Genomic DNA, 192313 nt, shown 5'->3' on the forward strand with positions numbered 1-192313 from the left:
AGCGCGCTGGTACATGAAACCGTAGTCCTTGGGCTCGTGCGCCTTGCCGCCGGCGGCGATGACCTTTTCCAGCAGCGCATCGACCGCCGCGCGGCCGTCGACCGGCAGCGCCACCAGGGTCTGCACCTGGCGCTGCGGGTCGATCAGCTCCTTCTGGGTGAAGGTCTGGAAGAACGGCCGCACCAGCAGCATCGCGAACAGGTTCTCGCCGAGGATCATGCAGGTGGCGTTCTCGTCGGTGAACTGCGGGTTGAAGCTGTAGCCGAGCTGGGTATAGAAGGCGACCGCGCGGTCGAGGTTCTGCACCGGCAGGTTGACGAACAGTTGGGCGTGGGTGGTCATGGCGGGGCTCCGATAAGGGTTGGGTAAAGGGCGGCGGGCGTGAATACGGGTCTGTTCCCGCCTGCTCATGACAACGACGAGCCAGGATCGCAGGAATCGACAAGCCCGACGAAATTATTTTCCGCCGGGCGCCGCGGCCGTCCTGTGCCGATTGCGAACGCTCGGTCAGCCCGGCGCCGGCGTTCGGGTAGCCAGCAATTGCGCCCAGCGCGCCAGCAGCAAGTCGGCATACGGTTCGGCGGCGATCTCGTAGGCGCCGAGCGCATAACCGTCGTTGGCTTCGACCAGCGCCGTGCGGCCGTCGTCGAGCACGCCGAAATCGATGCCGTAGCCGGCCGGCGCCGCGCCGCTGTCGTGGTAGGCGCGCACCGCCTCGGCGACGGTCCGCTCGCACGGGCGCAGCGCCGGGTCGCCGTCGTAATGCGCCAGCGCGACCACCTGCGCGCCGATCACGTAGGCGCGGAACTCCGAACGCCAGCGCACCAGTTGCGAGCACCACACCGATTGCCGGCGCGAGGTGCCGCCGAGGAAATACAGATCGCCGGGATGGCTGAAGACCCGGCCGGTGAAGGTCTTCAACCGCTCGGCCGGCTTCACGAACAACCCGCCCCGGGCCGATTCCGACACCCAGGCCTCGACCGCGCCCAAGCTTTCGCGCCACACCCGCCGCCGCAACCACGGCTGCAGCGCCGCAGGGTAATCGTCCGGCGCCGGCACCGAGATGCCGAGCTGCTTCATCGCGCCTTGCACGCTCGGCGCCGTGCCCATCACGAAACAGGTCTCGTCCAGCGGCAAGGCGCGCCGCTCGATGTGCTTGCGCCGATAAGGCCGGATGTCGAGCCCGCGCCGTTGCAGCGCCTGCGCCGCCAGCCGCTCCTCGTGTTCGAGGGCGGCGCCGCGTTGTTCGAGGTACGCGATGCGGAACATGCAACCATCGCTGGCGTGGACGAAGTCCGCAGTGTAGCCAGCGCACCGCCGCCGCAGAACGCCCGCCCGGGGCTGGCCGCCGCCCCGCGCCCTCGCCGATAATCGCGCCACCCCGCCGCCGCGGCGGGCCCGCGCCAGGAGGCCGGCCGTTGTCCACCCGTTGCCGCAATTGCCAACAGCCCATCGGCCCGGCCGAATGGCGTTGCCCGCATTGCGGCATGCCGCTGCCGGGCGCGGGCAAGTCGCGGACGTGGCGGTTCTGGCGCGACACCCCGCTGGCGCGGCGCATGATCCCGATCATCGCCGCCATCGTCATCACCGTGTTCGTGATGTCGCTGGCCTACGACGACGTAACCAACTACATCGCCGTGCGCGCCAAGGCGCGCAACGACGCCGCCGACAGCCGCGAACTGCTGCTGCGCGAGCAACAGCGCCTCAACCGCCCCGACGGCAGCGAGAACCTCGCCGGCCCGCTGCCCTCGGCCGCGACCGCGCTGCCGCTGGCGCGCACGGCCAAGGCGACGATGGCCGGCATCGCCACGATCATGCGCGAGGTCGGCGACCGCAGCCGCTACCGCCAGGCCCAGGTCGAAGCGCGCATCGACGCCCTGCGCCTGGAAAACCAGCTGCTGCCGGAAACCCTGCTCGGCGCCGAAGGCACCCTGGCCGCGCGCCGCGCCAACCGCGAGTACGTGCAGCTGCTCAACTACTCGCTGTCGGTCAAACGCGCCAGCCAGGTCGACGCTGCCCGGCGCCTGCGCGCGCTGTTCGGCGAAAGCGCCGACGGCCGCGCGATCATGCTCGAATTCGCCCGCAACCTGTCGCGCGAAAGCGAGGAGGACGCGGCGCTGATGAACAACCGCCGCGCCACCATCGACACGATCGAGCGCGTCTACGATCTGGCCGACGCGCAGCGCAAGAACATCGACCTCAACGACGACGGCGCCCTGGTGTTCGCCGATCCCAAGCTCGGCGAGCAATACAACCGGCTGATCGGCGAAATCAACCAGTTGGTCGAGCAACGCCAGAAGATCGAAATCCAGCGGCAGGCGCGCACCCAGGCGGCGCTGGACGAGATCGACAACATCAGGCCCTGAACCTGCGTCCCTGAACATCCGTCCCTGAGCCGGCGGCCGCGAATCGCCGCCGCTTGGCCGCGGCCACGGGCATCGCCGATACTCGCCGCAGGCGCGCCGCGGCAGGGGGCCGCGGCGGCCGCGAAAGGGGAACACAGGATGTTCGGCAACTCCGCACACCACCACCACCGCCGCGCGACGCGGCCGCAAGCGACCGCGCAGCGCGGGCAAGGCCAGATGACCCTGGTCTGGGGCATCGTCGGCGCCACCGTGATCGTCGCCGCCCTGGTCGGCTACGGCGCCTACGTCGGGGTCAAGCGCCACCAAGACACCCAGAAGGAACTGCTCGCCCTGCGCGAAACCGGCAGCGAACTGATCGACCAACAGCGCAAGCTGGTCGACGGCAAGGCCAGCCGCGCCGACGCGCCGGTGCCCAAGGCCGGCGAAACCGTCCCGGCGCGCAACGAAGCCGAGATGCTGCGCGGCTTCAACGCGGCGCTGCGCGAAATCGGCGGGCGCAACCATCGGCAACAGGCGCTCATCGCCGCCGAGGTCAAAGCGCTGAACCTGTCGCGGGTGCTGGCGCCGGAGCAACTGACCAGCGCGCAAGGCCGCCGCGCCGGCCGCGAGACCGCGCAGCGCTATCTGGCGCTGATCGAACGATCCTCCGCCGACGGCGATAAAGCCCGCACCGACCTGCGCGCGCGAGTCGAAATCCTGGTCAGCCGGCTGCCCAACCGCGACGAGTTGATGGCCCAGTACGGCCGCTCCACGACCGGCCGCATCGCGCTGGAAGATCAGCTCATCCGCAACCAGCGCGAGGTCTGCGACCTGATGCTGCAAGCCATCGAACTGATGGAAACCGCGCGCAAGCGGGTGCAGATCCAGAACGGGCAACTGGCGTTCAACCGCCAGAGCGACCTGGATGCCTACAACGGCATCATCGATCGCATCCAGGCCGCCGGCCGCGAGGAAGAACGGCTGGCGCAGCGCGACCGGGCGCTGCTCGATCAGGCGCAGGCGCAGTTCGACAAGGTCAGCAAGATGTGAGCGGCTCGCGGCTCAGGGCGCGGCAGCGACGATCAAGCGCTGTCCGCAGCGCAGGTGGCGGCCGCCGCCCCAACGGTCGCGGTCGCTCAGCGCGAAGCTGATGCCGCAAAACGGGCATCGCAGCAATCCGCTTGCCGGTTGCTCGACCGTCACCGGCGCCACATCGCGCGCAGGCCAGGCGCGCTCGCGCCGCAGCCACTCGATTCGTCCGGCGGCTTCGGCACGAGCGGTGTCCAGATCGCCGAAGCGCGACGAGTTCTGATCGCGACAGCGCCAGCCGCCGTTCTCGTCGGGCTCCAGTTCCCGGTAGCCGTAAGTTCCATCGTCGCGGCGCAGGAATTCGACCCCGGCGCGGCCGCCCGCCGCTTCCACTCGGTCGAGGATCTCCACCGGGCTCACACCTCGCCCGCCATCGCGATCAGCTTGGCCACGGTGTTGAGATTGCGCGCGGTGCCATCCTTGGCCGCAGGCAGCACCAGTTTGGAATCGGCCATGCCGGCGCCGTAATGCACGTAGATCTCGCGCTCGCCGAGCGCGATCTCCTCGTCCTTGCGGTGCCGCACCGCCGCCAGCGCATCGGCCGGCGGCGGCGCGTCGAGGAAGATCAGCACCGCGCGGTTCGGCGCGGCGTCGGCGAAGGGATTGGCGGCCAGCGCGGCCGCCATCTCCTCGGCCGTGCGCACGATCGCGCCGACCGGCTTGCCGGCGTACTCGCGCAACGCGCCTTCCAGCGCCGCCTTGGCCTTGGCCGCGCTCAGCGCGGTGCGGAACAGCACGTTGCCGCTGGCGATGTAGGTGCGCACGTCCTGGAAGCCGAGGCCCTCGCACATCGCGCGCAGGTCGGCCATCGGCAGCTTGCCGGTGCCGCCGACGTTGACGGCGCGCAGCAGGGCGATGTACGTGCGCAGGGCGGGCATGGGCGCGGCTCGGGCGAAGGAAGCGCCATTTCAAGCCAGCGCGCGCAGCTGCGCAAGCGCCATTGGTTCGGGCCGGCCGCGGCACGGTGGCGGCAATCCGCGGGCTTTGGCAGACTCGGCCTCGCAGGCTCACGGACGAATCTCGGGGGAAACGACGATGAAAGCGCTACGCATGTTCGCGGCATTGGCTCTGCTGTCGCTGGCGCCTGCGGCGTTGGCGTGCATCAACACCGTCGGTACCGATCACAGCGGCCGCAAGTTCCATCCGAACTGGTACGTCGGCACCGAGCTGACAGCCAGCATGCGGCCGTACAAAGTCGGGCCCAACAACATTTGGGTCCGCAACGTGATCGAGCGGTCGCGCAAATGGCCGGATTTCGAGAGCCTCAACGATCTGGGCGTCGTCTTGATCCGCCAAGGCAAATACGCGCGCGCCATCGAACACTTCCTTACCGTCGAGCGTATCTTCCCAGGCCACGCACAAACCGCCGCGAACTTGGGCACCGTGCTCGAACTCAGCGGCCACGACCGTGTCGCGCTGCGCTGGATCCGCATCGGCATGCAGCGCGACCCGAACGAGCATTACCGCACCGAATGGCTGCACGCGCGCATTCTCGAAGCGAAAGCCGCGATGGCGGCCGATCCGGACTATCTGAAAGGACGCTCCATCACCGGGGTAAGTTTTTCCGCCGACCTGGTGCCGCCGCTGCCGACGAAACTGCCGGCCGGCAACGACGGCCGCCCCGTCGCGCTATGGCAGCTCAATCACGCGCTCAGCTACCAACTTTCCGAACGCACGAGCTTCGTCGCCGCGCCCGACCCGGTGGTGGCGAACTTGCTGATGGACTGGGCTACGTTGAATCTAGCAGGCGGCCCGGTCGAAAACGCCGCCGCGCTTTACGATCTGGCCGTGCGTTACGGCGCCCCGCGCGATGCGCTGATGGATCGGCGGCAAGCGTATGTCCGCGAGGTGTTGGCCAAAGCGAAGAACGGCCCCGCTCCCCGCGACATCAAGTGCGGGATCTGCCAACCCGCCGATTGAGCGACGCAATGCGACGCCTTACCAGATCAAATCGTCCGACACCTTGAACTCCGCCGCGGACCTAATCCGCCTCCACCACACCCTCGCCGCCGCAGTCCTCGCACAGCTCGAACACCGCCCAGCGCTCGTCGCCGCGTTCGTACTCGCGGCAGACATCGCCGCTGCCGCGGCACGGCAAGCACCAGCGCCATCCGTACAGCGCCTGCGTCGTCAGCGGACGCGCCTTGGCCAGGAACATCCGTTTACGGATCGCGCGCTTGAGCGCCGCCGTATCGGTCATGCGTGTCGGTTCCGCTGAAGCGCTACACCGGTCGGTCGCTCGCCGAACGCAGCGTTATCGAATGGATTCAAGCGTCGCGTCTCGATTCCCAGCGCATGCGCAGCTCCTGGTAAGCCTTCAAGGCCTCGGCGAATCCGGCGCCGTCGTTGGTGGCGAGAAAAACCTTCAGCGCATCGTTGCGCCGCTCCTCGCACACCGCGCGCACCAAGTCCGGCGAAACGTACCGACCCTCGATTACACCGAGATTCGGCACATCCGGTTCCCAATCGCCCCAGTCGAACGTGCGCGACCAGTCGCCCCATCGGCTGCGCTGGTAATTGCAGACCGCCTTCGTCGCATCCAGATGCTCGCAGCCAAGACATTTCCCGGGCACGTAGCCGCCCGCTTGCGTAGCCGTCGCCAGGATCCGCACCGGCGCGCCGGACCCAGGCACCGGACAAGGCCCGTGATCCAACGCGAGATAGCCCGCCACCTGATCGATGGCGCGCGTGCATTCGCCTTCCAACATGAAACCGCAGCGCAGGCACTTCTGCGGAACCGCGCCCTGGGTGGCGAAATGAGCGTACGGCACGGGCTCCACCGGCCCCTGCACCGTGCAACGCGGAAATGCCTTCCACCACATGCGCGTACCCCTACCCGCCCGGGCAGTTACCAGATCAAATCGTCCGGCACCTTGAACTGCGCGTAGTACGCGTCGTCCTCGCTCAATGCCTCGGCCGGCGCAGCCTTCTGCGCGCCGCCATGATCGAGCACCACCGCCGTCGCATCGCGCTCGCGCACCTTCTCGACCGCGGCGCGCGGGATCAGTTCGTAATCCTCGCCATGCCGCACGATCGCCAGCGCGCCGCTGGCCAACTGCGTGCGCAGCGCCGTATCGACATACAAGGTCTTGATCGCCTCGCCATCGTTGAAGCGATACGCGATCTCGCCTTTGCGCTTCACCTTGTTCTGCTCGACGATCTGATGCACCTGCGCGCGCACCTCGTGCGCGTGCGCCTGCGCCTTGCGCGCGGCCTCCAGCGCGCGGTCGCGCTCGACTTTCTCGGCGCGCGCGCGCTCGGCCTCGGCCTGTTCGGCGCTGGGCGCCTGCGGGTTCTTGGACTGGCGCTGTTTGTTCTGCTCGCGCACGGCCTGGGTGGCCTGGGACTTCTTCGCCAGGCCGGCCTTGAGCAGCTGTTCTTGTAGGGGATTTCGCATAGCCCGCAGTCTAGTACGCCGCCCCGGGGCGCCGGAAGCGGGCCGGGCGGTCCCTCAGCCCGGGCCGCGGCCTTTGGGAAACAGTTCGCGCTGCAGCCGGGCCAGGGTCGCGCGCTGGCGGTCCTCGGGCAGCAGGCCGAAGGCCAGGACCATCTGCGCCAGCACGTCGGTGTCGGTGAACAGGTAGGCCATCGGGACCTGCAACTCGTGGGCGATGCGTTGGATCGCGACGATGTCGAGAGTGTCGTCGGGGCGCAGGTAGCGGACGAAGCGGGCCTTGGCGAAGTCGGTGATCGAAGCGGCGTCCATGCTCATGCTCCTCGGCGGTCGCCCAGATCGGGCGCCCTCGATACTTCCATTTTTGCAGTATCAATGTCAAACCCAATTGAGGGGACAATTCGCTGCTGTTTATTCACACTGCGCCGATGGACACTTTCGGCTCAAGGTTACGGTCGCTGCGCGAAGCCCGAGGCTGGACGCAGGAAAAGCTCGGCTTCGAGCTCGACGTCTCGTCGGTCACGATTTCCAAATGGGAAACCGGCAGGATCGAACCGAATCTTGCGCATCTGGAGCAGTTTCTTCGTGTATTCGCGAAGGACGGCGTCAGCCTGGATTGGCTGATCGGCGGCAAAGGCAACGGCTCGGGCCGGAAGACACGCCCCGCCACGGAAAATCCAGCCCGCACGGCCGAAACCGCGGACGAACAAGCGCTGTTGATTCGTTATCGCTTGTTGTCGGCCAAAAAACGCAAATCGTTGCTCGGCCTGATCGAAGACTGAGCCACGCAACGCAACCTCGTCGCGCGCGCCGCTCGCTAGAATCGCGCGCAACGCCGGCGCCTTTCGCGCCCCGGCCGCACCCTCTCTCCCTTGCTTCAAGGAACGACAGCACCTCATGAAGATCGCCCCCTCCCTGCTCGCGCTGGCCCTCGGCCTGTCCGCCCTCGGCGCGCAAGCCGAAGAACCCAAGGCCCGCTTCCGCGTCCACACCGATCCCGCCCGCACCACGCCGGCCACAGCGGCCGCGCCGGCCGCAGCGGCCAAGCCCGCAGCAGCGACGAAGCCGGCCGCGCCGGCGTTGTCCTCGGCCCCGGTCGCCACCGGCAGCGGCGGCGCGCTCGCCCCGTGGCAAGGCGCGGCAGTGTCGGCGCAGTCGGTGCCGGCGGTCTATCTGGTCGAGTGGAAGAAGGCCAAGAACCGCGACCGCTGCGCGCCGCTGGCGCTGCTCGGCGCGGAGAAAGAAGCCGGCATCAAGGTGCGCCGCGCCAGCTTCTCCGACGGCTGGGCCGTGGCCTACGACGCGCCGGACCAGCGCAGCGCGTTCGGCATCGCCGGCACCGGCGTGGACATCGACGGCAAGGGCTACACCTTTCCGAACAATCTGAGCTGGGCCGACGGCAGCAAGATCAGCTACGGGCTGGAAGGCGGCACGGGGCCGGGCTATCTGGGTTATCTGGAAGTCGCCGGGCAGCGCTGCCTGTACAACGTGTGGTCTGCGCGCGGGCAGAAGCATCTGGAATCGCTGTTGCTGTCGCTGCGTAAGGTGCAGACGCCGTAAGCGCGCATGGACGACGACGACGACACCCGCCCGTTGCTCACGCTGATCGCGTGGACGATGTGCGCGCCGGCGCTGCTGCCCTATCTGTTGTTGGTGTTCGAGGCGCTGGCCGAAATCGGCCAGCCCGGATGGTCGCCGCCGGTGTGGCCGCAGGCGCTGCGGACCTACGGCGGCATCGCGGCCGGTTGCGGCGCGTGGGCGATGCTGGCCTGGATGAGTTGGGGCTGGCTGCGCCAGCGTCCGCTGCATTGGGTCTGGCCGCTGTTGAACCTGTCGCTGGGGCTGCTGGCCCTGGCGTCGTTCGGCCGCGGCGCGCCGATCGCCGCGATGTTCGCGTCGTCGGCGATCGCGTTCGCCGGCTACCTGGCGTTCTGGCACGTGGGCGCGAACCTGCGCGCGCGCGCGTCGCGATGAGCGCGCGCAGCGCCGCTCAGTCGGTATCGCCGAGCGCGGCCAGTTCGCCGTCGCTGCGCGCATCGACGCGCGCCCACAGGTAGATCAGCAACCCGCCCAACGCCGTCATCGCGCCGACCACGCCGGTCGAAGTCCAACCGAACCCGGCGTTGATCGCCATGCCGCCGAGCCACGGGCCGAGCGCGTTGGCCATGTTGAACGCCGAGTGGTTCGACGCCGCGGCCAAGGTCTGCGCCGAACGCGCCACGTCCATCAGGTGCGCCTGCAACACGGTGGCCAGCGCGCCCATCGTGCCGACCGCCAGCACCGCCGGCAGCACCGTCCACACCGAGCGCGCGGCCAGCGGGAACAGCAGCAGGATCGCCATCGACCAGACCAGGATCCACGCCGCGGCGCGGAATTGCAGCTTGTCGAACAACCAGCCGCCGCCGAGCGTGCCGAGAATGCCGCCGATGCCGAACGCCATCAGCCCGAACGGAATGAAGGATTCGCGCACGCCGGTGACGTGCACCAGGGTCGGCGCGAGATAGCTGAAGACGCAGAACATGCCCGCGAAGCCGATCGCGCCGATGCCGAGCGCCAGCCACACCGGCTTGCGGTTGAAGTCGCGCAGTTCGCCGAGCACGTCGGGGCGCGGCGCGTGCATGCCGGGCGGCAGCACGCGCGCGGTCATCGCCACCGTCGCCAGCGCGATCAGCGACACCAGCGCGAACGCCCAGCGCCAGCCGACGGTTTGGCCGAGCCACGTGGCCAGCGGGTTGCCGACCAGCAAAGCGACCGACAGGCCCAGCATCACCCGGCCGACCGCGAGGCCGCGTTGCTCGGGCGGGGTAATGCGCACGGCCACGAGTGCGGCGATGCCGAAGTACGCGCCGTGCGGCAAGCCGGCGACGAAGCGCGCGAGCGCCAACGTGTAGTAGCCCGGCGCCAATGCGCTGGCCAGATTGCCGACCGCGTAGAAACCCATCAGCGCCAGCAGCAGGCTGCGCCGCGGCATCTTCGCGCCGAGGATCGCCAGCGCCGGCGCGCCGACCACCACGCCGAGCGCGTAGGCGCTGATGACATGGCCGACCTGCGGCTCGTCGACGCCCATCGCGCGGGCGATTTCGGTGATGAGCCCCATCACCACGAACTCGCTGGTGCCGATGGCGAAGCCGCCCATGGCCAGGGCGAACAGGATCAGGCCGACCTGGCGCGGGGACAGGACGGGGGCGGGCGCGGCGGCGCCCGGGGCGGGGGTGGTGGAGGTCATGGGCGGATTATTGTGCATTGCAGCATCGGACGCCATGACGAGATCGGCCGGGAAGGTTCAGCGCCCGCCCGAGTCAGCGGGCGAACAACTCGGCGTTGAACACAACCAAATGCGGCGAATCGTCGAAGCCTTGCTGCCGGTCGGACAAGTGCTCGTGGCTATAAGTCGACCCCATGCGCTCCATGGTATCGGCCGCATTGTTGAAGAAAGCGGCGATACGGCGCAGTTCGGCCGGGGTCACCATCAGGGTGATCTCGGCGAGTTCGATATGACGAATCTCTTCGATGGGCAGGCCTTCGTCGCTGTAACCGCTGATTTTCATGATTTTGACTGTTCTTCGATCACCGCATTCTGGCATGAGCGGCCGTAACCATTGTCGTACCCGAAGCCTCGCCGGCGGTAAGCTCCGCCCCATGCGCCTCCTCCTGCTAGAAGACCAGACCGACCTGCGCGAAGCCGTCGCCGGGCGCCTGCGCGCCAGCGGGCATGCGGTGGACGAAGCCTGCGACCTCGCAGAGGCCGAGTCGTTCGTGCAGTCGTACGCGTACGGCGCGTTCGTGTTCGACCGCACCCTGCCCCGACGGCGATTCGCTGGGTGAGCTGCAAGCCTGGCGCGCACGCGGCATCGCTACGCCGGCGTTGTTCCTGACCGCGCGCGATGCGGTCGCCGACCGCATCGACGGGTTCGCCGGCACGGCCTTGCTGCGGCCTATCGGGCCAGCAGATCGGCGTTGAAGACGACGAGTTGCGACGAATCGTCGAAGCCCGGCTGGCGGTCGCACAGGTGTTCGTGGCCGTAGTCCGGGCCCCTGCGCTGCATTTCGTCGGCGGCGGAGGCGAGGAACGCGGCGATCCGGCGCAGTTCGGCGGGGGTGGCGATCAAGGTGACTTCGGCCATCGCCAACAGGCGCGACTCGGTTTCTTCGGTGCTGTAGCCGCTGATGTTCATGGCGGATCGCTCTGTGGCTGTTCCGGCCCGGTGCGCACGAGGGCGCGCTCGCGCAGGAGCTTCAGCAGATCTTCCAGGAAGTGGAAAGGCGAAGGCAGCAACACAGCCTGTCGCGGATCGTCCTGCACCACGACCTGCGTCTCGAGCCCATGCTTGGCGAGGCTGTCGCGGGCGTTACGCAGCGTGCGGCCGTTGCCGGTGAGCCAGTCGCGGTTGGGTTCGTTCAACAGCCAGCGCGCCTCGACCAGCGAGCAGGACAGGCGTTGGTGCAGATGGACGATGGCGCGCTTGTCGCCGGGTTCGTAACTCGGCCGCAGCACGTAGTGGCCGCCGGCCGCGTCGTCCAGGTCGTAGAGGTCGCGGATGCTTTGTTCCCAGGTTTCGTAACTGGGCGTCGCGGTGAGGCGCCCGGTAGCGATGTTCACCAGATACGCGCCGACGCCGACCAGGCAACGGTCCCAGCGGCCATTCACCACGTATTCGTACGAATTGGCGTGGATCACCCAGTACTGGCCGCGCGGATCGAGCCGACACTCGCTGATGGCGCCGGGTTCGTCGGCGAACCTCGCCAAGACCAAGTCGCAGGCTTCCTGCCGGGTCGTCATGTGAACGCTCCTTTCGGCGTTTCGCGTCGGTGCCAGCCGCCGGCGCTGCGGAATCGGGATGATACCGGCCGCGTGCGCCCGAGCTCAGCCGCGGCAGTAAGCTCATCCGTGCGTCAGCCGCGGGCCGAAGCCCGCAGCCCACGCGAATCCAACGCCTTGCGACATCGCCCCGTCTTCGAGCCGACCGACCATGTCCTTGTCCCAACTGTTGCGCGTCGCTTTGCTGAGCTTGCTGACGCTGACGGCCGCGGTACCGGCCATCGCCGCCGACTCCGTCGTCGCATTCGTCCGCGTCAACGTCGTGCCGATGGACCGCGAACGCGTGCTGCGCAACCAGACGGTGCTCGTCGCCGACGGCCGCATCCAGGCGATCGGGCCGCGCGTGGCCGTGCCCGCGGGCGCGCGCGTGATCGACGGCGAAGGCAAGGCCTGGTTGTCGCCGGGGCTGGCCGACATGCACACGCATTCGGACAGCCGCGAAGACATGGCGGTCTATCTCGCCAACGGCGTCACCACGCTGCTGCACATGGGCGAAGCGCCGACCGCGTTCGCGGTGAAGACGCGCGCGGCCATCGACCGCGGCGAGGTGCCGGGGCCGAAGGTGTATGCGGCGTTCATGGTCGACGGCTCGCCGCGCTACGGCCATCTGGCGGTGCGCGGCGCCGCGCAGGCGCGCGCGGTGGCCGAACTGGCGCAGGCCAACGGGTTCGATTTCATCAAGGTCTACAACGATCTCGACGCGGCGACGTTCGACGCCTTCATCCAGGCCGCCAATGAGGGCGGGCTGCCGGTGATCGGGCATGGCGTCGCCGCGGTGGGTTTGCGCCGCCAGATCGAAGCGGGCCAAATCTTGGTGGCGCACGCCGAGGAATTCTTCTACAGCCTGTTCTTCGCTCCCGGCGCGGACGATGGGCTGGCGGTGCCCGACCCAAGCCGCATCGACGAGGCGATCGCGCTGCTGAAACGTCATCGCACGTATGCGACCGCCGACCTCGCCACGTATGCCGCCGTCGCCGCGCAATGGGGAAAACGCGGCGCGACCGCAACCTATCTCGCCCAGCCCCAGGCGCGCTGGCTGGCGCCGGCCGAACGCATGGAATGGCGCAGCCGCGGCGATGCCTACGCCAAGCGCAGCGGCACGCTGGCGCCGCGGCTGGCCTATCTGCAAGCGTTCGTGCGCGCCGCGGCGGCGGCGGATCTGCCGTTGGTGATCGGCACCGACGCGCCGGTGGTGCCCGGCCTGTTTCCCGGCGCCGCGGTGCACGCGCAGCTGGCGGCGCTGGAAGCCGCCGGCGTGAGCCGCTACCGGGCGCTAAGTGCGGCCACGCGCACGCCGGGCGAGTTCATCGCGCGCCACCGGCCGGGCGGCGCGCGCTTCGGACAGGTGCTCGCGGGCTATCGCGCCGACGTGGTGCTGACCTGGGCCAATCCGCTCGACGGCCTGGGCACGCTGGAACGGCCGCTCGGCGTGATGGCGCAGGGGCGCTGGTACTCGCGGGCGCAGTTGCGCGAACTGAGCGAAAAAGTCGCGGCGGACTATGCCGAGGCCGCGCGCGTCGGCGACGGCTGAAGCGGTCCGCGATTTGGCGACGGCGGCGAATCGTGCGACACGAGTTCATCCTCGCCGGGCATCGGCGGCGGTAAGCTCCGCCCCATGCGCCTGCTCCTGCTAGAAGACCAAACCGACCTGCGCGAAGCCGTCGCCGGGCGCCTGCGCGCCAGCGGGCACGCGGTCGACGAAGCCGGCGACCTCGCCGAGGCCGAGTCGTTCGTGCAGTCGTACGCCTACGGCGCGTTCGTGCTCGACCGCACCCTGCCCGACGGCGATTCGCTGGGCGCGTTGCAAGCGTGGCGCGCGCGCGGCATCGCGACGCCAGCGCTGTTCCTGACCGCGCGCGATGCGGTCGCCGACCGCATCGACGGTTTCGCCGGCGGCGCAGACGACTATCTGGTCAAACCGTTTTCGATGGACGAGCTGGTCGCGCGCATCGGCGCCATCGGCCGGCGCGGCGGGGCGATCGTGCCGAGCACGATCCGCGTCGCCGATCTGGAAGTCGACCTGGGCCGGCGCGAGGCGCGCCGCGCCGGCGTCGCGCTGCCGCTGCGGCCGAAGGAATTCGCGCTGTTGCAGTTGTTGGCCGAACGTGCGGGGCAAGCGGTGTCGCGCCAAGACATCCTGGCCGCGTGCTGGGGCGAGGAGCAGCAGCCGGCGTCGAACGCCGAGGAAGTGCTGATCGCCACCTTGCGCCGCAAGCTCGGCGAGCCGGCGCTGCTGCGCACGGTGCGCGGGTCGGGCTATCGGCTGGAGGCGCCCGATGCCGCGCGCGCGTGACCGCGTGCTGCGGCGGCTGCATCTGCGACTGACCGCGATCTGGACCGCGGCGTGGCTGCTGTGCGTCGGCGCGTTGTGCGCAGTGGCGATCCTGACCCATGCGCAGCTGACGCAATTGGACTTGGTCTCCAGCCTGCGCCTGCGCGCCACCGCGGTGTACGGGCTGACGTGGTTCGACGCGCAGGGGCGCTTCCACGCCGAACAAGCGCGCAAGGAGCCGGGATTGCTCGACGGCGATGCCGATATCTGGGTGATCGGCTACGGCCATCCGAAGTTCCTGCTGAGGCCCGAGCGCTCGCGCTTCGAGTTCCTCGATGCCATGGAAGTTTTCGCGCCGGCGCTGCGCGGCGGGCCGGAAGCGACGCTCGAAGGCCGCGACGTGCAGGGCATTCCCTATTTGTTGGTCAGCAAGGAAACCTACGACGACCAGGACCGTCCGGTGGCGACGATCGTGGTGCTGGCCAATCGCGCCGCGCACGACGCGACGCAGGCGGCCTTCGTGCGGCGGACGTTGGCGCTCGCGTTGGGTTTCGCGCTGTTCGGCATCCTGGTCGGCCACTGGCTGTCGCGGCGTTCCTTGCGGCCGGCGATCGCTTCGTTCGAACAGCAGGAGCGTTTCCTCGCCGCGGCCGCGCACGAGCTGCGCACGCCGGTCGCGCGCTTGCAGGCGCTGTGCGAGACCGCGCACGACGGGCGCGAGCCGGCCGAGCAGGTACTCGGCAAGGTCGAACGCGTGGCGGGGCAGACGGCTGGGTTGGTCGACAAGTTGTTGCTGCTGGCGCGCCTGGATGCAGCAGCGGCGCCGGCAACGAAAGAACCGGTGCGGCTGGATCTGTTGGTGGAAGCAGTAGTTCCCGAAGACGAAGCCGTCGAGTTCCACGCGGTCGAATCGGTGATCGACGCCGACGTGCGGCTGGTACAGACCGCGGTACGCAACCTGATCGAGAACGCGCTGGTGCATGCGGCGAAGACGGCCGACGCCGCGCCGGTCGTGGTCACCGTCGAACCCGGCAAGGTGATCGTCGAAGATCGCGGCCCGGGGTTTCCCGACGAATCGCTCGCGCGCATGCGCGAGCCGTTCGTGTCCGGGCCGGGCAGCCCGGGCAGCGGCTTGGGGCTGTCGATCGTGCAGCACATCGCGCAACTGCATGGCGGCGAGTTGCGCTTGTCGAACCGGCCCGGCGGCGGCGCGCGGGTCGAGTTGGTTTTGCGCGCCTGACCGCAAAGCGAAACCGGGCGAACTCAAAACGGGTTCCGGCGTTCGCCGCAATGGCGGCAGGTGGGTCGAACGATACGGGTCGGTTCCGGCACTCGCCGGAATAGCAGAGGGTGGGTTGGGCGATACCGGCCGGTTCCGGCCTTCGCCGCAACGACGTTGCCCAGCAAGGGTTTTCGGCCCGTCGGCCGCCTTGTCTGAACGGGTTGCACCGCAGCCGGACCGGTATCAGCTGGATATCAGGTTCGCTGCGTAACGTGCGCCCCGTCGCCCAACCCACAGGCCCGCCGCCATGCCCACCCCGAACCTCCCCGCCGCCCGCCCCGCCTGGCTCGCCGTCGCTGCCGGCGTGCTGCTGGCCGCCGGCCTGACCCAACCCAGCGTCGCCCGCGCCCAGTCCGGCTACATGCCCGACGAGACCGCGCGCCACGACGCCACCTGGCTGCAATGGCCGCACGCCTACACCTACGGCCGCGCCTACCGCGACCGCCTCGACCCGACCTGGGTCGCGATGACCCGCGCCCTGGTCGCCAGCGAGCGCGTCAACATCGTCGTCTACGACGCCACCGAGCAGGCGCGCGTGCGCAAACTGCTGAGCGCCGCCGGCGTGGCGCTGAACAACGTCGGCTTCCTGATCCGCCCGACCGACGACGTGTGGGTGCGCGACAACGGCCCGCTGTTCGTCTACGACCGCAACGACCGCCTGACCATCGGCGACTGGGGCTTCAACGGCTGGGGCCTGGACGCGCCGTACCGCAAGGACGACACCGTGCCGGCCGCGGTCGCCAAGCAACTCGGCCTGCCGCGCACCGACTTGAACGACGTCATCCTGGAAGGCGGCGCGATCGAAGTCGACGGCCGCGGCACCCTGATCGCCACCCGCAGCTCGACCCGCGAACCCAACCGCAACGCCGACCTCAGCGAAGCCGAACTCGAAGAAGTGCTGAGCGACCAGCTCGGCATCCGCAAGTTCATCTGGCTCGACGGCAAGGACGGCGGCAAGGAAGACATCACCGACATGCACGTCGACGGCTTCGCCCGCTTCGGCCTGCCCGACACCCTGGTCACCATGAGCCGCGCCGATCTGCGCAGCTGGGGCCTGTCGTCGGCCGATATTGAGCGCGTGCACACGGCGAGCGACGTCGACGGCAAGCCCTACAAGCTGGTGCAGCTGCCGCTGACCGCCAACGACGTGGTCACCACCTACGGCTACGAGCTGGGCTACCAGGGTTCGTACGTGAACTTCTACGTCGGCAACAGCGTGGTGCTGATGCCGGCCTACAACGACCCGAACGACGCCAAGGCCCAGGCGATCCTGCAAAAGGCCTTCCCGGGCCGCACCGTCGTCGCCATCGACGTGCGCAACCTCTACCGCAACGGCGGCATGGTCCACTGCGTCACCCAGCAACAACCCGCCACCCTCTAACCCCATCGCAACGCAAACCGGCCCCTACCTGTAGGAGCGGCGCAAGCCGCGACCGCGCCACCACGCCTACGACGAACCTCCCCCCGCGCGAACGGCAGGCCCGCCCCAAAAGCGAGCCTGCCGCCGCGCCGGCAGCGCGACTTACAACGCCCCAGCCACGATCCCCGAAGCCGCCCCCGCCGCCGGCCCCGCCGCCACCGCGGTCACCGGGTTCGACCCCAGAATCGCGCCGGTCGCCGCATCGGTCGCCACCGTGGCCACCACCTTGATCACCACGCGCAGCCACTTCGGCAGCTTCGCGTGCGAATCCTCCAACCGGTCGATGTAGTACGGCGTCCAGAACTGCAACGAATGCCGCGCGGTGCTCAGCGACGCCAGAATCCCGCGCGCGCCCGGCGACTTGTCGCCCAGCTGCGCCAGCGCCTGCGTTTCCAGCGCCGCCAGCGCGCGGTCGATCTCCTCCGGCGACTGCGCCTGCGGCGACAGCGCGGCTTCGATGCGCTTGACGAAGGCGTACTCGGCCGGCGTGAACTGCGAGGCGTACGGCGCGATGCGCTGGCTGTAGCTCAGGTTCGGATTGGTCGGCATGTACGGCTGATAGGTCCTGACGAAATCCGCCACCGTCCCCTGCGGACGGTAGCCGCAGCGCGTCACCAGCAATTCCAGCGACGGCGGCTGCGACCCGTCGGCCATCAGGCAGCCCAGGTAGGCGTTGTGCTCGACGCCCACGTTGTCCAGCGGATTGCCGGCCAGCGCCGACCCGCTGAACCCAAGGCCCGCCACCAGGGCGAACGCGGTGGAAACGCCGATCCGATGCAGTTTGCTCATGAAAACGTCCTCTGTGATGGTTGTCGTTATCGTGTAGTCGCCGCAGCCCGGCACGGACGCGCCGCCTCGGCGACACCACAGTTGCCACGCCGCCGCGGCGCTGGCGAGGAACGATCGGGGACGTTTCGGGGATGCAACGCAGAACGAATGCGGACGATTCGGGGAACGAAACGGCAACGCCGTGATGCGCTTCCTGGATCGTTCTTAGCGCTCGTCAATGTTCAGACGTGACCGATGGCGGACGCGCACCGCGCGGCGAAAACGCAGCGGGAAACGCATGCGCCCGCCTCGGCGGATCAGGCGCGCTCGAGCAAGCTCACGTCGGCATCGTCGCCGAGCGCATCGGCCGGGTAATGCACCAGCCCCGACGCGCCGGTGAGCAGAACGCAACCACCGCCGAGGTAGGCCCACTCATCGGCGATATACCCCTCCAGCGCGATCTGCTGATCGATCAGCACCACCACCCGGCAGGTGTCCTCGCTGCCGAAACGGGCGATGTCGCCCAACTGCACGTCCTGCCCATCGTGATAACGCATCGTGGCCATGACCGGCTCCGCTAGGGTCCGCCGCGGCCTTGCGCCGCGGCGGCGATCAGCTTAGCCCCACCGGCGCGCGAGGGCACGTCGCCGGTTGGCAGATCCGCATTCAGCGCGAGGTCTGCTGCACTTGCTGCAACTGCTGCCCGCCGGCGTCGACGCGCTCGGCGGCGGCCGGGTGGTCGAGCCACTGCGCCCGCCAGATCTGGTTCGCGCCGCCGTTCCACGAAAACGAGATCACCGGGTTGCCCTCGGCGGTGCCCGACTCGCTGATGTCCAACACCGCGCCGTGATACGGATCGTTGAGCGCGAACCAGCACTGCTCGACGAAATCCAGCGCGAACTCCGGCGGATCGATGCGGTCGCCGTCCTGCGGCTGGCTCAGTTGCTCCAGCACCAGCTGATCGCTGGCCGTGCCCTCCCACGACAGGTATTGGCTGGTGTCGCCGTCCCAGGCCAGGCTGAAGACGTTGGGCCCGAGCGCATTCACCCGCATCGCGGTCTGCCCCGGGCTGCCGGCCGACAGGCGGTGCACGGCGGCCACCGACCAGCCGGACGAATCCGCCGTCGGCGGGAACACGCCCAGCGCCACGTCCGGGTCGAGGTACGAGATCAGCCGGATGCGTTTGTTGCCGGAAAATTCGTCGATGCTGGTGAGATTGCCGTAAGCGTCCATCGTGGGGGCCCCTGTGCGCGGCGGAATGCCGTCACCGTCTAACGTCGGCGGCGCGTGGCGGGGGCCACCGCCCACGAAAACGCCCGCCGCGGCCTCGGGTGCCGCGGCGGGCGCCGGCTCATCGCCGCGAACCACCGACCCGCCCGGCCGGCGCGTCCCTGCGCGTCGCCGTCGGCGCGCGCGGCGAATCGCCTGGCTCGATCACTCCGCGTTCTGCCAATCCAGCAACGCGGCGGCCACGATGCCCGAGGCCACGCCCGCCGCCGGGCCGGCCGCCGGCGCCGCGCCGATCGACGCCACCGCCGCCGCGGTCGCCGCATCGGCGGCCACGCTCGCGACCACGCGCACCACCACCTTCAGCCACCGCGGCCAGCGCGCGGCGACTTCGCCGGATTCGCGCTCCGAGTAATACGGCGTCCAGAACGCCAGCGAATGGCGCGCGGTGCTCAGCGACGCGAGGATCGCGCGCGCGCCGGTGCTCTTGTCGCCCAGCTGCGCCAGCGCCTGCGCTTCCAGCTTGTCGAGCGCCTTGTCGAGCTCCTCCGGCGATTTCGCCTGGGTCGACAGCGCCGCGTCGATGCGTTCGACGAAGGCGTACTCGGCCTCGCTGAAGTTCGCGCGATACGGCGCCAGCCGCTCGGCGTAGGTCGACTTGGCGTCCTTCGGCATGAACGGCTCGTAGGCGCGGACGAATTCTTCCGGCTTGCTTTCGGGGCGATAACCGCAGCGGTCGATCAGACGCTGCAGCGACGGAATCTTGCCTTCGTCGGCCATCAGGCAACTCAGGTACGCGTTGTGTTCGACGCCCACCCTGTCCATCGGATTGGCGGCCCACGCCGACGAGCTGAAACCGGCGGCGAGCGCCAGGGCGAGCGCGATGCGATTCATCTGGTTCATGCGGATGTCCTCTGCGATGAGAATGCGGTTGGATGCGATTGGTTGAGCACCGCGATCGGGAACCGATGCGGTGCCGACAGAGGGCCACGGCCGACCGCGCGAAAACGAGGACGTTGCCGGGACGATTCCGGGCCAGCGCGCCGGATGAGTCAGGCCGATCCCGGGAACAAATCGATGGAACTGCGATGGCTTGCGCGGCGCGCGGCGGACGCGCGTCGACGTATTCGACTTCCGTTCTCGCCGCCGATGATGCGAATGCGCAACGCCGCGTGCGCGCCGCCGTCGAAGCGAGCGCGGGCGCCGCGCTGTTCAGCCGCAGCGACGCGGCAAATCGCTCCACGCCGCACACATCGAACGAGACGCACGCACGGCCCTAACCCGGATGGCGCATTGACGCGCACTTTCACGCGGCGCCCCAATGCGACGACCAGGAAGGACCGGGCCGCCGCGCGCGCGCCCGCACGCACGGCCGCGCACCCGCCCGCCTCGCCCTGGAGCCAAACCGATGAGCCTCACCCGCCGCACCTTCCTGCTCGGCAGCGCCGCCGGCGCCGTCGCCGCCTCGCCGCTCGCCCGCGCGCTCGCCGCCGCGCGCATCCAAACCGCCAGCGGCCCCGGCGACGTCGTCGGCAAAGTCACCGTCGGCTACCAAGGCTGGTTCGCCGCGCCCGGCGACGGCGCCCCGATCAACGGCTGGTGGCACTGGGCCCACGACTGGGGCCGCGCGCCGGATCCGAACAACAACGCGATCAAATCCTGGCCGGACATGCGCGAGTACGCGCGCAGCTACCAGACCAACTTCGCGCCGCTGCGCAACGGCCAACCCGCACGCCTGTTCTCCCACTACGATCAGGACACCGTCGACACCCACTTCCGCTGGATGCAGCAATACGGCATCGACACCGCCGCGCTGCAACGCTTCAACCCCTTCGGCGGCGAAGGCCCCACGCGCGACGCGATGGCCGCGAAAGTGCGCCAGGCCGCGGAGCGCTACCAGCGCAAGTTCTACATCATGTACGACGTGACCGGCTGGACCCAGATGCACGGCCAGATCACCGCCGACTGGCGCGACAAGATGTCCGCGCTGACGGCCTCGCCCGCGTACGCACGCCAGAACGGCAAGCCTGTCGTCTGCATTTGGGGCTTCGGCTTCGACGACCCTGGCCGCCCGTTCGGCGCCGCCGAATGCGCCGACGTGGTCGCGTGGTTCAAGGCGCAAGGCTGCTACGTCATCGGCGGCGTGCCGACGCGCTGGCGCACCGGCGACTCGGTGCGTCCCGGCTTCCTCGACGTGTTCCATCAGTTCGACATGCTGTCGCCGTGGATGATCGGCGTCATCGGCAAGATTCCCGAGGCCGATGCGTTCTTCCAGTCGGTCAATATCGCCGACAAGAACTACTGCGACGCGCGCGGCATCGACTACCAGCCCTGCGTTCTTCCGGGCGACCTCGCGCTCGGCCAACGCGCGCACGGCAACCTGATGTGGCGCCAGTTCTACAACCTCGCGGGGTTGGGCGTCGCTGGCTTCTATATCTCGATGTTCGACGAATACAACGAAGGCAACCAGATCGCCAAGACCGCCGAAACGCAGAACGACGTGCCGGCCAACTTCAACTTCGCCGCCTTGAACGAAGACGGCATCGCGTGTTCGTCCGACTACTACCTGCGCCTGACCGGCGACGGCGGTCGCATGCTCAAGGGCGCGCGCCCGTTGACGCCGGTGCGGCCGACCGCGCCGACGATCGGCAGCGATGCCGGCGTGGCGACGGTGCTTAGCCTGCGCTCGCGCGTAAACAACCGCTACGTCGCTGCCGAAAGCGGCGGCAGCGCACCGCTGATTGCGAACCGCGAAGCCATCGGCCCGTGGGAGCGCTTCGACATGGTCGACGCCGGCGGCGGCGACGTGGCGCTGCTGTCGCATGCCAACGCGAAGTTCGTAACCGTCGACGTAGCGCAGGGCAATGCGCTGATCGCCAACCGCGACACCGTCGGCACCCGCGAGCGCTTCCGCATCGAGATGCGGCCCGGAGGCATAGCGGCGCTGCGCGCGCGCGCCAACGACCGCTACGTAACGGCGACGAACGAAGCCAAGGGCGCGCTGATCCCCACCGCGACCCAGGTCGGCGGCTGGGAACTGTTCGACCTGACCATCGCCTGACGCGGGCCGCGCACCGCGCCGCCCGCCGACCCGCGAACGCGGCGCCTTACCCGCGCCGCGCCGCCTCGATCTTGGCGATATCGATCTTGCCCATCTCCATCATCGCGTCGAACGCGCGCTTGGCCGCGGCGCGGTCGGGATCGTGGAACGCATCGGTCAGCGCGCGCGGCGTGATCTGCCACGACACGCCCCACTTGTCCTTGCACCAACCGCAGGCGCTTTCCTTGCCGTCGTTGCCGACGATCGCATCCCACAAGCGATCGGTCTCGGCCTGATCGTCGGTCGCGATCTGGAACGAAAACGCCTCGGTCTGCTTGAACGCCGGCCCGCCGTTCAAGCCCAGGCACGGAATGCCCGCGACCGTGAACTCCACCGTCAACACATTGCCCTGCTTGCCGTCGGGATAATCGCCCGGCGCGGTGTGCACCGCGGTGACCTTACTGTCCGGAAATGTCTTCGCATAGAACTCGGCGGCTTCCAGAGCGGTGCCGTCGTACCACAGGCAGATGGTGTTCTTCGGGATCATCGTCGTTCTCCTGTCGCAGGAAAGAAACACGGTTCGCGTCGCGCGAACCCCCGATGGTAGCAGCGGCCCGGCGGCGCGTTGCGCGCGGACCGGCTTTCCGCGGCGCGCAGGCATCGAATCGCCTCGCTAAACAGGCGCCGCCACCCCGACCCGCCGCACTATCGGCCGACCCGCCCCGCTCAATCGCCCAACCCGCGCGGCAACGCCAGCCCCGACGCCCCGGCGACCACCTTGCGCACGCTGGAGACCGCCGCGGACGACAGCGACCCCTTGACCACGAACGCCGGCGTGTTGCCGCCGATATCGGTCAACGACGCATACACCAACCGCGTCCCCTCGGCCGTCGGCGTCATCAGCCACTCCCCGCGCGACCGCAGCGCGATGCAATCCGGCGTCGGCCCCGCCGCGGCCTCGTCCAGCGACGCGAACTTCACCCGGACCGCACCGTCGCCCAAGTCCTTGCGCTCGAAGCGCATCGAATAACAACGATCCGCCGCCACCGGCGTGCTGAGCACATCCGCCCACACCGCCACCTCCGGCCCGCGCTGGATGAAACGGCGGCGGATGTTCTTGTTCTTCGCGTCGAGGTACTTGCCGAGCAGATAGTCCGCGACGGTGTCCGGCGAGGCCTTCAGCGACGTGGTGACGCGCAGCTCGTCGAAGCGCTCGCCGGCGATGCGGCGGGCTTCGAGGTGGAGGCCGTTTTCGTTGCTGAGGGTGCGCCAGGGGGAAGGTTGCGCGGCGGCGGCTGGCAAGCAGACGACCGCCGCGCAAAACAGGACCGCCAGATAGCGGGCCGCCGTCCTCCGTACAAGCAGGATTCGCCCCACGACCGGATTAAGGATCGATGCCATGTCTCATCTCCCGGCGACTGACCGTTGCGCGGATTCGATGCGACAGGCATGACAAAGGCAAGACAGTCCCCGCGCCGGGAGGCTACGGCGCACTAGTCGGGCCGGACGTCGAGCCCATCGCCACATTCAGGCTCGGGCCCGCGAGCCGCCTTCACCCGCTCCCACAGCGCGTCCGGCGTTTTGTTCTTCCACACGCCATGCAGCAGATCCCGGAACTCCGGATCGCGCCGGGCCGTGTCCTCGATCCGCTCGATAAAGTAATCGCCGAAGTCGGCGATCATGTCTTCCAGCGCTCCCGCCGCAAGATAGCCAAGTACATGCCTGGGCGGCTTTCGGGCGAGCACGGCCATCACGAACTGCCACATCGTCTCGAAATCGACGAGCTTGAGCGGGAAAATAGTGAGCTCATCGGCCCACCACAAAGGGTGATCGGAGCCGATGTCTGCGCGTTCGGGCAGCGTATTAATTTCTATAAAAGCGTCTACCCAAGCATCGAGCGTAGGTTTGGTGTGCATGAATCAGGCGGCATGGCCGCGGGCTGGGAAAATCGACGGAAAGCTGCGCGCCGCCTGGCCATCGTCGCGAGAGGACGATGGAGCGGGCTGTCTTCGGGGGTGGAGCGAGAGAGCAGGCGTAAGAGCCTGCGGCGCCGTTGCGGCGCGATGAGATGGCGCAGATCATACGGTGCTTCGGGCTGGAATCAAGCCCTGTCGCGGGTGGCCACGTTCGAATGGTCCTGGTTGCGGGGCTCGACTTCGCCTCCCTTTACGCGCTGACGCACTTTCCGAACACACTGCACCGGAGCGACGGCCGGCACGAGGTCTTAGGTAAGCGGCGTGCGCTTGGCTGCCACGGATTCGGTGCCCATATCCAACTCAACGCTGTTACCGCTCCGCATACGCCGTGGGCATAAGCACCACTGCCCATAATCGGAGCTATGATCGTTGCGTAATTCGGCCGCGGACTCACATAGGATCTGAATACATGAGGTCAACGACCGGCACCGGCCGCACCGAGTCCGAGGCTCCGCAGATCACGAGCCAAAGGAAGACCGCAACCTGGAGTATCGCCTCCCTGCTCGTCCTCTCGTCCGCGTTCGGCTGCGCGTCCACCGCCAAGACCAAATCGGAAGCGGATCGGGCCCCTACGATCGAGCGATTGCTGACCGCGCCGCTTACCGGAATCGAAGGCAGAAACAGCATTCGATCCGCGATGATGAAGCTGTACAACATTGCGAGCGCAGACTCAAAACGCATCGACAACCAGCCCAAGACGCTGCAAGACCGGCACGTGCTTTCGATGTTCTGGCTGGAGCCCGCCCCCGCCGACTTCATGTCGATGGCGGTAGCGGCTGAGCCATGCTTCCCAACCGCACGCGCGCTTCAGCTCACTCAAGCCAAGCCGCACTCCAAAGAGCGGGCGCCCGGCGCACAGACTTACGACGCGATCCAAAACGGAGTGATGGTGAGCTTCAGCACCACGCCCGACGAAAAGTGCGTTTCCTACATCCATATCGAGCCAGACCGATGAGCCAAACGGAAAAGGATTTCCTCGAAACCAACCGCAGCTTCCAGGCCATGCCGGAGCACATTCGCGGCTGGATACTCGATTCGCCCAACGCGACAGCCGACTTCGCCGCCTTCTTCGAGAAGGGCGGCACGATCCAGACCGACCCCAGCCAGTCCAAGCCGCTCTATCGTCCCAGCTTGCCGCCGGCGATCGTAGTGAACGAGAGCGAATGGACTGCCTTGCGCCAGTACGGCACGAACCCGTGGCCGCAGCGCCATATGTTCGGAATGCTGGCCCATGAAATCGGGCACGACAAAGACAACACCACCCGCCCCTTCCCGGCTGGCGGCTCCCGCGATGAGTACGTGCAGTACCGAAGCGAGATCGAAGCCACCGCTATCTTCAATGCGTTCCCGATCTTCAAAGATTTGAAGGACACGCCGGAGTTTTCGAAAGAAGCGCCCTTCGATTCCATCGGGTATCTGCATGGTATCGAGCTGGCCAAGCTGTACCGCGAATGGAACGCCGGCGAGTTGAACGACAAGCAGGTCGTCTCAGCCATCGCCAGTAAGGTAGCCGATACGCGATACACCCTCGGCGGATCGTTGACCGATCAGGACGGCAACGGGGTGCTGACCCATCGCGACGCCTACCTGCGAGACTTCGAACGCGTGCTGCGGCCTAAGATCGATGCGCAGCCATCCGCGCCAAGAAACGACGGTGAACCGAAGCAGCCGCAACGCAACGATCACGGCAGTGCGAATCCCGAAGACGCGCTTTGGCGTAACACGCGCGAGAAGACGCAGGAAGCATTCGCCCAGCATGGGCTGAAGCCCAGCGACCCAGCGCTGGATTGCATCGCAGGCTGCCTGTCCGCCCAAGCCGCGCGCGACGGCCTGGGCCGGATCGATCATGTGCTGTTGAGCCAGCACGCCAACGGCGAAATCGGCCGGAACGTCATCGCCGTAGAGGGCCGCCTGGACGACCCGGCCCAGAGACGCTCGCACGTCGAGACGCAAATCGCGTCGTCGGTTCCGCTGAGCGATTCGCTGCGTGCGATGGAGGCAATCATCGCCTCCGTGGATCAATCCCTGACGCACCCCATGCCTACACCCGATCGGCCAGTAACCCGCTAGCCCCCGCCTCCGGCAAGGCTAAGACTTCCCGGCCGGTTCGCCCGCCCTACCCGCCAGCGCCAGCCGGGCCTTGAGGACGGCCGCGGCCTTGCTGTTCGGACTTGGACAGCAGCCCAGGGTCAGGATGACCTCGGCCAGCACGTTTATGTCGGCGTAGGGGAAAGCGAGCAGGACGCCCAGCGACTGCGCGATGCGGCGCGCGGTGGCCAGATCGGCGTCGTGGACGCCCTTTTCGTAGCGGTCGATGCGGACCGCGGCTGTTTGCAGATACGGCTAGGGCAAGCCTGACTAACCACCGACGATCACCAGTCCTTCCTTCTGCTCCTGTACAGATCCAAATCCGCACCGGTAATGCTGGATGCAGGAACCAGTTCGTAGTGCTCCTCCGAAACCACGCGAATCTCGTCGTCCTGCATTCCCAGCTCGAACATCGCGATCTTGCTGCTGGTGATGAACTGCGCGGATACCGGCCTACAGCGCAACTTCGGGAATTTTTCTTTGCAGCAAGCCATATCCTGCTCGGTCTGCTGAATGCCGTGCTTGTCCTTGCCGCCCTTGGCCTGCACAGGAACCACGTAGTGGCAACCGTGCCGATCAAGGCCGACATAAAGCTCGTCGATTTCGATCTGCCCGATGTCTTTTACCGTAGTGCGCAGGTGGTTCTGCAAGGAAGATGCGGTGATGCCCAGAAAGATGTCGATCAAACGGTTGTAGCGGACTTTCGCAAGCAACGCCTGCTCGTCGCCCAACGCGTAGGCGCCGATGATTTCGGGCGTAGCGTCGGGAATTTTCACCACCATCCGGTTCTCGCTGGGCGCGATGGACAGGGGTCTCACCAAGCGGAACTCGTACTTGGAGCGTCCGGCCCCCGCGATGATCCACTCGAGCCCGTCCGGAGCCGTGTCGGCAATGGAAGCGGGCAGCGCCACCCGATACTTGAACGAATAGACCGCATCCCCGAGGTTCAGGGGAACTTCGATGCCTTTTTCTTCCGCGATTTTGATGAACTCATCGCGGACGAACGGAACGATTTTTGCGCCGACTTCGTAACGCTGCCGGAAGATCTCCGCGACGATCTCGGCGTACCTGTTCGGCTTCTTCTCTTTTTTGCTCATGGCATCTTCCGTAGCCCTTCTCTTTTCGGCTCTGCGGACGGCGAACCAGGGCCGCCCAGAGCGCGATTCAGTTTTTCGGCCAGCTTGACCGGATTTCTAAGCTCGCATTCCCAAACTACGACGACCTGCCATCCCAAGGCCTTCAACGCGCGCCGCTTCCGAGCGTCGCGTCGGCGGTTCCCTTCGATCTTCTCCACCCAATAGTCCTGGCGGGTCTTGGGCATCTTGCTGCGCTTGCACGCATGCCCGTGCCAAAAGCAACCGTGAACGAAGACGACCGTCGACCGTCCAGGCAGCGCGATGTCGGGCGTTCCCGGCAGGTCGCGACGATGCAGACGGAACCGATACCCCAAGCGGTGCAGCAAAGACCGAACCGCGATCTCGGGCTTGGTGTTCGAGCCGCGAATCCGCGACATCAACCAGCTTCTGCGTTCGGGAGTCAACCTGTCCACGGCCCGCTCCTCGCAATCGCAGGATCTGAGACGCCGAAGGCGATCATACCCGGTCGTCGCGAACGAGGTTTCCTACCTCTCGAATCGGCTAAATCCGATCGCTTTCGCGGGACCGAGCACCTATACTCTCCTCATGACAAGACCCATTGGAATCGACCTCTTCGCCGGAGCCGGCGGCCTCAGCCTCGGCTTCGAGCAGGCCGGCTTCGACGTGGTGGCCGCAGTCGAGATCGACCCGGTCCACGCGGCCGCCCACAAATACAACTTCCCGGACTGCGCGGTGATCCCGCGCTCCGTGACCGAACTGACCGGCAAAGCCATCCGCGCTGCCGCCGGAATCGGCAAACAGAAGGTCGACGTGGTCTTCGGCGGGGCGCCCTGCCAGGGCTTCTCGATGATCGGCCAGCGCGCCTTGGACGACCCCCGCAATTCGCTGGTGAAGGACTTCGTCCGCATCGTGCGCGAGCTGGACTCGGACTATTTCGTGTTCGAGAACGTGAAGGGGCTTACCGTCGGCAAGCACCGCAAGTTCCTCGACGAGATCATTCAGGAATTCGGCGCCGCCGGTTACGGCGTGGTCGAACAGTGGAAGGTGCTGAACGCCTGCGAGTACGGCGTCCCCCAGGATCGCCAGCGCCTGTTCCTGCTGGGCGCGAAGAAAGGCCTCAAGCTCCCCGAGTACCCTGCCAAGAAGACCGCGAAGCCCGGTTACGACAGCGAGCTCCCCAGCTCGCCGACCTGCCAGGACGCTCTGAGCGACCTGCCCGATGCCGAGCGCTACGCGGCCTTGACCCACGGCGACGAAGTGCGGGTCAAGAAGTTCGGCCGCCCCAGCGAGTACGCCAAGCTGCTGCGGTGCGAAACCCCGCAAGGCTGGGGCTACGGCTACAAGCGCAGCTGGGAGCCCGACCTGCTCACCTCCAGCGCCCGCTCGGAGCACACCGAGATTTCGCGCTCGCGCTTCGCCGCCACCGAACCCGGCGACGTCGAGCCGATATCGCGCTTCTTCAAGCTTCCGCCCGACGGCGTCTCCAACACCTTGCGGGCCGGCACCGATTCGGCCCGTGGCGCGTTCACCAGCCCGCGGCCGATCCATTACAAGTGGAACCGCTGCATCACGGTCCGGGAAATGGCCCGTTTGCACGGCTTCCCCGACTGGTTCCGATTCAACGTCACCAAGTGGCACGGCGCCCGCCAGATCGGCAATTCCGTCCCGCCGCCGCTGGCGCGGGCCGTAGCCGGCCAGGTGATCGAGGCGATGGGCGCCAAGCCCAAGCGACCGACCAAGACGATCAAACTGGAAACGCCGGCCCTGCTGAAGGTCAGCATTTCCGAGGCGGCCGAGTACTGGGGCATTCCGAATCCGATCAGCCAACGCGACCGGAAAAGCGGGGCGAAGAAGCGCAGACAGCGGGACATCGACCCGGCGCAGAACGCCATACCGCTCTGAAGCCCATAGAAAAGGCGGCCTAGGCCGCCTTTTTCTATGATCCGTCGAAGCCGCTCAAGCTTCGGCACGCTCTAGGACTCTGGATCGTCCCCGCTCCGAACTCGTGCGGCTTCGGCGCTTCGTACGCGTGCGAGGCAATCAGGCCGATGGCCTTCACCCCACCGTCGGCGAACGAGAACACCACATCGCCGGGCGCCACCTCCCGCATGTACTCATAGAAGGGGTTGCGGTGGCCGTTGCTCTTGCGTTTCGGCGACCACAGGTACCCGCCGGGCACTTCGTGCCCGTACGTCTGTTTCTGATTGACCCACCAGTAGCGCATCAGCAAATGATGCCCAATAAAGGCACACAGGAGAATCGTCTGCTGTTGATGGGTGGGAGGATCCGCGTCGGGCGTTGATTTCTCTAGCTGTTGCGAGACGGAACGGCCTGGGAGTGACTTCAATGCAGCAAAAAGCTTTATCGACGTCCCTCTAAGCTGCTTCGGAAGCCGTGAGAGCTCCATCGATAGAGCTTTTTTGTACTCGCGTGAGCAAATTTTGTCCTTGCGTCGAGCAAATAGGGACTCGCACCGAGAAATTTGGGGCTCGCATGAAGCAAATCCGGACTCGCGCGAGGAAATTTCGGACTCGCGTGAAGAAAATTTGCTCGCGCATGAGCAAATTTCGGACTCGCGTGAAGCAAATTCGGACTCGCGTGAGCAAATTTCGGGCTAGCGAGCGCTTATTCGGGTCGCTCGAGTCTTCGGGCGGCTTTCCGGGACGCTGATCCGCCCCTCGCGAGATCGACAGCGAGGTGGCCGCTGTGCACTCACGAGTTAGGGGTCGGCCCCAACGCTCGTCCGGTCCGGGGCCAGCCAGCGCGAACGGCCCTTGAGCCATTGGCTAAAGCCCGCTCGCAACAATCACAGAGGACGAAAGGAGCGAACCGGGCAGACGACAGCCCAACCCAGCGCAGGCGGCGGCTCAGGCCCGAGCGAGCAACACCAGGTTGGCGTCGTGCAGCAGCCCCTCAGCGTCGTAATGAAACAGCCCGACCGCATCGACCGAGATCATTCAGCTGTGGGCCAGATAGTCCCACTCCGCGGCGACATAACCGGGCAGCGCGGTCTGCTCGGCGATCATGACCACGACGGTCCCCTGCCCCTCGTCGCCCCAGCGGACGCGGTCGCCCAGCCGAACCGGCGGGCCCGCGTGATAGTGCAGTGGCGTCATCGCCGGCTCCGTCTCAGGGCAATCGGCGGAGTCTACGCGCGAGGCACGATCGCATCGCCGCGAACGCGCGACGGGCCCTAATCGCCCGCCCCGCCCGCCTGCGCCAGCCGGGCCTTGAGGTCGGCCACGGCCTTGCGCTGCTCGGACTTGGACAGCAGACCCAGGGTCAGGATGGCCTCGGCCAGCACGTCGGTGTCGGCGTAGAGGAAGGCGAGCGGGACGCCCAGCGACTGCGCGATGCGGCGCGCGGTGGCCAGATCGGCGTCGTGGACGCCCTTTTCGTAGCGGTTGATGCGGACCGCGGCCGTTTCTTGCGGCAAACCCACAGACATGCCCAGCTCCTTCTGAGTGAGCCCGGCATCTTCCCTGGCTGCTTTCAGCCGCTGCGCAAAGATGGAGCGGGCGTCTACTTCGGTCTGGGCCATGCGCAAAGGATGGCTTCAAACCTTAGGAGCGTAAATTACGTTAAACGTAACTACATGTCTAGTCATCAACTAATGAGCGGCTTCGACGTCCCCAGCAGTTCCTGCACTTTGCCTACCCAGCCTCCCTCGTCTCTAACGTCCAGGCCTTGAGCTTTATCAAGAGAATCGACTTCCAGCTCATAAAGCCTAAAGAAATTATAAGTTTTGTGCCCCTTAGGCGAATCTTTATAAACAGAATATTTGACCAGAGCCCCGTCATTCACCGCAAGATGGAGCCTTTCTAAATGCTCAGAGTAGCGATCCAAATTTGGGTGAATGATCTCATAGGTGCCAGATTCCTCAACGGCGTGTATGACATCTTCCGCTGAAAGACCCCACACAAAATCCCACCTAGCTCGCTTGACCTTCATATTGCATCTCTTACACGAGGCACTGAGATTTACGTTTAGGAAGACGAAGCCCTTGAAAGTACACTGAGGCAGAATATGCTCCACATCAATGACCATAGAAAACTCGCCATGCAAAGATCGCCTGCAATAACAACAAGCATTAGCCTGTAGTTTAAGATTAAACTCCTTAACCCTCCTCTTAATGTCGCCGAGATTCTCGCTATTCCAGTTCACGACCCCGTTGCCATCGGTAACTCCAGCTATAACTGCCTGGTCCGCCTCTGTCAAAATAAAATCAGAATAGTGTGGCATTATTTATGATCGCCGCCCGCAATTTTTTCTGCCATTTCCTCTACAGCGGCAATTACCTCCACCTGCTTCTGATCCGGCATACCGTCACGCAGCTCATCCAGCCTAGACTTTACCGAGGATAGATTTGCTGGATCGCTATCTACTAGATTTAAAAGATCGGCGAGAAGTCTGCTTAGGTAGTGATTTTCTGGCGCCACCGTCCTAAAAGCCTCTACTAAAATCCCTTCCACACTGTTTGGCGCATTTATTCTATTTCGATCGACGTCGCTTGAAATAATAATCGTGCGGATATTAACGCCTTCAAGATCACCCCCATCAAGCTCAGATATAACTAAAGGAGAGTGAGTAGCAATAAAAATATTAGCTTGCCTATACTTCAGAACCTCCAATAAAATTCCCAGATATTCTCGCTGCCACCTCGGGTGAAGGCTGTTTTCAGGTTCGTCAATGATTACGCATGCACCTTGCTCGATGGTCGTTGCTATGAACGCCATAGTCGCGATCAAACTCAACTCCCCGGAGCTGGCTTCTGAAAGAGAAATTGGCAACCGGCCCTTCATGAGATGGAGCTTGACGCCGGATATGATCTTCATCCTCTTTAACAGCAGTTCCCAGCGAAGTACTTTAGGCAGCACTTCTCTATAGGAATACCTCAAGTGAACACTATCGAAATCAAACCAAAATATTTGATCAGAGATATCACCGCGCAGTAATACTTCGCAGACTGAAAGGACCTCTTTTTTATCGACATCGGTCAATTCATCTAACACACTCATTTCTGCTCTTGTTCGACGCTTCCCTGTCGTCACCTTAATTTGCACACCAACATCCGGCTGATAGCCGCAGTGCTGAAGCACGCGCGACACGCGCTTCAAAGATATTTCATCCCCGCTAACGCCATTTGATATAGCGTTCTTTAGCGCCTTTTCCGGCACCGTAGAACCTTTGCGGGCAAGAAGCCTCTTCATAGAGCTTCCATGCTTCTTGAATCGATCATACGGTGTATTAGCGACAACGATTGTTGCGCCCCCTTTTTTAACCGAGTCAATGGCGATTTCAGAAAGAAGGCGACTTTTACCGGCCCCGTTCTCTCCTAGAAAGACTGTGAGCCCCCCAGCCTTACGCAACCACGTACGACGAGAAGCTTCGCGATAGCTCACAATCACCATAGGACTGCTGCTCATCAGTACGCTCCAAGCAGAAGGCAGACCCAATCAATATCGCAGTGAAAGCGCATCATCGCAAAGCCTCGACAAGTTTCTTCAAAGCCGAAAGCCCGGGCTCTTCAAGAACGTTTACTTTCCCCATCGTCGCCTCTCGAACATTTCGACTTGCCCGTTCCACCCTAGAAACCATAGGGGGCAAGATCGTATTCGCGAATTGAGCGTAGTCACGTATATCTTCGTAGCAAGAGGGAATCTTGTAGCCCTTTGAGCAACTGGCTATCACCACATCTGAATCCCTCAACTTCGCTACGACAGACGACCTGAATTTGTGCTCACTAATGGGCGAGCCTAAGCATCGACTTATTTCTCGCCTTAAGGCTCCAGTCGAAATATATTCACTCTCCCCTCCCCAAGCGTGGGCGGATAAGAGCGTCTGCAAAAAAACTAAGCGAGCCTCGTTATCCACATCGTAGGGCTGCTGGGAGTTCATCGCGATGTAACTTTCTACAGCGGAAACGCAGAAACGCCTGATCAGTTCATCAGACCCGCCATTATCGTAGACATTAGCTATCAAGGGCTCCGTCCCTTCAGGCCACATTGTCAAAGAGACTCGTTCCTTCAGAGAACTTCTCAACTCATCGCAGCGAGGCGAAACTTTCTTTACGTCGTATATCCTAGCCAAGCTTCCAGCATAAATATCCGCCACCTGCAATAGAACGTCGCCTTTGCTATCCGAGAAAGAAAAATCAGCCCGTCCAAACAAATCGACAGGAAACCTTTTCTCTAGATAGGCACCGAACTCCCTTTGAAACCCCGCCCCCCCATGCTTGTCCAGCACGACATTCAAATTAGAGGTATACCTGAATATTCGCTCATACATTTTCCGAGCGAAGAATTTTAGAAATGTTTTCTTGAACTTAAGCCCCGAAGCCTTACTGGCCTGCGCCTTATTTGCGCAAAAAGCGATAACGAAAAATTCCATTTTCGAAAGCCTGTTCAACAACGCCAGCCGGCGGCCATCATTTGGCCCGATTGAGCTCGACTTCATTTCACCAGCCTGAAAAAAATCTAACCTGCATTTCTCGGCAAGATCTTTCGCAGCATCCAACTGCTCACTCAAGAGGCATACGGCACATATTATGTAAACGCCAGAAACCCCATCCTTATTCACTTCCAGGCTAGGATCACCGTATTCGTCTACAAAAATATTGAGTGAATTCATTGGCAGCTCCGCGCTCCCTGCAGGTAGAGGCTACGCACGAATATACAACCGGATACGAGCACTGACGCAACGCAGCGGCCATTCGAACCGCATGCGGAATAGGATTGGTAATACCCACGCCTCAGATGAATAAAAAACGCTAAACGAACGTTGCCTCGGCCATGACCTCAACTACAAAAACAAAAAAGGCGGCCATTTGGCCGCCTTTTCGTGAACCCCAGGACTTCAAACCCCCAACGGATTCGGCTTCTCCACATCAATCTTGTACTGCTTGATAGCCCTCGCCACATCCTTCCCGGTCATCTTCCCTTCCGCCGCCAGCGCCGCAATGGCCGCATGGGCGATGTAGTACCGATCGACCTCGAAGTGACGCCGCAGGTTCGCGCGCGTATCCGACCGCCCGAACCCATCCGTACCCAGCACGGTGTAGCGCATCGGCACGTAAGCGCGCACCTGCTCCGGATACACGCGGATGTAGTCGGTCGCGGCGATCGCCGGCCCCTGACGCCCTTCCAGCAGCTCGGTGATGTACGGCTTGCGCGGGGTCTTCGCTTCCGGGTTGAAGCGGTTGAAGCGCTCGCAGTCGGTCGCGTCGCGCGCGAGTTCGTTGAAGCTCGGGCAGGACCAGATGTCGGCGGTGACGCCGAAGTCCTTGTCCAGCAACTCGGCCGCGGCGATGGCTTCGCGCAGGATCGTGCCGCTGCCCATCAGCTGCACGCGCAGTTCGCCCTTCTTCGGCTTGCCGGCGTCCTTCAGCAGGTACATGCCCTTGATGATGCCGTCGGCGGCGCCTTCGGGCATGTCCGGGTGCGGGTAATTTTCGTTCATCAGGGTGAGGTACCAGTACTCATCCTGCTGTTCGGTCAGCATGCGCTGCATGCCGTGCTGGAACAGGGTCACGACTTCGTAGCTGAAGGTGGGGTCGTAGCTGCGGCAGTTCGGGATCAGGCCGGCCTGGACCATGCTGTGGCCGTCTTCGTGCTGCAGGCCTTCGCCGTTCAAGGTGGTGCGGCCGGCGGTGGCGCCGAGCAGGAAGCCGCGCGCGCGCATGTCGGCGGCCTGCCAGGCGCTGTCGCCGATGCGCTGGAAGCCGAACATCGAGTAATAGATGTACAGCGGCAGCATCTGCAGGTCGTTGGTGCTGTAGCTGGTGGCGGCGGCGAGCCAGGACGCGAACGCGCCGGCTTCGGTGATGCCTTCTTCCAGCACCTGGCCGGTGGTGTCTTCGCGGTAGTACATCAGCTGGTCGCGGTCGACCGGCTTGTATTTCTGGCCGTGCGGGGCGTAGATGCCGAGCTGGCGGAACAGGCCTTCCATGCCGAAGGTGCGGGCTTCGTCGGCGACGATGGGCACCAGGCGCGGGCCGACCTGCTTGTCGCGCAGCGCGATGTTCAGCGCCTGCACGAACGACATGGTGGTGCTGATCTCGCGCTCGCCGGTGCTCTTGAGCAGGCGGTCGTAGGTTTCGAGCTTCGGCACGTCGAGCGAGGTGCTGGCCTTGCGGCGGCGCTGCGGCAGGTAGCCGCCCAGCGCCTTGCGGCGCTCGTGCATGTATTCGATCTCCGGCGACTTGTCGCCGGGGTGGAAGAACGGCACGGCGCCGTCTTTGAGCTGTTCGTCGCTGACCGGGATGTTGAAGCGGTCGCGGAACAGGCGGACGGCTTCGTCGTCCATCTTCTTGGTGCCGTGGGTCGGGTTCAGCGATTCGCCCGATGCGCCCATGCCGTAGCCCTTGACCGTCTTGGCCAGGATCACGGTCGGCATGCCCTTGGTGTTCACGGCTTCGTGGTACGCGGCGTAGACCTTGTGCGGGTCGTGGCCGCCGCGGTTGAGGCGCCAGATGTCCTCGTCGGACAGGTTGGCCACCAGCGCGGCGGTTTCCGGGTACTTGCCGAAGAAGTTGTCGCGGGTGTACTTGCCGCCGAAGGCCTTGCAGTTCTGGTATTCGCCGTCGACAGTTTCCATCATCAGCTGGCGCAGCTTGCCGGTGGTGTCGCGCGCCAGGAGCGGATCCCAGTAGCTGCCCCACACGGTCTTGATGACGTTCCAGCCGGCGCCGCGGAACTGGCCTTCCAGTTCCTGGATGATCTTGCCGTTGCCGCGCACCGGGCCGTCGAGGCGCTGCAGGTTGCAGTTGATGACGAAGATGAGGTTGTCGAGGCCTTCGCGGCCGGCGACCGAGATCGCGCCGAGCGATTCGGGTTCGTCCGTCTCGCCGTCGCCGAGGAAGGCCCACACCTTGCGGTCGGACTTCGGCATCAGGCCGCGGCCTTCGAGGTATTTCCAGTTGCGCGCCTGGTAGATCGCGCTGATCGGGCCCAGGCCCATCGACACGGTCGGGATCTGCCAGTAATCCGGCATCAGCCACGGGTGCGGGTACGAGCTGACGCCGCGACCGTCGACTTCCATGCGGAAGTTGTCGATCTGCGATTCGCTGATGCGGCCTTCGAGGAACGAGCGCGCGTAGATGCCCGGCGAGCTGTGGCCCTGGATGCCGATGAGGTCGCCCGGGTGGTCGGCCGAGGGGGCGCGCCAGAAGTGGTTGAAGCCGACGTCGTACAGCGTGGCCGCGGACGCGAAGCTGGCGATGTGGCCGCCGAGGTCGCCGGGCTTGCGGTTGGCGCGCACGACCATCGCCATCGCGTTCCAGCGGATCAGCGAGCGGATGCGCCATTCCATCGCGGCGTCGCCGGGGCTCTTGGCCTCCAGGTGCGGCGGGATGGTGTTGATGTATTCGGTGGTCGGCTGGAACGGCAGGTGGGCGCCGGCGCGGCGGGTCACTTCGACCATGCCCTCCAGCAGCTGGTGGGCGCGTTCGGCGCCGTCGCGGGCGATGACCGCCTGGACGGATTCGACCCATTCCTGGGTCTCGGTCGGGTCGGGGTCGTTCTGCAGCAGGTCGTGCAGGGAGCTGGCAAGCGGCTGGTTCATCGATCTCGCGGCCCCTGTGGCCGCGCCTCGTGTTTGTGGGGGCGGATTAGAGCGTCGAGTCTAACAAACGGGGGCGACGGATCGGCTTGCTTTAGGTGGTCGGAGGGGTGGGATAGTCCGTTTTGGCTAGGGGGTTCAGCGTGGCCGGCGAGGCTTGCTGCGTGGATACGCAGGCGTGTGGTCGTGGGCGCGATGGGCGCGACGACTCGGGGCGCGTGGCGTCGCTTCGGGCGCATGGCCTCGCCGGGGCGGGCTGTGCCCGCGTGGGCGCCGGGCTGTGCGGATCGTGGCTTGGGCGCCGCGGCCGGTCAGGCCGGGGTCTGGGCCAGCGACTTCTGCGCGAGGTCGAGGCTGGCGTGGGCGATCAGCGCCGGCGACGGATCGGGGGCGTCGCGGCGGCGCAGGGATTCGAGGCCGTCCATCACCACGCCGATGTTGGCGAACAGGCCCTTGAACGACCACCAGCCGAGCAGGCCGCTGACGATCAGCGCGGACCGCAGTTCCTTTTCGTAGCAGCCGCGGCAGCAGCACAGGTCGTAGCGGTCTTCGACCGAGAGGATCACCACCGAGACCATGCGGCGGATGCTGCGCACTTCGACCACTTCGCCCTGACGCTGGCAGCGCGGGCAGCGGCCGTTGCGCAGTTGTCTGGCGTGTTCGGCGATCGTTTCGGGGGCGAAATCCAGGGCGATCACCGCCAGCGCCGACTGGGTGCGGCAACGGTGGCTGCAGAATTTCTGGCCCTGGGCGGGCACCGCGCCGTGCAGGGTGGCGCCGCAGTAATCGCAGTTGCGCGTCACGCCGCTACCTTGCAGGTGCGCGCGGATCACTTCCTTGGTTTTCTCGCGCGCGGCGTCGCCGGTGTATCCGCGCTCGGCGAGGATTTCTTTGGTGGCTTCCATCGCCTCGTCCGTCAGCGGACGCGAGGCGTTGAGAATCAGCTCTTCCGTGTCCATCGCGCGGAAGCGCTGTTTGAATTCGTCCTTGGTGTACATCTGCGTACCTGTTGTCGCGCCCCTGGGTGGAGTTTATCGGGGTGCAGGGAACAGCGACAGCGGCGGAGGGGTTGCGCGGCGTGGGCAGCGGCGGCGCAGCATGCGGCTGGCGCTACGCTTTTGGCTGGGTTAGTCCGACCCGGGAGGCGGGCGTTTTCCGATTCATCGGCACGGCACGGCGCGCGATGGTGCGCTCATGGACGAATCGATGGCTCTCGCGCCGGTTCGCGGCCATGCGGCCTTACGTCGCGGCCGGGTCTCGGAGGCGCAACGGATTTATCTGCTGACCTTCGTGACGCAGGGGTGTGCTGCGTGGTTCGCGAACGGACCGTTGGCCGAGGCCGCGTTGGCGGCGTTGCTGGATCGGCGCTCGTGGCAGCAGTCGACGTTGCTGGCTTGGGTGCTGATGCCGGATCACTGGCATGGCGTGGTCGAACTCGGGGCCGGTGAATCGCTGCCGGCGTTGGTGCGGCAGCTCAAATGCGCGAGCTCACGGAGAGTGCGGGCGGCGATGGGAGCGACGGTGCCTTGGGCGGTGTGGGCGTCGGCGTATCACGATCGGGCGTTGCGGAAGGATGAGGGGTTGGTGGCGATGGCGCGATACGTGGTGATGAATCCGGTGCGGGCCGGGTTGGTGGAGCGGGTGCAGGAGTATCCGTATTGGGATGCCGTCTGGGCGCAGCGGAAGGTGGCGGTCCCGGCGGAAGGTTGCGCGGTCGCGACTCGCGTCGCTCCTACAAGGGCTACGGAGCCATCTGGGCTACCTGTAGGAGCGGCGCAAGCCGCGACCACGCCACCGCAACCACCGCCGGAACCCACTTGAAACCAACGCACTCACCCCACTCCACCCCGCAACGCCACCGCAATCGTCCGCAACGCTGCCCGATCGCGCTTGTCCGTCGAACTGACGTACTGCACAACATCGAACTCCGGCAACGCCGGCAACCCCAGCCGCGGGCCGATATCGGCCGTCCCCGAAGGCATCACCCGACGCGGCAGCAGCGCCACGCCGAGGCCGGCCGTTACCGCAGCGCCGAGCACAGCCGCGCCTTGGCCGATGAAGGTTTCGGTCCAGGCGATGCCGGCGTCGTCGAGCGCGCGCACGGCGGCGGCGCGGATGCCGCAGGGTTCGCCCTGGGTGGCCAATCGCAGCGGTTCGCCGGGCCGGTGTTCCAGCGCGGCCGCGGCGACCCACCCGAACGGTTCGGCGTAGAGCCGGCGCGCATTGCGGCGCGGGTCTTGCGGCTGCAGGACGATGGCGGCGTCGAGTTGGCCGTCGTCGAAGGCCTTGATCGCTTCGCGCGAGGTCTGCACGTGCAGTTCCACCACCAACGCCGGGTCCTGGCCGCGCAGCGTGCGCAGCAACGCGGGCAGTTCGGTGCCGATCAATTGATGGCTGAGCCCTACCACCAATCGCCGCTGCGGCGCCGGCGTCGGGTCGAGCGCGCGCTGGTGCGCGGCGAGCAGCGCGCGGGCGGGTTCGAGGAAGGCCTGACCGTCGGCGGACAGGCGGATCTGGCGCGGCGTGCGCTCGATCAGGCGCCGGTCCAGGCGCTGCTCCAGGCGTTTGAGCAGCAGGCTCACGCCGGATTGGGTGCTGCCGATCGCATCGGCGGCGCGGGTGAAGCTGCGCAGGTCGGCGATCAGGACGAAGGCCTGCACGGCTTTGAGATCGAGCGGTTTCATCCTCGCCAGCCATTGCGATTTGTAATGACTGGAATATAGCGCGATGGCTGTTGGCAATCATGGCTGCGGTCTAGGCTGCGCCGACAGCACACAGCGCGGGAGCGGCGATGAAGCGGACGATGGCGGTTTGGGCGATGGCGATGGCGATCGGGTGCGGGACGTGCGCAGCGACGGAAAAGGCGCCGTCGCTGGCGGGCACCTGGGTGTTGCAGGCGGCCGATACGCTGTACGCCGATGGCCGCCGGGTGCAGGGCTATGGCAAACGGCCGCAGGGGCGTTTGATGGTCGACCGCGACGGGCGCTATTCCTTGCAGATCTACCGCCGAGAGGCGCACGCCTTCGCCAGCGGCGACAAGGCCCGCGGCACGCCGGACGAATACCGCGAGGCGGTGATGCGGATCAGCGCGCATACGGGCCGGGTGCGGCTGGATCCGGCGACTGGGACCATCGTGTTCGAGATCGAGCAGTCGTTGTTCCCGAATTGGGAGGGGCAGCGGCAGGTGCGTCAGTACGAGTTGAAGGGCGATGTGTTGACGTATCAGGTGCCTGCGTCGGCAACCGGCAATGGGACGGTGGCGATTTCGGAGTGGCGCAAGCTTTGAGTCGGGGTTTCGGTCCCGGCGGGAGGTTGCGCGGTCGCGACTTGCGTCGCTCCTACAGGTAGCCCATGTAGGAGCGACGCGAGTCGCGACCGCGACAACAGAACCACGCCGAAACTCACCGCAAGCCGAGAAACCTCACGCCGGCGCGCTACGCAACAACACGATCCCCCCAACGATCAACCCCACCCCACCCAGTTTCAACGGCGTAATCGATTCGCCGAACAACACCGCCCCAATCAACACCGTCCCCGCCGCACCGATCCCCGTCCAAACCGCATACGCCACGCCGACCGGCAACGCGGTCAACGCGCGCCCCAGCAGCCAGACGAACGCGCCGAGCGCGACCAGCGACACCGCCGTCCAACCGGGCCGTGTGTAGCCGTTGGACAGCTTCATGCTCAGCGCCCAGGCCACGTCGATCAGGCCGGCGGCGATCAGCATGACCCAGGCGCTGCCGGCGCTCACGACTTGCCGTCCTCGCGCTCGGCGGCCAGCGCCTCGCGCACGCTGGGGCGCTGGTCCAGACGGGCGAGGTAGGCCGACAGGTGCGGATACGGCGCGAGATCGATCTTCAGCAACCGCGCCCAGCCGGCCACGGTGTAGAGATACGCATCGGCGACGCCGAAGCGTTCGCCAAGGAACTCGCGGCCATCGAGATGGCGGTCGACGAAGGCCAGACGCGGCTGCAGCCGCTCGCCGGCGATGCGCCCAGGGGCTTCGCCGTATTCGGGGTGGAACAGCCACGGGCTGAAGGTCTTGTGCAGTTCGGAGTTGATGTAAGTCAGCCACTGGTCCTGCTCGGCGCGCTCGAAGCTGCCGAGCGGCGCGCTGAGGCCGGCCTCAGGTTGCTGGTCGCCGAGGTAGCGCAGGATCGCCACGCCTTCGCGCAGCAACCGGCCGTCGTCGAGCTCCAGCAGCGGAACGTAGCCGAGCGGGCTCAGCTCGCGGTAGTCGCGGTTTTCGGCCAGGACCCGGGCCTCGGCGCCCAGGCGCACGCGGCGCAATTCGGCGTGCAGGCCGAGTTCGCGCAGGACGATGTGCGGGGCGAAGGAGCAGGTGTGCGGGGTGTAGTAGAGCTTCATGGCTGGGGTCCGTGAGGAGATGGCGCTACTCTCCTCGTCCGGCCCGGCGCGCGGAATACGGCGCCACCCCAAGGATCGCTTGCAGATGCGCCAAACCGCCCGCCTGTCGTTGGAAGACTTCGAACTGCTGCGCGCGATCGGTGCGCACGGCAGCCTCAGCGGCGCGGCCAAGGCCTTGGCGCTGGACCATTCCAGCGCGTTCCGGCGGCTGGCCGGGATCGAGGCGCGCGCGGGGACGCCGTTGTTCCGGCGCAGCCGCACGGGTTACACCGCAACCGAGGCCGGTGCGGTGGCGATCGAGGGCGCGCAGCGGATCCTCGACGATGCCGATCAGTTGCAGCGGCAGCTGGCCGGGCGCGATGCGCGCGGCGGGGCGCGCTTGCGGATCACGATTCCGGACACGCTGGCCGAGGTGGCGGCGCGCTTGTGTGCGGCGTTTACGGTTGAGCATCCGCAGATCGGTTGCGACCTGTTGGTGTCGAATGCGTTCGTGAACCTGCAGCAGCCCGAGGCCGATGTGGCGCTGCGGGCGTGTGCGTTGATGCCGAACGGGCTGTCGGTGCGGCGAGTGGGATCGATCGCGACAGCGGTGTATGCGGCCAGCGGCGCGAAGCTCGGCAAGCGCGAGGCCTTGAACGAGGGCGTGTGGGTCGGGTTCGACGACAACCTGTCGCATCTGTCCTCGGCGCTGTGGCTGCGCGCGAACGTGGACGAGGCGCGGATCGCGATGCGGGTCAATTCGCTGCCGGCGGCGTTGGCGGCGTGCAAGGCGGGGGTCGGGAAGGCGTTGCTGCCTTGCTATTTCGCCGATGCGGCGGGCGGGGTGAAGCGGGTGTCGGAGCCGTTGGCGGAGGTGCCGACGGAGTTGTGGTTCGCGATCCATCCGGATTTGCGGCGGTCGGCGCGGGTAAGGGCGTTGCGGGAGTTTGCGTTGGGGTGGTTGCCGAACGAAATGGCGCTGGTTTGAGGTCCGAAACCGCTGCTTGAGCCCCTCTCCCGCTTGCGGGGTGAGGGGCTGCGCTTGCGAGCCACTGGCTCGCGCAGCACCGAACGCCCGAACGCTATGCGTTTGGGCCGGGGTGGGGTTGGGGTGAGGACTGCCGCGGCACTAAACAAAAGCAGCTTGCGCCTTCGCCGCTCGCTCCCCTCACCCCAACCCTCTCCCGCAAGCGGGAGAGGGAGCACAACGTCGCGTCGGACGTTATGTCGCTTACGGCCGCATCTGCTCATCCAACCAAGCCAAAAACGCACGCACCGGCGGATGCCGCTCGCGCCCCGGCACGCACAGCACGTGATACGTCTCGCCTGGCACCGCAATCTCCGGCCGATACGCCTCCAACAACCCACGCTGCAGATTGCCTGCGACCACCACCGAACTCGCAAGCACCAACCCCTGCCCCGCACCGGCCGCGTACATCGCGTAGTGCTCCTCGTCGTAAGCGCGCATCGTCGGCGCGCGCTGCATCCAGTCGACGCCGGCGCGCGCGCACCACGCTTCCCAGCTGCATCGGTACAGCTTCGAATCGCCCCACTCCACGGTAATCAGCGTCGGCGGCGACTTCGCTGCCTCGGCCTGCGTCCGTCCCGGCGCGCCGTAGACACCGAATGATTCCCGCAAGCCGCCGTGCCGATGCAGCCCCGCCGGCACCGCGCCGCCGTAGCGGATCGCGAGGTCCACGCCGGCGTTCTGCTCCAGGTCGACCACCTGCGCGCGGGTGTCGATGCACACCGCGATGTCGGGATGGCGCGCGTAGAAGCCGCCCAGCCGCGGCACCAGCCACAACGCGGCAAACGAGGTCGAGGTGGTGACGGTCAGGCAGCCGGCGTCGGGCCGCGGGCGCAGCGCGGCGACGGACTGGGCGACTTCGAGCAAGGCGCCGTGCACGTCGCGAAACAGGCGGCGGCCGTCGTCGGTGAGGGCGACGCCGCGCGGCTGGCGCTGGAACAGGGGGCGGCCGAGCCAGCTTTCGAGCTGGCGGATCTGGTGCGAGACCGCGGTCGGGGTGACGTGCAGTTCTTCGGCGGCGGCCTTGAAGCTGGCCAGGCGCGCGGCGGCTTCGAAGCTGCGCAGGGCGGTCATGGGGAGCTCGGCGAACATCGCGTCAGGCCTGAATCTGGCTCATGCCAGGTCAATTATGGTCATTTGAGGCGGGCAAAGGCGAGAAATAGATTCATCTCAGCCCTCTCAACGACAGCCGACCCGATGAACGACGAACGCCCCCGCCGCCTGGTGATCCTGGTCGCCAGCCCCCGCCGCAACGGCAACAGCGCCGCCCTCGCCGACGCCGCCTTGCGCGGCGCCCGCGCCGGCGGGATCGAGGCCTCGCTGCATTTCGCCGACGATCTGATGCAGGGTTTCCTGCGCGATTGCCGCCAGTGCCGCGACGAGCGCGGCCGCTGCCGCATCGACGACGGTTACGCCGAGTTCTTCTTCGAGCATTTTCTCGATGCCGACGGGCTGGCGCTGGCCACGCCGGTGTACTGGTACGGAATGTCGGCGCAGGCCAAGGCGTTCTTCGACCGCATGTTCTGCTTCGTCGCGCGCAGCTATCCGGATTCGCAGGACGTACGCACGCGCATGCAGGGCAAGCGGGTCGCGTTGCTGACCGCGTCGGAGGAGATGTATCCGACGATCGCGCTGAGTCTGGTCAACCAGATGCAGGAGTACGCGCGCTACACCCATTCGCAGTTCGTCGGCACGGTGTTCGGCCAAGGGGATCAGCGCGGGGCGGTGGCCGGGGATCCGCAAGGCGCGTTGGAAGCGGCGGAGGCGTTGGGACGGCAGTTTTTCGAGCGGCCGCATGCGGATTATCGGATCGATTCGGTGCGGTGAGGGCGGTTGCGTCGTTGGCGAATTTTCGCGGTCGCGGCTTGCGCCGCTCCTACAGGTAGCCCATGTAGGAGCGGCGCAAGCCGCGACCGCGATACCTCAGCAACGACGAAGACGTCACGGCACCCACAACCGCCGCCCAATGCTTTCTTCGAATGCCTCCCACCCCAAATGCGCGGCGATGCGCAAGGCCAGCGCTTCGTACCAATCCTCGTCGCGTTCGTAAGCGCAGATGAGCTCGACGATGTTGACCCGCTCCGGCGCTTTCGCGCCGGTCGCGTAGTTACCGTTGGCGTCGCCGTCGGCGACGATCACGTGCACCCAGGGCTGGCCGTCGGCGGCGTCGAATTCTGCGGGACCAACTTGCCGCAGTTCGGGCTGTGCGGCGAGCCAGTCGAGGATCGGTTGCGCGGGGATGGCTTCGGGACGGCGCGCCGGCGGGCGCAGGGTCAGGTACCAGGTCATTCCCAAGTCCTTGCGGAAGCCGCAGTGGCTCCCTGTAGGAGCGACGCGAGTCGCGACCGCGACAACGCAACTACAGTGAACGCTTCGACGCAGTTGCGTTGTCGCGGTCGCGACTCGCGTCGCTCCTACAGGTAGATCGCGGCGATCAGCGCAGGCCGAACCACGCCCGCGGCATCAGCAGCTTGAACGCGCGTTCGGCGCTCTTGCGGCGCAGGCCGCGCTGGCCGAGGCCGCGCAGCACCGGGCCGAGCCAGCCCCAGCGCGGTTTCAGCAGGAAGGCTTCGCGCGCGTCGGCTTCGATGCGGTACATCGCCAGCACCTGTTCGGCCAGGCGGCGCTTGCTGCGCGGCAGTTCCGGCATCTTGCGCAGGCAGGCTTCCAGGTCGTCGGCGGTGCCGCGGTAGAACTGCACGGTGCGTTCGTAGCGGCGGCGGGTCGCCAGCGCGGCGGGTTCGTCGCGGGCGAACACGGTGCCGCTGACGCTGCCGGGGTGGCGGCGGTATTGGATCAGCGGCTGGCGCAGGCACAGCGACTGGCCGAGCAACGCGCCGCGCAGGCTCAGCGCGTTGTCCTCGATCGGGCCGAGCAGCGGGCCGAAGCGGTCGTAGACCTCGCGCCGGAACGCCATCGTCGCGCCGAGCAGGCCGATCAGCCGGCCGATGCGCACGTAGTAGTCGAAGTCGTAGCGCTGCGGGCGCTGGCGGAAGCTGACCTGCAGCGGCGCGCCGAAGCTGTCGATGCCGTCGAAGTCGCTGCCGAGCACGGTCGCGCCGGGGTGGTCGTCGAACGCGCGCACGATGGTGGCGACGCGTTCGGGGTAGGCGATGTCGTCGCCGGCCATCATCACGATGATCTCGCCGCTGGCCAGCGGCATCACGTCGTTGAAATGGCCGGACACGCCGAGGTTGCGCTCGGTCTTGCGCACGTGCACGCGGTGCGGGCCGCGATACGCGGCGACGATTTCTTCGGCGATCTCGAAGGTGCCGTCGTCGGAGTTGTCGTTGGAAACGATGATCTCGCACGGCACGGTCTGGGCGAAGGCGCTGTCGAGCGCGGCGCGGATGTAGTCCGCGTCGCGAAAGCAAAGCAGCAGAACGCTGACCCGCGGCCGGGGTTCGGCCACGGATTCCAGTACCGGCAGCGGCATGACCGCTGGCAGCTCGTTCAATACGGCGTTCAGTTCGCCCCCTTCGCTCGACCGCTCACCCGGTCACGCCCCGCCCAGCTCGGCCAGGCCTTTGCGCCCCGATTCTCGCGCCCCGCGGATCTGCGCGTCTACGGCTGCGATGGCGGTCATGTTGACCACTCGTCGGGGGGTCGAGGCCGGGGTCAGGATGTGCGCCGGCTTGTCCAGGCCCATCAGGATCGGGCCGATGGCCACGCCGTCGGTCATCACCCGCACCATGTTGTAGGTGATGTTGGCCGAATCCAGGTTCGGCAGCACGAACAGGTTGGCGCGGCCGTGCAGGGTCGCGTTGGGGAAGATGCGCTTGCGCAGCAGGTCGTCCCAGGCGGTGTCGGCCTGCATTTCGCCGTCGATCTCGAGCTTGGGCATGCGCTGCTGGACGATCTGGCGGACCTTGCGCATCTTCGCCGCCGACGGGTTGTCGTGGCTGCCGTAGTTGGAGTGCGACAGCAGCGCCACCTTCGGCTCGATGCCGAACAGGCGCAGGCGGTAGGTCGCCTGCAGGGTGGCTTCGGCGATCTGCTCGGCGGTCGGGTCGACCTGCACGTGGGTGTCGAGGAAGAACCACGCGCCCTGGTCGTTGATGACGCCGGTCATCGCCGAGGTGCCGGACACGCCCGGGTCGAAGTCGAAGATGCTGCGCATGTAGCCGAGCTTCTTGTGGAAGCGGCCGACGAGCCCGGAGATCATCGCGTCGGCTTCGCCGCGCTCGACCATCAGCGCCGCGATCAGCGTGGGCCGCGAACGCAGCAGGTTCTTCGCCGCCGCCGGGGTCACGCCGCGGCGCTCGGTCAGCGCGTGGTACTGCTGCCAGTACTCGTTGAAGCGCGGATCGTCGTTGATGTTGGTCAGCTCGAAGTCCACGCCCTCGCGCATGCGCAGACCCAGGCGCTGGATCCGGGTCTCGATGACGTCGGGGCGGCCGATCAGGATCGGGAACGCGAGTTCCTCGTCGATCACCGTCTGCACCGCGCGCAGCACGGTCTCCTCCTCGCCTTCGGCGTAGACCACGCGCTTGCGGTCGGCGCGGGCGCGGTCGTAGACCGGCTTCATCAGCAGGCCGGTGCGGTAGATGTACTGGCTGAGCTTTTCCTCGTAGGCGTCCATGTCGACGATCGGACGCGTGGCCACGCCCGAATCCATCGCCGCCTTGGCCACGGCCGGGGCCAGCATCACCAGCAGGCGCGGGTCGAACGGGCGCGGGATCAGGTACTCGGGGCCAAACGTGGGGACGTCCCCACCATAGGCTCCACCGAGGTCCGACGACTCCATCCGCGCCAGCGCCGCGATCGCGCGCACGCAGGCCAGCTTCATGTCTTCGTTGATGACCGTGGCGCCGACGTCGAGCGCGCCGCGGAAGATGTAGGGGAAGCACAGCGCGTTGTTGACCTGGTTCGGATAGTCCGAACGGCCGGTCGCGACGATGCAGTCCGGGCGCACGGCCTTGGCGTCTTCCGGCAGGATTTCCGGATACGGGTTGGCCAGGGCCAGGATCACCGGCTTGTCGGCCATCGTGGCGACCATCTCCGGCTTCAGCACGCCGCCGGCCGACAGGCCGAGGAAGATGTCGGCGCCGGCGACGATGTCGGCCAGGGTGCGCTTGTCGGTGTCGCGCGCGTAGCGCTCCTTGTCCGGGTCCATCTTGCCGCGGCCGGTGTAGAGCACGCCGTCGCGGTCGACCGCGAGGATGTTCTCCGGCTTCAGGCCCAGCGCGACCAGCATGTCGAGGCAGGCGATGCCGGCCGCGCCGGCGCCGCTGGTGGCCAGCTTCACTTCGGCGATGTTCTTGCCGACGATCTCCAGCGCGTTGAGCACGGCGGAACCTACGATGATCGCGGTGCCGTGCTGGTCGTCGTGGAACACCGGGATCTTCATGCGCTCGCGCAGCTTGCGCTCGACGATGAAGCATTCCGGCGCCTTGATGTCTTCGAGGTTGATGCCGCCGAAGGTCGGTTCCAGCGAGGCGATGATGTCGACCAGCTTGTCGGGGTCGCGCTCGTCGATTTCGATGTCGAACACGTCGATGCCGGCGAACTTCTGGAACAGCACGCCCTTGCCTTCCATGACCGGCTTGCCGGCCAGCGGGCCGATGTCGCCGAGGCCGAGCACGGCGGTGCCGTTGCTGATGACCGCCACCAGATTGCCGCGGGCGGTCAGCTCGCTGGCGGTGTTGGGGTCTTCGACGATGGCCTCGCAGGCGTAGGCCACGCCCGGCGAGTAGGCCAGGGCCAGGTCGCGCTGGGTGACCATCGGCTTGGTCGCGGTGACCTTGATCTTGCCCGGCGGGCTGAGGCGGTGGTAGTCGAGCGCGGCGGTTTTCAGATCGTTGTCGGACATCGCAAAGGCAGCCGTGGCAAAGGGCGCGAAAGTGGATTGGATCAGCAGTCTAATGGATGCACCCGGTGGTTTCGCGCGACCACCGGCACCTGTTCATTAGTACTTTGGAGTTGTGCCCGGTTGTAACCGCACCGGTGCCCGGCGGCTTTGCCCCGGCGGCCGGTCCGCCACACCATAGCGGCCGGCCGGCCCGACGCCAGGGTATGGAGGCGGCATGCGGGCCATGCGGCGGCGCACTACGGCCCCGCCTCGGCCGGCTTGGCGGCCGCCCGCGGCTGCACGGTGCTGCGCCAGGCGTCGAGGAATTGCCGGCGTTTGAGCGCGTCCAGATAGACCAGCAGGCCCGGCCCGAGCGGGATCGGCCGCAGCGCGCGGACCCGCGCGCCGTCGCCGGCCTGCGGCGCCAGCGGCGCGCCGCTGGGCGAGCGGATCGGCTGCAGGCCGACCTGGCGGGCCAGCACCGCCTGGCCGCGCGGCGAGATCAGATAGTCGAGGAAGCGCCCGGCCTCGACCGCGTTGGCGGCCTCGCGCGGGATCAGCGCGGTGCGCAGCAGGACCAGGGTGTAGTCCTCGGGCAGGACGATGCCGAGCGGGGCGCCGGCGTCGATCCGGGCCTGGGCGTAGGAGCCCAGCACGTTGTAGGCCAGGGCCAGCTGGCCGCGCGCGACCCGGTCCAGCAGCGGCCCGGTGCGCTCCTCCAGCACCACCCGGTTGTCGCCGAGCGCGGCCTGCAGGGCGCCGGCCATGCTGCCGAGCTGGTGGTCCTGGGTGGCCAGCAGGTAGCCGACGCTGCTGCGGCCGACGTCGTAGGTGCCGACCCGCCCGGCCAGCTTCGCCGCCGGATCGCGCAGCAAAGCCAGCAGCTGGCGGCGGGTGCGCGGCACCTGCGCCGGGGCCAACAAACGTTTGTTGTAAACGATGACGATCGGCTCGTAGCTGATGCCGAAGGCCTCGTGCCGCCATTGCGACCACGCCGGCAGCCCGGCCGTGGCCGGCGAGCGGTGGGCCAGTGCGTGGCCGTCGTTGACCAGCTTGGTCTGCAGGTCCATGCCGCTGCTGATGAGCAGATCGGCGCGCTGCGGCGGCGGCGTGCGCAGGAACCGGGTGTAGATGTCCTGGGCGACCAGATCGGAATACTCGACCTCGCTGCCGGGGTTGAGCTTCTGGTAGTCGGCGATGACCGCGGCGAAGTTCTCGATGTCGGTCGAGCCGTGGATGCGCAGATGGGCGGTGGTGGTTTGCGGGCTCTTGAAGGTCTTGACGTCGCCGGGTTCGGCGGCGGCGGGGAAGACGAGGAGCGTACCGAGCGCCACCAGGAACGAGAAAAGGCCAAGGCGCAGCCAGGCTCCGGCGCCCGCTCGCTGTTGCCCCTGCCTCTCCCCGCGTCTCATTGCTCTACGCTCGTTTCTCATACCGCTGTCCTCGGCAACCGCAACGTCACCACCAAGCCGCCGCCGACGCGGTTGCTCAGATCGATCGCGCCGCCGTGGCTCTCGACGATGCGCTTGACGATCGCCAGCCCCAGCCCGGCGCCGCCGGCGGCGGCGTCGCGGCCGCGGGCGAAGCGTTCGAACACGGTCTCGGCGTCGGCCGGGGCGATGCCGGGGCCGTGGTCGGCGATGGTCAGCACGGCGGTCGGCGCGGCCGTCTCGCCGCTCGTGGTCAGCGCGATCTGCAACGGCGCGCGGCCGTGCTTGAGCGCGTTGTCGATCAGGTTCTTGATCGCCTCGCGCAGCAGCAGCGCGTCGCCGCGCACGCGCACCGCCTCGCTGGTCGCGGCCAAGTGCAACTCGGGGCGCGGGCCGGCCTGCGGCACGGCTTCGAAGATCGCCTGATGCAGCAGTTCGGCCAGGTCCACGGTTTCGAAGCGTTGCAGATTCGCGCGGTGGATCGCGCTGGCGTCGCTGAGCAACTGGTTCAGCAGGCGGCTCATGTGGCTGGCGTTGCGCTCGATGGTTTCCAGGCTGCGGCGCTGCTCGGCCGGGTCGTCCTCGTCGAGCGCCAGCTGCGCCTGCGCGCGCAGCGCGGCCAGCGGCGTGCGCATCTGGTGCGCGGCCTCGCCCATGAACGCGCGCAGGGTTTCGTTGCTGGCCGCGAGCCGGCCCATGAAGCGGTTCAGCGATTCCACGGTCTGGTCGAGTTCGGCCGGCACTTCGCGCGCGAGCGGGCGCAGGTCGGACGGTTCGCGCTCGGACAGCTCGCGCTCCAGCCGTTGCAGCGGCCGCAGCGCGCGGTACACGCCGATCCACACCAGCGCCAGCGCCGCCAGCGACAGCGCCACGATCGCGACCAGCGCGCGCAGCACCATGTCGTCGGCCAGCGCTTCGCGCGCGCGCCGCGTCTGGCCGACCTGGACGATGGCCTGCCCCTGCGAGGCCGGCCCCGCGATCCAGCGCGAGACCGCGACGAAGCGGGTGTTTTCGCCGCGGTACATCGCATCGAACAAACGCGGCTGGCCGTCGTGCGGCGCGCTCGGCGGCGCCGGCAGGTCGGCGTAGCCGGTGATCGCCTGGCCTTCGCGGCTGGAGACGCGGTAGAACACCCGGTCCTCCGGCGCCATCGCCAGCAGGTCGAGCGCGGCGTACGGCAGATCGACCTGCCACTGGCCGTCGACCAGCGCGACCGAGTCGGCGATCGACAAGGCCGAGGAGATCAGCAAGTGATCGTAGGAACGGTCGGCCGCGGCGCGGCCGTAGCTGCGCGCGGCCAGGAACAGCAGCGCCGCGCCGATCAGCGACAGCGCGCCGAGGTAGATCAGCAGCGTCTTGCGGATCGAATCGCGGCGCCCGGCCGCGGCGCGCGCGGGCTCAGCCATCGCCGTCGCCTTCGGCCGCATCGGTCGGGCCGGCTTCGATCATGTAGCCGGCGCCGCGCACGGTGACGATGCGCAGCGGCGCGGCCGCGAGTTTCTTGCGCAGGCGCCCGACGTACAGCTCGATCGCGTTCGGCCCGGCTTCGTCGTCGAAACCGAACAGGCCGTTGCCGATCTCGTCCTTGCTGACCACCTGGCCGAGCTTGCCGATCAGGATTTCGAGCAGGCGGAACTCGCGGTTCGGCAGTTCGATCGGCTCGCCGTCGAGGGTGACGCGGTGCGCGCCGGCATCGAAGACGAAGCCATCGACCTGCACGGTGCCTGCGGCCTGGCCGCGGTTGCGCCGCAGCAGCACCCGGCAGCGCGCTTCGAATTCGCGGAAATCGAAGGGTTTGCTGAGGTAGTCGTCGGCGCCGGAATCGAGCGCGCGCACGCGGTCGTCGATGCCGTCGCGCGCGGTCAGCATCAGCACCGGGGTCGCGTCGCCGCGTTCGCGCAGGCCGGCGAGCAGGCCGAGGCCGTCGAGCCGCGGCAGGCCGATGTCGAGCACGATCAGGTCGAAGCCTTGATAACGCAGCACGCTGTCGGCCTTGAGCCCGTCGCTCTGCCAGTCCACGGCATGGCCGTCGCGGCGCATGCGCCGGACGATGGCGTCGGCGAGGTCGGCGTTGTCTTCGACGAGCAGGATGCGCACTGGGTGAATTCCTCGCCTCTTGTCGAAGTCGGTTCGGACGACGCGCGTCGAATGCCCGAAGCCGTCATCCCCGCGAAGGCGGGGATCCAGAGACTTCAGAGCCCTGTCGCGGTGAAGCCCTGGATCCCCGCCTTCGCGGGGATGACGGGCAACAGCGGCTCCGTCGTGCCGGAGCCGCCTCGTCCGCGCCATGACAGGTCTTTGACAGCTTCGACCGCCTAGCCTGCGCTGGAGGGGTTGGGACAGGCCGTCCGGGCCGACCCAACTATAAGCGTCCGCCGCGCCTTTGTGCGCGAAAGAGACGCGAAAACAAGGGTCGGGAGAAAAATCGATGGCTGTCGCCCACCACGCCGGCGCGTGCGTCGCGCTGTGCCTGCTCGCTGCGTCCGCAAGCGCCGCCCACGCGGCCGAAAGCGGCGACGAGCGCCCCGTGACCGCCGAACTCGGCGGCCGCATCCACTGGGATTTCGCCGAGTTCGACAACGACCGGCGCGGCGCGCCGAACCCCGACGACACCGAAGTGCGGCGGCTGTGGCTCGACGTGTCGGGCAAGTTCTACGGTTGGGGCTACAAGATCGAAGGCGACTTCGCCGGCCTGCAGGACAAGTTCAGCGGCGACAACGTCGAGGCCAAGGATGTCTACGTCACCCGCGATTTCAAGGCCGGCAAGCTGACTGTCGGCCAGTTCAAGCAGTACTTCACCCTGGACGACCGGATCAGCTCGAACTACGGCGTGTTCATGGAGCGCAGCATGTTCGCCAGCTCCGTCGCGCCGCTGTACCGGCTCGGCGCGGCCTGGATCACCGCGCGCGACGAGTACACCGTCGGCGGCAGCGTCTACAGCCTGGAAAGCATCGACGTGTGGCAGGTCAAGGGCCGCGCGTTCGGCGCGCGCGGCACCTGGGCGCCGCGCCACGACACCGGCGACGCGCTGCACCTGGGCCTGTCGCTGGCGCGCGAGTACTACGACCATCCCGGCCGCGACGGCGCCAACGGCCTGCGCATCGCGCCGCGCCCGGCCGGGCATCTGTCCGACAACAGCCGCGCGACCTTGGTCAACTTCAACCGCGGCCTCGACACCGACGTCGACAAGTACTCGCTGGAGTTCGCGCTGGCGCGCGGCCCGGTGTACGTGCAGTCCGAACTCAGCGGCGCCGATTTCGACGACGGCAGCCAGCGCGGCGAGATCCGCTCGGCCTACGCCACGCTCGGCTGGTTCGTCACCGGCGAGAACATGCCCTACGACACCAAGTCCGGCCGCTTCGGCCGGGTCAAGCCGTCGCGCCCGAACGGCGCCTGGGTGGTCGCGGCGCGCTACGACACCATCCGCGGCAAGCAGCACCTCAACGGCGCGGCGAACTTCAGCGACGTGTCGATGGAGCAGACCAGCCTCGGCGTGAACTGGCACCTGCGCGCGAACCTGCGCTTCATGTTCGATCTGATCGAAAGCCGCAACCGCGACCGGCTCGCGGGCGCGACGCTCGACCGCACGCGTGCGCTGACCGGGCGGTTTCAGTACGACTTCTGACTCTTTCGCATGAAATGCCCTGGATGTTCGGCTACGCCGAAATAAAGCAGAGCCCGCGTTCGCGGGAATGACGGGGCGGTTGTTGCGCTGCGGCTTACTCGCGCACCGCCAGTTCCCCATCCCCGCTCCACCTCTCCCGCTCCACCTGCCCCGCCTCCCACCAAGGAACCCCCAATGCTGACCATCCTCGGCTTCGGCATGGTCCTCACCTTCATGTATCTGATCATGAGCAAGCGGCTGTCGCCGCTGGTCGCCCTGATCGTGATACCCATCGTCTTCGCCCTCGCCGGCGGCTTCGGCGCCGGAATCGGCGAGATGATGATCGAGGGGATCAAGAAGATCGCGCCGACCGGCGTGATGTTGATGTTCGCCATCCTCTACTTCGGAGTGATGATCGACGCCGGCCTGTTCGATCCCATCGTCAAGCGCATCCTCAAGCTGGTGAAGGGCGACCCGGTCAAGATCGTGGTCGGCACCGCGGTGCTGGCGATGCTGATCTCGCTCGACGGCGACGGCTCGACCACCTACATGATTACGGTCTCGGCGATGCTGCCGCTGTTCCAGCGTCTGCGCATGAACGCCTTGAACCTGACCTGCGTGACGATCCTGGCCAGCGGCGTGATGAACCTGACCCCGTGGGGCGGGCCGACCGCGCGCGCGGCGACCGCGCTGCACGTGGATCCCAGCGAAGTGTTCGTGCCGCTGATTCCGGCGATGGTGGTGTCGCTGCTGAGCATCCTGGTGCTGGCGTGGTATCTCGGGCTGCGCGAGCGCAAGCGCCTGGGCATCGTGACCCTGGACGGCCACGCCGCCGACTGGAATCCCGAGCTCGACACCGCCAGCGACAACCTGCCGACCCTGGCCGACAGCGAAGACACCAAGCGGCCGAAGCTGCTGTGGGTCAACGCCGGCCTGACCGTGGCGCTGATGGCCGCGCTGATCCTCGGCCTGCTGCCGCTGCCGGTGTTGTTCATGATCGGCTTCGCGATCGCGCTGGTCATCAACTACCCGGATCTGGCCGAACAGCGCCGCCGCATCGGCAACCACGCCGGCAACGTGCTGGCGGTGGTGTCGCTGATCTTCGCCGCCGGCATCTTCACCGGCATCCTGTCCAACACCGGCATGGTCGAGGCGATGTCGCGCAGCTTCCTGGCGGTGATCCCCGACGCCTGGGGCCCGTACCTGGCGGTCATCACCGCGATCGCCAGCATGCCTTTCACGTTTTTCATGTCCAACGACGCGTTCTATTTCGGCGTGCTGCCGATCCTGTCGGAAGCGGCCGGGCATTACGGCATCACCCCGGTGGAGATGGCGCGCGCGTCGCTGGCCGGGCAACCGGTGCATCTGTTGAGCCCGCTGGTGCCGTCGACGTATCTGTTGGTCGGCATGGCCAATGTGGATTTCGCCGACCATCAGAAGTTCACCCTGAAGTGGGCGGTGATGGTGTCGATGATTTTGTTGTTCGCTTCGCTCGCGTTCGCCCTCTACCCCTTCGCCGCTTGATGTCTCTCCTGTAGGAGCGGCGCGAGCCGCGACTGCGACATCGCAGTTGCTGCGCAAGCTTCGACGTAGTTGCGTTGTCGCAGTCGCGGCTCGCGCCGCTCCTACAGGGGGCTACCCACAGGAACCGAATGTCATGACACTCCGCATCGCATACGTCACCAGCGGCATGGGCAGCCTGGGCACCGCGATCTGCCGCAAGCTCGCCGACAGCGGCCACACCGTGGTCGCCGGTTGCGGCCCGAACTCGCCGCGCAAGGCCGGCTGGCTGCGCGAGCAGCGCGAGCTGGGCTACGACTTCATCGCCTCGGAAGGCAACGCCGCCGACTGGGATTCCACCGTCGCCGCGTTCGCCAAGGTCAAGGCCGAGGTCGGCGAAGTCGACGTGCTGGTCAACAACGCCGGCGGCACCCGCGACGTGCTGTTCCGGCAGATGAGCCGCGACGACTGGAACGCGGTCATGGCCGGCAACCTCAACACCTTGTTCAACATCACCAAGCAGGTCGCCGACGGCATGGCCGCGCGCGGCTGGGGCCGGATCGTCAACATCGGCTCGGTCAGCGCGCAGAAGGGCCAGATCGGCCAGGTCAACTACGCCACCGCCAAGGCGGCGATGCACGGCTTCACCCGCGCGCTGGCGCAGGAGTTCGCCGCGCGCGGGGTCACCGTCAACACGCTTTCGCCCGGCTACGTCGCCAGCGCCGCGATCAGCGCGTTCCCGCCCGACGTGCTCGACCGCCTCGCAGCGTCCGTGCCGCTGCGGCGCCTGGGCAAGCCGGAGGAAGTCGCGAGCCTGTGCGCGTGGCTGGTCAGCGACGATGCCGCGTTCGTGACCGGCGCCGATTACGCGGTCAACGGCGGCTTGCAGATGGGCTGAGGCCGGGCCTCGTCCCCCCCCGACGCTTCCCGCGCAGCGACGCCCGGCCGGATCCGCGCCCCGATTGCGTTAACCCCTAGGCGGCCATGGCAGGCCGCCTACAGGGGAACAACATGATCGCTATCCGCATCGCCCGGGCCGCGGCGCTGTTGGCGCTGGGCTGCGCCCTGGCCGCCTGCTCGACCTTCCGCGGCGCGCCCAAGCCCTTGATCTCGCCGAAGCAGCTGGAAAGCAGCGCGAGCTTCAACGTCGCCGGCGACATCGACACCCTGATCAAGACCAGCGACAAGGCCGCGCGCGACGGCGCCATGCGCCGCCTGATGGCGGTGTGCGACATGCGCTATTCGCAGTTCCGCCACGACATCGTCGCCAACCGCAAGCACGCGCGCGCCGGCGCCAATGCGCTGACCCTGATGACCGACGTCGCCGCCGGCCTGACCGACTCGGTCGGGGTCAAGGACAACTACATCGCGCTGTCGGCGCTGATCCAGGGCGGCCAGACCCTGTACGACAAGGATTACCTGTTCGACCAGACCCTGGACGCGCTGGTCGTGCAGATGGACGCCAACCGCAAGGCCAAGCTGGTCGACATCCTGGTGTCGATGGACGCCTCGGTCGCGCAGTACCCCGGCCAGGTCGCGCTCGCCGACGTGCTCGACTACTACCACGCCGGCACCATCAACGCCGCGATCCTCGGCGTGCAGAAGTCCGCCAGCGCGCAGGACGCGCAGAACACCCAGGCGCTGCGCCAGCTCAAGGCGATCGACGACGGCGAGCGCAACGCGATCCGCACCGGCACCAGCGCGCTGTTCGGCTTCGTCGACGGGCTCGACCAGGCCAAGGCCGACAAGGTATTGGTCTTCCTGAAGGGCAAGAGCGTCGCGGCGAGCAAGGGCGCGACCCTGGACGAGACCAAGAAGGCGCTCAAACAGGCGCTGACCCAGTTGCGCCGCGACAAGTATCCCGACGATGTCCAGCCGCTGCTGGACGAACTCAAGACCGCGACCCAGTAAGCCACGGAGACCGCGCATGGCCAACGACACCGCCGAAATCCCCGCCGAATTCGACTTCGTCCAGATCACCCGCGCGATCATGGGCGAGGAGGCCTGGGGCTATCTGTTCGTCGACAACCAGATCAAGACCCGGCGCGGCGCCAGCTACAACGAAGCCAGTTTCGAATTCCGCGACGAGGGCTACCCGGACGACTGCGTGGTGGTGCCGGCCGCGCAGGCGATTCCGGCCGGCTATGTCGAGGAGTGGCGCGGGCAGATGCTGGTGGCGAACCGCGTGCGCCGCGTCGTAGTCGCGCGCAAACGGGGGTAGCCCCCTGTAGGAGCGGCGCGAGCCGCGACCGCGACAACGCAGCTGTTGCGAACGTTTCGGCGTAGTCGCGTTGTCGCAGTCGCGGCTCGCGCCGCTCCTACAGTCGGAAACGCGGCAACGCGGTCAGCCGATCTCGCTGAAATCGCCTTCGGCCATATGATCCAACCGGATCCGGTTGGCGAACAGCGAAAACGCCAGCATCCCCGCCAACCCATTGGCGCGGGTGATCCACGGCGGCATCCAGCGCGGCGGCGCCAGCACGCCGGACTGGAACAACGGCTCGAAGCGCTGCACGTCGCCGAGGGTCATCTTGCCGGCGAACAGCCAGCGGCACAGGTGCAGCTTCTGCTGGCGCAGCGCCCAGCGGAAGAAGGTGTGCACGCCGACCAGCCCGCGCAGGTACACGCTGTCCTTGGTGAAGGCCGCGCCGCCGCCGGTCGGCACGCCGCGGAACACGCGCTGGGCCGAGGCGAAGCTTTCTTCCGGGGTCTGCCCGGCGTCGATGAAGTAACGGAACACGTGGATGAAATCGGCGCCGTCCAGGGCCATCGCGACCGCGTCGATGCGCAGGCTCAGCCGCTTCATCCGGCCGATGTCGATGCTGCCGGTGATCTGCTCGGCGAAGGTCGCCAGGCCTTCCTGGGTCGCGGTGCTGCGCGGCGATGACAGCGCCAGGCTCGGCAGGATCGGCTGCTCGCGGCCGTTGAGCGCGGTCAGCGAATGCACGAAGGCTTCGTGCTGCAACAGCTGGTGGCGGTCGTAATCGCTGAACGCCGCGCCGCTGCGCAGGCGGATGCGGGTGGCGCCGGCGGCGGCCTTGGCGATCAGGTCGGGATCGAGCACCACTTCGATCACCCGGCTGTCGAAGTAGTCGTCGAGGTCGCGCTGCAATTGCAGGCTCAGCGCGGTCGCCGAAATCTCCACCGTCTCGGCCGGCGACATCAGTTCGCGGTCGAGTTCGTTGGCGATGGAAATGAAGTGGTTGGCGGCCTCGCGCGTGGTCGGGCCCTGGCCCGGCAAGGCCACGTCGGGCTTGCCGAACAACTGCACCGAGTAGTCGGCGACCTGGTTCGTGCCGAGGCATTCGAGCAATCGCGCGGCTATGCCCCAGGAGTGCGCCGATTCGATCAGGTACTCGCCGAGCGGATGGTCCGGGTCGGCGGCGTCGGCGATGGCGTCGAGCTCGCCCCGCACTTCGCTGAAGTCGTGCCTGGGATAGTCGATGACCGGCAGCGTCGCGGCGCCGCGCGCGTAGTCGGCGAGGAAGCGCTGCTCCAGCCCGGCCGGCCAGCTGACCATCGTCAGCAGCTTGATCCCGCGCGCGGCGCGGACCATGCGCGCGTCGAGCTGGGCGTGGTGGTGCAGGTCGGGCGACAGATCGGTCGGTAGCGCGCTCATGCGGCGGCCTGCGGGTCGGCGTGGTGGAACGGCAGCGCGCGCGGACGGGCGACGGCGGCGCGCGAGGTGCGCAGCGCCCGCTCAGTGCCGCCCATACTTCTCGTCCAGGCGCTTGTTGAGGGCCTTGCCGAGCACTTTCTCCTCGGACTTCTGCGCGCGCCGGTTGGCCAGCTTGTTGGCCGCGCCGGCGACTTCGTCGCGCAGCTTGAGGTAATTGGCGAAGCGCTGCGGATCCAGCTTGCCGCCTTCGATCGCCGCGCGCACCGCGCAGCCGGGCTCGCGGTAGTGCGAGCAATCGCGGAACTTGCACTGCTCGGCCAGCGCCTCGACGTCGGCGAAGTTCTCGCCGACGTCTTCCTCGCCGGTCGGCTTGAGCTCGCGCATGCCCGGCGTGTCGATCAGGCAGGCGCCCGACGGCAGCGGAATCAGCGCGCGGTGGGTGGTGGTGTGGCGGCCGCGCGCGTCGCTTTCGCGGACCGCGCCGGTCTTCATCTTCTCGATGCCGAGCAGGCTGTTGGTGATGGTCGACTTGCCGGCGCCGGAGGACCCCACCAGCACCACGGTGCGGCCCGGCGCCAGCCACGGCGACAGCGCTTCGAGCACGCCGTCGCGGTCGCGCGCGTTGACCGCGCGCACCTGCACGCCCTGGCTCAGTTCGACCAGCGCGTCGGTGGCCAGGGTCACCGCATCGGGGTCGGCGGCCAGCGCGGCGTCGGCCTTGGTCAGCACGATCACAGGTTCGGCGCCGCCGCGCACCAGCAGCAGATAGCGCTCGATCCGGCGCGGATTGAAATCGGCGTCGAGCCCGCAGACCACGAACACGGTGTCGATGTTGGCCGCGATCAGCTGCTGCTTGTAATGCTCGCCGGCGGCGCCGCGCTTGATCGCGCTGTGCCGCGGCAGCAGCGCCACGACCTTGTCGCGCGAACCGCTGCGCTCGATCAGCAGCCAGTCGCCGACGCCGGGCCGCTGTTCGGGCGGGAAGCGCGGGCGTTGCCACTCGGGCAGCGACTCGACCTTGAAGCCGGCGCTGTCGGGGCCGTCGGCGACCACGTAGCCGCTGCGGTGCTGCTCGATGACCCGCGCCGGGCGGGCCTGGGGGTGTTCGGCGAGCAGCTCGCGCCAGGCCGGGTCGGCCGGCAACGGATTTTCGTCCGGGCCGGCCTGCAAGGGCCAGCCGATCGCCTGCAAGGCGGCCAGTTCGGGAGTCAAAGGCGCGGGAGGCGGTTGGGCATGGCGCGATTCTACCTACGCCGCCGGCCGGTTTTGCCGTCGAGCGGCCGCCGGGCTTTGCCGGAAACCGGTTGCAGCCGGCGCGGCGACGGCCCGGAGCCCGTTCTTGTGCGCCCGGTCGACGCCGCAGGCCGCGAAAAACCGCGATTCAGGCTGTTTACCGGGGCGGATTCGGCTAGGCTGGGGGTCCACTCGACTCCTCCTGTGTGCCGCTCCGATGTCCCAGCCGCCCTTGAAAACCCGCGAACGCCTGTCCGAAGTCCGTTACGAAATCCGCGGTGAACTGGCCCGGCGAGCTCGCGAGTTGGAGGCCCAGGGACGCAAGCAGATCAAGCTCAACATCGGCAACCCCGGCGCGTTCGGTTTCCGCGCCCCCGAGCACCTGCAGCGCGCCATCGCCGAGCGCATCGCCGACACCGACCCCTACACCCACCAGCAGGGCTTGCCGGCCGCGCGCGAGGCCATCGCCGCGTTCTACAAGCGCCGCGGCACGCCGAACGCCTCGCCCGAACGGGTGTTCGTCGGCAACGGCGTCAGCGAGCTGATCGACCTGTCGCTGCGCGCCCTGCTGAACCCGGGCGACGAAGTGCTGCTGCCCTCGCCCGACTACCCGCTGTGGTCGGCCGCGACCATCCTCAACGACGGCCGCCCGGTGTACTACCGCTGCCAGCCGGAGAACGGCTTCCTGCCCGATCCGGACGAGATCGAGCAACTGGTCTCCAGCCGCACCCGCGCGATCGTGCTGATCAATCCGAACAACCCGACCGGCGCGGCCTATCCGCGCGCGCTGATCGAGCGCATCGTCGCGATCGCCGCCAAGCACCGGCTGTTGCTGCTGTGCGACGAGATCTACGACTCGATCCTGTACGGCGACGCGCAGTTCGAGCCGGTCGCGCCGATCGCCGGCGACCTGCCGTGCCTGAGCTTCGGCGGGCTGTCCAAGGTCCACCGCGCCTGCGGCTGGCGGGTCGGCTGGGCGGTGCTGTCGGGCGATCCTCTGGCCACCGGCGAGTTCCACCACGCGATGGACCTGCTCGGCGCGCTGCGCCTGTGCGCCAACGTGCCCGGCCAGTTCGCGATCGAGGCCGCGCTGAACGGCGCCGACACCATCACCCCGCTGTGCCGCCCCGGCGGCCGCCTGTTCGAAGCGCGGCGCGCGGTGATCGAGGCGGTCGAGGCGAGCAAGCACCTGCAACTGGTCGCGCCGGCCGGCGCGCTGTACGCGTTCCCGGCGGTGACCGGCGCGGCCGCGCAAGGCTTCGACGACCACAAGTTCGCGCTGGAACTGCTGGAAACCGAGGACGTGCTGGTGGTCCCGGGTTCGAGCTTCAACGTCCCTTACCGCAACCATTTCCGCGTCACCCTGCTGCCGCAGCCGGACGACGTGCGCGAGGTGTTCGTGCGGATCGAGCGCGTGCTCGACCGCCACGCCGAGCGTGCCGGCGCGCCGCGCGCCGCCGTCGCCTGAGCGCGGCGATGGCGCGCTCGTATCTGGCGCTCGGCGACAGCTACACCATCGGCGAAGCGGTTCCCGAAGCCGGCCGCTGGCCGGTGCAGCTGGTCGCCGGCCTGGCCGCGCGCGGCATCGCCGTGGCGCCGCCGCGCATCGTCGCCACGACCGGCTGGACCACCGACGAGCTCGCGCTGGCGCTCGATCTGGCCGAGCCGCTCGGCGAATGGGATTTCGTCAGCCTGCTGATCGGCGTCAACAACCAGTACCGCGGCCGCAGCGCCGCGCAGTACGCCGGCGAGTACCGCGAACTGCTGGAGCGCGCGATCGGCTACGCGCGCGGCCGCCCCGACCGGGTGCTGGCGCTGGCGATCCCCGACTGGGGCGCGACCCCGTTCGGCGCCCAGGACAAGCGCGGCGCGGCCGCGATCGGCGCCGAACTCGACGTGTTCAACATCACCGCCGGCGAAATCTGCGCGCGCTACGGCGTGGCCTTCGTCGACATCGGGCCGGTTTCGCGCGAGTTGGCCGCCGACCCGGCGATGCTGGCCGAGGATGCGCTGCATCCTTCGGCGCGGATGTACGCGCGCTGGACCGAACTCGCGCTGCCGGTCGCGGAGCGCCTGCTCGGGCGCGATTGAGCCCCGACGATCCGACCGAGGATGCGCCGCATCCTTCGGCGCGGACTTACGCGCGCTGGCCCGAACCGGCGCTGCCGCTGGCGCAGCGCCCGCCCGGGCGCGATCGAGCGCGGCGGACGCGGGCCGGATCGGCCCGTGCAAACGTTTCTGCAAGTGTTTCCAAAGGTAATCCCGCGGCGCACGCCGGTTTCCGCGCGACCCCGGCCGATGCCACACTGCCCGGGCCGGCGACGACGACGCCGCAGGATTCGCCCCGAGGATGAGCTCAGCGGTACAAGCCATGCCCCCCGGCCAGGCCGTGCGGATCGCGCGCGCCTACCTGCCCGAGCATCCGCTCGGCAACCGCTGGGACTACTACTACAGCCGGGCCAAGCTCGGCAGCGACCCGCTCTATCCCGGCGTCAGCGAAGCCCTGCGCGGCACCCGCGCGCCGCTGCTCGACCTGGGCTGCGGCCTGGGCCTGCTGGCCCACACCCTGCGCGCCGACGGCATCGGCCTGGGCTACCGCGGCGTCGACAGCGACGCGGCCAAGATCCGCCGCGCAGGCCGCGCCGCGGCGCGGGTCGGCCTCGATCAGGCGCGTTTCGCGGTCATGGACCTGGCGCGCGAACTGCCCGAACACCGCGGCAGCGTGGCGATGCTCGACGTGCTCCAGTTCATCCCCTACCCCGCGCAGGCGCGCGCCATCGACGCGATGATCGCGATGCTGACGCCCGGCGCGCGGCTGGTGATCCGCACCGGCCTGGACGACGGCACCGGCCGCGCGCGGATCACCCGCGCGGTCGACGTGTTCGCGCGCGCGCTGGGCTGGATGAACGCGATGCCGCGCTATTACCCCGACGGCGAGGCCTTGCGCGCGCGGCTGCGCGATGCGGGGTTGCGGGTCGAGTTCACGCCGTTGTATGGGCGTACGCCGTTCAACAACTGGCGGATCGTGGCGGCGCGGGACTGAGCGCAAGCGGGTTCGTCGTCGTTGCGGTTTCGCGGTCGCAGCTCGCGCAGCTCCTACAGGAGCTCCGGTATCCGACTGTAGGAGCTGCGCAAGCTGCGACCGCGCCAACGCAACTACGCCGCCACCCCATCGCAGCCGCTATCTCTCCACCGCCTCCGGCAACACGCAGCGATACCCCAACGCCCGCAACCGCGCCAGCAGCGCCGCCATCGTCTCCACGCTGCGCCCATGCCCCGCGCCTTCGTGCATCAGCACGATCGCGCCCGGCGCCAGGCCGCGCTCGATCCGCGCCAGCACCCGCTCGGGTTCGGCCGTCACCGCATCGAAACCGCGCGCGCTCCAGCCGACCCGGGCCAGCCCGCAGCGCTGCAGCGAACGCGCGACGAAGGGGTTGGCCATGCCGACCACCGCGCGGAACCACTGCAGGCGATAGCCCGGCAGCAGTTCGCGCAAGGTCCGGTCGGCGTCGGCGATCTCGCGCCGCATCGCCGCCGGGCCCAGCCGCCAGAACGCCGCCGAAGGATGGCTGGCGCTGTGGTGGCCGACGCCGTGGCCGCGCCGCACGATCTGCGCCAGCAACTGCGGCTGCGCTTTCGCGCGCTCGGCGACGACGAAGAAGGTCGCCTTGGCGCCGTGCGCGTCGAGCAGGTCGAGCATCGCTTCGGTGTCGGCCGACGGGCCGTCGTCGATGGTCAGCCACACCGCCGGCTCGGGCGTCGGCAGGCGCCGCAGCACCGGGCTGAACAAGGCCGAGCCGGGATTCAGGGTGCCCCACAGCATCGTCCAGTGGCTCAGCGTCAACGCCGTCAGGCCGACCGCCCAGCCCAGCCACAGCCACAGGCCGAGTACGGCCAGCTGCGAGGCCGCGAACAGCCACAGCGCGGCGGCGGGGTGGCGCGGCGGTCGGTGCGGGACCGGAACAGTCATCGGCGCGGCGGGCCCGGGGGCGAGGGGCGTCCATCGTAGCCGGCCGCCCGCCTCGGGGGGACCTACACGGCGCCGAGGCGGGCGCGCTCCGTCCTGCCCGCGCCGTGCGACCCGCCCGGGCGCGGGCCGCCGGCCACTTGCATCGCCGCGCCGCAGCCCCCATCTGCGGAGAATTCCCGTCAGCCTCAGATTCCCATGTCCCTCACTCCCGAACTGCGCTCGCGCATCGAAACCCTGCTCCAGTCCAACCGCGTCGTGCTATTCATGAAGGGCGCGCCGGACGCGCCGCAGTGCGGCTTCTCGGCGAAGGCCGCCGGCACCCTCAACGCGCTGCTGCCGCAGGGCTATGCGCATGTGGACGTGCTCAGCGACGCCGAGATCCGCGAGGGCATCAAGGCCTACGGCGAGTGGCCGACCATCCCGCAGCTGTACATCGACGGCCAGCTGGTCGGCGGCAGCGACATCATCCTGCAGATGGCCGACAGCGGCGAGCTGCACGGCGCGCTCGGCCTGCCGGCGCCCGACCGCAGCCCGCCGAAGCTCGAAATCACCGCGGCCGCGGCCAAGATGCTGCGCGACGCCGTCGCCGGCGCGGGCGAAAACTACGCGGTGCAGTTGGAAGTCGACGCGCGCCACAACGTGCGCCTGCAGCTGGCGCCGGTCGACGCCGACGCGGTCGCGGTCGAAATCGACGGTGTGCGCGTGCAGACCGACTGGATCAACGCGCGCCGCGCCGACGGCGTGTCGATCGACTGGGCCGACGACGAGCGCGGCCGCGGTCTGGTCATCACCAATCCGAACGCGCCGCCGGCGGTGCGTTCGATCGATCCGGCCGAGGCGCGCGAGCGCGTGCGCGCCGGCAGCCTGCGCCTGATCGACGTGCGCCCGGCCGACGAACGCGCGCTGGCCCAGGCCGATGTCGCCTTCGACAGCTTCGACGCCGGCACCCAGGCGCTGGAAGCGCTGCCGAAGGACGCGCCGGTCGCGTTCCTGTGCCACCGCGGCGGGCGCAGCGCGCAGGCCGCCGAGCATTTCCGCCAGCTCGGTTTCCGCGAGGTCTACAACGTGGTCGGCGGCATCGACGCGTGGGCCGATCTGGACGGCGGCATCGCCAAGTACTGAGCGCGGAGTTCGTCCCGGTAATGCGAAGCCGCGGCCTTCGGGACGCGGCTTCGTGCTTTCTGGGATTCGCGCTAAAGGCGGATGCCTCCCTGTAGGAGCGGCGCGAGCCGCGACCGCGACAACGCACCTGCGGCGAAAGTTGCGACGTAGTTGCGCTGTCGCGGTCGCGGCTCGCGCCGCTCCTACAGGGGGCTCGCCGACTCAGCCCTTGAACCCGCCGCCATCGAGATAGGCCTGTTCCTCGGCCGTCGTCGCCCGCCCCAGTACCGTATTGCGGTGCGGAAAGCGCCCGAACCGCTCGACGATCTGCTGGTGCTGCACCGCCCACTGCGCCGGATCGCTGCCGTCGTCGGACGGCGGCAGCCCGCGATGCAGGTCGACCGAGCGCTGCTGGTCGGCCGGGTCTTCGGAATGCTCGAACGGCAGATAGAAGAACGGCCGCAGCGCCGCCTCGATCTTCTGGTCGTGGCCGAGCTCCAGCGCACGCCGCGCGTAATGGCGCGCCAGCGGATCGGTGGCGAACGCGTGGGCGCTGCCGCGGAACACGTTGCGCGGAATCTGGTCGAGCAGGATCAGCAGCGCGAGCGCCGACTCGGCGTCGCGCTCGACCCAGTCGTCGTGCTCGCGCCGCGCGGCGGCGAAGTGCGCTTCGAGAAAGCCGCTGCGGCATTGCTGGTCGAAGCGGTCGTTGCGGTCGAACCAGCGGTCGGGGCCGGCGTCGCGCCAGAAGGCGACGACGTCCTGGGCGGTGATGGACATGGCGGATCCAGAGGGGAGACGGAGCCGAACCGTAGCACGACCGCTGAGGTCCGACTGTAGGAGCGACGCGAGTCGCGACTGCGACAACGCAACTGCGGCGATGGTTGCGGCGTAGGTGCGTTGTCGCAGTCGCGGCTCGCGCCGCTCCTACAGGTAGGCCAGCAAGATCAGGCCTCGCCGAGCTGCGTCTCCAGCTCGTTGATCCACGCCACGGTGATGCTTTCCATCGTCACCGCATAGATCAACGGCCGCACCGAACCGGACGAATACGACTGCGCGACGAAGCGCGCATGCTGCTCGCGGAACGCCTGCCAGGCCTCGTGCGCGCGCTCGAACGCGAGCCGGCCGTCGCCGTCGAGCTGTTCGCGCAGGTGCGCGACCACGCCGTTGAGGCGCGCCTGTTCGCGGCCGAGTTCGGCCATCGCCTGGCGGTTCATCTCGGCCTGGCTGACCGCCTCGTCGCCCTGGTCGCGGGCGATCGCCTCGGCCTTGTCGACGTAGCTGTCGGCCACGCGCGCGGCGTGCTCGGCCTTGCCGATCAGGCGGTTTTCGAACCGGCGCAGTTCCTCGACGCTGGTGTGCGCGCCGTCCAGTTCCTGTTTGAGCGCGAGCAACTGCTTGCCGCGCTCGATCGCGTCGACGGTGCCGCGACGTTCGGCGATGCGTTGGATGAAGTAGAAGGCCCAGGTGAGCAGGGCGCCGATGACGGTGAAGATGAGCTGTTCCATGACCTGTCCTCCGGTCGTGGAGCACAGTGTCGTGCGCGGGGGTCTCAGGCCTTCGGATGTCGCGTGTCGGGCGTCTCAAAACCCTGGAAAAAACAGGGGTTTTCGCAATCCCGTCAATGAATCGTTCAGTGCGTCCGCGCCGCCGTCAGCAGCGCGCGCAGGAGGTCCTGCGAACGGCGCTGGCCGTAGCCGCGGCCGTAGGCGCTGGACTGGATCGCCACCACCATGCGCAGCGACGGCACCAGGTAGAGCTTGTTGCCGCCGTTGCCGGACGCGAACACGACTTCGATCTCGTCGGAACCGATGCGCTGCGTCTTGCGATACCAGAAGTAACCGTACTCGTCGGCGTAGGGATCGACCGCGCCGATGCGCACGCGCGGCGCCAGGATCGCGCGCAGCGTGTCGGCGCGCACGATCTCGCGGCCCTGCCAGCGGCCGCCGTCGAGCGCCATCTGGCCGATGCGGGCGAAGTCGCCCGCGCGCAGCGACAGGTTGCCCTGGCCTTTGGCGTGGCCGCCGGCGTCGCGCTGCCAGCGCCAGTCGGCGATGCCGAGCGGCGCGAACAACTGCGCGTTCGCGAATTCGTCCAAAGGCTGCCCGGTCGCGCTTTCCACGCACAATCCGGCGAGGTAGGCGGTCAGCGAGTTGTAGGCGTAGCGCGTCCCCGGCGCCTCGCGCCGCGGCACCGCGAGCGCGAAGGCGACCGGATCGGCGGCTTCGTCGAGGCGATCCTCGTTGCCGGGCGAGTCGGCGCGCTCGTCGTCGGCGTCCAGGCCCGAACGCATGCTCAGCAGATCGCCGGCGCGCACGCCGGCCAAGGCCTTGCCGCGCGCAGGCAGGCAGCGCGCGACGGGTTGCTCGAAACGCAGCCGCCCGCGATCGACCGCGATCCCCGCGAGCAGCGCGGTCACGCTCTTGCCGGCGGAGCGGATGTCGTGCAGCGATTGCGCATCGGCGCCGTTGTAATAGCGCTGCGCGACGACCGCGCCGTCGCGCAGCACCACCACCGCCTTGAGGTCGGCGCGCGCGTCGCCGTCCCAGCGCGCCAGCACGCGTTCGAATGCGGCGTCGGCGGCCGACGCCGGCGCGGCCAGCGCCAGCCACGCCAGCAGGCCGCAGCCGCAGCGCAGCAGCCGGCGCACCGCGCCGCGGCGCGACGCGCTCAAGGCGTCCGCTCGCGGCCGCCGAGGAACTGGTTCCAGGCCGAATACAGATCCGAATCGTCGGCGCGCTTGGCCACGATCAGGTCGGCCGCTTCGACCCGCGTGCGCAGCTCGCCGTCGCGATCCACGGTTTCGCCGACCTTCGCCAGCAGGCCGTCCGGCGCCAGCGTGGGCGCCTGTTCGCGCGCGAAGCCGATCATCCCGGCCAGGCGCCCGCGCGCCTGCGCCAGCGCCGCGCGCAACGCCGCGGCGTCGCCGGCGAGCCAGTAATCGGCGTGGGCGCGATAGATCGCCGGCCATTCGCGTTGCGGCGAACGCGCCTCGGCGAGCGCCTTGCGGTATTCGCGCGCGCTCAGGCCGGGCTTGCGCTGTTCGACCTGGGCGACTTCGGCTTCGATCTCCTGCGCAGTCTTGGCCTGCAGTTCGTGCACCGGCGATTGATAGGCCAGCCGCAGCGGCCGCACGCCACGACCGGCGCCGAGCGGCCGCAGCTCGGCCAGCACGATCAGCGCCGACAAGTCCTGGCTCATGCCGTAGCGCAGCGACAGCTGCGCGGCCGGGCCTGCGTCGCGGTGCAGCGCGGTCTTCAACGCAGCGCTCTCGGCGGCCACGTCGACTCTCGGCGCGAGCCGCTCGCGTTCGGCCAGGCTGGCGCGGCGCAGCTCCGGGGTCGAATTGAGCAGCGCGTTGAGGCCCAGGCCGACCACGCCGCCGACCCGCCACCATTCCTCGTCGTTGTTGCCGGCGGGATGGAAATAGAACACGCCCAGCTGCGGCTGCGCGATCAGTTCGTCCGCAGCCGGTGCGGCGGGCGGCGGCGGCTCGTCCGCCGCGGCGGACGAGCCCGCGACGCACAGCGCCGCCAGCAGGAAAACGACGGCGATGGTGCGCATGGAGGCTCCTTTGTCCGGATGCAACGCCTGTCCGCGGCGTTGTGTTTACTCGTCGAAACGCAGGTGCCGCACCGACTTGCCGTGGCGGCGGATCAGCTTCAGCGCTTCGATGCCGACGCCGATGTGGGTGTCGACGTAGCTGGCGCTGACCTTGGCGTCGGAGGCCTCGGTCTTGACGCCTTCGGGGATCATCGGCTGGTCCGACACCAGCAGCAGCGCGCCGCACGGGATGCGGTTGGCGAAGCCGGCGGCGAACACGGTCGCGGTCTCCATGTCGATGGCCATGCAGCGCATCGCGCGCAGGCGCTCCTTGAAGGCCTCGTCGTGCTCCCAGACCCGGCGGTTGGTGGTGTAGACGGTGCCGGTCCAGTAGTCGTGGCCGAGGTCGCGGATCGTGGTCGACACTGCGCGCTGCAAGGCGAACGCCGGCAGCGCCGGGACTTCGGGCAGCAGGTAGTCGTTGGAGGTGCCTTCGCCGCGGATCGCCGCGATCGGCAGGACCAGGTCGCCGAGTTCGTTCTTGCGCTTGAGCCCGCCGCACTTGCCGAGGAACAGCACCGCCTTGGGCGTGATCGCCGACAGCAGGTCCATCATGGTCGCGGCGTTGGGGCTGCCCATGCCGAAGTTGATCATGGTGATGCCGTCGGCGGTCGCGCTCGGCATCGGCCGGTCCAGGCCGACCACTTGCGCGCCGGTCAGGCGGGCGAAGGTGTGCAGGTAGCCGCCGAAGTTGGTCAGCAGGACGTGTTCGCCGAACTGGTCCAGGGGCACGCCGGTGTAGCGCGGCAGCCAGTTTTCGACGATCTGTTCTTTGTCTTTCATGGGTTTTTCCCGTTTTTGTTGTTGTAGTCCGAATATTGTCGCACGGCCATGACCATCGTCAGGCTTGGCACGGCCGCGGGCGGCGGCTACGGTTCCGGGGCTGGCCCGGCGCCGGCGCCTTATGTCCGCGTTCTTCGGGGGAAACCATGTTCCGACCGTTCCTGGCCGGCTGCGGCCTGGCCTTGCTCGCCAGCGCCGCGCAGGCCGCCGCGCCCGCCTCCTCGCCTGCGTCTAACTCCCGTTACACCCAGGACCCGTATCCCAGCACCTACAAGCCGCTGGCGTCCGGCCCCGTGCTGCTGCGCGGCGCGACCGTGCTGACCGGCACCGGCCAGCGCCTGGACGGCGCCGACGTGCTGCTGCGCGACGGCAAGATCGTCGCCGTCGGCAGCCAGCTCGACGCGCCCGCCGACGCCGCCCGCGTCGACGCCAGCGGCAAGTGGATCACCCCCGGCATCATCGACGTCCACTCGCACCTGGGCGTCTACCCCAGCCCGGGCGTAAGCGCGCACAGCGACGGCAACGAAATGACCAGCCCGGTCACCCCGAACGTGTGGGCCGAGCATTCGATCTGGCCGCAGGACCCGGGCTTCGCCACCGCCCTGGCCGGCGGCATCACCTCGCTGCAGATCCTGCCGGGCTCGGCCAACCTGATCGGCGGCCGCGGGGTCACGCTGAAGAACGTGCCGGCGGTCAGCTACCAGGCGATGAAGTTTCCGGCCGCGCCGTGGGGCCTGAAGATGGCCTGCGGCGAGAACCCCAAGCGCGTCTACGGCAGCCGCAACGTTTCGCCGGGCACGCGCATGGGCAATGTCGCCGGCTACCGCGCGGCCTTCATCGACGCCAGCGAGTACCTGCGCAAGACCTCGCCCAAGGCCAGCAAGCCGGCGAAGAAGCGCTGGTGGCAAAGCTCGACCGCGTCGACCGCGGGCAGCGACAGCGAGAAGGACACCGGCGGCAAGCGCGACCTCAAGCTCGACACCCTGGCCGGCGCGATCAAGGGCGACATCCTGGTCCACATCCACTGCTACCGCGCCGACGAGATGACCACGATGCTCGATCTGGCCAAGGAATTCGGCTTCAAGGTCGCCGCGTTCCACCACGGCGTGGAGGCGTACAAGATCGCCGACCGGCTCGCCGCCGACGGCGTGTGCGGCGCGCTGTGGGCCGACTGGTGGGGCTTCAAGATGGAAGCCTTCGACGGCATCCAGGAGAACATCGCCATCGTCGACCGCCCGGCCAACAGCTGCGCGATCGTGCATTCGGATTCGGAGGAAGGCATCCAGCGGCTCAACCAGGAAGCGGCCAAGGTGATCGCGCACGCGCGTCTGGCCGGGATCGAGATCGCGCCGGAGCGCGCGATCCGCTGGCTGACCCAGAACCCGGCCAAGGCGCTCGGCATCGGCGAACGCACCGGCACCCTGGAGGCCGGCAAGATGGCCGACGTGGTGGTGTGGAACGGCAATCCCTTCAGCGTCTACGCCAAGGCCGAGCAGGTCTACATCGACGGCGCGCGGGTGTACGACCGCAACGATCCTTCGCGCCAGCCCAAGTCGGACTTCATGCTCGGCCAGCCGGCCGCGCAGGGTTCGGCGAGCGGAGGTGTGCGATGAGCCGCTTCGTCTTCGTTTCGTCCCGCACCGGAGCCGCCCGCATGCGCCGCACCGCCCTCGCCGCCGCGCTGCTGTGCGCGAGCTTCGCCGCGTCCGCGCAGAACGTGCTGATCCGCAACGCCACCGTCCACACCGCCACCGCGCAGGGTTCGCTGGAGAACGCCGACGTGCTGGTGTCCGGCGGCGTCGTGCGCGCGGTCGGCAAGGGCTTGAGCGCGCCGGCCGGCGCGCAGGTGATCGACGCGGCCGGCAAGCCGGTCACGCCGACCCTGTTCGGCGGCATCAGCGAGATCGGCCTGGAGGAAGTCTCCGGCGAAAAATCCACGGTCGACCAGACCGTCGCGCTCGGCGCCGACACCAAGGAAATGACGGTGCGGCCGGAGTTCGACGTGACCTTGGCCTACAACCCCGACTCGGTGCTGATCCCGGTGACCCGGATCGAAGGCATCGGCTGGACCCTGCTCGGCGCCGGCACCGCCACCGGCGGTTCGATCGTCGCCGGCCAGGGCGGCGTCGAGCGCCTGGACGGCGGCGCCGACCCGATCGGCCCGCGCGTGCTGTTCGTGCGCCTGGGCAAGGACAGCCTCGGCCTCAGCGGCAGTTCGCGCGCGGCGCAGTGGATGATCCTCGATCAACTGATCGACGAAACCCGCGGCCGCATCGGCGCGGACAACCACGCCGCGCTGCTGACGCCGGCCGGCCGCGCCGCGTTGCAGAAGTACTTCGGCGGCGGCGGCCGGATCGTGTTCGGCGTCGACCGCGCCGCCGACATCCGCCAGTTGCTGCGCTGGTCGTCGCGGCATCAGCTGCGCATCGCCATCGCCGGCGGCGCCGAGGCTTGGCGCTTGGCGCCGCAACTGGCCGCGGCCAAGGTGCCGGTGTTCGTCAATCCGCTGTCGAACCTGCCCAGCGATTTCGATCAGGTCGGCGCCAGCATGGAAAACGCCGCGCGCCTGCGCGCCGCCGGCGTAGCGGTCGGTTTCAGCGAAGGCGGCGCCTCGCACAACGCGCGCAAGGTGCGGCAACTGGCCGGCAACGCGGTCGCCGCCGGCCTGCCGTGGGCCGACGGCCTCGCCGGGCTGACCCGGGTGCCGGCCGAAGCCTTCGGCGTCGCCGGCGAAGTCGGCGCCATCGCCCCGGGCAAGCGCGCCGACCTGGTGCTGTGGAGCGGCGACCCGCTCGACGTGGCCAGCGTCGCGTTGCAGGTGTGGATGGACGGCCGCGCGATCGAGATGCGCAGCCGGCAGACTGAGCTGCGCGATCGGTATCTGCATCCGGACAACGGGTTGCCGCGGGCGTATCCGGTGCCGGTGGGGCGCTGAGGCGGGCGGGCGCTTGTTGCAGCGGACCTCACCTATCGTCGTTCCCGCGAAAGCGGGAACCCGGGGCTTCATCGAGGGATGGCTCTGAAGTCTCTGGATCCCCGCGTTCGCGGGGATGACGGCTTGTAAGAGCGCAACGCAACCCACCTATCGTCATTCCCGCGAACGCGGGAATCCAGGGCTTCATCGAGGCATGACTCTGAAGTCTCTGGATCCCCGCCTTCGCGGGGATGACGGCTGGAACAGACGCGGCGAAACCTACCTACCGTCATTCCCGCGAATGCGGGAATCCAGGGCTTCATCGAGGCATGACTCTGAAGTCTCTGGATCCCCGCCTTCGCGGGGATGACGGCTGGAACAGACGCGGCGAAACCCACCTACCGTCATTCCCGCGAATGCGGGCTCCGCTTTACTTCGGCGAAGCCGAACATCCAAGGCTTCATCGAGGGATGACTCTGAAGTCTCTGGATCCCCGCCTCCGCGGGAATGACGACTGGAACGAACGCGGCGAAAGCCACCTTTCGCACCCACCACCCCCGCGGCGTATGCTTGCCGCACGGCGCGCCACGCCGCCGCGCGCCCGCTCCACTTGGCCGGCGCCCGCCTTACGCCACCGCTTCCGGAGTCCCGCATGAACATCCCCGTCGACCAGGTCAACTGGCTCGCCATCGCCGCCGCCACCGCGTCTTCGTTCGTCCTCGGCGGGCTGTGGTACGGGCCCTTGTTCAAGAAGGCGTGGTGCCGCGAAGCCGGCGTCGACCCGGACGCCAAGCCCGCCCACGCCGGCCGCGTGTTCGCCACCGCCATCGTCTGCTCGCTGCTCGCGGCGACCATCTTCGCCGCGCTGATGCCGCCGCAGGCCAACGCCGTCGACGGCTTCGGCGTCGGCTTCGTGGTCGGCCTGTTCTTCGTCTCGATGAGCTTCGGCATCAACTACGCGTTCGCCGGCCGCAGTTTGAAGCTGTGGATGATCGACAGCGGCTACCACATCCTCCAGTTCGTCCTCTACGGCGTGATCCTCGGCGCCTGGAAATAAGGAACCGCGATGGACGCCCCCGCGCTGCGCTGGTACTTCGATTTCATCTCGCCGTTCTCCTACCTGCAGTGGCGCAAGCTGCGCGAGCTGACGCACGAACGTGCGGTCGCGCTGGTGCCGGTCGCGTTCGGCGCGGTGCTGTCCGCGCACAGCCACAAGGGCCCGGCGGAGATTCCGGGCAAACGCGAATTCACCTACCAGCACGTGCTGTGGCAGGCGCGCCGCGACGGCGTGGCGCTGCGTTTCCCGCCCGCGCATCCGTTCAACCCGCTGGCGGCGCTGCGCCTGTGCGTGGCCGCCGGCAGCGGCGCGGCGGCGGTCGATGCGATCTTCGACTGGATCTGGCGCGACGGCCGCGCCGGCGACAGCGTCGACGCGCTGGCCCCGGTCGCCGCCGCGCTCGGCGTGCCGGCCGAGGCGATCGGCAGCGACGCGGTCAAGGCCGCGTTGCGCGCGAATACCGAATCGGCTTTGCTGGCCGGCGTATTCGGCGTGCCCACGCTAAGCATCGGCGCGCAGTTGTTCTGGGGCAACGATGCGCACGAGTTCGCCCTTGACGCGCTGCAACATCCCGAATTGCTTGAAGATCCCGAGATGCAGCGCTTGAAACAGCTGCCCGTAGGCGTTCAGCGCCGGGGCTGAACGAACGCCCCCGAGGCCGCAAAACGCGTGAGTGCGTGACGGCCGCCGCCGAAGGTATGCTGCCGGTCACATTCGATAGCCACGCGCCAAGAACCCGGGGGGGGACCCATGCGCATTGGAATCGTCGTCGACTCCGCTTGCGATCTGCCGCTGGAGTATTTCCAGCAACACAACATCCATCTGTTGCCGATCACCGTGCGCATCGGCCAGGCGGTGCTCGCCGACCATCGCAACGAACAGGCCACGCTGCAGTTCCTCAACGCGCACCTGGGCGAACGCGGCTTCGAGGCCGAGACCACGCCGTTCACCGTGCAGCAGGTGCGCGACCTGTTCGTGAGCCAGCTGGCGATCGACTACGATTACGTGTTCTGCATGACGATCACCAAGACCCGCAGCCCGGTGTTCGACAACGCCAATCAGGCCAGTTTCGCGATCCTCAACGACTACAAGCCGGTGCGCAGCGCGGCCGGCATCAACACGCCGTTTTCGCTGCGCGTGATCGACACGCTGAACCTGTTCGCCGCGCAAGGCATCACCGCGGTCGAGGCGGTGCGCATGCGCGACGCCGGCGAAGCGCCGCCGAAGATCCGCGCGCGGCTCGAGCAACTGGTCAACAACACCCACGGCTATCTGATCCCGCGCGACCTCAACTACCTGCGCGCGCGCACCCGCCACCGCGGCGACCGCAGCGTGAGCTTCCTCAGCGCGACCCTCGGCACCGCGCTCGACATCAAGCCGGTGCTGCACTGCAACCGCGGCGAAACCGGGCCGATCGCCAAGATCAAGACCTACGAGGCCGCGGCGCAGAAGCTGCTGGAATTCGCCGCGCGGCGGGTGACCCGCAACGAGCTGCTGACCCCGACCGTGTGCCTGAGCTACGGCGGCGAACTCGGCGAGCTGCGCGCCCTGCCCGGCTACGAAACCCTGCGTCTGGCCTGCCAGGAGCACAAGGTCGAGTTCTACGAGAGCCTGATGAGCCTGACCGGCATGGTCAACATCGGCCGCGGCGCGCTGGCGCTGGGGCTGGCGACGGAAAGCGCCGCGTGGGACGGCTGAAGGCTTCGGGCGGCTGCCTGTAGGAGCGGCGCGAGCCGCGACCGCAACAACGCAGTTGCGGCGATGGTTGCGACGTAGTTGCGTTGTCGCGGTCGCGGCTCGCGCCGCTCCTACAGAGGTTTCGTGGCCGAACAGGACTTCCAGCCCAGGCCCGCGGCACGCGCGCCGGGTTAGCCTGCGGGCCTTGTCCGTCCCAGGTAACCGCTCGATGCCCAGCCACCGCCTGCTCGCCCTCGCGCTCGCCAGCGCGCTCGCCGCCCCGGCTTTCGCTCAAACGCCGGCGCCTGCGCCGCAGGAGCGCAAAGGCCAGGACGCCGACAAACCCGCCGCGCAGCTCGAACAGGACGCGCTGAAGCCCGCCGGCACCGATCCGGCGCGCGCGCCGGCGGCGACCGCCAAGGGCGCGTCGAAGGGCGCCGACAAGGACGAGAAGAAGTGGGACGTCAGCGCCGCGCACGGCCCGACCAAGAGCATCGCCTTCGACACCGACGAAGGCACCTGGATGGACCTCGACGTCGCCCCCGACGGCCGCGAGATCGTGTTCTCGCTGCTCGGCGACATTTACCTGCTGCCGATCGCCGGCGGCCAGGCGCGCCGCATCAGCCAAGGCCCGGCCTGGGACGTGCAGCCCCGGTTCTCGCCCGACGGCCGCCAGATCGCCTTCACCTCCGACCGCGGCGGCGGCAACAACCTGTGGCGCATGAACCGCGACGGCGGCAACCCGGTCGCGGTCACCAAGGAAGACTTCCGCCTGCTCAACAACCCGGCGTGGACGCCCGACGGCCAATACCTGATCGGCCGCAAGCACTTCACCGGCGAACGCTCGCTCGGCGCCGGCGAGCTGTGGATCTACCACGCCGCAGCCGGCGGCGGCGGCCTGCAGCTGACCAAACAGAAGAACGACCAGCAGGATCTCGGCGAACCGGCGGTGTCGCCGGACGGCCGCTACGTCTACTACTCCGAAGACGTCACCGCCGGGCCGAGCTTCCAGTACAACAAGAACCCGCACGACACCATCTACGCGATCAAGCGCCTGGACCGCCAGACCGGCAAGAGCCAGACCGTGATCGACACCGCCGGCGGCGCGGTGCGCCCGCAGCCCTCGCCCGACGGCAAGTCGCTGGCCTTCGTCAAGCGCATCCGCGAGAAGTCGGTGCTGCACGTGCTCGACCTCGCCAGCGGCGAAGCGCGGCCGGTGTGGGACGGGCTTTCGCACGACATGCAGGAAGCCTGGGCGATCTTCGGGCCTTACGCCAACTTCGCCTGGACCCCGGATTCCAAGTCGGTGGTGATCTGGGCGCAGGGCAAGCTGTGGCGCGTCGGCATCGCCGACGGCAAGCCGGCGCAGATTCCGTTCAACGCCCACATCGAGCAGACCGTGGCGCAGGCGCTGCGCTTCGAACAGAAGCTCGACGCCGGCCGCTTCGACCCGAAGATGATCCGCGACGTCGCCACCAGCGCCGACGGCAAGACCCTGATCTTCCACGCGGTCGGCCAGCTGTGGCGCAAGCGCCTGCCCGACGGCAAGCCCGAGCGCCTGACCGGCAACGACAACCTCTACGAATACCAGCCCAGCTTCAGCGCCGACGGCGGCAAGCTGCTCTACACCACCTGGTCGGACGCCGCGCTCAGCGCGATCTACGTGACCGGCGCGGGCGGCGGCGGCGGCAAGCGCCTGACCCAGGACAAGGGTTTCTACTACAGCCCGCGTTTCTCGCCCGACGGACGCCGCATCGTCTACGCCAAGACCGGCGGCGGCGGCCTCACCGGCAGCCTGTGGTCGGTGGACCGCGGCATCTACGTGATGAACGCCGACGGCGGCAAGCCCACGCGCGTGGCCGCCAGCGGCGAGTCGCCGCAGTTCAGCGCCGACGGCAGCCGCGTGTATTACCTCACCGGCGGCGGCTTGAAGAAGAAGCTGATGTCGGTCGGTTTGAACGGCGAGGACGAGCGCGAAGTCTTCAACCTCAAGTACGTCGACTCGATCAGCATCAGCCCCGACGGCAAGTGGGTCGCGTTCACCGAACTGTTCAACGCCTACGTCGCGCCGATGATGACCGGCAGCGGTTCGGTCGAACTCAGCCGCGACAGCAAGGCGCTGCCGGTCGCCCAGGTCAGCGCCGACGTCGGCAGCTATCTGCATTGGTCGGCCGATTCGAAGTCGCTGCACTGGATGGTCGGCAACCAGTACCACTCGCGTCCGCTGAACCAGGCGTTCGCGTTCCTGCCAGGCGCGCCGGCGACGATCGCCAAGCCCTCGTCCGACGAACGCGGCGTCGCGGTCGGGCTGGAGGTGCCGGTGTACGCGCCGAAGGACACCGTCGCCTTCACCCACGCGCGCGTGGTGACCATGCGCGATGCGGACAAGGCGCAGGAAGTCATCGAGGACGCGACCGTGGTCGTGCGCGGCGACGAGATCGTCGCGATCGGCCCGAGCGGCTCGGTCGCGGTGCCGGCCGGCGCGCGCAGCATCGACGCCAGCGGCAAGACCATCCTGCCGGGCTACATCGACGTGCACGCGCACGCCTCGCACTTCGGCCAGGGCGTGGTCCCGCAGCAGAACTGGGCGTACTACACCAACCTGTCGTTCGGCATCACCACCATGCACGACCCCTCGGCGACCACCGAGTTCGTGTTCTCCGAAGCCGAACTGGTCAAGGCCGGCAAGATGGTCGGCCCGCGCGTGTTCTCGACCGGCACCGTGCTGTACGGCGCCGACGGCGATTTCAAGGCGGTGGTCAATTCGCTCGACGACGCGCGCAGCCATCTGCGCCGGATGAAGGCCAACGGCGCGTTCTCGGTCAAGAGCTACAACCAGCCGCGGCGCGAGCAGCACCAGCAGATCAACCAGGCCGCGCGCGAGCTCGGCATGCTGGTGGTCGAGGAAGGCGGATCGACCTTCAACCACAACCTGCCGATGATCCTCGACGGCGCCACCGGCATCGAGCACAACATCCCGGTCGCGCCGTTGTACAAGGACGTGGTCGAGCTGTGGCGGCAGACCGACGTGCGCAACACGCCGACGCTGGTGGTCAGCTACGGCGGTTTGTCCGGCGAATACTGGTGGTACGCGCGCGACAACGTGTGGGAAGACAAGAAGCTCAACCGCTTCTTCCCGCGCGAGACCCTCGATGCGCGCTCGATCCGCCGCGAGACCGCGCCGGACTGGGATTACTGGCATGTGCAGGTGTCCAAGTCGGTCAAGAAGCTGCGCGACGCCGGGATCAAGATCCAGGTCGGCGGCCACGGCCAGTTGCAGGGCCTGTCGGCGAACTGGGAAATCTGGATGCTGACCCAGGGCGGCATGAGCAACTTCGAAGCGCTGCGCGCGGCGACCATCGACGGCGCCGACTACCTCGGCCTGTCGAAGTCGCTGGGCTCGCTGGAACCCGGCAAGAAGGCCGACCTGGTCGTGCTCAACAGCAATCCGCTGGAGAACATCCGCGCCACCATCGACACCCGCTATGTGATGGTCGACGGTCGATTGTTCGACGTCGACGCGGACATGGCGGAAATCGGCAACCAAGGCGAGAAGGCGCCGCTGTTCTATTGGCAGCGCCACCGCGACGGCCGCACCTTCGGCGCCGAATACGGGCCGACCTCGGTCTGCCATTGCCCGAAGGGCCACGGCCCGCATCCGGCGCACGAGGACGAGGCGGACTGAGCCTCGCCGCCGGGTGTCGCCGCAACGGCCCCGCTGCGCGCGGGGCCATTGCGTTCGCGCCGCCGCGCTTGCGGCGCCGGCGCCTGCTTAGCCAATCACGGATCGGTGCGGCCGCGGCGCGCAACAATGCGCGCCGATCCGGCCGCGCTGTGCTACATCTGCTGCGTTGCGTTCACGCGCGACCCATGCCGCGCTGCTTACCCTGAACGCGCCACCACTTCACCGAGATCCGCGAATGGCTACCCGTTACTTCCTCAGCATTCCCGATTCCGAGCGCGCGCGCGGCAGCGACGCCGACCTGTCCTTCACCGCGGTCAGTTCCGAAGGCTTCGCAGCGCAGTTGCAGGCGGCCTTGCGCAGCGATGCGCTGTTCGAGCGCTGGCGCGCCAAGCAGCCCGATCCGGACGAAGTCGATCCCAGCCTCGGCGCGACCGATCCGGGCGCGACCGTGACCGGCGAGCAGCGCGATCTGCGCCAGGACCTGACCGTGGTGACTTCGCTGTCGGGCACGGTGCTCAAGCATCGGCTGCGCTTGCTGGCCGGCAGCGGCTGGGAACTGCGCGACGTCACCGCCGCCTGAGGTTCAACGCGGCGGTTCGGTCGGCGCCGCGTCGGCCGACGCCGCATCGAACGGTTCGGCCTCGAACGGTTCTTCGGACAGGACCAGCAACGCGTCGGCCATCGCCGCGATGTCCTCGCGCATGACCAGACGTTGCAGCCACGCCGGCGGAATCGCCTCCACGCCGTAATGCGCACCGGCGATCTGTCCGCAGATCGCCGCGGTCGTGTCGGCGTCGTCGCCGAGATTGGCCGCGCGCAATATCGCCGCTTCGAACGAATCGGTGTGCAGGAAACACCACAGCGCCGCTTCCAGCGATTCGACGCTGTAGCCGCTGCCGCGGATTTCGTCCTCGCGCTTGCCGGCGTACGCGCGTGCGTGCAGCGCCGCGACTTTCTCGCTTTGCGGCGGCGGCATCGCCGGGGTCAACACCGCCTCCTTGCCTGCGCCCATCAGCGCCGCGCGCAGCTGGCTGGCGAACAGGCGCGAGCAATCCAGCGCTTCGGCCGCGCCGTGGGTGGTGCGGGTGGACTCGGCCGCGTAGCGGCGGGTGCGCTCGGGATCGCGCCGCCACAGCATCGGCACCGGCGCCAGCCGCATCAGCGCGCCGTTGCCGGCCGTGCGCGGGTTCGGGTCGCCGGCATAGGGATCGCCGCTGCGCAGATAACGCTCCAGCGCCGCGGACACGGTCGTGCCGATATCGAAGCACTCGCCGTTGCTGCTCATGTAGCCGTGCGCGCGCCAGTTGCAGTACCGGTTCATCTGGTCGCGCGGGTCGAAGCCGCGGCAGTGCAGCAGGCTCGCGCCGAGGCACAGCGCCATCGAGGTGTCGTCGGTCCACTCGCCGGCGCGCAGGCCGAACGGGCCGCCGCCGGTCATCCCGGTCAACGGCGCGAAACTGCCGCGCGGCTTGAACTCGACCGTGGTGCCGACCGCGTCGCCGCAGGCCAGCCCGAGCAGGCAGCCGAGGTAGCGCGGGCGCAGCGCCTCATGATCGGTCTGCGCGCTCATGCGTCTTGCGCCTCCAGGTTTTCGTAGCACTCGGGCACGAAGCGCGGCGTGCAGATCGCCAGGAACACCAGATCGCCGTCGCCGGGATTGGCGATGCGTTGCGCGGTGTCGGCGGGAATGAAAGCGGTGTCGCCCGGACCGAGCTCGGCCGGCGCGAGCCCGCCGATCTCGATGCGGCCGAAGCCGCTCTGGATCAGATAGCGCTCGGCCGTGCCGCGCAGCCGGTGCAGCTGCGTGGTCGTGCCCGGCGCGACGCGGATGCGGGCGACGGACACCGATGCGTCGTCGGCCGAATTCCAGTGCTCGACCACGTGGCAGCGTTCGCCGATGTAGAACTCGGACAGCTCGTCGCGGCGGACGATGCGCGGCTCGGTCATGGCTCGGGTTCGTCAGTACGGGAACGCCGAGTCTAACGTCGCCGCGCTTGGGTCGATGGGAAACGACGCGGCGCAGCCGCGCCGGCTCAGACGCCGACGCCGTGCGGCTGCACCACCCCGGTGGCGATGCCGACGATCACCAGCGCGATCAAGGCGATGGAAAAACCGATCCGGCGCGTGAGCGCGTTGACCGTGCGTTTGCTGGCGCCCTTGTCGACCAGCATGTAGTACAGGCCGGCGCCCAGGTTGTAGAGGATCACGGCGAGGAAACCGGCGACGAACAGCAGTTTCATGGTGCGACCTTGCCCGTGCGGGCGATGGAGGACGGAAGGGTCAGACCGCGGCGCGGCCTGCGCGCAGCCAGCGCCAGCGCGCGATCAGCGCGGCGCTCAGCACGGCCAGGAACAGGCCGTAGGCGACCGAGGTCGCCAGCACCTGTTTCCAGATCGCGCCGGCGTGCGGGTCGGCGTTGTGCATGCCCCAATGCATGCCCCAGAACGCGGCCACGCCGGACAGCACCAAAGCGGCGCTGTCGAAGCAGGTGCGCGCGGCGTTGCGCGGCTGGCGCGGATAGGCCCAGAACAGCCAGCCCAGGATCGAGAACCAGGGGATGAACAGGATCAGCGCGAGGTTGAGTTCGACTTGCGGATTCATGGCTTCGGCAATCGAGTGCGGGTGGGGAGAACCGGCGCAGCCTTTGCTGCGGGGTCTATGGTTCGCCTATCGGTGCAGATTGCGTAGACTCAGATTCGGAGTAAAAAACCGGATCAGTCGCACTGATTCAAGAGAATAAAAAGCGGGGTTAGGGGTTGGGGACCTGGGGTTACGCGGACTGTTTCCCCCGATACGCACTTCCAGCCCTGCGCAACCGATCCGAGCCCGTCCCCCCTCAGTTCCCCAACCCCTAACCCCCAACCCCGCTCCTGCATGAAGCGCTACCAGTCCCTGGCCCACGACCTCGCCCGCTCGATCCGCCAGGGCCTGCTGCGCCCGGGCCAGCGGCTGCCGTCGGTGCGGCAGGCCAGCGCGGCGCGCAAGCTCAGCCCGGCCACGGTGTTCCAGGCCTACTACCTGCTCGAAGCGCAGGGGTTGGTGCGTTCGAAACCGCGTTCGGGCTATTACGTCGCCGAAGCCGCCCAGCGCCTGCCGCCGGAACCGGACACGCCGTCGGCGCCGGCCGGCGAATCGCGCCCGGTCGATGTCAGCGCGCTGGTGTTCGAGGTGCTGGAGTCGGCGATGGCGCGCGAGATCGTGCCGCTGGGCTCGGCGTTCCTGAGCCCGGCGCTGTTTCCGCTGGCCAAGCTCGGCCGGGCGATGGCGCACGAAGCCGTGCATCTGGACCCTCGCAGCACCGTCGACGATCTCACTCCCGGCAACGCCGAACTGCGCCGGCACATCGCCCTGCGCTATCGGGTCGAAGGGGTCGAACTCGGCGCGCAGGATCTGGTGATCTGCAACGGCGCGATCGAAGCGCTGAACCTGTGCATCGCCGCGACGACCCAGCCCGGCGACGCGGTGCTGGTCGAATCGCCGTGTTTCTACGCCGCGCTGCAAACCCTGGAGCGGCGCGGCCTGCGTGCGGTCGAGGTGCCGACCCACCCGCGCGAGGGCATCGAGCTCGGCGCGCTCGACGCGGCGATCCGCCGCCACGCGCCGAAGGCCTGCTGGCTGATGACCAGCTTCCAGAATCCGCTCGGCGCCAGCCTGCCCGAAGCCAAGACCCGCGAACTGGTGCAGTTGCTGGCGCGCCACGAGCTGCCGCTGATCGAAGACGACGTCTACGGCGAACTGCACTTCGGCGCGCGCCGGCCGCCGCCGGCCAAGGCCTTCGACACGCGCGGGCTGGTGCTGCACTGCTCGTCGTTTTCCAAGACCCTGGCGCCGGGCTACCGGATCGGCTGGGCCGCGCCGGGGCGTTACGCGCAGCAGGTCGCGCGGCTCAAGCTGACCAACACCCTGGCCACCTGCGTGCCGGCGCAGTTGGCGATCGCGCGCTACCTGCAACGCGGCGGCTACGAGCGCCACCTGCGCGGCCTGCGCAAGACCCTGGCGCAGCAGCAGGCGGCGTACCTGGACGCGGTGGCGCGGCATTTCCCCGCCGGCACCCGCGTCACCCGCCCCGACGGCGGCTATTTCCTGTGGATCGAGCTGCCGCCCGGCGGCGACGCGCTGGCCCTGCAGCGGCAGGCCGCGCGAAGCGGCATCAGCATCGCGCCGGGGCCGATGTTCTCGGCCGAACGCGGTTACGCGCGCTGCCTGCGGCTCAACTACGGCCACCCGCTCGATGCGCGGATCGAGCAGGCGCTGGCAACCTTGGGCGCGCTTTCGGCGGCTTCACCGGGGTGAGCCGCGCGCGCGTCGCTTCGCTGGCGTCTTGCAGGGCTTCTGCCTGGCGCTTGCGGGTGAGGTTGCCGAGCGCGCGCCGGTACGACCAGTCGACCAGCTCGCGCAGGTAGTCGGCCGGCAGCTGGCGCACATCGACCACGGTGACCCAGTGGTGGCGGCCCATGAAGCGCGCCGGCTTGACGCCGGGGATGCCGGTCAGCTCCAGGAACCGATCGGACTCGGTGCGGAAGCTGAAGCGCCAGCGTTCGGGTTCGCTGGTCTTGAAGTAGGCGAAGAATTTTCCTCCGACGCTGTAGACCAAGATGTTGGACGGCGCGGCATGGAGCGTTTCTTCGGCGCCGGGATAGGCGCGGCAATGCTTTTTGAGCGCGGTGGTGTCCATGGCGTCGGCGATTGCGGAGTCGTCGTTACGGAACTGTCGCGGTCGCGGCTCGCGCCGCTCCTACATGGGCTGCCTGTAGGAGCGGCGCGAGCCGCGACCGCGACACAGCAACTACCGCGTGCCTTACAAATGCGAGGTAATCGCCGGCGTCTCGAACCAGTTGTTGTTGGCGCCGTCCATGAACCGCACCGGCGCCGCGGCGAAGACCGAGTGGTCCACATCCAGGCAGGCGACGTTGACCGCGTAGTACTTGCCGCCGAGCTGCTCGAGTTCGCCGTCGCCGAACGCATGCACGCCGCAGGTCTTGCAGAAGCGGTAGCTGCCGCTGAAGGTGCCGAACTGGTAGTGGCCCATCTCGGCGATGTCGCCCTTGAGCAGGCGGAACGCTTCGGGTTTGGCGATCGCGCCCCACTTGCGCAGCTTGGTGCACATCGAACAATTGCAGCGCGAGGTGCCGGCGTCCAGGTCGAGGTCGACTTCGTAGCGGATCGCGCCGCAGTGGCAGCTGGCCTGGTAGGTCTGGACGGTCATGCGTTTCTCCGGTGGCGGTGGCGGGGCGGGTCCCCTGGGTCGCAGACAGAGTAACGCCGATTTGAGGACAGGATCTGTCCTCAATAACTTTTACACTGGGCCCATGCTCAAGACCTCGACCCGACTGCTGCGACTGCTGTCGCTGCTGCAATCGCGCCGCCACTGGACCGGGGCGGAACTGTGCGAACGGCTGGAAGTGGACGCGCGTACGGTCCGCCGCGACGTCGACCGGCTGCGCGAGCTCGGCTACCCGGTACAGGCCTCGACCGGGGTCGGCGGCGGCTACCGGCTGGCCGCCGGCGCGACCTTGCCGCCGCTGCTGCTCGACGACGACGAGGCGGTGGCGATGGTGGTCGCGCTGCGCAGCGCCGCCAGCAGCGTGGCGCGGATCGAGGACACCGCGGTCGGCCTGCTCGGCAAGCTCGACCAGTTGCTGCCGGCGCGGCTGCGGCGGCGGGTCGGCGCGCTGTACTCGGTGACCCTGAGCCTGGGCCAGAACGAGGAAAGCCCCGACGTCGACACCCTGACCGAGCTCGCCGGCGCCTGCCGCGACCACCGCCTGCTGGAGCTCGATTACAACGACCGCGGCGGCCGCGCCAGCCAACGCACGATCGAGCCGCTGCGCCTGGTCAACAGCGGCCGGCGCTGGTACCTGCTGGCCTGGGACCGCAGCCGCGACGACTGGCGCCTGTTCCGCGCCGACCGCATGCGCGCGCTGCGCTGCGGCGGCGGCTTCGTGCCGCGCAAGTTCCCCGAGGACGTGGCCGCCTACGTGCAGCGGTCGATCCGCCACATCGGCACCGGCGACGCCCTGCGCGTGCGCCTGCACGGCAACGCCGAACAGCTCGCGCCGAGCCTGCCGCCGTGGTGCGGCCTGCTCGAACACATCGACGAACGCCACAGCCTGCTGCACGTGCGCGGCGACAGCGCCGAGGAAGTGCTGGCGCTGCTGGCGCTGACCGGGGTTGAGTTCGAACTGATCGACCGCGACGAACGTCTGCCGCAGTTGCGCGAAGCCGCGCAGCGGCTGTTGCGCGGGCTCGAAGCGCCGGCGCCGTAGCCGCAAACGTTGCGGGTCGCCGAAGCCGCTGCCGCAACCGCAACGCCGCGCTGCCGGCGCAAGCGGCTCGCGCAAGAAGTCCCGGACGCAACGCGAACGGCGCCCAGTGCGGGCGCCGTTCGCAGGCCGAGGCCGGCCCTCACCTCAGCCGAGGTCCTTGAGCACGTTGTCCGCCGCCTGCAACGCCAGCGCGGCGATGGTCAAGGTCGGGTTCGCCGTCGCCGTGGTCGGGAACACGCCGCTGCCGACCATGTACAGGTTCTCGTGGTCCCACGATTGCTGGCGCGCGTTGAGCACCGAATTGGCCGCGCTGCTGCCCATCCGGTACGTGCCGATGATGTGGCCGGCGCCGTAGAACACGAAATTCTGCCCCTGGTAGCGGAACGTCGACGACGACGCGCCGCTGCCGCTGAGCACCGCGTCCGCCGGCGGCATGGTGTACTCGGTCGCGCCGAGCGCCTGGAAGATCTGGGTCGACACCTGCTTGGCCGACACGAAGGCGTTGCGCACGTAGTCTTCGCGGATGCGATAGGTCACCTGCGGCCGCGGCAGGCCGAGGTGGTCCTTGTACTGGGTCGACAGCGTCACCCGGTTGTCGGGATCGGGCAGTTGCTCGATCAGATAGCCGAGCCGCAACTGGCGGATGTAGACGCCGTTGAGCGTCTGCACCAGCTTGGATCCGTAGAGCTGGCTGAACGCCGGCAGGTTCGGATCGAAACGCAGCTTCTGTCCCTGCGCGTTGACCGAATTGCCGTTGAGCTGGCTGTTGTTCTGGCCGAACACGAAATCGGCCAGGGTGGTGTTGGGATCGTTGGCCGCCCAGTTCCAGCCTTCGTTGCCGATCTCGATGCGATAGGCCGCGCGCTGGCTGCGGAACGCGCCGTCGCGCGCGGCCTCGATGCCCGAAGTCGACAGCGGCCCGCGGAACGCATAGATCGGATCCTTGGCCAGGCCCCAGGCCAGATACATCACGTGGTCCATGAGGTTGCGCCCGACCTGTCCGGAACCGTTGGCCACGCCATTGGGAAAGCCGGGGTTGCCGTTGGACATCAGCAACAGCTTCGGCGTTTCGATCGCATGCGCGGCCAGGATGTAGCGCTTGCCGACCGCGGTGCCGCGGCCGCTGACCGGCCCGGTCTGGGTGTCGTAGGTCAGGTAGTCGATGCCGCTGACCTGGCTGCCGCTGAGGCGGATGTTGCTGGCCACGGTCTGGTACTGGATCTGCACGTTGCCGGTCTGCAAAGCCTCGGCCAGGGTCACGGTGCCGTCGTACTTGGCCTGGATCGGGCAGATCGGAATGCAGTTGGTGTTGCCCGCGCACTGGCGGCGCTTGCCCGGACGCGAGTTGCGGCCCTGCGGCGTCGGCGTCACGAACAACGGGATCCCGTCGACCTTCAGCGAGGTCACCTTCTGCTGGTACAGCGCGTCGTTGAGCGACATCACGATGCCCGGCATCGGGAAATCGTAATTCGGCCCGTACACGCCGCTGGGCTGCACGTTGAAGGTCTTGTACAGGTCGACCATCGGATCGCGGTCGCTGGACACGCCGATCACATCGCTCGCGGCGCGGTAGTACGGCAACAGCTGGTTGTAGAACGCGATGCCGCCGGGCCAGTCCACGCCCTGGCCGTACTTGGTCTTGAGCTGGAAGTCGTTCGGCAGGTGCATCAGCGAAGTACCGAGCCAATGCCAGGTGGTGCCGCCGGCGACGCGCTCGTAGGAACTGCCGAACGCGAACGTCATCTGCGGGTCGGTCGCCGCGATCGCCGCCTGCGCGCCGTAGACGAAATAGCACTGCTTCGGGTTCTGCCACGCGCCGATCTGCAGCACCGTGTAGCGCGGCGTGTTGAGCGTTGCCGGATCGGGCTGGCCGAGCGGATTGCCGGCGCTGCCGGCGCCTTGCAGCACCGGCGGATACGGCGATTCGGGGGTCTTGGCGTTGGCGGTGAAGAAGGTCTGCAGGTAAGCCTCGCGGCTCTTGGGCACCGGCGGCCCGCCTTCGAGGATCAGCACCTTCTTGCCGGCCTTGCCGAGTTGGTAGGCGATGATCGAGCCGGAGATGCCCGAGCCCACGATCACCACGTCGAAACCGCCGGGAGGCGTCGCGATGCTCATACCGGGTTCTCCAGATAGGCCGACAGCGGCGGCGGATTGCTGGCCCAATAGCCGTAGTTGTAGGTGGTGCTGCCCATCGGATGCGACTGCATCACCCGCCACACCAGGCCCTGGGTGTAGCTGTCGGCGGACAGCACGGTGCTGAAGGTCTGGCCGCCGGTCGACGAATTGCCGTCGCTCTGCACGGTCGGCCAGGCGCCGGCGTACCACAGGAAGATCAGCTGGCGCATCGCCAGGATCTGCGCCGCGCTGGTGCCGCTGCCGCCGAGCATCTGGCCGACGATCTGTTCTTCGCTGCCGGGCTTGCTGCCGCCGGCGACGAACAGCGTCTTGTAGCGCTCCAGGATCTGCTCGGCCATGCCGGTGGGCAGGTTCTCGTCGAACGCGGCCAGATACGCGCTCTTGATGTCGATCGTGTCCAGCTGCGGCGCGATCGCGTCGCTGCTGAAGCCGGTCAGGCCCACGCTCATGCTGACGAAATAATCCATGTAATCGAACACCATGTTCGCTGTCCCCTTATTGCGCGCGCTGCAGCAGGTAAGTGAAATCCGAGGTCAACCCGGTCGTCATCGTCGCGTTGTTGTGGCAGTCCATGCAGCTCGACGAGGCGCGCGGCACGCGGCCCTGGATGTAGGTTTCCAACGTGGTGTTGGCGAGGAAGGCCGGCGCCGGGTTGCCGGTGGGATCGATCGGATTCTTGGCGTTGGTCGGCCACTGCGTGCTGATCAGCTCGTAGTTGGCCCAGACCGTGCCCGGGTAGTTCTTGCTCAGCAGCGCCTGATAGGTCGCGTTGAGCCGCTTGGTCGAATCGGTCAGCGCAATCTCGCGCATCACCTGGGTCGGCTGGGTGTAGGCGTTGTTCGGATTCCACGGCCGCGGCGGCGGCTGGTTGACCTGGCAGGTGGTGCAGGCCTTGTTGTAGAAGTTGTAGTGGGCCTTGTCGATCGGCTCGCCCTGGGTCGGCACGTTGTCGACGTGCTCGAAGCTCGACCACACCCACTGCGGCTCGCCCTGGGTCTTGTGCGCGATGTGCAGGCCGACCAGGCCCACGGTTTGCAGCTTGCACGCCGCCTGCACGCCCTCGTGTTCGCCGGGATTGGTGTAGACCAGCGCCTTGGCGGTGTGGAAGCGGGCGGCGACGTCGTTGGCGCCGAGCACCTTCCAGGCCGACTTGACCATTATCGCGCCGACCTGTTTCGAGTTCGGCGGCAAGGCGAAATTCGCCGGCTTGCCGAACTTCTTCTGTCCGGCCGCGCTGTACAGGCCGTTGCTGACGATGTTGTCGAACATGTCCTGGTTGGTCAGGATCGCGAAGCGCACGTACTGGCCGTTCTGGTCGATCAGCGGGCCGGTCTCGAACGGTTCGCCGCTTTCGTCGAGCACGTTCGGGGTCTTGCCGACCTGGGTCAGATGCAAGGTCGCATCGCCCAGGCCCTTGCACACCGCCGGCGGCGGCGTGTCCTGGCCCCACGGCGGCGGGGTCGCGCCGCCGGGCAGGAAGATCTCGCGGCTTTCCTTCCAGTTCTCCCACACCGTCGGCACGTCCGGGCCGATGGTCGCGCCGGGCTTGGGATTGCCGTCGGGCCCGGCCGGCCAGTTCACTGCGATGAAGGACTGCCACGAGAACAGATCGAAATCGTCCTGCAGCGCCTGCAGGTCGGGATTGCTCTGCGGCACGCTGACGTCCTGCGGAATGGTCGAACTCAGCGGCGGCGGCGGCGGCGCGTTGTTCCACTTCTGTTGCGGGCGCGGCGGCGCGCCCGCTTCGGAGCGGACCTGGCCGTCGCTGCAGGCGCCCAGCGCGAGCGCCAGCGCGGCGGCCGCCAACGGCAGCGCGCGCGGGTAGGTGCGGAAGATGTGCGGCATGTACGGGCCCCTGTGCTCCTCGATGGACGCAGCGGAGGCTTCCGCTGCGCGGCGAGGCGGCCCGGGCGCGTTCGCCGGCACGCGCGCACGCGCCCGTGCGGGCGCGGCGACGTCGGCTGGCTGGCGATGCGCGGGCTGCTTCGCGTCGGGGACGCACGCTAACCGCGCGCACGCGGCAAAAGTGCGATAGCGCAAGCAAAAGCCGCGCGAACCGCGCAAGCGCGACTTCGTCCGGCGCATTTGTCCTCGGCGCGGACGCGATTGCGTATGAACCTGTGGGGCGCTGCGGCCCGCGCGCGCGCAGCGCGCCAAGCGCAGTGAGCGTGGGTGAGGCCTGTTGCATCGCAGCGCGGTTATGCGCGAACGCGCGCCGTCGCGCCGCGTCGGCGGCGCCGCCCGCGGCTAGCGCCGGCGCACGCAAAAAGGCGCCGGACCGAAGTCCGGCGCCCCGAAGAACGACCCGCGCCGCATGCGCACGGCGCGCGCCGTCTACCCGATGCGCGGCTTATTTCGCCGCGCAGGCCGTGCTGTTGTCGCTGCGCAGCTGGTCGTAGCTCTTCTGCCCCGCCGGCAGCGGGCTGGCCTGCGCCGGCAGCAAGGCGCGGTACTTGCCGTCGTAGGTCGCCGACAGGAAGCAGGCTTCCGAGTTGGCGTGGAACTTCAAGCGGCCGTTGCCGTAGCTGCTGTCGAAACCGGCCGCGCCCAGATCGTTGCCGCCGGTGCTGGCCACGTACACCAGCGAGTCGTAGGTCGAATCGGACAGGTCGATGTTGCGCTGCTTCAGCAACGCGGCGCGCGCGTCCTTTTGCGCCTGGGTCGCGCCGGCCGGCAACGGCGCCGGCACGGTGGCGTTGGTCAGCTGGCGCTGGTGCTGCAAGCCCAGCAGCGCCAGCGCGGCCACGTGCGGCGTCGCCGAGGAGGTGCCGTTGAACTCGTTGTCGCCGTAGGACACGGTGTCGACGTTGGCGAAGTTGGCCAGGTCGGGCTTGGCGTTGCCCGCGGCCTGCCCGGCCGGGCGCGCGCCGCCGGCGGCGAGCACCGGGCCGCGCGAGCTGTAGCTCTCCAGGTTCGAGGTCGCCGCATCCAGCGCCGCCACCGTGATCACGCTGGCCGAGTCGGCCGGATGCACCAGCGAGCGTTCGTTCTGGCCGTACTGGAAGCTGTGCAGGCCGCCGCTCATCAGGCGCAGGAAGTTGCTGGCGCCGGCGGTCTTGCGCACGATGCGCACGCCGAACTTGCCGCCGCCGGCGAAGCGGTTGTTGAACACGCCGTCGCACGCGGTCGTCTTGGTGTTCGCCGCCGGGACGACCGCGACGCGCTCCAGCGGCTGCTGGTTGGCGCCGCCGTTCTGGGCGTCGTCGGACTGGCCCACCGCGACCCAGCCGGCCGCCTGCACCACCACGGTCTTGTAGCTCCAGGTGTTCCAGTCCCATTGGCGCTGGGTCACCGCATCGGCCCAGCGCACCAGCTCGAGCCGGTAGTCGGCGTCGGTGGTGTTGGCGCCGCCGGTCCAGTCGTTCCAGCCCAGCCACACGTCGATCTCGGTCAGGTCCTTGTCGGCCTGCGACACCGCGCCGACCGGGATGCATTCGCCGAAGCCTTCGATGCGCAGCGCGTTGATGTTGTCGGCGATGGCCACGCCGTTGCCGTCGCGGTTGCCGACCACGAAGTCCTGCAGCACGTTGGCGCCGGCGCCGGCGGTGCTGTCGTCGTCCCAGTGCTTCTGCGCCTCGTTGCCGGCGGCGTTGAGGATCAGCACGCCGTTGCGCGCGGCCGCCTCGATCGCGTCGTACAGGCCCTTGAGGTTGCTGCCGGTGCCGGTGCCGTCGCCCGGCGCGTACAGCGACATGCCCTGCGACGCGGTCAGCACCTGCGCGCGCGGCTCGCCCTGCGGCTGGTTCAGCGCGTTGAGGTTGGCCGCGTCCTGGATGCCCTTGACCCAGTCGGCGGTCTGGCCGGCGTCGTAGATGCGGAATTTCGCCGCCGGCGCGATGTCGTAGACGATCTCGACCACGGCGTTGCCGTGCTTCTGCTTGGTGTAGCCGAACGCGCCGGCGGCCGGCTTGAACAGGCTGACCTTGTCGGCGACCGCGGCGGTGTTCTTCGGCCACTCGTCGGCGTCCTGCAGCGCCTTGACTTCGCCGGCGGTGTCGGCGAACTGGTCGAACACGGCGATGGTCAGGCCTTCGCCTTTCAGATCGCGGCGCAGGCCGGCATCGAGCCCGGCGTAGTTGCCGAGCGAGCGCAGCTGATCGAGGTTGCTGGCGGTGGCGCCGTCGCTGAACGCCGCGGTGCGCGGCATCGCCAGCAGCGACACCTGCGCCACTTCGCGCAGGCCCGCGACCCATTCCAGCCGCGCCAGCGGCACGAACGCTTCCAGGCTCGGCGAGCCGTTGATCTTTTCCACTTGCAGGCCGGCGCCGCGCAGGGTTTCGCGCAGCGAGGTGGCGGCGCGGTCGAGCAGGCTGGCGTTGGCGACGATGTCCTGGCCCACGGCCAGATTGACGTTGACCTTGACCCGCTCGCCGTCGCGATAGCGCGAGGGGATGCCGGCGCTGTCGAGCGCGGCGATCTGCGCCGACGCGGTCGCGGCGCTGTAGGCGGCGCTGCCGGTCGCGCTGCGGCCGGCGGCGCGCTGCGCGGCCGGATCGGCGGCGAAGGCTTGCAGCGCCTGCAACAGCTGGCCGGCGCCGAGCTTGGCCTGGGCCGGGTTCAACGGCACCGGCGCGGTCGCGGCGACCGCGCGCACCGGCGCGCCGCTGCTCGACGGCGCCGAGGCCGACGGCGCGGCCGCGCCTGCGAGCGGGCCCGAGGCCGGCGCGCCGCCGAGCGTCGGCGCGGCGGTGCCGCGCGCGGCCGTCTGTGCGGTCGCGCCATCCTGCGCGGCCCACAGCAACGCCGTGGCGCAAGCGGCGGTCAGGCCGAGCACGGCGAATTTCTTCGAAGCAAGCTTGTTCATTAACCGATTCCTGTCAGCGGATGGACGGGCTGTGTGCGCCAACCGAACGCGCGCAGTCGCCCGCTTCGCCACGCCCGGCCTCGCGATCGGGGTGCGAAAAAAATAGTCGGTGGGTTCGAGTGCAGTAAGTACGTACTTTTGCTGCGCTCACAAACACAAACGCATCGATTGCGCGATCACCCTACGCAGGCGGCGCAGTTCCTAAAGAACGAATCGGCATGAAACAAGGGATAGGGAGATGCGGCGGGGCTGCGTTGCGACTGGATTCGGCACAGGCGCGCAGCGACGCAGCGATTTCGTTCAGAGATCCGAACACGTCTGCGAACCGGCGACGTCGACGGGCCCGACCGTTTCATCGGCAACGGTCGCGCCGCGGCGGCCCGGCTCAGCCCTGCGGCGCGCCTCGGGCCAGGATCACTTCCGCGCGCGGCGGCGCGCCGAACAGGCGCTTGTACTCGCGCGAGAACTGCGACGGGCTCTCGTAGCCGACCCGGTGCGCGGCGGTCACCGCTTCCATGCCGTCGATCATCATCAGCCGGCGCGCCTCGTGCAGGCGCAGGTGCTTCTGGAATTGCAGCGGCGACATCGTGGTCACCGCCTTGAACTGGTGGTGCAGCGACGAAGTGCTCATGTGCAGTTCGTCGGCGAGGTCGTCGATGCACAGCGGCAGCAGATAGCGCTGGCGCAGCATCGTCACCGCCTTGGCGATGCGGCTGGAACGGCTGTCGTTGAGCGCCAGCGTGCGCAGGCGGTGGCCGAGGTCGCCCATCAGCACGCGGTAGAAGATTTCGCGCAGCGCCATCGGCGCGAGCACCGGCAGATCCTGCGGCGTGTCGAGCAGGCGCATCAGCCGCAGCACCGCGTCCATCAGCGTGGTGTTGATCCGCGCCGCGTACAGGCCGAGGTCGACGCCGCTGTGTTCGTTCGGCGGCGCCTGCCCGGCATCGACGATCAGGCGCGCGATCTCGGCCGGATCGATGTCGATGCGCAGGCACAGGTAGGGTTTGTCGGGCGTGGCCTCGATGACCTGGCCGATCATCGGCAAGGTCACCGACACCACCAGGTAGTTCAGCGGGTCGTAGTGGTAGACGCGGTCGGACAGCGTCACCACCTTGCGGCCCTGCGCGACCACGCACAGGCGCGGCTCGTATACCGACGGCGAGCACTCGGTCGGCCCGCCCATCCGGATCAGATGCAGCTGGCGCACCCGGGTGCCGTGGACGCCGTCGCCGGCGACCGTCAATCGGGCAATCCGGTCGACCAGCTCGGCCTGCGCCGCGCAGTGCCCGCGCTGGGCGATGGTGTCGGCGGAAGTATTGGCGCTCATGGCTTCCCGGGGACGGGCGGACGGCTGGGATTATCGGTACGAATCTGGCCTGAGACTGTGCCGCTTCGGCCGAATTGCAGGATCGGGCAACGATGCGGCAGTAATGTACTAACGCGGTGGCGTTTTCGAGCCTAATTTAATCCTAACCCCCAGCGGCCCCCGCCGCCGGCCCTGCCGGCGCGGACCGGTGGGCGGCGGCCCGGCAGCGCCGTCCCGCGGGACGCGCGCGGCCGCGGCCGGCGCGCCGGTCAGGATCACCCCGGCCAAAATCGCGCCGGCCAGGGGCCGCCGGCGAGCCGGCGCCCGCGCCGCCGATCCGCCCTGCCAGCGAGAGCACGCCAGCCCCGGGAACCCATAGCCAACCGCTCGCCCTGAGCCAGCCCGCGCTGAACCGGCCATCGTCCGCCGCCATGCACGGCTGACGAATTTGTCAGCGCAGCGACAGCCTCGCGTATGCGCGCGGCGCCTACAGTGCGACGGCCGCCTACGTCCGTCGTGCATCCGCCGCAGCGTTGCGGCACGCATACGAATCATTCCACCCGGCCCGGCTGCTCGACGGCCGCGCGGCGTGGACACTCCGCACCACCGATCCAGCCGTCGGAACCTCACACGATGTGGATAGTCCAATACGCGCTCAGCCGCCGATACACCATCGGCGTCCTGGCGATCCTGATCCTGCTGTTCGGCGTGCTGTCGGCGCGCAAGATGCCGACCGACATCCTGCCGGAAGTCGGCATTCCCTCGGTCAACCTGGTGTGGACCTATAGCGGCCTGCCGGCCGCGGACGTCGCCGCGAAGATGACCTCGTTCTCCGAGGCGGCGATCCTCAACACCGTCGACGACCTCAAGGAAGTGCGCTCGGAGACGCTCAACGGCGCCAGCATCGTGCGCATCGACTTCCAGCCCACGGTCAGCCTCGACCGCGCGCTGGTGCAGATCACCTCGGTCTCGCAGACGATCCTGCGGCGCATGCCGCCGGGCACCTCGCCGCCGCTGGTGGTGCGCAACAACGTCTCGTCCACGCCGGTGCTGCAGCTGGTGCTGTCGTCGGATTCGCTGACCGAAGCCCAGCTCTACGACTACGCGCGCCTGCAACTGCGCTCGCAGATCCAGACCATCCCCGGCATCCGCATGACCCTGCCGTACGGCGGCGCGCCGCGGCAGATCATGGTCGACCTGGATCCGGCGCGGCTGCAGACCTACGGTCTGACCCCTGCGGATGTGACCGCGGCGCTGGAGCGCGGCAGCCCGACCCTGCCGTCGGGCTCGATCCGCGAAGGCGCGCGCGAGATGCAGATCTCGATCGACACCAGCCCGGCCACCGCGAGCGAGTTCCTCGACATTCCGGTGGCCTCGCGCGGCGGCACCGTGATCTACGTGCGCGACATCGCCTCGGTCCGCGACGGCGGCGCGCTGCAGACCAACGTGGCGCGCATGGACGGCTCCAGCGCGGTGTCGGTGGCGCTGATCAAGCTCGGCGGCGCGTCCGCGGTCGAGATCGTGCGCGCGGTGCGCGAGCGCCTGCCCGAGATCGAAGCCTCGGCGCCGCCGGGCACGCGCATCCACGCGATCTTCGACCAGTCGGTGTTCGTCGACAACGCGATCGGCTCGATCCAGCACGAAGCGGTGCTGGTCGGCCTGCTGGTGGCGCTGGTGGTGCTGGTGTTCATCGGCTCGTGGCGCTCCAGCGCGATCGTGCTGTCGGCGATTCCGCTGGCGCTGCTGGCCTCGGTGGCGATGCTGCACGTGCTGGGCTACACCTTCAACGTGATGACCCTCGGCGGCCTGGCGCTGGCGATCGGCATCCTGGTCGACAACGCGGTGGTCGACGTCGAGAACACCAACCGCAACATCGCGCTCGGCAAGGACGTGCGCACCGCGATCCTCGACAGCGCCAAGGAAGTGGTGTTCCCGGAAATGGTCTCGACCATTTCGATCTGCATCGTGCTGACCCCGATCCTGCTGATGACCGGCCTGTCGGCGTGGGTGTTCACCCCGCTGGCGCTGGCGGTGATCTTCGCGATGCTGGCCTCGTTCCTGCTCTCGCGCACGCTGATCCCGGTGCTGTGCTACCTGCTGCTGCCGGCCGACATCCAAAGCCGCGCCAATCCGCGCTGGGCGCCGGAAAAGCTGCTGCTGGCGGTCAACCACAAGGTCGAACACGCGCTGGATTCGCTGCGCGACAAGCACCACGCGCTGCTGGTCCGGCTCGGCCACCACGGCGCGGTGCTGACCGTGATCGCGCTGCTGGTGTTCGGCGTCGGCGCGCTGGCCGCGGCGTCGCTGGGCCGCGAGTACTTCCCGCAGGTCGACGCCGGCCAGCTGCGCCTGCAGGTGCGCCTGCCGACCGGCACCCGGCTCGAGGAAACCGCGGCCAGGCTCAGCGAGATCCAGCGCGAGATCCGCGCGATCATCCCGGCCAACGAACTGCAGACCGTGTACGAGCAGATCGGCGTGCCCGACGCGATCAACCTGTCGCTGGTCGACAGCACCGTGGTCGGTTCGTTCGAAGCCGAGATCATGCTGCAGCTGCGCTCGCCGCACGCCAACAGCCACGACTATCTGGTCAAGATCCGCAAGCGCATCGCCGAACGCTTCCCGGACGTGAAGCTGTTCGAGCGTCCGCCGGACGCGACCAGCCGCACCCTCGCCGGCTCGGCCGCGGCCGCGTTCGAAGTGCGCCTGATCGGCCGCGACGTGCCCGGCAACATGGCGCTGGCGCGCGAGATCGAGAAGCGCCTGCATCAGGTGCCCGGCGCGGTCGACATCTCGCTGCGCCAGGTGCTCGACCTGCCCGAGTATCAAGTCAAGATCGACCGCACCCGCGCCGCCCAGCTCGGCCTGGATCCGCAGCAGGCCGCGCGCGCGGTGCTGGCGGTGCTCGGCTCGGCCGGCACGGTGTCGCCGGTGTACTGGACCGACACCGTCAACGCCATCGCCTACACCGTGCAGGTGCAGGCGCCGCTGACCCAGCTGCAGGACATCGACCAGCTGATGAACTCGCCGCTGCGCATCGGCGCCAACGGCGAAGCGGTCCTGCTGCGCAACATCGCCACCGTGGTGCCGCGCAAGGTGCCGGCGAGCATCGCCCGCACCACTCTGGCGCCGACCATCAGCGTCATCGCGAACGTCGAAGGCACCGACCTGGGTTCGGTCTACGACAAGCTCAGCGCGATCACCAAGGAATTGAACGGCCAGCTCAAGCCCGGCAACCGCATCGAAATCGTCGGCCAGGCCGGCGAGATGCAGAACGCGTACGGCGAACTCGCCGCGGGCCTGGTGATGTCGGCGATCCTGGTGTTCCTCGTGCTCGTGGTGAACTTCCAGTCGTGGATCCAGCCCGCGGTGGCCATGTCCGGCCTGCCGATCGCGATCGCCGGCGCCGCCATCGGCCTGTTCGTCACCGGCACGCCGCTGAGCGTGCCGGCGCTGATGGGCGTGATGATGGTGATCGGCGTGTCGACCGCGAACTCGGTGCTGGTCACCAGCTTCGCCCGCGGCCTGATCGCCGACGGCCACGATCCGGAACTGGCCGCGTACGAATCCGCGGCGGTGCGTTTGCGCCCGGTGCTGATGACCGCCAGCGCGATGGTGCTCGGCATCATTCCGATGGCGATCGGCCTCGGCGACGGCGGCGAGCAGAACGCGCCGCTCGGCCGCGCGGTGATCGGCGGCCTGTTGTTCGGCACGCCGGCCACGCTGATCCTGGTGCCGTCGATCCTCGCCGTGGTCGGCCGCCGCCGCAAGCCGGCCGGCGGCGAAGACGACGCCAACGCTACGACCCCCACTGCCGCCGCCACCGGCGACGGCGCCCCCGCTGGAGCCAACGCATGAACCGCACGACCCGTCCCACCGCTCCCCTGCTGCGCGCCGCGCTGAGCGCCGCGGTCGCCGGCCTCGTGCTCGCCGCCGTCGCCGGCTGCGGCCGCAGCGAAGCCGAAACCGCGCAAGCGCCGGCCACGCCGGAAGTGCTGACGGTGCAGGCCAAGGCCGCCGACCCGGCCTACGACCTGAGCCTGCCGGCGCGCGCCCAGGCCGGCGAATCGGCGGCGCTGTACGCGCGCGCCACCGGCTTCGTCAGCGAGCGCCGCGCCGAACTCGGCGACAAGGTCGGCGCCGGCCAGGTGCTGGCGACGATCTCCGCGCCGGAGATCGACCAGGCCGTGCGCGAAGCGCGCGCGGTCGTCGCCCAGACCACCGCCGACGAAGAACTGGCCAAGGTCAACTACCAGCGCGCGCAGCAGCTGATCGGTTCGGGCGCGGTGTCGAAGGAATACTTCAGCGACCGCAAGGGCAACTTTGATGTCGCCGTCGCCGCGCGCAACGCCGCGCAGGCGCGGCTGACCTCGGCGCTGGAACGGCAGTCGTTCACCCAGGTGCGCGCGCCGTTCGCCGGCGTGGTGGTGGCGCGCAACATCGAGCGCGGCGACCGCGTGGTCGGCGATTCGGCGACCGCGACCACGCCGATGTTCGAAGTCGCCGTGCTGGATCCGCTGCGCGTCGTCGTCGACGTGCCGCAGAACGTGTCGCTGCAGATCAGCAACGGCCTGCAGGCCGAAGTCAGCTTCCCCGAGCTGCCGGGCCAGGTGTTCCAGGCCGAGGTCGCGCGCAGCGCGCGCGCCCTGTCGCGCGACGCCGGCGTGATGCGCACCGAACTGCGCCTGCCGAATCCCGACAGCCGCATTCCCGCCGGCATGGTCGGCAGCGCGCGCCTGCACCTGCCGCGCGCGGCCGCGGCGGTGGTGCTGCCAGTGTCGACCGTGGTGCAGCGCGCCGCGGGCACGCAGGTGGCGACGGTGACGCAAGGATCGACCCTGGCGTACCGCGACGTGACCGTCGGCCGCAACCTCGGCAACGAGATCGAAGTGCTGACCGGGATCGCGCCGGGCGACACGGTGGTGCTGGCGCCGAATGCGTTGCTGGCCGACGGCAACAAGGTCAGCGCGAAGGCGATGCCGCCGCCGGTAGCCAAGAAGTCTTAAGCGCCGCCCTCATCCGCCCCTTCGGGGCACCTTCTCCCGCGCGGGGTGAGGCGCTGCGCTTGCGAGCCACTGGCTCGCGCAGTGCCGAACGCCCGAACGCTATGCGTTCGGGCCGGGGAGCGGGGTAGCCAGATGCTGTGCATGCTTGCTGCCCTCATCCGCCCCTTCGGGGCACTTTCTCCCGCAAGCGGGAGAAGGGACAGCAATCGGCGCCGCTGCTTTTAGCCCCTCTCCCGCTTGCGGGAGAGGGGTTGGGGTGAGGGCCGCCCTACCCGCGCAACGCCTTGGCGTGATGCGCGATGTGCTCGCCGATAAAACTCGAAATGAAGTAATAGCTGTGGTCGTACCCCGGCCGCACCCGCAGCTGCAACGGATGCCCCGCCGCCTCGCACGCCGCGCGCAACAGCTCCGGCTTGAGCTGCGTCGCCAGGAACTCGTCGTCCCCGCCCTGATCGATCAACAGCGGCAACCGTTCCTGCGCCCCAGGCACCAACGCAGTCGCATCCCACGCCTGCCACGACTCGCGATCCTCGCCCAGATACGCCGAAAACGCCTTCTCGCCCCACGGCGACTGCGACGGCGCGGCGATCGGCGAGAACGCCGACACGCTGCGATAGCGCCCCGGATTCTTCAGCGCGATGGTCAACGCCCCATGCCCGCCCATCGAATGCCCGCTGATCGCGCGCGCGCTGGTGGTCGGGAAATGCGCGTCGACCAACGCCGGCAGTTCGTCGACCACGTAGTCGTACATGCGGTAATGCCCGGCCCACTTAGGCCGGGTGGCATTGAGGTAGAAACCCGCGCCGATGCCGAGGTCGTAGCCTTCGGCATCGGGAATGCCCTCGCCGCGCGGGCTGGTGTCGGGCGCGACCAGGATCACGCCATGCTCGGCCGCATACCGTTGCGCGCCGGACTTGGTGATGAAGTTCTGCTCGGTGCAGGTCAGCCCGGACAGCCAGTACAGCACCGGGCAGTCGGCGCTCTCGGCCTGCGGCGGCAGATAGACGCCGAAGCGCATCGCGCAGCCCAGGGTGGTAGCGGTATGGCTCCAGACTTGCTGGCGGCCGCCGAAGCAGCCGTGGGATTCGATTTTTTCCATGGGCGTCTCGTGCTTGATGGTGCGGCCCTCATCCGCCCTTCGGGCACCTTCTCCCGCTAGCGGAAGAAGGAACAGCAAACGACGCTGCTGCTTGAAGCCCCTCTCCCGCTTGCGGGAGAGGGGTTGAGGTGAGGGCCACCCCGATCAGAAGTGGATCACCGTACGAATCGACTTGCCCTCATGCATCAAATCGAAGGCCTCGTTGATCCGCTCCAGCGGCAGCGTGTGGGTGATGAACGGATCCAGATCGATCTCGCCCTTCATCGCCTGCTCGACCATGCCCGGCAACTGCGTACGTCCCTTGACCCCGCCGAACGCGGTCCCGCGCCACACCCGGCCGGTCACCAGCTGGAACGGCCGCGTCTTGATCTCCTGGCCGGCGCCGGCGACGCCGATGATGACCGACTCGCCCCAGCCCTTGTGGCAGCACTCCAGCGCCGAACGCATCACCTCGACGTTGCCGATGCATTCGAAGCTGAAATCCACGCCGCCGTCGGTCATCTCGACCAGCACGTCCTGGATCGGCCGGTCGTGATCCTTCGGATTGACGCAATCGGTCGCGCCCATCGACTTGGCCAGCTCGAACTTCGACGCGTTGGTGTCGACGCCGATGATGCGCCCGGCCTTGGCCTGCACCGCGCCCTGGATCACCGCCAAACCGATGCCGCCGAGGCCGAACACCGCGACCGTATCGCCCGGCTGCACCTTGGCGGTGTTGTGCACCGCGCCGATGCCGGTGGTGACGCCGCAACCGAGCAGGCAGACCTTCTCCAGCGGCGCTTGCGCATTGACCACGGCGAGCGAGATTTCCGGCACGACGGTGTACTCGCTGAAGGTGCTGCAACCCATGTAGTGATGGATCGGCTGGCCTTCATAGCTGAAGCGCGTGGTGCCGTCGGGCATCAGCCCCTTGCCCTGGGTCGCGCGCACGGCCTGGCACAGGTTGGTCTTGCCCGACAGGCAGAACTTGCACTTGCGGCATTCGGCCGTGTACAGCGGGATGACGTGATCGCCGGGCTTGAGGCCGGTCACGCCTTCGCCGACTTCGACCACCACGCCGCCGCCTTCGTGGCCGAGCACGGCCGGGAACAGGCCTTCGGGGTCGTCGCCGCTCAGGGTGAACGCATCGGTGTGGCAGACGCCGGTGGCGTGGATGCGCACCAGCACTTCGCCGGCTTGCGGCGGCTGCACGTCGATCTCGACGATCTTCAACGGTTCGCCGGCGGCGAAGGCGACGGCGGCGCGGCTTTTGATGACCCGGCTCATGGGCGGTGGTCTCCTGGTGGCGGGGAGTGGGAATCGTTCGGTGGAAACGACCGCGGCGCGCGCCGCGGACATCGGGGTTATTTCAGGTACGAGCGCACCAGCGTGGCGATTTCGTCGATGCTGGACTCGCGGCCGCGATCGGCCACGGCCTGACCGAGCTCCTCGCGGATGTGGCTCTCCAGCACTTCCGACATCAGCCCGTTGACCGCGCCGCGGATCGCGGCGATCTGCTGCAACACCGCCGCGCAGTCGCTGCCGGCTTCGAGCGCGCGCTCCAAGGCCTCGGTCTGGCCCTTGATGCGGCGCACGCGGGTGAGGACGCGCTTTTTTTCGGCGGGGGAATGCGGCATGGGATCTTCAAGATCTTCTGATACTGCCTCCCAGTATACAACCGCTGCGAAGCTCGTCTACGCAAGCGCGGCCCCAAGCGCCAAGCTTTCCATGCCCCAAAACATGCAGGACGTCGCAGAGCCTGTTCGGACAAGAGAGATCATCGTGCCCAATGACGGCACACATAGTGCGCAACTCACCGATGGGCGTTGAAAAACGGGCCTGACCGGTATTCACTGCCTGCAATAGCATTTGCAGTCATACATGCATCAGACACGGGGGCCACATGGAAGCGGATGTCGCAGCGATTTTCTCGGAAGAGAACAACACTTCCTTGCTGAAAGGATTGATCCAAACGCTCGAGCAGATCGACGTCAGAAAAATGGAGCAGAAACGGCTGCCGCAACTGCTTCGCGACGCTGTATCCATCATCGACCAGTACGCGGACATTTTCGACGAACTCGCCCCCTCCAGCGCGGAGCGCAGCGGGCAGCAGTTCTTCAATGCGATCGACGAGTTCCTGAGAACCATAGGCCTGGAGACCGACGAAGAGCGCGAACGCGATCTGCGCAACATATTCAGCTACGCCTATCAATTTTTGTGTGAGGCGGAGCTCAGGCCTTCATCCAGGATCCATTTCAATATCGACAAATACAGCGATTACGTTCACACGCACCTGGATGACTTTTCTGGATCAGATCGTCAAAGATTGGTTTATGCAACCAACCTGATGCCGGCATTCATCTCCAAGCAGCTAGTGAGGAATCGCGAACTCATCGATTTGCTCGCTTTGCCGGAAACCCTCAAAAGGCTCAACCAGGAAAACGAGAGCTGGAACAAGAAAATCGATGAAGACCTGAAGCGCGCATATGACCTGTCGCAGAGAGTCGAAAATTTGACAGCCAGCTACAACTTCGTAGGTCTGAATAAGGGCTTCCAGAATCTCCGCGAAGCGAAGGAAAAAGAGAGCTTCCGCGCATTCGTCTTTTTGACTTTCATCGGTGCGGTCATGATTGCTACTCCGATCGGGGCATGGTCTTGGACCATGCTGGCGGCACACTCGCCACCGCTTACCCAGATGAATATGATCTATTCTGCGCCCGCTCTAATCACACTCGAACTGCTGCTCGTTTATTTTTTCAGAATTACGTTAAGTCAATTCAAATCCATCAAAGCCCAACTACTTCAGATCGACCTGAGGATGACGCTTTGCCAGTTCATAGAAAAGTACGCGGAATATGCGATCAAGATCCGCGGCGATGATAAGGAATTGCTTGCGAAGTTCGAGGCGATCGTTTTCAGCGGCTTGGCACCGGATGAAAGCGGAATTCCTTCCACGTTCGACGGCATGGAACACCTGACAAACCTGATCAAATCAGTGCGCGGGCCATGATGAGCTGGAGCCTCGCCGGTGGAGTCATACATCAGCAGCGGATAAGAGTTCCTCGGCTATCCATGACTTGCCCCGCTCAACCGGTGTTCTGCACCCCCGCCGCAATCCCGTTGACCGTCGCCACCAACGCCTGCAACAGCGCATCGTCCGGCCGCCCCGCCGCGCGCCAGCGCGCCAGCAGGTCGACCTGCAACAGGCTGATCGGATCGACATAGGGATTGCGCAGCCGGATCGACTGGCGCAAGCGGTGATCGCCGCGCAGCAGCTCGTCGCTGCCCTTGATCGCCAGCACCGCGTCGCGGGTGCGTTCGAACTCGGCGGCGATGCCGGGATGGAAGCGCGCGTGCAGGTCGCCTTCCGGCAGTTCCGACGCCAGCAGCGAATAGCGTTCGAAGATCGCCGGATCCGACTTGGCCAGGACCATTTCCAGATCGTCGATCAAGGTGCCGAAGAACGGCCAGTCGCGCGCCATCTCCGCCAGCGCCTCGCGCCCGTGCGCGTCGAGCGCGCGCGCAAGGCCGGTGCCGACGCCGTACCACGCGGTCAGGCCGGCGCGGTTCTGCGACCACGCGAACACCCACGGAATCGCGCGCAAGGAAGAAATGTCGCCGGTGCCGGCGCGCTTGGCCGGGCGCGAGCCGATGCGCAGGCGCTCGATCACGTCGATCGGCGTGGCGGCGCGGAAATACAGCGGGAACTGCGAGTCGTCATGCACCAGCGCGCGATAGTGCGCGCGCGCGGCGTCGGTCAGTTCGCCGGCGATGCGGCGCCAGCCGGCCTCGCGCGGCTCCGGCGCGCGCGGGCGCAGGGTCGCGCGCAGCACCGCGCCGCTGGTCTGCTCCAGGTTGCGCAGCGCCAATGCGCGGATGCCGTACTTGCGGTGGATCACTTCGCCCTGCTCGGTCAGGCGCAGGTAGCCGTCGACCGAACCGCGCGGCGCGGCGATCACCGCGCGCTCGGTCTTGCCGCCGCCGCGGCTGATCGAGCCGCCGCGGCCGTGGAAGAAGGCGATGCGCACGCCGCTGTCGGCGGCCAGCGCGGTCAGCGCGATCTGGGTCTGCTGCAGGGCCCAGCGCGAGGCGACCATGCCGCCGTCCTTGGCGCTGTCGGAATAGCCGAGCATCACCACCTGACGGTCGCCGCGCGCGCGCAGGTGGCCGCGGTAGACCGGGTCGGCGAACAACGCGCGCAGCGTGTCGGCGGCGGCGTCGAGGTCGTCGACGGTTTCGAACAGCGGCGCCACGTCCAGCGGCACCCGGCCCTGGTCGTCGGCGCAGCCGGCGGTGCGCGCCAGCGCCAGCACCGCCAGCGCGTCGGCGGCGCTGCGGCTCATGCTGACGATGTACGGGCCGAACGCGCGCGCGCCATAGCGCGGGCGCAATCGCGCGACCGCGCGGAACACTTCCAGCGTCGGCTGCGCCGCGGCGGCCGCGGCGCGCGCCGGCGGCGCGTCGCCGTCGAGCAGGCGATGCAGGCGCTGCGCGCGCGCGGCGACGTCGAGTTCGGCCCACTCGGGCTGGTCGAACAAGGCCGCCAATGCGGCGTCGTGGGTGGCCGAATCCTGGCGCAGGTCGAGCCCGGCCAGATGGAAGCCGAAACATTCCGCGCGCCGGCGCAGGCGCCGCACCGCGAAACCGCCGGCGTGGGCGCCCTGGTGCGCGGCGAGGCTGCGTTCGATCAGGACGATGTCGGCCAGGAACGCCGCGGCGTCGGGATAGCCGTGCACGCTTTCGTCGAGCGTCGCCTGCAGGCGCGCCGACATCAGGTTCAGCAGGTTGCGGTACGGCATGTCGGCGTGGCGCGGCTTCAGCAGCGCGGCGGCCTTCGGCAGCAGGTAGCGATAATCCTCGACCTGGGCCAGCACCGCGTCGTCGACGCGCACGCGATGCACCGACTGGCTCAGCAGTTCGGCCAGCGCGCTCAGGTCGCGCCGGTACGCGGCCAGCACCAGCGCGCGCTGGCCGGCCAGGGTGGCGGCGATGGTGTCGGCGCCGACGTTGGGATTGCCGTCCATGTCGCCGCCGACCCAGGTGCCGAAGCCGAGCACGTCGGGCAGCGCCGGCGCGTCGCCGTAGGTTTCGCGCAGCGCGTCTTCGAACACTTCGTAATAGACCGGCAGCACCCGGTACAGCACGTCGGAGAGATAGAAACCGACGTGCTCGAATTCGTCGGCGACGCTGGGCTTGGCCGCCGGCGCTTCGGCGGTCTGCCAGCTCGCGGTCAGGGCCAGGCGGATGCGTTCGCGGTCGGCGCGGCGCTCGGGCGGGGTGCGGCCGCGGTCGATGTCGGCGACCAGGCATTCGACGATGGTGCGTTCCTTCTCCAGCAGCGCGCGCCGCACCGCCTCGGTCGGATGCGCGGTGAACACCGGCTCGATCCGCAGCCGCGGCAGCAAGGCCGCGACTTCCTCGGCGCTGACGCCCTGGCGCGCCAGGGTGCCGAGCGCGTCGCGCAGGCCGCCGGGCTGGGCGTCGGCGCCGCTGCGTTCGTAGTCGCGGCGGCGGCGGATGCGGTGCACGCGCTCGGCCAGATTGACCGCCTGGAAATAGGTGGCGAAGGCGCGCACCAGATCGGCGGCCTGCTCCAGATCGATATCGGCCAGCGCCGCGGCCAGCGCATCGACCGGCTCGCCGGCCTCGCGGCGGCGGATCGCGGCGCGGCGCAGGCGCTCGACCGCGTCGAGAAAATCGTCGCCGCGCTGCTCGGCGAGGATGTCGCCGACCAGCGCGCCGAGGGTTTTGACGTCCTCGCGCAGCAAGGCGTCGGTGGAGGCGAAGTCTGCGGCTCGTTCCATTGCGCGAAGCGATTCGTCGCTGGTATCGGTCATGACGTTCATCCGACCAAGGCTAGCGCAGTGGCTTGTGCATTGCAGCAAGCAGCGTGCGCGGGTTTGGTTGCAGTTGAAACCACTGCCGATGACGAAAAGGTCATAGCGCGACGCGGACCGGGACGAAAGCGCCGGACTGATGCTCTTTCCGCCATTGCCGCCATCGAGAGGGAGCTTCAGCCGCAGGCTTTTTGTGGTCAGGGCTTCAGCCCCGACGCTTTTGTTCCAGCCGCGATCGCTAGGCGGTTTCTTCGCCGCTCAACGACGCCACCACCCAATCGCGCACCCACTGCAAGCGCGCTGCGCCTTCGGCCTCGGGCAGCCACGCCAGGTACAAGCGCTTCAACGGCGCCGCCTGCGGCAACGGCAGCGGCACCAGTTCGCCGCTGGCCAGGCGCTCGGCGATCAGGCGCGGATACAGCAAGGCGATGCCCTGCCCCGCCAGCGCCGCGCTGATCGCCGGCATCGGCGAGGACAGGCTCAGCTGCGGCAGCGGCCAGGCCGCGGTGTCGGCGCCGAACCAGGCCGGCCAGTCTTCGCGCCAACCGTCGCTGACCACATGCAGCAGGCGCGCGCCGGGCACCGGATCGAGCCACCAGCGCTGCGGGTCCAGGCGCGCGCACAGGCCGGGCGAGGCCACCGGTCGCAGCGCCTGTTCGAACAGCAGTTCGCCGCGCAGGCCTTGTTCGTGCGGATCGCGGTGCATCAGCAGCGCGTGCACGCGCGCCTGGGCCAGATCGGCCGCGCCGGCGGGACAGATCAGCTGCAAGTCGAAGCCGGCGCGCGCCGAGAACTCCTCGATCCGCGGCAACAGCACGCTGACGCTGAGGCTGGTCGGCGCGCCGAGCAGCAGGCGCCGGCTCTCGTCGCCGCGCAAGCGCAGGCGCGCGGTCGCCGCCTCGATGCGCTCGAAGCCGTCGATCAACGCTTCGCCGAACTCGCGCCCGAGCGGGGTCGGCCGCGCGCGGCCGCCGCTGCGGTCGAGCAGGCGCAGGCCGAAGGCTTCTTCCAGGTGCTGGACGTGCTGGCTCAGCGCGGCGTGGCTGAGGTGCAGGCGCTCGGCCGCGCGGCGCATGCCGTCGTGGCGGACCACGGCGGCGAAGGCCTGCAGCGCGCGCAGCGGCGGCAGGCGGCGGGCCGACGGCTCGCCGCCGGGAGGGTCCGACTCAGCCCGAGTGGTCATTTTTACTTACCACCTTTCTCGATAAACGAGATTTTTCAATATGAATCCGGCGGATAGATTTACCACATGTCCACCGTCCCCCTGCCCGCCACGGCTTCCATCCCCGCCCGTCCGCTGCTGCGCCGCGCCGGCCTGATGGCCGCCGCCTCGACCTCGCTGGCCCTGCTCGCCCTGCTCAGCCGCTACACCCGCGGGCTGGCGCCGGAGCTGGTGACCTGGGGCCGCTTCCTCCTGCCCGCGCTGATCCTGACCGCATTCGTGCGCGGCCCGGACTGGCGCGCGGCGTGGTCGCTGGCCGACCGCCCCGGCTGGGTGCGCGCGCTGTGCGCGGTGGTCGCGCAGACCTGTTTCGTGTTCGCCGCGACCCAGGGCGACCTGTTGCAGGCGGTGCTGCTGTACAACACCGGCCCCTTGTTCATTCCGCTGGTGGCGTGGCTGTGGCTCGGCGAACGGCTGCGGCCGGCGACCCTGGCCGGGCTGGCGCTGGGCTTTCTCGGCGTGCTCGCGGTGTTGCGGCCCGGCGCGCGCGGCCTCGATCCGCTGGCGCTGATCGCGCTGACCGGCGGGCTGGCGATGGCGGTGTCGCAGGTGCTGTTCTATCGCAGCGCGCAGCGGCAGCCGCCGCTGCGCAACCAGTTCAAGCTCTACACCCAGGCCTCGTTGCTGAGCCTGCCGCTGGCCGCGCTCGGCACCGCGCACACGCCGTGGGGCGCGGTGCTGGCCGGCGAGGCCGGGTTCGAACCGGTGTGGGTGTTGGCGCTGGCCTTGCTCGGCATGGCCGCGTGCAGCCTCGGCAACCAGTCGCTGCGCGATCTGGCGTACCGCGGCATGGACAACGCGTCGACGCTGGCGCCGCTGATGTATGTGGCGGTGCCGGTCAGCGCGTTGCTGGACTGGTGGGTGTTCGGGCGCGTGGCCGCGCCTTCGGCGTTGTTCGGTGCGGCGTTGATCGTCGCCGGAGCGGTGGCGGCGTTGCGCAGCGGGGCGCGGGCGGCGGGGTGATCGTTGCGACGGCCTCGGGCGATCGCTTCGTGGTTGGATTTTCGCGGTCGCAGCTCGCGCAGCTCCTACAGGCAGGCCATGTAGGAGCTGCGCGAGCTGCGACCGCGCAGGCTCAGTACGCGAATTCCTTGAACACCCGATCGATATCGCCGCCCCATTCGCCGTGGAACAGCTCGAGCTTGCGCTCCGCCGGGCTCTTGCCCATCGCCACGAATTCCATCAGCGGCTCCAGGTAGATCGATTCGTCGGCGCCGTTGTGGTTCAGGCGCGCGCGGCGCTTGAGGCCGTGCGCGGAAATCTCCAGCGCGCGCCGCGCCAGCTCCAGCACCTTGTGGTCGCGGAACGGCAGCTGCAAGCCGTGGCGCGGCACGCCGTCGCGCAGGGCGTGGCGTTCTTCGGGAGTGAAGTCCAGCACCAGGTCCCAGGCCGCGTCGAGCGCTTCGCCGTCGTACAGCAGGCCGACCCAGAACGCCGACAACGCGCAGATCCGGTTCCACGGGCCCGAGTCGGCGCCGCGCATTTCCAGATACTTCTTCAAGCGCACTTCCGGGAACGCGGTGGTGCTGTGGTCGGCCCAGTCCTTCAAGGTCGGGCGCTGGTCCGGATACGCCGGCAGTTTGGCGTCCATGTAATCGCGGAACGACTGGCCGCTGGCGTCGATGTAGCGGCCGTCGCGGTAGACGAAGTACATCGGCACGTCGAGCAGATAGTCGACGTAGCGCTCGTAGCCGAAGCCGTCCTCGAACACGAAGTCGAGCAGGCCGGTGCGGTTGGGATCGGTGTCGGTCCAGATGTGCGAGCGGTACGACATGTAGCCGTTCGGCTGGCCTTCCAGGAACGGCGAATCGGCGAACAGCGCGGTCGCGACCGGCTGCAAGGCCAGCGAGACGCGGAACTTCTTGACCATGTCGGCTTCGTCGAGCACGTCCAGGTTGACCTGCACGGTGCTGGTGCGGGTCATCATGTCCAGGCCGAGATGGCCGACCTTGGGCATGTACTCGCGCATGATCTTGTAGCGGCCCTTCGGCATCCACGGCATGTCCTCGCGCCGCCACTTGGGCTGGAAGCCCATGCCGAGGAAGCCCAGGCCCATCGGCTCGGCGACGGTGCGCACTTCGCGCAGGTGGGTCGCCGCTTCCACGCAGGTGTCGTGCAGCGTCGCCAACGGCGCGCCGGACAGTTCCAGCTGGCCGGCCGGCTCCAGCGAGACCGAGGCCTGGTCGCGGGTCAGCGCGATGGTGCGCCCGTTCTCCTCGACCGGCGCCCAGCCGAACTGGGTCAGGCCCTTGAGCAAGGCTTCGATGCCGCGCTCGCCGTCGAAGGTCGGCGGGCGCAGGTCGTCGGTGCGGAAACCGAACTTTTCGTGTTCGGTACCGATCTTCCAGTCCGACTGCGGGCGCGCGCCCGAGGCCAGGTAGTCGATCAGCACGGCGCGGCCGCCGCCCTTTACATCGGGAATCTCGAGATCGTTCACCTGGCTGGGACCGGACACATCCACCTCGCTTCGCAAAACTTCGTCGTCGTCGGGACCGGGCCGCGCCGGCCGCGTCCAGCGCGGCCAGCGCCCGCGGCCGGCCTCCCCGAGCGGGGAACCGGCGCGGCGCCACGGTCCTACCTTGCATCAATACCGAGTCTGGATATGCGGCGGCTCGCCTACAATCGCAAGACCCAGGCAGTGTAGAGCCCGTCTTGCGCCGAACAACGTCCGCCCTGCAACGCTATGGTTCGGCCCTGCTACTGGCGCTGGCGGCGCCGGTCGTGCCTGCCCAGCCTGCACCGGCGCCGTCGGCGACGCAAAGCGCGGCGGCCCAGCTGGAACGCGGCAACGGCCCCGAGCCGAGCACGCTGGACGCGCACCGCTGCCAGGAAGTGGCCTGCGGCAACGTCTTGCGCGACCTGTACGAAGGGCTGGTGACCGAAGACGCGCACGGCCGGCTGGTGCCGGGTCTGGCCGAGCGCTGGAGCGTGTCCGCCGACGGCCGCACCTGGCGCTTCGCCCTGCGCCCGAACCTGCGCTGGAGCAACGGCGAAGCGCTCGACGCGGCGCAGGTGGTGGCGAGTTTCCGCCGCGCCTTCGCGCCGGCCACCGCGGCGCCGTTCGGCGAACTGTTCGACGCGCTCGACGGCGCGCGCGCGGTGCAGGCCGGCGAACTGCCGCCCGAGCGCCTCGGCGTCAGCGCGCCGGACCCGCGCACGGTCGAGTTCCGCTTGACCCGCAGCGCTTCATTGCCGGCGCTGCTGACGTTGCCGATCGCGTTTCCGGTGTACCTGCCGGCGGTGCATCGCTACGGCGCCCAGCACACCCAGCCGGGGCGGCTGGTGTCGAACGGCGCGTATCGGCTCGCGAGCTGGACGCCGCAGGCGAATCTGGTGGTCGAGAAGAATCCGCGCTTCCACGACGCCGCGCACGTTTCGCTGGAACGCGTGCGCTTCCACGTCACCGAAGACGCCGCCGCCGAATTGCAGCGCTTCGCCGCCGGCGACCTGGACATCACCGAAGTCGTGCCGCCGCAGCCGCTGGCCTCGCTGCGCCGGCGCTTCGGCGACCAGTTGCGGTTGTCGCCGTACCTGGGCGCGTTCTGGTTCGGCTTGAACACGACCCAGCCGCCGTTCCGCCCGGCCTGCGCCGCGCCGCGCTGCCATGAGCAAGCGCTGGCGCTGCGGCGCGCGCTGACGCTGGCGATCGACCGCGACAAGCTCACCCGCTACGTCACCGGCCTCGGCGAAACGCCGGCCTACGGCATCGTGCCGCCGGGCATCGCCGGCTACACGCCGGCGGCGATGCCGTGGGCGGCGTGGACGCAGGCGCAGCGCGAGCAGCATGCGCGCGCCTTGTATCGGCATGCGGGTTACTCGCTCGACAACCCGTTGGTGCTGGAGCTGCGCTACAACACCTCGACCCCGCACCGCCGGCTCGCGCTCGCGGTCGCGGCGATGTGGAAGCAGACCCTCGGCGTGCAGGTGCGCCTGCGCAACGAGGAATGGAAGGTGTTCGTGCAGAACCGCAAGCAGCGCGCGATCACCCAGGCCTTCCGCGGCGGCTGGATCGGCGACCTGCCCGACGCGCGCAATTTCCTCGCCGCGTTCGCCAACGACGGGCCGTTGAACTGGATGGGCTACGACGACGCAGGCTATCGCCAGCGCCTGGCCCGCGCCGACGCCGCGGCCACGCAGGACGCGCGCAACGCCTGGCTGCGCGCGGCCGAGCAGCGCCTGCTCAACGACAACGCGGCGATTCCCCTGTACTTCTACACCTCCAAGCATCTGGTGGCGCGGCGCGTGCGCGGGTTCGAGCCCAATGCGCTGGACCGCCACGCCAGCCGCTGGCTGAGCCTGACGCCATGACCTCGCCCCGTCCCGCAACGCCGCGTCCCGCCGCCGTGCGCCCGCATGCGCGCAGCCGCCATCCCGAAGCGCACCGCTCCGAACGCGTGGGCTGGCTGCGCGCGGCCGTGCTCGGCGCCAACGACGGCATCGTCTCGGTCGCAGGGTTAGTGGTCGGGGTCGCGGCCAGCGGCGCCGATGCCGGCGCGATCCTGACCTCGGGCATCGCCGGCACCGTCGCCGGCGCGATGTCGATGGCCGCCGGCGAATACGTGTCGGTGCGCTCGCAGGCCGACACCGAACGCGCCGACATCGCGGTGGAAAAGCGCGAACTGGCCGAGAACCCGCAGGCCGAACTGCAGGAGCTGGCGCAGATCTACGTGCAGCGCGGACTGACCCCGGAGCTGGCGCACGAAGTCGCGCGCCAGCTGACCGAGCACGACGCGCTGGCCAGCCACGCGCGCGACGAACTCGGCATCACCGACACCTTGCGCGCGCGGCCGGTGCAGGCCGCGGCGGCCTCGGCCGGCGCCTTCGTCAGCGGCGCCGCGCTGCCGATCGCCGCGGTGCTGCTGGCGCCGCACGAACACGTGCAGCCGGTCGCGGTGGCGACGACCCTGGTCGCGCTGTCGATATCCGGCGCGCTCGCCGCCTGGGCCGGCGGCGCGCCGCTGGCGCGCGGCGCGGTGCGGGTGACGTTCTGGGGCGCGCTGGCGATGGCCGCGGCGAGCGCGGTCGGGCATCTGTTCGGCGTGCAGGTCTGATGCGGGTCGCGCCGCGACTGCTGCGCCTGGGCGGACGCCTGCTGGAAGCGGCGATCACCCTCTGGCTGCTCGGTACGCTGTGCTTCGCCCTGCTGCGCGCCGCGCCGGGCGGTCCGTTCGACACCGAGAAGGCCGCGCCGCCGGAAGTGCAGGCGGTGCTGGAAGCGCAGTACCGGCTCGACCAATCGCTGCCGATGCAATACCTGGGCTGGCTCGGCGACGCGTTGCGCGGCGATCTCGGCCCCTCGTTCCAGTACCCCGACTACACCGTCAACCAATTGATCGCCAACGCGCTGCCGGTGTCGGCGCTCAACGGCGGGCTGGCGCTGCTGCTGGCCTTGCTGTGCGGCGTAACCCTGGGCGTGTGGGCCGCGCTGCGCGCCGGCGGCTGGAGCGACCGCGCGCTGATGTTCCTCGCCGGCCTCGGCCTGGCCGTGCCCAAGTTCGTGGTCGCGCCGCTGTTGGTGCTGCTGTTCGCGGTGACCCTGCACTGGCTGCCGGCCGGCGGCTGGGGCGAATGGGACAACGTGGTGCTGCCGGTGATCGCGCTGGCGCTGCCCAACATCGCCTACTGCGCGCGGCTGACCCGCGCCAGCCTGCTCGACACCTTGTCGGCCGACTACCTGCGCGCGGCGCGCGCGCGCGGCCTGTCGGAAACGCGGCTGTTGTTCGCCCACGCGCTCAAGCCGGCGCTGCTGCCGGTCGCGGCGTGGCTGTCGCCGGCGCTGATCAACGTGGTCACCGGCTCGGCGGTGGTTGAGCAGGTGTTCGGCATTCCCGGCATGGGGCGCTATTTCGTCCAGGGCGCGTTGAACCGCGACTACACCCTGGTGCTGGGCGTGGTGCTGGTGATCGGGGCGTTGATCGTGGCGATCAATGTGTTGGTCGATGCGTTGCGCGGGTGGATGGATCCGCGGCTGGAACAGGACTGAGCGCCAGCCGCCTGCTTTCATTCTCGCGAAGGCCCCAACCGTCATTCCCGCGAAGGCTCCAACCGTCATTCCCGCGCAGGCGGGAATCCAGAGACTTCAGCCGGCCCTTTCATGCAAGTTCAGTGGCTACTTGCCGGCAGGTATGTACAGCGCTCTGGATTCCCGCCTGCGCGGGAATGACGGCAGGTGGCGACGTCGGAGCGGGTCGTACGCGGGCGCGAGAGCGCGGCCCGGTGCGTCGAACCCCGTCGCGCCACCGGGCCTTCCGGCCCGGGCGCCGCCGCGCCCAACCCCGCTACACTGCGGCCCATGCGCAAAAAGACCAAAGCCACCTCGGTCGACATCGCCCACCTCGCCGGCGTCTCCCAGGCCACGGTGTCGCGCGTGCTCAGCGGCAGTCCGCTGGTCAACGCCGAAACGCGCAAGCGGGTCGAGGCGGTGGTGCGCGAGCTCAACTACAAGGTCGACCGGCACGCCTCCAGCCTGCGCCGGCAGCGCTCGGGCACGCTGGCTTTGCTGCTGTTCGAAGACCCGACCCCGGACGAATCGCACATCAATCCGTTCTTCCTGTCGATGCTCGGCTCGATCACCCGCGCCTGCGCCCGCCACGGCCAGGACCTGCTGATCTCGTTCCAGCAGCTGTCCGACGACTGGGCCGCCGACTACGAGGACAGCATGAAGGCCGACGGCCTGATCCTGCTCGGCTACGGCGATTACCTGGCCTACCAGGGCAAGCTGCAGCGGCTGGTCGAACAAGGCACCCGCTTCGTGCGCTGGGGCGCGGTGCTGCCGGACCAGCCGGGACTGTCGATCGGCTGCGAGAACCTCGGCGGCGGGCGCCAGGCCGGCGCGCACCTGCTCGCGCTGGGGCGCACGCGGGTGGCCTTCCTCGGCGACGCGTCGAGCCACTACCCCGAGTTCCTCGACCGCTACCTCGGCTGCGAACAGGCCTTGAACGAAGCCGGGCTGGCGCTGGACCGCGGCCTGCAGGTCGATGCGGAAAGTTCCGAAGACGCCGGCCACGCCGCCGCGCTGGAACTGCTGGCGCGCGCGCGGCCGTTCGACGCGGTGTTCGCCGCCAGCGACCTGATCGCGATCGGCGCGATGCGCGCGTTGACCGAGCGCGGGTTGCGCGTGCCCGAGGACGTCTCGGTGATCGGCTTCGACGACCTGCCGATGGCGCGCTTCGCCCATCCGCCGCTGACGACGGTGTTCCAGGACACCAAACAGGCCGGCGAGTTGCTGGTCGAGACCTTGATGCAGCTGATCCGCGGCGAGGAAGCCTTGAGCCGGCGCTTGCCGACGACTTTGGTGGTGCGCAAATCCTGCGGCGGCCCCCTGTAGGAGCGGCGCGAGCCGCGACCGCGAAAACGAAGCAACGTCGAGACTCCGCCATCGTCGTCGGATCGCCGCCGGGCGGCGGTCCGGGTCGTCGTCGTTTTGTTTTCGCGGTCGCGGCTTGCGCCGCTCCTACAGGGGGCAAGCCATCAGCGCTTGCGCGCCCGCGCCATCGCCTGGTCGAGCGCCGCGAGCAGATCCGCGCGCCGCACCGGCGCGTCGAGCAGATAAACCTCCACCCCATGCGCCGGCACCGTCGCGCGCAGCGTGCCCGCCTCGGCGACCGCGACTTCGCCGCCGCCCAGCGCCGCGCGCCAACGTCCGGCTTGCAGATGCTCGCTGACCGCGAACTCCGCGGCGGCATCGCCCTTGTTGAGCAGCACCAGCGCGATCTGCGCCACGCCGGCATGCTCGTACACGCGATAGAACGCCGCGCGGTCGCCGTGCAAAGACAGGTTCACCTGCAAGCCGCGCTGCAACGCCGGCGAGTCGCGCCGCACCGTCGCGATGCGCTTGAGCGCAGCGCGGATCGGATGCGAACGCGCCGCGTCGACCCGCGCCTGGCCGAAGTAGTTGCGGTTGCCGGCATGTTCCGCGCGCCCGCGTTCGAAGCCGGTTTCCGAACCGTAGTAGATCACCGGAATCCCGCGCGCGGTGAACAGCCAGTTGTGCGCGTCGATGAAGCCGGCGTCGCTGGCGTCGAGCCGCGGCATGTCGTGGTTGTCGTAGAAGGTCATCAGCTCGTACGGATTCGCGTACGGCCCGCCTTGCAGGTACAGGCGCTCGTCCAGCCGCGCGTAATCGGCGCGGGCGTGGCCGAAGACTTCGGCCAGCCGCTCCTTGAGCGGGAAATCCAGCACGCTGACGCCGCCGTTCTCGGCCCATGTGAACGGCGCGATGTTCTCCGGCTTGTAGTCGAAGGCCTCGCCGAACATGAAGAACCCCGGCCGCTTGGCGCGGATGCGCGCGGCGAACTTTTGCCAGAACGCCAGCGGCATGTGGCGGATGGTGTCGATGCGGAACGCGTCGGCGCCCTGGTCGATCCACTGCGAATAGGCGCCGACGAAATAGTCGAGCACTTCGGGATTGGTGTCGTCGATGTTCGACAGCTGGACCAGATCGCGTTCGTTGTGGAAGAACCGGTGCAACGGGTTGTGCGCGGGGTCGAGCCGTTCCGGCGGCAGGTTCTGGTGATCGGCGACCAGCACGCCGTCGCGATAGATGCGGCCGTACTTCGGCTGCGGCTTGCGCATCGTGAACGACGGCGAGCCGTGGTTGGCGACGATGTCGAGCACGGTCTTGAGCCCGTGCTGTTTGAGCCCGCGCGTCAGTCCGGCGAAATCCAGCCCCGGGCTCGGCAGGTGCTCGTCGAGGCGATAGAAATCCACGCCCCAGTAGCCGTGGTAGCCGGTCTTGCCGCGGTCCTGGAACGCGCCGCCCCAGGTCACCGCGTCGCCGCCGGTGAAGGCCTGATCGGGATTGTCGACGATCGGCGTCAGCCACACCGCGCCGAAGCCCATGTCGCGGATGTAGCCGGCGTTGTCGAGCAGACCTTTGAAGTCGCCGCCGAGGTAACCGATGTTGTCGCTTTCGCCCGGCGGCCCGCCGGGTACCGGCCGGTCGAAGCTGCGCGTGTCGGGATCCGGCCCGCCCTGTTCGCGCTGGTCGTTGCCGGTGTCGCCGTTGACGAAGCGGTCGGTGACGACGAAGTACACCGCCTCGCTCGCCATCGGTTCCAGCGTGCCGTAGTAGTCGCGCTGCGGCGCCGCCTCGCGCGCGCCGCCGTGCGCGCACGCGGCCAGCGCGAGACTCAGCGCGGCCGACATCAGCGCCCTCATGCGCGCGCCTCCGCGCCGGGCTCGCGCACCCATAGCGTGCAGGCGCCGGCGACGAACAGGCTGACGCCGCCGATCGCCAGCGCCGCGACCGGATGGCCGCCGAACAGGTGCTTGACCAGGAAGCCGAGCAGGCTCGCCGCGACCAGCTGCGGAATCACGATGAAGAAATTGAAGATGCCCATGAACACGCCCATCTTCGCCGCCGGCACCGCGTCGGACAGCATCGCGTACGGCAGCGACAGGATCGAGGCCCAGGCGAAGCCGACGCCGACCATCGACAGCAGCAGCATCTGCGGGTCGCGGATCAAAGCGATCGAAAGCAAACCGGCGCCGCCGAGAACCAGGTTGAACACATGGCTGCGGCGCAGCCCCCAGCGCCGCGCCATCGGCGCGATCGCGATCGCCGCCAGCGCGGCGAAGCCGTTGTAGGCGGCGAACAGCACGCCGACCCAGTTGGCGCCTTCGTTGTACGCGGCCGAGGCGACGTCGCTGCTGTGGTAGTGCAGCTGGGTGACCGCCGGCGTGGTGTAGATCCACATCGCGAACAGGGCGAACCAGGAGAAGAACTGGACCACCGCCAGCCGCGCCATCGCGCCGGGCATCGCGCCGAGGTCGTCCATGACCGTGGCGAAGCCGCCGCCCTCGCGGACCATGCCGCGCGCGAGCAAGGCCAGGCCGAACGCGGCGACCAGCGCCGCCAGCACGTACAACTGGCGGTCCAGCCGCAGCATCGAGATCGCGGTCGCGCAGAGGCCGCCGACCACCACCCACGAGGCGCCGAACAGCAGGCAGCGGACCCGGTCGCGCTCGCGCGGCGCGGCGATCGCCGGCGCCTCGTCGAAGGCTTGCAGCTGCTGCGGCGGGTATTCGCGCGTGCTCAGCACGGTCCAGCCGACCGACAGCAGCAGCACCGCGCCGCCGAAATAGAACGAATAGCGCACCGTGTCGGGCACCTCCCCTACGGCGGCGGTATTGCCGACGCCGAGGTGGGCCAGCAGGTACGGCAGCAGGCTCGCGACCACCGAGCCCACGCCGATGAAAAAGCTCTGCATCGCGTAGCCGGCCGGGCGCTGCTGCTGCGGCAGCTGATCGCCGACGAAGGCGCGGAACGGCTCCATCGAGATGTTGATCGAGGCGTCGAGCATCCACAGCAGGCCGGCGGCGATCCACAGCGTCGGCGAGTTCGGCATCGCGATCAGCGCCAGCGTCGCCAGCACCGCGCCGATCAGGAAGTACGGGCGGCGCCGGCCCAGCCCGGTCCAGGTGCGGTCGGACAGGTAGCCGACGATGGGCTGCACGATCAGGCCGGTCAAAGGCGCGGCGATCCACAGCATCGGGATGTCGTCGATCGGCGCGCCCAGCGTCTGGAAGATGCGGCTGACGTTGGCGTTCTGCAGGGCGAAGCCGAACTGGATGCCGAGAAAGCCGAAGCACATGTTCCAGATCTGCCAGAACGTCAGCGTCGGCTTGCGGGGCGTGGCGTCGGAGCGATCGGTCATGGCCTGGAGTCTGGCACGAAGCGCGCGCGGCGCGACGGCACGGCGTCCGCAGGGCGGCGCGCCCGTCGCCGCGCGGCTTCAGGAGCTGTAACGATCGCGGCCCCGGGTCCGCTCGGGACACGGGGCCGCGCGGCGGTCAGAACTGCGAAGCGAAGCGGACCCCGTACATCCGCGGCGTATTCAAGTAGCGGATGTTGGTCGCGTTGTTGACGAAGCCCTTGCCCGAATACACCTCGTCGGTGAGGTTGGACACGAAGCCGTCGATGCGGAACTGGTTTTCGCTGCCGAAGTTCAGGCCGGCGGAAACGTTGACGGTGAAGAACCCGTCCACATCGTCGCGCATCGCCAGCCCGTTGGCCGGGCCGCCGCCGGCGGCCGGGTTGGAGCCGTTGTTGAACGGCATGTCCTTGAGCGGGATCTCGATCACCTTGCCGTTCGCGTCCAGCCCGAAGCCGCGGCTGTTGAACGCGGTCAGGTAGTAGTCGGAGCGATACGTCAGGTTGATCGTCCAGTCGAACGAGTTCAGCGCGCCGCGGCCGATGTCGATGGTCTGCGACAGGCTGACGTTGGCGTTGTACTTGGACGTGTTCGGCAGACGGTTGCCGTCCAGCGGCACGATCAGGCCGAGGCCGCCGGAGCGCGTGTCGAGCACGTTCGAATCGTCGAAGGTGGCGTCGAGGTAGGTGAAGTTGTAGCCGATGTCGAAGCCATGAGGCAGGCCGACCCTTCCTTCCAGCTCCAACCCCAGCACGCTCGCGTTGGCCGCGTTGTCGTTGAACACCTGGCGGCTGGTCGCGTTCGGATTGGTCGGCGTCGGCGCGGGCACGTCGATCAGGTTCTGCAGCACCTTGTCCTTGTAGTCGTAGTAGAACACCGACGCGTTCAGGCGCACCGGGGTCTCGCCCCAGACGTAGTCGCCCTTGATGCCGGCCTCGTACGAGGTCAGTTCTTCCGGCGCGAAGCTCGGCGCCAGCGCGCTGCCGTCGTTGAGCGCGAGCGGGCGGTTGATGCCGCCGGCGCGGGTGCCGGTGGACACGGTGCCGTACAGCATCACCTTGGCGCTGAGGTCGTATTCGAAGCCCACGCGCCAGTCGACGTAGTTGTCCTTGTACACGTCCTCGCTGCGGCCGTTGGGGAAATCCGAACGCGCGATCACCTGGATCTGGTCGCGGTACTGCTGCAGGAACTGCGCCCAGTTGTCGTTGGCGCCGAAGTTCTGGAAGCCGCCGAGGAAGTAGTCGAGCGTGTTGCCGCCGGGGCCGCACTTGAGTTCGGCCGGCGACCAACCGGTGCAGATGCTCGGATCGCCGCCGCGGCGCCGGCCCGGGCCGGCCAGCTGGAAGCCCGGCGAACCCAGCACCAACCCAGTGGTGTAAGGATTGGTTCCGGTGTTGATCGGCTGGCCGGTGAACTGCTGGAGCAGCTCCTCGGGAATGACGAACTGGTACTTGACGTTGGACTCGCGCGCGATCTTCTTGTCGCGGGTGTAGCGGATGCCGCCGATCAAGCGCAACGAGTCGGTCGCGGCGAAGCTGAAATCGCCGTAGACCGCGTTCGACTCGACCTTGGAGTTGTCGCCGCGGTTCTCGCCGCCGAGGCCGTCCTGGTAGCCGCAGACCGTGCCCGGCCGCCACCAGTCGCAATCGCCGAAGTAGCCGTTGCCGACGTCCCAGGACACGTAGTCGTACTTCTCCTGGTAGTTGAACAGGCCGGCCGACCAGATCAGCTTGCCGGTGTCGCCGAAGAAGCGCAGCTCGTTGATGCGCGAGGACGACTTGTCGGCCTGATAGAAGGTGTCGTACCACTTCAACCGCTCGGGATTGAAATAGGCTTCGCGGTCGGAGCCCGGATACACCGGGCCGAGCTGCCACTCGCGCGAGGCGTTGCGGTTGTAGAAGTCGTACTTGCGGTAAGAGGTGTTGAACTCGACCGAGACCGCGTCGTTGAACGCGTAGGTGAAGGTCGCCGCGATGCCTTCGATGTCGTTGGTGGTCTTGCCCTGGGTGCGGAAGTACTGCTTGAACGGGTCGTCCAGGTCCTTGATGTCGTAGCCGGCGGCCAGGCCGCGCTCGGCGAACAGGCCCGGGTCGCCGGTGCCGCGCTCGGTGACCTTGTCCAGCATCACGTAGGCGGAGAACTTGTCGTTGGGCTCCCACAGCGCCGACAGGCGCGCGGCCTGGTTGTCGAGCGCGCTCGGGCCTTCGGCGGAGAACAGCGACTTCGGATAGCCGTTGCTGATGTACGACGAGCGCTCCTCGTCGAACAGCGCCGCGCGCAGCGCGAAGGTGTCGCCGATCGGCAGGTTCAGCACGCCCTCGGCGTTGGTGTAGTCGTAGTTGCCGGCGCCGACCTTGAGCCCGCCGCTGGTCACGCCGAGCTCCGGCCGCTTGGAGATCACGTTGATCGAGCCGCCGGTGGCGTTGCGGCCGCGCACCGTGCCCTGCGGGCCCTTGTTGACCTCGATCCGGTCGACATCGAAGAACATCGGGCCGATCGAGCGCGGACGCGGCAGGTAGATGCCGTTGTAGTAGGTCGCCACCGACGGGTCGGACGAGAAGTCCGAGTCGGCCGCGCCGATGCCGCGCAGGAAGATTTCGTACTTGCCTTCCTGCTTGGTGATCTGCAGCCCCGGCACCACCGCCTGCAGGTTGCGGAAGTCGGTGTTGATGCCGAGCTTGGCGATGTCCTCGCCGCTGAAGGACTGGATGGTGCCGGCGTACTTCTGGATCGACTGCACGCGGCGGTTGCCGGTGACCTGCACGGCGTCGAGCTCGTGCGCGGTTTGGGTAGCGGCGGTGGGCGCGGCGTCCTGCGGCGCGGGCGCGTCGGCGGCCCACGCCGGTGCGAAGCCGCACAGGCCCAGCGCAGCCAGCGCCAGGGTCAGCAGATGACGGTCGAGTTGCTTCGGCCTGCGTGCGGCCGGCTTGGAATGCGACATGCTCCCCTCCAGAAGCGTTGTGTTCTGTGGCCGCGCGCGCACTGTCGGCGCCTGGCGTCCGCCGCGGCATCGGGGCCGCGGTCTGGGCGCATGTTAGGCATGCCTTACGCCTCGCAGCGGGTTCTGCATACGTATTCATGGGAGGCAGTCGCATTCATGTCGCAGTTCCGGCCGCGCTTTCGCCATGAATACGTATGCATGCGCGGCGGCCGGCGCGGGCCGCGGCGGTAAGCTGGCGCGCATCGCCGCACGGCAGCGCCGCCGCGCGCCGCACTACACAACAGGGGTCGCACTTGTCCGCCGTCGTTTCTTCCCAGCCCGCGCAACGCGATCCCACCTGGTGGCGCGGCGCGGTGATCTATCAGGTGTATCCGCGCAGCTTCCGCGACCTCGACGGCGACGGCGTCGGCGACCTGCCCGGCATCGTCGACAAGCTCGGCTACATCGCCGACCTCGGCGTCGACGCGATCTGGATCTCGCCGTTCTTCAAGTCGCCGATGGCCGATTTCGGCTACGACATCGCCGACTACCGCGCGGTCGATCCGCTGTTCGGCCGGCTCGAAGACTTCGACCGCCTGCTGGCCAAGGCGCATGCGCTGGGCTTGAAGGTGATGATCGACCAGGTGCTGAGCCACACCTCCAACGAGCACGAGTGGTTCAAGCGCAGCCGCGAGAGCCGCGACAACGAGTTCTCCGATTGGTACGTGTGGGCCGACGCGCGCGAAGACGGCACCGCGCCGAACAACTGGATGTCGCTGTTCGGCGGCGTCGCCTGGCGCTGGGAACCGCGCCGGCAGCAGTACTACCTGCACAACTTCCTCTCGGCCCAGCCCGACCTCAATTTCCATCACCCGGCGGTGCGCGCGGCGGTGCTCGACAACGTGCGCTTCTGGCTCGAGCGCGGCGTCGACGGCCTGCGCCTGGACGCGATCAACTTCTGCTTCCACGACGCGCAGCTGCGCGACAACCCGCCCAAGCCGGCGGCGCAGCGGGTCGGCCGCGGCTTCAGCCCGGACAATCCGTACGCGTTCCAGTACCACCACTACAACAACACCCAGCCCGAGAACCTGGCGTTCCTCGGCGAGCTGCGCGCGCTGCTGGACCGTTACCCGGGCGCGGTGGCGCTGGGCGAGATTTCGTCGGAAGACTCGCTGGCGACGATGGACGAATACACCCGCGCCGGCCGCCTGCACATGGGCTACAGCTTCGAGCTGCTGACCGACGACTACAACGTCGAACACATCCGCGGCACCGTGCAGCGCGTCGAAGCGAGCATGCGCGAAGGCTGGCCGTGCTGGGCGATTTCGAACCATGACGTGCAGCGCGTGGTCACGCGCTGGGGCCGCGGCGAAGCGCCGAAGCATTTCGCGACCCTGGTCAGCGCGCTGGCGTGTTCGCTGCGCGGCTCGGTGTGCGTGTACCAAGGCGAGGAGCTCGGCCTGCCCGAGGCCGACGTGCCGTTCGAAGCGCTGCAGGACCCGTACGGCAAGACCTTCTGGCCGAACTTCAAGGGCCGCGACGGCTGCCGCACGCCGTTGCCGTGGGACGGCAGCGACGGCGCCGGTTTCAGCCGCGGCCGGCCGTGGCTGCCGATCCCGGCCGAACACCGCGCGCTCAACATCGCCGCGCAGCAGGACGATCCGGCCTCGCCGCTCAACGGCTTCCGCGCGTTCCTGGGCTGGCGCAAGCGCCATCGCGCCCTGCTCGACGGCGCGATCGCGTTCGTGCCCAGCGCCGAGCCGGTCATCGCGTTCGTGCGCGGCGACGGCGACGACGCGCTGCTGATGGCGTTCAACCTCGGCCCCGCCGAGGCGACGCTGGACCTCGGCGAACGCGCCGGCTGGGCCCCCGACCGCGGCCACGGCCTGCCCTCGGGCCGGGTCGAGGGCAGTCGCCTGATCCTGCCGGGACACGGCGCCTACGCGGCGCGGCCGACCGCTTAGTCCCCGCCCGGCGGCGTTTCCCCTGCGGCATACTTCGCGCTCAGGGGGAACCACCGCATGCAGATCGTCTATCAGGCCGCGCACTCGGCCGACGCGCAATTGGTGCGCGGCTTGCTGGCGCAGGAAGGCATCCGTTCGTTCGTGTTCGGCGGCGCGCTGGAAGGCGGCGCCGGGCTGCTGCCGGTCGGCGGCTCGGTGCGCATCGAAGTCGCCGACGAAGACCTCGAACGTGCGCGCGCGATCATCGATGAGTGGCAGGCCGCGGACGTGCCGGCGTCGGACGACGACGAAGACGCCGACCGCGACTACGGCGACGAGGCCACGCCCGAGCATGTCGAGGACGCCAACCTCTACCGTCCCTTGAACGCGCGCAAGCCGGCCAGCGGCGGCTTCGGCATGGCCGGCATCGTGTTCGCATTGGTGATCGGCGCGCTCGGCGGCGCGCTCGCGACCGGCGCCGCGCTGCGGCCTTCGGCCAGCGCGCAGGACGTCGACTACAACGGCGACGGCATCGCCGACGAGCGCCTGAACTACGAAGGCGAGCGCCTGGTCCGGGTCGACACCGACCGCAACACCGACGGCAGCTTCGACCTGATCACCCGCTACGACGGCAGCGGCCTGGCGTCGTCGATCGAGGAAGACCAGGATTTCAACGGCGTGCGCGAAACCAGCACCGCCCTGGACAAGGGCCTGATGACCGCGCGCAGCGTCGACTACGACGGCGACGGCGTGCCCGAGCGGCAGGAGAACTACCTGCGCGGCGTGCTGCACAACGTAGAGTGGCTGGACGCGCAGGGCCGCGTGGTCAAGCGCGACACCTATACCGGCGGGCGCTTGAGCGGCGGCGAGATCGACAGCGACCGCGACGGGGTGCTGGACGCTTCGCGGGTGTACGACGAACGCGGCGAAGTGCGCAGCAGCGAGCCCATGCGTCGCGACTGACGGCGGCTCCCTGTAGGAGCGGCGCGAGCCGCGACCGCGACAACGCAATCATTGCGGAAGTTTCGGCGTAGCTGCGTTGTCGCGGTCGCGGCTCGCGCCGCTCCTACATACAGACAGCTCAGCCGAGTTCCAGCCACCCGCCGACCACCTTGCGCGCCTCGTCGACGCCCTGCTTGGACTCGCCGGAGAAGGTCTGCACGCTGACGGTGTCGCCGTAGCTGGACTGCAAATCCTTGCGCACCGCCAGCAAGGCCTGCTGCTGCTGGCCGCGGCCGAACTTGTCGGCCTTGGTCAGCAGCGCGTGCGCCGGCAGGCCGCGGTTGACCGCGTAGGCGATCATCTGGCGGTCGTAATCCTTGAGCGGGTGGCGGATGTCCATCACCACCACCAGCCCGCGCAGCGCCTGGCGGGTCTGGAAGTAGCGGTCGAGGAAGGCCTGCCAGTGCGCCTGCAGGTCCTGCGGGACCTTGGCGTAGCCGTAGCCGGGCAGGTCGACCAGGAAACGGTCCGGCTCCGGCGCCGGCTCGGGGCCGCGGTGCGGCGCGCTGACGTCGAAAAACACCAGCTGCTGGGTGCGGCCGGGGGTCTTGGACACGCGCGCCAGCGCGTTCTGCTGGCACAGCGCGTTGAGCGCGCTGGACTTGCCGGCGTTGGACCGGCCGGCGAAGGCGACTTCGAAGCCGCCATCGGGCGGCAATTGCTTGACGTTGTGCGCCGACAACAGGTAACGGGCGCGGGCGAGGGGGTTGCTCATGCCCATAGGATCGCATGGCCCCGCCCCAAACCCGTGCACGCGGCGTGCGCGGCGGCGCCGGCGGGCGCGTTCCGCGACCGCGTCCGCCTGAATCCGCGTTGACCGCGTCCGGGCCGGCGACGATAATTCCGAGGTTCCGGCGCCCTGCGCGGCCGGCCAAAGCCAGACCGAGTACCCACCCGTCCTCGCCTTCCAGCAAGCCCGCCTTAAAGCACGCAGTTCGGAGCCCAGCTACATGAGCCAAGCCCGCGTCCTGAGCCTCGTCGGTCTCGCCGTCTTCGCGGTCGCCGCCGTCGCGTACGCCCAGACCACGGTCACGCCGATCCCGGATAAAGAGCCGGTCAAAACCGCGCCGTTGACCGCCGGGCCGCAAAGCAAGTGGGGCGACGTCAAGGCCGGCGCCACCAAGGCCGGCACCTGCGCGGCCTGCCACGGCCTCGACGGCAATCCGACCGATCCGCAGTACCCGCGCCTGGCCGGCCAGAGCGAGCGCTACATCGCCCACCAGATCGCCCTGTTCAAGAGCGGCGAGCGCAACACCGGCATGGCCGCGGCGATGAAGCCCTTCGCCGACGCGCTGAGCGAGCAGGACGCGCGCGACCTGGGCGCCTACTTCGCGACCCAGAAGTCCGGCGCCGGCGTGGCCGACGACACCGTCGTCGCCAGCGGCCCGAACAAGGACAAGAAGTTCTACCAGGTCGGCGAAGAACTGTTCCGCCGCGGCGACAAGGCGCGCGGCATCCCCGCATGCATGGCCTGCCACGGCCCCGGCGGCGCCGGCAATCCCGGCCCGGCCTATCCGCACCTGGCCGGCCAGCAGGCCGCCTACTCGCAGCGCCGGCTCGAGGAATACCGCGCCGGCACCACGACCCAGCGCGATCCGCACCTGTTCAACGTGATGGCCGGCGTGGCCAAGCAGCTGACCGACGAAGAGATCGGTTCGCTGGCCAGCTACCTGCAAGGCCTGCACGAACGCGCCGACGACGTCGCCGCGGCTGGCGCCCCGGCGCCGAAGCCGGCGGCTGCGCCCGCCGCAGCGCCCGCTCCGGCGGCGGCTCCGGCCGACGCGGCCAAGCCGGCCGCTGCGCCGGCGGCGCCCGCCAAGGGCTGAGCATCGCGCCCCGCTTGCGAAAACGCCGGCCTCGCGCCGGCGTTTTTGTTTGTGTCGGCAGAGCCGTGGCGTAGAGGCGCGTTCCCCCTGTAGGAGCGACGCGAGTCGCGACCAACCGCAGCGACTGACGCAAGCGTAGCCGCCCGAAGCCGCGGAACTTCGGCAGTTGTTGCTTCAGGAGCCAGCGCTCGGGCGGACGGGCTTCGGAGGGGGCGCTTGCGTGAGTCGCTGCGGTTGGTCGCGACTCGCGTCGCTCCTACAAAAAGCGCCCGCCCGCGTAAAAGTGACGCACTTCACACCACACCGCCGCGGGAACTCCGCCAGCGCCCGCCGGTCCCATTGCGCACTCCTGGTTGCCGGCGCCGGCCGCTATCCTTGGCCGCGACGCTGCCGCGTCCGCCGCACCGGCGCGACGCGCAGCCGGACCCCATTCCGACGAGACCCTTTCCGATGAACCGACGCCTCGCCACCTTGCTGCTGCTCGCCGTGCTTCCCGTCGCCGCCACCGCCGCGCCCAAGGCCGCCGCCTCGGCCGGCCCCGCGCCCGAACCCGGCGTCGACTACGTCGAGATCCCCGGCGGCAAGCCGTTCGCCACGCCGGCCGGCAAGGTCGAGGTGGTCGAGGTGTTCGGCTACACCTGCCCGCACTGCGCCCACTTCGAGCCGCTGGTGTCGAAGTGGAAGGCCAAGCTGCCGGCCGACGTCAACTTCGTCCCGCTGGCCGCGCCGTGGGGCGGCTACTGGACGCCGTACGCGCAGGCCTTCTACACCGCGCAGACGCTGAAGCTGCTGCCGGCCACCCACGAGGCGGTGTTCAAGGCCCTGCACGAAGACAAGAGCCTGCCGATCCAGAATGCGACCGCGCAGGAGATCGCCGGCTTCTACGCCAAGTACGGCGCCGACGCGAGCACCTTCGCCGCGACCATGACCGGCAAGAACACCGAGCAGGCGATGAAGCGCGCCAACGACTTCATCATGGCCTCCGGCGTCGAGGGCACCCCGACCGTGGTGGTCGCCGGCAAGTACCGCATCACCACCCAGAAGGGCTTCGACGACATCCTGCGCGTGGCCGATCACCTGATCGCGCGCGAGCGGGCGAAGGCCAAGCGCTGAGCGCTTGGCCGGGATTGGGGATTCGGGATTCGGGATTGGCAGAGCGGGGCAACGTCGGCTTCTGGCTTTTAATCCCGAATCCCGAATCCCCAATCCCGGCCCCACCCTACACTCCCCGTTAAGTCGCCCGCCCGCTATGCTGACGGGCCATCGCGGCCGGCCTCGCCGCCGCACTCGACATTCCCTGCTTTTTCTGCGGAGTTTCCGATGAATTCGCGTATCGCCACCCTGTCCCGCTATCCGCTGGTGCTCAGCGCGCTGTTCGCGCTGGCCGCGTGCGGCAAGACCGAAGCGCCGAGCGCGCCCGCCGCCGACAGCGCTCCGGCGGCCGCCGGCGACGCCGCCGCGCCGGCCGCGACGGCGCCGGCCCAGGGCGAAACCCCGGCGCCGGCCGAGACCGCGACCGCCGATCCGGCGATCGTGCCGGCCGCGACCGCCACCCCGCCGGCCGGCGCGCCGCCGGTCGCGGGCACCGACTACAACGAAATCCCGGGCGGCCAGCCGTTCGAGCCGGTCGCCGGCAAGATCGAAGTCGCCGAAATCTTCAGCTACACCTGCCCGCACTGCGCCCAGTTCGAGCCGATCCTGCTGGAGTGGCGCAAGAAGCAGACCGCCGACGTCAAGTTCACCCCGATCGCCGGTCCGTTCGGCGGCAACCCGATCCCGTTCGAGAAGGCCTTCTACGCCGCCCAGACCCTGGGCCTGGTCGAGAAGAGCCATGAAGCGATGTTCCGCGCCGTGCACATCGACCAGTCGATCGACTACCGCAGCGTCAACGACGAGAAGTTCGGCGAGTTCTACGCCAAGTACGGGGTCAAGCCGGCGGACTTCATCGGCACGATGAACAGCTTCGCGATCACCGCCAAGGGCAAGCGCGCCGAACAGTTCATGCAGCGCTCCGGCGTCAGCGCCAGCCCGAGCATCGTGGTCAACGGCAAGTACCTGGTCACCACGGTCAAGGGCTTCGAGGACATGCTGCGCGTCACCGACCACCTGATCGCCCGCGAGCGCGCCGCGCAGGGCGCCGCCGCTCCGGCCGCGGCGGCGACGCCGGCGCCGGCCGCGGCCGAACCGGCCAAGAAGAACTGATCGCGGCCCTCGCGCTCATTTCGGACCGGGCATGACGACTCGCCGGCTGCGCCTGCTCAGCGCCAACATCCAGGCCGGTTCCAGCACGCGCCGCTACAGCGATTACGCGACGCGCAGCTGGTCGCACGTGCTGCCCGCCGGCAACAAGCGCGGCAGCCTCGACACCATCGCCCAGCTGGCCGGCGAGCACGACATCGTCGGCCTCAACGAGAGCGATCCGGGCAGCCTGCGTTCGGGCTTCACCAACCAGACCCACTACCTCGCCGAGCGCGCCGGCTTCGATTACTGGAGCCACCAGCCGAACCGGCGCGTCGGCAACGTCGCCTCCAGCGCCAACGGCCTGCTCAGCCGGCTGGAGCCGCGCGAAGTGGTCGACCATCCGCTGCCGGGCCGCATCTCCGGCCGCGGCGTGCTGATCGCGCATTACGGCAGCGGCGACGACGGCCTCACCGTCGCCGTCGCGCACCTGTCGCTGGGCGCCGGCTCGCGCGCCTCGCAGCTGGCCTTCATCGCCGAACTGCTGCACGACCATCCGCACGCGGTGCTGATGGGCGACTTCAACTGTTCCGCCGACAGCCCCGAGATGCAGGCGCTGTTCCGCGACACCCGCCTGCAACGCCCGGCCGACACCCTGCCGACCTTTCCGAGCTGGCGGCCGCAACGCGCGATCGACCACATCCTGCTCGGCGACGGCCTGGGCTACATCGGCGCCAAGGCGCTGCCGGCGGCGCAGTCGGATCATCTGGCGCTGTCGTTGGAACTGGACGTGCCGGATCTGGCGTTGCGCTGAGTCGCGCGCCGCGAACGACCGCAGACATCGATCCAGTCGGCGAGCAGAGTTCGTCGTCGTTGCGTTTTCGCGGTCGCAGCTTGCGCAGCTCCTACAGGGGCTTCGGCAAGTTCCGTATCCGACTGTAGGAGCTGCGCAAGCTGCGACCGCGCCGGTTCGACTGCGACGAAAGCCGCATCGCAACCGCATGCGTCAAGCGCGGAAAACCCAACAACGAAAACGGCCGGCGCCTCGCAGCGCCGGCCGTCGTCTTTCGCTGCTTCGGTTACGCAGGAATCAGAACCGCAGATCCGCGCGCACGTAGAAGAAGCGGCCGTCCGGGATGTCGTAGGTGGACGGGTCGTAGCCGTTGAGCGAGCACGACAGGCACACCGGCGGATCCTTGTCGAACAGGTTGTTGACGCCGCCGGTCAGCTGCAGGCCCTTGAGCACTTCGAAGCGGTAGCCCAGCTGCAGGTCGTGGTAGGTGACCGCCGAGAGCTTGTTGGCGCCGGTCACGTGGTCGTCGCAATACGGCGAATCCAGCGCCGAGGCCTGGCAGGTCTCGGTGAGCTCGGAAATGTGCCGCACCGTCCAGGAACCGGTCCAGGCGTTGCGCTTCCACGACAGGGTCGCGTTCGAGGTCCACTCCGGAATCGCGCTGTCGTTGACTTCCACGCCCGGCTTGCGCGGCTGCACCTGGCCGGCGGCGCCGAGCGCCTCGTACTGGGTCACCCAGGTGTTCTGCCAGGTCAGCTTGAACTGGCCGATCGAGGATTCCGGGAAGGTCCAGAAGAAGTCCACGTCCCAGCCGGAGGTCTTGATCGAACCCAGGTTGGTCAGCTTGTTCTCGAAGCTGGAAATGCCGCCGACGCTGGAGCGGGTGATGCCGCCGCAGTACAGCGGGTCGAGCGTCTGCACGCACAGGTTGAGCTGGGTCTGCGCGTCGATCGCCTGCACCGCGCCTTCCAGCGAATGGCGGTAGTAGGTGACTTCGAAGTCGAACTTGTCCGACCACGGCACGCCCGCGGCCCAGGCCGGGCTGTAGACGAAGCCGGCGGTGAAGCTGCGCGCGGTTTCCGGATCCAGGTCCTTGTTGCCGCCGGTCTGCACCGAGATCTGGCTGTTGGCCTGGGCGGCGCCGGCCGGCACGCCGAGCGCGGCGCAGTTGGCGCGGTTGCCGGTCGGCGGGGCGCCGGTGATCGAGATCAGGCAGGGGTCGCTGAGCTGCAGGTCGGCGCGGCTGGCCGAACCGTACAGTTCGCCGATCGACGGCGCGCGGAAGCCTTCGGCGTAGGTGGTGCGCAGCAGGAACTCGTCGGCGACTTGCCAGCGCAGGCCGTACTTGGGCGTGAACTGGCCGCCGAAGGTCGAGTAGTCCGAATAGCGGCCGGCCAGGCTCAGGTCGAGGCTCTTGCCGAACGAACCTTCCTTGATCAGCGGCAGGTTGAGCTCGACGTAGGCTTCGTTGACGTCGTACGAGCCCTTGGTCGGCAGCGACTGGGTGCCGTTGTAGTAGCCGGCGACGGTGATCGGATCCGGCGAGTACGAACCTTCGTACTTGCGGTACTCGAAACCGGCCGCGAACGACAGCGGGCCCGCCCACAGGTTGAACAGGTCGCCCGACAGGTTGGCGGTGAAGGTGCTGAGCTTCTGCTCGCTGCGGTCGCGCACCACCGGGCTGATCCAGCTGAGCATCTGCGGGGTGATCGTGCCGGGGCCGCCGAACAGGTTCAGCGGCACGCAGCCCGGGGTCGCGGCGCACACCGCCGGGTCGCCCAGGGCGATGTTGATGTTGCGGATGTTGTAGCTGCCGCGATTGGTCTGGTCGGCCTTGTTGCGGCTGTAGGCGCCGTTGACGTCCCAGAAGAAGGTGCGGTCGCCGACGTCGAAGCTGCCTTCCACGCCCGCCGCCACGTACTGGGTGTCGACTTCCTGCTCGAAGATGCGCGGGCCGCCTTCGACCGGGCGCCGCGCCAGGGTGATCAGGTTCGGGTTGGCGCCCTCGGAGGTCAGGTCGATGCCGAAGGGGTTGTACGGGTTCAGGCGCGAAATGGTGATGCGCTCGGACCACGGATTGCCGGTGCCGGCGTCGAGGCCGAGGAAGATCGGTTCCGGCGCGGCCTGATTGACCGATTCGCGGCGGTTGTACAGCGCCTTGACGTAGGCCTGCACGTTGTCGGTGAAGTGATAGCGGAACTGGCCGAACGCGCCGGTGCGCTTGGACGGCGTCAGCAGCATGTTCTCGCGGGCGAAGTTGTAGCGGTTCGCGCCGGTGAACGGAACGAAGTCCTGCGGGAAGCGCACGCCGTTGGGATAGCTGGTGCCGTTGGGCGTGGTGATGTTGCAGGTGCCGCCCGCGCAGCGCGGATCGGTGAAGATGAAGCGGCCGTTCGGCGTCGCCGAGCTGCCGGTTTCCACGCCCAGGCCCGGCACCGGGAAGGCGGCGACCTTGCGGTCCTTCGAGTACACCGGATCCTGGTCGACGTAGCTCAGGCCGAGGAACAGGTTGGCGCGGTCGCTGTTGTAGCCCCAGGCCAGGTCGACGCCCTGCAGCTCGCCGTCGCCCTTGCCGTACTGGCCGTAGTTGAGGCTGATCTGGCCGCCTTCGAAATTGCGCCGGGTGATGATGTTGACCACGCCGGCGATGGCGTCGGAGCCGTACAGCGAGGAGGCGCCGTCTTCGAGCACTTCGATGCGCTCGACGATCGCCAGCGGAATGGTGTTGAGGTCGGTCGCCGCGCCCACGCCCGAAGCGGAGGACTCGTTGACCCAACGCATGCCGTCGACGAGGACCAGCACGCGCTTGGGGCCAAGGTGGCGCAGGTCGACCTGGGCCGAACCCGCGCCGATGCCGTCGCCGTTCGGCGAGAAGCCGAAGTTGCCCGAGGAATTGAACTTGGCGTTGAGCGCGGACCCGGCGCCGGTGAGTTCCTGGACGATGTCGCCCAGCGAGGTCAGGCCGGTGCGTTCGATGTCGTCGCGGGTCAGGGTCTGGACCGGGACCTGGCTTTCGATCTCGGCCTTCTTGATGCGGGTGCCGGTGACCTGGACCGTATTGAGCGTAGTGGCGTCCTTCTGCGGCGCAGCGGCATCCTGCGCGGCTGCGACGCCCGGCAGGGCGACGAGCAGGGACAACTGAATGGCTTTCGCCAGGGCATGGCGACGCGACGGCTTCATTGACTCTCTCTCCCTCTAATTTGGCTTGGCTAGCTCTGTTGGCTATTGGCGTGCCGGCCGGACGGCGCCGGAAGGCAACCGAAAGGTTGTAAACAATCCGTGAATCCGCCACAAGGCGCAAAATAGGAGGTCTTGCCAAACCGGTCGCACTTTTGTTCGGCCTTCGGCGAGACCTGAGGCAAACAGCGGATGCGGCATAGCGACCGCGCCCATTCAGGAGCGCAAGACGCTGCTGCAGACGTGCCGATGCGAAAGCGTGATTGGTTTCGCGAAACGCGCGCGGCGACGCCGGCAGGAGCGGACTCAGCCGCCGAGCAGCAGGCTCAGCGCGACCAGAATCAGGAACGTCGCGAACACCCGCTTCAAGGTATCGCCGTGCAGGCGATGGGCCAGCCGCGTGCCGTACGGCGCGGCGAGCACCGAGGCCACGGCCACGCCGATCGCCGCCGGCAGATACACGTAGCCGACCGCGTAGTGCGGCAACGCGCCCGGCGGCGCGTTGAAGGCATAGCCGATCGCGCTGGCCAGGCCGATCGCGACGCCGCAGGCCGACGAGGTGCCGACCGCGCGCACCGGCGCGACTCCGCGCCAGACCAGCAACGGCACGGTCATGCTGCCGCCGCCGATGCCGACCACGGCCGAGACCGCGCCGATGCCGACGCCGGCGCCCGCCATCGCCACGCCCTGCGGCGGCGGCGCATCGTCGCCGAGCGCCGCGCGCGCCTTGCCGAACAACAGCTGCGCCGCGGCGATGAGGCAGTAGCCGGCGACGATCCAGCGCAACCACTCGCCGTCGATGCGCACCGCGACCCAACTGCCGAGCCAGCCGCCGATAAGCAGGCCGGGCACCATCGCGCGCACCGTCGGCCACAACACGCTGCCGCGCTTGGCATGCGCGCGCGCCGACGCGGTCGCGGTCAGCACGATGCTGGCCAGCGAACTGGCCAAGGCGGTGTGCATCGCCGCTTCCTGCGGAATGCCGAACGCCGGCGCGATCCAGGCCAGCGCGGCCACCAGCACCAGCCCGCCGCCGACGCCGAGCAGACCGGCGAGCACGCCGGCGATGGCGCCGAGGACGAGGAAGACCAGCCAGATCGCCATGCGCGCGTTCCTTGAGTGCAGCGGCGTGGGGTGCCGCAGTCGTTCGATTCTGCACTACCGTGCGGATGTGGGTTGCGCTGGGTGTTGGGCTTCGCCGCGGCGCTTGCGCGGCAGGCGGGTTGCGCCGCGGCTGTTACAGCCGTCATCCCCGCGAAAGCGCGGATCCAGAGACTTCAGCGCACTGCCTCGATGAAGCCCTGGATGCCCGCCTGCGCGGGCATGACGATCGATAGCTTTCGCAGCGCATTTCTCCCACAACACGCGCGACGACGTTCGCGCTTCGCCCTCATCCACCCTGCGTTCACATAAGACATTCATGCGCGCTCGGCTATAGTCCGGCGATGCTCCCGCGCCCTCTCCCCCTGCTCGCCGCCGCGCTGCTCGCGGCCATCGCCACCACCGCCTGCGCGCAGACCACCGCGTCGGCGCCGGCGCAGCCCGCGGCCAAGCCGCCGTCGCTGCGCGCGCCGCCGGCGCCGACGGTCGACACCCAGTTGCCGCGCGTGCGCGCCGCGCTCGACGCGGCCGAACGTCCCGGCTTCGATGCCGGCCAATACGCCGACATCGCCCGCCATCCGCTGTACGGCTGGGTCGAATACGCCGCGCTCCGCCGCAACATCGACAGCGTCGACAACGGCCAGGCCCAGGACTTCCTCGCCCGCCGCGGCAACGAAGCCTCCGGCGAGGCCTTCCGCGAAATCTGGCTCGCCGCGACCGCGCGCCGCGAAGACTGGAACGCCTTCCTCGCCGCCTGGACCGGCAAGAACCGCAGCGGCAAGGACCGCGGCGCGCAGTTGCGCTGCGCCGAATTGAACGCGCGCCAGGCGCTGGGCCGCATGGACGCGCAATGGACCAAGGACGCCCAGGCGATCTGGCGCAGCAGCGGCAAGTCGCTGCCCGACGCCTGCGACGCGCCGTTCGCGGTGCTGGCCGCGCAGGGCGGGCTGACCCCGGAACTGCGCTGGGAACGCATCGACGCGGCCGCGGCCGAATGGCAGCCGGCGGTGATGCGCGCGGCTGCGCGCGGCTTGCCGGCCGATCAGCTGGCGCAGGCCAACGACTACGCCGCGTTCCTCGACAACGTCAACGAACGCGCGCTGGCGTGGCCGAAGACCGAACGCAGCCGCAAGATCGCCAGCTACGGCCTGGCCAAGCTGGCCAAGGCGCAGCCGGCCAGCGCCGAAGCGCAGCTGCCCAAGTACGCCAATGCGCTGAACTTCAGCGACGAAGACCGCGGCCGGGTGCTGTACCAGACCGCGCTGTGGTCGGTGGCGTCCTACGACGCCGAATCCGCGCGCCGGCTCAACGCCGTGCCCGAAGTGGCTTACGACGAGCGCCTGCACGAGTGGCGCGCGCGCGAGGCGATGGCGCGCTCGGACTGGAACGCGGCGCTGGCGGCGATCCGCAAGATGGGCGCCAAGCAGCGCGGCGAATCGCGCTGGGAGTATTTCGAAGCGCGCCTGTCCGAACGCGCCGGCGACAAGGCGACCGCGAACCGGCTGTACCGCGAATCGGCCAAGAACGCCGACTTCCACGGCTTCCTGTCCGCCGACCGGCTCGGCGCGCCGTATACGCTGTGCCCGTCGCAGCCGGCCGACGCGCCGGCCGCGCGCGCGCAGGTCGCGCGCGACCCGGCGCTGATCCGGGCGATGGGCCTGTTCCAGATCGAACGCGCGCCGTGGGCGATCCGCGAATGGGACGACGCGCTGAGCCGCTTCGACGACACCCAGCGCCGCCTCGCGATCGAAATCGCCCAGGGCTACAACTGGTTCGACCGCGCGGTGTTCTCGCTCAACAAGACCCCGCAGGAACAGCGCCTGTACTACCTGCGCTTCCCGCTGCACCACGGCGAGACGATCCGCCGCGAATCGCTGAAGAACGGCCTCGACCCGGCCTGGGTCGCGGCCGAGATCCGCGCCGAAAGCATCTTCAACCCGACCGCGCGCTCCGGCGCCAACGCGATGGGCCTGATGCAGGTGGTGCCGGGCACCGGCGCGCAGGTCGCCAAGAGCCTCGGCCTGCCGTGGGGCGGCGCGGCCAGCCTGTACGACTCCGACACCAACATCGTGCTCGGCACCGCGTACCTGCGCCAGTTGCTCGACAAGTACGGCGGCCAGCCGTATTTCGCGATGGCCGGCTACAACGCCGGCCCGGCGCCGCTGAACCGCTGGCAGTCGCAGCGCCCGGGCATGGAACCGGATTTCTGGATCGAGACCATCAGCTACAAGGAAACCCGCGAGTACGTCGCCCGCGTGCTGGCCTTCAGCGTGCTCTACGACTGGCGCATGAACGGCGACGCGCTCAACGTCAGCGACCGCCTGCGCGGCGTCACCGACGCCAAGCGCAAATCTTTCGTCTGCCCGGCCGCCGCCGCGGCGACCAGCGCGCCGCTGCCGGCGGAAACCGAGTAGGCCGCCGCCGTGTCGCGTCGTCATGTGCTGATCCTCGGCGGCACCGGCTTCGTCGGCCGCCATCTGGCCGAACGCCTGCTGCGCGAGCGCTATCGCGTCACCGTGCTCAGCCGCGGCGTCGACCCGTCGAAGAAGAAAAAGCTCAGCCGCGACGCCAGCATCATCGAAGGCGACGTGGCCAATCCGGATTTCCTGCGCGCGGTGCTCGACGACGTCGACGCGGTGGTCAATCTGGTCGGCATCCTCAACGAGCAGGGCGACAGCGGGCGCGGCTTCGAGCACGTCTACGTCGAACTGCTGGAGGCGCTGCTCGAAGCCATGCGCGACATGGGCGTGCGTCGGCTGTTGCAGATGAGCGCGCTCAACGCCGGCACCGGCCAGAGCCATTACCTGGAAGCGCGCGGCCGCGCCGAACAGAAAGTGCGCGCGTCCAAGCTCGACTGGACCCTGTTCCGCCCGTCGGTCATCGCCGGCCCCGGCGACGGCCTGTTCTGCCGCTTCGACGCGCTGCTGCGCTACGCCCCGGCGCTGCCGATCGGCCGCGCCAACGCGCGCTTCCAGCCGGTGTGGGTCGGCGACGTGGTCCAGGCCTTCGTCAACGCGCTGGCCGACCCCGCGCACGTGCAGCGCAGCTACAACCTGGTCGGGCCCGAGGTCATGACCCTGGGCGAGATCGTCCGCGCCAGCGCCCGCGCGCGCGGCCGCCTGCGCGCGGTGCTGCCGCTGCCCGACGCGCTCGGCAAGCTGCAGGCCGAAATCGGCGAGCACCTGCCGGGCAAGCCGATCAGCCGCGACAACTGGCGTTCGCTACAGACCGATTCGACCAGCGTCGAGAACGGCCTGCTCAAGCTCGGCATCGAGCCGACGCCGGTCCTGCCCCGCCTGTCGGAAATCTTCGGCACCTCCCTGTAGGAGCGGCGCAAGCCTCGACCGCGCCAACCCAACCACGACGCGGGTTTCAACGCAGTCGCGTCGCGGCCGCCGCGTCCCGCGCCGGTCCGCCGGCGCGTCTGCCCGCTGCGCTAGGATGCGCAGCACACTCCCGCGAAAGGAACACGCCATGGGCCTGCTCGACACCCTGCTCGGCCACGCCGGCGCCAAGTCCGCCGACAAGGTCAACGAAGATTTCGCCCCGCTGCTCGCTCCGGGCGAGGCGGTGCTGCGCGCGTTCGGCGAGATCCGCGACCTGATCGTGTTCACCGACCGCCGCCTGATCCTGGTCGACAAGCAGGGCGTGACCGGACGCAAGACCGAGTTCCTGAGCCTGCCCTACCGCAGCATCGTGATGTTCTCGCTGGAGACCGCCGGCCATTTCGACCTGGAAGCCGAGCTGCGGCTGTGGGTGTCGGGCCAGCCGAATCCGATCACGCGCCGGCTGGGGCGCAACGCCGGCGCGGAAGACATCGTCGGTTTGCTGGCGCAGAACGCGCCGCGTTGAAAGCACTGCATTGAGGTAGGAGAGATGAAGGTTTACTTGGTCGGCGGCGCGGTCCGCGACAGCCTGCTCGGGCTGCCGGCCGGCGACCGCGATTACGTCGTCGTCGGCGAAACGCCGCAGGCCATGCTCGACGCCGGCTTCAAGCCGGTCGGCAAGGACTTCCCGGTGTTCCTGCACCCCGACACCGGCGAGGAGTACGCGCTGGCCCGCACCGAACGCAAGTCCGGCCGCGGCTACCGCGGCTTCGTCGTCGACGCCGATCCGTCGGTGTCGCTGCAAGACGACCTGGGCCGGCGCGATTTCACCATCAACGCGATCGCCCGCGACGAGAGCGACGGCCGCCTGATCGATCCTTACGGCGGCGCGCGCGACCTCGAAGCGAAAGTGCTGCGCCACGTCGGCGACGCCTTCGTCGAAGACCCGCTGCGGGTGCTGCGCGCGGCGCGCTTCATGGCCCGCTTCGGCGCGCACGGCTTCAGCGTCGCGCCGGAGACGATGGCGCTGATGCGGCGCATGGCCGAATCCGGCGAACTCAGCGACCTGGTCGCCGAGCGCGTGTGGCAGGAACTGCGCCGCGCGCTGCGCTGCGCGAAGCCGTCGGCGTTCCTGCGCACCCTGCACGACGCCAGCGCGCTCGCCGCGGTGCTGCCGGAAGTCGAAGCGCTGTACGGCGTGCCGCAACGCGCGGAGTACCACCCGGAGGTCGATACCGGCATCCACACCGAAATGGTCGTGGACATGGCCGCGCAGCTCGCGCCGGGCGACGACCTGATCGGCTTCGCCGCGCTGACCCACGACCTCGGCAAGGCGCGCACCCCGGCCGAGCTGCTGCCGCGCCACCACAACCACGAGCGCAACGGCCTGGAACCGCTGGCGCAGCTGTGCGCGCGGCTGAAGGTGCCGACCGAACACCGCTTGCTGGCCGAAGCGGTCTGCCGCGAGCACCTCAACGTGCACCGGCTCGACGAGATGCGCGCGCGCAGCGTCTACGATCTGATCGCGCGCTGCGACGGCTGGCGCAACCCGCAGCGGATCGAGCAGATGGCGCTGGTGTGCGAGGCCGACAAACGCGGCCGCCTGGGCCTGGAAGACCGCGACTATCCGTCGCGCCCGATGCTGGTCGATGCGCTGCACGCGGCGCTGAAGGTGCGTGCGAGCGACCTGCCGGCCGACCTGGCCGGCCCGGCCATCGGCGAAGCGATGCGCCGCGCGCGCATCGCCGCGATCGCCGGGTCGAAGCGAGAGTGAGTCTCTCCCTGTAGGAGCGGCGCGAGCCGCGACCGCGACAACGCAACTACGCCACAACCTTCGCCGCAGGTGCGTTGTCGCGGTCGCGGCTCGCGCCGCTCCTACAGGGGTGCTCCGAAACGACGAAGGCCGCCGCGTTCGCACGCGACGGCCTCCGCTGCCCGGCTGCGCTCAAATCAGAACCGGTAATCCGCGCGCAGGTAGTAGCTGCCGCCGTTCATGCCGAACGGCAGCGTCTCCCAGCCGTACTTGAAGCCCAGTTCCGGGAACGGCGCGCCGCTGACCCGGTCCCACTTGTCCGGATAGGTGTCGAACAGGTTGTTGCCGCCGACGGTGAAGCTGAGCTGCTCGTTGAGCTTGTAGCGCACCGCGAAATCGGCGAGCCACTTGCCGCTCCAGGTCTGCTTGATCCCCGGGGTGAAGCCTTCGCCGGTGACCGGGCCGTAGTAGTTGGCGCGGCCGGTGAACTCCCACTTGCCGGTTTCGTACACGCCCTGCAGTACGTGGTGCTGGCGCGGCTGGCCCTTCTCGATCAGGGTCACCTGGGTGTCGTCGAACAGCACGTTCGGCGGCAGGATCGACGACTGCGAACGGCGCGCCTTGACCTCGGTCTTGTTGAAGTGCACCAGCGCGGTCAGGGTCAGCTTGGAGCCGGCGGCGAACTCGGTGTTGTGGTTCGCGACCAGGTCCACGCCGGTGGTCTGGGTGTCGATGGCGTTGGTGAAGAACAGCACCTGGCCGACGCCGATCGGGTCGAGGATCGCGCGGATCGGGCAGTTGCCGTTGCCCGGCGCGCACGGCTGGCCGTTGGTGCCGACCGCTTCGGGCTGGATGTTGCTGGAGAAGATGATGCGGTCGTCGATGTCGATGCGGAACACGTCCATCGTCAGCGAGAACCGGTCGCTGGGCTTGAGCACGAAGCCGAGCGAACCGCTCTTGGAGGTTTCCTCCTTCAGCGGCTCGATCCCGAACGCGCGCGTCACCGCGCTGTTCTGGCGCGCGGTCAGGGTGTCGGTGAGCTCGCCGGCGGCGTTGAGGTTGGTCGAGCGCTGGCTGTAGAACAGCTGCTGCACGCCCGGCGCGCGGAAGCCGGTCGACACGGTGCCGCGCAGGGCGAACTTCTCGCTGGCGTCGAAGCGCGCCGACAGCTTGCCGGTGGTGGTGTTGCCGAAGTCGGAGTAGTCCTCGTAACGCACCGCCGCGCCGACCAGGAAGCGGTCGCTGAGATTGGTTTCCAGGTCCAGGTAGGCCGCGTAGTTGTGGCGGCCGTCGTCGACCGCCTCGTTCGGCGAGAAGCCCGGGAAGCCCTGCATGCCCGGCTGCGCGGTGTCGCCGGTCTGGCCGACGATGTTGATCGCGCGGTTGTTGGTGCGGCCGTAGGTGTAAGTCACCGGCGCGCCGGCGCGGATCTGGTACTCGTCCTTGCGGTATTCCAGGCCGGTGCCCAGGTACAGCGGACGGTCGTTGAAGCCCTTCAGCGTGCCGCGGAAATCCAGGTTCAACGTGGTCTGGTCGAACTGCAGCGTGCCGGTGTCGGCCTTGGTCGGCGATTCGGCGTAGATGCCGCCGCCGGGCTTGGGCTCGTACCACCAGCTGACGTTGACCGAGTCGGCTTCCTCGAAGCCGAACTTGCTGCGGCCGCGGTTGACCGAGATGTCCCAGTCCCAGTTGTCGTTGATCGGCGCCTTGTAGCCGACCGCGAGCGAAGTGTCGTCGACCTTGGTGCGGATGTTCGGCAGGAAGCCGTTGGGGTACAGCGCCGGCACCGTGCGGTTGTCGCCCGGGCTGCGGAAGAAGCCGTAGGAATCGCCCTTGCGCTTGGACAGGCCGCCGAACCAGTACAGCTCGCCGCGGCCGACCGGCAGGCCGCCGTTGAACCAGAAGTAGGCGTCGGTGGCGTCGGCGTCGCCGAGGCGCTGGGTCACCCGCGGCGGGCTCACGCGCAGGCTGTCCGGACCGGCGCGGTTGGTCGCGCCGCGGTCGCGGTATTCGAACGACATGTTGAGGAAGCCGTCCGCGCCGAGCTTGACGCCGGTGTTGACCGAGGCCGAGTAGTTCTCGCCGTCGCCGGCGTAGTTCTGGCCGGCCTGCACCGACACCTGGGTCTCGGTGGTCTGCTTCTTCAGGATGATGTTGATGACGCCGGAGATCGCGTCCGAGCCGTACTGCGCGGCGGCGCCGTCGCGCAGCACTTCGATGCGCTCGATCGCCGACAGCGGGATCGCGTTGATGTCGGTGCCGGCCGAACCGCGGCCGATGGTCTGCTGCACGTTGACCAGCGCCTGCTGGTGGCGGCGCTTGCCGTTGACCAGCACCAGCACCTGATCGGGGCCGAGCGAGCGCAGCGTCGCCGGACGCAGGATGTCGGTGCCGTCGCTGACGAAGGTGCGCGAGAAATTGAACGAGGGCTCCAGCATCTGCAGGATCTGGCCGACCTCGGTGGCGCCGGTGGCGGTCAGTTCTTCCTTGCCGATGACGTCCACGGGCGCTGCGGTGTCCTCGGCGGCGCGGCCGCGCGCGCGCGAACCGGTCACTTGCACCGCATCGAGCGTGGTCGCGTCGCGGCTGGCCGGCGCGGCCGGTTCCTGGGCGGACGCGGCGGGGACGACGGCGGTCGCGGCGATGGCGGCGGCGACGGCCAACGCCAGTCGGTGGCGGTACTGCGCTGGGGACATGAGTCGGTTCCTTGCGAAGGTAGAGGCGGGGGCCCGTGGCCCGCGCTGGAGCCTCACGGCTTCTTAACCTTTTCGCAATACGCCGCGTGACTGTGCCGACTTTGCCTTTGTGACGGATTTACTAATACGACGAATCGGCTAGCCGGCGTTCAGACCTGAATGCGTTGCGCGTCACCGAAATGCGGCGGACGGCGCATGGCGCGCCGGCATCTCCGATGCACGTCATAAGTGCAGGGATGAATTCGCTGAAGCGCGTTCGATGGGCAGGCCGCGAGCCGGCGCAGGCGCGCCGCGGCTCAGCGCGGCGCCAGCCGCCGGTCCACGCGTTGCAGCCACAGCGCGATCGGCGTGCGCGCGAGCCACAGCCCGGCCAAGGCGCCGAGGCTGTTGGCGAGCCCGTCGGCGGCGTCGCCGCTGCGCGAATCGGTCAGGTTGGCCTGGGCGAACTCCAGCGCCACGCCGAGCGCGATCAGCCCCGCCGTCGCCAGCGCCTGCGCGCGCACCCGCGCGAACAGCATGCCGGCGTACAGCGACAGCAGCAGGTAGGCGGTGAAGTGCTCGACCTTGTCGAAGCTGTCGAACGGCGTCGGCGGCAGGTCCTTGGCCGGCATCAGGCAGGTCGCGATGACGGCCGCGATCATCGCCAGCCACAGCGCGATCCACAGCGTCGGACGATGGAACTCGCGCAAGGAGCGGCCCGCGCTCACAGGCGATGGCTCAGGTCGCCGACCAGGAACGCTACGCCGAACTCGACGTCCTTCTCCAAGCCCATGACCTGGAAGCGTTCGCCCATTTCGCTCGGCAGGGTCAGCTTCTTGACCTCGTTGAGCCGGCGCTGCTTCTCGAGCGGATCGGCGATGCCGTCGATGCGCTTGAGCACCTCGTCCAGGCCGTTGCCGAGCAGGAAGCTGGCCTGCGAGCAATACCCGGCCAGATCGAAACCGGCGCCGACGCCGGCCTCGACCAGCGCGGTGAAGTCCACCGACGCGGTGATGTCCTGCAAGCCCGGCCACAACAGCGGTTCGGCGTGCACGCGATGGCGGTAGTAAGCGCGCAAGGTGCCGTCGTCGCGTTCGGGCGCATAGAACTCGCGCCGCGCATAACCGTAATCGGCGAACAGCAGCGCGCCGCGGCGCAGGCCGCCGGCCACCGCCTGGATCCAGTACGGCAGCTGCGGCAGCACTTCCGAGCGGTAGCCGTCGGCGAAACGGTGTTCCAGTCCGCGCTCGACATGGCGCACCGCGTTCGACAGAAAACCGTCGGCCGGGCGCAGCTCGCGCTTGAAACCCTCGCCGTCGGCGGCGACGTGTTCCTCGTACACTTCGCCGTCGGCGATGGCGAAGCGCGGCGTCGGCAGCGCGTCGATGACTTCGTTGGCGAACACCACGCCGTCCCACTCGTCGCCGAACGGGCCGTCGAGCCATTCCACCAGTTCGAACAGCGGCGGCGCCAGCCGCTGCATCAGCCGCTCGCGCTGGCGCTCGCGCAACTGCGCGCTGGGTTCGAGGATGGCGTAGCGATCCGGCAGCGCGTCGAGTTCGAGCAGGCGCTTGAGCGCGACTTCGGCGAACGCGCCGGTGCCGCCGCCGATTTCCAGCACCCGCGCCTGCGCGCCGAGCTGTTGCAGTACCGGCGCCAGCGCCTGCGCCGTGCACGCGGCGAAGACCGGGCCGAGTTCGGGCGCGGTGACGAAATCGCCTTCGCCGCCGAACTTGCTCGCGCCGGCGCTGTAGTAGCCCAGGCCCGGCGCGTACAGCGCCAGCTCCATGAAGCGCGAGAACGCGATCGCGCCGCCGTCGGCGGCGATCCGGTCGTGGATGAAGCGGGACAGGCGCGCGCTGTGGGCGAGCGCGTCGGCGTCGGGGAGCGGCAGGTCGAGAGCGGTCACGGGCACGGCGGTGGCGAGCGGGACGCTCAGGATAAAGCAGCGCGCGTTCGAAGCAGGCGGTCGCGCCGGCGCGCGGGTTTGCGCAGCCGGGCGGCGCTGCGGCCGCCGACGCGAAGGCCGCTGCTGCCGCTGCGGTGCCGGTGCCGGTGCCGGTGCCGGTGCCGATGCCGATGCCGATGCCGATGCCGGTGCCGGTGCCGGTGCCGGTGCCGGTGCCGATCCGAGCGCATCAAGACCGCGGCCCGTGCGCAACGGCCATCGGCCGCTACCGGAGGGAGGGCCTGCAGGCCCGACGCGTTCCGGCCGGCCCGCGACACGCCGGCCGGCCATAATCGCGGCCAAACCCCGCGCACCGAAGGACCGCCGCCATGAGCACTGTCGATCCCGCCCTCGCCCGCCGCCGCGAACGCCTGCGCGCCGGCGCGCAGCCGCGGCCGGGCTGGCGCGCGTGGCTGCTGGTCGCGGCCTGCGCCGGGCTGTGGGCGATGTTCGGTTATGGCGTCGGCGACGTCGCTACCTACCCGATCGCCACCGGCTACCTGGCCGCGCCGCTGCAACCGCCGAACGAGACGCCGGCGCTGCTGTGGATGCTGTTCGTCGGCGTGTTCGGCGCGATGATCCTCGGCTTCGCCGCCGACGCCGTGCTCGGCGCGGCGCTCGGCGGCGCCGGCGGCGGCTTCGCCGCGTTCGCGCTGTCGCTGGCGGCGGTCGCGCTGGGGCTGTGGCGCGGCGCCGCCGACCGCTGGGTGCGGCCGCCGCACCTGGGCTTCTTCGACGCCGCCGGCAGCCTGCCCTGGGGCGGCGGCGGCTGGCTGTCATGGACCGCGCAGTACTGGGCGCCGGGGCTGCTGGCGGCGATCTCGGCGGCGCTGACGCTCGCCGCCTTCGGCGCGCGCCGCCGCCACCTGCGCCGGCAGCGGCGCCTGCGCGAGACCTTGTCGCAGGGCCAGCGCGTGCCCGGCACCGTCACCGAGACCCACCACACCGGGATCGAAGTCGGCAACGAACCGCGGATCCGCTTCGTAACCCGCTTCGTCGACCACCTCGGCACCGAGCGCTGGGTCAGCAAGACCGGCCAGTTCGACCCGACCCGGATCCCGCGGGTCGGCGATCCGGTCCAGGTCTGGTTCCTGCGCGAAGCGCCCGGCGACGAGGACCGCATCGCGGTCGGTTTCGGCAGCGACGAGGACGCCGAAATCGAGGAGCGGCTGGCCGCGCAGTGACCCAGCGGCACGGGCGTTCTGGCTGAACAGGGAAACCGCGACCTCGCCGCGCGCATCGGCTGAACGCGAAAAAAACCCGGAAAAAACGCCGTTCGCCACTGCAAACGGCCATACCAGCCCACGAAAATTTGTGATTTAACTCACATTTTCTTCGCAAAACGCATGCAACATGGCTCCCCGGTTCCGCACCGACAAGGAAGCCCAGCATGAGCAAGCCCGTCGTCGCGATCGAACACAGCCGCCTGCTGCCGCCCCCGGACCATCTGCCGGCGCGGCTGTGGCTGCTGCTGGCGCTGTGCGCCGCCGGCTGGGTCCTGTGCGGCTACAGCCTCGCCGGCGCGCTGGCGCAACCGCCGCAGGCGATCGCGCCGGGCGCGCCGTTGCAGGCGCTGCTGTGGTCGCTGCTGGCCGGCGGCTTCGCCGGGCTGATCTTCGGCGTGTTCGTCAACGCTGGCCTCGGCGCGCGCTTCGGCCTGGCGGTGGCCTTGCAGACCGGGCTGGCGCTGGCGATGGCCGCGCTCGCCGCCGGTTTCGCCTTCGCTCGCGCCTGGCCGTGGCACCCGCAGGCCGCGCTGACCGGCCTGGCCGCGGGCTGGCCGCAGTGGCTGTTCGGCGATGCGCCGCGTTCGCTGCCGGCGTCGTTCGCATTGATCGCGCTGTTGCTGGTGCTCGGCGCGATGGTGTGCCTGCGCCGCTATCGCGAACGCGACCGCCGCGTGCGCGACCTGCTCGCCCACGGCGTACGCGCGGCCGGCACCGTGGTGCATACCGAACACGTCGGCACCGAGGTCTACAACCCGTCGCGGGTGCGGGTGGTGGTGCGCTTCGACGACCACGCCGGCACCGAGCGCCGCGTCGCCAAGATCGGCGATTTCGACCCGCGCGCGCTGCCGCGTGCCGGCGAGCAGGTGCTGGTCTGGTTCTATCCGCACGCCGCCGACGATGCGCACCGCATCGTCGTGAGCTTCGGCGAACGGCCGCAGCTGTCGCAGGCCTTGAGCTGAGAATGCCGGTCCGCACTAACGACGAAGGCCGCCCTCGCAGGCGGCCTTCGTCGTTATGCCGACCGGCAACGCTCAGGCGCGCGCGGACTCCAGCGACAAACCTTCGAACCCGGCCGGCACCTCGCCGTCGGCGGCGTAGCGGTACAGCGCCGCCGAATACACCCCGCCGAGCGCGCTCTGGTACACCGCCAGCCCGAGCAGGGCCAGCACCGTGATCGCGCCGATCAGCACCGCCAGCGCGCTGGACGCCAGGCCCAGCAGCCAGGCCAGGCCGAAACCGACCGCGCCCACGCCGAGCATCGCCGCGCCGCAGGCCAGGCCGATGCCGACCATGCCGGCCGCGCTCTCGCCCCAGGTGCGCTTGAACATCGCCACCGAGCGCTTGACCGCGTCGACCGGGCCGACGTCCTCGGCGACCAGCACCGGCACCACCAGGAACGTCGCCATGGTCCAGGCCGCGCCGAGCGCGCCGCCGATCAGGCGCACGATGAAGTTGTTGTCGCGGTCCTTGAGCGCGTTGAGCAGCATGCCGACGGTCGCGGCGATGGCCGCGTAGCCGGCGATCGCGCCGATCCGCGCGGTCGCCGCGCGCAGCCCGTCGCGCAGGGTCGGGTCGCCGCCTTCGAGCCGGATCATCGCCGCGCTGACCAGCGCGCAGTTGCAGAACACGATGACGAAGTACTGGCAGAAGTAGAACGCGAAGGCGAACGCGATGCTGCCCGCGCCGTAGCCGTCGCGGAACAGATCCAGCGCCAGCGCCGGCACCAGGAAGGTCGCCAGCACCACCAGCACGCAGGCGGCGGACATCACCGGGAACACCAGCAGCTCGCGGTCGGAATGCAGCACCGAGGCGCTGGCCTTGGCCAGCTCCCAGCTGCGCTTGATCTTGTCGAACATCGTCTCTCCCCAGAGCTTGATGACGGCGCATCGTCGGCGCTGCGCGGCCGCGGCGCAAGTGGCCAAAGCGATCCGCGGCGGCTTTGCGCAGGCGGCGCAGCGCGCGGCCGCGCGGCGCTTCGACGGTACGCGCGCGCATCGGCGCCACGCCGACGCCGGCGCGCGCCGCGGCCTCAGCCCGACGCGCGCTCGCGCTCGATCCGCACGCCGACGCCGCGCGCGTTGCGGATCGCGCCGGGCTTGGTCAGCTTCAACGCCACCCGGCGCACGCCGAACTCGTCGATCACGATCGCCGCGACCCGCTCGGCCAGGGTTTCGACCAGGCCGAAACGCGAAGCCGCGACGAACTCGGTGATGCGCGCGCACACCGCGGAATAGTCCAGCGTGTGCTCGATCGCGTCGCTGGCCGCGGGCGCGCGGTTGTCGAATTCCATGTCCAGATCGAACACCAGCGGCTGGCGGATGTCGCGCTCCCAGTCGTAGATGCCGATGACGGCCTCGATTTCCAGGCCTTCGATGAATACGTGGTCCATGAACGTGTGCGTGGGCCGGTGCAGTCGAGGATGCGGCGCAATGTACCTGAGCGCGGCGAGGCTTGTCGCCGACGCGGGCGATAACGGGGCGCTCGTCGTGGTTGCGGTGTCGCGGTCGCGGCTCGCGCCGCTCCTACAGCCGGATACGAAACTCGCCGAAGCCCCTGTAGGAGCGGCGCGAGCCGCGACCGCGACACCACACCGACGACGAACGCCCCAACGCCGCCGCGACGCCTTGTGCGCCGATCAAACCGCTTCCAGCGTCGCCATGTCCCACCGCGGCGTCACCCGCACCGACGCGTCCGCACGCTGCCCGGCCTGCAGGCGCAGCGCGCCGGCGTAGGCGATCATCGCGCCGTTGTCGGTGCAGAACACCGGCCGCGGGAACGCGACCCGGCCGCCGCGCCGTTGCGCCGCCGCCGCGAGCTTGGCGCGCAAACGCTTGTTGGCGCCGACGCCGCCGGCGACCACCAAGGTGTCGCAACCGGCCGCGTCCAGCGCGCGCTCGCACTTGATCGCCAGCGTGTCGACCACCGCGTCCTCGAACCCGCGCGCGATGTCGGCGCGGGTCTGCTCGCTCTGGTCGCTGTTCTGCCAGGCCAACAGCACCTGGGTCTTCAAACCGCTGAAGCTGAAATCCAGGCCCGGCCGGTCGGTCATCGGGCGGGCGAACTTGAACCGGCCCGGCACGCCGAGTTCGGCCTGCGCGGCCAGCTGCGGGCCGCCGGGGTACGGCAGGCCCATCAGCTTGGCGGTCTTGTCGAAGGCTTCGCCGGCGGCGTCGTCGAGGGTCTCGCCGAGCAGGCGGTACTGGCCGATGCGGTCGACCGCGACCAGTTGGGTGTGGCCGCCGGACACCAGCAGGGCCACGAACGGCGGCTCGGGCCGGCCGAGCGGGTCGTCCTCGAGCAGCGGCGCCAGCAGGTGGCCTTCCATGTGGTGCACGCCGATCGCCGGCACGTCCAGGGCCCAGGCCAGGGCGCGGGCGACGCCGGCGCCGACCAGCAGCGCGCCGACCAGGCCGGGGCCGGCGGTGTAGGCCACCCCGTCGAGCTCGTCGGTGCGCAGGCCGGCGTCGGCCAGGGTCTGGCGGATCAGCGGCAGCAGCTTGCGCACGTGGTCGCGGCTGGCCAGCTCGGGCACCACCCCGCCGTACTCGGCGTGCAGGGCGATCTGGCTGTAGAGGGCGTGCGCGCGCAGCCCGGCGGCGGTGTCGTAGACGGCCACCCCGGTCTCGTCGCAGCTGGTTTCGATACCCAGGACCTTCATCGGACGGGGCCCTCCAGGCCGGCGCGCAGCAGCGCAGGGGCTGGCGCGGCGGCCGATTTCTGGGAGAATGTCGCGTTCATACCGCCTATGTTGCACCTTCCGCCCGAGCATCGCTATAATGCGCGGCTCTCCCCGGCCTGCCCGGGCTGGTCCCTCAACGAGAATACGTATGCCCAGCGTCAAAGTCCGCGAAAACGAGCCTTTCGAATTTGCCCTGCGCCGCTTCAAGCGCACCTGCGAGAAGGCCGGCGTTCTGGCCGAGACCCGCAAGCGCGAGTTCTACGAAAAGCCGACGCAGGAACGCAAGCGCAAGGCCGCCGCGGCGGTGAAGCGTCAGGCCCGTCGCGCTTCGCGCGATGTGACCAAGCGTCAGCGCCTGTACTGATCGCGTCTCCGCGCTGCACCGGCTTCGCGGCCGGCGCTTGCGAGGTAACGACCATCGAGCCGGCTGCGCCCAGGGCGCTGCCGGCTCTTTGCGTTTGCGGTTCGGTCAAAACCGGGCCTCAGGTCCGCATTCGGCCGCGCCCCTTCCCCTTTTCCACTCCCGGATTCGTCCCATGAGCCTCAAGCAACGCCTCACCGAAGACATGAAGGCCGCGATGAAGAGCGGCGACAAGCATTCCCTGGGCGTAATCCGCCTCATCAACGCCGCGATCAAGCAGCGCGAAGTCGACGAGCGGATCGAGCTCGACGACGCCGCGGTGATCGCCGTGCTCGACAAGATGGTCAAGCAGCGCCGCGACTCGATCACCCAGTACGAAGCCGCCCAGCGCGACGATCTGGCCCAGATCGAGCGCGACGAGATGGTGGTCATCGACCGCTACCTGCCGGCCAAGATGGGCGAGGCCGAAATCCTGGCCGTGCTCGACGCGACCATCGCCGAAGTCGGCGCGACCGGCCCGGCCGACCTGGGCAAGCTGATGGGCCCGCTCAAGGCCAAGCTCGGCGGCAAGGCCGATATGGGCCAGGTGTCGGCGCTGGCCAAGCAGCGGCTGGCGGGCTGAAGCCCGCCCGGGCCCGACGCCGGAAGCGTCGGGCCGAAGTTTCGCCGGACGCGGCGCGTGCCGCGTCCGGTTCCATCGCCCGCAAGGGCCGCACAACCGGAGGTGCGCCATGCAACGCCATCGTTTGATTCCCCACTGCTTTTGCCTCGCCGCTCGCTGAGCGCGACGACCTCGCCGCACCCGCGGATGCCGCGGCCCGCGCCGACTTCGCTGCCGATCCGCTCGAAGCCGAATCCGCACTGATCGAATCTGCGCCGGTCGAAGTGACCCGCAAGCGCCGCAAGGGCTATCCGTCCGAGAGCCGGGTCAAGCGCGGCCGCCGCTTCGTCCACGGCGGCAAGGAACTGGTCGAGAAGCTCGGCCGCAACGATCCCTGCCCGTGCGGCTCGACCCGGAGGTTCAAGGCGTTGCTGCCTGCACGCCGGGCGCTTTGAGGGCACGATGCGGGACGATTACTTCCGCGAATGAAGACGGGCCGGCGCGGCGCCTTGCTGCGCCGGCTTTTCGTTTTGTGGGGCTGCGGGACGTTGCGTCGTGGTTGGGATGGCGCGGTCGCGGCTTGCGCCGCTCCTACAGGGGCTTCGGCGGCGGTGCGGCGGCTGGGTTCGTCGCCTCGCTCTAACGCCGCGCCAACACACGCCTAACCGGCTTGTCGGATACTGAACGCGACGCCGCCCGCGCCGCTCCGTTCGCCGCATGCCTTCGACCGACCTTCCACCGAACGATTCCCGCCGCTCCGCCGAGGACTCTGCGTCCGCGCCCGTTGCGGTGCGCACCGGTCCAGCAGGCGCACCGCCCCGCGACGATGCGCAGGCCACCGCGGCCACGATGCAGGCCAGCAACGACGGCCCGAACGCCGCGGCGCACGAGCGCGACGACCACGACGGCCCGGTCCGCTCCGCCGCCGCCGAACTCGCCCACGACGCGATGCAGCGCATCCACGGCCTGCAGACCCGGCTGGAGCAGAGCTGGCCGGGCAAGTTCGTGCAGCGCTTCGTCGATTACGACATCCTCGCTCTGGCCGCGGCGCTGTCGTTCTACACCCTGCTGTCGCTGGCTCCACTGGTGCTGATGGTGCTGTGGCTGAGCACCGCGCTGTACCCGTCCGCGCAGGAGGAGTTCTTCCGCCAGATGGGCCTGCTGGCCGGCAACGAGGTCGAGAACACCGCGCGGCTGATCGTCGCCAACGCCCAGCACCGGCCCGGCACCGGCTCGATGGCGGCCCTGCTCGGCACGCTGGCGCTGCTGGTCGGCGCGTCGGCGGTGTTCGGCCAGTTGCAGGCCGCCCTGAACCGGGTGTTCCGCAGCGACGCCAAGCGCCTGGGCGGGCTGGCGGTGTGGCTGCGCAAGCGCCTGCTGTCGTTCGGCATGGTCATCAGCGTCGGCTTCCTGCTGGTGGTGTCGATGGCCGCGCAGGCCGCGCTGCAACTGCTGATCGCCTACGTCCCCGACCTGTTGCCGGCGTTCGCCGCGGCGGTGTCGTTCCTGTTGTACGCGGCGGTGTTCGCGGCGATGTACCGCTGGCTGCCGGACCGGCCGGTGACGCGCCGGCGCGCACTGTTCGGCGGCGCGCTGACCGCGGGCATGTTCATGCTCGGGCGCAGCGCGATCGGCCTGTACCTGGGCCAGGCCAGCCTCGGCACTGCCTACGGCCCGGCCGGCGGGCTGGTGGTCATGCTGGTGTGGATGTACTACTGCGCGGTGGTGTTCCTGGTCGGCGCGCTGATCACCGCGATGCTCGACGAGCACGCGCGGGTGCGCCGCCGGCTGGCCGAAGAACGCGCCGCGGCGGGCCTGGACGCGGCCTGAGCCCGGCGCGGACCCGGGCCCGGGACGCGGCCCGCGCGCGAACCGCCCGCCGCGGTCGCGGCCGATGCGCCCGACCCGTGGCATCCTAGTCGTCGCTCCGCTTCCAGACTGTCCGCCCGCCCGGGCGGCACCGGCATGGCCCGCATCCCCGACGGCTTCATCGACGACCTGCTCGCCCGCACCGACATCGTCGAGGTGATCGCCGCGCGCGTGCCGTTGAAGCGCCAGGGCAAGGAATACTCGGCGCGCTGCCCGTTCCACGACGAGCGCTCGCCGTCGTTCTGGGTCTCGCCGACCAAGCAGTTCTATCACTGCTTCGGCTGCGGCGCGCACGGCACCGCGATCAGCTTCCTGATGAACTACGACCGCCTCGAGTTCCTCGACGCGGTCGACGAGCTGGCCAAGCGCGCCGGCGTGGAAGTGCCGCGCGACACCCGCGCGCGCAACGAGAATTCCGACACCCAGGACCTGATCCACGCGCTGGAAGCGGCGCAGCGTTTCTTCCTGCGCCAGTACGCCGCCAGCGGCAAGGCCCAGGGCTATCTGGACAGCCGCGGCGTCAGCATCGACATCCGCGACCGCTTCGGCATCGGCTACGCGCCCGACGGCTTCAACGCCCTGCGCGACGCGCTCGGCACCGACGAGCGAAGGATGAAGCTGCTCGACCGCGCCGGCCTGCTGTCGAAGAACGACAGCGGCCGGGTCTACGACAAGTTCCGCGACCGGGTGATGTTCCCGATCCACGACCGCCGCGGCCGGGTGATCGCGTTCGGCGGGCGCGTGCTCGACAAGGACGACGGGCCGAAGTACCTCAACTCGCCGGAAACCCCGCTGTTCCACAAGGGCCGCGAGCTGTACGGGCTGTGGCAGGTGCGCCAGGCGCACAACAAGATTCCGCGGCTGATCGTGGTCGAGGGTTATATGGACGTGGTCGCGCTGTTCCAGCACGGTGTCGACACCGCGGTGGCGACGCTCGGCACCGCGACCACGCCCGACCACGCCGAACTGCTGTTCCGCAACGCCGCCGACGTCTATTTCTGCTTCGACGGCGACCGCGCCGGCCGCGGCGCGGCGTGGAAGGCGGTCGAATCGGTGCTGCCGCGGATGAAGGACGGGCGCCAGGCGTTCTTCCTGTTCCTGCCCGACGGCGAGGACCCGGATTCGCTGGTGCGGCAGGAAGGCGCCGAGGGTTTCGACCGCCGCTTGCGCGAGGCGATGCCGCTGTCGCAGTTCCTGTTCGACAGCCTCGCCGCCGACGTCAACCTGCAGACGCTCGAAGGCAAGGGCCGGCTGGCCGAACGCGCCAAGCCGCTGCTGGCGCAGATTCCCGACGGCGCGTTCGCCGACCTGATGCAGCAGCGCCTGACCGAACTGACCGGCGTCGGCGCGCGCGGCGCTTCGCCGCAGACCCACGTGCCGGCGCAGCGCGCGAGCGCGGCGCAGCGTCCGGCGGCGACGCCGAAACGCTCGCTGGTGCGCAGCGCGATCGCGCTGCTGCTGCAAAAGCCTTCGCTGGCCGCGGCGCTGCAACCGCCGTACGGCTTCGCCCGGCTGAACCAGCCGGGCATCGACTTGCTGGTGGAAATCGTCGAAGTCGTGCAGCAACGCCCGGAAATCACCACCGGCGCGCTGCTCGAACACTTCGCCGAACACCCGCAGCTCGGCGCGCTGCAGAAGCTGGCGAGCCAGAGCCTGCCGGGCAACGAGGAGCATTTGCAGCGCGAGTTCCTCGATGCGATCGCGCAGTTGGACAAGCAGACCGTGGTGCAGCGCCTGGAGGAATTGCAGGCGCAGCAGCGCGAGAGCGGGCTGGGCGATGCGGAGAAGCGCGAGTTGCTGGCGCTGTTGCAGATGCGGGCTGGGTTGACGCAGGCGAACTGAGGGCGGCGATTGTCGCGGCTGCGACATCGTGCTTGCGACGCGAACGGCTACTCCGCGGTCGCAGCTTGCGCAGCTCCTACAGTCGGACTTCGGGCAGGCGTCTGCGCTGGAAACAAAATCGCCTCGCGGTTACGGCGGCTCCCTGTAGGAGCGGCGCGAGCCGCGACCGCGACACCGCGCTTGCGACGCAAACGGCTGCCCCGCGGTCGCAGCTTGCGCAGCTCCTACAGTCGGACTTCGGGCAGGCGCCACGGCTGAAAACAAAATCGCCTCGCGGTTGCGGCTGCTCCCTGTAGGAGCGGCGCGAGCCGCGACCGCGACACCGCGCTTACGACGCAAACGGACACCCCGCGGTCGCAGCTCGCGCAGCTCCTACAGTCGGGCCTCGGACTTGCGCGTCAACTCCAGACTTCGGTCATCACCCGGGCGAAGTTGCCGCCGAGGATCTTGCCGATCCGCGCGTCGCTGTGGCCGCGCGCCGACAGCAACGCGGCCAGCGTTTCGAAGCGCCGCGGGGCGTTGAGGCCTTCGACGTACAGATACACGGTCTCGCTCTCGCCCGGCGCGGAAATGCCGAGCTTGCGCCGCTCGCGGATCGATTCGGCGTGGTCGCGCTTGTAGTTCTCGGTCAGTTTCACCGCCGACACCAGGTTGTCGGTGCCGATGCCGACATGGTCTTCGCCGCACACGTCGATGGCGTGTTCCAGATGACGAATCACGTCGGCCGCGCCGGGCTGGCCGCTCTCGCGCAGGAACGGCATCAGGTAGATGCCGACCACGCCGCCGCGCTGGGCGCAGGCGCGCAGTTCGGCGTCGGTCTTGTTGCGCGGGCGTTCGACCAATGCCGCGCAACCGGTGTGGCTGATCAGCACCGGCGATTTCGACGCCGCGATCGCTTCCAGCGCGGTGCGGCGGCCGCTGTGGGCGAGGTCGACCAGGATGCCGCGCTCGTTGAGCCGCTCGACCAGGCTGTGGCCGAACTTGCTCAAGCCGGCGTCGCCGGGCTCCAGGCAGCCGTCGCCGGCGAGGTTGCGCACGTTGTAGGTCAGCTGCACCGTGCGCAGGCCGAGCCGCTGGTAATCGTCGATGCGTTCGAGCTTCTCGCCGATCGGCGCGCTGTCCTGGAACTGATAGACCACGCCGAGCTTCTTCTCGCGCCGCGCGCGCTCCAGGTCGGCGCCGCGACGCACCGCCAGGAACACGTCGGGATGGCGCGCGATTTCTTCCTCCCAGTTGGCGATGTCGCGCACCGCGGCTTCGAACGCGCCTTCGTACTGGGCGACCGGGCCGACCGTGGTCTGCAGCACGCGCAGGCCGCTTTCGCGCGCTTCGGCGATCAGCTTCGGCGACAGCATGTCGCCGGGCTTGGCTTCGTCGCTGCCGATGAAGCCGCAGGCGTCGACCACCATCGATTCGGCGTACGGCGCCCAGCGCAACGGCGGCGCGGCCGCGCGCAGCGCGCCGCTCCAACCGCCGGCCAGCGCGCCGGCGCCGGCCAGCGCGGTGTGGATCAGGAAACTTCTGCGATCGGGCATAGCGGCATCCCCCAGTGAATGCGTGCTGGTAAGCGACAAGGCGCTGCGGCGATGCGCTAAGCGCAGTTTCGGCAGGCACGATTCCAGACAACGCACTCTAGGCGTAACGCCGGCCGGCGCGCATCGTGACTTTCGGGGGAGAGCAACGCGGCGCGGGCGCGCTAAGCTCGGATGTCCTGCGCCGCCTCCGCGGCGCGCTTTGGCCTGCGCGCCGCGCACGGCCGTCCCGGGGAGACCGCCGATGAGCTTGCGCCGCCTGCTTTCCACGAAACCTTCGCCGCGCCAGGCCGCGCGCGAACCGGCCGCGCTGCGCGCGGCCCTGGCCGCCGCGCTGACGCTGGCGTGCGCGGGCGCCGCGCATGCGCAGACGCCCGCGCCGGTCGAGCGCCTGCACCAGGGCAACCGCACCAGCGAGAACGTGCCGCCGGTGTCGGCGGAATTGCTGGAACGCCTGAACCGCTACCAGAACACCCGCGGCGCCGGTTTCGCCGGCTGGACCCAGGACGGCTGCCTGCTGATCTCGACCCGCTTCGCCGAAACCGCGCAGGCCCACCGAGTGTGCGCGCCGCTGGGCATGCGCGAGCAACTCACGTTCTATCCCGAACCGGTCAACGCGATCACCGCGGCGCCGGCCGGCGGCAACGGCTTCGTGTTCGCCAAGGACGTGGGCGGCAACGAGTTCTGGCAGCTGCACTGGTTCGACCTGGGCACGCGCCAGACCCGCCTGCTGACCGACGGCAAATCGCGCAATCAGTCGCCGCTGTTCTCGCACGACGGCAAGCAGCTGGCGTACAGCAGCACCCGCCGCAACGGCAAGGACACCGATGTGTGGGTCGGCGGTTTCCCCAGCGGCGAGGCGCGCGCGGTGGTGACCGAAGGCGGCCAGTGGAGCGCGCAGGATTTCTCGCCCGACGGCAAGCAGTTGCTGGTCATCAAGTACGTGTCGGCGAGCGAGTCGTATCCGGGCATCGTCGATCTGGCCAGCGGCAAGCTGACGCTGTTCCCGGTCGACGGCGGCAAGGCCGCGATCAGCGACTTCCGTTTCTCGCGCGACGGCCGCTCGGTGTATTACGTCTCCGACGAAATCGTCGCCGGCAAGCCGCAGGAGTTCCGCACCCTGCGCCGGCACGAACCGGCCAGCGGCAAGTTCGACGTGCTCAGCGCGAAGATTCCGTGGGACGTCGACGGGCTCGCGCTGTCCGACGACGGTAGCCGCCTGCTCTACGTCAGCAACGAGGACGGCATCGGCAAGCTGCACGTGCTGTCGCTGCCGGAGCATCGGGAGATCGCCTTGCCGGAGCTGCCGGTCGGCGCGATCGGCCGCAGCGAGTTTTCGCCCGACGGCAAGCGCATCGCCTTGTCGATCAACTCGTCGACCTCGCCGAGCGACGTGTACGTGATCGATATCGACGCGCGCAAGCTGACCCGCTGGACGCGCAGCGAAGTCGGCGGCCTGGATTCGTCGAAGTTCGTCGCGCCGACGCTGGTGCGCTACCCGACCTTCGACCAGGTCGACGGCAAGCCGCGCACGATTCCGGCGTTCTACTACCGCCCCGCCGGCGCGGCGGCCGGCAAGAAACTGCCGGTGGTGATCCAGATCCACGGCGGCCCGGAAGGGCAGTCGCAGCCGACCTTCAACCCGACCGCGCAGTTCCTCGCCAACGAACTCGGCGTGGCGGTGTTGCTGCCGAACGTGCGCGGCTCGACCGGCTACGGCCGCACCTACCTCGGCCTGGACAACGCGGAAAAGCGCGAGGATTCGGTCAAGGACATCGGCGCGCTGCTGGATTGGGTCGGCAAGCAGCCCGAACTCGACGCCGGCCGCGTCGGCGTGTACGGCGGCAGCTACGGCGGCTACATGGTGCTGGCCTCGCTGATGCACTACAGCGACCGCATCCGCGCCGGCGTCGACGTGGTCGGCATCTCCGACTTCAGCACCTTCCTCAACAACACCGAGAGCTATCGCCGCGACCTGCGCCGCGCCGAGTACGGCGACGAGCGCATTCCGGAGATGAAGGCGGTGTTCGACCGCATCTCGCCGCTGAAGAACGCCGCCAAGATCCGCTCGCCGCTGTTCGTCGCGCAGGGCAAGAACGATCCGCGCGTGCCTTACACCGAGGCCGAGCAGATCGTGAAGGCGGTGCGCGGCAACGGCCAGCCGGTGTGGTTCCTGATGTTCGACGACGAAGGCCACGGCTTCCAGAAGAAAGGCAACGCGGATTACTTCGGCGCGGCGATGATGCAGTTCTGGCAGCAGCACCTGATCGGCGGCAACGCGGCCGCGGGCCAGCGCTGAGGGCGACGCGCACGGCCCGGCGCTGCCGGGCCGTTGCGGTCTGGGGCCAACCCTAGCCCTGCGGCCGGAAGTCATTGAAACGCAACAATTCTCTGGGGTTTTCCCCACTGGGGCCTTGGCGGATTTCTGGCTAAGTTGTTGTGCATCCAGCGCAGCGAGCCGCCAGGCCATGACCGATCCGATCCAAGCCGGGCTGCACGCCCGCCCGGCCCTGCCGCCGCCGTCGACGCCGGAGCAACTGCCGCAGGCCTTGCGCGACGCGCCCGCGCCGCTGGCGCGCGCGCAGGTCGATGCGCTCGACGACGACGGCGTGCAGGCCTTCGCCGATGCGGTGCGCGCGCTGCCGTTGGCCGAGCGCGAAACGCTCGCCAACGATCTGGCCGGCAAGCTCGACGCGCCGCAGTTGCGCAAGCTCGAACCCGCCTTCGGCCGCGACGCCGTCGAGGCCGCGGTCGAACGCAACGGCGGGCCCGAACTGCGCGAGGCCTACGCTGCGCTGCCGCCCGATCACGCCGACCCCGGCCAGACCCGCGACATCTCCGCCAGCGTGACCAACCCCGACGGCGGCGAAGTCAACGACGCGGTCTGGACCGTCGACGACCGCGGCCGCCCGATTCACGCCGAAGCCACCTTGCGCACCGTGTTCAGCGACATCGACCGCAGCGATGCCGAAACCCAGGCCCAGCGCACGGCCGCCGACCGCGGCGTCGACGGCGATCAGGGCGGCCACCTGCTCGGCCATCGCTTCGTCACCGACCAGGGCCTGAAGAACCTGTTCCCGCAGAACGGCAACTTCAACATGGGCGCGTACAAGACCCTGGAGAACGAATGGGCGGCGTGGATCGACAAGGGCATGGACGTGCGGGTGAACATCGAGCTGACCCCGCGCGACGCCGACCGACCGGACCGGGTTCGCATTTCCTATGAGGTCCTCGACCCGGGCGACGGCCACAGGGTTTACGATCAGCGCGTGAGCTTCGACAACCGCGCCGGCCAGCGCTACGCCCGCGTCGACGCGGGCGAGATGGACGGACTGATCGCGGCCAGCTGACCGCAAGGACTTCAAGCACGCTATGAACAGAGACGAATTGCTCGGCGAGATCGCCCGCCTGATCGTGGTCGACCCCAAGGCCGGCGAGCGCCCGTGGGACGGTTATGCGCTGATCGCGTGGTACGGCGAAGGCATCAGCCGCCTCAACGGCTTCCGCTACGACAAGGGCCAGCCGGGCGAAGCGCTGACGCCGTCGGGCGTGGAGATCGAGAACCGGCTCGAAGAACTGCGCCGGGTCACCCAGAAGCCCGGCGAGTCGCCGTGGCGGGTGTGCATCATGCGCATCAACCGCGAAGCGGCCGAAGTGGCGATCGATTTCGAGTACGAAGAACCGGGCAAGTGGTACGTCACTCCCGACAGCGCAGCGGCGATCGCCGAGCGGGTGCGGCCCTGCTGAGCGGTTGAGCCGCCCTTGTAGGAGCGGCGCGAGCCGCGACCGCAGGGTAGCCGTTTGCGCCGTAAGCGCGGTGTCGCGGTCGCGGCTCGCGCCGCTCCTACAGTCGCCCTCGGCGGCCATCGGCCCGATCGCCTGAACCACCCCGCCACGCCGCGCATGGCCGGCGCGCGCCGCAGCGTCCACAATGGCCTCAGCCGCGCATTCCGCGCGCGGCCACGGACGGCCTGCCGGCGCCGCGCGCGCCGGCCGCGATTCCGCCATCACGAGGCCTTCGATGAGCTGGCTCAAGCGTCTGCGCGTGGACACCTTCACCCTGGCCCTGCTGGCCACGGTCGCCCTGGCCTGGAAATTCCCGCTGCACGGCGCGCCGGCGCAGTGGATGGACGATTTCACCGACCTGGCCATCGCCGCGCTGTTCTTCCTGCACGGCGCGCGCCTGTCGCGCGAGGCCATCCTCGCCGGCATGCTGCACTGGCGCCTGCACCTGGTCATCTTCGCCAGCACCTTCATCCTGTTTCCGCTGCTCGGCCTCGCGCTCAAACCGCTGTCGGGCCATTTGCTGACGCCGGAGCTGTACCTGGGCCTGCTGTTCCTGTGCACCCTGCCCTCGACCGTGCAGTCGTCGATCGCCTTCACCTCGATGGCCGGCGGCAACGTGCCCGCGGCGGTGTGCAGCGCGTCGGCGTCGAGCCTGCTCGGCGTGTTCATCACCCCGCTGCTGCTCAGCGCGCTGGCCGGCGCGCACGGCGGCATGGCCGATCCCAGCGACGCCATCGGCAAGATCATGTTGCAGCTGCTGGTGCCGTTCGTGGCCGGCCACCTGCTGCGGCGCTGGATCGGCGGCTGGGTCGAGCGCCGGCGCGCGGTGCTGCGCTACACCGACCAGGGCACGGTGCTGCTGGTGGTCTACACCGCGTTCTCGGCCTCGATGAACAGCGGCCTGTGGCAGAGCACGCCGCTGGTCGCGCTGTACGTGGTGATCGCGGTGTGCGCGCTGTTGCTGGCGGTGGTGATGCTGACGACCACCTTCGCCGCACGCCGGCTCGGGTTCTCGCGCGCGGACGAAATCGCCATCGTGTTCTGCGGTTCGAAGAAGAGCCTCGCGACCGGCGTGCCGATGGCGAAGATTCTGTTCGCCAGCAGCGCGCTCGGCGCGATCGTGTTGCCGGTGATGATCTTCCACCAGATCCAGCTGATCGTCTGCGCGCAACTGGCGCAGCGCTACGCGCGCAAGGCGCCGGTGCGGGCGACGCTGGAGGAAGCGGCGGACTGAGCGCTCAACGCGCGTCCTTCACCACCTCGCCGCCCTTGACCACCACCGGCACCGCTTCGAGCAACCGCACGTCCTGGGTCGGATCGCCGGCAACCGCGATCAAATCGCCCCAACGCCCGGCTTCGATCAGGCCCACGTCCTTGCGCCCCAGCGCCTGCGCCGCGTCGACGGTGGCCGCGCGGATCGCCTGCGCAGGGCTCATGCCGTAGCGCGTCATCAGCGCGAACTGCCTGCCGTTGAGGCCGTGCGGATACACCCCCGCGTCGGTGCCGTAGACCATCTTGACCCCGGCCGCATGCGCGCGGCGGAAGTTCTCGCGCTGGATGTCGGCGACTTCGCGGTCCTTGCGCAGGTTGTCTTCCAGCACGCCGTTCTTCTTGCCCTCGGCCTGGGTGTAGTCGGTGTTGTAGATGTCCATCGACAGCCAAGCGCCATGCTGCTTGGCCAGGCGGATGCCTTCCTCGTCGATCAGGCTGGCGTGCTCGATGGTGTCGACGCCGGCGCGGATCGCGTCGCGGATGCCGGCGGCGCCGTGCGCGTGCGCGGCCACGCGCAGGCCCCACTGGTGCGCTTCGTCGGCGACCGCCTTCATTTCCTCATAGCTCATCTGCTGCTGGCCGGGCTCGGTGTTGCGCGAGAACACCCCGCCGGTGGCGCAGATCTTGATCACTTGCGCGCCGTATTTGCGCAGCTCGCGCACGCTCTTGCGCGCTTCCTCGACCGAGTCGGCGTTGTAGGGATTCTTCTGCGCCATCGACGGCGGGAAATAAGTCGAATCGCAATGGCCGCCGGTGGCGCCGAAGGAATAGGCGGCGGTGACGATGCGCGGGCCGTCGAGCTTGCCCTCGTCGATGGCCTGGCGCAGGCCGACGTCGTTCCAGGCGTCGGCGCCGACGTTGCGCACGGTGGTGAAGCCGGCCTGCAAGGTCTGTTGCGCGTGCTTGACCGCCAGCACCGACCAGAACCGGTCGTTGAACTGCAGGCCGGTGTAGCCGCCGTAGCTGGGGTCCGAATCCAGGTGCACGTGCATGTCGATCAGGCCCGGTAGCACGGTCATGCCGGCCAGATCGAGCCGGCGCGCGCCCTCGGGCGCGGCGTCGCCGGCGCGGCCGACCGCGGCGATGCGGCCGTCGCGGATCACGATCTGCGGGTTGTCGGTCAGGCGCCCGCTGGCGGGGTCGAACAGTTTGGCTGCGGTCACCACCAAGGTCTGCGGCGCCTGCTGCGCGGCCGCCGGCAGCGCCGCGGCCAACAGCAGCGCCGACAGCGCGCACGCCAAACCGGAACGCGCCGCGCGCGGCGCTCGCGAAATCTTTTGCTGCATCATCGGCACCGATCTCCCCATCGGCGGAACAGTGCGGCGAGTATAGGCACGGCGGCGATGCGCCGCGCCAGTGCAGCGCGGCTCAGTAGACCGCGCCGTGGCGGACTTTCAGGCGGATCGCGTCGAGCGCCTTCGGCGCGCGCAGGGGATTGTCGGCCAGCACGATGAAGTGGGCCTCGAAGCCTTCGGCGATGCGGCCGACGCGCCGCTGCGGGAACAGCAGCGACGGCGTGTGCTCCACCGCCGCACGCCACAGCTGCGCCGGCGGCATCACCTGCAACCCGGCCAGATAATCGATCTCGACGCGCACCGTGGCGTCGAAGCGGTCGCTGCCGAGCGCCAGCGGCACGCCGGCGGCGAGCAAACGGCGCAGGTTGTCGCGCTGCAGCGCGCGCACGCGCTCGAGTTCGGCCGCGTCGTCGCCGGCGAGCAGTTGCGCGGCGTTGGCGGTGGCGATCAGCGGGATCTTGCGCTGCGCGGCGAGGGCGATGGAGGCGTCGTCGAGGCGATAGTCGGCCTCGCTGCGTCCGTCCCAGATCTGATAGCCCGGCAGATGCGCGAGGATGTCCACGCCGGCCTCGACCGCGACCCGGAAATCCGCGGCCGATTCGACGTGCGCGGCCACCCGCAGGCCGTCGGCATGCGCGCGCCGCACCAGCGGCGCCAGCAGTTCGGGGCGCAGGCCGTTGCGGCCGTAATAGCGCGCATCGCCGCGCCGTTCGGGACGCTCGCTGTGCACCAGCACGACCTTGATCAGGTCCGGCCGCGCCGCACGCAGCTTCGGCCATTTGCGCTCGATGTCGTCGAGCGTGTCCATCACCAGGTAGTCGCGGTCGTGCACGTCTTCGACCGGCCGCAGGCTGCCGTCGGGATTGCTGCGCGCCATCGCCAGCGGATGGCCGTCGGAGCTGGACACGCAGGCGCTGGCGTAGAGCACGTCCAGCGGCGCGTCCGCGCCTAGCGCCTGTTTGGCCTGGGCGGTGCCGTCGGGATCGCCGCACAGCATCGCCGCGTACTGCACGCCGCCGGCGAGGTAGCGTTCGCGGAAGTTGCGCGCGCCCCAGGCGTTCTGCAGGTTGTGGTTGTGCGCCTCGGCCAGCGGCGGCGTGGCGTAGCCGCCGGCGAGATCGACCACGCGCTCGACCCGCTCAGGGCGCGTGCGGGTCAATGCGCCGTCGACGGCGTACCAAGTGCCGGCGCGGAAGTCTTCGCCGTCGAACCAATGGCCGTTGCGGAATTCGACGGCGCCTGCGGCTGATGCGGGAGCGATTGCGGTGGAAGCGATCGATACCGAAGCCGCGGCCAGCGCGGCGAAAGCCAAACACGAAGCGATCAGATGCGGAACAACGTTGCGGCGCACGAGCTTCTCCAACGGAAACGAGTCCGTAGGATGCTCATGCGTCGCAAAGGGTTGCGCGGCTCAGCCGAGTTGGTGCAGCTCGAACGCCGCCGCGGGCTGCAACGCCGGCAACAGCCAATGATCGACCAGCAGGAACGCGAACAGCGCCATCAGGTAGACGATGGAGTAGTTGAACACCTTCATCGCGTACAGCTCGTCCGGCGGGTCCATCAGCTTCCAGGCGTAGTACAGGAACACCGCGCCGAGCACCAACGCGCCGCCGAGGTAGAACAGCCCGCTCATGCCGGCCGCCCACGGCAGCACCGTCACCGCGACCAGCAGCACCGTGTAGAACAGGATCTGCCAGCGCGTGTACTGCACGCCGTGGGTCACCGGCAGCATCGGCACCATCGCGCGCGCGTAGTCGGCGCGGCGGAAGATCGCCAGCGCCCAGAAGTGCGGCGGGGTCCAGACGAAGATGATCAGCACCAGCAGCAGCGCATGCGCCCAGTCCCACTCGCCCTGCATGCCGGTCACCGCGGCCCAGCCCAGCAGCGGCGGCGCCGCGCCGGCGATGCCGCCGATGACGATGTTCTGCGGCGTGGCGCGCTTGAGGTAGACGGTGTAGACCACCGCGTAGCCGATCAGCGAGGCGAAGGTCAGCAACGCGGTGATCACGTTGACCCACAGCACCAGGATCGTCATCGACAACGCCGCCAGCGCCAGCGCGAATATCAACGCCTGGCGCGGCGTGACCTGGCCGGCGACGATCGGCCGCCACGAGGTGCGCGCCATCTTCGCGTCGATGCGCGAATCCAGCAGCTGATTGATCGCCGCGGCCGACGACGCCGCCAGCCAGATGCCGAGGAAGCCGAGGATCGACTGCCGCGCCGGCGGCCAGCCCGGCACCGCCATGAACATGCCGACGATGGCGGTGAACACGATCAGCGCGACCACGCGCGGCTTGGTCAGGTCCCAGTACTGCTTGGCGGTGGGTCGCGGCGCGGCGCTCATCACGGCTCCGGCGTGCGCAGGCGCGCGAGCAGGGACACCAGGGCGAACAACAGCAGCGCGGCGCCGCCGTTGTGCGCCACCGCGACCGCCAGCGGCAGGCCGAGCTTGACGTTGGCGATGCCCAGGCCGATCTGCAACAGCAGCAACGCGCCCAGCAATGTGGCCCAGCCGCGCAGGCCCGGCGTGCGCAGCAGCTTGACCGTCAGCGCCAGCAGCGACACGAACACGATGCCGGCCATGACCCGGTGCGCGAGCTGGATCGCGATGCGCGCCTCGCCGTCGAGGATGCCGCCTTCGTAGTCCACGCCGATGCCGCGCCACAGCACGAAGGCTTCGCCGAAGTCGTGGCGCGGCCACCACTGGCCGACGCAGGTCGGAAAATCGTTGCCGCAGGCCAGCGCGGCGTAGTTGGCGCTGGTCCAGCCGCCGAGCGCGATCTGCACGGTCAGCACGCCGATGCCGGCGAGCACCCAGCCGCGCAGCCGCGCCGCGTCGGCGAGCCGGATCGGCTGGTGGGTCGCGCGCCACGCGGTCCACACCAGCAGCGAGAACGTCAGCAGGCCGCCGAGCAGATGCGCCATCACCACCACGGGCTTGAGCAGCCAGGTCACCGTCCACATGCCGAGCAAGGCCTGGAAGATGATGACCGCGAGGGTGATCGCCGACACCCGCGACAGGTCGGTGTTGCTCCAGCGCGCGGCCGCGGCGATCAGGATCGCTTCGCCGACGATCGCCAGCGCCGATGCGGCGACGTGCTGGCCCTTCATGTACAGCGGAATGCCGATCGCGACCAGCAGCGAGGCCAGCGCGATCTGCATCATGCCCTTGCTGCGCCGGCGCGCCGACACCAGCGCCAGGGTCAGCACCAGCACGCCGAGCAGGCCGGCGATCATGCGGTGGAACTGCTCGCGCCAGGCCTTGTGCACTTCGACCGGGCGGATCTGGGTGGCGACGTGGTCGACGGCCTGGTGCGGGTCGGTCGGCCACGCGGCGCGGCCGTAGCAGGTCGGCCAGTCGGGGCAGCTCAGGCCGGCGTTGGACAGGCGCACGAACGCGCCGAACACGATCACGCACAGGGCCAGCGCCACCGCCAGCCAGGCGATGCGGTGGAAATTCTTGTACAGCCCGGAACTGCTCAGGCCGGTAAGGCTGGATACGCTCATTGCTTTGGCTTGGTCTCGCTAAAGGGCGCCGCGCGCTCGGCAGCGGCGCCGGGCGCCCGCCACGGGCCGCGCCGGCCCGTCGTTACATCAGTTTCAGCAGCCGGCTCAGGTCGCTGCGCAGCCCGCCGGGTTGGAAGCCGGGAGCGTAGCGCAGAATCGCGAAGCCGTTCGGGTCGATCACGTAGACCGGGGTCCCGGCCGGGTCGTTCAGGCGCGGCAGGCGCTCGCGCAGTTGCGGCGCGTCGGCGAGCACGCGCAGCGAGGCCGGGCGCGCCGCGCCGGCCGGCGGTTCGCCGAGCCACAGGATGTCGACCTGGTCGGCGTCCTTGCCGAACAGCTGCCATACCGTGTCGAGCTCGTGCGACAACTTGACGCATTCCTGCGCGCAGCCCGGCGCCGGCGCCACCACGATGCGCCAGACCCGCGCGCCGGGGTTCCACGGGTACGGCTTGCCGTCGGCCAGCGCCGGCTCGAACCGGCGCAGGTCGGGCTTGGGCTCGAGCAGCTCGCCGTTCTGGCGGTTGATCGCCGGATGCCGGTCGGTGAAGCGCATGACCCCGGCGACCAGCATCGGCACGAAGAAGAACGCGGCGATCAGCACCAGGGTCAGGCGGTTGCGGTTGCGCTGGGCGTCGGTGACGGGCGCGGGTGTACTCATCGGTCGGCTCCGCGGCGCGGGCGCCGGAAAGTCAAAATCAGCGCGGTGGCCAGCACCGCCGCGGCGAGTGCGAACCACTGCAGGGAATAGCCGCGGTGCTTGTCCGGCGGCAAGGTGTTGCTGAGCAGTTCCAGATCGCGGTCGTAGCCGAGCGGCAACGCCGGATCCAGGCGCAGCACGCGCGGCGCCAGCGGCGCCGGCAGGCCGAGCGCGGCGGCGATCGCGCGGGTGTCGACGCGGGTCAGCAGCCAGCCCTGGCCTTCGCGGCCGATGCCGGGGCCGAGCGGAATGCCGACCGACGGCGGCGCGCTGAGCAAGCCGCGCAATGCCAGTTCGCCCTCGGGCTTGGGCACCGCCGGAAATTTGCGCTCGCCGCCGAGCGGCAGCCAGCCCAGATCGACCAGCAAGGGCTCGCCGCCGTCGGGCAGGAACAGCCGGTACGCGCGCACGCCGGCGCGGCCGCCGCGCTGCTGGTTGTCGAGCAGCAGCGCGCCGCGCGGATCGAAACGGCCCTGGCCCGCGGCCCAGTCGTAGGCGTGCGCGCGCTGCGGATCGGCCGCGCGCGACAGCGGCTGCGGCACGCGTTCGGACAGCACCTGCGCGGCGGCATCGAGCATCGCCTGCTTCTCCACCGCGCGCCGCGCCTGCCACAGGCCGAGGTTGGCGAACAGCGCGATCGCCGCCAGCGCCAGGCTCCAGCCGAACAGCAGGTTGCCGCGACGGCTCACCCCAAGCTCCCGGCGTGCTGCGATAATCCCGCCTTCGCACCCACGCGCGCGCCGCCCGAGGCTTCGATGAGCCAAGAACTGAAAATCCTGCTGGTGGTGGCGTTCCTGGCGGTCATCCTGTGGAACCTGGGAGCGGGCCTCTACTACATGCTGGTGGACAAGGGTCAGAGCAAACGCACGGTCAACGCCTTGACCCGGCGCATCGCGCTGTCCGTCGCGCTGATCCTGCTGGTAATCCTGGGCATCTGGATGGGCTGGATCACGCCGCACGGCGTGGGCTCCAATCCCCCGCACTGAGCCCGGCCGGCCGTGGGGCCTGCGAACACCGGACCGCTATTGTCGCCCGTTCGCGGCGCCGCCGCGATGCGGCGGCCGGTCGCTCGTGCGGGAGGGCCTTCAGGCCCGACGCTTTCCGCTCGGATCGCCGCGAACTGAAGCAAGCGCCCCGGGCCCCGAGCCTCGCAAGAACCCTGCCCTCGTCAAAAAACGAAAGGCCGGCCACCGGGCCGGCCTTTCTTGCGATCGCGTCGCCCGCGCTTACAGCACGTAGACGAACAGGAACAGGCCCAGCCACACCACGTCGACGAAGTGCCAGTACCAGGCCACCGCTTCGAACGCGAAGTGGTTGTCCTTGTCGAAATGGCCCTTCAGGCAGCGGAACCAGATGATCGCCAGCATGATCGTGCCGAGGGTCACGTGCAGGCCGTGGAAGCCGGTCAGCATGAAGAAGGTCGAGCCGTAGATGCCCGAACCCAGGGTCAGGTTCAGCTCGGTGTAGGCGTGGATGTACTCCTCCGCCTGGAAGAACAGGAACAGGCAGCCCAGCAGCACGGTCGCGCCGAGCCAGAACAGCAGCGCCTTGCGGTGGCCGCCCTTGAGCGCGTGGTGCGCGGCGGTCACGGTGGTGCCCGAGGTCAGCAGGATCAGGGTGTTGATCAGCGGCAGGCCCCAGGCCGGAATGGTCTGGAAGTGGCCGCCGACGCCGGCCGGGCCCGAGCTCGGCCACGCCGCGCTGAATTCCGGCCACAGCAGGCTGTTGGTCATCACCCCGTCGCCTTCGCCGCCGAGCCACGGCAACGCGAGCGTGCGGGCGTAGAACAGCGCGCCGAAGAACGCGGCGAAGAACATCACTTCGGAGAAGATGAACCAGATCATCCCCATCCGGAACGACACGTCGACCTGCTTGTTGTAGTTGCCGCGCACCGACTCGCGGACCACGTCGCCGAACCAGCCGAACAGCACCGCGATCATCATCGCCACGCCGACGAAGAAGGTGGGCTTGCCCCAGCTGACTTCGTTGAGCCAGTTGGCCACGCCGATCATCAGGGTGAACAGTCCGATCGAACCGAGGAACGGCCAGCGGCTGCTATGCGGGACGTAGTAGATGTTGGCGTCTGGCGTGTGCGCTTGGCCCATGGCGGCGTTCCGTAGTCAGGTGGTGCGAAGCCAACTCAAGGCGCGGCCAGCGGCGAGGACGGGGTCTTGGAGACCGCGCCTTGCTGCAGCCGTGCGGTGAGCACGTCGTTCTTGAAGAAAGTGTAGGACAGGGTGATGGTTTCGACGCCGGCCGGCAGGTTCGGGTCGACGATGAAACGCACCGGCATCTCGCGCGACTCGCCCGCTTGCAGGGTTTGCGCGGTGAAGCAGAAGCATTCGGTCTTGTTGAAGTAGCCCGACGCGCGCGCCGGCGCCACCGACGGCGAGGCGCTGCCGACGATCGGACGGTCGCTGGTGTTGCGCGCGTAGTACGTGGTTTCGTACTGCTCGCCCGGGCGCACCTTCATGCTGACCGCGTGCGGGCGGAACTCCCACGGCAATTTGGAATTGACGCTGCCGTCGAACTGCACGGTGACGATGCGGTCGCTGACCGCATGGCCGCCGCGGTCGGCCTCGGCCACGCCGCGTTCCAGGCGGATGCCGAACACCTTCTCGCAGGCGATGCGGTACAGCGGCACCAGGGCGAAGGTGAAGGCGAACGCGCCGAGCGCCACGCCGATCATGACCTTGGTCATCTTCGGCGAGGCCTGCCGGCGGACCTCGGCGAGGTCCTGCGGCTGCGCCGGTTGCGGATCGCGCGCGTCGCTCATCGCCCCGCTCCGAAGCCGAACACGCCGCCGAGGATGAACAGCACGTACACCGCGACCGCGATCGCGCCGACCCAAAACGCGGTCCGCCGCGCGGCCGAGCGGCGCTGGGCGAGGTCCTGCGGCTGTTGGATCGGAGTCATGCCTGCCTCCCGCGTGTAAGCGCCGGCGCCGCCGCGGCCGTTACGGCCGTGGCGGCGGCTGCGATCAATGGGTGATGTCGCCGTGGGCCAGATCGCCGTCGCGGATCACCGGCGGCGTCGAGAAGGTGTGGTGCGGCGCCGGGCTCGGCACGGTCCACTCCAGGCCGCGCGCGCCTTCCCACGAACGCGCTTCGGCCTTGGCGCCGGACTTCTTCGAGACCAGCAGGATCGCGGCCATCATGAACGGCGTCAGGAACATGCCGAACGCGCCGATCGAGCTGACCAGGTTCCAGTCCGCGAACACCACGTTGTAGTCCGGGATGCGGCGCGGCATGCCGGCCAGGCCGAGGAAGTGCTGCGGGAAGAACAGCAGGTTGACGAAGATCATCGTCCACCAGAAATGGAACTTGGCCGCGGTCTCGTTGTACATGCGGCCGGTCCACTTCGGCCACCAGTAGTAGACCGCGGCGATGATCGAGAACAGCGCGCCGGTCACCAGCACGTAGTGGAAGTGCGCGACCACGAAGTAGGTGTCGTGGTACTGGAAGTCGGCCGGAACGATGGCCAGCATCAGGCCCGAGAAACCGCCGATGGTGAACAGGATGACGAACGCGACCGCCCACAGCATCGGCGCTTCGAAGGTCATCGAGCCGCGCCACATCGTGGTGACCCAGTTGAACACCTTCACGCCGGTCGGCACCGCGATCAGCATGGTCGCGAACATGAAGTAGATCTCGCCACCGAGCGGCATGCCGACGGTGAACATGTGGTGCGCCCACACGATGAACGAGAGGAAGGCGATCGAAGCGGTCGCGTACACCATCGCCTGGTAGCCGAACAGCGGCTTGCGGGCGAACGTCGGGATGATCTCCGAGACCACGCCGAACGCCGGCAGGATCATGATGTAGACCTCGGGGTGCCCGAAGAACCAGAAGATGTGCTGGAACATCACCGGGTCGCCGCCGCCGGCCGCGTTGAAGAACGAGGTGGCGAAGAACTTGTCGGTCAGCAGCATCGTCACCGCGCCGGCCAGCACCGGCATCACCGCGATCAGCAGGAACGCGGTGATCAGCCAGGTCCAGCAGAAGATCGGCATCTTCAGCAGGTCCACGCCCGGGGCGCGCATGTTGAGGATGGTGGCGATGACGTTGATCGCGCCCATGATCGAGCTGATGCCCATCATGTGGATGGCGAAGATCGCGAAGGCGACGTTGGAGCCGCCCTGCAGCGACAGCGGCGGGTACAGGGTCCAGCCGCCGGCCGGCGCGCCGCCCGGCAGGAACAGGGTCATCAGCAGCAGGCTGAAGGCGAACGGCAGGATCCAGAACGACCAGTTGTTCATGCGCGGCAGCGCCATGTCCGGCGCGCCGATCTGCAGCGGGATCATCCAGTTGGCCAGGCCGACGAAGGCCGGCATCACGCCGCCGAAGATCATGACCAGCGCGTGCATCGTGGTCATCTGGTTGAAGAACTCGGGCTTGACGAACTGCAGGCCCGGTTCGGCCAGCTCGGCTCGGATCACCACCGACATGCCCGCGCCGATGATGAACATCACGAAGCTGAAAATCAGATACAGCGTGCCGATGTCCTTGTGGTTGGTCGAGAAGAACCAACGCTCGATGAAGCCCTGCTGATGGGCGTGATCATCGTGATGATCGTGGTGATCGGCGACGGGATGCGTGGCTGCCATGACCTACCTCTGAGAAATGCGGACGATCAACCGGCGGTCGCGGCGCCCTTCGGGGCGGCGGCCGGGGCATCGGAACTGGCAGTGCCGGCGGCCGGAGCCTGCGCGGCGGCGGGAGCGGTCTCGGCGGGCGCCGGAGCCGGAGCGGCGGCCGGAGCGGCCGGCGCGTTCTTGGCCTTCTGCTCGGCGAGCCACTGCTGGTACTCGGCCTTCGGCAGCGCGCGCACCACGATCGGCATGAAGCCGTGGTCCTTGCCGCACAGCTCGGCGCACTGGCCACGGTAGACGCCGGGCTCCTTGATGTCGGTCCAGGCCTCGTTGACGATGCCCGGGATCGCGTCCTGCTTCCAGCCCAGCGCCGGCACCCACCAAGCGTGGATCACGTCGTCGGCGGTGATCACGAAGCGGATCTTGGTGTCGGTCGGCAGCACCAGCACGTTGTCGACGTCGAGCAGGTAGTGCTCGTGGTCGGCGGCGGTGACGATCTTGCCGCCCTGGCGCAGCTGGTCGCTCTTGCGGTCCAGGCGGCTGGTGAAGGCCACGCCTTCGCCGAGGTATTCGTACTTCCACATCCATTGGTAGCCGGTGATCTTCACCGTCATCGCCGAATCGCGGGTGTCGTACATGTTGATGAGCTTGCTGGTGGCGGGGAACGCCATCAGCACCAGCAGCGCCACCGGCACGACCGTCCAGACGATCTCGAGCTTGGTGCTGTGGGTGAAGTCCTTGTCGGGCACCGCGCCCTTGGACTTGCGGAACTTGAACATGGCCACGGCCATCGCGCCGAACACCAGGATGCCGATCACCACGCAAATCCACAGCGCCAGCATGTGCGCGGAATGGGCGTTCATCGACTGGGCGGTGACGCCCTTGCCCATGTTCAACTGCCACGGCTTGGGATCGGCGGCTTGCGCCGACGCCAGGACCGGCAACGCCATTGCGGCGACGCCCACTGCCCACTGCTTGAAACGACCGGCTTTCATCAGTTCGAGCCCCGAATAAATCAGTGTGGTGATCTAACGCGCGCTCCGCGGGCTGCCTCCGGTCCCGGCGCCGGCACCGGCGGCGCCCTGGAAGGGCGAGCGGACCATGCGGGGGGACAGCGAGGTGGCTGGCGAGCCCTGCCGGGCCCATCACGCCGGGATCGGCGCTACGGATAACCGAGAAATGGTAGCGGCGGCCCCGCCCTGCGGCAACCCGCCACTTGCACCGCGCGCGGCGCGGCGCAAATCGCGCAGAGCCAAGGCTGGCGCGGTTTTGCCCCGCGCACGGCCGGCCGCTGGCGCGATCCGGGCATGCGTCGCAAACGTGACCGGTGCAAGTTAGCGCATCCTGCGCGGGCCGTGCGGGCAAGCCCGCAGCGCGGCAGCAGACCTTGCCGGAACGGTCCGATCGCCTGTCCGCGCCAGCGCCCGGGCCTGCGCGGGACCGGCGCGGCGGCCTGTCCGGCGCGCATGCCGCCCTACTCCCCCGGATGGCGCGGCGGCAAAGAAAGGCCGTGGAAAAAGGCAGATAGCGGTCGAGAGAAAGCTCTAAAATGGCGGACTTCCCACCCCTGTCCCGGGTCCGATGTCCACCAACGACTCCTCCGCCGTCGCCAGCGACGGTCCGCCGCGCACCGGCACCCCGCCGCTGTCGCCGATGATCAGCCCCGAACTGCCGGCGCCGCCGGCGGCCGCGCGCGCCGCGCTCACGTCCGGCTGGGTGCGCGACGAAGCCGAGCACGTGCGCGGCCTGCTCGAGCTGGCGCGCCTGCCCGACGCCGACCGCAACGCCGCCCAGGCCACCGCCGCCGATCTGGTCCGCCGGGTCCGCGCCCGCGCCCAGGACCAGGGCGCGATCGAAGCCTTCATGCGCCAATACGACCTCGGCAGCGAGGAAGGCGTGCTGCTGATGTGCGTGGCCGAAGCGCTGCTGCGCATTCCGGATCAGGAAACCGCGGACAAGCTGATCCGCGACAAGCTCGGCGAGGCCGACTGGAAGCGGCACCTGGGCCAATCGGACTCGGTGCTGGTCAACGCCTCGACCTGGGGCCTGATGCTGACCGGCACCCTGGTCGACCTGGCCGACGACACCAAGCGCGACGTCCACAACGCCTTCAAGCGCCTGATCGGCCGCGTCGGCGAGCCGGTGATCCGGCTGGCGGTGCGCCAGGCCATGCGCATCATGGGCCACCAGTTCGTCATGGGCCGCACCATCGGCGAAGCGCTGTCGCGCTCGAAGAAGGGCGACAACGCCAACTACCGCTATTCCTTCGACATGCTCGGCGAAGGCGCGCTGACCACCAAGGACGCGCTGCGCTATCAGCAGGCCTATCGCGACGCGATCCACGCGATCGGCAAGAGCGGCGACTACAAGAACGCCGACGTGTTCGCGACCCCGTCGATCTCGGTCAAGCTGTCGGCGCTGCACCCGCGCTACGAGCACGCCAAGCGCGAGCGCGTGTTCGCCGAACTGACCCCGCGCGTGCTGGAACTGGCGCAGCTGGCCAAGGGCTACGGCATCGGCTTCACCATCGACGCCGAGGAAGCCGACCGCCTGGAAATGTCGCTGGACCTGATCGCAGCCGCGTATTCCGACGCCTCGCTGGACGGCTGGGAAGGCTACGGCCTGGCGATCCAGGCGTACCAGAAGCGCGCGCCGGAGGCGATCGCCTTCATCGCCGACCTGGCCCGCCGGGTCGGCCGCCGCATCCCGGTGCGCCTGGTCAAGGGCGCGTACTGGGACAGCGAGGTCAAGCGCGCCCAGGTCGACGGCCAGCTCGGCTACCCGGTGTTCACCCGCAAGCCGAACACCGACGTGTCGTACCTGGCCAACGCGCGGCGCATGCTGGAAGCCTCGGATGCGATCTATCCGATGTTCGCCACCCACAACGCCCAGACCATCGCCACCATCCACCAGCGCGCCAAGGCGATGGGCCGCGAAAAGCACTTCGAGTTCCAGAAGCTGCACGGCATGGGCGACGACCTGTACGCCGAAGTGGTCCCGGCCGACCGCCTGGACGCGCCGTGCCGCGTGTATGCGCCGGTCGGCTCGCACGAAGACCTGTTGCCGTACCTGGTGCGGCGCCTGCTCGAGAACGGCGCCAACTCCAGCTTCGTCAACCGCATCACCGACGAGGACATCGCCATCGACGACCTGATCCAGGATCCGGTCGAAACGGTGTCCGGCTTCGCCAGCATCCCGCATCCGCGCATTCCGCTCCCCGCCGATTTGTATCGCAGCTACGGCTACGACAGGACCAATTCCATGGGCGTCAACCTCGCCAACGACCAGCAACTGCAGTCCCTCGCCGCCGACGTCAACGCCGCCGCCCGCAGCGACTGGCGCGCCGCGCCGCTCGTTCCGGGCGCCAGCATCGGCGGCGCCGACATCGCCGTGACCAACCCGGCCGACCGCCGCGAGATCGTCGGCCAGTGGAAGGCCGCCGACAGCGCGACCGTCGAGCAGGCGCTGAAGAACGCGGTCGCCGCGCAGGAAGGCTGGGACGCGACCCCGGCCGCCAGCCGCGCCGCGATCCTCGAACACGCCGCGCAGCTGCTCGAAGAGCGCATGCCGCAGTACATCGCGCTGTGCACCAAGGAAGCCGGCAAGACCATTCCCGACGGCGTCGCCGAAGTGCGCGAAGCGGTCGACTTCCTGCGCTACTACGGCGCCCACGCGCGCAAGCTGTTCGCGCCCGAAGCGCTGCCGGGCCCGACCGGCGAGTCCAACACCCTGCACCTGTCCGGCCGCGGCGTGTTCGTCTGCATCAGCCCGTGGAACTTCCCGCTGGCGATCTTCCTCGGCCAGATCTCCGCCGCGCTGGCCGCCGGCAACGCCGTCATCGCCAAGCCGGCCGAGCAGACCAACCTGATCGGCTACTACGCGGTCAAGCTGCTGCACGAAGCCGGCATCCCCGAAGCGGTGCTGCAGTTCCTGCCCGGCGACGGCGCCACCGTCGGCGCGGCGCTGACCCGCGATCCGCGCGTGGCCGGCGTGGCCTTCACCGGCTCGACCGACACCGCGCGCGCGATCAACCGCTCGCTGGCCGCGCGCGACGCCGCGATCGGCGTGCTGATCGCCGAAACCGGCGGCCAGAACGCGCTGATCGCCGACTCCTCCTCGCTGCCCGAGCAGCTGGTCAAGGACGCGATCGGCTCGGCCTTCACCTCGGCCGGCCAGCGCTGCTCGGCCGCGCGCGTGCTGTTCGTGCAGGACGACATCGCCGACAAGGTCGTGCACATGCTCGCCGGCGCGATGGCCGAGCTGAAGGTCGGCGACCCCGGCTTGCTGTCGACCGACGTCGGCCCGGTGATCGACGAGGACGCGCTGAAGATGCTGCGCGAGCATGCTGCGCGCATGGACAGCGAAGCGACCAAGATCGCCGAAGTCGCGCTCGACGCCGACGCCGCGAACGGCAGCTTCTTCGCCCCGCGCGCCTATTCGCTGAAGTCGCTCGACCAGCTGCACAAGGAAGTGTTCGGCCCGGTGCTGCACGTGATCCGCTGGAAGGCCGATCAGCTCGACGCGGTGATCGACGCGATCAACGCCACCGGCTACGGCCTGACCCTGGGCATCCACTCGCGCATCGACGAGACCATCGAGCGCATCAGCACCCGGGTCAAGGTCGGCAACTGCTACGTCAACCGCAACCAGATCGGCGCGGTCGTCGGCGTGCAGCCGTTCGGCGGCCAGAACCTGTCCGGCACCGGCCCCAAGGCCGGCGGCCCGCACTACCTGCCGCGCTTTACCACCGAGAAGACCATCACCGTCAACACCACCGCGGCCGGCGGCAACGCTTCGCTGCTGACCCTGGGCGACTGACGCTGCGGCGATGGCCGGGCGCCGCGCGCCCGGCCATCGCGTTTTCGGACCGCAACGCCTGCCGCGTTTCTCCCTGTAGGAGCGACGCGAGTCGCGACCGCGACCTCCCGCCTACGACGCAAGCGCGATGTCGCGGTCGCGACTCGCGTCGCTCCTACAGGGAAATGGCGAGCATTACCGGGCCAACGCGCAGGCTGCGACTGCGGTCGCAGGTAAACCCCGCCGCGCGCAGTACGCTTTGTCGCCATCGCCCCCAGAGACGCGGACCATGCCCCGCAACGCCCTGCTGTGCGCCGTCGTCGTTTCCGCACTGACCGCCTGCGCCACGCTGGCGCCGCTGCCGGTCAAGCCCGGCGACCCCAGCGCCTGCTCCGAACGCCGCCAGGACCGCGTGCTGTTCGGCATGAACAGTCCCGACGGCCCGGTCAGCGAAGCGCAGTGGCAGGCGTTTCTCGCCGAAGTCGTGACCCCGCGCTTTCCCGCCGGGCTCACCGTGTACCAGGCCAAGGGCCAATGGCGCGGCGACAGCGGCCAGGTCGAACAGGAAGACTCGCGCGCGATCGACCTGATCCACGAAGACAGCGCCGAAGAACGCAAGCGCGTGGTCGAGATCGCCGACGAGTACAAGCGGCGGTTCAAGCAGGAGGCGGTGTTGATCGTGAGTTCGCCGGTGCGCGCGTGTTTCGCGGCGGCTGCGAAGCCGGGCGGGCGGATCGGTTAGTCCGTCGCGACGGAGCGGAAAGCGTCGCTCAGATCGCGCCGCCGGTCAGCGACTGAACTCGGTAGGCCGCTGCAACTGCCACACCGCATCGGCCAGATCCTCGGCCTTCGCCGCCAGCACCGCCTGCGCATCGGCGACGCCGCGGTTGTAGTAGTACGCGCCGAGCTCCTCGGACAGGAAGTCGAGCAGGAACTCCGCATCGAAGCGGCCGATCGGCTGCTTCAGCTCCTCGCTGAAGTAACGCTGCAGTTTGCCCACCAGCACCGCCTTTTCCTCGGCGCCGAACCGGATCGCCTCCATCGCCTTCCTCTCGTAGTGCGGCCGCGCGGCGCTCACGCCGCTGGCGGTCCGTCGATCCGCTTGCTCCAGTCCTCGACTTCGCCGCGCGCGAGCCGGGCTTCGACCAGCTTGCGCCACGACGGCACCAGCGGCAAGGCCAGCGCGGCGGCGAGCTCGTCGCGGTCGAGCGTGCGCACGAACAGCATCGCGGCGATGCGTTGCAGCGGCCACTGCGGCCACGGCCGCGCGCTCAGGATCAGGCGATCGCCGGCGACCGCCTCGCCGGCTTCGAGCACGCGGTAATACCAGCCGGTGCGGCCGTTGGCCTGCATGCGCCGGGCCATGTCGGCGACGCCGAAGCGGTCGTTGAGCTTCCAGCACGGCTGCCGCGCCTGGCTGACTTCGAGCAGGGCGCCGCCGAAGCGATAGCGATCGCCGAGGCACACCTGCGCCTCGCTCAAGCCTTCGCTGCTGAGGTTCTCGCCGAACGCGCCGAACGCGCCGGGCGCGTCCAGCAGCGCGTGCGCGCCGATCTCGTCGCGCCACAGCCGATAGTGTTCGCGCGGATAGTGATGCACCGCCTTGTCCGGCCCGCCGTGCACGCGCAGGTCGCCTTGCTCGTCGCCGTCCAGGCCCAGTTCGCCGATCCATACCGGCCCTTGCAGCGGCCGTTTGTCGATCCCGCTGCGGCTGCCGGGACGGGTGTACGCCACGGCGCGGCCGCGCAGCAGCGCGCTCACTTCCACGCCCGCATTTCTTGCCTGCATCCGCACTCTCCTGCCCAAGCGCCGGCCGCGCGCACGCGGCCGGCGCGCCCGGCTCAACCCAGGTCGGACAAGGCCGCGCCATGGTTGATGTGGAACACCTGGCCTTGCATCACCAGGGCCGGGACCGAGTTCACCCCGGCGGCGCGGGCTTCGGCGATCCGCGCCGAGGCTTCGCCCAGATGGACCACTTCGACCTCGAAACGCTGGCGGTCGATGGCTTCGGCGACCTGCTGTTCGGCGGCCACGCACACCGGGCAACCGGCGTGAAAGAACACGGCTTTCTGACGCATACTGGAACTCCTCTTGCTTGCTCTTAGACGGGTGGTGAGAGGAAGGGCGGCGCGCCGATGCCAGTCGGCCGCCGCCCGCCTATTCCGCGCTCGCGGAATGCCGGCGCGGCGGCGCACGGCCGCCGCGCGATGTTTTTTCACCGGCCGCGCCGGCACGGAACCGTTGCGCGACCGCGTCGACCGCCGCCACGCCCTTCTCCATGCCGCGAGGCCGTTGTTCGGCGCAGTCCACGCGCAGTTGCGCGTCGCCGAACGGCGCGCCGACCAGGGCGCAGAAGTGCGGCTGTTCGCCGCGGCCTTCGAACGGACGGAAGAACTCGCAGCCGGCGCAGGTGCGCAGGCCGGTCGCGAGGCCTTCTTGCTGCGCCTGCAGGATCAGCAACTGCAGCGAGCGCGAGAACGCGGCCAGATCCTGCGGCTCCAGCGTCGCCAGCAACCGTTCGCCGGCGCCGCCGCGGGCGCGGCTGCGGCGCAGCCAGGCCAGGCCGCGCCGGCTCGGATGCACGCGCACCGCGCGGCCGTCGTCGGGGTCGCGCGCGCGCCGCACCAGCGCGCGCGCCTCCAGCGCGGCGATGCTGTCGCTGGCGCTGGCCGCCGACACGCCCAGGCGCTGCGCCAGCTCGCCGACCCGCCAGCCGCGCTTGTCCTCGCCGAGCAGCTCCAGCAGCGCGCGTTGCGCCGGGTGCAGCGCATGCTCGTCCGGCTCGCGCCACTGCTGCGCGCGCAGCAGCGCGGCGAGGCGCTCCAGGCCCAGGGCGGTTTGGCGCAGATGGAAGGCGGAGTCGGTCACGGGCTAATTATTAGGACTCCTAACTAAATTGGTCAAGCGGATTCCGCGGAACGCTTGCGGGCGTGTGCCCGCGAAGGCCGGCATCCGAGGCTTTGCCGCGGTATGACGCTGAAGTCTCTGGATCCCCGCCTTCGCGGGGATGACGATCCGGAATGGACGCCGCGCAACCCGCCCAACGTCATGCCCGCGAAAGCGGGCATCCAGGGCCCTATCGCGACATGACGCTGAAACCTCTGGATCCCCGCGTTCGCGGGGATGACGGCTTGAGAGCGACGAAGCGAAACCCACTGCCGTCATGCCCGCGAAGGCGGGCATCCAGGGCTTCATCGCGACCGGCCCCTGAAGGCTCGCCGCTGCAGACAAAAAGAAAGCCCCGCCGAAGCGGGGCTTTCGAGTGCCGTTAAACCGCTTGCGCGATCAGAACTTGTACTGAGCCGCGATGCCGAACAGATCGGCGTGGCCCTTGAACTTGCCGACCAGGGTCGAACCGCTGGTGGACACCACGTTCACGTCCGGGCTGTCGATCTGGATGCGGGTATAGGCCGCGTCGACGCTCAGGTGCTCGTTCGCGTTCCAGGTCAGGCCGAGCGAGTACAGGGTACGGTCGTTGTCGGGCAGACGCGGGGTGCGGTGGGTGTCGTTGGTCGGGGTTTCGTCCTTGGCGACGCCGCCGCGCAGGGTGAAACGATCGTTGAGATCGTACTCGGCGCCCAGCGCGTACATCATGGTGTCTTCCCACTGGAACGACTCCTGCGCCACCGGCGTGCCGTTGGCGCGCACGATGTTGACCGACTGCAGCGAATGCCAATCGGTCTTCTGCGCGTCGAACATCATCCGGAACTGGTCGGTGAAGCCGTACGAGACGCTCAGCGTATCGGTGCTCGGGGTGGTCAGCTTGGCGCCGCCCGGACCGGTGTTGTACTGGGTGATGCCGGCGGCGCCGAGCAGCGCGGCCACGTTGCCGGGCTTGGTGAAGGTGACGGTGCCGGCCAGGTCGTGGTCGATTTCCGAGCGGTGCGAGTAGCCGATCGCCAGGCGGTCGGTCGGCTTCCACTGGAAGCCGAGGATCCAGCCGATGCCGTTGTCGTCGCCCTTGACCTTGACCGTGCCGTCGTTCTTCTGCGGGCCGAACGGCGCGGCGACCGGGTTCGGGGTCAGGCAGGCCGCCGGCGAAACGCGGCAGATGGCCGAGCCGAAGTCCACGGCGTTGGTCAGGGTGGCTTCGGCGCGCTCGTAGATGAAGCCGGCGCCGACCGAGAAGCGGTCGGTCAGCTTGACCGCGGCCGACAGGGTCAGGTCGATGGTCTTCACTTCCGACTCGAGCGCGTTGTAGCGGCCGACCCAGCCGTTCTCGTATTCGGTCTTCAGGCCGAACGGCGCGCTGAGCTGGGCGCCGAGGGTGAGCTTCTCGAACGAGCCCGACAGCGGAACGACGATCGACATCGCCGGCACCGCGGTGATGTCGCCCGGGTCGCCGCCGTTGCCGCCGGTCAGCGGACGCGACAGCGGGGTGCCGGCCGCGGCATTGCCGCCGCCGCGGAACTTCGCGGTCAGATCGATCGCGGTCACATCGCCACGGATGGTGGTCGTGTCGAGGTTCACCATCGCCGCCGGATTGTTCGAGACGACCGAAGCGTCCTTCTCAGAAACGGCGCTGCCGGCAAAGGCGCGGCCCTGATTCTTGACGCTGTTCTCGCGAATCTGGAAACCGGTCGCGCTGGCCGAGCCGAAGCTGATGACGCCGGCCACGCCCAATGCGATCGCGGTCAGGCGGATGTAGCGGTGTGAGGGTTGCATGCGTGTATTCTCCGTTGGAGTATTTTTTCGTCTTGTCGCGGCCGTGTGCATGAAGCCGCAAGCGCGGACTCCGATGCCGCCGGAAACCCCTCCCGACGTACGACGCCGTATGCACTATAGCGCGGCCGTTAACCGAACGCTAACAATACGCCCAACCGGGCAAATTCGACTCGTACCGATGTCGCAAACCCTGCTGTTACAGACACTTACACAAACTACTTGCCTGAATAGGGCAAGCGCGGCCGAGCCGTCGCGGAGCTGACGCCGTGTTCGTCGCCATTCCCTCGCGCGAGCGCACCCGGCTGCGGTGGGCCACGCCTTTGTTGTTCGCTTTGTTGTGGATCAGCTTCATCGTCTCGGCCGTGGTCTTGCCCGATCCGGAGCAGCGCCGGCTGATGGTGGAATGGGGCGCGCTGTCGGGCGGCCTGTCGTCGCCGGAAGCGTGGTGGAACGCGATCCGCGACGGCAGCGCGCTGCGCCTGTTCAGCGCATTGTTCCTGCACGCCGACTGGGCCCATCTGCTCGGCAATCTGGTGTTCCTGCTGATCTTCGGCCTGCCGGCCGAGCGCGCGATGGGGCCGTGGCGGCTGCTGGCGCTGTTTCTGTTCGGCGGCGCGGTCGCCAACCTCGCCGCGGTGATCGCCATCGCCACCCCGGACCGGCTCATCATCGGCGCCAGCGGCGCGGTGTCGGCGCTGATCGGCGCTTACCTCGCGTTGTTCCCGAGCGCCAAGCTCGGCGTGGTGGTGCCGCTGGGCCTGTTCCTGCAATTCGTGAAAGTGCCGGCGCCGCTGCTGATCGGCGTGTGGGCGCTGCTGCAAGTCGTGTTCACCTTCATTGGCCCGGCGTTCGGCGCGGTCGCGTGGTCGGCGCATCTGGCCGGCTTCGCGTTCGGCGGCGCGTTCGCGCTGATCGCCCGCGCGGGCATCGCGCGGCGGCTGCGGCGCAAGCGCGGGTACTAAGCCGGGAAATCGGCAATGGATCGCGACGCGGACCGGCGTCCCGTCTTGACTGACCGCCGCCCGCCCCAAGCTAATAAAGCGTCCGCGCTCCGATTCTCCGTCCCCAATCCGATTCCCGCCCCATGGCCACGCTCTACAAAGTCACCTTCCTCAACGCCGGCAAGATCTACGAGCTGTACGCGCGCAAGATCGGCGCCGGCACGCTGTGGGGCTTCACCGAAATCAGCGAGCTGGTGTTCGAGGTGCACGACGGGCTGGTGGTGGATCCCACCGAGGAGCGGCTGCGCGACGAGTTCGGCAACACCCGCGTGCTGCACCTGCCGATGCAGAGCATCGTGCGGATCGAGGAAGTCGAGCGCAAAGGCCAGTCGGCGATCCGCGATGCGACCTCGGGCGAACGCGTGGTCACGCCGTTTCCGTTGCCGGCCAAACCGCCGCGCTGACGGCGGTTGCTCGAAAACGAAAACGCCCGGCCTGAGCCGGGCGTTTTCGTTGGCGCGGGTCGCGCGCTTACGGCTTGGCTTCGGGCGTCGCCGGCTTGGCGTCCGCGGGCTTGGCATCCGCAGGCTTGGCCGGCAGGTTCGGCTTGGCCGGAGCCGCGGGCTTGGCCGGCGCATCCGTGTGGGCCGGAGCCGCCGGCTTGCCGGGTGCGTCCGTGGCCGCGGGCGCCGCCGGCTTGGCCGGCGCATTCGTCTTGGCCGCAGGCGTCGCCGCTTTCGCCGCCGCATTCGCGCTGGCCACGCTCCCGGGCTTCTTCAATTCCGCCAACGCCGCCGCGATCGGCGCATCGCCGTCGAGCACCTCGCCGGCGTTGCTGCCCGGCTGGCCTTCCTCGTCGCCGTGCAGATGGCCCGGCAAGGTCGCTTCGGTGTAGCTCGGCCGCTCGTCCTTGTCGTTCTTCGGCGCGCGCAAGGCCACGTCGGGGACGATGCCCAGCGCCTGGATCGATTTGCCGCTGGGCGTGTAGTAGCGCGCGGTGGTCAGCTTGACCGAATCGCCGTTGTCCAGCGGCAGCACGGTCTGCACCGAGCCCTTGCCGAAGGTGCGGCTGCCGATCACGCGGCCGCGGCCGTTGTCGCGCAGCGCGCCGGCCAGCACTTCCGAGGCGCTGGCCGAACCGGCGTCGACCAGCACCATCAGCGGCGCGCCGTCGAGCATGTCGCCGGGCGTGGCGCTGAATTCGGCGTCGCTGATCGCGATGCGGCCGCGGGTGCTGACGATCTTGCCGCGTTCGAGCAGGTCGTCGGCGATCTGCACCGCCGAGGTCAGCAGGCCGCCCGGATTGCTGCGCAGGTCCAGCACCAGCCCGCGCAGCTTGCCGCCGGACTGGTCCTTGAGCTTGCGCAGATGGGTTTCGAAATCGGCCGCGGTATCGGCCTGGAACTGGGCCAGGCGCAGATAGCCGTAACCCGGTTCGAGGATGCGGCTCTTGACGCTGGCCACGCGGATGGTCTCGCGCGCGACGGTCACATCGAACGGCTTGTCGCGGCCTTCGCGCACGATGGTCAGCACCACCTTGCTGCCGGCCGGGCCGCGCAGCGGGCCGGAGCTGTCGCCTTCGTCGACCTTGAACGGCTTGCCGTCGATCGCGGTGATCAGGTCGCCGGCCTTGATTCCGGCGCGCGCGGCGGGAGTGTCGTCGATCGGCGAAATCACCCGCAGCGTGCCGTCGGGCTGGCGCTGCAATTCCACGCCGATGCCTTCGTAGTTGCCGCGCGACTGTTCGTCGAAGTTCTCCGCGTCGGCCTTGTCGAAATAGACGCTGTGCGGGTCGAGGTCGAACAGCAGGCCGCGGATCGCCGAATGCATCAGCTTGGCGTCGTCGACCGGTTCGACATACGCCTGCTTGACCGCGTTGTAGACCGCGACGTAGCGGCGGATCTCGTCGATCGGCACCTTGGCGTCGGCGCTGTCGTCCTTGCCGGCGGCCTTCTTGCCCTTGGCCGGCGCTTGCGCGGGCGGCGCGGTCTGGTCGTCGCCATCGTCCTGGTCGTCGGCCGTGGGCGCGGCGGGGGACGCGGCCGGCGGCGCGGCTTGCGCGGGCGGCGCGGGCGGCTGGGCCAGCGCCGGCGCGGCGGCCAGCGCCAGGGCGAGCGGAAGCAGACTACGCAGGGGGTGACGCAGGGACATGCATGGCGCTCCGGAACGGATGGCGGTCAGACCACGCGGGGAGGCCTGAGGTTCGGTCGATTATCTGCGCACGTTAAGCGGGGCGCTTGCAAGCTTTCGTTAAAACCCCGGCAGCGTCCCAATCCCGCCACGAAAGCCGCACCCCCGACTGTAGGAGCGGCGTCCCACGGGATTTCCTTCGGTCACGAGCCGCGACCGCGAACCCCGACCGACGGCGCAAGCCCGAAGCCGCTGCGCCGTCCAAGCCGCGAACCGCCAGTCCTCAGCGCCGCAACCAAACGCTGGGATTCACCGGCTGCCCACCGCGCCGCAACTCGAAATACAACGCCGGCCGCCCGTGCCCGCCGGAACTGCCGACGGTGGCGATCGCATCGCCCTTCTTGACCGTGGCGCCGGCGTCCTTGAGCAGGGCGTCGTTGTTGGCGTACAGGCTCATGTAGCCGTTGCCGTGGTCGACGATCAGCAGCAGGCCGTAGCCGGTCATCCATTCCGAATAGACCACGGTGCCGTCGCCGACCGCCTTGACCGTGGCGCCGGCGGCCGCGCCGATCAGCAGGCCTTCGCTGCTGCGGCCGTCGGGCATGGTGCCGCCGAAGCCGGCCAGCAGCGCGCCCGACACCGGCCAGCCGAGGCCGCCGACCTGCGGCGCCGGCGCGCTGGCCACGGCGACCGGCGGCTTGCGCACCGGCGCGGGCTTGCCCTTGGCCGCGGCCGCGGCGGCTTCGCGGGCCTCGCGCGCTTCGCGTTCGGCGCGCGCCTTGGCCGCGGCGCGGCGTTGCGCCTCGGCGCGCGCGGCGGCGGCGCGCAGCTTGGCCAGCAGCTGTTCCAGGCCTTTGGCGTCGCGGCCGAGCTCGCGCTCGCGGGTGCTGCGGTCTTCGTATTTTTCGTTGATCTGGGCGACCAGCGTGGCGCGGTCCTTGCGGTCTTTCTCGAGCTGGCCGAGCTGCGCGCGCTGCTGCTTGCGGGTGCTGTCGAGGCTGACCCGGCGTTCGACGATCTCGCGTTCGAGCGCATCGAGTTCGCGCAGCTGCGCGGTCAACGCGTCGATGCGGCGCGCGCGGTCGCGTTGCAGATAACCGTGATAGGTCAGGATGCGGCCGCTGTCGGCGACCCGGTCCTGCGACAGCAACGCCTTCAGCGGCGCGTCGTTGCCTTGCGCGTAGGCGGCGCGCAGGAGCTGTTCGAGTTCCTGCCGGCGCGCGCCGAGGGTTTTCTTCAGCGCGTCGCGCTTGTCCTGGGTCTGCTTGAGCGCGGCGTGCTCCTGCGCCAGACGCGTTTCGGTATCGCGCAAGGTGCGGTTGGAGCGGCCGACCTGTTCGTCGGCCGCGCGCAGCTTCTGCGCGGCGTCGCCGCGCTGGCCTTCCAGCTTGCGCCGTTCGGCCGCGACCGATTTGAGTTCGGTCTTGATCTTCTCGAGCTTGCGCTCGGTCTCGCGACTGTTGCTCTGCGCCGCGGCGCGCGCCGGCGGCAAGGCCGGCGACAGCGCCGCCAGCAATACCAGACACCACGCGCACGCGGTCCGCATCAGCCCTCCAGCAGGCTGCGGCCGGTCATCTCCTGCGGCTGCGCCAGGCCGAGGAGATCCAGGATGGTCGGGGCGACGTCGCGCAGCGCGCCGCCGGAACGCAGCGTCGCCTTGCGCGGGCCGAGGTAGACCAGCGGCACCGGGCCGACCGTGTGCGCGGTGTGCGGCTGGCCGGTCGACGCGTCGCGCATCATCTCCAGGTTGCCGTGGTCGGCGGTGATCAGCAGCGCGCCGTGCACCTCCTGCACCGCCGCGGCGATCGCGCCGATGGCCTTGTCGACCGCCTGCGCGGCGAGGATCGCGGCCTGCAGGTCGCCGGTGTGGCCGACCATGTCGGGATTGGCGATGTTGCAGATCGCCACGTCGACCGCCTGCGCGCGGATGGTCTCGACCAGCTTGGCGGTCACTTCCGGGCAGCTCATTTCCGGCTGCAGGTCGTAGGTCGCGACCTTCGGGCTCGGCACCAGGATGCGGCTTTCGCCGGCATACGGTTCCTCGCGCCCGCCGCTGAAGAAGAAGGTGACGTGGGCGTACTTCTCGGTCTCGGCGATGCGCAGCTGGGTCAGGCCGTTGGCCGCCAGCAGTTCGCCGAGGGTGTTGTGCAGATCGTCGGGGCCGAACGCGACCGGCGCCGGCAGCTTCGCGTCGTACTCGGTCAGGCAGACGAAGCGCGAGAGCTTGGGCGTGCGCGCCTCATAACCGTCGAAGTTCGGATCCACGAACGCGGCGGTGAGCTGGCGCGCGCGGTCGGCGCGGAAGTTCATGAACACCACCGCGTCGCCGTCGGCCATCGGCCGGGCGTCGCCGATCACGGTCGGGGCGACGAACTCGTCGGTTTCGCCGCGCGCGTAGGCCGCATCGAGGCCTTCGAGCGCGGTCGCGGCATGCTGCTCGCTGTCGGCTTCGACGATCGCGTTCCAGGCGCGCAACTGGCGGTCCCAGCGCTTGTCGCGGTCCATCGCGTAGTAACGCCCGCCGATGCTGGCGATGCGCGCGTTGCCGGCTTGGTCGCAGGCCTGCTGCAAGCGCTCCAGGCTCGGCGCGGCCGACTTCGGCGGCATGTCGCGGCCGTCGAGGAAGGCGTGCACGGCGACCTTCGCTACGCCTTCGCGGCGGGCCAGTTCGATCATCGCGAAGATGTGCTGTTCGTGGCTGTGCACGCCGCCGGGCGAGAGCAGGCCCATCAGGTGCAAGGTCGCGCCGGCGCCGTTGGCCGCGGCGCAGGCGGCGCGCAGTTCCTGGTTGGCGAAGAAGCTGCCGTCCTCGATCGCCGCATCGACCCGGGTCAGGTCCTGATAGACGATGCGGCCAGCGCCGAGGTTCATGTGGCCGACCTCGGAATTGCCCATCTGCCCGTCGGGCAGGCCGACGTGGCGGCCCTCGGTGTGGATCAGGGTATGCGCCTGGCTGGCCAGCAGGGCGCGCCAGTTCGGCAGGTCGGCCTGGGCCAGGGCGTTGTCGGCCGGATCGTCGCGGTGGCCCCAGCCGTCGAGGATCAACAGCACTACGGGCTTGGGGCGGGAAGTCGCAGACACGTGGGCAAGTTCCTATGACGTAAGGGCGGGTATGACTAAGGACCGGCGCCGCGGCCCGCGGATTGGGCGATTGTAGCGAAGCGGGCGATGAAGCCCCGGGGAACGGCGCCGCGATCGCGATCGCGGGCCGGGACGCCCGGGCGCCGGCGCCGGCGCCGGCCGCGGAAGAAATTTTCGCCGCGGCGTAAACCGTCCGCACGGACGCCGCATCACAAGCCTTGCCACCCGAACAACGGAACCCGCCATGACCCGCACCCGCCTCACCCTCTGCCTGTCCGCGCTGATCGCCCTGTCCTCCAGCGCGGCCGTCGCCGCCGACGACGACGTCAGCAAGGTCAACGGCAGCATCACCGTCGAAGCGGGCCAGACCCGCGGCGACGTGGAAACCGTCAACGGCAGCATCCGCATCGGCGACAACGCCGCGGTCGACGGCGCCTCGACCGTCAACGGCAGCATCAGCGCCGGCGACGGCGCCCGCGCCAACCGCCTGGAAACGGTCAACGGCAGCATCCGCGTCGGCAGCAAGTTCACCGCCAGCGCCGGGCTGACCACGGTCAACGGCGGCATCTTCGTCGACCGCGGCGGCCGCTTGAAAGGCGACGTGGAGACCGTCAACGGCTCGATCGGCCTGGTCGCCACCGAGCTCAACGGCGGCATCGAGACGGTCAACGGCGACGTCACCGTCGGCATCGATTCGCACGTCACCGGCGGCATCAAGTACACCAAGCCGACCGGCAACTTCACCTTCCAGCGCCGCGACCCGATCGTGATCGTGGGCCCGAACGCGCGCGTCGACGGCCCGTTGGTGTTCGAGCGCTCGGTCAAGCTGTACGTGCACACCAGCGCCAAGACCGGCGCGGTGCGCGGCGCCACCGCCATCGCCTTCAGCGGCGCGACCCCGCCGGCGCAGTAAGCCGCCCTCCGCCCCCGCCCGGGCGCCCCTTCTCCTGGCCGTGAAGGGCGCCCGGCGCGGGGGCTTCGCCACGGCGCCGGCGTGCGCCATCGCGAGCGCCGTTGGGCGAAGCGGCCGGATCGGAAAAGTCCGCGCCCCCGGTTCGGGGCCAATGCGGCGCGAGCCTGCACCTAGAATGGACCTCCCCCACGCCCTGGCCGCCGGCCGCTCTTGGAGGTTCCAAACCTTGTCCCGACCCAATCCGCTGTTCGCCGCGACCTCGCTGGTCGTCGCGACCCTCGCGCTGAGCGCCTGCAACAAACCCGCCGCCGACGGCGCCGCGCCGACGGCCGCCGCGCCGGCCGCGAGCCCGGCTGCGGCCGCAGGCGACCACGCCTTCGACGCGGCGATCAACGCCGCCGACTTCGCCCAGCACGTCAAAGTCCTGGCCTCCGACGAGTTCGAGGGCCGCGCCCCCGGCAGCGCCGGCGAGGACAAGACCGTCCAGTACCTGGAAGCGCAGTTCAAGCGCCTGGGCCTGAAACCGGGCAACGGCGACAGCTATTTCCAGACCGTGCCGATGGTGGAAACCACCGCCGACGAATCCACGGTGCTCAAGCTCGACGTCAAGGGACAGGCGCGCGAGCTCAAGTTCGGCACCGACATGGTCGTGGGCACCCGCACCGGCCAGCCGGAAGTGAAGATCGACGCCAGCGACCTGGTCTTCGTCGGCTACGGCGTCAACGCGCCGGAGCAGCAGTGGAACGACTACGCCGGCGTCGACGTCAAGGGCAAGACGGTGGTGATGTTCGTCAACGACCCGGGCTTCCACGGCCAGGACGCGACCTTGTTCGAAGGCAAGCGGATGACCTACTACGGCCGCTGGACCTACAAGTTCGAAGAAGCCGCCCGCCAGGGCGCCAAGGCCGCGCTGATCGTGCACGACGACGCCGGCGCGTCCTACGGCTGGGACGTGGTCAAGAACTCCTGGTCCGGCGCGCAGTTCGACCTGCCGGCCAAGGACGATCCGGAACCGCGCCTGCCGGTGCAGGGCTGGATCACCGCCGACACCGCGCGCAAGCTGTTCGCCGACCTCGGCCAGAACCTCGACCAGCTCTACCAGGCCGCCGGCAAGCGCGGCTTCAAGGCGATCGCGCTGCAGGCCAAGGCCTCGGTCGACCTCAAGAGCAAGATCAGCGAGAAGTCCTCGCGCAACGTGATCGCAAGGCTCGACGGCGCCAAGCGTCCGGACGAAGCCATCGTCTACATGGCGCACTGGGATCACCTCGGCCACCACACCGAGGAAGGCGGCCACGAAGGCCACGCGGCGGCGCCGAAGGGCGAGGGCCACGACACCATCTACAACGGCGCGGTCGACAACGCCTCCGGCGTCGCCGGCATCCTCGAAATCGCCGAGGCCTTCAGCAAGCAGACGCCGCCGCCGGACCGCTCGCTGCTGTTCCTGGCGGTGACCCTGGAGGAGTCGGGCCTGCTCGGTTCCAAGTACTACGTCGCCCATCCGAGCGTGCCGCTGAACAAGACCGTCGCGGTCATCAACCTCGACGCCATGCCGATCATCGGCAAGTCGCGCGACATGACCGTGGTCGGCTACGGCAGCTCGGAACTGGAAGACATCCTCAAGACCGTCGCCGACGCCCAGGGCCGCGTGCTGCACGCCGAAGGCACGCCGCAGGACGGCTTCTACTTCCGCTCCGATCACTTCAACTTCGCCAAGGCCGGCGTGCCGGCGCTGTACGCCAAGGGTGGCGACGACCTGCTCGACGGCGGCGTGGACGCCGGACAGAAGGCGCAGGTCGACTACCGCGACAACCGCTACCACAAGCCGGCCGATGAGTTCGATCCGAACTGGAAGCTCGACGGCGTGGTCCAGGACCTCGACGCGCTGTACGGCGTCGGCAAGACCCTGGCCGGCAACGAGCAGTGGCCGAACTGGTACGAAGGCAACGCCTTCCGCGCCGCGCACGACAAGCTGATGGCGCCGGCCAAGCAATAAGCGGCCCGGCCCATGCGGACGGGCGACGCGGACCCGCCGGTCCGGCCGCCCGCGCCCGCAAAGCGATCCGACGACGGCGCCCCTGGGCGCCGTCGTTTTTTCCGCTAGGCTGAGCGCACCGCAGCTCGCGGTTGGTCTACGCCCCGAAGGAGCGCCATGCCGATGACCGTTGCCTATTGGTGCCTGCTGATCGCGGCGCTGTTGCCGTATCTGTGGACCGCGGCGGCCAAGGCCACCGGCAAGCGCTACGACAACCGCGACCCGCGCGGCTGGCAGGCGCGCCAGGACGATCCGCGTTCCAAGGCCGCCAACGCCGCCCACCTCAACGCCTTCGAAGCCTTCCCGGCGTTCGCCGCGGGCGTGCTCGGCGCGCAGATGGCCGGCGTCGACACGAACTGGATCGCGATCCTGTCGATCGTGTTCGTGGTCTGCCGCGTGCTGCATGGCGTGTTCTACATCGCGGGCAAGGCGCTACTGCGCAGCCTGGTGTGGGCGGTCGGTTTCCTGTGCGTGATCGCCCTGCTGACGCTCGCGGCGCTGGCCGCGGTCTGAGCCGATTGCGATGCGCGAGCCGTGCCGGTCATGAGCGAGACGCCAGCACAGATCTACCGGGTCGCCGGCGGCGATATCGTCCTGTGGATCGACGACGATCAATCGATCCAGCTGAAACTGCGCGGTTCCGACCTCGATCCCGTCGAGCTCAACGAGCACGAAGCCGAGGCGCTCGCCGAGACGCTGACGCTGCTCGCGCAGCGATTGCGGTCCTCATGACGCGGATCCGCGAACGCGCCGATCCGGACGCTCGAGCGCACTGAACCGCTGAGTCGAGTTCGAACGTATTTCCCCATCCCCTTTTCCGAGCACCGCATGTCCGCGCCCCCGACTTTCGATCACGATGAGTTCGCGCACTCCTTGCGCGAACAAGGCTTCCGCTTCGTCGACGGCGGCGAGATGCGAACGCATCTGCTCGAACACGGTTCGCTGCAGGACTGGGACGCCTTCGCCGACAGTTGGAACGACCTCGCGCCGGACGTCTATCTGGCCCAGGTCGGACGCCATCGCCGCCGCCGCCATGCGGTGTTCCAGGCGCGGCGCGAAGGCGAGATCGTGCGCCGGCCGCACCAACCGCATTACCAAAGCTTGAATTACAACGCGCTGCAGGGCGATATCGAGCGTTGGTTCGAACCGGTCCGCGACGACATCGCCGAGGGCGAGAGCCTGCGCACCGTGCTGGCGTTCTGCCGCGACTTCTTCTCCGCGCTGGCGCCGCAGACCGCGGCCTGGCATATCGAACTGCATCAGTTCCGCATCGAAGCCGGCCCCGACCGCGAAGGCCAGCCGACGCCCGAAGGCGTGCACCGCGACGGCGTCGACTACGTGCTGGTGCTGCTCATCGACCGCCACAACATCGTCAGCGGCACCACCACCATCCACGACCGCGACGGCAGCCTGCTCGGCAGCTTCACCCTCACCGCGCCGCTGGACGCGGCGCTGGTCGACGATGCCCGCGTGTTCCACGGTGTGACGGCAGTGACGCCGCAGGATCCGCAGCGCGAGGCGCATCGGGATGTGTTGGTGGTGACGTTCAAGGCTCAGGCCTGAACGACCGCTCCCGTCTGGTCGCGGGAGCGGTTAGCGTCTCGCTCGCTTAGTAGTTGATATTGTTCTCGTTGATGACTGTTCCGCTTGTTGCGTTCGCGATCAGGCCTCTGGCCGTCTTGGCGATGTTGTTGGCGACGATGACGCGATCCGAGTTCCCGCCGATTTCCATGAAGTACGGCAGCGGTTCTTCAGCCGCCGCAGCTCTGCAGCGACTGACGATGACGTTCTTCGCGTTGTAGACGCTGATGCAGGATTCGGCCTTGATTTTTCCGAAAAACTCGCAGTCCAGAATCGACGTATTGTCGAACTGGGTCAACGCGATCGGCCGGTACTGCGGGCCCTGGATGAAGTTCAGGTTGCCGCCGCGAACGACCACCGCCTGCACGCTCGCGCTGCCGAAACGCTCCAGCAGGATTCCGTGGCCACGATAGCCGACGATGTAGGGGCTGTTGACGAATACCTGGAACACGCGCGCGGTGTTGTCGAGGCTGATCCACAAGCCGTGCGCCCCTTCTTCCTCGGTCACGCTTTCCCACTGGGTCGAGTCGAACCAGATGTCGCCGATGCCGCCGTTGTTGTGGGCGTAAAGCAGCGTACCCGGCCCGTAAATCAGCTGATTGGTGAAGCGGATGCCGCGTATCTCGCTGGCTTCGCCCGACGCCGCCGATTCGATACGCAACGGAGGATTGTTCTTGGTGCCGCCGAACTGGCAGTTGATGAAATCCAGATCGCCGATGAAAGCGCGCGGTTCGTCGGCCACGATCGACAGGCCGCCTGCGTTGGACACCACCCGGTCGAAGCAGATCAACCGCGTCGACAGTCCGACCATCTTGATCGTGGTGACGTTCTCGAAGCCTTCGATGAAGACGTCGCGCAGCAGGCATTTCTGGTAACCGCTGAACAGCCGGCCGCGGGTGCCGATCTGGATCGCGCAGCGGCCGACGAGGCCGACTCTTTGCGCCCAATAGCCGTTGAAACGCAGATTGTCGATCAGGAAGAAACCGACTTCGAAACCCGACGGCTTAACTCCCGGCGGATACGGGGGGCACTGCGCATCCAGATGAAACGCCGGCCCAGCGACATCGGCCATGATCTGGCTGCTGTTGCCGTAGAGCATGAAGCGTCGCGCCGGCTGTTCGGGCTTCTGCTCCGCGCCGATCTTGATCGTAATCGTGCGGCTCACCCGGATCTTGCGGTTCGGCGGCAGTTCCAGCGGTATCGCGCGGTCGTTGGCGAAATCCACCGCCGCCTGCAGCGCCGGCGACGAATCGGTGTCGTCGGTCGGTTCCAGGCCGAAGACCTCGGCATGGATCCGGTGGATCGGCCCGGCATGCGGATGGATGTAGGCGCGCGCCGTTCCGATCCTCACCCGCCCGGGCCCATAGAACTTGCCCAGCGCGGGTTGAACCGCGACGCGGTAATCCCCTTCCGGCACATAGATCTGGCCTTGCGCGGCGTTTGCGAGGGCGAAGGCCGCGCTGTCGTCGGCGACGCCGTCGCCGATCGCGCCGAAATCGCGAACGGTCAGCGCATCGCGCAAGCGTCCTTGCACCGATCGAGGCGTCGCGCTGCCGTCTTGCGGCGAGTAACTTACGTCGCGCGCGTCGATCAGGGCGGTTTGCTGGGCGGCGGAGCTGCCGCTCGCCAGTGCGCTGGCGGCCGCCGCGGCGGTCATCGCCAACGGCACGCCGATGAACTTTCGTCTTTCCATATCGCTTTCGTCCGTTGTGGGCTTCCGGGGGGTCCGATTCCCGCGGGGTAATTCTGGACGAGAAGGTCGCCGTTTCAGCGAGAAGCGGTGGAGAAGGGCTTCGACTAGCGATTCGACGCTCGGCGGAGGGCACGCGCCGCGCTAACCGCTGGCCGGATTAACTCGGACGGCGATACCGCATCCGATAGCGGCAAGCGGCTGGGTCGGCGATATTCAATCGATGATTCGACGGGCCGAGCGGCGCCGATTTTCTGCGGGTTGCGATGTGGCCGCGTGGCCTGCGCCGGACCAGGTCGCGCTATCGGCGCTGGTTACCTGCGCAGTAAAGAAACGCGTCGGCGCGGCTTAGTTAATCGGCGACGGCCGCAGGTAACTGGTCGTGTTGGTTGCTTTTATTCGACGCAAAGAAGAAGGCCGGATCCTTTTGGGATCCGGCCTTCTGGGGTAAAGCCCCTGGCGATGACCTACTCTTGCATGGCTTAAGCCACACTACCATCGGCGCATGTGCGTTTCACTTCCGAGTTCGGGATGGGATCGGGTGGTTCCACACAGCTATTATCACCAGGGAGAGGGTGGAGGGTCGCAGGTCTCGATGGATCGAGTTGCGCTCACGCTCACGTTGGTTTGCTTTCAACGGAATGGATCCCGTTGTCGGCGAATAGAGTGGAATGTAGCGAGTCAGTGTTTGGTTTGGAACGTCAGGTGACGTGTCACATAGAGACCAAGGCAACTTGAGGTTATATGGTCAAGCCACACGGATCATTAGTACAGGTTAGCTCAATGCGTTGCCGCACTTACACACCCTGCCTATCAACCACCTAGTCTTGATGGTTCCTTTAGGGGAGTCGAGCTCCCGGGAGATCTCATCTTGAGGCGCGCTTCCCGCTTAGATGCTTTCAGCGGTTATCGCTTCCGAACATAGCTACCCGGCAGTGCCACTGGCGTGACAACCGGAACACCAGAGGTTCGTCCACTCCGGTCCTCTCGTACTAGGAGCAGCCCCTCTCAAATCTCCAACGCCCACGACAGATAGGGACCGAACTGTCTCACGACGTTCTGAACCCAGCTCGCGTACCACTTTAAATGGCGAACAGCCATACCCTTGGGACCGACTACAGCCCCAGGATGTGATGAGCCGACATCGAGGTGCCAAACACCGCCGTCGATATGAACTCTTGGGCGGTATCAGCCTGTTATCCCCGGAGTACCTTTTATCCGTTGAGCGATGGCCCTTCCATACAGAACCACCGGATCACTAAGACCTACTTTCGTACCTGCTTGATCCGTCGATCTTGCAGTCAAGCACGCTTATGCCTTTGCACACAGTGCGCGATGTCCGACCGCGCTGAGCGTACCTTCGTGCTCCTCCGTTACACTTTGGGAGGAGACCGCCCCAGTCAAACTACCCACCATACATGGTCCCCGACCCGGATAACGGGCCCAGGTTAGAACGTCAAGCACGACAGGGTGGTATTTCAAGGATGGCTCCACCACAGCTAGCGCCATGGTTTCATAGCCTCCCACCTATCCTACACAGACGAACTCAACGTTCAATGTAAAGCTATAGTAAAGGTTCACGGGGTCTTTCCGTCTTGCCGCGGGAACGCTGCATCTTCACAGCGATTTCAATTTCACTGAGTCTCGGGTGGAGACAGCGCCGCTGTCGTTACGCCATTCGTGCAGGTCGGAACTTACCCGACAAGGAATTTCGCTACCTTAGGACCGTTATAGTTACGGCCGCCGTTTACTGGGGCTTCGATCAAGAGCTTCGCCTTGCGGCTGACCCCATCAATTAACCTTCCAGCACCGGGCAGGCGTCACACCCTATACGTCCACTTTCGTGTTTGCAGAGTGCTGTGTTTTTGATAAACAGTCGCAGCGGCCTGGTCACTGCGGCCCCCCTCAGCTATTAACCGTGGAGGGCGCACCTTCTCCCGAAGTTACGGTGCTATTTTGCCTAGTTCCTTCACCCGAGTTCTCTCAAGCGCCTTAGAATTCTCATCCTGCCCACCTGTGTCGGTTTACGGTACGGTCTGCGTAAGCTGAAGCTTAGGAGCTTTTCCTGGAAGCGTGATATCAGCAGCCTAGCCCTAATGGGCCGGTCCTTAGTCTCAACGTTGCCCCCCCGGATTTGCCTAAGGGGACCGCCTCAACTCTCTCACCAGGACAACCAACGCCTGGCCTGCCTAACCTTCTCCGTCCCTCCATCGCACTTACGCGAGGTGCAGGAATATTAACCTGCTTCCCATCGACTACGCATTTCTGCCTCGCCTTAGGGGCCGACTCACCCTGCGTCGATTAACGTTGCGCAAGGAAACCTTGGGCTTTCGGCGTGCGGGCTTTTCACCCGCATTATCGTTACTCATGTCAGCATTCGCACTTCCGATACCTCCAGCAGACTTCTCAATCCACCTTCATCGGCTTACGGAACGCTCCTCTACCGCGCATACAGAAGTATGCACCCCAAGCTTCGGTTTATCGCTTAGCCCCGTTAAATCTTCCGCGCAGACCGACTCGACCAGTGAGCTATTACGCTTTCTTTAAAGGGTGGCTGCTTCTAAGCCAACCTCCTGGCTGTCTGTGCCTTTCCACATCGTTCACCACTTAGCGATAAATTTGGGACCTTAGCTGTGGGTCTGGGTTGTTTCCCTTTTCACGACGGACGTTAGCACCCGCCGTGTGTCTCCCGGATAGTACGTACTGGTATTCGGAGTTTGCCATGGTTTGGTAAGTCGCAATGACCCCCTAGCCATAACAGTGCTCTACCCCCAGCAGTATTCGTCCGAGGCGCTACCTAAATAGCTTTCGAGGAGAACCAGCTATCTCCGGGTTCGATTAGCTTTTCACTCCTAATCACACCTCATCCCCTACCTTTGCAACGGGAGTGGGTTCGGGCCTCCAGTTGATGTTACTCAACCTTCACCCTGGGCATGACTAGATCACCCGGTTTCGGGTCTACTGCCCGCGACTATGCGCCCTTATCAGACTCGGTTTCCCTTCGCCTCCCCTATACGGTTAAGCTTGCCACGAACAGTAAGTCGCTGACCCATTATACAAAAGGTACGCAGTCACCCTTGCGGGCTCCTACTGCTTGTACGCACACGGTTTCAGGATCTATTTCACTCCCTTCACCAGGGTTCTTTTCGCCTTTCCCTCACGGTACTGGTTCACTATCGGTCGGTCAGGAGTATTTAGCCTTGGAGGATGGTCCCCCCATATTCAGACAGGGTTTCTCGTGCCCCGCCCTACTCGATTTCATCGCATCAGCCCCTTCGCATACAGGGCTGTCACCTTCTACGGCGAACCTTTCCAGGTTCTTTTGCTGAAGCTGATGCAACTTAAGGGCTAGTCCCCGTTCGCTCGTCACTACTTAGGGAATCTCGGTTGATTTCTTTTCCTCCGGGTACTTAGATATTTCAGTTCTCCGGGTTCGCTTCCAGCAGCTATGTATTCACTGCAGGATACCTATTGCTAGGTGGGTTTCCCCATTCGGACATCGCGGGATCAATGCTTGTTGCCAGCTCCCCCACGCTTTTCGCAGGCTGCCACGTCCT

The 192313-nt window shown here is 68.5% G+C and carries 173 protein-coding genes, 2 rRNA genes and 1 pseudogene (2 of these 176 only partly in view); 76 read left to right on the forward strand and 100 right to left on the reverse strand.

Features of this window, described 5'->3' with window-relative positions; genetic code table 11:
* Both JHW38_RS14120 and JHW38_RS14125 read right to left on the reverse strand, forming a co-directional pair.
* Positions 1 to 342 carry the 5' portion of a VOC family protein gene (locus JHW38_RS14120; protein ID WP_207521968.1) on the reverse strand. Its footprint begins 78 nt before the window's first position, so 342 of the gene's 420 nt are visible here — the first part of the coding sequence; the start codon lies at positions 340 to 342; its stop codon lies off the left edge, out of view.
* Positions 343 to 507: 165 nt separating this feature from the next.
* Positions 508 to 1269 (reverse strand): ATP-grasp domain-containing protein, encoded by a 762-nt coding sequence (locus tag JHW38_RS14125; RefSeq protein ID WP_207521969.1) that lies wholly within the window; start codon positions 1267 to 1269, stop codon positions 508 to 510.
* 149 nt (positions 1270 to 1418) lie between these two features.
* On the opposite strand from JHW38_RS14125, the gene JHW38_RS14130 reads away from it, so the two are divergent.
* Together JHW38_RS14130 and JHW38_RS14135 are read left to right on the forward strand one after the other, a co-directional pair.
* Positions 1419 to 2366, forward strand: coding sequence for a hypothetical protein (locus JHW38_RS14130; protein WP_207521971.1), 948 nt, complete (start codon positions 1419 to 1421; stop codon positions 2364 to 2366).
* A 138-nt stretch (positions 2367 to 2504) separates the two neighbouring features.
* Positions 2505 to 3395 carry a hypothetical protein gene (locus JHW38_RS14135; RefSeq protein WP_207521972.1) on the forward strand — a complete coding sequence of 297 codons (891 nt, stop codon included), beginning with the start codon at positions 2505 to 2507 and terminating at the stop codon, positions 3393 to 3395.
* A 12-nt stretch (positions 3396 to 3407) separates the two neighbouring features.
* Here the strand turns inward: JHW38_RS14135 and JHW38_RS14140 are convergent, their stop codons facing one another.
* A complete protein-coding gene (locus JHW38_RS14140; RefSeq protein WP_207521973.1) occupies positions 3408 to 3785 on the reverse strand; it encodes a hypothetical protein in 378 nt (125 codons plus the stop codon).
* A gap of 5 nt (positions 3786 to 3790) precedes the next feature.
* Positions 3791 to 4303 carry a DUF1697 domain-containing protein gene (locus JHW38_RS14145; RefSeq protein WP_207526370.1) on the reverse strand — a complete coding sequence of 171 codons (513 nt, stop codon included), beginning with the start codon at positions 4301 to 4303 and terminating at the stop codon, positions 3791 to 3793.
* 166 nt (positions 4304 to 4469) lie between these two features.
* On the opposite strand from JHW38_RS14145, the gene JHW38_RS14150 reads away from it, so the two are divergent.
* Positions 4470 to 5354, forward strand: coding sequence for a tetratricopeptide repeat protein (locus tag JHW38_RS14150; RefSeq protein WP_207521974.1), 885 nt, complete (start codon positions 4470 to 4472; stop codon positions 5352 to 5354).
* Between the two features lie 61 nt (positions 5355 to 5415).
* Here JHW38_RS14150 and JHW38_RS14155 read toward each other — a convergent pair whose 3' ends face one another.
* The 4 genes from JHW38_RS14155 to JHW38_RS14170 form a co-directional block, all read right to left on the reverse strand.
* Positions 5416 to 5634, reverse strand: a complete 219-nt coding sequence (locus tag JHW38_RS14155; protein WP_207521975.1) for a hypothetical protein — start codon at positions 5632 to 5634, stop codon at positions 5416 to 5418.
* A 67-nt stretch (positions 5635 to 5701) separates the two neighbouring features.
* Complete coding sequence (locus JHW38_RS14160) at positions 5702 to 6256, reverse strand: hypothetical protein (RefSeq protein WP_207521976.1); 555 nt, start codon at positions 6254 to 6256, stop codon at positions 5702 to 5704.
* Positions 6257 to 6282: 26 nt separating this feature from the next.
* Positions 6283 to 6831 carry a DUF2058 domain-containing protein gene (locus JHW38_RS14165; RefSeq protein WP_207521977.1) on the reverse strand — a complete coding sequence of 183 codons (549 nt, stop codon included), beginning with the start codon at positions 6829 to 6831 and terminating at the stop codon, positions 6283 to 6285.
* Between the two features lie 54 nt (positions 6832 to 6885).
* Positions 6886 to 7140: a hypothetical protein gene (locus JHW38_RS14170; RefSeq protein WP_207521979.1), complete on the reverse strand. Its 255-nt coding sequence runs from the start codon at positions 7138 to 7140 to the stop codon at positions 6886 to 6888.
* A gap of 116 nt (positions 7141 to 7256) precedes the next feature.
* Between JHW38_RS14170 and JHW38_RS14175 the strand changes: the two genes are divergently transcribed.
* The 3 genes from JHW38_RS14175 to JHW38_RS14185 all read left to right on the forward strand — a co-directional run bounded on the left by JHW38_RS14175 (position 7257) and on the right by JHW38_RS14185 (position 8802).
* Positions 7257 to 7610, forward strand: a complete 354-nt coding sequence (locus tag JHW38_RS14175) for a helix-turn-helix domain-containing protein (RefSeq protein WP_207521980.1) — start codon at positions 7257 to 7259, stop codon at positions 7608 to 7610.
* A 115-nt stretch (positions 7611 to 7725) separates the two neighbouring features.
* The gene (locus JHW38_RS14180; protein ID WP_207521982.1) at positions 7726 to 8388 is read left to right on the forward strand and encodes a hypothetical protein; all 663 of its coding nucleotides are present in this window, start codon (positions 7726 to 7728) and stop codon (positions 8386 to 8388) included.
* Between the two features lie 6 nt (positions 8389 to 8394).
* The gene (locus tag JHW38_RS14185) at positions 8395 to 8802 is read left to right on the forward strand and encodes a hypothetical protein (protein WP_207521983.1); all 408 of its coding nucleotides are present in this window, start codon (positions 8395 to 8397) and stop codon (positions 8800 to 8802) included.
* A gap of 16 nt (positions 8803 to 8818) precedes the next feature.
* Here the strand turns inward: JHW38_RS14185 and JHW38_RS14190 are convergent, their stop codons facing one another.
* Positions 8819 to 10054, reverse strand: a complete 1236-nt coding sequence (locus tag JHW38_RS14190; RefSeq protein WP_207521985.1) for an MFS transporter — start codon at positions 10052 to 10054, stop codon at positions 8819 to 8821.
* 73 nt (positions 10055 to 10127) lie between these two features.
* Positions 10128 to 10376 carry a hypothetical protein gene (locus JHW38_RS14195; protein ID WP_207521987.1) on the reverse strand — a complete coding sequence of 83 codons (249 nt, stop codon included), beginning with the start codon at positions 10374 to 10376 and terminating at the stop codon, positions 10128 to 10130.
* 91 nt (positions 10377 to 10467) lie between these two features.
* On the opposite strand from JHW38_RS14195, the gene JHW38_RS14200 reads away from it, so the two are divergent.
* On the forward strand, positions 10468 to 10653 hold the full coding sequence (locus JHW38_RS14200) for a hypothetical protein (protein WP_207521989.1): 186 nt from the start codon (positions 10468 to 10470) through the stop codon (positions 10651 to 10653).
* A gap of 110 nt (positions 10654 to 10763) precedes the next feature.
* Here the strand turns inward: JHW38_RS14200 and JHW38_RS14205 are convergent, their stop codons facing one another.
* Positions 10764 to 11003, reverse strand: coding sequence for an Imm32 family immunity protein (locus JHW38_RS14205; protein ID WP_207521990.1), 240 nt, complete (start codon positions 11001 to 11003; stop codon positions 10764 to 10766).
* Positions 11000 to 11608: a hypothetical protein gene (locus JHW38_RS14210; RefSeq protein WP_207521991.1), complete on the reverse strand. Its 609-nt coding sequence runs from the start codon at positions 11606 to 11608 to the stop codon at positions 11000 to 11002. Before JHW38_RS14210 ends, JHW38_RS14205 begins: the two co-directional genes overlap by 4 nt.
* A gap of 190 nt (positions 11609 to 11798) precedes the next feature.
* Here JHW38_RS14210 and JHW38_RS14215 point away from each other — a divergent pair, with 190 nt between their 5' ends.
* The 4 genes from JHW38_RS14215 to JHW38_RS14230 all read left to right on the forward strand — a co-directional run bounded on the left by JHW38_RS14215 (position 11799) and on the right by JHW38_RS14230 (position 16582).
* Positions 11799 to 13178, forward strand: a complete 1380-nt coding sequence (locus JHW38_RS14215) for an amidohydrolase family protein (RefSeq protein ID WP_207521992.1) — start codon at positions 11799 to 11801, stop codon at positions 13176 to 13178.
* Between the two features lie 84 nt (positions 13179 to 13262).
* Entirely contained in the window at positions 13263 to 13940 is a 678-nt protein-coding gene (locus tag JHW38_RS14220; RefSeq protein ID WP_207521994.1) for a winged helix-turn-helix domain-containing protein, read from the forward strand.
* A complete protein-coding gene (locus JHW38_RS14225) occupies positions 13924 to 15159 on the forward strand; it encodes a sensor histidine kinase (RefSeq protein ID WP_207521995.1) in 1236 nt (411 codons plus the stop codon). Before JHW38_RS14220 ends, JHW38_RS14225 begins: the two co-directional genes overlap by 17 nt.
* A gap of 289 nt (positions 15160 to 15448) precedes the next feature.
* Complete coding sequence (locus tag JHW38_RS14230) at positions 15449 to 16582, forward strand: agmatine deiminase family protein (protein WP_207521997.1); 1134 nt, start codon at positions 15449 to 15451, stop codon at positions 16580 to 16582.
* 141 nt (positions 16583 to 16723) lie between these two features.
* Here the strand turns inward: JHW38_RS14230 and JHW38_RS14235 are convergent, their stop codons facing one another.
* The 4 genes from JHW38_RS14235 to JHW38_RS14250 all read right to left on the reverse strand — a co-directional run bounded on the left by JHW38_RS14235 (position 16724) and on the right by JHW38_RS14250 (position 19519).
* Positions 16724 to 17410, reverse strand: coding sequence for a hypothetical protein (locus JHW38_RS14235; protein ID WP_207521998.1), 687 nt, complete (start codon positions 17408 to 17410; stop codon positions 16724 to 16726).
* A 296-nt stretch (positions 17411 to 17706) separates the two neighbouring features.
* Complete coding sequence (locus tag JHW38_RS14240) at positions 17707 to 17955, reverse strand: hypothetical protein (RefSeq protein WP_207522000.1); 249 nt, start codon at positions 17953 to 17955, stop codon at positions 17707 to 17709.
* 100 nt (positions 17956 to 18055) lie between these two features.
* Positions 18056 to 18622 carry a hypothetical protein gene (locus tag JHW38_RS14245; RefSeq protein ID WP_207522002.1) on the reverse strand — a complete coding sequence of 189 codons (567 nt, stop codon included), beginning with the start codon at positions 18620 to 18622 and terminating at the stop codon, positions 18056 to 18058.
* Between the two features lie 201 nt (positions 18623 to 18823).
* Entirely contained in the window at positions 18824 to 19519 is a 696-nt protein-coding gene (locus JHW38_RS14250) for a hypothetical protein (protein ID WP_207522003.1), read from the reverse strand.
* A 505-nt stretch (positions 19520 to 20024) separates the two neighbouring features.
* Between JHW38_RS14250 and JHW38_RS14255 the strand changes: the two genes are divergently transcribed.
* Positions 20025 to 21677 carry a glycoside hydrolase family 71/99-like protein gene (locus tag JHW38_RS14255; protein WP_207522004.1) on the forward strand — a complete coding sequence of 551 codons (1653 nt, stop codon included), beginning with the start codon at positions 20025 to 20027 and terminating at the stop codon, positions 21675 to 21677.
* A 46-nt stretch (positions 21678 to 21723) separates the two neighbouring features.
* Here JHW38_RS14255 and JHW38_RS14260 read toward each other — a convergent pair whose 3' ends face one another.
* The 3 genes from JHW38_RS14260 to JHW38_RS14270 all read right to left on the reverse strand — a co-directional run bounded on the left by JHW38_RS14260 (position 21724) and on the right by JHW38_RS14270 (position 23572).
* Complete coding sequence (locus JHW38_RS14260; protein ID WP_207522005.1) at positions 21724 to 22203, reverse strand: VOC family protein; 480 nt, start codon at positions 22201 to 22203, stop codon at positions 21724 to 21726.
* 179 nt (positions 22204 to 22382) lie between these two features.
* Positions 22383 to 23057, reverse strand: coding sequence for a hypothetical protein (locus JHW38_RS14265; RefSeq protein WP_207522006.1), 675 nt, complete (start codon positions 23055 to 23057; stop codon positions 22383 to 22385).
* Between the two features lie 92 nt (positions 23058 to 23149).
* A complete protein-coding gene (locus JHW38_RS14270) occupies positions 23150 to 23572 on the reverse strand; it encodes a DUF6869 domain-containing protein (protein WP_207522007.1) in 423 nt (140 codons plus the stop codon).
* Between the two features lie 469 nt (positions 23573 to 24041).
* Between JHW38_RS14270 and JHW38_RS14275 the strand changes: the two genes are divergently transcribed.
* Positions 24042 to 24587, forward strand: a complete 546-nt coding sequence (locus JHW38_RS14275; RefSeq protein ID WP_207522008.1) for a hypothetical protein — start codon at positions 24042 to 24044, stop codon at positions 24585 to 24587.
* Positions 24584 to 25702 (forward strand): XVIPCD domain-containing protein, encoded by a 1119-nt coding sequence (locus JHW38_RS14280; protein ID WP_207522009.1) that lies wholly within the window; start codon positions 24584 to 24586, stop codon positions 25700 to 25702. Before JHW38_RS14275 ends, JHW38_RS14280 begins: the two co-directional genes overlap by 4 nt.
* 302 nt (positions 25703 to 26004) lie before the next feature.
* Here the strand turns inward: JHW38_RS14280 and JHW38_RS14285 are convergent, their stop codons facing one another.
* Together JHW38_RS14285 and JHW38_RS14290 are read right to left on the reverse strand one after the other, a co-directional pair.
* The gene (locus JHW38_RS14285) at positions 26005 to 26817 is read right to left on the reverse strand and encodes an endonuclease (protein ID WP_207522011.1); all 813 of its coding nucleotides are present in this window, start codon (positions 26815 to 26817) and stop codon (positions 26005 to 26007) included.
* Positions 26814 to 27269 carry a very short patch repair endonuclease gene (locus JHW38_RS14290; protein WP_207522016.1) on the reverse strand — a complete coding sequence of 152 codons (456 nt, stop codon included), beginning with the start codon at positions 27267 to 27269 and terminating at the stop codon, positions 26814 to 26816. The genes JHW38_RS14285 and JHW38_RS14290 overlap by 4 nt, the downstream gene beginning before the upstream one ends.
* Before the next feature lie 133 nt (positions 27270 to 27402).
* On the opposite strand from JHW38_RS14290, the gene JHW38_RS14295 reads away from it, so the two are divergent.
* Positions 27403 to 28719 (forward strand): DNA cytosine methyltransferase, encoded by a 1317-nt coding sequence (locus JHW38_RS14295; protein WP_207522018.1) that lies wholly within the window; start codon positions 27403 to 27405, stop codon positions 28717 to 28719.
* Positions 28720 to 28753: 34 nt separating this feature from the next.
* Here JHW38_RS14295 and JHW38_RS14300 read toward each other — a convergent pair whose 3' ends face one another.
* The 8 genes from JHW38_RS14300 to JHW38_RS14335 form a co-directional block, all read right to left on the reverse strand.
* On the reverse strand, positions 28754 to 29041 hold the full coding sequence (locus tag JHW38_RS14300) for a hypothetical protein (protein WP_207522020.1): 288 nt from the start codon (positions 29039 to 29041) through the stop codon (positions 28754 to 28756).
* 733 nt (positions 29042 to 29774) lie between these two features.
* Positions 29775 to 29933, reverse strand: a complete 159-nt coding sequence (locus tag JHW38_RS14305) for a hypothetical protein (RefSeq protein WP_207522022.1) — start codon at positions 29931 to 29933, stop codon at positions 29775 to 29777.
* A 77-nt stretch (positions 29934 to 30010) separates the two neighbouring features.
* Positions 30011 to 30358: a helix-turn-helix transcriptional regulator gene (locus JHW38_RS14310; protein WP_074861577.1), complete on the reverse strand. Its 348-nt coding sequence runs from the start codon at positions 30356 to 30358 to the stop codon at positions 30011 to 30013.
* 65 nt (positions 30359 to 30423) lie between these two features.
* Positions 30424 to 31059, reverse strand: coding sequence for a hypothetical protein (locus JHW38_RS14315; RefSeq protein WP_207522024.1), 636 nt, complete (start codon positions 31057 to 31059; stop codon positions 30424 to 30426).
* A complete protein-coding gene (locus JHW38_RS14320; protein WP_207522026.1) occupies positions 31059 to 32243 on the reverse strand; it encodes an AAA family ATPase in 1185 nt (394 codons plus the stop codon). Before JHW38_RS14320 ends, JHW38_RS14315 begins: the two co-directional genes overlap by 1 nt.
* A gap of 52 nt (positions 32244 to 32295) precedes the next feature.
* Positions 32296 to 33447 (reverse strand): DUF3800 domain-containing protein, encoded by a 1152-nt coding sequence (locus JHW38_RS14325; RefSeq protein ID WP_207522027.1) that lies wholly within the window; start codon positions 33445 to 33447, stop codon positions 32296 to 32298.
* 225 nt (positions 33448 to 33672) lie between these two features.
* A complete protein-coding gene (aceE, locus tag JHW38_RS14330; protein ID WP_207522028.1) occupies positions 33673 to 36378 on the reverse strand; it encodes a pyruvate dehydrogenase (acetyl-transferring), homodimeric type in 2706 nt (901 codons plus the stop codon).
* 308 nt (positions 36379 to 36686) lie between these two features.
* A complete protein-coding gene (locus tag JHW38_RS14335; protein ID WP_207522029.1) occupies positions 36687 to 37373 on the reverse strand; it encodes a hypothetical protein in 687 nt (228 codons plus the stop codon).
* Between the two features lie 196 nt (positions 37374 to 37569).
* On the opposite strand from JHW38_RS14335, the gene JHW38_RS14340 reads away from it, so the two are divergent.
* Positions 37570 to 38196, forward strand: coding sequence for an REP-associated tyrosine transposase (locus JHW38_RS14340; RefSeq protein WP_207522030.1), 627 nt, complete (start codon positions 37570 to 37572; stop codon positions 38194 to 38196).
* Between the two features lie 11 nt (positions 38197 to 38207).
* Here JHW38_RS14340 and JHW38_RS14345 read toward each other — a convergent pair whose 3' ends face one another.
* Positions 38208 to 39116, reverse strand: coding sequence for a LysR family transcriptional regulator (locus tag JHW38_RS14345; protein WP_242690942.1), 909 nt, complete (start codon positions 39114 to 39116; stop codon positions 38208 to 38210).
* A 50-nt stretch (positions 39117 to 39166) separates the two neighbouring features.
* Here JHW38_RS14345 and JHW38_RS14350 point away from each other — a divergent pair, with 50 nt between their 5' ends.
* The gene (locus tag JHW38_RS14350; protein WP_207522031.1) at positions 39167 to 39661 is read left to right on the forward strand and encodes a lipocalin-like domain-containing protein; all 495 of its coding nucleotides are present in this window, start codon (positions 39167 to 39169) and stop codon (positions 39659 to 39661) included.
* A gap of 135 nt (positions 39662 to 39796) precedes the next feature.
* Here JHW38_RS14350 and JHW38_RS14355 read toward each other — a convergent pair whose 3' ends face one another.
* Positions 39797 to 40126, reverse strand: a complete 330-nt coding sequence (locus tag JHW38_RS14355) for a DMT family transporter (protein WP_207522032.1) — start codon at positions 40124 to 40126, stop codon at positions 39797 to 39799.
* A complete protein-coding gene (locus JHW38_RS14360) occupies positions 40123 to 40743 on the reverse strand; it encodes a glutathione S-transferase C-terminal domain-containing protein (RefSeq protein WP_207522033.1) in 621 nt (206 codons plus the stop codon). Before JHW38_RS14360 ends, JHW38_RS14355 begins: the two co-directional genes overlap by 4 nt.
* A gap of 85 nt (positions 40744 to 40828) precedes the next feature.
* On the opposite strand from JHW38_RS14360, the gene JHW38_RS14365 reads away from it, so the two are divergent.
* Positions 40829 to 41710 (forward strand): LysR family transcriptional regulator, encoded by an 882-nt coding sequence (locus JHW38_RS14365; protein ID WP_207522034.1) that lies wholly within the window; start codon positions 40829 to 40831, stop codon positions 41708 to 41710.
* 243 nt (positions 41711 to 41953) lie between these two features.
* Here the strand turns inward: JHW38_RS14365 and JHW38_RS14370 are convergent, their stop codons facing one another.
* Positions 41954 to 42823, reverse strand: coding sequence for a LysR family transcriptional regulator (locus JHW38_RS14370; RefSeq protein ID WP_207522035.1), 870 nt, complete (start codon positions 42821 to 42823; stop codon positions 41954 to 41956).
* Between the two features lie 123 nt (positions 42824 to 42946).
* Here JHW38_RS14370 and JHW38_RS14375 point away from each other — a divergent pair, with 123 nt between their 5' ends.
* Positions 42947 to 43576, forward strand: a complete 630-nt coding sequence (locus JHW38_RS14375; protein WP_207522036.1) for a flavodoxin family protein — start codon at positions 42947 to 42949, stop codon at positions 43574 to 43576.
* 114 nt (positions 43577 to 43690) lie between these two features.
* Here the strand turns inward: JHW38_RS14375 and JHW38_RS14380 are convergent, their stop codons facing one another.
* The 6 genes from JHW38_RS14380 to JHW38_RS14405 all read right to left on the reverse strand — a co-directional run bounded on the left by JHW38_RS14380 (position 43691) and on the right by JHW38_RS14405 (position 51067).
* The gene (locus JHW38_RS14380) at positions 43691 to 44038 is read right to left on the reverse strand and encodes a hypothetical protein (RefSeq protein WP_207522037.1); all 348 of its coding nucleotides are present in this window, start codon (positions 44036 to 44038) and stop codon (positions 43691 to 43693) included.
* Positions 44039 to 44183: 145 nt separating this feature from the next.
* The gene (locus JHW38_RS14385; RefSeq protein ID WP_207522038.1) at positions 44184 to 45185 is read right to left on the reverse strand and encodes a glycosyltransferase; all 1002 of its coding nucleotides are present in this window, start codon (positions 45183 to 45185) and stop codon (positions 44184 to 44186) included.
* A gap of 63 nt (positions 45186 to 45248) precedes the next feature.
* Positions 45249 to 47561, reverse strand: a complete 2313-nt coding sequence (locus JHW38_RS14390; RefSeq protein ID WP_207522039.1) for an NADP-dependent malic enzyme — start codon at positions 47559 to 47561, stop codon at positions 45249 to 45251.
* Between the two features lie 236 nt (positions 47562 to 47797).
* Positions 47798 to 48877, reverse strand: coding sequence for an ABC transporter substrate-binding protein (locus JHW38_RS14395; RefSeq protein ID WP_428995324.1), 1080 nt, complete (start codon positions 48875 to 48877; stop codon positions 47798 to 47800).
* 92 nt (positions 48878 to 48969) lie between these two features.
* A complete protein-coding gene (locus JHW38_RS14400; protein ID WP_207522043.1) occupies positions 48970 to 50376 on the reverse strand; it encodes a sensor histidine kinase in 1407 nt (468 codons plus the stop codon).
* Positions 50369 to 51067, reverse strand: a complete 699-nt coding sequence (locus JHW38_RS14405) for a response regulator transcription factor (protein ID WP_207522045.1) — start codon at positions 51065 to 51067, stop codon at positions 50369 to 50371. The genes JHW38_RS14400 and JHW38_RS14405 overlap by 8 nt, the downstream gene beginning before the upstream one ends.
* Before the next feature lie 331 nt (positions 51068 to 51398).
* Here JHW38_RS14405 and JHW38_RS14410 point away from each other — a divergent pair, with 331 nt between their 5' ends.
* From JHW38_RS14410 to JHW38_RS14430, 5 genes are all read left to right on the forward strand, one after another.
* Positions 51399 to 52595 carry an OprO/OprP family phosphate-selective porin gene (locus tag JHW38_RS14410; protein WP_207522046.1) on the forward strand — a complete coding sequence of 399 codons (1197 nt, stop codon included), beginning with the start codon at positions 51399 to 51401 and terminating at the stop codon, positions 52593 to 52595.
* A 174-nt stretch (positions 52596 to 52769) separates the two neighbouring features.
* On the forward strand, positions 52770 to 54098 hold the full coding sequence (locus JHW38_RS14415) for a CitMHS family transporter (protein ID WP_207522048.1): 1329 nt from the start codon (positions 52770 to 52772) through the stop codon (positions 54096 to 54098).
* A gap of 133 nt (positions 54099 to 54231) precedes the next feature.
* The gene (gene phbB / locus JHW38_RS14420) at positions 54232 to 54972 is read left to right on the forward strand and encodes an acetoacetyl-CoA reductase (RefSeq protein WP_207522049.1); all 741 of its coding nucleotides are present in this window, start codon (positions 54232 to 54234) and stop codon (positions 54970 to 54972) included.
* Positions 54973 to 55085: 113 nt separating this feature from the next.
* Positions 55086 to 55985: a hypothetical protein gene (locus JHW38_RS14425; RefSeq protein WP_207522050.1), complete on the forward strand. Its 900-nt coding sequence runs from the start codon at positions 55086 to 55088 to the stop codon at positions 55983 to 55985.
* Positions 55986 to 56001: 16 nt separating this feature from the next.
* Positions 56002 to 56295, forward strand: coding sequence for a hypothetical protein (locus JHW38_RS14430; protein ID WP_207522051.1), 294 nt, complete (start codon positions 56002 to 56004; stop codon positions 56293 to 56295).
* A gap of 123 nt (positions 56296 to 56418) precedes the next feature.
* Here the strand turns inward: JHW38_RS14430 and JHW38_RS14435 are convergent, their stop codons facing one another.
* Entirely contained in the window at positions 56419 to 57693 is a 1275-nt protein-coding gene (locus JHW38_RS14435; protein WP_207522052.1) for a flavohemoglobin expression-modulating QEGLA motif protein, read from the reverse strand.
* An 81-nt stretch (positions 57694 to 57774) separates the two neighbouring features.
* On the reverse strand, positions 57775 to 58905 hold the full coding sequence (gene rsgA / locus JHW38_RS14440) for a ribosome small subunit-dependent GTPase A (protein ID WP_207522053.1): 1131 nt from the start codon (positions 58903 to 58905) through the stop codon (positions 57775 to 57777).
* 238 nt (positions 58906 to 59143) lie between these two features.
* On the opposite strand from rsgA, the gene JHW38_RS14445 reads away from it, so the two are divergent.
* From JHW38_RS14445 to JHW38_RS14455, 3 genes are all read left to right on the forward strand, one after another.
* On the forward strand, positions 59144 to 60394 hold the full coding sequence (locus JHW38_RS14445) for an aminotransferase class I/II-fold pyridoxal phosphate-dependent enzyme (RefSeq protein ID WP_207522054.1): 1251 nt from the start codon (positions 59144 to 59146) through the stop codon (positions 60392 to 60394).
* A gap of 8 nt (positions 60395 to 60402) precedes the next feature.
* Positions 60403 to 61017 (forward strand): SGNH/GDSL hydrolase family protein, encoded by a 615-nt coding sequence (locus JHW38_RS14450; RefSeq protein ID WP_207522055.1) that lies wholly within the window; start codon positions 60403 to 60405, stop codon positions 61015 to 61017.
* 280 nt (positions 61018 to 61297) lie between these two features.
* Positions 61298 to 61969, forward strand: a complete 672-nt coding sequence (locus JHW38_RS14455; protein ID WP_207526372.1) for a methyltransferase domain-containing protein — start codon at positions 61298 to 61300, stop codon at positions 61967 to 61969.
* Positions 61970 to 62107: 138 nt separating this feature from the next.
* On the opposite strand, the gene JHW38_RS14460 is transcribed toward JHW38_RS14455, so the two are convergent.
* Positions 62108 to 62896 (reverse strand): polysaccharide deacetylase family protein, encoded by a 789-nt coding sequence (locus tag JHW38_RS14460; RefSeq protein ID WP_207522056.1) that lies wholly within the window; start codon positions 62894 to 62896, stop codon positions 62108 to 62110.
* A gap of 195 nt (positions 62897 to 63091) precedes the next feature.
* On the opposite strand from JHW38_RS14460, the gene grxD reads away from it, so the two are divergent.
* Positions 63092 to 64018, forward strand: a complete 927-nt coding sequence (gene grxD, locus JHW38_RS14465; RefSeq protein ID WP_207522057.1) for a Grx4 family monothiol glutaredoxin — start codon at positions 63092 to 63094, stop codon at positions 64016 to 64018.
* Between the two features lie 201 nt (positions 64019 to 64219).
* On the opposite strand, the gene JHW38_RS14470 is transcribed toward grxD, so the two are convergent.
* The 5 genes from JHW38_RS14470 to JHW38_RS14490 all read right to left on the reverse strand — a co-directional run bounded on the left by JHW38_RS14470 (position 64220) and on the right by JHW38_RS14490 (position 68383).
* Positions 64220 to 64777 (reverse strand): DUF924 family protein, encoded by a 558-nt coding sequence (locus JHW38_RS14470; RefSeq protein WP_207522058.1) that lies wholly within the window; start codon positions 64775 to 64777, stop codon positions 64220 to 64222.
* Positions 64778 to 64944: 167 nt separating this feature from the next.
* Positions 64945 to 65505, reverse strand: a complete 561-nt coding sequence (locus JHW38_RS14475) for a lysozyme inhibitor LprI family protein (protein WP_207522059.1) — start codon at positions 65503 to 65505, stop codon at positions 64945 to 64947.
* A gap of 125 nt (positions 65506 to 65630) precedes the next feature.
* Complete coding sequence (locus JHW38_RS14480; RefSeq protein WP_207522060.1) at positions 65631 to 66671, reverse strand: serine hydrolase domain-containing protein; 1041 nt, start codon at positions 66669 to 66671, stop codon at positions 65631 to 65633.
* Complete coding sequence (locus JHW38_RS14485; RefSeq protein ID WP_207522061.1) at positions 66668 to 67561, reverse strand: hypothetical protein; 894 nt, start codon at positions 67559 to 67561, stop codon at positions 66668 to 66670. The genes JHW38_RS14480 and JHW38_RS14485 overlap by 4 nt, the downstream gene beginning before the upstream one ends.
* Positions 67562 to 67606: 45 nt before the next feature.
* Entirely contained in the window at positions 67607 to 68383 is a 777-nt protein-coding gene (locus tag JHW38_RS14490) for an AMP nucleosidase (RefSeq protein ID WP_207522062.1), read from the reverse strand.
* A gap of 146 nt (positions 68384 to 68529) precedes the next feature.
* On the opposite strand from JHW38_RS14490, the gene JHW38_RS14495 reads away from it, so the two are divergent.
* The 7 genes from JHW38_RS14495 to JHW38_RS14525 all read left to right on the forward strand — a co-directional run bounded on the left by JHW38_RS14495 (position 68530) and on the right by JHW38_RS14525 (position 78296).
* Positions 68530 to 69996, forward strand: a complete 1467-nt coding sequence (locus tag JHW38_RS14495; protein WP_207522063.1) for an amidohydrolase — start codon at positions 68530 to 68532, stop codon at positions 69994 to 69996.
* A gap of 41 nt (positions 69997 to 70037) precedes the next feature.
* Positions 70038 to 71318: an amidohydrolase family protein gene (locus JHW38_RS14500; protein ID WP_242690943.1), complete on the forward strand. Its 1281-nt coding sequence runs from the start codon at positions 70038 to 70040 to the stop codon at positions 71316 to 71318.
* 631 nt (positions 71319 to 71949) lie between these two features.
* Positions 71950 to 72354, forward strand: a complete 405-nt coding sequence (locus JHW38_RS14505; RefSeq protein WP_207522065.1) for a DUF1761 domain-containing protein — start codon at positions 71950 to 71952, stop codon at positions 72352 to 72354.
* 9 nt (positions 72355 to 72363) lie between these two features.
* Positions 72364 to 72996, forward strand: a complete 633-nt coding sequence (locus JHW38_RS14510; protein WP_207522066.1) for a 2-hydroxychromene-2-carboxylate isomerase — start codon at positions 72364 to 72366, stop codon at positions 72994 to 72996.
* A gap of 108 nt (positions 72997 to 73104) precedes the next feature.
* Positions 73105 to 74052 (forward strand): DegV family protein, encoded by a 948-nt coding sequence (locus tag JHW38_RS14515; protein WP_207522067.1) that lies wholly within the window; start codon positions 73105 to 73107, stop codon positions 74050 to 74052.
* Positions 74053 to 74260: 208 nt separating this feature from the next.
* Positions 74261 to 77716, forward strand: coding sequence for an amidohydrolase family protein (locus tag JHW38_RS14520; protein ID WP_207522068.1), 3456 nt, complete (start codon positions 74261 to 74263; stop codon positions 77714 to 77716).
* Between the two features lie 235 nt (positions 77717 to 77951).
* A complete protein-coding gene (locus JHW38_RS14525; RefSeq protein ID WP_207522069.1) occupies positions 77952 to 78296 on the forward strand; it encodes a hypothetical protein in 345 nt (114 codons plus the stop codon).
* A gap of 3 nt (positions 78297 to 78299) precedes the next feature.
* Here JHW38_RS14525 and JHW38_RS14530 read toward each other — a convergent pair whose 3' ends face one another.
* The 4 genes from JHW38_RS14530 to JHW38_RS14545 form a co-directional block, all read right to left on the reverse strand.
* On the reverse strand, positions 78300 to 79286 hold the full coding sequence (locus JHW38_RS14530) for an ADP-ribosylglycohydrolase family protein (RefSeq protein ID WP_207522070.1): 987 nt from the start codon (positions 79284 to 79286) through the stop codon (positions 78300 to 78302).
* The gene (locus tag JHW38_RS14535) at positions 79283 to 79663 is read right to left on the reverse strand and encodes a cupin domain-containing protein (protein WP_207522071.1); all 381 of its coding nucleotides are present in this window, start codon (positions 79661 to 79663) and stop codon (positions 79283 to 79285) included. Before JHW38_RS14535 ends, JHW38_RS14530 begins: the two co-directional genes overlap by 4 nt.
* Positions 79664 to 79749: 86 nt before the next feature.
* Positions 79750 to 79956, reverse strand: coding sequence for a twin transmembrane helix small protein (locus tag JHW38_RS14540; RefSeq protein WP_207522072.1), 207 nt, complete (start codon positions 79954 to 79956; stop codon positions 79750 to 79752).
* 40 nt (positions 79957 to 79996) lie between these two features.
* Complete coding sequence (locus JHW38_RS14545) at positions 79997 to 80317, reverse strand: hypothetical protein (RefSeq protein WP_207522073.1); 321 nt, start codon at positions 80315 to 80317, stop codon at positions 79997 to 79999.
* Between the two features lie 273 nt (positions 80318 to 80590).
* Here JHW38_RS14545 and JHW38_RS14550 point away from each other — a divergent pair, with 273 nt between their 5' ends.
* The gene (locus JHW38_RS14550) at positions 80591 to 82009 is read left to right on the forward strand and encodes a PLP-dependent aminotransferase family protein (RefSeq protein ID WP_207522074.1); all 1419 of its coding nucleotides are present in this window, start codon (positions 80591 to 80593) and stop codon (positions 82007 to 82009) included.
* Here JHW38_RS14550 and JHW38_RS14555 read toward each other — a convergent pair.
* Positions 81927 to 82391 carry an MmcQ/YjbR family DNA-binding protein gene (locus tag JHW38_RS14555; protein WP_207522075.1) on the reverse strand — a complete coding sequence of 155 codons (465 nt, stop codon included), beginning with the start codon at positions 82389 to 82391 and terminating at the stop codon, positions 81927 to 81929. The two genes, JHW38_RS14550 and JHW38_RS14555, sit on opposite strands and share 83 nt — an antisense overlap.
* A 123-nt stretch (positions 82392 to 82514) precedes the next feature.
* Positions 82515 to 82922: a GFA family protein gene (locus JHW38_RS14560; RefSeq protein WP_207522076.1), complete on the reverse strand. Its 408-nt coding sequence runs from the start codon at positions 82920 to 82922 to the stop codon at positions 82515 to 82517.
* 103 nt (positions 82923 to 83025) lie between these two features.
* Between JHW38_RS14560 and JHW38_RS14565 the strand changes: the two genes are divergently transcribed.
* Positions 83026 to 83982, forward strand: a complete 957-nt coding sequence (locus JHW38_RS14565) for a helix-turn-helix transcriptional regulator (RefSeq protein ID WP_207522077.1) — start codon at positions 83026 to 83028, stop codon at positions 83980 to 83982.
* 144 nt (positions 83983 to 84126) lie between these two features.
* Here JHW38_RS14565 and JHW38_RS14570 read toward each other — a convergent pair whose 3' ends face one another.
* From JHW38_RS14570 to JHW38_RS14590, 5 genes are all read right to left on the reverse strand, one after another.
* Positions 84127 to 86097 (reverse strand): GMC family oxidoreductase, encoded by a 1971-nt coding sequence (locus JHW38_RS14570; RefSeq protein WP_207522078.1) that lies wholly within the window; start codon positions 86095 to 86097, stop codon positions 84127 to 84129.
* Positions 86094 to 86600 (reverse strand): hypothetical protein, encoded by a 507-nt coding sequence (locus tag JHW38_RS14575; RefSeq protein ID WP_207522079.1) that lies wholly within the window; start codon positions 86598 to 86600, stop codon positions 86094 to 86096. The genes JHW38_RS14570 and JHW38_RS14575 overlap by 4 nt, the downstream gene beginning before the upstream one ends.
* A 13-nt stretch (positions 86601 to 86613) precedes the next feature.
* A complete protein-coding gene (locus JHW38_RS14580) occupies positions 86614 to 87963 on the reverse strand; it encodes a hypothetical protein (RefSeq protein WP_242690944.1) in 1350 nt (449 codons plus the stop codon).
* Between the two features lie 505 nt (positions 87964 to 88468).
* Complete coding sequence (locus tag JHW38_RS14585) at positions 88469 to 90922, reverse strand: S8 family serine peptidase (RefSeq protein WP_207522080.1); 2454 nt, start codon at positions 90920 to 90922, stop codon at positions 88469 to 88471.
* A gap of 385 nt (positions 90923 to 91307) precedes the next feature.
* Positions 91308 to 92249, reverse strand: coding sequence for an AraC family transcriptional regulator (locus JHW38_RS14590; protein WP_207522081.1), 942 nt, complete (start codon positions 92247 to 92249; stop codon positions 91308 to 91310).
* 612 nt (positions 92250 to 92861) lie between these two features.
* Here JHW38_RS14590 and JHW38_RS14595 point away from each other — a divergent pair.
* Together JHW38_RS14595 and JHW38_RS14600 are read left to right on the forward strand one after the other, a co-directional pair.
* On the forward strand, positions 92862 to 96083 hold the full coding sequence (locus tag JHW38_RS14595) for an efflux RND transporter permease subunit (protein WP_207522082.1): 3222 nt from the start codon (positions 92862 to 92864) through the stop codon (positions 96081 to 96083).
* Entirely contained in the window at positions 96080 to 97231 is a 1152-nt protein-coding gene (locus JHW38_RS14600; RefSeq protein WP_207522083.1) for an efflux RND transporter periplasmic adaptor subunit, read from the forward strand. The genes JHW38_RS14595 and JHW38_RS14600 overlap by 4 nt, the downstream gene beginning before the upstream one ends.
* 268 nt (positions 97232 to 97499) lie before the next feature.
* On the opposite strand, the gene fghA is transcribed toward JHW38_RS14600, so the two are convergent.
* The 3 genes from fghA to frmR all read right to left on the reverse strand — a co-directional run bounded on the left by fghA (position 97500) and on the right by frmR (position 99946).
* The gene (gene fghA / locus JHW38_RS14605) at positions 97500 to 98330 is read right to left on the reverse strand and encodes an S-formylglutathione hydrolase (RefSeq protein WP_207522084.1); all 831 of its coding nucleotides are present in this window, start codon (positions 98328 to 98330) and stop codon (positions 97500 to 97502) included.
* Positions 98331 to 98474: 144 nt separating this feature from the next.
* The gene (locus tag JHW38_RS14610) at positions 98475 to 99584 is read right to left on the reverse strand and encodes an S-(hydroxymethyl)glutathione dehydrogenase/class III alcohol dehydrogenase (protein WP_207526374.1); all 1110 of its coding nucleotides are present in this window, start codon (positions 99582 to 99584) and stop codon (positions 98475 to 98477) included.
* 89 nt (positions 99585 to 99673) lie between these two features.
* Entirely contained in the window at positions 99674 to 99946 is a 273-nt protein-coding gene (gene frmR, locus JHW38_RS14615) for a formaldehyde-responsive transcriptional repressor FrmR (protein WP_207522085.1), read from the reverse strand.
* 266 nt (positions 99947 to 100212) lie between these two features.
* Here frmR and JHW38_RS14620 point away from each other — a divergent pair, with 266 nt between their 5' ends.
* Positions 100213 to 101319 (forward strand): hypothetical protein, encoded by a 1107-nt coding sequence (locus JHW38_RS14620; RefSeq protein WP_207522086.1) that lies wholly within the window; start codon positions 100213 to 100215, stop codon positions 101317 to 101319.
* A gap of 76 nt (positions 101320 to 101395) precedes the next feature.
* On the opposite strand, the gene ppc is transcribed toward JHW38_RS14620, so the two are convergent.
* Together ppc and JHW38_RS14630 are read right to left on the reverse strand one after the other, a co-directional pair.
* Positions 101396 to 104146: a phosphoenolpyruvate carboxylase gene (ppc, locus tag JHW38_RS14625; RefSeq protein ID WP_428995246.1), complete on the reverse strand. Its 2751-nt coding sequence runs from the start codon at positions 104144 to 104146 to the stop codon at positions 101396 to 101398.
* A 238-nt stretch (positions 104147 to 104384) separates the two neighbouring features.
* Positions 104385 to 105329: a LysR family transcriptional regulator gene (locus JHW38_RS14630; protein WP_207522088.1), complete on the reverse strand. Its 945-nt coding sequence runs from the start codon at positions 105327 to 105329 to the stop codon at positions 104385 to 104387.
* A 66-nt stretch (positions 105330 to 105395) separates the two neighbouring features.
* On the opposite strand from JHW38_RS14630, the gene JHW38_RS14635 reads away from it, so the two are divergent.
* Positions 105396 to 106331, forward strand: a complete 936-nt coding sequence (locus tag JHW38_RS14635) for a DMT family transporter (protein ID WP_207522089.1) — start codon at positions 105396 to 105398, stop codon at positions 106329 to 106331.
* 112 nt (positions 106332 to 106443) lie between these two features.
* Here JHW38_RS14635 and JHW38_RS14640 read toward each other — a convergent pair whose 3' ends face one another.
* Positions 106444 to 107823 carry a glutamate--cysteine ligase gene (locus JHW38_RS14640; RefSeq protein WP_428995247.1) on the reverse strand — a complete coding sequence of 460 codons (1380 nt, stop codon included), beginning with the start codon at positions 107821 to 107823 and terminating at the stop codon, positions 106444 to 106446.
* A gap of 266 nt (positions 107824 to 108089) precedes the next feature.
* Between JHW38_RS14640 and JHW38_RS14645 the strand changes: the two genes are divergently transcribed.
* From JHW38_RS14645 to JHW38_RS14660, 4 genes are all read left to right on the forward strand, one after another.
* A complete protein-coding gene (locus JHW38_RS14645) occupies positions 108090 to 109676 on the forward strand; it encodes a peptide ABC transporter substrate-binding protein (RefSeq protein WP_207522090.1) in 1587 nt (528 codons plus the stop codon).
* Complete coding sequence (locus tag JHW38_RS14650; RefSeq protein ID WP_207522091.1) at positions 109673 to 110419, forward strand: VIT1/CCC1 transporter family protein; 747 nt, start codon at positions 109673 to 109675, stop codon at positions 110417 to 110419. The genes JHW38_RS14645 and JHW38_RS14650 overlap by 4 nt, the downstream gene beginning before the upstream one ends.
* The gene (locus tag JHW38_RS14655; RefSeq protein WP_207522092.1) at positions 110419 to 111351 is read left to right on the forward strand and encodes an ABC transporter permease subunit; all 933 of its coding nucleotides are present in this window, start codon (positions 110419 to 110421) and stop codon (positions 111349 to 111351) included. Before JHW38_RS14650 ends, JHW38_RS14655 begins: the two co-directional genes overlap by 1 nt.
* A 309-nt stretch (positions 111352 to 111660) precedes the next feature.
* On the forward strand, positions 111661 to 112695 hold the full coding sequence (locus tag JHW38_RS14660) for a LacI family DNA-binding transcriptional regulator (protein ID WP_207522093.1): 1035 nt from the start codon (positions 111661 to 111663) through the stop codon (positions 112693 to 112695).
* Positions 112696 to 112838: 143 nt separating this feature from the next.
* Here JHW38_RS14660 and JHW38_RS14665 read toward each other — a convergent pair whose 3' ends face one another.
* The 3 genes from JHW38_RS14665 to JHW38_RS14675 all read right to left on the reverse strand — a co-directional run bounded on the left by JHW38_RS14665 (position 112839) and on the right by JHW38_RS14675 (position 118964).
* On the reverse strand, positions 112839 to 114527 hold the full coding sequence (locus tag JHW38_RS14665; protein WP_207522094.1) for an alpha-amylase family glycosyl hydrolase: 1689 nt from the start codon (positions 114525 to 114527) through the stop codon (positions 112839 to 112841).
* Positions 114524 to 116026, reverse strand: coding sequence for an MFS transporter (locus JHW38_RS14670; RefSeq protein WP_207522095.1), 1503 nt, complete (start codon positions 116024 to 116026; stop codon positions 114524 to 114526). The genes JHW38_RS14665 and JHW38_RS14670 overlap by 4 nt, the downstream gene beginning before the upstream one ends.
* Before the next feature lie 136 nt (positions 116027 to 116162).
* On the reverse strand, positions 116163 to 118964 hold the full coding sequence (locus tag JHW38_RS14675) for a TonB-dependent receptor (protein ID WP_207522096.1): 2802 nt from the start codon (positions 118962 to 118964) through the stop codon (positions 116163 to 116165).
* Positions 118965 to 119257: 293 nt separating this feature from the next.
* Between JHW38_RS14675 and JHW38_RS14680 the strand changes: the two genes are divergently transcribed.
* Entirely contained in the window at positions 119258 to 120907 is a 1650-nt protein-coding gene (locus JHW38_RS14680) for an alpha-glucosidase (protein WP_242690945.1), read from the forward strand.
* Positions 120908 to 120964: 57 nt separating this feature from the next.
* Entirely contained in the window at positions 120965 to 121849 is an 885-nt protein-coding gene (locus JHW38_RS14685; RefSeq protein ID WP_207522098.1) for a DUF2007 domain-containing protein, read from the forward strand.
* A 118-nt stretch (positions 121850 to 121967) separates the two neighbouring features.
* Here the strand turns inward: JHW38_RS14685 and yihA are convergent, their stop codons facing one another.
* Entirely contained in the window at positions 121968 to 122603 is a 636-nt protein-coding gene (yihA, locus tag JHW38_RS14690) for a ribosome biogenesis GTP-binding protein YihA/YsxC (RefSeq protein WP_207522099.1), read from the reverse strand.
* A gap of 235 nt (positions 122604 to 122838) precedes the next feature.
* Here yihA and JHW38_RS14695 point away from each other — a divergent pair, with 235 nt between their 5' ends.
* The 4 genes from JHW38_RS14695 (at position 122839) to JHW38_RS14710 (ending at position 126706) form a co-directional block, all read left to right on the forward strand.
* Complete coding sequence (locus tag JHW38_RS14695) at positions 122839 to 123714, forward strand: c-type cytochrome (protein WP_207522100.1); 876 nt, start codon at positions 122839 to 122841, stop codon at positions 123712 to 123714.
* A gap of 450 nt (positions 123715 to 124164) precedes the next feature.
* Entirely contained in the window at positions 124165 to 124827 is a 663-nt protein-coding gene (locus JHW38_RS14700) for a thiol:disulfide interchange protein DsbA/DsbL (protein ID WP_207522101.1), read from the forward strand.
* A 207-nt stretch (positions 124828 to 125034) separates the two neighbouring features.
* Entirely contained in the window at positions 125035 to 125916 is an 882-nt protein-coding gene (locus tag JHW38_RS14705; protein WP_207522102.1) for a thiol:disulfide interchange protein DsbA/DsbL, read from the forward strand.
* Positions 125917 to 125947: 31 nt separating this feature from the next.
* On the forward strand, positions 125948 to 126706 hold the full coding sequence (locus tag JHW38_RS14710) for an endonuclease/exonuclease/phosphatase family protein (protein WP_207522103.1): 759 nt from the start codon (positions 125948 to 125950) through the stop codon (positions 126704 to 126706).
* A gap of 276 nt (positions 126707 to 126982) precedes the next feature.
* Here the strand turns inward: JHW38_RS14710 and JHW38_RS14715 are convergent, their stop codons facing one another.
* Positions 126983 to 129865, reverse strand: coding sequence for a TonB-dependent receptor (locus JHW38_RS14715; RefSeq protein ID WP_207522104.1), 2883 nt, complete (start codon positions 129863 to 129865; stop codon positions 126983 to 126985).
* 303 nt (positions 129866 to 130168) lie between these two features.
* Positions 130169 to 130966: a sulfite exporter TauE/SafE family protein gene (locus tag JHW38_RS14720; RefSeq protein ID WP_242690946.1), complete on the reverse strand. Its 798-nt coding sequence runs from the start codon at positions 130964 to 130966 to the stop codon at positions 130169 to 130171.
* Positions 130967 to 131307: 341 nt separating this feature from the next.
* On the opposite strand from JHW38_RS14720, the gene JHW38_RS14725 reads away from it, so the two are divergent.
* The 4 genes from JHW38_RS14725 (at position 131308) to JHW38_RS14740 (ending at position 136063) form a co-directional block, all read left to right on the forward strand.
* Entirely contained in the window at positions 131308 to 133377 is a 2070-nt protein-coding gene (locus JHW38_RS14725; RefSeq protein WP_207522105.1) for a lytic transglycosylase domain-containing protein, read from the forward strand.
* 9 nt (positions 133378 to 133386) lie between these two features.
* Complete coding sequence (locus JHW38_RS14730) at positions 133387 to 134289, forward strand: complex I NDUFA9 subunit family protein (protein WP_207522106.1); 903 nt, start codon at positions 133387 to 133389, stop codon at positions 134287 to 134289.
* A gap of 148 nt (positions 134290 to 134437) precedes the next feature.
* Positions 134438 to 134815, forward strand: coding sequence for a PH domain-containing protein (locus tag JHW38_RS14735; RefSeq protein WP_207522107.1), 378 nt, complete (start codon positions 134438 to 134440; stop codon positions 134813 to 134815).
* Positions 134816 to 134839: 24 nt separating this feature from the next.
* Positions 134840 to 136063, forward strand: coding sequence for a multifunctional CCA addition/repair protein (locus JHW38_RS14740; RefSeq protein WP_207522108.1), 1224 nt, complete (start codon positions 134840 to 134842; stop codon positions 136061 to 136063).
* A gap of 176 nt (positions 136064 to 136239) precedes the next feature.
* On the opposite strand, the gene JHW38_RS14745 is transcribed toward JHW38_RS14740, so the two are convergent.
* From JHW38_RS14745 to JHW38_RS14755, 3 genes are all read right to left on the reverse strand, one after another.
* Positions 136240 to 138738, reverse strand: coding sequence for a TonB-dependent receptor plug domain-containing protein (locus JHW38_RS14745; RefSeq protein ID WP_207522109.1), 2499 nt, complete (start codon positions 138736 to 138738; stop codon positions 136240 to 136242).
* 296 nt (positions 138739 to 139034) lie between these two features.
* On the reverse strand, positions 139035 to 139445 hold the full coding sequence (locus JHW38_RS14750; RefSeq protein WP_428995249.1) for a VanZ family protein: 411 nt from the start codon (positions 139443 to 139445) through the stop codon (positions 139035 to 139037).
* Entirely contained in the window at positions 139442 to 140659 is a 1218-nt protein-coding gene (locus tag JHW38_RS14755) for a class I SAM-dependent methyltransferase (protein WP_428995325.1), read from the reverse strand. Before JHW38_RS14755 ends, JHW38_RS14750 begins: the two co-directional genes overlap by 4 nt.
* A gap of 335 nt (positions 140660 to 140994) precedes the next feature.
* Here JHW38_RS14755 and JHW38_RS14760 point away from each other — a divergent pair, with 335 nt between their 5' ends.
* The gene (locus JHW38_RS14760; protein WP_207522111.1) at positions 140995 to 141849 is read left to right on the forward strand and encodes a DUF3592 domain-containing protein; all 855 of its coding nucleotides are present in this window, start codon (positions 140995 to 140997) and stop codon (positions 141847 to 141849) included.
* 206 nt (positions 141850 to 142055) lie between these two features.
* Positions 142056 to 142853: a DUF3592 domain-containing protein gene (locus tag JHW38_RS14765; RefSeq protein WP_207522112.1), complete on the forward strand. Its 798-nt coding sequence runs from the start codon at positions 142056 to 142058 to the stop codon at positions 142851 to 142853.
* Between the two features lie 72 nt (positions 142854 to 142925).
* Here JHW38_RS14765 and JHW38_RS14770 read toward each other — a convergent pair whose 3' ends face one another.
* From JHW38_RS14770 to tsaD, 3 genes are all read right to left on the reverse strand, one after another.
* A complete protein-coding gene (locus tag JHW38_RS14770; protein WP_207522113.1) occupies positions 142926 to 143750 on the reverse strand; it encodes a DUF6159 family protein in 825 nt (274 codons plus the stop codon).
* A 173-nt stretch (positions 143751 to 143923) separates the two neighbouring features.
* A complete protein-coding gene (gene folB, locus JHW38_RS14775; protein ID WP_207522114.1) occupies positions 143924 to 144283 on the reverse strand; it encodes a dihydroneopterin aldolase in 360 nt (119 codons plus the stop codon).
* Positions 144284 to 144529: 246 nt separating this feature from the next.
* A complete protein-coding gene (gene tsaD, locus JHW38_RS14780) occupies positions 144530 to 145552 on the reverse strand; it encodes a tRNA (adenosine(37)-N6)-threonylcarbamoyltransferase complex transferase subunit TsaD (protein ID WP_207522115.1) in 1023 nt (340 codons plus the stop codon).
* Between the two features lie 169 nt (positions 145553 to 145721).
* Here tsaD and rpsU point away from each other — a divergent pair, with 169 nt between their 5' ends.
* From rpsU to dnaG, 5 genes are all read left to right on the forward strand, one after another.
* On the forward strand, positions 145722 to 145937 hold the full coding sequence (gene rpsU / locus JHW38_RS14785) for a 30S ribosomal protein S21 (protein WP_031371286.1): 216 nt from the start codon (positions 145722 to 145724) through the stop codon (positions 145935 to 145937).
* A 172-nt stretch (positions 145938 to 146109) separates the two neighbouring features.
* Positions 146110 to 146556, forward strand: coding sequence for a GatB/YqeY domain-containing protein (locus JHW38_RS14790; protein WP_207522116.1), 447 nt, complete (start codon positions 146110 to 146112; stop codon positions 146554 to 146556).
* A 263-nt stretch (positions 146557 to 146819) separates the two neighbouring features.
* Positions 146820 to 146990, forward strand: a complete 171-nt coding sequence (locus tag JHW38_RS14795; RefSeq protein WP_207522117.1) for an SEC-C metal-binding domain-containing protein — start codon at positions 146820 to 146822, stop codon at positions 146988 to 146990.
* Positions 146991 to 147483: 493 nt separating this feature from the next.
* Positions 147484 to 148365, forward strand: coding sequence for a YihY/virulence factor BrkB family protein (locus JHW38_RS14800; RefSeq protein ID WP_207526378.1), 882 nt, complete (start codon positions 147484 to 147486; stop codon positions 148363 to 148365).
* A 135-nt stretch (positions 148366 to 148500) separates the two neighbouring features.
* Complete coding sequence (gene dnaG, locus JHW38_RS14805; RefSeq protein ID WP_207522118.1) at positions 148501 to 150246, forward strand: DNA primase; 1746 nt, start codon at positions 148501 to 148503, stop codon at positions 150244 to 150246.
* Positions 150247 to 150644: 398 nt separating this feature from the next.
* On the opposite strand, the gene JHW38_RS14810 is transcribed toward dnaG, so the two are convergent.
* Positions 150645 to 151781, reverse strand: coding sequence for a dipeptidase (locus JHW38_RS14810; RefSeq protein WP_207522119.1), 1137 nt, complete (start codon positions 151779 to 151781; stop codon positions 150645 to 150647).
* Positions 151782 to 152022: 241 nt separating this feature from the next.
* Between JHW38_RS14810 and JHW38_RS14815 the strand changes: the two genes are divergently transcribed.
* The 4 genes from JHW38_RS14815 to JHW38_RS14830 all read left to right on the forward strand — a co-directional run bounded on the left by JHW38_RS14815 (position 152023) and on the right by JHW38_RS14830 (position 156798).
* Positions 152023 to 154077, forward strand: a complete 2055-nt coding sequence (locus tag JHW38_RS14815; protein ID WP_207522120.1) for a S9 family peptidase — start codon at positions 152023 to 152025, stop codon at positions 154075 to 154077.
* Positions 154078 to 154246: 169 nt separating this feature from the next.
* Positions 154247 to 155128, forward strand: coding sequence for a DNA/RNA non-specific endonuclease (locus JHW38_RS14820; protein WP_207522121.1), 882 nt, complete (start codon positions 154247 to 154249; stop codon positions 155126 to 155128).
* 22 nt (positions 155129 to 155150) lie between these two features.
* Positions 155151 to 155525 carry a hypothetical protein gene (locus tag JHW38_RS14825; RefSeq protein ID WP_207522122.1) on the forward strand — a complete coding sequence of 125 codons (375 nt, stop codon included), beginning with the start codon at positions 155151 to 155153 and terminating at the stop codon, positions 155523 to 155525.
* A 274-nt stretch (positions 155526 to 155799) separates the two neighbouring features.
* Entirely contained in the window at positions 155800 to 156798 is a 999-nt protein-coding gene (locus tag JHW38_RS14830) for a bile acid:sodium symporter family protein (RefSeq protein ID WP_207522123.1), read from the forward strand.
* A gap of 4 nt (positions 156799 to 156802) precedes the next feature.
* Here JHW38_RS14830 and JHW38_RS14835 read toward each other — a convergent pair whose 3' ends face one another.
* The 6 genes from JHW38_RS14835 to JHW38_RS14860 form a co-directional block, all read right to left on the reverse strand.
* Positions 156803 to 158125, reverse strand: a complete 1323-nt coding sequence (locus JHW38_RS14835) for a metal-dependent hydrolase family protein (protein ID WP_242690949.1) — start codon at positions 158123 to 158125, stop codon at positions 156803 to 156805.
* Between the two features lie 79 nt (positions 158126 to 158204).
* The gene (locus JHW38_RS14840; protein WP_207522124.1) at positions 158205 to 159482 is read right to left on the reverse strand and encodes an amidohydrolase family protein; all 1278 of its coding nucleotides are present in this window, start codon (positions 159480 to 159482) and stop codon (positions 158205 to 158207) included.
* A gap of 60 nt (positions 159483 to 159542) precedes the next feature.
* Positions 159543 to 160475, reverse strand: a complete 933-nt coding sequence (locus JHW38_RS14845) for a heme o synthase (RefSeq protein WP_207522125.1) — start codon at positions 160473 to 160475, stop codon at positions 159543 to 159545.
* Entirely contained in the window at positions 160475 to 161638 is a 1164-nt protein-coding gene (locus JHW38_RS14850; RefSeq protein WP_207522126.1) for a COX15/CtaA family protein, read from the reverse strand. The genes JHW38_RS14845 and JHW38_RS14850 overlap by 1 nt, the downstream gene beginning before the upstream one ends.
* An 82-nt stretch (positions 161639 to 161720) precedes the next feature.
* A complete protein-coding gene (locus tag JHW38_RS14855) occupies positions 161721 to 162296 on the reverse strand; it encodes a hypothetical protein (protein ID WP_207522127.1) in 576 nt (191 codons plus the stop codon).
* On the reverse strand, positions 162293 to 163024 hold the full coding sequence (locus tag JHW38_RS14860; RefSeq protein WP_207522128.1) for an SURF1 family protein: 732 nt from the start codon (positions 163022 to 163024) through the stop codon (positions 162293 to 162295). The genes JHW38_RS14855 and JHW38_RS14860 overlap by 4 nt, the downstream gene beginning before the upstream one ends.
* 66 nt (positions 163025 to 163090) lie before the next feature.
* Between JHW38_RS14860 and JHW38_RS14865 the strand changes: the two genes are divergently transcribed.
* Positions 163091 to 163321 (forward strand): twin transmembrane helix small protein, encoded by a 231-nt coding sequence (locus JHW38_RS14865; RefSeq protein ID WP_207522129.1) that lies wholly within the window; start codon positions 163091 to 163093, stop codon positions 163319 to 163321.
* An 86-nt stretch (positions 163322 to 163407) separates the two neighbouring features.
* Here JHW38_RS14865 and JHW38_RS25995 read toward each other — a convergent pair.
* From JHW38_RS25995 to coxB, 6 genes and pseudogenes are all read right to left on the reverse strand, one after another.
* Positions 163408 to 163464, reverse strand: a pseudogene (locus tag JHW38_RS25995) (DUF6053 domain-containing protein); the annotation flags it as partial.
* Between the two features lie 97 nt (positions 163465 to 163561).
* The gene (locus JHW38_RS14870; RefSeq protein ID WP_207522130.1) at positions 163562 to 164440 is read right to left on the reverse strand and encodes a cytochrome c oxidase subunit 3; all 879 of its coding nucleotides are present in this window, start codon (positions 164438 to 164440) and stop codon (positions 163562 to 163564) included.
* A gap of 35 nt (positions 164441 to 164475) precedes the next feature.
* Positions 164476 to 165036, reverse strand: a complete 561-nt coding sequence (locus JHW38_RS14875) for a cytochrome c oxidase assembly protein (protein WP_242691401.1) — start codon at positions 165034 to 165036, stop codon at positions 164476 to 164478.
* 71 nt (positions 165037 to 165107) lie between these two features.
* Positions 165108 to 165251, reverse strand: coding sequence for a hypothetical protein (locus JHW38_RS14880; protein ID WP_207522132.1), 144 nt, complete (start codon positions 165249 to 165251; stop codon positions 165108 to 165110).
* A gap of 64 nt (positions 165252 to 165315) precedes the next feature.
* The gene (gene ctaD, locus JHW38_RS14885; RefSeq protein ID WP_207522133.1) at positions 165316 to 166941 is read right to left on the reverse strand and encodes a cytochrome c oxidase subunit I; all 1626 of its coding nucleotides are present in this window, start codon (positions 166939 to 166941) and stop codon (positions 165316 to 165318) included.
* Positions 166942 to 166967: 26 nt separating this feature from the next.
* Complete coding sequence (gene coxB / locus JHW38_RS14890) at positions 166968 to 167921, reverse strand: cytochrome c oxidase subunit II (protein ID WP_207522134.1); 954 nt, start codon at positions 167919 to 167921, stop codon at positions 166968 to 166970.
* Between the two features lie 658 nt (positions 167922 to 168579).
* Here coxB and putA point away from each other — a divergent pair.
* Together putA and JHW38_RS14900 are read left to right on the forward strand one after the other, a co-directional pair.
* The gene (gene putA, locus JHW38_RS14895) at positions 168580 to 171744 is read left to right on the forward strand and encodes a bifunctional proline dehydrogenase/L-glutamate gamma-semialdehyde dehydrogenase PutA (protein WP_207526380.1); all 3165 of its coding nucleotides are present in this window, start codon (positions 168580 to 168582) and stop codon (positions 171742 to 171744) included.
* Between the two features lie 268 nt (positions 171745 to 172012).
* Positions 172013 to 172465, forward strand: a complete 453-nt coding sequence (locus JHW38_RS14900) for a DUF3574 domain-containing protein (protein ID WP_207522135.1) — start codon at positions 172013 to 172015, stop codon at positions 172463 to 172465.
* A 45-nt stretch (positions 172466 to 172510) separates the two neighbouring features.
* Here the strand turns inward: JHW38_RS14900 and JHW38_RS14905 are convergent, their stop codons facing one another.
* The 5 genes from JHW38_RS14905 to JHW38_RS14925 form a co-directional block, all read right to left on the reverse strand.
* Positions 172511 to 172801, reverse strand: a complete 291-nt coding sequence (locus JHW38_RS14905; RefSeq protein ID WP_343225426.1) for a DUF2164 domain-containing protein — start codon at positions 172799 to 172801, stop codon at positions 172511 to 172513.
* Positions 172798 to 173511, reverse strand: coding sequence for an MOSC domain-containing protein (locus tag JHW38_RS14910; RefSeq protein WP_207522136.1), 714 nt, complete (start codon positions 173509 to 173511; stop codon positions 172798 to 172800). The genes JHW38_RS14905 and JHW38_RS14910 overlap by 4 nt, the downstream gene beginning before the upstream one ends.
* Positions 173512 to 173564: 53 nt before the next feature.
* The gene (locus JHW38_RS14915) at positions 173565 to 173801 is read right to left on the reverse strand and encodes a thioredoxin family protein (RefSeq protein WP_207522137.1); all 237 of its coding nucleotides are present in this window, start codon (positions 173799 to 173801) and stop codon (positions 173565 to 173567) included.
* Between the two features lie 79 nt (positions 173802 to 173880).
* On the reverse strand, positions 173881 to 174591 hold the full coding sequence (locus tag JHW38_RS14920; RefSeq protein WP_207522138.1) for a MarR family winged helix-turn-helix transcriptional regulator: 711 nt from the start codon (positions 174589 to 174591) through the stop codon (positions 173881 to 173883).
* Between the two features lie 417 nt (positions 174592 to 175008).
* Positions 175009 to 176388, reverse strand: a complete 1380-nt coding sequence (locus JHW38_RS14925) for an OmpP1/FadL family transporter (RefSeq protein ID WP_207522139.1) — start codon at positions 176386 to 176388, stop codon at positions 175009 to 175011.
* A gap of 266 nt (positions 176389 to 176654) precedes the next feature.
* Between JHW38_RS14925 and JHW38_RS14930 the strand changes: the two genes are divergently transcribed.
* On the forward strand, positions 176655 to 177350 hold the full coding sequence (locus JHW38_RS14930) for a rhomboid family intramembrane serine protease (protein WP_207522140.1): 696 nt from the start codon (positions 176655 to 176657) through the stop codon (positions 177348 to 177350).
* 122 nt (positions 177351 to 177472) lie between these two features.
* Positions 177473 to 177793 carry a DUF1820 family protein gene (locus JHW38_RS14935; protein ID WP_207522141.1) on the forward strand — a complete coding sequence of 107 codons (321 nt, stop codon included), beginning with the start codon at positions 177473 to 177475 and terminating at the stop codon, positions 177791 to 177793.
* Positions 177794 to 177860: 67 nt separating this feature from the next.
* Here the strand turns inward: JHW38_RS14935 and JHW38_RS14940 are convergent, their stop codons facing one another.
* The 3 genes from JHW38_RS14940 to gpmI form a co-directional block, all read right to left on the reverse strand.
* Positions 177861 to 179480 (reverse strand): S41 family peptidase, encoded by a 1620-nt coding sequence (locus JHW38_RS14940; RefSeq protein WP_207522142.1) that lies wholly within the window; start codon positions 179478 to 179480, stop codon positions 177861 to 177863.
* A 262-nt stretch (positions 179481 to 179742) separates the two neighbouring features.
* On the reverse strand, positions 179743 to 181005 hold the full coding sequence (locus JHW38_RS14945) for a murein hydrolase activator EnvC family protein (RefSeq protein ID WP_207522143.1): 1263 nt from the start codon (positions 181003 to 181005) through the stop codon (positions 179743 to 179745).
* A complete protein-coding gene (gene gpmI / locus JHW38_RS14950) occupies positions 181005 to 182540 on the reverse strand; it encodes a 2,3-bisphosphoglycerate-independent phosphoglycerate mutase (protein WP_207522144.1) in 1536 nt (511 codons plus the stop codon). Before gpmI ends, JHW38_RS14945 begins: the two co-directional genes overlap by 1 nt.
* A gap of 244 nt (positions 182541 to 182784) precedes the next feature.
* On the opposite strand from gpmI, the gene JHW38_RS14955 reads away from it, so the two are divergent.
* From JHW38_RS14955 to JHW38_RS14975, 5 genes are all read left to right on the forward strand, one after another.
* Positions 182785 to 183453, forward strand: a complete 669-nt coding sequence (locus tag JHW38_RS14955) for a hypothetical protein (RefSeq protein WP_207522145.1) — start codon at positions 182785 to 182787, stop codon at positions 183451 to 183453.
* Positions 183454 to 183679: 226 nt separating this feature from the next.
* The gene (locus JHW38_RS14960; RefSeq protein ID WP_428995250.1) at positions 183680 to 185446 is read left to right on the forward strand and encodes a M28 family metallopeptidase; all 1767 of its coding nucleotides are present in this window, start codon (positions 183680 to 183682) and stop codon (positions 185444 to 185446) included.
* Between the two features lie 162 nt (positions 185447 to 185608).
* A complete protein-coding gene (locus tag JHW38_RS14965; protein WP_207522147.1) occupies positions 185609 to 185998 on the forward strand; it encodes an MAPEG family protein in 390 nt (129 codons plus the stop codon).
* Between the two features lie 30 nt (positions 185999 to 186028).
* Positions 186029 to 186217 carry a hypothetical protein gene (locus JHW38_RS14970; RefSeq protein ID WP_207522148.1) on the forward strand — a complete coding sequence of 63 codons (189 nt, stop codon included), beginning with the start codon at positions 186029 to 186031 and terminating at the stop codon, positions 186215 to 186217.
* A 96-nt stretch (positions 186218 to 186313) separates the two neighbouring features.
* Positions 186314 to 187048: a 2OG-Fe dioxygenase family protein gene (locus tag JHW38_RS14975; protein WP_207522149.1), complete on the forward strand. Its 735-nt coding sequence runs from the start codon at positions 186314 to 186316 to the stop codon at positions 187046 to 187048.
* Between the two features lie 46 nt (positions 187049 to 187094).
* Here JHW38_RS14975 and JHW38_RS14980 read toward each other — a convergent pair whose 3' ends face one another.
* From JHW38_RS14980 to JHW38_RS14990, 3 genes are all read right to left on the reverse strand, one after another.
* Positions 187095 to 188723 (reverse strand): glycosyl hydrolase family 28-related protein, encoded by a 1629-nt coding sequence (locus JHW38_RS14980; RefSeq protein WP_207522150.1) that lies wholly within the window; start codon positions 188721 to 188723, stop codon positions 187095 to 187097.
* A gap of 487 nt (positions 188724 to 189210) precedes the next feature.
* Positions 189211 to 189325: ribosomal RNA gene (gene rrf, locus JHW38_RS14985) — 5S ribosomal RNA — on the reverse strand.
* A gap of 175 nt (positions 189326 to 189500) precedes the next feature.
* Positions 189501 to 192313, reverse strand: a 23S ribosomal RNA gene (locus JHW38_RS14990) (it continues 52 nt past the right edge of the window).

Origin of the sequence: Lysobacter enzymogenes (genome assembly GCF_017355525.1) — a bacterium.
GTDB lineage: Bacteria > Pseudomonadota > Gammaproteobacteria > Xanthomonadales > Xanthomonadaceae > Lysobacter > Lysobacter enzymogenes_C.

Coding starts and splice junctions, on each gene's coding strand:
- JHW38_RS14125 (WP_207521969.1), bottom strand. CDS start 1,269: ATGTTCCGCATCGCGTACCTCGAACAACGCGGCGCCGCCCTCGAACAC.
- JHW38_RS14135 (WP_207521972.1), top strand. CDS start 2,505: ATGTTCGGCAACTCCGCACACCACCACCACCGCCGCGCGACGCGGCCG.
- JHW38_RS14150 (WP_207521974.1), top strand. CDS start 4,470: ATGAAAGCGCTACGCATGTTCGCGGCATTGGCTCTGCTGTCGCTGGCG.
- JHW38_RS14155 (WP_207521975.1), bottom strand. CDS start 5,634: ATGACCGATACGGCGGCGCTCAAGCGCGCGATCCGTAAACGGATGTTC.
- JHW38_RS14160 (WP_207521976.1), bottom strand. CDS start 6,256: ATGTGGTGGAAGGCATTTCCGCGTTGCACGGTGCAGGGGCCGGTGGAG.
- JHW38_RS14165 (WP_207521977.1), bottom strand. CDS start 6,831: ATGCGAAATCCCCTACAAGAACAGCTGCTCAAGGCCGGCCTGGCGAAG.
- JHW38_RS14170 (WP_207521979.1), bottom strand. CDS start 7,140: ATGGACGCCGCTTCGATCACCGACTTCGCCAAGGCCCGCTTCGTCCGC.
- JHW38_RS14175 (WP_207521980.1), top strand. CDS start 7,257: ATGGACACTTTCGGCTCAAGGTTACGGTCGCTGCGCGAAGCCCGAGGC.
- JHW38_RS14180 (WP_207521982.1), top strand. CDS start 7,726: ATGAAGATCGCCCCCTCCCTGCTCGCGCTGGCCCTCGGCCTGTCCGCC.
- JHW38_RS14185 (WP_207521983.1), top strand. CDS start 8,395: ATGGACGACGACGACGACACCCGCCCGTTGCTCACGCTGATCGCGTGG.
- JHW38_RS14190 (WP_207521985.1), bottom strand. CDS start 10,054: ATGACCTCCACCACCCCCGCCCCGGGCGCCGCCGCGCCCGCCCCCGTC.
- JHW38_RS14195 (WP_207521987.1), bottom strand. CDS start 10,376: ATGAAAATCAGCGGTTACAGCGACGAAGGCCTGCCCATCGAAGAGATT.
- JHW38_RS14200 (WP_207521989.1), top strand. CDS start 10,468: ATGCGCCTCCTCCTGCTAGAAGACCAGACCGACCTGCGCGAAGCCGTC.
- JHW38_RS14205 (WP_207521990.1), bottom strand. CDS start 11,003: ATGAACATCAGCGGCTACAGCACCGAAGAAACCGAGTCGCGCCTGTTG.
- JHW38_RS14210 (WP_207521991.1), bottom strand. CDS start 11,608: ATGACGACCCGGCAGGAAGCCTGCGACTTGGTCTTGGCGAGGTTCGCC.
- JHW38_RS14215 (WP_207521992.1), top strand. CDS start 11,799: ATGTCCTTGTCCCAACTGTTGCGCGTCGCTTTGCTGAGCTTGCTGACG.
- JHW38_RS14220 (WP_207521994.1), top strand. CDS start 13,263: ATGCGCCTGCTCCTGCTAGAAGACCAAACCGACCTGCGCGAAGCCGTC.
- JHW38_RS14225 (WP_207521995.1), top strand. CDS start 13,924: ATGCCGCGCGCGCGTGACCGCGTGCTGCGGCGGCTGCATCTGCGACTG.
- JHW38_RS14230 (WP_207521997.1), top strand. CDS start 15,449: ATGCCCACCCCGAACCTCCCCGCCGCCCGCCCCGCCTGGCTCGCCGTC.
- JHW38_RS14235 (WP_207521998.1), bottom strand. CDS start 17,410: ATGAGCAAACTGCATCGGATCGGCGTTTCCACCGCGTTCGCCCTGGTG.
- JHW38_RS14240 (WP_207522000.1), bottom strand. CDS start 17,955: ATGGCCACGATGCGTTATCACGATGGGCAGGACGTGCAGTTGGGCGAC.
- JHW38_RS14245 (WP_207522002.1), bottom strand. CDS start 18,622: ATGGACGCTTACGGCAATCTCACCAGCATCGACGAATTTTCCGGCAAC.
- JHW38_RS14250 (WP_207522003.1), bottom strand. CDS start 19,519: ATGAACCAGATGAATCGCATCGCGCTCGCCCTGGCGCTCGCCGCCGGT.
- JHW38_RS14255 (WP_207522004.1), top strand. CDS start 20,025: ATGAGCCTCACCCGCCGCACCTTCCTGCTCGGCAGCGCCGCCGGCGCC.
- JHW38_RS14260 (WP_207522005.1), bottom strand. CDS start 22,203: ATGATCCCGAAGAACACCATCTGCCTGTGGTACGACGGCACCGCTCTG.
- JHW38_RS14265 (WP_207522006.1), bottom strand. CDS start 23,057: ATGGCATCGATCCTTAATCCGGTCGTGGGGCGAATCCTGCTTGTACGG.
- JHW38_RS14270 (WP_207522007.1), bottom strand. CDS start 23,572: ATGCACACCAAACCTACGCTCGATGCTTGGGTAGACGCTTTTATAGAA.
- JHW38_RS14275 (WP_207522008.1), top strand. CDS start 24,042: ATGAGGTCAACGACCGGCACCGGCCGCACCGAGTCCGAGGCTCCGCAG.
- JHW38_RS14280 (WP_207522009.1), top strand. CDS start 24,584: ATGAGCCAAACGGAAAAGGATTTCCTCGAAACCAACCGCAGCTTCCAG.
- JHW38_RS14285 (WP_207522011.1), bottom strand. CDS start 26,817: ATGAGCAAAAAAGAGAAGAAGCCGAACAGGTACGCCGAGATCGTCGCG.
- JHW38_RS14295 (WP_207522018.1), top strand. CDS start 27,403: ATGACAAGACCCATTGGAATCGACCTCTTCGCCGGAGCCGGCGGCCTC.
- JHW38_RS14300 (WP_207522020.1), bottom strand. CDS start 29,041: ATGCGCTACTGGTGGGTCAATCAGAAACAGACGTACGGGCACGAAGTG.
- JHW38_RS14305 (WP_207522022.1), bottom strand. CDS start 29,933: ATGACGCCACTGCACTATCACGCGGGCCCGCCGGTTCGGCTGGGCGAC.
- JHW38_RS14310 (WP_074861577.1), bottom strand. CDS start 30,358: ATGGCCCAGACCGAAGTAGACGCCCGCTCCATCTTTGCGCAGCGGCTG.
- JHW38_RS14315 (WP_207522024.1), bottom strand. CDS start 31,059: ATGCCACACTATTCTGATTTTATTTTGACAGAGGCGGACCAGGCAGTT.
- JHW38_RS14320 (WP_207522026.1), bottom strand. CDS start 32,243: ATGAGCAGCAGTCCTATGGTGATTGTGAGCTATCGCGAAGCTTCTCGT.
- JHW38_RS14325 (WP_207522027.1), bottom strand. CDS start 33,447: ATGAATTCACTCAATATTTTTGTAGACGAATACGGTGATCCTAGCCTG.
- aceE (WP_207522028.1), bottom strand. CDS start 36,378: ATGAACCAGCCGCTTGCCAGCTCCCTGCACGACCTGCTGCAGAACGAC.
- JHW38_RS14335 (WP_207522029.1), bottom strand. CDS start 37,373: ATGTACACCAAGGACGAATTCAAACAGCGCTTCCGCGCGATGGACACG.
- JHW38_RS14340 (WP_207522030.1), top strand. CDS start 37,570: ATGGACGAATCGATGGCTCTCGCGCCGGTTCGCGGCCATGCGGCCTTA.
- JHW38_RS14350 (WP_207522031.1), top strand. CDS start 39,167: ATGAAGCGGACGATGGCGGTTTGGGCGATGGCGATGGCGATCGGGTGC.
- JHW38_RS14360 (WP_207522033.1), bottom strand. CDS start 40,743: ATGAAGCTCTACTACACCCCGCACACCTGCTCCTTCGCCCCGCACATC.
- JHW38_RS14365 (WP_207522034.1), top strand. CDS start 40,829: ATGCGCCAAACCGCCCGCCTGTCGTTGGAAGACTTCGAACTGCTGCGC.
- JHW38_RS14370 (WP_207522035.1), bottom strand. CDS start 42,823: ATGACCGCCCTGCGCAGCTTCGAAGCCGCCGCGCGCCTGGCCAGCTTC.
- JHW38_RS14375 (WP_207522036.1), top strand. CDS start 42,947: ATGAACGACGAACGCCCCCGCCGCCTGGTGATCCTGGTCGCCAGCCCC.
- JHW38_RS14380 (WP_207522037.1), bottom strand. CDS start 44,038: ATGACCTGGTACCTGACCCTGCGCCCGCCGGCGCGCCGTCCCGAAGCC.
- JHW38_RS14385 (WP_207522038.1), bottom strand. CDS start 45,185: ATGCCGCTGCCGGTACTGGAATCCGTGGCCGAACCCCGGCCGCGGGTC.
- JHW38_RS14390 (WP_207522039.1), bottom strand. CDS start 47,561: ATGTCCGACAACGATCTGAAAACCGCCGCGCTCGACTACCACCGCCTC.
- JHW38_RS14400 (WP_207522043.1), bottom strand. CDS start 50,376: ATGGCTGAGCCCGCGCGCGCCGCGGCCGGGCGCCGCGATTCGATCCGC.
- JHW38_RS14410 (WP_207522046.1), top strand. CDS start 51,399: ATGGCTGTCGCCCACCACGCCGGCGCGTGCGTCGCGCTGTGCCTGCTC.
- JHW38_RS14415 (WP_207522048.1), top strand. CDS start 52,770: ATGCTGACCATCCTCGGCTTCGGCATGGTCCTCACCTTCATGTATCTG.
- phbB (WP_207522049.1), top strand. CDS start 54,232: ATGACACTCCGCATCGCATACGTCACCAGCGGCATGGGCAGCCTGGGC.
- JHW38_RS14425 (WP_207522050.1), top strand. CDS start 55,086: ATGATCGCTATCCGCATCGCCCGGGCCGCGGCGCTGTTGGCGCTGGGC.
- JHW38_RS14430 (WP_207522051.1), top strand. CDS start 56,002: ATGGCCAACGACACCGCCGAAATCCCCGCCGAATTCGACTTCGTCCAG.
- JHW38_RS14435 (WP_207522052.1), bottom strand. CDS start 57,693: ATGAGCGCGCTACCGACCGATCTGTCGCCCGACCTGCACCACCACGCC.
- JHW38_RS14445 (WP_207522054.1), top strand. CDS start 59,144: ATGTCCCAGCCGCCCTTGAAAACCCGCGAACGCCTGTCCGAAGTCCGT.
- JHW38_RS14450 (WP_207522055.1), top strand. CDS start 60,403: ATGGCGCGCTCGTATCTGGCGCTCGGCGACAGCTACACCATCGGCGAA.
- JHW38_RS14455 (WP_207526372.1), top strand. CDS start 61,298: ATGCCCCCCGGCCAGGCCGTGCGGATCGCGCGCGCCTACCTGCCCGAG.
- JHW38_RS14460 (WP_207522056.1), bottom strand. CDS start 62,896: ATGACTGTTCCGGTCCCGCACCGACCGCCGCGCCACCCCGCCGCCGCG.
- grxD (WP_207522057.1), top strand. CDS start 63,092: ATGTCCCTCACTCCCGAACTGCGCTCGCGCATCGAAACCCTGCTCCAG.
- JHW38_RS14470 (WP_207522058.1), bottom strand. CDS start 64,777: ATGTCCATCACCGCCCAGGACGTCGTCGCCTTCTGGCGCGACGCCGGC.
- JHW38_RS14475 (WP_207522059.1), bottom strand. CDS start 65,505: ATGGAACAGCTCATCTTCACCGTCATCGGCGCCCTGCTCACCTGGGCC.
- JHW38_RS14485 (WP_207522061.1), bottom strand. CDS start 67,561: ATGCGCACCATCGCCGTCGTTTTCCTGCTGGCGGCGCTGTGCGTCGCG.
- JHW38_RS14490 (WP_207522062.1), bottom strand. CDS start 68,383: ATGAAAGACAAAGAACAGATCGTCGAAAACTGGCTGCCGCGCTACACC.
- JHW38_RS14495 (WP_207522063.1), top strand. CDS start 68,530: ATGTTCCGACCGTTCCTGGCCGGCTGCGGCCTGGCCTTGCTCGCCAGC.
- JHW38_RS14500 (WP_242690943.1), top strand. CDS start 70,038: ATGCGCCGCACCGCCCTCGCCGCCGCGCTGCTGTGCGCGAGCTTCGCC.
- JHW38_RS14505 (WP_207522065.1), top strand. CDS start 71,950: ATGAACATCCCCGTCGACCAGGTCAACTGGCTCGCCATCGCCGCCGCC.
- JHW38_RS14510 (WP_207522066.1), top strand. CDS start 72,364: ATGGACGCCCCCGCGCTGCGCTGGTACTTCGATTTCATCTCGCCGTTC.
- JHW38_RS14515 (WP_207522067.1), top strand. CDS start 73,105: ATGCGCATTGGAATCGTCGTCGACTCCGCTTGCGATCTGCCGCTGGAG.
- JHW38_RS14520 (WP_207522068.1), top strand. CDS start 74,261: ATGCCCAGCCACCGCCTGCTCGCCCTCGCGCTCGCCAGCGCGCTCGCC.
- JHW38_RS14525 (WP_207522069.1), top strand. CDS start 77,952: ATGGCTACCCGTTACTTCCTCAGCATTCCCGATTCCGAGCGCGCGCGC.
- JHW38_RS14530 (WP_207522070.1), bottom strand. CDS start 79,286: ATGAGCGCGCAGACCGATCATGAGGCGCTGCGCCCGCGCTACCTCGGC.
- JHW38_RS14535 (WP_207522071.1), bottom strand. CDS start 79,663: ATGACCGAGCCGCGCATCGTCCGCCGCGACGAGCTGTCCGAGTTCTAC.
- JHW38_RS14540 (WP_207522072.1), bottom strand. CDS start 79,956: ATGAAACTGCTGTTCGTCGCCGGTTTCCTCGCCGTGATCCTCTACAAC.
- JHW38_RS14545 (WP_207522073.1), bottom strand. CDS start 80,317: ATGAATCCGCAAGTCGAACTCAACCTCGCGCTGATCCTGTTCATCCCC.
- JHW38_RS14550 (WP_207522074.1), top strand. CDS start 80,591: ATGAAGCGCTACCAGTCCCTGGCCCACGACCTCGCCCGCTCGATCCGC.
- JHW38_RS14555 (WP_207522075.1), bottom strand. CDS start 82,391: ATGGACACCACCGCGCTCAAAAAGCATTGCCGCGCCTATCCCGGCGCC.
- JHW38_RS14560 (WP_207522076.1), bottom strand. CDS start 82,922: ATGACCGTCCAGACCTACCAGGCCAGCTGCCACTGCGGCGCGATCCGC.
- JHW38_RS14565 (WP_207522077.1), top strand. CDS start 83,026: ATGCTCAAGACCTCGACCCGACTGCTGCGACTGCTGTCGCTGCTGCAA.
- JHW38_RS14570 (WP_207522078.1), bottom strand. CDS start 86,097: ATGAGCATCGCGACGCCTCCCGGCGGTTTCGACGTGGTGATCGTGGGC.
- JHW38_RS14575 (WP_207522079.1), bottom strand. CDS start 86,600: ATGGTGTTCGATTACATGGATTATTTCGTCAGCATGAGCGTGGGCCTG.
- JHW38_RS14580 (WP_242690944.1), bottom strand. CDS start 87,963: ATGCCGCACATCTTCCGCACCTACCCGCGCGCGCTGCCGTTGGCGGCC.
- JHW38_RS14585 (WP_207522080.1), bottom strand. CDS start 90,922: ATGAACAAGCTTGCTTCGAAGAAATTCGCCGTGCTCGGCCTGACCGCC.
- JHW38_RS14590 (WP_207522081.1), bottom strand. CDS start 92,249: ATGAGCGCCAATACTTCCGCCGACACCATCGCCCAGCGCGGGCACTGC.
- JHW38_RS14595 (WP_207522082.1), top strand. CDS start 92,862: ATGTGGATAGTCCAATACGCGCTCAGCCGCCGATACACCATCGGCGTC.
- JHW38_RS14600 (WP_207522083.1), top strand. CDS start 96,080: ATGAACCGCACGACCCGTCCCACCGCTCCCCTGCTGCGCGCCGCGCTG.
- fghA (WP_207522084.1), bottom strand. CDS start 98,330: ATGGAAAAAATCGAATCCCACGGCTGCTTCGGCGGCCGCCAGCAAGTC.
- frmR (WP_207522085.1), bottom strand. CDS start 99,946: ATGCCGCATTCCCCCGCCGAAAAAAAGCGCGTCCTCACCCGCGTGCGC.
- JHW38_RS14620 (WP_207522086.1), top strand. CDS start 100,213: ATGGAAGCGGATGTCGCAGCGATTTTCTCGGAAGAGAACAACACTTCC.
- ppc (WP_428995246.1), bottom strand. CDS start 104,146: ATGACCGATACCAGCGACGAATCGCTTCGCGCAATGGAACGAGCCGCA.
- JHW38_RS14630 (WP_207522088.1), bottom strand. CDS start 105,329: ATGACCACTCGGGCTGAGTCGGACCCTCCCGGCGGCGAGCCGTCGGCC.
- JHW38_RS14635 (WP_207522089.1), top strand. CDS start 105,396: ATGTCCACCGTCCCCCTGCCCGCCACGGCTTCCATCCCCGCCCGTCCG.
- JHW38_RS14650 (WP_207522091.1), top strand. CDS start 109,673: ATGACCTCGCCCCGTCCCGCAACGCCGCGTCCCGCCGCCGTGCGCCCG.
- JHW38_RS14655 (WP_207522092.1), top strand. CDS start 110,419: ATGCGGGTCGCGCCGCGACTGCTGCGCCTGGGCGGACGCCTGCTGGAA.
- JHW38_RS14660 (WP_207522093.1), top strand. CDS start 111,661: ATGCGCAAAAAGACCAAAGCCACCTCGGTCGACATCGCCCACCTCGCC.
- JHW38_RS14665 (WP_207522094.1), bottom strand. CDS start 114,527: ATGAGGGCGCTGATGTCGGCCGCGCTGAGTCTCGCGCTGGCCGCGTGC.
- JHW38_RS14670 (WP_207522095.1), bottom strand. CDS start 116,026: ATGACCGATCGCTCCGACGCCACGCCCCGCAAGCCGACGCTGACGTTC.
- JHW38_RS14675 (WP_207522096.1), bottom strand. CDS start 118,964: ATGTCGCATTCCAAGCCGGCCGCACGCAGGCCGAAGCAACTCGACCGT.
- JHW38_RS14685 (WP_207522098.1), top strand. CDS start 120,965: ATGCAGATCGTCTATCAGGCCGCGCACTCGGCCGACGCGCAATTGGTG.
- yihA (WP_207522099.1), bottom strand. CDS start 122,603: ATGAGCAACCCCCTCGCCCGCGCCCGTTACCTGTTGTCGGCGCACAAC.
- JHW38_RS14695 (WP_207522100.1), top strand. CDS start 122,839: ATGAGCCAAGCCCGCGTCCTGAGCCTCGTCGGTCTCGCCGTCTTCGCG.
- JHW38_RS14700 (WP_207522101.1), top strand. CDS start 124,165: ATGAACCGACGCCTCGCCACCTTGCTGCTGCTCGCCGTGCTTCCCGTC.
- JHW38_RS14705 (WP_207522102.1), top strand. CDS start 125,035: ATGAATTCGCGTATCGCCACCCTGTCCCGCTATCCGCTGGTGCTCAGC.
- JHW38_RS14710 (WP_207522103.1), top strand. CDS start 125,948: ATGACGACTCGCCGGCTGCGCCTGCTCAGCGCCAACATCCAGGCCGGT.
- JHW38_RS14715 (WP_207522104.1), bottom strand. CDS start 129,865: ATGAAGCCGTCGCGTCGCCATGCCCTGGCGAAAGCCATTCAGTTGTCC.
- JHW38_RS14720 (WP_242690946.1), bottom strand. CDS start 130,966: ATGGCGATCTGGCTGGTCTTCCTCGTCCTCGGCGCCATCGCCGGCGTG.
- JHW38_RS14725 (WP_207522105.1), top strand. CDS start 131,308: ATGCTCCCGCGCCCTCTCCCCCTGCTCGCCGCCGCGCTGCTCGCGGCC.
- JHW38_RS14735 (WP_207522107.1), top strand. CDS start 134,438: ATGGGCCTGCTCGACACCCTGCTCGGCCACGCCGGCGCCAAGTCCGCC.
- JHW38_RS14740 (WP_207522108.1), top strand. CDS start 134,840: ATGAAGGTTTACTTGGTCGGCGGCGCGGTCCGCGACAGCCTGCTCGGG.
- JHW38_RS14745 (WP_207522109.1), bottom strand. CDS start 138,738: ATGTCCCCAGCGCAGTACCGCCACCGACTGGCGTTGGCCGTCGCCGCC.
- JHW38_RS14760 (WP_207522111.1), top strand. CDS start 140,995: ATGAGCACTGTCGATCCCGCCCTCGCCCGCCGCCGCGAACGCCTGCGC.
- JHW38_RS14765 (WP_207522112.1), top strand. CDS start 142,056: ATGAGCAAGCCCGTCGTCGCGATCGAACACAGCCGCCTGCTGCCGCCC.
- JHW38_RS14770 (WP_207522113.1), bottom strand. CDS start 143,750: ATGTTCGACAAGATCAAGCGCAGCTGGGAGCTGGCCAAGGCCAGCGCC.
- folB (WP_207522114.1), bottom strand. CDS start 144,283: ATGGACCACGTATTCATCGAAGGCCTGGAAATCGAGGCCGTCATCGGC.
- tsaD (WP_207522115.1), bottom strand. CDS start 145,552: ATGAAGGTCCTGGGTATCGAAACCAGCTGCGACGAGACCGGGGTGGCC.
- rpsU (WP_031371286.1), top strand. CDS start 145,722: ATGCCCAGCGTCAAAGTCCGCGAAAACGAGCCTTTCGAATTTGCCCTG.
- JHW38_RS14790 (WP_207522116.1), top strand. CDS start 146,110: ATGAGCCTCAAGCAACGCCTCACCGAAGACATGAAGGCCGCGATGAAG.
- JHW38_RS14800 (WP_207526378.1), top strand. CDS start 147,484: ATGCAGCGCATCCACGGCCTGCAGACCCGGCTGGAGCAGAGCTGGCCG.
- dnaG (WP_207522118.1), top strand. CDS start 148,501: ATGGCCCGCATCCCCGACGGCTTCATCGACGACCTGCTCGCCCGCACC.
- JHW38_RS14810 (WP_207522119.1), bottom strand. CDS start 151,781: ATGCCCGATCGCAGAAGTTTCCTGATCCACACCGCGCTGGCCGGCGCC.
- JHW38_RS14815 (WP_207522120.1), top strand. CDS start 152,023: ATGAGCTTGCGCCGCCTGCTTTCCACGAAACCTTCGCCGCGCCAGGCC.
- JHW38_RS14820 (WP_207522121.1), top strand. CDS start 154,247: ATGACCGATCCGATCCAAGCCGGGCTGCACGCCCGCCCGGCCCTGCCG.
- JHW38_RS14825 (WP_207522122.1), top strand. CDS start 155,151: ATGAACAGAGACGAATTGCTCGGCGAGATCGCCCGCCTGATCGTGGTC.
- JHW38_RS14830 (WP_207522123.1), top strand. CDS start 155,800: ATGAGCTGGCTCAAGCGTCTGCGCGTGGACACCTTCACCCTGGCCCTG.
- JHW38_RS14835 (WP_242690949.1), bottom strand. CDS start 158,125: ATGATGCAGCAAAAGATTTCGCGAGCGCCGCGCGCGGCGCGTTCCGGT.
- JHW38_RS14845 (WP_207522125.1), bottom strand. CDS start 160,475: ATGAGCGCCGCGCCGCGACCCACCGCCAAGCAGTACTGGGACCTGACC.
- JHW38_RS14850 (WP_207522126.1), bottom strand. CDS start 161,638: ATGAGCGTATCCAGCCTTACCGGCCTGAGCAGTTCCGGGCTGTACAAG.
- JHW38_RS14855 (WP_207522127.1), bottom strand. CDS start 162,296: ATGAGTACACCCGCGCCCGTCACCGACGCCCAGCGCAACCGCAACCGC.
- JHW38_RS14865 (WP_207522129.1), top strand. CDS start 163,091: ATGAGCCAAGAACTGAAAATCCTGCTGGTGGTGGCGTTCCTGGCGGTC.
- JHW38_RS14870 (WP_207522130.1), bottom strand. CDS start 164,440: ATGGGCCAAGCGCACACGCCAGACGCCAACATCTACTACGTCCCGCAT.
- JHW38_RS14875 (WP_242691401.1), bottom strand. CDS start 165,036: ATGACCAAGGTCATGATCGGCGTGGCGCTCGGCGCGTTCGCCTTCACC.
- JHW38_RS14880 (WP_207522132.1), bottom strand. CDS start 165,251: ATGACTCCGATCCAACAGCCGCAGGACCTCGCCCAGCGCCGCTCGGCC.
- ctaD (WP_207522133.1), bottom strand. CDS start 166,941: ATGGCAGCCACGCATCCCGTCGCCGATCACCACGATCATCACGATGAT.
- coxB (WP_207522134.1), bottom strand. CDS start 167,921: ATGAAAGCCGGTCGTTTCAAGCAGTGGGCAGTGGGCGTCGCCGCAATG.
- putA (WP_207526380.1), top strand. CDS start 168,580: ATGATCAGCCCCGAACTGCCGGCGCCGCCGGCGGCCGCGCGCGCCGCG.
- JHW38_RS14900 (WP_207522135.1), top strand. CDS start 172,013: ATGCCCCGCAACGCCCTGCTGTGCGCCGTCGTCGTTTCCGCACTGACC.
- JHW38_RS14910 (WP_207522136.1), bottom strand. CDS start 173,511: ATGCAGGCAAGAAATGCGGGCGTGGAAGTGAGCGCGCTGCTGCGCGGC.
- JHW38_RS14915 (WP_207522137.1), bottom strand. CDS start 173,801: ATGCGTCAGAAAGCCGTGTTCTTTCACGCCGGTTGCCCGGTGTGCGTG.
- JHW38_RS14925 (WP_207522139.1), bottom strand. CDS start 176,388: ATGCAACCCTCACACCGCTACATCCGCCTGACCGCGATCGCATTGGGC.
- JHW38_RS14935 (WP_207522141.1), top strand. CDS start 177,473: ATGGCCACGCTCTACAAAGTCACCTTCCTCAACGCCGGCAAGATCTAC.
- JHW38_RS14940 (WP_207522142.1), bottom strand. CDS start 179,480: ATGTCCCTGCGTCACCCCCTGCGTAGTCTGCTTCCGCTCGCCCTGGCG.
- JHW38_RS14945 (WP_207522143.1), bottom strand. CDS start 181,005: ATGCGGACCGCGTGCGCGTGGTGTCTGGTATTGCTGGCGGCGCTGTCG.
- JHW38_RS14955 (WP_207522145.1), top strand. CDS start 182,785: ATGACCCGCACCCGCCTCACCCTCTGCCTGTCCGCGCTGATCGCCCTG.
- JHW38_RS14965 (WP_207522147.1), top strand. CDS start 185,609: ATGACCGTTGCCTATTGGTGCCTGCTGATCGCGGCGCTGTTGCCGTAT.
- JHW38_RS14970 (WP_207522148.1), top strand. CDS start 186,029: ATGAGCGAGACGCCAGCACAGATCTACCGGGTCGCCGGCGGCGATATC.
- JHW38_RS14975 (WP_207522149.1), top strand. CDS start 186,314: ATGTCCGCGCCCCCGACTTTCGATCACGATGAGTTCGCGCACTCCTTG.
- JHW38_RS14980 (WP_207522150.1), bottom strand. CDS start 188,723: ATGACCGCCGCGGCGGCCGCCAGCGCACTGGCGAGCGGCAGCTCCGCC.